Origin of the sequence: Labilibaculum sp. K2S (assembly GCF_030372765.1) — a bacterium.
Classification (GTDB): Bacteria; Bacteroidota; Bacteroidia; order Bacteroidales; family Marinifilaceae; genus Labilibaculum.
Window position 1 is genome coordinate 57,672 of the sequence record NZ_JAUCMW010000004.1, and the last position, 230,686, is coordinate 288,357.

Below are 230,686 nucleotides of genomic sequence, written 5' to 3' on the forward strand. Positions count from 1 at the left end.
TGGTGAAAATCTCAGATTCATCTTTAAAATCGATTTCCCGATTTGTATACTCAGATCTGAAACCAAGCTGATAACCAAATCGCCCCATCTTCGAAGCATAAGTTGTATACAAACCATGCACCTGCTGATCGTAAGTTACATCATGACTGTATAATGGTTGAGGCTCATATTGTTTACTTACAACACTATAATCCTCCTGTTTTGTGTCTGCCTCGCTGGATCGAATCTGTCCCTGATAACCAAACTCAAATTTTGCATCCTCGCCTAAGGGCAATGTATAATCGGAACGAATTTCCCATCTGGTTCCCGGTCCATCCTCTATTGCTATTTTTCCGGATGTTTGATTGCCATTAGCATCAAACAATTCGTTGGTTGACTGCTCATCACCACTTCCGCGATGCGAATAAGTCACCTGAGAAGCCAACAGGTGACCTTTACCATTAAATTTTCTGGTGTACGAAAAATTTGAATTCACAAAAGTCATTTCTTTCTCCCAAAGATCTTCACTATCGTATAAAATTCTTTCCGGATCAGTACTGTCAAACTCCTGATAATCCAAAACCGAACCCCGTTCCATGTCTCTGTTTCCGTATCGGAAGCCAAACGAAATTTGATTTTTAGGATCTATATCAAAATCGAAACCAGTACGAATGCCATAACCCAAACGCTTCATTTTAGCTTCACCATCCGATAATACAGAACTTGTAACCCCCTCATAAATGGTTCTGTTCTCGGTTTTGCTGGTGCCTTCGAACTGACGGTTGCTGTAATCCAATCCTAAATTCCAATTCCACTTTTTCTTGCGGTAATTAATTAAAATATCACCGCTTCGGTTTTCCTGACTACCCATTGATAAGTTAGCTACTCCATTCAATCCATTCTCGGTATTCTTTTTGGTGATAATATTAATAATTCCAGCCGTTCCTTCCGGATCGTATTTCGCTGAAGGATTGGTAATAATTTCGATGTTCTCGATCACACTTGCAGGCATTTGCTGCAAAATATCCGATGCATCCAAAATAGAAGGTTTTCCATCCACCAAAACGGTAAAATTTGAATTGCCCCTAAGACTTACATTCCCTTCAATATCCACACTAACAGATGGAACATTCTCCAAAACATCAACAGCAGTTCCGCTGGCTGCAGTAATTTGCCGGCTAACCGGGATTACCTTTTTATCAATTTGATACTGCACCGGAGCGCGTTCAGAAGTTACGACAACTTCGTTTAATGCTTCGCTTGCCTGCCGTAAGTTCACAGTCTTTAAATCAGCCAGTTTGCGGGTTCTGTCAATAGGAATATTTCGAACAACAGCTTTATTGTAACCAATAAAAGTAATTTCAACGAAATATTTTCCAGGATTCAGCTTTGCAAGTTCAAAAGCCCCTTTTTCATCTGTAATGGTTCCGTCAATAAGGCTTGAGTCGGCCATATTGTAAACAGAAACCGTTGCGTATTCAACAGGAACATCCATAGCATTGTCCATCACAATACCTTTTATTACTCCGCCTTTCATTTCCGGTTTTAAAACCGGTTCCTCTGCTCTAGCTGATATTACTATAAAGCTTAAGCAGATCAGAAGAATTAATCGATTCATTTAAATTGAATTATGAGTTTTATAAATTGTCCAGACAAACTTACCATTCAAAAGCCAAAAACATCCACGAAATTTGATTTTTAGATTTTCGTTAACATTTGGGCGATCAAAAAGCCTATTCGCCGGACTATCATTCCTCTCTATAGACAATAAAAAAGGCAAAAGGTTTAAAAAGAAAATTATTTTTCTGATCAGAGAATCAAATTACAGAAGATTCCATTTTTCAATTGCAATTCGCCCCATTTCCCGTCCCAGTTCGTAATCTGTTACCAGTGTGGCATAATCTTGAGTGAATCGCTTTGTTTTGAAATTTTCGGGGGGACAAATATCCAAAATCTGAAGGTTTTGCGGCGGATTTTGAATAAAATCGATCGATGAATTGTAATTGTCCGGACGATTCAATAATGCTTTCACCAAACCCGGATGTTTTCGAAAGAGCAAACGTCCCAATTTTGATTCCATTCCTTTTTTCATCCGAAAAGAATTTGGACGGGAACGAATCACCATAATTTTAACAGCTCCCTTTTCAACTGCTCTCTGAATTGGAATAGGCGCAGAAACACCTCCATCTGAAACTATTTGGCCGTCTATTTTCAGAAAATTGCGGTAGAAAAGAGGAACTGTACAGCTGGCCTTCATCACATGGCTAAGGCTTTCTGCATCGGGCTTGATAAAAACCGATCGACCATCTGAATTCATGGTAACTCCAATTTCAAAATCAGGATTGTTGGCAAACAGCACATCCAGATCAATAGGCAGTTCACGGGTAGTGATATCCCATGACCAATCTAAATCCATTAAATGTCCACCTGCCAAAAATTTCTTCCAACTGATGTATTCGGGCCGTAAAGAATAATCTGTAAACATCTTGAAATTTCTCTTTCTCTGCCTGGAAAGATAAGTGGCCGCATTAACTGCTCCGGCCGAAACACCCAATACAGAGTGAAAAGGATTGAATTCCATCTCTATGAACTGATCCAAAACACCTGCCGCAAAAATACCGCGCATTGCGCCGCCTTCCACTACCAATGCTGTTTTATTCTTTTGGTTCATCATCGATCTTTTCCTTAGTATTTATTGGTTCAATTCTTTCTTAATTACAGCTTCAACCATTTCGGTTAGTTCAATTGCAGTGTAAGATGCCGGCTCAATAGGATCTAAAACCTTATATCTTACTTTAGCCCCCAAACTCAAGGGGAACATTCCTTTTTCTTCAATTTTATAATTACCATCAACAACAAAAGGAACTATTAATGCATTTGGTGCAGCCTGAAGCAAGGCTTCTATTCCACCAGCTTTAAAAGGTTTCACTACCCCTGTTTTACTTCTGGTTCCCTCTGGAAAAATACTGGCAGCGTAATTATTTTTTGCGATTAACTGACCCAGCTTATAAATTTCCGGTATTGCCTGAGCTCTGTTCTTTCTATCGATTAAAGCGGCACCCGAATGGCGAAGATTATAGGACACACTCGGAATGTTTTTAGCCAATTCTTTTTTTGAAATGAACTTTGGGTGGTGTTTTCTGAAAATCCAGACAATTGGCGGTATGTCGTATACTCCCTGATGATTGGAAACAATGATTAACGGCCGGTCAGTTGGCAAATTAACTTTTGGCAAAGATGTAATGCGAACGCCTAAAAACACAACCACACGCATTAAAAAAAAGTTTAAAACATCAACCGAACTCTTGTGAGCCTGATAGCCGAACAGCTTGTGACAAATTACCTGTATTGGATGAAAAATTACCAACAGCAACAAGAAAAGAATGTAAAATATAAAGCTGAGAATATAAGACAGGATCTTGATCATTTATTTTTCGATTTTGTATTTCTCCACAAAAGAACAAAAAAAACATTTATAGATAAAGGGTTGCGGGGAAAATTGATGAATTGTCGCTAAAAATACCACTATTCTTGGGATAGCCGAAGTGAAAATTTAACCACAAAGAACTCGAAGTACTGCACAAAGTATCACAAAGCGTCTGTTTCTTTTCCTTTGTGTGTCTTCGTGATAACCTTATTTTTCCTTGGTGGTAAATGCCTTTTCCGAAACATAAAAAAAGATCCCTATGTTTATAGAGATCTTCGTGTTTCTTTCCGGTTAATTCTATTCCAAAGCAAAGCTGATCATCACAGAATATTCCAATTTAATTTTCTGAAAATCCAGATCAGGAACACCCATAGCCGATTCAAAGTTTTCACTTTTCACCCGCATCATTGTATTTACCATTTGTCGGCCATAAGGTGAAGAAATTTCATTGATGTAAATGGCTTTCCCCACTTTTTGTCCGATTGCCTCGGCCAGAGCTACAGCTTTTTCTTTACCTGCTATAACAGCATTTATTTTAACCTGCTTGCGATACTTCTCAATTTCGGAATGATCCACTCTCAAAATACTGATATTTGATATCTTGATCTTATCCAACTCAACAAACACCTTTCCGAGTGTTTTAGAATCGTGTACCAACAGTTCAAAATCTTTCGATTTCTTCATATCAGCACGTTGAAAAAAGTGATTCTGCAAATTACTGGCAAAATCAGATACCGAAAGCTGTTTTTCCAAATTGATGCCGGCCTTTTTTAAAGCCACAAACATTTGCTTTTCCAATACTTCGATGCTTTCCTTGTTCTTGGTGTCCTCCTCATCCAAATGAATGTTTAAATAAATTTCATCGGGAACGACCTCTAATTCTGCCAATCCTTTTACTTCGATGTAATTTTGATCGATAAAGTTTTTTTGAGCTTGTGCCATTGCACTCCAGCTAAGGAAAACAGCCAATAGTAGTATTACATTTCTTTTCATCTGTTTATAATTTTAAGTTTTTGTCAGATGGAACTTACCACATAATTATCTTCCTGTGTGCAGAAAGCTTTATACGTGGACGTTTCATGTGTTTACAATTTTTTGTATGAATGTTATTTTTTACAAGGTTTTAGTAAACAAATACCGTGCTAAGCAGTATTCTTTATTCAAAATAAGATGAATTGTATGCAATTTAGTTGCGTCCAAACTTTACTAAAAAACAATATTCTAACAAATCTCACTACTTCTTCCATCTTTCCAAACGCCCCATACCACGGGTAAACAACCAGGAAATAAGCTTCGAATGTCCACCTTCCATCATCTTTTGTTTGCAGAAATCCTGAAAATCGACAAGTGTTCCGGTATAAGTAAACTCTCCATTCGCGTAACAGTAGCTGCAGTATTTCAAATTTTTACTTCCATCGGCATTGGTGCCGCCTGCCTGAGGGTCTTTTTTCATGGGCATTCCACAAGATTGACACATTTTATTTGCTTTATCCATGTTGTTATCGTTTAAATGATGTATCTGGAATAATAATTTAGTTCGGTAATCTGATTGTGAGACTTATATATCGATTGAAAAACAGAAGCAAACTACAGCCTTGAATTTACGAATAAAACAACAATTATTTTATACTTTATTGCTGGCAGCTTGTTTGAGGATAAGAATTTGCCAGCGATGATCAAATTTAAATTCTGGAATTTATCCAGTCGGTAAAATCACCGGTACTATAAAATAATTCTTCCGGATTTAGCTCCGCAAGTTTCTCCGGTTCGGCTGAAAGTGCCCATGCTGCTGCAGCAATTGGAATGCCGGCATTTTTACAGACAACAATATCACTTGGGGCATCGCCAACATAAATTACTTCATTTTTACTTACATCCTTAAAGTGATTTAAAACAGCAGTGATTCCTTCCGGCTTTCGTGGCCCGAATGAATGTCCGGTTTCAATTGTTTCAAATAAATGGGCAATGCCAAATTTCTGTAATGAAATGGCTGTACTGTATTTCCCTTTGCCGGTAACCATGGCAAGCCTGATTTTTTTATTTTTCAACCCAGCCAACAGGCTTGCTATTCCATCAAAAGGTGTTGGACACATTTCGTGCAGTTGCTCATAATAGTACAAGTAACGCGAAATACCTTCCTCATAATTGCTGGGAGCCAATGCCATTATCGTTCCTTCCTCCGAGGGGCCAAAGGTTGCAATTATTTCTTCCTCTGAAATTGATCTGCCAATAAGAGGTTCTATTGATTTTTTGAAAGCTTTAATACACATTGGCAAAGTATCACCAATGGTTCCGTCGAGATCAAAAATTACAGCTTTAATCTTTTCCATGCGATCTGTTTTTCTCATTTATTTTTCGAATAATTTTGCATGGATTGCCAACTGCCACACAATCTTCGGGAATCGATTTGGTCACAACGCTTCCCGCTCCTATCACAGAATTTTTTCCGATTGTAACTCCGGGTAAGATAATTACCCCACCACCGATCCACACATTGTCCTCAATTTTTACAGGCAGTGCATAGGTTCTAAAGAATGGAAGTTCTGAACCGGGATCCCAATCGGCGACCAAGCGCTCATTTATATCTGTTGAATGAGTTGCAGTATAAATCTGCACGTTTGAGGCAATCAACACATTGTTTCCAATTTCAATTTTATTGCAGTCGACAAATGTGCAGTTGATATTGATAACTACATTGCTGCCCACAAAAATATGCTTGCCGTAGTCGCAGTAAAAAGGCGTATCAATATTTACATTATCGCCTAGTTTCCCAAATAGCTCGCGCAAAATATCCTTTCGGTTTCCGGCATCGGTGCTTTCTGTCGAATTATAGCTTTTTGTTAATTTTCGAGCCTTGTGTATCAGACTTTGATTTTCCTCGTTGGATGTGTTAAAGACTTCGCCATCCAAACATTTTTGCATTTCAGTTTTCATTTCATTTGTTTTTGAAATTCAAAAATAGAGAAGAACAGCCAATTATTTTTTCATCTATCTTAAAATCATCCATTCGCCCGTATGGTACTTAAATGTTGTTGGGTCATCCCCAAATACGAAGCAATATATCCCAAATTTACCCGATTACACAAATCAGGATTTTCGTTGTAAAACTTTTCGTAGCGAGCTTTTGATGATAAGCTTAACCGATCGATACGCAGGTTCTGCATTTTCAGCAATACTTCCTGATGAATGGTACGGGACCAGTTTGCAATGTCGATGTTTGTTTTGTACAAATCATTTAAAGCATCAATCGGCAGGCTAAATACGCACGAATCTTCCAGAAGCTCCACAAAATCGAATCCCGGGGTTCGGTGATACAATGAATTTGAAGAAAAGGTAATATCACCTTCCCGGCTAAACCAATTGGTAATTTCTTTTCCGTCGACCAAAAAATAAGTCCGCATACATCCCTGCTCAATAAAGTATACAAAATTATCTTTAACCCCTGCTTTGGTCAGCAAATGATGTTTAGGCAGATGTGTTTCGGTTAATAAACCAGCCAGTGTTTTAATTGAATCATCAGATACCGGATAATAGCTTCTGATCCCTTTAATAATATTTTCAATTTTATTTAGTTCCATTTATTTCATAAAAAAAAGCATCGGACAATAGCCGGTTACAGGCATCGCTCCTACTCCTGCCCGCCGGTAATTTACATCTAATTAATTGTTGGAATAAGGACTCCAGCCATCAAGAACAAAAAGCGGATTGGAATAGTTTTCAATCAATTCTTTATCAGTATCCAAACTTAACTGACGCGAAAAATCAGCCCGCTGAGAAAGGTCAACTGGTTTTCCATCATCGATATTGGTGCTGTTATATTCCCAGTAGTGCATATTTTTTGTTTCTCCGCCAACAGTACCCCAGGCTTTAGGCAGAATGTTTTTAAGAGAACAGTTAATGAACACGCATTCGCTATACGGATAAGCAAAGCCTTTATTGACAGGAGCCCTGGCCAATGTACTTCCATTAGGATCTATTCCCGTGAAACGGCAATTCAGAAATACATTTCCATGATTGGCTTTGGTATTTCTTGTCCACATAAAAGGTCCGGGAGAATAAAAATCACAATCTTTGAAAAATGCAGGCCCACGACCAAGTATCATATCTCCGCCTCCGTCAATCCTCACATCTTCGAAGCAGGCCGAACCATTGGTTTGTAAAGCATCGCCTGAGCCTGCAATATGTACTCCTTTAACAAATATTTCACTTCCATTAATCAGTAATCCTTCTGCCTGCCCTTGCAGTAACGTTTTAACCGTTAAATTTAACAACTGAATATTGGTACAGTTATCAATCGCAAAGGCGGCTCTTCGGGAAGGAAAAGTACCCGGCCATTCATTGGTTTTTACATTCCAGGGATGGGGATTAAACACTTCATTGTTTGCATATTGAATTACTGTTTTCTCCCTGTTTTCACCTTTGATGATGATATTCGATTTATTCCTGAAATAAATCAGCTCTTCATACAAACCATTCCTGATGAAGATTTCAACTGTGTCTTTGTAATCATTGGGAATGTAATCAAGAGCTCCCTGCAAGGTATTAAAGTCTCCATTTCCTTTATCGTCCACTATAATTTTTTTAGACCTTAAGTCAGGAGGATTCTTACTGGTGCTAAAGCGCCACACATTTTTGTTATAAATCCCTTTAAACTTAGTCTTAGCCGGAGAAACCACACTACTGTCAATTAAAACATAGTAGTCTTTATTGTACTCCAAAAGATTATGGTGTAAATAGATAATAGCAGTGTTTTCATGAACAATTACGGGGTAAAAATGAAAAGCATCAGTAAAATCACCAATAATGGTTAACTGAAATGTATCTGCAGTTGCTAAGGCTGTGCCTGAAGGAGTACCCGGTTTGGTATTGGCATTGGTAAACTTACCCGGCAAATATTGATAAGGGATGCTGGTATAGGTGGCTTCGGGGTTTTTGACAGCTTTGGTGGGGCCTGCCGGAATACTCATATCAATTAAATCGACCAACGAATCGGTCTGACTTTCAAATACCCTTATTTTACCCTTGCTTCCTATAATGGGTTGGCCGGAAAATGTAATTTTAAGATGAGTATCGGGATGAATATCTTTTTCTTGATTTTCAGGATAAATTGTATAATTGCCTGATATTTCTGCTGCTGTACAGGATACCAACAAGGCAATGCCTGCAACGCACAAATAATTTTTCACTATTTCATATTTCCCCATTATCAGTAAGCTTTATATTAAATGCGCTGCAACTAGTCCATAATAACACCCAATTACATCCCATCCACGAATCTACAAAACAATCATTGCGGAACAAAAATAATCGGCAGTAAACAAAAATGCCAAAATGCTTACAGGTCTTCAACGCTGTCAGGCTGTGGCAAATAACCAACAGAATATTTCTGTACTCATCCGCTGGAACTTAATTGCCCGTAGTTTTTCGCCTGCCTATCAACGAAGTGAAAATTCCGATCACACACAAAAATGTAAAGCTGATTACAATCACTCTCATGCTTAGTATGAACGAATCGAGATTGCCGGCATTAATTTTAGCATCTCCCAAAAAAACATGTACCGAAAGGGCTGCAACAGCCATACTGAACATCATACCGGTGGTTCGCATTGTTGCAACAGTTGCCGATGCAAGTCCTATGAAACGTTTTTCGACCGAACTCATTATTGAATTTGTATTGGGTGATGAAAACATTCCAAATCCAAATCCTAAAATCAGTAAAGCAAAAACAATATAGGCATAGGGCGTTTCTTTGCTTATGAAACAAAGCAGCAACAGCCCTGCAGCACTTATGCCCATGCCTATGGATGCCAAAATGCGCGGGTCTTTTGTATCCGATAATTTTCCTGAGAATGATGCCACTACAGCCATCATTATTGGTTGTGCAATCAAAACGAAACCAGCCTCTTTGGGCGATAAACCTTTCACATATTGCAGATACAAACTAAAAACAAATGTAATGGCAAAGGTAGCGGCATAGTTAATAAAAGCGGATAGATTGGAAAATGCAAACAACTTGTTTTTGAAGAACAAGTGCATTTCGAAAACCGGGTTTGGGTGTTTTAACTCGTATCTGACAAAAATAAGTAAACCAACGATACCTGATAAAGTGAACACAATTGCTTCCGTTTTAGGTAAATGCGAAAAACCATACATCAATCCCGAAACGGAAAGCATGTAAATCAAGCTTCCCTTAAAATCGAATTTCGCATGGTCTGGAACTGCCCATTCGGCTTTAATTTTTGTAATTACAGCCAGTATAATTAGCAGAACTGCTCCTGCATTAAGGAAGAACAAGGAACGCCAGCCCAAGGTTTCGGTTATAATCCCACCCAAAACCGGAGCTATGGATAAACCTACGTAAACGGCCATCACATTTAATCCAATCATTTTACCTCTTTCGTGCGGTTCGAAAGCCGATATTACAATGGCCATGTTCGAAGCAAATATGCCTGCCGCACCTATCCCCTGCAATAAACGACCCATTAGTAATGTTTCGGCAGAAAAAGAAAAGGCACAAAATAAAGTGGCAAAACCAAATAATACATTGCTGTACAGGAACATTTTTACACGTCCCCAATTGTCGCTTATTTTACCAAAAGGGACTAAAAATACCGACGAAGCCAGCAAAAATGACATACTTACCCAACTTAAGCCCACGGCCGACATCGACAGTTCTTCCCCAATTCGGGGTAAAGCCACATTAACAGCCGCTCCCATTAAGGGATTCAGAAAATTGGATGCCATGGTAACAGCCAGCAGAATAGTTTTATTCAAGTTTCGATTCGATTCCATCATCAGTTTCGTTCATGTGTGTGCAACATGCAAATCTATCTGTTTTTTCACTCCCCCGCGCCAATACCTGCTGACAGTATTATTTCGATCGTATCGGTATCCATATTTCTTCTTCTGAATTTGGATCCGCATTTTTATATTTCTCCCCTAATACTTCAAAATGTGGTCTGTTATCCAGCAAATAATTTGAGTTTGGCAACCAAGTCCCATAAATGTATTGAAAAATATCAGGGTTGTTACTCAAACCAATGTAATCAAAGACGGCATACAATCCGCCATACAATATAAATGTGTCCATACCAACAGGCACATTGTCAAAATCCGCTACTTCTGCTGTTGCCCATTTTTCAAAATCGTTAGCTGCATTAAAGTGCGCGAAATGTGTTGGTTTAAATACCTGCATCGAAATCAATTCACTTGTCAGCCGGTTTTTTATTCCGCCGCGTTTTTGCATGAAACTTTTCCAAAGTGCCGCTGTCTTGTTATCAGCTAAGGACATTGTTACATGCATTCCCACCAATTTTTTTTCGCTTAAATTTTCAATTCCTGGATTCATATTAAATTTATTCACTTTTTTTATTTTCTGAGAATGCTTACTCTATGTCCTTACCAAATTAGCAGCTATGCGAGCATAATGAATCTTCATCCACCAATTGTTAAAAAATTAATACAAGCAAAATACTTCAGATTCTTATATTTTATCGCCTGTGCAACGATTGGATACTTGTAAAAACAATTGCCGATAATGTAATCCCAAAGAAATTAGCATCCAAACCAAAAGGCAATGCTGCTTCGGTTACAATAAGAACTAAAGTAGTTCCTCCTCCCAAAAGCATAGCATACATTGCAGCCTTTGCCGATGGATTTTTCAAAAACAGAAATCCCAAAACAGGAACAAACAGTCCCGAAACCATAAAGGCATAAGAGTATAACATCAAATCGAGTACATTTTGCATTTTGGTAGCCAGAAAGATTGCCAATATCCCAATGACTAATGTTGCCAATTGCGAATAGCGGATACTCTTGGTGTTTTGTTTTGAAAGCCTTAATATATCTGTTGTAAAATTACCTGATGCCGCCATTAAACAACTATCGGCCGTTGACATGATTGCCGAAAAATAAGACGACATGAGCAGTCCCATCAAACCAACGGGGAAAATATGCGTTAAGAGTAAAGGCAAGCCAATTTCCGGATCGATAACACTTCCCGGAGCATATCCAAATTCGGTAAACATGCCTTGTTCGAAGGCAACCCGGCCCAATAATCCAAGAATAATTCCCATAAATGCCATTACAGGCCATTCGAACAAGCCAGCTATAAACCAAGCTTTTTTTGCTGTTTTCTCATCTTTCGAAGCATAGATTCTTTGGTACAGAGTCATGCCCACAAACCAAATCGGAACAATTGTAATCAGCCAGTTAATAAATTGAACAAAACCAACATTGGTGAGACTTTGAAAGTTATCCGGCAAATAAATCCGAAGAGCTTCCCACCCTCCCACTTTTACAAAGCCCAACGGAATACCAATTACGATCAGGCCAAACATAAGTATGATCCATTGAATGGTATCGGTGAAAATAACCGCCTTAAGCCCGCCCAGTACGGTATAACCTATCACCACAATTCCCATTAGCAATACGGCATCGACAATGCTTATGGATGGAAAAGTTGCTGCGGCTAATTTAGCTCCTGCCAATACCTGCGAACTGGTAAATCCGATATAACCAATTAAAGAGATTATGCCTGCTATAATGGCTACTTTCCGATCGTAGAAGTGATTCAGCACTTCGGGGAAACTCAAAAAATTGTGTTTCCGTGCCAGAGGATAGATAATAGGAATCAGAAAAACAGCACTGATCCATGCTCCGATTATGCCTGTAAACAGCATCCAACTACCCGAAAGACCAATTAAAAAGCCCAAACCACCTAATCCTATCGAAAATCCACCACCAACATCTGTAGCAACAACCGATAAGCCTATGTGAAAGGAAGTCATTTCCCGACCTCCTACATAATAGTCTTCCTGCGATTTATTGCGTTTCATAAAATAGATGCCAACACCTAGCATGCCAAGCATATAGATTACAAATATTAAAATGTCGATAATGTGCATAATTTGATTTTTTGATAAAGAAATAAATTTCGCAGCCTACGAAATCATTTTTTTGAGGGTTGAAAATCTTATTTCCCAAAAGGAAAGTAATCTTAGTCTGGCTAAAGATTGATTAAAATACTCAATTGAATTTTAAATATAAATACTTTAAAGGAAAGATAAAAGTTGAATGCAAAATCGACAGAATGAAATGTGTATCCCCGACATCTGCAAAACAAAGCTTGCTTAGCAAGCAAAATTGCCAAATCCGGTCAGAGCAGAAGATCGGTAAGAGTTTTGGCAATTGAAAGGATGCAAAACGGAACAAAAAGCATCTCTCCTTCATCATCATATTTTTTTAGGCTGATTTTTCTTCGCTCATCTCCTCTTTCCCATTTAAAGAGTCAGACAAACGGGCACTGGCCATGCTTACATTTGTGATGCTTCAATCTAATTTCATTTGGTAGCTTTGTTCAGTCATTTGATGACTTGGTGAAGTTCAGGAACGACTTAGTGAAGTCATTTTACTGCTTGGTAAAGTTCATGAACCTCTTTGTAATTTCATTTGATCACTTGGTGAAGTTCAAAAACCACTTTGTAATTTCATTTGATCACTTGGTGAAGTTCAGGAACGACTTAGTAAAGTCATTTTACTGCTTGGTGAAATTCAGGGACGACTTAGTAAAGTCATTTTACTGCTTGGTAAAGTTCAGGAACCTCTTTGTAATTTCATTTGATCACTTGGTGAAGTTCAGGAACGACTTAGTGAAGTCATTTTACTGCTTGGTCAAGTTCAGGGACGACTTGGTGGAGAGTGTTCACAAAACTGTGTCTCAATTTTTATTTGTATTTATTTAATTTTAATGTGCCCACATCTGTCAGCAAATGCAAATCTAGAATGATTATACATAATCGGAATTATCCCGCAACGCCCTCTTTTAGTGGACTAATGAGCATAAAAAAAGACCCATCCGGGTCTTTTTTAGAATCATTTTTTTTGGTTGTGATTTTTTTTCTTTCAAGTTACAATAAAGTTAAAGCAGGATGCAAGCCTTTGGTTTTAGACTGAGCCGGCTACTATTTTTATGCACTCTTATGTGCTATTCTTCTTTAACTTCTGTCCCAGAAACGTCTTTTATAGAATTAGCTCCTCCAAATTCAAAACATTTATCGGGAATATTAGGTCTCTTTTTTATCTGCTTCCTAACGAATTTTTTAAACTGATCTTTATCTTCTTCGGTTGATTTATAATCAACAATTAGTAGAGCGTCAGAATAATCCTTTACAGATTTCATCCATCTATTAATTAATTCGTTTACATGCTCGTCTCTAAAACTATAACCTACTATAAATAGCTTATTATATTTCCCATATGTAGATAAATCCTTAAAATTCCTAAAGTAAAACTCAAATGGATATTCATTCATTTTCAATGATTTACCTCCTCCAGTAATTATAACAGGGCTCAAACACCAATTATTCCTCCCAATGCTTTCGTACACTTTATGATTAAAAATATCCTCGCTTCTAAATTTAATACACTTATTTCTTAAAGAATCATAAAACAAAGAGAGAGAACCGTGTAAATGGTGAAGCTCTACATTGGCATTTGTATAATCATCTCCATATTTATGATCGTTCAAAGCTGGATCGAAATCAAATTTATCAATATCTGTTCCTAAATATTTATGCGTAGCCGAACAAAAATCAGTAATATTATTTGAGCCAATTTCTTCCAATAAAATTGTTTCAGCTAAAAGGTCATAATTCAGAGTAAATACATAACCTTTTTTACTACAGGAAAGTTGTTGCTTTAAAAAATTGGTAAAACCTTTTAATTTTCTCTCAATATCTACTTTGGTCACGTTTCCATGAATTATCCCTAAAATTTGATATATGTATCTGTTATAAAGTAATTTTATAATTTCCTCATGTTTAATAAGTTCGGGATTTGAAAGTTCAAATTTTTGTAAAAATATTTCTCCTGCTTTTGAATCTATGAATTTGCGATAATTCTTTAAACTACTATATGCATCTTCTATTTGAGAAAAATTAGCTTCAAAATCATCAAAATTAATATTTTTATTTCCACCACAGATTTCTTGAAAAAAATCCATTTCATCTCCTTTTAATTCAGCAATAAATTTTGCTGTTATATTCTTAAGCGAAAATTCCCCTGAAAGAGCAATTGATAATCCATTGCCGAATAAAAATAGCGGTGTATGTGTTTTCATTCTATGGTTTTTTATTTTTGATGATTTACAATGGTAGGCAGTATGAAATCATTTTGGATTTCGGGCTCCGTTCCTGTCAAACCGAAATGATGTTTAAGCGGGCTGCAAGCCTTGAATTCACAACGGTTCCGACTACTGTTTTTATATATTATTGCCAGTAGTTAGTTTTCTATTCCAGCAGGTACCATTAAGTTTTCAATAACTTCTTCTCTATCACAGTTCTTTAAAAAGAAATAGAAAGTAGAATCAATAATTTTAACTGAACTGGTACTTATGTCATAATCAAATATTGGTGGCGAAATATTTTTTTTAATTTGATTTGAAACTAGGCTTTTTAAAAAGTAACCCATATCAGAAGGTCTAACATTTTCTGACCTATGATGAATTTCTTTTATCTTTTCTTGAATGTTTTTGCGCTTTAAACCTACGGTAATATTTTCCATAGACTCATTTAGTAATATCTTTGCAAAATAATATGGAATATATAATGGGACTTCGTCTGAACTCTTTGCTTTCTGTTCAATAAAGCTTTCCAAACATCGTATATGTCGACTGGCATAATCATTTAATTTCTTCTCAATAGCAGCATTCACATTCACCTTAGTTATAATTATTAAGTCTTTTTGTGTTTCTTTAATTCCTGCCGAATAACAAGATTCTTTACATATTTCTTGAAATACTCCAACACTATCGAAGCAACTATCAATTATATAGTCAACTACATTTTTAAAGTTAACATTTAATAGAGGTAACCCTTCCAACGTAATTTTTACTAAATCGTCCTTTTCCCAAGGTTCAACAGGAACTTCAATTACTCTATCAACTAAATCCCCATTAAACTGCGAAAGTCGATTCTTTTCGCGCCATATCCCAAGTATTATAAATAATATATTGTAGTCCTCAAATATTCTTAAATCAATAGATAGTTGTTTTTGGACATCCTCCTCTAAATAATGAAAATTTTCAAGTATTATTCTTTTATTAAAATTTATACTTCTAAGCAATTCTGAAAGGTCTTGGGCTAATGCCAAATTATAATCTACAACTTTGTAATTTGCTCCTTTTTCTCTTTGTTTAGAAGCTTTCGCTTCCGTTTCAGCATCGGCACCACCAAGAAAGGGAATTCTAATTTTTGCTTTTAAACCAATTTTAACCTCACCTCCCACAGTAGTCGTAGTATCAGTAGATTCTAGGATTTCAACATTAAGTTGCCGAACAATAGAATTAAATATATCAAGGGTGCTTGATGTTGGAGAGCAATTAACCTTAACATATTCATTTTCGGCTAAGTGCTTATTCGTCAAGGAAGTTTTTCCCTGTTTTGATGCACCATAAATAATTATATGTTTATTCTTCTGCAAGCCTTCTAAAAATAGTTTATCAACTTTTGGCCTTTCGATATAAGTATCTATTAACTCATTGGAAACTCCAAATACTTGGTTCGTTAGTCTCATTTCATTATTATTTTTAATTACTGTTAAAGGTAAATATGAATAATAGCCGATTGTGTGGCATTTTCCTGTCAAACCGAGATAAAGTTTGAGAGGCTACAAATCCTTATATTTAGCACCTTCACTGCCATTACTATTATGTAAAATATTATAAAAACATTATTGTTATTATCTAATATCTTCTGGTTTTCGTTGTGCTCCTTCAAAGCAATATACCACCAATAAGCACAATCCATTTTTGTCAATTCCCATTTTTCTACTTTCATCAGTATTTTCTGAAAAACTTAAAAAGAAGAATTCAATTTTGTTTATTTCTTCCTTCGTAAACAAACTAAAATCTAATTTATCTCCGAATAATCCGGTTAACCAATCAAAAAGGCTTCCTGAAAATATTTTGTTATGCATTAACTTCAAATCAACAAATTCACCTTAGTCAACAAGAGAATTGAAGTAAAAACCTAAAAATGTAAAGGTTACTGGATGTCTCATATTTTTAAAAATTAAAAGGTACGTTATTCGTAATTTCTTTTGCTATTCTCAAAACTCCATTTAAATACCAAACTATATTGGCACTTCTCGTTTTTCCAGCTATAACTTTTCCTAAAGGGATTTCGAAAATGTAATCAGTTGAAGCTATATTGAGCATCTTTCTAAATCTATTTCTCATATAGTCGCTTTCATTTCGATTAGCTGTAATTATATGAGTTATGTCTTTATTTAATTCTCTTACTCTTTTTAAATCTATAATCATTTTTACTAAATCAGTATAGGATTGAATTAAAATTACTTTATCATCTTTAACTATAATACATCTAAATTCAGAATAATTTACTGGAAAAGAACCACTTCTAACTGTGTATCCTTTAGTGTTTATTAAAAAGTCAGCAATCTTATATACGGATTTTGATTTTCCTGTATTTCTTGCTCCTCCAAAAAGAAAATAGTTCATAGTTTAGTTCGGTTTTAATATTTTACAAGCTCTTAAAATGTGCACTGGTGCATCTATTTTTAATATATCATACTTAAAGTTGCACAACACATACCAATTAATAGTTAGTATTGTGCACTTTTTTGGTTTTCAGTTCCCGAATCTACGAAACAATAAAGCCCCAACAAAAAATATTATAATTATTTTACATGCCATTATAATTTAAGAATATAAAAATATTGTTGTTTTTTTTAAAGCAGGAAGGAATTTGTATTGTTCAGCTAACTAATTGGCAGATTATTCCAAACTCAGTTTGCATATTACTCCTATTGTATTTTATGTGGCTAAAGCCTATTTATTAGTTGCCTGTTATCAGTTGGCTAAAGCCGAACTGCAATAGATGCTTTGCTAAGTATCATTTTATTTCTTCAATCATTTTAATTTCTTGTTATCTGTTGTTTAAAAACAAAAGCAATAGATGCTCAGCTTTGCTCCTTTCATCAGGAAATGCTTTGTGTTTTTTTATCCATTGCAGTTCGGCTTTAGCCAACTGAATTTAAAATATTCCTACCCTTTTAATTTTAGTATAGCTCTGATTTAAGTTTAATCAACTCTCCTAATAATCGGGTGTTGGTAACAAACTCTGCTTTATTCATCTTATTGGCAATGTTTGCAATTTCCAGATTCAGGCTTTCTATTTCGGTTTTTCTTTTGTTTAAAAGATCAACGTAAGTAGAAATTAATTGTCCGTCTGAACGTTGGCTAATGAGCATTAAATTTTCTTCGAGACTATCTGCATTTAGTTCAATACCCTGTGTTTGAGCTATTGCGATGCATTCTTTGATAATGATTTTCGCTAATTTGGCGGCTTCCGGACTTCGATGAAAAATACCATTATCCGTTTCAAGTAAGGGACAAATAGAATTAAAGGCACAATTTGCTATCACTTTGGTCCATACCAGTTTTTGAATATTGTTTTCACTACTAAAACAAAAGTTTGAAGTGTTTATTTGTTCAATAATACAATCCAAATTGCAATCATTCCCTTTTATTTTTCCTATTGGAGATGCGGTAACAGCTTTAAAGGTCACTTCATTATCGTTAGTGACTTGGCTGGTTGAAAACAAAACGCAGCGATATACTTCGTCAAAATTTTCAAAAGCCCTTTCAATGTTTAGTCCATTCTGAAGCAAAACAATAGAAAAGTCTCCATCTTTCTCTTTTAACTTTTGAGCGATTGTTTCATTCCCAAACGTTTTGGTGGTAATTAAAACAATTCCATTTATGCTTGTTAGATTGCTGAATGTTGTTGTTGTGATTTTTTCTTGAAACGATTCATCCGTATCAATAACACGTATATTCTCCTCTGTAGAAGCTATGTTGTCTACGCTTCCTCTCACCAGGATTACCTGTTTGTTTTCTCGTTTTAAAAATACTGCTAAAGCCTTACCAATAGCTCCGGCACCTACAATATAAATGTGTGTTTGATTCATATGATTATAATTTGTTTTTAAATTGCCATATGGAACTTACCATGCTGAGATAATCATCCCCCTGTGTGTCAAAATCACTTTGTCATGGACGTTTCATATTTCTTTTCTGATCATGTGAATTTGATAGCTTCCAGAGCATGAATCGTGGTGGTATCAAAAACAGGTATTGAAAAATCATCCTGACCAATTAGCAAGGGAATTTCAGTACAAGCTAAAACAATTCCTTCTGCTCTTTATTCTCGATTGATGCCTTTATTAATATATCGATAATAATCTAAAGTGGATGTCCAACTCATTCCACCTGCTAATCCTAATTTTTTCATGAATCAATCAATTTAATCCTTTCTCCATCTTCCGGCACAAAAATTCTTTTTGTATCAACCTGATGGGTTTTTAAATAGGTTTTCAAATGCTCACGACTTACCGTTTCGTGGTCTAGTGCCCCAATATGGACGGCAATTACCTTAAGAGAACTCCTATCAATTAACATTTCCAATACCTGCTTTTCATCCATAATTAATTTATGAGTTCGGTGCAGTGTCAGGTATTCTTGAAAGGGATTGCTTTCCGGCGAAAAAATGTTGCCTCCTGCGTTGCAAATAACCACTCCTGGGTGGTGTTTGTGTATTGTTGATTTAACCGAATTGCACCAAATAGTGTCTCCGGTAATGTATAGGGTCGATTCGCTATCCTCCTCTAATACAAATCCTGAAACAGCCCCCATCACCTTTAGAATTTCGCCCTCTCCGTGCTGGGCCGCAACCCTTGTAATAGTTGTATTGGAAATTCTTTTTTCATTTTCAATACTATTGAGGTTCACAAAGCCCATCTTTGCCAATGGTTCCACGTCTGAAGGCTGAACAAAAAAAGGCATGGACTTAGGAATGCTTGCCTGTGCTTTTGCATCAAAGTGATCCGGGTGTAAATGGGTAATCAATATGTAATCGACATCTTTTAGTATTTCCGAAACAGGCAAAGGGAGCGATACAACAGGATTAGGTGATTTTCCGGCAAATGACGGTAAAGTGTGTCTGTCGGCAAAAAAAGGATCTACCAGCCATACTTTTCCACCATACCTGATTTTTACCGTTGCATTTCTTATTAATTGTACTTCCATAATTGTGCTTTTTGAACAAATTTAGAGCACAACAGGAAATGAATCACTATTGAAAATTGCTAATTTTCCATTCGGTATTCCTTCGGGGACTTTAATACAGCATTTCTGATAATTGGGAAAATGGCCGAAGCTTCTTTGAAGCCAACTAAAAATGCAATTTCATGTATAGGTAAATTGGTTCTCTTAATTAAATACTTTGCCCGTTCTGTCCGAATTCTCTTTAAATATTGGTAAGGTGTAATTCCGTACACATTTTTAAAATTTCTTAAAAAATGAAAATGTGACATAAACACCAATTTAGATAACTCTTTTACCGATAACTCAGAATTACTATAGTTGCTGTATATATAATCTTTTGCAATCTGCATTCTTTTTAGAAGTTCTTTTTTTGTGGACATTTTTGCAGTAGGAATGTTTAGCATTCTGATTCTGTCTTTATAGTCTATGCAGAGGCAATACTCTAGAAGCTCTAAAAGAAATATTTCTTCCTCTTTTTGTTGGTAAGAACCAAGAATCTTTTTTATATCGGGCGATTTATAATGCAATTGATTTATAAACCGATAGTTTGTATCGCTGTTATCAGGGTAATCGAGCAATTTTTCGTTTGAGTTTAAAAGAGCATAAAGTGCTTCGGAATAAAATTTATAATTAAGATGTATATTAAATGTGTCTACAGGTGCTTCGGAGTTGATTTCATAGTCAAACGATTCAAACGGATTGGATAAATAAAAGGTCTGTTCACAGATTTTTAAATTTCTGTTGTTATTATTTAGTTTTACCGTTCCATTTTTATTGGAAAAAATACTGAAGGAACTTTCAGGAACAGACTTCTGATACCTTTTATAGGAAGCGTTTACAATAACATTTGGCCATAAAACATCATTTGTTTCGTGATGGATTTTATTTCTCAATCTATCCAGTACTTCCTGTTTGGGGAAATGAGTTGCAATCATTATTTTAAGTTAAAATATTATTAAATCCCATAGTGTTTCTTGGGTTACCGCTAACGTCAGTTCGTCTAATAAGCTAAATCAACTCACTTAGATTCTTATATTTCTACAACTACCTAAACAAATGACTGTCAGGCTCTATTTTTAGCAAGTCTGACGGATGGCGGTAGTAAGCTACAAAACAATAAAGCCCCAACAAAAAATTATTATAACTATTTTACAGGACTTTATAAACTAACTAAAGGCCAATGCTGTCTGTTTTTTTTGAATCCAGCAAGGCAAGTTCTTCGCTTTTTTTATTAAAGTGGAAACAATAAAAAAAGTGGAAAAATCTCTTCTCCCACTTTTATAGTTTAACCTGAAGCCAGGCTATTTGTATTCTTCGGCAATAAAAGGTTCTTCTGCCTGTACATATCTACCAATAAAAATAATCCCTTTCGTCTTATTGTCAATAATCATAAAAGTAAATGGATGGTCAGCTTTAAATATCTTAGGTTTGGGCATTGGGACTCCAGTTGAACCATCCATCATCTCAACAATTGTTGCTGCGCCCGCCTCTGTTTTTTCTTCGTTAATCTCGATATAAGCTTTATGATTTACTTTATTTATCAGTAAAGGTACTTCACTTGTGATGCCGGAAAAATCTGCATAACGAGTGAAGGCTTTTTCAAGTCCGAGTTTTATTAACGGCTCTTTGAGTGAATAAGTTGTTTCTAATTTAAATTTTGGAATGGATAGCTTTACGTCCAAATAATCCGTATTGTGCATTATAGTATCTAATGTTGAATTGGTAAAGATATTCTCTATGTCAATCAATCCGTATCTGCTTTTGGGAAGAAGAATACAGAATGATTTATCATTGCCTTCGTATGGCTTTGAAATAAACTGAAAGTACTTGTTCTCATAATACTGTAAGTATTCCGTTTTATTCATGAAATCAACGTCTGATTTTTCTTTATTTATTGAATAAAAATAATCAGAGTTGGTCAATCCCTTGTTGAATTCATCCCCCCATTTCCCAATAAAGCATATTGTATTTAAGATGATTAACCGAGTATCAGTATTTATATCTTTAGGGCAAATGTCTTTGATCAGTCCATTTGTTTTATTTGTTACCCAATTATTTATTTCGTTTGAAGCACTAATCTTTTGCTTAAAATCAACCGTTTTTAAATCGGAAGAATATTTTTCAATGATTTGATTTTTATAATCCTCTATCACTGAAAAATCTTTTTGTATCCAAATGACATTAGAAATATTCAAATAGTTTGAACTGTCTTTCCAAGAGATTAAATTCTCAGAAAAGTTTTTAAAATTTGTAAGGCTCTCAGAATTATCAATATGCAGCACTTTCTCAAATTCCGCCTTTGTCTCATGTTTTGCTCCTTCATACGCAACCAACAAAGCATAATAAGTACTTAATGGAGAAACGAATAGATTTTCATTATCAGCCTTAATCTGACCGTACAAATCAAACGAATAAGCATTTAAAGACTTTGTTAATCCATCAACCTGTGAATAAGTTGAGAAAGTTGTTAAGAGTAATATGATCAGGAATGTATAATGTCTCATGTCCTTGGTTTTGTTCTGACTAACGTTGCATCAATGCTCTTTACATGTACATGGTGCATTCATGTTGTTTTCGCCCCGAATCTACTAAACAATACTCTCCATACAAAGCATTCTTAGTTATATTTTACAGGGCATTATGGATTAAATAAAGGATAATGTTGTCTTTTAAAAAGCAGGAAGGAATTTGTATTGGTTAGCTAAGCAATTGGCAGAGTAGTCCAAAACTTAGTTTTCATATTACTCCCATTATATTTTATGTGGCTAAAGCCTATTTACTAATTTTATGCTATCAGTTGGCTAAAGCCGAACTGCAATAGATGTTTTGCTAAGTATCATTTTATTTCTTCAATCATTCTAATTTCTTGTTATCTGTTGCTTTGCTCCTTTCATCAGTAAAAACTTTGTGTTTTTTATCTATTGCAGTTCGGCTTTAGCCAACTGAATTTAATATGTTCCAATCTCTTGCTTTAGCATCATTTTCATTTCTTCAATCATTTATATTTAATGCTTTAGTAGTTCGAAAACAAATACTGCAACTATGAAAAATAATATTTCATAATTAACTAATTCTGTTTCGTGCATTTTGCGACAATAAAGTATTATTTTTGAAGTTTATTTTAAGTAACAAACAAGTGTATTTTCATTAAACAGGTGTAATGCCCCTGTAAAAAGTGTTACACACAAGGGCATGATTATTGTTCACGGTAAGCTTCTCCCGAAACAAGTTTGGGACAGGCGATATAACAACTAAAAAACAAATTATAAACATATGAAACGACCCTATAAAAAGCATTACTCACAAGAGAATGAGTGTAATTTGGGAGTTCCATATGGCAACTAAAAAACAAATTATAAACATATGAAACGACCCGACGAAAAGTGTTACACACAGGAGAATGAGTGTAATTTGGGAGTTCCATATGGCAACTAAAAAACAAATAATAATCATATGAAACGGATCACATTACTTTTTTTAAGCATTGCTGCAGCAGCACTTTTCTCAACCTCTTGTACTGACGAAGAAACTCACCCCAGTTTTGATGAGTCATTAATTATCGGCAAATGGAAAAGCGGGACTTTGTTCGAAAGATACGACTCTGACAAATCGGGTGCTACCTGGGATGAGGGTGAAGATGTAAAAGAAAGCGAAGCCCAGAAATTTACCTGGACAATAACAAAAGATCAGTTAGAGCAGATCCACATTATCGAAAATGGCGGTAACGTTCCAAAAGTATACACCATTACGAATTTAACGGCATCATCATTAGAATACGAAGACGCTTACGGGAAAACAAAATCATTTATCAAACAATAGTAAAATGCGGATAGTAAAAAAAGTAGGAATAGCTTTACTGGTACTGGTTTTTGTAGTAGCAATAACTGCAGCAATAGCCTTGTGGTATGTTCTTACGCCAGAAAAATTAACACCAATAGTTAATAAACAGGTAAAAAATTATTTAGCCTGCAATACGGTCATCGAAAAAGTTGAACCCACTTTTTTTAGTACCTATCCGTTTTTTGGCATTGAGCTAACGAATCTCTGTTTAACCGGGAATAATAATTCTGTAAAAACAGATACCCTGTTGTACGCTAAAAAATGCTTTACCTCGCTAAATGTTAAGGCGTATTTATTCGACGGTGATATAAAGCTTAACCCGTTTTTGGTTGAAAATGGATATTTGAATTTCAAAACAGACTCATCCGGGCAGTCTAATTTCGATATTTTTAAAAGCAGTTCCGATGCAGCAGATGCTGATTCTGAGGACTCATCATTGGGTGACATCGACATCAGCAATGTAGAATTTACAAATTTTAATGCCAATTATACGGATGAGACGACATTTAGAAAGGCTGCTGTTATCAACGGAAATGCTGCGCTCGGCTTTGTATATACCAAGGGGAAACAGTCTTTTGATTTGGATCTGAAAGTCAGCCGATTGCTGTTTACAACATCCGACTCGATGGATCTAAGTATTGATGCCAAAAACTGTGATCTGAAAATAACTTCGAAGGCTGCGGACAAAAACCGATTCAATTCCGATGCAAAGCTTGTTTGTAAGGAATTGTCTCTAGCTATGGCTGGCGATACTATTTTATCGAAGCTAAAATTGGACACGCACCTGCCTTGTTCTGTAAACATCGCCGAAAACAGTTTTGATTTAAAAGAGGCAAAACTGATTGTAAACAATGAGCAGGAAGTATTGTGCAGCGGGATTGTAAAAATACAGTCCGATAATTCGATTGCCACCAACATTAACTACTCAACCAACAAATTGGATGTCGAAAAAATTATGGCTCTTGTTCCCAAAGCCTATTCGGCTCCCTTAAAAGATATCAGGGCTAAGGGATATGCACAACTGTCCGGATCGGTAACAGGCCTTTATTCGGATACGAACACTCCCCTTGTAACCGCAAACGTAGAATACGATAAGGGCGAAATTAACTATACAGGCTATCCAAAAGTGAAGGATATCAAATTATCGATGTCGGCAAAGGTGGATGTAAATAAAAACCAGACTTCGGATATTACTGTAAACAGCAGTTTTGCCAAAATACGAAACAGCAGCGTTTCTGTTACAGGAACTATCGCGGACATTTTGGAAATGCCACGCTACGACATCTATTCGAAGGGTGATGTTAACCTGGCCGATTTTCAGTCGTTTGTACCCAAAGATCAGAATGTAATTGTTCGGGGTTGGGTAAATGGAAATCTGCATACCCGGTTTTCTCAGTCTGATTTGGATCAAGAGGCATATCACCGCATTTATTTAACCGGCGATTTCAACGCCCGGGATTTTGATGCAGTCTATAACGACACAACAAAGGTAAACCTTCCTTCGGCAAAAATTAAGCTGAATTTACCCAGTCAAAGCAGAGCAGACAAAAACCTTCTGTTTGCAAACATCAAAATGGATGCACCAAACTTTACAATGCACCTATCTCCTGCTATGAGTGCGGTGACTGAAAATCTTGAGCTTTCTGTCGATATCAATAATCCTGTAAAAGGAGCCCCGGCACCCATAACGTCGTGTATTTTTAAATTGGGCAGCCTTACTGCTGCGGCCGATACTTTATCGGTTAGCGCAAACAATGCAAACGGACGATTCGAATACGTTCCAGGCCTTAACGGAAAACAAGAGATTGCACTTATTAATTCTACAATTAACAGTGATGAAATTGCAATAACCGGCAAAGACTCTATTCTGTTTGATGCTAAAAAGCTGTATGCAAAAACGAATTTGAAGTACGACGACTCGCAAAATAATATCATTCTTAAATGGCAGCCCGAAATGGCAATCAGTTTCTCCGATGCAATTTATAATTTGAGTGAACAGCTAAAGGGTAAAATTCCCAACATCTCGTTTACACTTAATCAAGACACGATGGAGATTCAAAAAGCGGCTTTAATTTTGGGCAATTCCGATTTTAGCCTTACGGGCCAGCTTACCAACATCTCTAACTATCTTAACGACCAGGCATTGCTGAAAGGAAACTTTAACTTGGTCTCTGAAAATACCGATGTATATCAGCTGATGGACATTTTTAACGGCATGGGCAGCCAGGATTCAACTCTTGCCGGCAATAAAGAGGCTGCGCCCGAAGACGATCCGTTTATGGTGCCAAAAGGTGTCGAAATTCGGTTGAACACAACAATTGCCAAGACTGTAGTAAATGATAATGTAATCGAAAATATTAAAGGTGGACTTACTGTAAAAGATGGCACCCTTATTCTCGATCAGATGGGTTTTACAAGCAAGGCTGCCAACATGCAGTTAACGGCAATGTACCGTTCCGACAGAAAAAATCACCTCTTTACCGGCATCGACTTTCATCTTTTAGATATTGATATTGCTGAATTAATTGCTCTGATTCCTTCTGTTGACACAATGATTCCCATGTTGAAATCATTCAAAGGAAAAGGCGAATTTCATTTGGCCGGAGAAACCTATCTTAAGAGTGATTATTCTCTTAAACAATCTACAATTCGTGGTGCGGCGGCTTTCCAGGGACGAGACCTAACACTTATGGATACCGAAACATTCGACATGATTGCCAAAAAACTACTGTTTAAGAAAAAAACAGCAAATGTGATAGACAGCCTTAGTGTTGAGATGACTCTGTTTAAAGACGAAATTGATCTGTACCCTTTCCTTATTGTAATGGACAAGTACAAAGCAGTTATTTCGGGGCGTCATAATATGGATAACAGCTTTAACTATCACATATCGGTAACAGATACTCCGCTACCTGTTCGATTGGGACTGAATGTAACCGGAACAATGGATAACCTGAAATATGACCTTGTGGAGTGCAAGTACAAACACTTGTACGACCCTAAAAAACAAGGAGCTTTGGAGGAGCAAACTTTACGTTTGAAAAAGCTGATTTCGGAATCGCTTAAGGAGAACGTTAAAGAGATTAAATAGAGTGAACAAGTTTCAAGTAAAAAGGAGAAAGGAACAAAGAACAAGAAAACCAGCAAACAGCCAGCTGTGATCAATTCGTTGATTTTGTTGACTGCACAATGGAAAGCCGGGGATTTTCCCCAAGCGAAATAGTAAAATCCTGACGGCGTAAATGCTCGTCAGGATTTTTTTTATGGATATGATACCATTTTACAAACAAATCAAATACAATTAGGTCCGGTAGGATACATTGGTGTATCCTACCGGACCTTGTTTGTGTGTTGCTGTATAAATTATAAACTGTTTATTTTTATGAATTTTTCAGAACTGGTCATTGAAATACCACAACGTTCAGAAGGTGTTTGGTCGTAGGTATTTCCGCAGGTAGGACAGATATAGTAAACCTTGGGCAATTCGTTCACGGTGTTGTTATTAAGTGCGAGCAAAGCATTCCTGTACATTGCCTGATGTTTTTTCTCCACCTCGAAGGCGTAGTTAAAACTTATTTGTGCCAATTGGGTTTTCGAGTTGGCGGCATCCTGCAAAAAATCAGGATACATAGTGGTCACCTCATACGATTCCCCTTCAATGGCATCCTGCAGATTCTCGCCGGTTGTTTTTACCGTAAATTCAGGTGTGATGTTCGGAACTGCTCCTCCTAATTCCACGATAACAGATTTATGATTATTGGCATGCACCTTTTCGGCCATCGATGCGGCTGTAAACAGCAAAGCGATGTTATGATTTCCCTCCTGCTCCGCTTTTTTAGAATAGGCTGCATATTTGGCTGATGCTGTGGTTTCCCCTTTAAATGCAGCCTGCAAATCTGCCATTGTTTTTGCCTTGGCTTCGTCAGGTGCTATCTGCTTTTCTTTACTTTCGGCAGCTACGGGGTTTTGTAATTTTGCTTCTTTTTTGTTTCCTGTGTTACATGAACTGAGGATGCCGATCACTACGGCTAATGCTGATAAGGATAAAAGCTTTTTCATTTTTATTCTTTTTTTTGTTTTAATTAATAATATACAATACAAATATGGCACGTATACCATTAAAGCTTCCTTTAGCCTTTCTTAAAATCAGCTTAAAAATTATCCTTTAAAATGGAGATGGAATTGAGTTCCCCGGTTTATCTGGCTGTCCGCCTGTATTTGTATTCCCTGAATACCGGCAAGCATTTTAACAATGTACAATCCCAATCCGGTACTTTGCACCAAAGTACTTCCGGGAACGTCTACCCGGTAAAAACGATTAAAAATATGAGGCAAATGTTCCTGTGGAATGCCAGGTCCGTTGTCGCTAATCGATAAAATTCCGGCATCGGCCTGCCAATTACAAATCAACTGTCCCTGTTTGTATCCGTATTTAACAGCATTGCTTACCAGGTTCTCCATAATCATTTCAAGCAATCCAAAATCGGCTTGAACCACTGTATCCTTCGGAATATCCAATTTCAGAATCATCTGCTTGCTGTTCATCTGCAGGCGCCATCTGTTTTTAACGGCAAGCAGCATATCATACAGATTAACAGGCTTTTTAACAATTGAAAGATTTCCCGAATCCAAACGGGCTAAATAAAGCAACTGATTAATAATATGATTTATCGAATCAACTTCGTGAATTACCTGCCGCACTTTTTCCTCATATTGCTGCGGTTCCCGGGTTTTGCGAATAAGCACTTCCAGGGTTCCTTTAATACTGGTAAGCGGCGTGCGCAGTTCGTGCGAAATATCTGCTGTAATCTGCTTCTCACGGCTGCGTCCGGTTTCAATTCGTTCCAACAGGGCATTAATAGTAGTCGTAAGATGATAAATTTCGTCGTGATGAACCGGCAAAGGTAAACGTGGATCAATATTGTTATAATTCATTTTTTCAGCGTAAGCAATCAACCTCTTAACAGGAGCTATACTCCGCGATGCCACCAGCGATGTTACCCCGTAAAAAAACAATAACATCAGCGGAAACGCTGCAAAAAAAGTATTCCGCAGATTGGTAAGAATTAATATGGAATCAACCTGGGAAATTCCAATATCGAGTTGTCCGATTATTTTACCACCTTCAGTTTTGATGGGAAATTGTCCCTGTCGGATCTTTTTCCCATTAAACTCTACATTAAAAAACAGCTCCGAAGTCAGGGAATCGGCAAACTGCAACTGATCGTTCTCTAAATTCCGCGAATGAAAGATCACAGTACCACGGTCATCCACCATCTGTAAAAAAATGGGATCCACTTCTGCTCTATTGTGTTCCATCTCTTCCCACTCGGCATTCAGACTAAACACCAGAGAATCACCAACAGTGCTTATCTGCGAAAACAATTCCGCCCTTTCTTCCAGGATATTACTATCGAGGTGCCGGTACGTAGTGATGTAAACCACAGCATACACCGCAGCGAATACCACCAACATGGTAATGGCTGCAGCAACGGTATTAAAAAGGGCTATGCGGTTTTTAAAATGCAGGTTCATGCTTCTTCATTTATCCGGTATCCAACTCCCCGAATGGTTTCAATAAACGATTCGCTGTTTTTATCATCGAGTTTTTTGCGAAGTGCATTGATGTACACATCAATTACCGAGGTATCATAATCGAAATGTATATCCCACACTTTCTCGATGATGCGGGTGCGCCGACTTACTTTTCCCTTGTTGCGCAGTAAAAACTCAAGCAGGGCAAATTCCTTTTGAGTCAGTTCCACATTTTCATCGGCTTTACTTACACGGTGCGAATCTACATCGAGAATGATCTCCTTGTATCGAAAGACCGAATTTTCTCCGCTTTTTCCGCGCATCAGTACCCGAATTCGGGCTAATAATTCGTCAAAAGCAAAAGGTTTCCGAATGTAATCATTGGCTCCGGCTTCAAGCCCAAAAACAGCATCGTCGGTGGTATCACGCGCGGTAAGGAAAATAACCGGTACCAGATGACTCTCTTTACGAATATTCCGGCATATTTCTATTCCGCTCATACCTGGCAGCATCCAATCAAGAATTATGGTATCATATTCTTCCAGATTATCCAGAGCTAATTGCAGACCTGTTTTTCCATTATCGGCCACATCAACGGCAAACCCCTCCTCTTCCAGCCCATCTTTAAGGAAATTGGAAATGGAGGTTTCGTCTTCGACTAATAAAATTCGCATATGTTTTGTTTAAATATTACACATTATTCTTCATTTTCATCAACGTGTTCTACCAAAATGACCTAATCATCCTCCTCATCGTTCTGTAAGGTATCAAAATTACCAATACCTAATTCCACACCTGCTGCATGTTTAAACACCAACTGACCGCCCAGATAACCTGTACGGGCAACACTACCGGCAGCTGCGAACAATAAAGTAAAAGCCAGAATTTTTAGCCACCGCATTTCATTTTTAATATAATAGAGAACAATTTTTACTCCCGCCGCTGCCATGGTTAACCATAGAGTAAAGGCTGCAGATTCTTCATGAGCCTCCAGTGCCCGTTGTAAAGAGCCTCCATCCATACCATCGCCGGCGGCATCGCCTGTAAGATAGGCTGCAACAGCCCCTAAACCTGCCAATACTATAATATAAAACGAAACCTGAAGATAAAATTGTTTCTTAAATATAAGTCCAATTAGTTCCGATACAAATGCTACCAATACCAAGGCAACCGGAAAATGAACAATCATTGCATGTAAATGTGTCGCTGTAAACATCGTTTCAGTTTTTAAAAGTTTATACAAATATTAGTACTTCCCCTTTTAAATTGGCTTAAGCAAAACTTAAAATCAGCTTAAAATTTCAGTTTAGCATCATACCATTGTCTGGTTAATTGGCCGGACAGCGGCAGATTGAACAGTCGTTTTCCTTCAATCCGCAATGAAATCTGAGCGAACTGAAAAGCTTGACATTCAGTATTTTTCCTACCATCACTCACACAAAATGTCAGGCTAAGTTTTTACTTACCTGTTCAATAAAAAAGTCTTTTAATTTGTGTTTGCCGTATTGTGGTGCCTGCATATCCATTCCCATTGTTGTCATAAAAAATTCAATGGGGCCGTATGTTTTTGAGCTTGTAACTGTTCGAACAGCACAAAGAGCAAATTTTCTTATCCAATCTGAAAGATGGATGATTTTTACCGGCTTCGAATAAGCTTTCAGCGCCAATTCTGCAATTTCATTTTGTGAAAGCATATCGGGACCTCCAACATTAATTTCTTTTGTTGTCTGACTTATTGCACCGACCACTATTTTTGCTAAATCCTCACCATGAATCGGATTTAGTTTTAGTTTCCCATTGCCAAAGAGATAAACTTTTCCTCCTTTTGCCATTTTTAAAAAATCGCCCATATCAGAGAAAAATCCGTTTGGTCTGATGATGCAAAAATCCAATCCCGAAGATTTCAAATAATCGCCTAATTTTTCTTTGGCTTCACAAATTTTTAAGTTTCTTAGCTTTTCTCCGTTTAAAACCGATATATAAATGAATTTTTTCACTCCGCTTTTTTTGGCTTCATCAATTAAGTTTGCATTTGCCTGGTAATCGACATCCATATATGTAAGACCATCTTTTTGACGGGTAATTCCAACAGTACTAATTACAATATCTATATCACTGCAAATACCTTTTAATGTTTCAGAATTAGTTATTTGGGCCTCAACTATTTTCAAATTATCATGCTCCAACTGAACTTTTGTCTTATCGCGAACAATAATGCTTGTATCATATCCATCTGACACTAATTTTTTGGTTATGTATTGCCCCAGATAGCCTGTTGCTCCAGCAACTAATATTCTTTTCTTTTCCATATTTTTTTTTCAAAGATATAGAATGAGCATTTTTATGCTCTTGACGTTCGTCAAGAATTTCCTTTAGCTAATACTCTTTTTTTTATCCTGCTTAACGTTTCAGGTGAAACGCCCAAAAAAGAAGCGATGTATTGCTGCGGAACACGCTGAAATAATTCACCATTGGTCTCCAAAAGTTCAATGTACCTTTCTTCGGCCGATTTTGTGACAAATGAAGCAATAATTCGTTGACAGACTATCAATTCATTTTCAGTGGCAATCCGCGCTATTAATTCAAATTTTGGAGATATTTCCAATAATTTTTCAATGTTGGTTTTATCGAAAATATAAATCTCAGTATTTTCTATTGCCTGATAATTTTCTCTTGCCGGAACATTGTATGTATAACTCTCTCCTGCACAAATGAATTGACCATCGGTGTAAAAGAAAGCAGTCCGGTCTTTCCCATCAACATTATAAAACAAACGAACACAGCCTTTGGTTACAAAGTATATTTCATTTGCTATTTTTCCTTCGGTAAAAACTATTTCATTTTTATCAAAATGTCTCTTTTTTACGAAAAGCAGAATGTTTTCTTTTTCATACTCGCTTAACTTGGTGTAGTTTTCAATATGTCTGATTAAATATTCCATTAATTGTTCATATCTGCTAAAATTTTGCCCAACGGTAAATTGAATGTTGTTTTGCGGATTGCATGGCACTTTCCTGATAAGTTACGAAAAAAACAAAGCCGACTACAGCCATTTAATTTACAGCTACTTCGATTATTGTTTCGATACATTAATTACGAGCTTTTTTTACTTCTCACTATTTTTACAATGCGATTGTATATGATTTCCGCTAAATTCCAGTCATATCCATCAAAGTTGGTTGTATTATTAAATTGAATAACAACTGTATCAATGTCTTTGTAGTATTTGGCAATACTCTGATAGCCAACAAGAAGACCTGTATGTTCGTACACGTAAATGGAGGAATAGATTTCCTGTTCCCCTTCATTAAACACTGAACCATCATTTAATGCCCGCAGAAATATACCCACATCCTCTGCTGTTGCCAGCATTAAGCCTGTATCTTTAGTCTTAAAATCTTCCTCAATTCCAACGTAATAACCACTCATCACATTGTCTATATCCACTTCATGAAGCGAACCAAATGTATGATTGAGCTTGAGAGGAATCAAAATTTCCTTTTTGATATATTGCTGATGACTATAACCCAGCACTTTATCAATGAGGTCCTCAATCAACATATAATTGGTATTTGAATAACCATAATCTTCACCCGGTTCAAAGTCAGCTGGTAAATCCAGTGCGTATTCAAGTGTTTCCTGTCTGTTTTTGGGCGGTTTTTTCCAATAATCAGGATGGTCTACAAAATTGGGAATGCCACTTCGATGCTGTACCATCATTCTCAAGGTAATTTTATCAGCATTTTCAATTCTTCCCACAAGTTCCGGAAAGTAATCAGCGAGTGTTTTATCCAAGGACAAACGTCCGTCTTTGACTAATTTAGCAACAGCAACAGCGATATATAGCTTGGTAATGCTGGCAATCTTGAATAAGGCCTTCGGGTAGGCTGGAATTTTGTTTTTTCGGTCATGCCAGCCTGCCGCATAAAATTCCGGTGGCTTCCCGGCTTGATCCACATAAACAATCATTCCATCAAATCCATGATCAATGGCTTCATTTACTTGTTCCTGAACCGTATCAGGCAGTGGCAAAATCCAAGCCTTTACCAAAATCCATGGCACGAACCACAAAGAGGATATACTTGCAAGAATAAATGCTATTCGGAGTATTCGGAGTATTCGTTTTATTTGTTTCTTCGTCATAGTGTCATATTTTTCAGAACGATGCACTTCATATCATTTATCTGTTGTTATTCGTTACTAATTACACATAAATGACTTTTGATTTTTACAGAAGATCTTTCACTTCTTCAAGCGTAAATTTTAATTCAAGGTGATAATTAGTTTCGCCTTCTTCTGCTATTCCAATAGTTGATGTAATGATCTTGTGAAATTAAACCAATGGAACCAGTATAAATTCCGCCTCCCTGTGTGGCGTCGTAAACACGCACAACAATTCTATTTGTTCCTTTTTTAATCAGATTTACAGGCAGATAATAACCTCTTAGCTGCTTATAAGTATTTGAATAATGCTGCACCGTTGAAGGATCAAATTCACCGGATTGGCCAACCAACACTCCGTTTACAATTACCTGATCGAGATCATCAATCTTGCCCAAAACAAGAACCATTCTCTCTGCCAAAAACTTATCATTGGCATTAAAATCGAGAACGTAACAGGCATATCCATCGTAATTTTTATAGCCCTGATTCTCCCAAAATCCAGGAACAATAATATCATCCCAATTGGATGCATTTTGCAGATCTTCATGTGCATAACGCCCCGTCTTAAACTTCCATTTACCTCGTAAATCAATGTCAACGGGTATTGCATCGCGGTCTACTACAACAGAGATATCACCACGAATAATACCTCCTTCTCCTACATCATCGTAAACACGAACGGCTATTACATTATTACCGCGCAAAACGGCCGAAGGAATATTGTACACCCGGTTCGAATTGTAAGCTGTAGAATAACGGGGAGGAAAACTGCCCGATTGTCCGATTCGTATTCCATTCACAAAAACTTCATCCACATCATCAATATTTCCCAATTTAAGAAACAGACTCTGACCTTTTAGCGAAGCCGAATAGCTAAAACTGGTTCTGTACCATGCAAATCCATCGTAACCATGAAATCCCTGATTTTCCCATGCCGAGGGAACATCAACCCGTTCCCAGTTGGAATCATCATAATTAGGATCTGCCCATTTCGAATTGTCTCCAATTGAGAATTCCCAACGACCGTTTAAGTCAACCACTTTCTGATAATCCTGCGCTGAAGTTTCATTTCCAAGTACACAAACACACAGCATTACAAAAAGAAACTTCATCCATTGAATTATATGCTCACCCATTCTATTCATATCTTCTACATTGCACATTTACAAAACAGTTAGGGCTGTAAGTACAACCCAGGAATTATTGCGGTAATTAATCAAACCAATAATCAATAAACTTCTCAAAACCCGAACGGTTGTCCTTGTACTCTCTTTTCACCATTTCCTCAGCCAGTTCGATATCGGTAATGCCGATTGGACCTCTATAAATTCCACCTGGTCCGGTATAATCTTTAACCATCACCTCTATTACATTTACACCACTACTTTTCAATAAGCCCTTTGGAATTTCGTAGGCCCGAAAAGTCAAATGATACGCATTATCATACCAATTACTACCTCTTTTGTACCCCATCCATTTGATTCTCTCTCCATTCAGCCACACCACATCCTCATCGTCAATCACTCCCAAGATCAATGCTTTTCCTGAAGTATTCAAATCCGACGGATAGTTGAATTCTTTGGTATATTTGGCTTTTCCGTCTAAATCATTATAACCTCGGGCTTCCCAAAATCCGGGAACAAATATTTTTCCTTTTCGATAAGTTACACACTTTAAATTTCCTTGATCAACAGAGTTTCCACATTCAAAATTCCAGTAGCCCGTTAGGTCTACATCCATTCTCTCCTGATCTTTATCAATAAAAATACCTACTGGTCCTTGTGTGATTCCTCCATTTAGAATTCCATCATAAACCCTTACAGCAATTACGTTTTCACCATTTTTATGAATCAAATTTGCAGGCACCGGATACATTCTCGGAATGTTGTATGCCGTTTTCATTCGCGGCGGAAAATTACCCGATGCGCCGATCAATTTTCCGTTTAAGTACACCTCATCCACATCATCGATATAACCCATGTATAAATAAAGGTACTCTCTGTTGAATGGCTGGCTAATTTTAAAGGTTTTACGATACCAAGCAAAACCATTGTAATCTTCATAGCCATTATCCTCCCAACTGTTAGGAACAAATACATTTTGCCAATCGGAATCATCGTAATCAGGGATGGCTCTTGCAGGGTCATCCCCAATTGAAAATTTCCAGTTCCCTTCCAGGTTCACCAAACTTTTCAGATTCTCGGATTGTATCGTACCCACTTGAAAAATCAAAAACAGAAGTAGAATACATCCTTTCAAAATTTGGCTTTTATAGATCATACTATTCATTTCTTATCTCCTCTAATTTATACAAACACTTCCGGTTTACCATCTCAGCATTTTAAATTTAACCTTAAGGGCTAATTCTTCACCAACCAGACCGGGAATCGCCTTAATTTTTGCATCCTCCATTGTTTTGCGAACGGCTTTTTTCAGTTCTTCATTAAAACCAATTACTTTACTCACCACAACCCGGTTATTTTCATTTATTGTACAACGCAAAACTATTAGTTCAGATTCTCCAAGATCAATTAAATCTGCAAAATTTGTTTGTGATACTGATTTGTGGATTTTATTCAGTAAAATACTTTTTTCTTTTTCTATTTTTTGTTTATCGGGAGTTGTTGCCATTCCCAAACTTGCAGCTAACAGTAAACATACCAATGCTAAAAATGCTGTTCTTATCGTTTTCATCATCCTAATTTTTAAATTACCAATCGTTTTAGTTTTTAAAAGAGAATGGAGTCGTACGCCCACCATTCCATCTATCTTAACTTTCTATTGGTAAAATTAGGCTGCTGAAAAATCATTTGTGTCACCCCCAGGTTATAAGATGTCATCAATTGTCATCAGTTGTGTTTTAAGGTGATAAAGCTATCTAATAGTTCGATTTACCGACCTTTTGCCATTACAAAACTACCTCTAAATTTCCTAAGGGGACTTTCACATTGATCAAGTGTTGCAATAAGCTAATAATAAGCCCCTTTAGGAGCTTGGGGTGATTAACATACACCACAAATAATGACTACTACAACCAACTTGCTCCCCTTCTATTTTTACAAGCACCAAGCTAAAGCACGGTGCAATGGATACTTGATACTTTTTCCTTGATCCCCGAGCTAAAGCACGGGGCAATGGATATTACTAAAACTTTTGACCTATCAACAATTTGACCCTTCAAGACTTTTTGACTTTTTGACTTTTTGACTTTTTGACTTTTTTAAACCACCAGACGATAGCCAACACCGTGCACGGTTAGTATTATTTTTGCATGATTTGGATCCTGCTCAATCTTGTGTCTTAGCTTCAAAATAAAATTATCAATGGTTCGGGATGTTGGCTGATAATCCGTTCCCCAGATATGGTCCAAAAGATCATCACGACTAACAATCGTATTCTTGTTGTCCCACAAATAGTTCAATATCTCAACTTCTTTGTGCGACATCTTCACTTCCTTCTGATCGACAAATCCTTCGAAAGAGGAAAAATTGATTGATAATTTTCCGATTTCCACTGAATTACCGGCTTTGCTTTCTATCCTGTTTTCGGTACGCCTTAGTACTGCTCGTATCCGGGCCAGCAATTCACGCAAACTAAATGGTTTGGTAATGTAATCATCAGCACCAAACTCCAATCCCAATACTTTATCGATCTCCTCACCTCTTGCTGTCAGCAGAATTATAGGCGTAGCAATTCCTTTTTTGCGGGCTTGTTTACAAATATCAAATCCCGAAATTTTTGGAAGCATTACATCCAAAAGCACCAGAGAGTATTCATTTCCTAAGATTTTATCCAGTCCAATTTCGCCATCATCGGCAACATCAACCTGATATTCCTCAAACTCCAGATTATCTTTCAATCCCATTAACATGCCGGGCTCGTCTTCCACAATTAATATTGGTTTCATCTGTTTATAATTTTAAGTTTTTGTCAGATGGAACTTACCATATAATCATCTCCCTGTGTGTAGAAAGCTTTATACATGGACGTTTCATGTGTCTAAATTTGTTTTTTATTGCCACATGGAACTCGCCAACTTAGTCATCCTCGTGTGTGAGAAAAGTCTTCTCATGGCTCGTTTCATATGTCTACAATTTCAAATCTTTCATTTTTATATCTCAAAGGAAAACTTAGCGTAAAACAAGTTCCCCCCTCTTTTGAACTCTGAACCGTTATCTGCCCGTTGTGCGCATCCATAATGTGCTTTACAATGCTCAATCCGATTCCCGAACCTTTCACCTTATTGGCCAAATCACCCGAACTCACCCTATAGAATTTATCGAAAATCAGTAGCTGATCTTTTTTAGAAATTCCAATCCCAAAATCGATCACATTTATGTAGGCAAACTCCAAATCGGCATGGCATACAATCTCAATTCTCTTGGTCTCGTCACTGTATTTTACGGCATTATCAATCAAGTTGATAATTGCTTCGGAAACGGCTTCTTTGTCAATAATAAGCTTTGGTAACTCATCGAAAGCTTCAAATTTAATTTCAAAGCCCTTTTTATGAAGGTGCTGTCCGTAGTTTTCGAGAATTGTTTCTATTTCGGCATTAATATCCGCCTCCCTAAAATGATATTCCCGCTTACCGCTTTCAATTTTACTAAAATTAAGGATATTATTCACCATGTTCGATAAACGGTTGGCCTCGGTGTTAATCACCTTATAATATTCCTTCTTTTTTTCTTCGGATGGCAGGCGTCCCATTTCCAAGGTCTCCGAATACATATTTATCAGTGCCAACGGCGTTCTTATTTCGTGCGATACATTAGATATAAAATCCGATTTTAATTGGGTCAGCTTCATTTGCTGCCGGATGTTCCGATAAACAAACCAGGCGCCCAACAAAAGAATCAGATCCATCACAATCAGCATAATTATATTGGTATTTGTTCTTTCCCGAACCAAATCCTCAATGGTATTTCCTTTCATCTGAATGCCCAAATCGTAAGCCGGGAACAGCCAAATCTGTCTGCGTTGCTGAATATTCTTTTCGCCTTCATCGAAAACAACATTGGAATAAATCTCGGTGTTTCTCTTTTTATCAATTACCGAAATATAAAACTGGTCTTGTGCAATTCCCTGAATTTTCGGCCCCAGATTTTCTTTAATAAACTTCTCGGTGTCAACAAGCAGTAAAACCGTTTCCACGGATAAAGAATCAACAGTTCTTGCAAACGCAAACAGACTTTTTCCTTTCCTGTTAAAGTCAAGAACACCTATTTTCTGATAACCGCTTTTAATGTATTCTTGTAATCTTTCAATATTGCCCGCATTATTGGCAAAAGCATTTTCCAGATTCCTTTTGAGAATCGTGATGCTGTCTTCAGGAATTTTTTCTTTCGGGAAGAGTTGATGCTTTAAAGAATCAATCAGAAAAAAAGCATCTATCGAATAATTTTTAGACACTAATAATTTTATTTCTGTTTCGACACCATATTTTCCTTTATCGAGCTGATTGGCCCAACCACTGATTACATCATCGGAATACTGATTGACAGAAAACAGAATGGACTCTAACTGACTGGAATAAACAGAATCAATAACTGCCTCATTTTGATTGATATTACTGATCTCGTATGCAGAGAAAAACAAGGAAGGCAAAACCAATATAAGGGTAAGGAGTATGCCAATTTTTAATCCAGGTTTAATCATATAATTGTTTTTTGTATTTCAAATATAAGGAATATTACCGATTGTATTCAATATGATTAAAGCATAAAAAAAGTCACGGTTCCATACGAACCATGACTTTTTGTTCTATTGACAAGAGTCTGTTAACTGCTAATTATCAGCACACTTAACAACATCTATTTTCCCTTTAAAGTACTTATCTTTTAATCTCAGCGAAACATTTACCAAGGCGATTAATACCGGCACCTCAACCAGTGGCCCAATAACTGCAGCAAATGCAACTCCCGAATCGATACCAAAAACAGCAATAGCTACTGCGATGGCCAATTCAAAATTGTTACTGGCTGCTGTAAAAGATAAACTCGCTGTTTTGGCATATCCTGCTTTAAATTTCTTTCCCATAAAGAAGGAAATTACAAACATGATCACAAAATAAATGACCAAAGGAATCGCGATTCGAACCACATCAAATGGCAACTGAACAATGTATTCTCCTTTTAACGAGAACATCACAAAAATGGTAAACAGCAAAGCAAATAAGGTAAGCGGACTAATTTTAGGAATGAATTTTTTCTGATACCAATCCTTGCCTTTTGCTTTAATTCCGAAGTATCGGGTAATCATTCCGGCGAAAAATGGAATTCCAAGATAAATCATTACGCTTTCCGCGATATCTCCCATGGAAACATCAACTACAGAACCTTGTAAGCCAAAATATTCGGGCAGCACAGTGATGAATACATAGGCATAAACAGAGAAAAACAATACCTGAAAGATGCTGTTAAAGGCAACTAAACCGGCAGCATATTCAGGATCTCCTTTGGCCAAATCATTCCAAACAATTACCATCGCAATACATCTGGCCAAACCTATCAGTATCAATCCTGTCATGTATTCCGGATAATCCTGAAGAAAAATAATAGCCAAAGCAAACATCAAAGTTGGTCCCAAAATCCAATTCTGAACTAAAGAGAGAATCAATATCTTCCGGTTTTTGAAAACATCCTTTAGTTCTTCATATTTTACTTTTGCAAGTGGTGGATACATCATGATCACCAATCCGATAGCAATTGGAACATTTGTGGTTCCCACCGATAATTTGTTCCAAAATCCAGACATGGCAGGAAAAAAATACCCCATTCCAACACCAATTGCCATGGCCGCAAATATCCATATGGTAAGATATCTGTCTAAAAACGATAATTTCTTATTTAAAGCTCCCATGTTTTATTTTTTTAGGATGTATTCCTCATTAAATTTTGCGAAATCTCTGCGGATTTCATCACGTACTCTTCTAAATACATTGAAAATTTCTTCTTCAGTTCCCTCGGCATAAGCCGGATCGTCGAAACCAATGTGTAATCGGGTTCCAACAGGTCCAGTAAATGCAGGACAAGCATCTTTTGCTCCACCACACACTGAGATTAAGAAATCAACTCCATCTTCCAAGAATTCATCGACTATTTTGGGGCGAAATGAGCTAATATCAACTCCTATTTCAGCCATCGCTTTCACTGCCAAAGGATGTACCCGATCTGCAATTTTAGTACCTGCCGAAACAACTTCCAATTCAGGGTTAATTTCACGTAAAATTGCTTCACCCATTTGACTTCTACATGAATTTCCTGTACACAAAACCAATACTTTCATACGCTTATAATTTGTTTTTTAATTGCCATATAAAACTCCCAAATTACACTCACTCTCCTGTGTGCAACACTTTATAGGGGCGTTTCATATCTCTTAATTAGATATGAGATGTGAGAGCTAAGATATGAGAACATCTCAGTATCCTGTCTGCTCTTTTCTCATTCTGATTTATATTAATTATTTACGAACAATTCTTTTCTTCTTCAGGAGTAATCTGAGTCAAAAGATCATCAAACATCTTTCTCAACTTCTCAATACCTTTTTTTTTCAGACAGTACTTTATTTTCAGCCCTTCCACTTCTCCTTGAATCAATCCGGCCGATTTAAGTTCCTTCAAATGCTGAGATACCGTAGTTCTGCTCAAAGGAAGAAAATCAGATATATCTCCCGAAATGCAAGTGGGTGTTGATGCTAAAAACTGCAAAATGGCAATTCGGGCAGGATGCGCCAGTACTTTTGCCATTGCAGCTATTTCTTGTTGGCCTTCTTCGAATAAATCTAATTTTTTCATAGTTCTCAGTAAATATCAATCGCTCTTACTTCTAATGACGCAAACATACGTCATAGATTTCATTATCACAAATCAAACTGATAGATTTCACAATTTCTTAACACTAAAAAAGGCTGTACCAATTAAGATACAGCCTTTATATTTATTGAATAAAACTTACAAACGTGCCTCAAGAATTTCAGCAACATCTTTCACCTCAACATCAGGAAGCATGCCTACAAAACCTCTTTCTTCGAAACGGCTGGCAATAACATCAATGCTATCTTGTCCCACATTGTGTTCGCTCAAACGGGTTTTAATTCCAACCTGATTGAAGAATGCCTCTGTTTTATCAATTGCCAGAGTCTTTTTCTCCTCATCAGAACCTTCGGTGATGTTCCAAACCCTTTCAGCATACTGAAGCAATTTTTCACTTCTCTTCTCTTTCAATTGAGTCAATAATCCCGGCAATACAATAGCCAAAGTCACTGCATGATCGATACCATGAAAAGCAGTCAGCTCATGACCAATCATATGCGTTGCCCAGTCGCTTTTCACACCCATTCCGATCAAACCATTTAAAGCCATAGTAGCTGCCCACATTAAATTAGCTCTGTTCTCGTAATCAGGAGTATCCGAAGCCAATGCTTTTGGTCCTTCTTCCAACAAAGTGAGAAGTAGTCCCTCTGCAAAGCGATCCTGAACCGGAGAATTTACCGGATAAGTGAGATATTGCTCCATTACGTGAACATAGGCATCTACAATACCATTAGTGACTTGTCTCTTCGGCAACGAATAAGTTGTTTCAGGGTCTAAAACTGAAAATTTCGGAAACAGCAATGGATTTCCAAATGCCTTTTTTTCCTTTGTTGCAGCCTTTGTAACAACACCTCCATTATTCATTTCGGAACCTGTTGCTGCCAAAGTTAAAACAGCACCTAACTCAACAGCCTTGGTAATTGGTGCCCGCTTAGCCAAAATATCCCATGCATCGCCTTCGAAGTAGGTCGCTGCCGCAATAAATTTTGTTCCATCCAAAACAGATCCGCCACCTACTGCAAGAAGAAAATCTATCTTTTCAGATTTAACTATTTCAACAGCTTTCATTAAAGTCTCGAAATGAGGATTAGGTTCAATCCCTCCAAATTCGATAATCTCATACCCTTTTAAGGCATCCACAACCTGATCGTAAACACCATTTTTCTTAATACTACCACCACCATAAGTCATTAAAATCTTAGCACCTTTAGAAATGTGCTTGTTTATTTCTGCAATTTTTCCTTTTCCAAAAAGAATGTTTACCGGATTGTAAAAATCAAAATTTTCCATCTTATTTTGTTGTATTAGTTAATCTATTTTTTCCTTTAATAATTTCACCAGTTCTTTCGCCATTTCCAAATCAGAAGCAGGATTTTGTCCTGTGATTAATCTGCCGTCAACCACCACATACTGTTGCCAGTTTGCAGCACAAGAATAATTTGCGCCCTTTTCAACCAATGCTGTCTCTAATAGAAAAGGGACTTTCTGATCCGTTCCTATTGCTTCCTCTTCTTTATTGCTAAAAGCAGTCAGGTTTTTACCGTCAATCAAAAAAGAACCATCGGCTAACTTTACATTGAGTAATCCTGCTCCGCCATGACAAACCGCACAGACAACCCCGCCTTTATCGTAGATTTCTCCTGCGATTTTTGCAATTTTTTCACAATTTGGCAGATCAAAAACAACGCCATGTCCTCCCGGAAAATAAATCGCATCATAGTCATTTGAGTCAATTTCCTCGGGAACTTTTGAAGAGTAAAATTTTTCACTTGCTGTTTTATCTGCAAAAAAAGATTTCACTTTAGCGGCATCCAAATCGCATTGCTTTGCAGGAACAGCTCCACCTTTAGGAGAAACAAAATCAATTTCCACTCCATTTTTCACCAAATAGAAATATGGAACTGCAACTTCCAACACATAGCAACCAGATTCCCAACCGGAAGCATCTTTAAAATGACTGGTTACTGCAAACAAAACTCTACTCATGGTTCTCATTTATTATTTAAACAAAGTTAAAGTCTGTTTTTCTATAAAAAAAGTTATTCTTTTTATACATTTATATAAAATAATTTATATCACATGTTGAATCTGGAATGGTACCGAACCTTTAAAGCAATCTATGAACGTGGCACCTTAACCGGCGCTGCAGAGAGTTTGCTGATCACCCAACCAGGTGTTAGTCAGCAACTATCTTCGTTGGAAGCTTATATGGGAGTTAAGCTGTTTGAGCGAAAACCACGAAGAATGCTTCCTACTCCCAATGGAATTCAATTGTATAATCAAATTGAAGAAGCAATCATTCAACTTGAAAAAACCGAAGAGAATTTTAAGCGAAAAACACTATTAAACAGACCTAAAATAAAGGTTGGAATGTACTTGGAAGTATTCCACTATGCCTTTGCCCCAATTTTAAACCAACTTGAAATGGATGTAGAATTTCTTTTTGGTGAGACAGAAGAATTGCAGGATAAGTTGTTTCGAAAACAACTGGATTTACTCATCACCACAGATCAAAGTAATTATAAGGATATAAAATACGCTCCATTCTGCAAAGAAGAATTACTTCTTATCAGCAGTAAAAATTTAGATACCATTCCTTTTAATCAATTAGTATATGAAAGAAAAATGGATGAAGCCGAAAAATGGCTCTCCGAGCAAGATTGGTATTCTTACTCCCATAAAATGGAAACCATAAAATCATTTTGGGCTGATAATTTTAAGAAGCATCCTTATTTCAGACCAAGATACGTAATCCCAAATTTGAATGCCATTCTCGATGCTATTCAACACAACAATGGATTGTGTTTATTGCCTTTTAGTATGTGTAAAGATTTAATTGAGAAAAAAGAGATTAAAGAAGTGTGGCAGGGGGTGAAAACAACTTATTCAACAAAATATTTTGCCTTACAAATGCAAAGTAAAAACCTAAAGCAGGCTGAAGAAATAATTCAGATTATTACCAATAACACAAATCAGTAACAATATAAACAAGGACTATGAGAAAAATATACCATCTATCAAGTTGTTCAACTTGCAAGAGAATAATTAAAGAACTAAATCCGGATGCCGATTTTATACTACAGGATATAAAAACAGAAAAAATAACAGAAGAACAGCTAAATCTGATGGCCGAATTATCCGGTAGTTACGAGAGCCTGTTCAGCCGTAGGGCAATTAAATACAAAGAACTCAATTTAAAAGAGAAGAACCTAAGCGAAGAAGAATACAAAAATTATATCTTGAACGAGTACACATTTTTAAAAAGACCAGTTATAATTATTGAAAGGAAAATTTTTGTAGGAAACTCTAAAAAAGTAGTAGAAAGTGCTGAAAAAGAGCTGCAAAAAAAATAGAAAAGCATTTCCTTAATTTTGTAATTCTCTTATTTAATAATAACTTAAGCGTCTTAACCAAGTTTTTTTTCTTGATAAATTTAGTACTCATCAGTTATTATTCATGAGTAATTTTAATCTTAAAACTTTTAGTTATGCCTTATTTAAAAGTTCAGACAAACAAGAGCTTTTCAAGCAAAGAACAACAAATTTTCCTAAAAGAATGCTCAACTTTAATATCGATGGAATTAAGTAAACCTGAGAAATATGTAATGACCGCATTTGCACCAAAAGTTGAAATGACTCTTGGCGGAAGTGAAGAGCCTTCTCTGTTTCTGCAATTAAAAAGTATTGGTTTACCGGATACTAAAACAAAAGATCTATCCAATAAATTTGCTTGTTTGGCTGCCGAAAAGTTAAAGATAGCAAAAGACCGGGTTTATATTGAATTTATGGATGTCCCCAGAGGTTTCTGGGGCTGGAATGGGATCTTGTTTTAGTGTAATTATTTCTTTATTAGTTAATATTTTAACAATTTGAATAATTTCAATTGGATTAATAAATAATTTTACACAACTTTACCCCGTCAAATAAAAAAAGAAATAAATGATGGCAATTGCATTAAAATACAGGAAGCATTATAAACGCAATAAACGTTTTTGACGTTATATGATGTGAATTGATGTGAAGCTATCGAATAAGAGATATAAGCCTGCAGAAATTCTGCAGGCTTTTTTTGAGAAAAATAAAAAACCACAAGCTGATAATGTGTTTTTATTAGCTTAAACATTTCCATGAGAAATGGCAAAACTAAAATTATTAATCAATGAAAGTTTTAAAATTTGGTGGTACCTCAGTAGGATCGCCCGAAAGAATTAAAAATCTTGCGCAACTGGTTCAAAGTGATGAATCCAGAATCATAGTTCTGTCAGCCATGGCAGGAACAACAAATTCTCTGGTTGAGATAGCCGATCTTTTGTATAAACGGGAGATGGAACAGGCTGATGAAAAAATCACGGAACTGGAAACACAATATAGAGTTCGAATTGAGGAACTATTCACAAGCAAAAATGGAAAAGACAAGGGAAATGAGCTAATCACATCTCATTTCAATTACATTCGCAACTTTGTTTACCGCAGCTTTACTGCACTTCAGGAAAAAGCAATTCTTGCACAAGGTGAATTAATTTCGACCGCATTTTTTCATTACTATTTAACTGAAATTGGTGTTGATTCGGTATTTCTTCCAGCGCTTAATTTCATGCGGATTGATAAGGACGGAGAACCTGATTCCTACTATATCAAAGAAAATCTGGAACGTGAACTCGCTCAATATCCCAATCAAAAACTTTTTATTACTCAAGGCTTTATCTGTAGAGATACATATGGCGAAGTTGACAACTTAAAGCGCGGAGGAAGCGATTATTCTGCATCTTTAATTGGTGCAGCCTTAAAATCGGAAGAAGTTCAAATATGGACCGATATAGATGGTTTTCACAATAATGATCCTCGTTTTGTAGAAAATACCAAAGCCCTTAAACAATTGTCTTTTGACGAAGCTGCCGAGCTTGCTTATTTTGGGGCTAAAATTATGCACCCTTCGAGCATCATGCCATGCAAGCAATTTAGTATTCCTGTCCGTTTAAAAAACACACTAAGTCCATCGGACGAAGGAACTCTAATTACCGACGATTTGGTTGGAAAAGGAATTAAGGCAATTGCGGCAAAAGATGGAATTACGGCAGTAAAAATTAAATCGGGAAGGATGCTTTTAGCTTATGGATTTTTGCGTAAAGTGTTCGAGATATTCGAGATATACAAAACTCCAATTGATATGATTACTACCTCGGAGGTAGCCATTTCACTTACAATAGATGATGATACTCATCTCCCTGAAATAGAATCGGAATTATTGAAGTTTGGTATTGTAGAGATAGATCAAGATCAATCGATAATTTGTATTGTTGGTGATTTTATATCCGAATCGGCAGGCAGTGCTAAAAAGGTACTGGAAGCACTTGAATCTATTCCATTGCGAATGATTTCCTACGGAGGCAGCAAACACAATATTTCCGTATTGGTAGATCAGAAGAATAAAGTAGCAGCCCTTCAGGCATTAAGTAGTCATTTATTTTAGTTGTTGTTTCCACAATTTTTTTATCATGTTTAACAGTTCAAGAATCAACGAATTCTCAAAAATACCTACTCCATTTTACTATTACGATATGGAGATTCTTCAAAACACTTTGGAGATTGTTAAAAGAGAGTCATCCAAATATGGATATCATGTTCATTATGCAGTAAAAGCGAATGCCAATCCGAAAATTATGACCAAAATTCAGTCGTATGGATTTGGTGCCGATTGTGTAAGTGGAAATGAAATAAAGAGATCATTGGAATCAGGATATTCACCGAATAAAATTGTATATGCCGGTGTTGGAAAATCCGATCAGGAAATTCAAACCGCACTTGATTCCGATATTTTCTGTTTCAACTGCGAATCGATTCCCGAAATGGAATTGATTAATGAAATGGCGGAAAAAGCCAATAAAATTGCTAAAATTGCAATTCGTATCAACCCAAATGTTAATGCAAATACGCATCATTACATCACAACAGGAGTTGAAGAAAATAAATTTGGTATCAGCCGATGGGAATTTGACAGCGTTCTGGAAGGTCTTGCATCCTATAAAAACATAGAGTTAATTGGTCTGCACTTTCACATTGGATCTCAAATTACCGATTTGAGTGTGTTCAAAGGCTTATGTCTTCGTATCAATGAAATTAAGCAGTGGTTTTCGGACCGGCAAATTTTTGTTGATCATATCAATGTTGGTGGTGGTTTTGGAGTAGACTACAAGTATCCTGATCAAAATCCGATCCCTGATTTTGTGACCTTTTTTGGCATTTTCGATGAGTTTTTAGATCTGGAAGCAAATCAGGAACTTCATTTCGAATTGGGAAGATCAATGGTAGCGCAATGCGGCAGCTTAATTTCCAAAGTTTTATACGTTAAAAATGGTGTGAAAACCAAATTTGCAATTTTAGATGCCGGCATGACAGAATTGCTGCGCCCCGCTCTTTATCAGGCTTATCACAAAATCGAAAACTTAAGTTCGAATGGTGAAACTGAAAATTATGATGTGGTTGGACCTATTTGTGAATCATCAGACTGCTTTGGTAAATTAGTCAGCTTACCGGCTACAAAAAGAAACGATTTAATTGCAATTCGTACCACTGGTGCTTATGGAGAAGCAATGGCATCCAGATATAATTTAAGAGATATCGCGCCATCGATATTTTCGAATGAACTAAACTAAACTAAACGATAAGGGCGGTATTCTTACTAATTTTAGACCAGGCAGTAAGAATGCTTCCCTTTAGTTTTCACATTCCCTTATTTTAAACCAAGACGCTTCAGAAGTGTTTTTGAGGGCACGATAAATACTGAGAAATTGTAAAAAACTCCTCCTCCAACGGATGAATCTATGATACTGTTCTTATTGGTCAACTTGCTTCCGGACAGACTAAATCCGTGATTACTATTGGTAACATCAAAATTAATATTGGTTCGATAACCACATTCAAAAGAAGTCCACAACCAATCTGTAATTCCCTTTTCTATTTCCAATGAGAAGTTCAAATCAGCCCTTCTTAATTCCAGTGTCTTAAAATCATTCAATTCCGGATCATTAAAATGGATACTGTAACTACCACCTTTCAATCTTGCTTTTGCATTTATAAAACAAAGTTTTGATGGTTGATACCGCAATTTTATTCTTGCAGGAAGTAAAGCCTCAACACCCCATTTATCAGCAAAAGAATGGTTGTAAACAAAAACCGGAAATAGCAATGGATCGCCAAAAGTATAGGAATAAGCCATGCCAATACCCCATGATTTTTTAGAATTCACTTTCCACCCAATTATGGGCGACATCTCCATTTTTAGAAAAGTATACCGACTCACATCACCAATGTGCTCTTTCCAGTAATCCCCTTTTAATTTAGCATTAAAACGAAACATGAAAAACATATTCCTTTTTAACTGCGCAGTAAGATAAAGACTGCCTCCAACACTCTTCAGGTTTTTGTCATTCAGACTTTTATACAAAGGGTAATCATTATCAGAAATATCATCAAAATGAAATTCTTCATCACTATACTCTATACTACCGGCAATTTTCAATTTCTGATTAAGAAATATCGGGAAGTGTAACTTTGCCGTAAAAATACGATTGTAATCAATTTCAGATTTCCCGTTTCCATATACATCTGAAGACGATCGGATATTATAATTTGTATTTGCATGATAAGACATTTCCAGACCACGAACCGGACCCGCTCCTATTATTCCAGGATTCCAGTCGTACTTTAAAGTATCAGCCATATCCTGACCGAATACCCTGCTTGAAATACTGCAAAAAAGAACCGCTAAAAATAAAATGTATTTGTTCATAAAATCAAATTTACCAGTCAGGGAAGTAGTAAGGTAAAACTTCAAAATTAGGACTGACAACCTATTAGAACCAAAAGCCTAAATTCACATAGTTTGAAATACCATTTTTCTTATCAGAATACATCAACGAAAATTCTATCGGCCCGATTAAACTATTGTATGAATATGTTAATCCTATTCCTCTAATCCATTCTCCCTGTGTTAATGTATTATTAACATCTTCAACCAATTTACCGGCATTGGTTTTCAGAATTAAATAATTATTCCGAAATAATTCATATTGAAAATCGGCACGGAAAACAAAAGAATTTACTGAAGCCATTTCCATACGTTCCAAACCAACAAAAGGCATTTGAATATCAAAATAATCTGTTTGATCGATTCCTCCGGTATAAGACATATAAAAATTAGGTATATTTTTACCCCATACTACCCTTCCATAAAATTTTGGATAAACCGTAAATGCGGAACTTACACTAATTGCCTTTTGAAATTTAAGATAAGCTACCGACGCCGGCCGATTCATTCCATCAAGATTAAATCCGTTATTTGTCACTAACTTATATTCTCCATAAAGACTCATTCCGGTCTTTGGATAATAAGCCTTATCATGGGAATCCAGATTTAGAAATGCGTAATAGGTAAAGTAATAATCTTCATCTCGGGTATCCAGTAAATCAAGCGTCCTGAATTCTGAATTGATATTGTAATATTCCAACTTGCCTCCTAATCCAAAAGAATATGATTCCCGAAAAATAGAATGAACATTAAAATTGAACTTCATATAGTTAAAATCATAACTCGCAATTTTTTTTCCTTCTTTAAAAGCATACACCTCAGAATCGTTATATTCTGCTTCTATGTTAAAGCCTGGCCTTAGTCCATTATCAATAGTGTAGGTTGTTTTAAACCTGGGACTTTCTGATAATTTTAAATCAAACGATAAACGGGATCCACTTTTTAGTTTATTCCGAAATGTTGTATTTAGTAATACTGCCGCATTATTATCACTATCGTAATGAAGTCCAACATTAAATCTCTTGGTGGTTCGTTCCTTTACATTTACAATAAGAGTCTTTTCTTCCTCTCCTTTCATTTGAAAATCTACACGATCGAAGTACCGGCTGCCATACACACGATTAATCCCATCCTGTAATTTGTATAAACTAACATTACTGTTCATCTCCAAATTCAACTTACCATACAACAACGAATAACTCACTTCATTCAACCCATTAACCTCCACATCTTTAATAAAATAAGTGGATGAATCACATGGAGGCACATATGCTTTCAATTTTTTCTTTTCCAGGTTATATTTCTTCTTTAAATCGAGTAAAGTTGGAATAAATGTTTGTGCAATTGCTTCTCCTCTATGAATTAATGAATCCGCATCCTGAAAACTCCCAACTGTGTATTCATCTATTTTAGGTTTAATATAGATATCGCAGTATTTCAGATTGTCTTTAAAATTATTCAATGCCATTAATGAAACCGTCTGATTCATTATATCCAAAATAGACTTTAATTCTTTTTTGGACTTAACACCAGACTGTACATCTACTCCAATAATAATATCGGCGCCCATATTAATTAATTCCTTTACCGGAAAATTATTAATCATTCCCCCATCGGCTAATAACTTGCCATCTATCTCTACCGGAGAGAAAAAGGTTGGAATAGCCATACTTGCACGCATAGCCAGAGGCAGATAACCTTTATCCAGAACTACAGCCTTCCCTGTTTCCAAATCAGTAGCAATACATAAAAAAGGAATGGGTAATTTATTAAAATCCATCTGATCATGATATTCTATCGTTAACCGTTCAAATAAATTGATCACGTTTTGCCCCCCAACAATACCACTTGGCAATTGAATTCCTTTCGGTTTAATCGGAAATGACAGGATATATCTTTCAAAATCCTTTTTCTCATAAATAGGTACAAATTTTCGCGACACATTATCTGAGAGGAGATTTTCCCAATTCTGACTTAAGATAATTTTCTCAATATCAACAGCGGAATATCCAATTGCATAAAAACCACCTATCAGGCCTCCCATACTAGTGCCCGCGATATAGTCAATCGGGATACCCAATTCATCTATAATCTTAAGAACACCAACATGGGCAAATCCTTTTGCACCACCCCCGCTTAAAACAAGCCCTATTTTTGGACGAGCCTTATCGGGCAAACTATCTGTTGCCAATTGAGCAAAATTCAAGAAACTTATCGTGGATAAAACCAGACTAAGACATAAAGATTTAAATTGCATAAATTTATTCTGCTTGTATTTTGTTTTACTTTGATTTTATAAGCGTATTGGCACTATAAACTATTCGTTCAGTTTCAATTCCTTAGCAACGGCAAGCACTTCATCAGGTTCTGCACCATTCTTAATTTGAACTCTTAGCGCTCTTAAGCCATACACTCCTTGTAAATCTTCCAACTCCAAATGCTCAATATTATTCTCGAAGTAGCCCTTTGCAACCAAATACTCCAAATACTTCTGATACTCTTCCATTTCAGATTCCTGACTAAATATTACGGCTAATTTTCCAGGCTGAGTAAGGCGCTCACTGCTTCCTTTTACAACTGCCTTATCAATTCTTTTTTTAACAATCTCATAACGAATATTGTAAGCTCCATCTACATCAAATTTTTTCTCATCTTGTCTGAATCTTATTGCCAAAGGTTGGCTATGTACTAAAATTAAACCTGTGGTTTCCAGTTCAATTGGCAATGAACTTTTTAAAGCACCTGTTTTCCGGGCTAATTCAGCACTTACAATTAACTGCCACAAACGAAGATTCTTTAAATAAATTCGATCAAATGTTTTTTGTGCTGAAATACTTTGCCCGATATAAATATTATGCTCTACACCATCTGTACGATATTTTTCAAAATAATGAGGGAACATTTTCTGCGCTTTTTCTTCCTCTTTTTCAAGATAAGAGATAACGCAATCATTAATCATCGCTAAACTATCCTCAAAATCTTTTCTACGCTTGTAAACTATATTTAACTCTGGATCGATATTTCTATAATATTCAGCGACCGCAGTGGTTAAGGCAGATCCATTCTCTTTAAAATGTGGAAAAAGTGTTTCAACATCATGGCGGATAAAACGAAGAACGTTCATTTCATCACCCGAAGAAAGTCCTTTTTCAATCCCATCAATAAAATAATCAATTTTGTATATTAACTGATCGTATACAGGCATTTTACAATCCAAAAATGCCTCTCTCAAAACCTCTCGTGCCAATTGTAACTGCTCCACCAAATCATCCTGAATTGTCCGGTTTCGAATCACCGAGGAATGACGAATATCAATCGCTCCGTACAATGGATATACTTCCCGAAAAACGATTTCTTCCATTTGCACCTGATCATCCAAATCTCTTTTGGCTAACAAATTGCTGGCCGCCTGCTGAAACCGCCACTCCACACTTGGATGTATTGCTGTACATTCTTCTTTAATTGTAGCCTCTATTCTATTTTTTAATTCCTCACTCGTCCGTTGAACTGCAATAGAAAATACAGGAATGATATCTTTTATCACACGCAATTTTGTGAAATTGATATCAAAAGCCTTTGTTGAACCCAATTCCATCATCCCCACCAATTCCCCTTCGTAATAAAGAGGTATGATACAAATATTCTTAATGCCTTGATTTAACAACTCTTGTTCCACGGGTTTTAAATTCTCTCTGCTTGTAAGGTCATTAATCAAAACAGGATAACCGGATAAACCCGCCTCTTGATATATTGTTCCCCGATATGCATCGCACGAGTATTTATTAGGATCAATGAATCCATGCCAAAAATTAGAAGGATTTTCAACATTCCCCTGAATCATACTCAAAGCAAGTACACCTAAATTCAAATTTGGCAATGCTAATAATGAGCGAATATTCTGTTCGAGAGCATTAAAATTATTCCGGTTAATTATTGAAGATTTTTCCAGCAATTGAGACTTTAATGATGAGATTACTTCAATCTGAGTAACATCTACATATTTGAATGACATAAACCCACAAAACGTGAAATGATCCAAAGGAATTGTCTTCATCCAAAAATCCATGTTCATTGGATCGTTAATCATTTGTCTAATATCCTCTTCTGAGGCTTCCGGCAAATTCCCATTATAAGTAAGTTCGATACATGACCCATCATACTCCAATTTATAATACTTCACCAAACCATTCAGCTTATCTGTCATACGATACAAAAACAGATAATCCATATCCAATTGAAAATTATAGAATTTGGGAAGAATCATTAAATAAGCATATACCAACTTCATAAAAGTCAGATAACATTTATCCTGATGATTCATCTCAACATGTTCAATTTCAATATTTTGATTGTTATATATCTTAAGATAATTTGGAGTGAAATAAAAGTTATGATCGTCGAACGGACTGGCAACAACACCGATATCTTTTTTGTATTGAGAAGGGGTGAAAAAATATGACATTATTGTATGAATCTCATCCTCATACTTACTGACGTCCTCAATATTAAAATCGGTTTTCGCTAAATCGGGATTCCTATTAACTACATCCAAAATAATTTTTGCATGTAAATCATTTCCAGCTCCATTTCTTTGTTCACTCTTTAATTTATTAATTAAAGGAAGAAAACTCAATGATTTTTTGAATGGAATATGATCTATATTTAATTTCAACTGATCCAACTTCATGTATTCGTTTTTAGCCATGTACTGTTAAGAACTACTAAAGTAGTTGTTTTTAAATCTACATAAAAATTAAAGCGTGCCGGATAGCCGACAATTAAAGGAATTTTAACAAAGTTACCCGGTTTACGATACGAAAGTGCGGGAAGACATTCCTAAAGGATGATCGACCCGCACACAATTCAAATAAAATTTCTTGAAATTCTATTTTTTCATAGAACGCAATTAAAATTCAGACACAAATTCAATCGCCTTTTCTTTTGCCAATTTTTCAATTTCAGAAATATCCAGTCCCATTGCAATTCCTTCAACAGGAACAAATTTCAATTCTGATATTCCGATAAATCCCAAAACTGTTTTTAAGTATCGATGCGCAAAATCCATTTCGCTCCCCGCTCCATTCGAATAAACTCCTCCTGATGCCTGGATGTGAATCGCCTTCTTTCCTTTCATCAATCCTTCCGGGCCATTTTCAGTATAGTGAAATGTTTTTCCTGCCTGCAATATAACATCAATATAAGCTTTAAGTACAGGAGGAATAGAAAAATTCCACATAGGGTTAACAAATGCATAAGCATCAGCTTCCATAAATTGCTCCAGAAGTTGATTCAGATTTCCAATCTGCTTCTGTTGCTCTTGATCCAAATCGCTGAAACTACCACCATTCTGCAACTTCGAAAAGCCATCAAAAACCAGAGCATTTAAATAGGGAACATCTGTTTTAAACAAATCAAGTTCTGTAATCTCGTGATTGGGATTTTTCTTTTTGTATTGCTCAATAAAAGCTCTCCCTACCTTTAAGCTATATGAATCCTTTTCTTCTTTTGAGTTTGCGCTAACATATAAAAATTTCTTACTCATATCTTTTACTATTAATTCAACACATTTACTATTTCTTATTCAACAAAGCTAGGCAAGCAAAGCGCCTTCATAAATGGATAAAACAAAGGTATTCTTGTACTTTTTATACTTGTTACTAAAATTGAGGAGAAAAATCAAGGCAGATTATACAACAGCTCATTCATCAAGACCGAAATCACTACAAATGAAAAAGATGCAGAAGCACTTCCGAGCTATGCAATTCTTAAATCAGCCCCCAACCAATATGTTTTTGTTATTGATAAAAGTGATGAGAAAAACGATTATCTCCGCAAGGAAAAAATAAAAATTGGAAGCGAATCAAAAGGCTTCTCTGAGATTTTAGACCCAAAAAATCCAGCAAAGGTATTCACTAACGAAGCATACAACAGATCTGTTGAATAAGATAATGCATATAGCAAGACAGAATATCTTCGCTCAAAGTGCAGGAAATAGATTAAAGCAAAATCTATTTCTTACTTTTGCCAAATGATCTCAACACAACACATTCTGCTTGTTATATTTCTATTGCTATGGTGCTTTTTTCACAGCAGTTTAATTTCGAATCAGTTCATCAGCTATATAAAACCTAAACTTGGCAAACAATTCAGAACCTACCGGATTCTCTACAATCTATTTTCACTAATTACATTCTTACCACTGATTTGGTATTCCTATTCAATAAAAAGCGAGATGATTTTTACCTGGCCCGGTAATTTTATAATTGTGCGTGTTTTGATTCTCCTAGTCTGCTTTTACTTGTTTTTTGCCGGTTCGCGTTCCTACGATCTATCGTCCTTTTTAGGCTTTCGCCAGATTCAGCAAAAAGAACATCACAAAACCATATCTGATGATGGAAATATAAGCACTGCTGGAATTCTTGGTGTAATCCGCCATCCTTGGTATACTGCAACTTTCTTATTTATATGGGCAGGAAATTTAGATATTAGCTCATTGATCGTGAATGTAATTCTTAGTATTTATTTAGTTATTGGCTGTCTTTTAGAAGAAAAAAAACTAGTTTTAGAATACGGTGAACAATACCGGATTTACCAAAAAAATGTATCAATACTGTTCCCCTGGAAATGGTTGAAAACAAAACTAAAAAGATAAGACATGGATTATCGGGACGAAGTATTTATTGCTGTGGCAGAAAACCTAAATTTCTCGAAAGCCGCCGAAGAACTGTTCATCAGCCAGCCTGCAGTCACCAAACACATTAAAGAATTGGAAAGTAAATTAAACACCGCTCTTTTCGAACGAAAAGGTAACAAAGTTTATTTAACCAAGTCCGGCAAGTTGGTGTATCGCAGTCTTAAACAAATTAAACAGCAGTATCGTGATTTGGAATATGAATTGGGCAGATTAAATGAAGCTTTTAATGGTTCTTTGCGAATTGGTGCCAGTTCCACAATTTCACAATACCTAATTCCATCGGTAATTGCATCCTTTCATAAACGATATCCCAAAATAAAACTCGATTTATTCAACGGCAATTCTTTTGAAATGGAGCAAAAACTGCTTGATAATGAAATAGATTTGGTTCTGGTAGAAAATGAAACGTCCAATTCCAACATCAAATACATGGATTTTCTGGATGATGAAATTATTGTTGTTACAGGAACACAAAGTGTATACGCAAAACGCAAAAACATTAAACTAAGCGACATTCAGGAAATACCATTGGTGCTGCGGGAAAAAGGTTCCGGAACATTACAGGTTATTCAGAAAGCACTTGCCAAGCAAAATATAGATCTGGAAAAACTAAACATTCTGATTCATTTGGGAAGTACCGAAGCAATTAAAAATTTTCTTTGTGATTTTGACGGTATTGCTCTGATATCTGAAAAGTCTATTAAAAAGGAAATACAACTGAAAAGTCTTTGCAAACTAAATGTAAGTGAATTAAATATTCATCGGAAACTAAGACTGGCATCGCGTCAGGGCTCTGAGTTAAAAATCCCCGGTTTATTTATAGACCTACTTCATCATTATAACTTTTAGTTATACACAATAATAATTTACAATTTCCATAAGCTATTCTTACATTGTATTTTTGTTCCTGAAATCAAAGAACAAAGACAAATGTATCAATTCTCTAAAAAAACCAGCTACTTATTCTTCATCGGCATTGCACTTTGCTTTATGCCCGGCTTTTCACCGGCTATTGCTCTGGTCACCGGACTCTTCTTTTCTATGTTTGGAATTAAAACCACCCGGTTTACCAAATACACATCTTCTGTTTTGCAGGCATCCATCGTTCTAATGGGTTTTGGCATGAATCTGACCCTGGTAATAGAAGCATCTAAATCAGGTTTTGGTTTTACGGCAATGTCGGTAATATCAACCATCAGTATTGGTTTATTACTCGGTAAACTTTTTAAGGTGGAGAAAGCCACAAGTATATTAATTGCTGCAGGAACTGCTATTTGCGGTGGTAGTGCCATTGCCGCTGTTGCACCGGTTATTAATGCAAAAAACAAGCAGGTTTTGTTTGCAATGGCTGTTGTTTTTGTACTAAACTCTGTCGCATTGATCTTATTTCCAATCATCGGACATTATTTTGAAATGAGTCAGGAAACATTTGGTTTTTGGTCGGCAATCGCGATTCACGATACCAGTTCTGTAGTGGGTGCTTCGTCTGCATATGGTGAAAAAGCTTTGGAAATTGCGACTACGGTTAAACTAACCCGAGCCCTTTGGATCATTCCTGTTTCAATTGTATTTGCAATTTTCAACAAAAACACGGAATCCGGTAAAATAAAAATACCTTGGTTCATTGGCGTATTTGTATTGGCAATTATTACAGCTCACTTAATTCCACAATGGCATGATGGTTTTGCAATCTTAAATTGGTTGGGCAAGAAAGGAATGATCATCGCCCTACTATTTATCGGTTCAAGTATTTCTGTTTCTGAAATCAGGGAAACCGGCAGCAATGCTTTTATCATGGGAATTCTACTTTGGATTTTTATTGGAACAACATCGCTGTATTTATTACTAACTCATGTTTAGTTATTCAGCTCAATAAATCAATTTCTGAAGAAGTATTAATCTCTAATTTTTCCAAAGAGACAAGTACAGGTAATGAATATAAAATCATTGGAATCATCCGATTAAAGATTTTTAGCGCTGTCCTTAAATTTATCATGTCCCGTTAACAGTTGTTGACGAGACTTTTTATTTATTAATATCAGTTTATGTGAAATAAACCACCACGTACAATATTGTCTTCTGACATTTTGAAGCTATCATAAAATTTTGTAGTTTAGATAGAACTATTCAAATTGGATATAAATCCGATGATTTTGATGATAAAAATAAGTGCTATGGAAACAGACATCACGCATACAAATGAGCGGTTTAGTGAACTAAGCAAATCAAGCGATTTTTTAAATCTGATTCTAAATAACATTAGTTCTTGCATTATGCTCTTAGACAAGGATCTTAAATTACGGGCTTATAACGATCCATTGCTAAGCATATTTTCCAATAAAAAGAATGAAAATTTACTATATCGGAAATGTGGTGAAGTAATAGGTTGTGCGTATCAAATAGAAGAACAAGAACTATGTGGTAATACGAGCATGTGCAGAACCTGTGAATTACGAATCTCGGCACTTAACTCTTACGCAAGTAATGAGGCTGTTTTCAACGAAAAAATTACGAAACCATTTTTTACCTTCGAAGGCGTAAAGATTGACAAACATTTGCAGTTTTCAACACGCCTGTTTCCCTATCAAAAAGAAAAATACATCATTATGATTCTGGAAGACATAACAGAATTAGTTAGTATCAAAGAAAAAATGAATCATCTCGCAGACAATCATTCATAAAAAGAACTACTGCTACCAAATAAACACAGACTAATTTCAATTGAAAAAAGGAACATCACAATGGTGTTCCTTTTTCGTATTTTGAATTATCTAGATCAATTCAATTCCCAATAAACCACAGGCCAATTGTAGTTTCTCAAGCTGGTTCCCTTGTAAAATCAGGTGATGATTTCCCAGAGGATTTTCCTTTAATTTAGCAATTGCAGACAGAGGTAATTTTACCTCAATTTGCGTGCGGCAGGCTGTTGCATATTTCGGACGATCCAAAACTTCGCCTGTGGTGATAAAAGCCTTGTTTAATTCGCTGTTGAAACGAAAAACAGTAATGTTATTGTAACGGTACATTCCCTGAATCGCAGTTCCCAAACCTGTTTCAAAATGAGTCGTTACCTCATAATCCGATAGTAAATTGGTTCCAATTGTGCAATGAGCGAATAAAGCAGTTTCTTCTGATATTTTGGCAACGTTTGCCATCCACGGAATTGAACCGGAAATTTCTTTGGCAAACATCATCCCCACAATACTTGCCAAGTCACCTTCGCAGCCCGCAGGTATTTGCTGATCGTTAAAAAGAGACAATGCCAGACAGGCAGTTACCGATTTCTGACGAACCAAAGGAAAACACTCAACAGTTAAGGCATCCAATTTCTCATTCTCAACGCAATCTTTCAGGATATTGTAAATTTTCGAAGCATTCAGTTTCTCCTGATGATCCGTATATTCAAATTTGCTTAAAAAATCATTGTTAATTTCAGCATCCTCGAAACTGCAAAGGCTTTTCCAATCAATTTGTTTCAAATTGATTCCCAACTTACTCATCAAGACATTCTTCTCAACACTTGAAGCAATCAGCCAATCGGAAACATTGCCAATTAAACCCAGCTGCTTTCCCTTTAAAGCTTCAATAGCCGAAGCTACTTCTATGTACTTTGACATATACACCTTCATTTCCTCCGAATTCGAAAGCAATACAGAACTTATCCCTTCGCGATTCATCCACGCCTTAATTTCCAGAGCGGCTGCATTCGAATTGTCCAATTCATTCGACAGAATAATATAAAATCTATTTTTTTCTGCCAATAATTTAGCGGCATGTTCGCTCCCGCCACTCAAAATAAATAAGATATCCGCATCATCTTCAACAAATTGGATATTTGCTTCAAGATCGGAAAGCACGTCCAAAAATCTTTTCTTGCCCAGTTCAATGTATTTGGCCTCAGCCTCCTTAAAGGCCAGAATTTTTACTCGTAATTGAATCATTAGAATCGTTTAAAGTTTTGATTTGTTTCAACGGACTTGAATGGCATTCAAAAATACAAAATATATGATATTCTCAAAGATTACGCATTCTAAAATGTCTCCGCCATACAAATTTCAGGAACTCAAAATTCAAAATAAAAACAAGGAAGAGCTTCTGTTTCAAAAGACAAAAAATCCCTATCTTGCATAGCTAATTCGCATTGAAAATACACATATCAAACCAGACAAAATGAAGAATTCAGATACAAAAATAATACGTTGGGGAATATTAGGTTGTGGTAATGTAACCGAAGTTAAAAGCGGCCCGGCTTATCAAAAAACGGACGGATTCGAAATTAGTGCTGTTATGCGCCGCGATGCAGACAAAGCGCAGGATTATGCAAAAAGACATCATATTACTAAGTTCTATGCCAATGCTGACGAATTAATTAATGACAATGAAATTGATGCCATATATATTGCAACACCTCCTGATTCGCACAAATATTACGCTCTAAAAGTTGCTAAAGCAGGAAAAACCTGCTGCATAGAAAAACCACTGGCTCCAAATTATCAGGACTGTCTGGAAATCTGTGAAGCATTTAAAATAAAAAGTCTCCCCTTATTTGCAGCATACTACCGCCGTTCCCTGCCTCGTTTTCAACAGGTAAAAACATGGCTTGAAAATGATTCAATTGGAGAAGTAAGACATATCCGATGGCATTTGAGTAAACCGGCAAACGAAATGGATCTGTCTGGCAAATACAATTGGCGAACCGATTCGAAAATAGCGCCAGGTGGCTACTTCGACGATTTAGCGAGTCATGGACTTGACTTAATCATCTATCTATTTGGCAATATAAAATCAGTATCCGGCTTTAGTACTAATCAGCAGGGCCTGTACGATGCAAAAGATGCTGTAACGGCTTGTTGGCTGCACGAAAATGGCATTACCGGAACAGGAAGTTGGAATTTTGGCTGCAGTCAAAGAGAAGATCGAGTGGAAATATTTGGCAGCAAAGGCAAAATTGAATTTTCTATTTTCGACGATGCCCCACTCTTGCTGACAAACGAAAATGGCACAGAGGAACTATTCATCGAAAATCCGGAAAACATTCAGATTTATCATGTTGAAAATATGAGAGAAGATCTTTTAGGCAACAGCAAACACCCATCTACCGGAGAAACTGCAGCCCATACCAGTTGGGTTATGGATAAAATACTTGGTAATTTGTAAGCCATCAGTAAGCTCTCATAACACTATGTGCTGCAACGAGGATACTATTTATATGTCCTCATATTTTCCAATACATTTTTAGAATAATTAATATCTGAAAATACTGCAGAAAACTTTTCACCTTTTGAACAATGAACAGCAAATCCAAGCATTAGACTACTATCATTACATTCTAATCTAAAATGTCTCACTAATTCCCAATTTACATTATCAGTTGAACAATGAAATGAAAATTCTTCACCTTTCTTTGCTATTGAAAAATAAACAAAATCATCAGTAATTTTTATTGAATTACAATCATCTGAAAATCCCCGTGTAACAACTGTTGTTTCTTTTTTTATCGAATTTCCAAAACAGAGTTTCGCCCATAAATTATTATCCTGATAAATTACTAAAGATGCAACATCATATACTTCTCTTAATTCAGCAGTAATTTTCGCACTTATTATAAAATTACCATCGGGATGGAACAACACCATTGGTGCATTTTGCATATAATAATTACCGCTTGGGCTATTAAAAAGGTTTGTCTTTTCATTTGAGGTGATTTTTAATAGAATTGAGGTTCTTATCTGGGGCACTTTAACTCTAACAGCCCCCACTGCCCCACGATTTTAGCCTGCTTACTGCATCACCTCAATCACGCTTGAGAAATACATCCAAGCCTTTTTATTACTTACCACCCGATAAAATTGTGTGGCAGTGGAGTCAATTTTTGAGAACGACTATTACTCTTGAAGACTTCTACATGTATTCATTTCGCAAAATACGATTGAACTAATGATAATAATATATTTGGATTGATGGGTTTTGAAATGTAATTGTTACAACCTGCGCCTATGGCTTTTTCCTTATCTCCTTCAAGGACAAAAGCCGTTTGGGCAATAATAATTACTTCTTTATTAAACTCCCTTATTTCCCGGGTAGCTTCATAGCCGTTCATGCCAGGCATTTGAATATCCATTAACACCAAATCAATGTCAGGATTATTGTGGCAGGTTTCAACGGCATGTGTTCCCGTGTTTACTTTCAGTATTTCCCTGCTAAATTTCTCCAGCTCTATCGAAATTAACATTTCAGAGGTCTTATCGTCTTCGGCAATTAATACTTTTAATCCCAAATTTTCAGGAATTACGGTCTTTTCTTCGGTATCAGGATGAACAGCAGCAAGGATTTTGACTTTTTTATCGATATCAATATTACTGGGAAGTGTAAAAAAGAAAGTTGAGCCCTTGGATTCTTCGCTATCTACCCAAATTTTACCACCCAACATTTCTACGTAAGCCTTTGAAATGGCTAATCCTAATCCTACTCCTTGTCGTGCCATTTTATCGGCAATATCAGCTTGAATAAAACGTTCAAAAATGACTTCAATCTTTTCTTTTGGAATTCCTATCCCTGTATCTTTTACATAGAATTCCATTTTTTCTCCTTTTACTGCATATCCAAACTCTATCGTTCCCTTGTCGGTATATTTTATGGCATTTTTAACCAGATTTGAAAGTATCCCATAGAACTTTTCACCATCGGTGATTATAATAGATTCATATTCATCCAATTCACACCTAAAGGAGAGTTTGAGTTTTTTATGATAGGCATCGAGTTTTAAAGAATCGTAAACAAATTGCAACTGATTGTTTATATTTGTTTCGGAAAGGTGAATGTCAATTATTCCCGATTCTATTTTGGAAATGTTAATAATGTCGTTTATAATGTTGAGCATGCGCTCACCGCTTTCTTCGATAATTCGAATGTACTTTTTTTGTTGCTCACCAGATAATTTCGGTTCATTAAGCAGGCCGGCAAAGCCCAAAATACCGTTCATAGGAGTACGGATTTCATGACTCATATTGGCCAGGAAGGCTGATTTTAACCGGTCGCTTTCTTCGGCTTTTTCTTTGGCTTTTAGTAAATCAGACTCTGCTTTTTTGCGGTCAGTAATATCTAACCCAACCCCTACTATACCAGCCTGTTTATCAGACATTGATATGGGATTAACTATGCTCAAATAGTGTACTCCGTTAACATTTGATTCAAAAATAGCAGATTCACCCGAAAGCGCTTTGTTTATTGCTTCTATTGTTTGGGGAAAATCTTTGTATAAATCAAAAACAGATTGCCCGACTATCTGATTGGGCAATAAGCATAAACCTTTAAGACCTGCCCCAATGGAAAGATTGAAAATGCCGCTTTTGTCTATCAAATAAAATACAATAGGCAGATTTTCAACAGCAGTACTAATTAAAGCTTCGTTTTTTATTAATTCCTGTTCTGCTTTTTTGCGCTGGGTAATATCCCTGCCAATTCCTAATACGCCTATAAATGTTCCATCACTCTCGTATATAGGGGTTTTTATTGTTTCTATTATTTCCTTGTGTCCATCGGCAAAAGTCAATTCTTCCTCATTTATGCTTGGTTTATCTGCAACAGCGGCTTCGTTATCCTTTTGCCTGAAAAAGTCGGCAAATTCTTTGTTCACGAAGTTATAATCAGTTTTTCCTACAATTTCTTTTTCAGCAGCTCCATATAATTGCTCAAACCGTTGATTGCATTGCAAATAAACTCCTTGTGGGTCTTTTAACCAAACAAGATCGGGGAGCGTGTCAATTAGTACCCGTAAACGATTTTTACTTATTCTGAGTTCTTCTTCAACCTGTTTAAAGTCATTAATATCCTTTCTTATGCCAACTATACGTTTAATTTTACCTTGGTTGTCTTTATCAATAATATGGCCTTTAACCTGATGCCATCGGTAACTTCCATTCGCATGCAGCATTCGGGCTTCATAATCATAGCTATCTTCTTTGTAAGCAAGCACATTGTTTATTTTAGCCCGAACATATTCCCTGTCATCGGGATGTATTCTGGTAAACCAAACCGTTCGGTCCGATGGCTCGGCTACCGGCTCATACCCAAGCATGGTATAATATATGGGCGAGGCAAACCAGATATCACTCTCCACATTCCAATCCCAAATTCCAATTTTTGTAGCTTCCAGAGTTACACGCAAGCGTTCCTCTCCAATATACAATGCTTCTTCAACCAATTTACGATCCGTAAAATCAATAAGCATTCCGCTAATTGCAGGTTTCCCTTTATAGGGCATTAAATTTCCAAGAACTCTTATCCATACTATACTTCCGTCTTTTTTTACTCCACGAAACTCATATTCAATCGATTTTGATTCTTTGGAAATTCGTTTTCTAATATTCTCTTTTACAATATTTTTATCACTTTCGAAAGCGAGAGATACAGGGCTCATTTTATCCACAATTTCCTCGTATGAGTATCCGAATATTTCACAGAATTTTTTATTAACGTATCTAAAAGAATCATCCTGAATAATATATACTCCGGTAAGTGAATGTTCTACTATATCCCGATATTTTGCTTCTGAATCCAAATAGGGCTGATTTCTTTTCTTTTTGAAAAGAAAGTGTAGGTTTCGCAATGAATTGAAATTAACCATATTTCGATTTTTTTAGTTATTTTCTATGCCTCTGAAGATCAACACATAATAAAAATAGCGAAAATAGGGGAGTTTTAATTTCTTTTTTAAAAAATGTGAAATTTCTTTAAGATATCCATGCAAATATTAATTAGTTATCCCATGATTCGCATAGTATATCGTCTAATTGTAAAAATCTATCAATAGAGCAAGTACAGGTAAGTGTTTGTTTTTATGTTTCCAGTCCAATTAGCGGCATCATATTGTTGTTTGGCCAAATCCATTTTTGATTCTTAATGTCGAATTATTGCAGTCTCTCAGCACTGGCTATAATATCAGTTTGTCTAAAAACTTATCAAACTACTTAATTCAATTTTAAATATAGCTGTTTTAAGAATACATAAAAATTAAAAACCCTTTGAATTGAGACTCTTATTTGGGACACTTTTAACTCTAACAGTCCTCACTGGTAAATTGTATGAGTAGGCAGATTTTGTGACACTTACCTATCAAAATGCATTGAAATTTTAGCGGACTGTAAATCATGATATTTAGCACTTTCCTGCTATTACTTATACAAAATGTTGACAGCAGTACTTATTCAAATCTGATAAACATCTTGTCAAAATTAATAATCATTGTGTCAAATTTTTGAATCAAGTCCTGTCCAATATTTCCATAAACAGTTTCACTTTCTTTTATTTTTTCTTTTAATAAGCTTATATTCTGAAGTTTTACTTGCTCTCCTCCAATATTTAAGATGTAATCAATATTGTACCCGTCAAATTCCTTTCTTCCGCCTGCACCTCCAAAACTGATTGTTTCAGATTGGTAATTTTTATCTATTTCCTCTTGATTCTCTTCATAAAATCTTTGATATAACATGGTTTGGTCAGCACCTGTATCAAAGGTAAAATGTTTGTCGTTGATATAGATTAATGGCGTTAATCCATTCATTGCCATATTAGAACATTCTGAAGATGTTGACTCTACAAGGGGAACGATAAAGTCGCCCTTTGGGGTTATCCTGATTTCCTTTAGTGCTTCAATCACAGGAAAACCTAATATACCATATATCTGATAATTAATTTGGGGAAAAGAAAGTGCATCATCCGGTAAAACCAGAAAAATTACATTGAAAAGGTCAATATTTCCCATGCTTAACTTATTACATACGGCTAGCTTTGCCAAAACTTTATCTCCTGTGATTGTCCCAACTTCTATATCAACAGGAATTATTTTCATATTTAGCTGTTTTGCAACAGATAGAGAAGTGGTTGATAAATTAGCTCCTGTGTCAAAAATAAAATTTACTGAATCATTACCAGCAAACATTTTTAACGTGTTTAAGCCTGCAATATCTTTCTCCATTTTAATGTTTGTCATTTTTTTAACATCAACTTTTTGCGCGGGAGTGTTTTCTAATGCAGTCCATATTTTAAGACTATTTTCATAGTCGTCTGTTTGCTCATTGTCTATATACTTTTTATAATCACTTAATATGGTTAGAATCGTATTTTTTGCTTCCTTATAATTATATAGTTTCAAGGCATTGTCGTACTTTGTTTCGTACAATTTAAATTGAAGTGAATCTAGAATAGAATTCTCATTTTTTATTAAATCCTCAATAGTCTGTTCTGATGCTCCAAGTTTGTTAAAAGCGTTGTCCAAAACTGCTATAATGAATTTTTGATAAGGCTTTGACAAAGCATTTTTGTTTAATTCAAACTGCTCTTTAGCTTTAAAAAAATTATTTTGCTCAGTTAATTCATAAATCTCATTAAATACTGTTTCATTATTTCTAACACAAGCATTTAAGCTCAATAAAATCCATAAAAAGATTGAAATTTCTTTTAATTGTTTCATTTTCATATACCATTAAGTTTCTCTATCATTCGTATTATCACCAACGTCAGTCTGTCTAAAAACCAATCAAACTGCTCAATTAAGTCATAAATATAGCGGTTTAAAGCATACATAAAAACTGAAAATCTTTTTATTTGGAAATAGAATTGTTATTCTGATATTGACCTCTTATTTGAACTTTAGCTTTATATTTGAGAGATACTTTCCTTCTTTAATTTTGTTTTGATCCCCCTGAATAAAATATTCTTCTGACGTTTTAGCTTTTCTGTTAACATCCAGAACCTCTAAATATTCTGTTTGACCAAATAGTTGTAATGTGGTAAGACAAAGAATAAATCTCAATAATATTGATTTCATTCGTTTTGTATTTTAAGAATATTATTTAATTACGATATGTATCGTGATGAACGATATTGTTAGGGATCGGATTCTTTTTATTCCCCTCAATCTATTCTTGCCATGTAATCAGCTTTCCCTTTGCTCCTGTACGATTTTATCCTGTGGTTTTAACTTATTAAATGCTACGCAATACAATCACCAAGGAGCGGGGAATCGTAGAACAATGTTACTGTGAGCAAATAGATCTATTGCAGTTGCTTTCAATCAGTGTCTAATGAGAGCCGTATGAATTGAGAGGTTTATTGCCTGTCCCGGTTTTTTTCGGGATACGGTTCTGTGAGAAGTTAGGGGTGAAATTCCCCTAACTTACTCGATTACCGCCTGATGTTCTACCATCGAGCCTTGTAAACCATTATCAATATTGGGTTTTTGTGTCAATGTCGTTATACTTCCTTATTTGTCGGCTTGTGTGTTGCGTTTTTTACTTTTTTTGAAGGGATGTGAAATTTTGCCAACCAATCTTTTATCTTATCAACCCATTTATTCACAAATTTATTGCTGCCATCATTTTCTTGATAATTTTTATTTCCAATTAAAAGAGCAATTGGTTTAAGTTCTTCATATTCCTCACAAACAACCTTTAACATTGCAGCAAACGGTAAAAACAAAATCATTCCGGCTATGCCCCATAGAACAGCGCCAACAATCAAGCTTAAAATGGCTGTTAAGGCATTAATATTTATACTCCCCCCCACAATACGAGGAGTTATAAAATTATCGGAAACCAATTGTACAGCCCAAAACAAAATGGCAACTGCTACTGCCATCCAAATTGAATCGAAAGAAACAAAAGCATAGATTACAGGAATTACAGCTCCCATTGTAGTCCCAATGTATGGTATTATGGCCAGTGCAGCACCTAAAAATCCGAAAAGGAAAGGATTGTCGATGCCAATAATCAACAACCCAATGCTGTTGGCTAATCCTATTATAACCGTAAGAATTACCATACCAAACAGGTATTTTTGTCCAACCTGCTGAACCGATTTAAACATTTTTAATACCTTTTCGCGTTTGCTCTCGGGCGAAAAAGCCAAAAATGCCTTTGTTAATCCTTTTCTGTATATGAGGAATAGAAAAGTAAATACAATTGTTGCCAGCAGTCCGGCTATAAAAGTTGCTGAATTGCTAACTGTTTTACTAACCAAAAACCCTCTTGAATCAGTAAGCCAACCTTTCATGCGATTAAAAAGTTCACCCTTTTCCAGGTTTTCCATAAAACTCACATGCTTATTGATAAATAATGTAACATCGGCAAAAGCACGGATAACTTTATCTTGAAAATGCGTGAATTCTTGTGCTACATTAATAACCTGAGTTGAAAAAAAGTAAGTGACACCTCCAATTATTAAAATCACAGTGAAAATGGTGAGAAAAGCAGAAAGTGTTTTAGCAATTTTCCATTTCTCAAATCTTTTTGTCAGCGGAAGCAGAATGAATGAAAGAAGCAAAGCAATACTTAAAGGAATGAGAATTGATTTCGCAAAAACCAGTATTGCAAACAGCAAAAATGCGGTAGCTATGGCGTAAAACAGCTTTTGAAACGATAGATTCATTTTATCTTGTTATTAGATTAATCTTCTATCCAAAGGTCAGGTGTTTTCAGTATGAGACTCTTACACAATTTTGAGAATGTGTTGCATTATTCCCACTTTATAACAAACAGTATCAAGTCCTGATTCTTCGGTCTTAATACTTGTTTCTTGCTTCTTTTGTCTTTCTACTAAATAGTTACAAGAGCACAACTAATTGGAGTTAACCCGAATATCTGCTTTTGCGATTTCTGTTGGTACAACCCTGCCCGAAATAAAATCGGTGTAGGCGCGGGTAAATTCGGCACCGAAGAAAACAATCATTGAAGAATATGAAACCCAAAGCATTATTAAAATAATCGAACCTGCAGCGCCATATCCATCGCCAGGGTTTAATTTTCCAAAATATAATCCCAAACCGAATTTTCCTATATCAAACAGAAATGCAGTAAGAATAGAACCAATCCAAACATGATTCCACTTTATTTTAGCATCGGGTAAAACTTTGAACATCAATGCAAACAAAACGGTAAGAATTACAAAAGATAAAATAATATTAACCACATGAAGCGTCACAAAAAATGTTTCGGAAAAATTACCCGATAACCAATTGCCAAAAGCGGATAGTAAAGCGGAAATAACAAGTGAAACAATAAGTAAAAAGGCAATTGTAACGATTAGTCCGAATGAAAATAAACGAATCTCAAAACGCCAAATTCCATATTTCGATTCATTAATCTTAACTTCCCATATGGTATTTAATGATTTTTGAAACTGTGCAAAAACGGTTGTGGCGCCCACAATCATGATAATAATTCCGATAATTGTTGCCAAGATTGAATTTTTGCTTCGCTGGCCTGCAAAATAATATTCTGAATCTGCTCGGCAGTATCAATGCCCATTGTAGATGTGAACTGGGCTGTTATATGGTTATTTACAGCGTCGTTTCCAAAAAAATATCCTGCAGATATTACAATAACCACCAGAAACCCAGGCAAGGCAAAAGTCGAGTAATAGGCAATTATTGCACTTTCCCGAAACGGTTCTTTTATCCACCATACTTTAAGCGCATTTTTTAGAATTGAATAGATGTTTTTAAAAGGTATTTTATCCTTGTACTTTACGTGATTTTATGATGAATCATTTGTAAAAAAAGTTAGTCAATTTTAACCATACATGTGTTACACAGCTTTTTAAATAAATTATAATATTCACACATTTTGCAGAGATAGAAGAACGGAAAGGTAAAAGGTAAAGTAGAGTCTAATTCGAAGAATCTGAAGCAGAAAAAATAGTCCTGAAAGGAATTAATACCGATTGGAGATCTGTATTATCCCAAAATGATTTTAGACGAAAACAGAAATCAAAATGGTATAATTTGAATAGTCGTGGGTGAAATCTACTTGAAAGGGTTAAATTTGAATTCGTACATGTGTGAATGATGTAAATTTTCCCTGAAATTCTGTAACACTTTGGAAAACAAATTAAGGCACCTTGAACAGGAATGAAACGGAAAATATATTTGAGGATTTTATTCGGGATAATTGCTTTTATTCTGCTGGTAATGATTTTAACAAAAGTGGTTATTGAACCGTGGATTGGGGAGAAAATTCTGACTTCACTGAATAATAAACCCGGCGATTACCTGCTTAAAATTGAAAAGGTTCATGTTTTAATATTTCAATCAGGAATTGAACTTGAAAATATTACGCTGATCCCGAAACAGGAATATGAAGGGCAAACCAATTTAACAGGAGAAATTGAAACTGTTACATTCAAAGGTATCCATCTGATAAAAGCATTTTTCAGAAACGAAATCGACATCAGGGGAGCTGTTATTTTCAACAGTCGGTTAACAGGGAATATCGAATTTCCAAAGAAAGCCAAACTACTAAAAGTTTCACCAGTAAACATCAGGATAGAAAACCTGTTGTTTGATAAGTTGTTTTTTGATGTAAAAAACACAACAACGGCACAAGCATATTCAGTAAAAGATGGCGTTTTAAAATTGCATGAAATAAACATAGAGAAACAGGATACCTTATCGCCTGATATCTTTGGTCAATTGGATTTTGAAGCGATGGAACTAAAAACTGTAACACCAGACAGCCTGTACACGATTTCTGCCGTGGGAATAAACTATTCAGCAACTTCAAATATCCTGAAAGCAATCAGGTTTGTCGTTCAACCTAATTATACCGAATATGAATTCTCTTCCCGAAACCAATTTCAAAAAGATCGCATTGAGGCTGATATCGGTGGAATAATCTTTCATAATTTTTCTATTGCCGACTATATCAAATCGGGGAGTTTAATAAGTTCATATATCGAAATCGGGGAAATGGAACTGAATGTTTTTCGCGATAAACGGAAAAAGTTCAGGCATGTTGAAAGACCTACATTTCAGAATATGATTTATAATTATCCTGGTGCGATGAACATCGACTCAATTGGTATTTTAAACGGAAACATTGTTTATAGCGAACATGCTGAAAAGGCCATCGAAAAGGGAAATGTCAGTTTTAATAAAATCAGCGCCCGTATATACAAAATCACCAACGACACGATTTATGAAAAAGAAAAAGCCTATTTGATATTGAACGTGAATGCTTTGTTGATGGGCAAAAGTAAAATTAGCGTTTTATTGAAAGCAAGAATTTTCGATAGTCAGAACACTTTTTCGGTGAATGGAACACTTTCGGAAATGGAAGCCTCAAAACTAAACCCATTTTTGGAGAAAAATGCTTTCATAACTGTCACTACGGGTAAAATAAATGCCATAAATTTTAGTTTTTCGGCAAACAACACAAAAGCAATCGGCAATTTTAAAATACTTTACGAGGGATTGAATTTTGCTGTTGTGGACAAACAAACAGGTGATACTACTGCCATTAAAGAGCAGCTAAAATCGATAATTGCCAATATAGTAGTGATAAATTCGAACCCGATGCCAGGTAAAGAAATAATGCCAGGAGTTATAGAATATGACAGAGACCCGGAAAGATTTCTTTTTAATTATTGTTTCAAAGCCATCTTGTCGGGAATTAAATCGAGCATTGGTCTAAGTTAAAAGAAAAAAGGAAATCGCAACAAATTATGCTGAACATCATTGATTAGCTCAATGATTTCGGCACTAGTAATTATTTATTCCCCTCAAACTATTCTTGCCGGAGAACCGGCTTTCCCTTTGCTACTACAGGATTTTATTCCGTGTTTTTTTTATTAAATGCTACGCGATACAATCGCGAAGGAGCAAACTTTTAAAGCTTCCATCTTACTTTTTAGAAATAGTAATTGGTTGGGCAACGATTACTTTTGTTGGGCGCTGACTTTATTAAGTTTTTAATAATTTTTGTCTGCAAAGTCTATCACGAGTTTACTGAGAGCAGTCTTCTTTCTTTTTTCTGTCCATTTGTGGGCAACTTTATTGTATGAATTCTTATTCATTTAATTTTGGTTTACTATTTATGAGCTCCTCATATTTATAATAACTGCCAATGTTTCGTATAAAAATAGCACCTGATTGCGTGGTAGTTTTCTGTTAAACCGCTATGCAGATTGAGCAGGCTGCAAACCTTGCTATTAATCACATCGCGCCACTACTTATACAAAATGTTAGCAGTTTGTTGTTTTTCTGTCGTGTATTGCAGTCTGTCATTGTGTGGATTAATAGTATTTGTCAATACCTCCAAAACCTGAAATAAGTTTGTTGTCCTGTGTTTTTTGAATAAAGTTTGTCAGTCGTTTGGTAAATTCTTCTGGTCGTTTTCTGGCACTATCAATGTATGCAATTCGTATTCGTTTGTAGCAGTCAGAAAAATCTTTAAAGTTTTTCCAAGCTGTTTTGTCTTTTTTTATTTCATCTAAAATGTCCAAAGGAAAAACAAACTCTTTTGAAATAATTTCCTGAACCGTTTTAAGAAAGGAATGATGAATTAGATTTTTTTCAGCTAACCATTTCAGTCGTTCTTTATTGGGCTGTGAATAACTGCTCTTAGATTGTCTGGGAGTAAACCGCTGAATTGTGTGGTCTTTGTCAAGGGTTTTATTTGTACTGTCAATCCAACCAAAACAGAGAGCTTCTTCAACCGCATCGTTGTATTGTATGCGTTGTTCACCGGTTGACTTTTTAGCATAGACCAACCAAACTTCGTTCTCAATGTTAAAATTCTGCTGAAGCCAGTTTCTCCATTCAGTCCTTGTTTTTATGTGTAGTATCTTGTTTGTTTTCAAGTTGCTGATTTATTTCATTTACAAAGTTATTCAAAATTTCACTCAATTCTTTCGGTTTACTTATCATGGGCAAATGTCCGCTGTCAAGTGTTACTGCTTTTTGTGCGTTTAAATTTCTTATCATTTTGTCTTGTAACTGCACAGAAAACGCTTTATCTTCAGTTTGATTGAAATATAACGGTTTTATGGATATCTGAAAATTGAAAATCCTCTATTTGGAAATAGAATTGAGGTTCTTATTTGGGACACTTTTAACTCTAACAGTCCCCACTGCCCCACTATTTTATCATCTGCTTACTGCATCACCACAATCACGCTAGGGAAACACATCCAGGCATTCAACTTCAGCAAAACTTACAAAGCAGACTCCCTGCAGATTGTAACATTTATAAGTACGACTCATAGCAGACCTGTAATTAAGTTTTAACTACTGAAACTTATTGTTTTTATTACTTGCCACACGATAAAATCGTGCGGTAGCGGGGAATCAATTTTCAGAAGTAAAAAAAACTCCAGCATTATAGTTTCAGGCTTAAGCCTGAAACTATAATGCTGGAGCAGAAGAAAGAATCTTTAGCAGTAAAGAAAAACAGGAAGAAGATTTTAATAACTCTGTATAACCGTAGATAGATAAAAATACAATACAACGATTCAAAATTCAGTAATAATCTGTCAAGCTATTTTAAGATAAGACACAAAAATATGATCTACAGATATAATTATTTTCTACACACCTCATATTCCTCATCTGTTACCTTTCCGTACCAAATAGGAGCTCCTTTACTTAGCTGGGTACTCACGCCTAAATGAACAAATTCTTTATCGGATGTTGCTCCATGCCAATGAACTACATTTGGTTTAATTTCTACTACGTCATCAGCTTTAAGCAGTTGGGCAGGTTTGCCTTTTTCCTGATAATAACCTTCACCCGATGTACAATAAAGTATTTGTCCACCCGGATGTAAATGCCAGTAATTGCGGCAACCCGGTGAGAATATTACATTATACGACATTACATGCACTCAGGCATCGCCGGTAAAGTTTTCAGTCGCCTTCTGTCCTTTTGGAAATATTTCTGCTGTTTTCATTGTACTGTGGTTTTAGGGAATGCATGACATTAAAATACATGCCATGCAAATTGAAATGAATAACTTCATTTGTATTTATTTCAGATTCGTTTTGAAGAACGATTCAAGTTTATCAAAAGGAATGTAATTTTTTGCTCCACCATCATATAAATCAACGTGAACAGCATTAGGAATAATCATCAATTCTTTTGGTTCGGCCGCTAATTTATAAATGTCTTCACTCATATAACGAGAATGTGCATTTTCTCCAGCAATTAATAGCATTGGTCTTGGTGAGATTTCTTTTAGATGTGCTAATATTTGCATATTTATCAATGACATTGCAGAAGTATTTGCCCAAGCCCCATTTGAATTAATTGACCGGGAATGAAAACCGCGTGGGGTTTTATAATAATCGAAATAATCTTTTATAAACTGCGGTTCGTTTCCACTCAATGTATCCTTATTAGGTTTGGCATCATATTTAGGTGTTCCGTTTTCAGCATCCTCCCATCGCTGCAAGCTTAATAATTCCAACATTTTAGTGCGTTCTTCAAGGGTTTTTTTATCATTATATCCATTTGAGTAAACCCTCGGAATATCATACAAACTTGTTGTAGCCACTGCTTTTACTCGTTTGTCTGCTGCTACAGCATTTAACGCAAAACCACCAAAACCACAAATTCCTATAACACCAATTTTATTTCTATCCACCATTTTCTGTAGGCCTAAAAAATCTACCGCTGCACTAAAATCTTCTGTGTTTATATCAGATGATGCGATATTACGAGGTTCACCACCGCTTTCGCCTGTATAGGATGGGTCAAAAGCTAAGGCTATAAAGCCACGTTCAGCCATTTGATTGGCGTACAAACCTGATGACTGTTCCTTTACCGCGCCAAAAGCACCACAAATCGCAAGTGCAGGTAATGGTTCGTTTCCACGTTTTTTTGGCAGATACAAATCACCTGCCAATGTTATGCCGTAACGATTCCTGAAAGTTACTTTCTCCCGGATAACTTTGTCGCTTAATTCGAAAGTGTAATGCTCTTCCTGTACAGGTTGGCTTATTTCTGCTGATTTTTCTTTTTCACCCGAAGGTGTACATCCTTGTCCCAATATCATTAAAACAAAGGCTGATAATATTATCATTTTTTTCATATTTCTGTTGTCTTAAATTTTCAGTTTCATTGTTTTTTTCTTTTACTTTTCTTTGATTAGAAGAAAATAAATTCCGCCCGGCACGAAATTTACATTTAATGTTGTTGACTGTGTTTGTAAAACTATTCTTCCATTTAAATCGAACAGCAATAGTTTCTCGACATTGCCAATATTAATGAATGATACCGTCATTTGTCAATCTGTATTCAGATACTTTTTGTACCTAGCCGACAATTGAATTCGCCGTATCCAACATTTCAAATGTAACTGTTGGATTTCCTATACCAAGAGCTGTATCCAGGCCTGCTGGATTATCGATATACCCTATTTTGGTGTAGCTGTACGAAGTGCTGAATGCTTCGTAAAAAAGTACAACACAGTTTTGCCCCCAAAGCATAATATCACCTGAATGTATTGTTCCCGGTTTTGCAGGTGCACTTGGCAAATTATTTGACAGGTAATGATATTTTTCATTCCCGTTTAATTCATTCATGTTGATTGTCAAGGACAGCAGTGCAACAAAAGCTTTAGCCGTTTCATTCCCGTAAGTCGATGCAACAAAAGATGTTGAACCAATAGTGATTTTTATTTTTGCTGTTTCCTTTGCTTTCATTGTACAAAACGCGATTAGAACAATAATAATACCTGTCTTATAATCTTAGATTTTAAATCGTTTTAATCACTTTGGCAGGAACTCCTCCTACCACAGTATTATCAGGCACATCTTTGTTGACTACTGCCCCGGCAGCCACTACCGAATTTTCGCCCACTGTTACACCGGGCAAAATAGTAGCTCCCGCTCCAATCCATGCATTGCGTTTAATAACAATTGGTTTTACAAAAAGAGCTTGGCGTTCGGCAGGGTTCAATGGATGCCCCTCGGTAATCAGATTTACTTTGGGGCCTATTAAAACATTATCATCGATTGTGATGCCTCCCATGTCGAGAAAAGTGCAAGCATTATTGATAAACACATTCTTTCCAATACGAGTGAAACTCCCGATATTGATATAAAACGGAACTTGTATCGCCGAACTTTCATCAAGCGGAAATCCTGATATTTTTTCCCAAGATTCGCTTATACGTTCTTTTGTGACACTTTCATTTAATTTTTTTAATCGTTCAGTTGTACAAGCAGCTAATGCATAGATTTGTCCATACTGAGGGTCTTTAAATGAAACGGTTTCGCCCGCTTGTAATCTTTTAAAAACATCTCTTGTCATCTTACTTACTTTGATTTTTCAAGAACCGATGTAATCATTTCCTTGGTATAGTACTCACTACCTAACCATAACTTTGCAATAGCCATTAGCTTATCCACAAGTGCAGGAATATCTTCCTCTGGTATGTTACCTTCTTTTAAAGTAACAGGCGTACCTATTTTCTTATACCAGTTAATTAAAGCTTCTATTCCTGCATCTGCATTTTCCAATCCAAAAACTTTATCGGCAAAGCGTTTAAAACGCTCAGGCAGGTATTTCTTTTGATATTTCATCCAAGCCGGAACTATAATTGACAATCCTGCTCCATGCGGAATATTATACTCAGCTGACAGAGTGTGTTCCAAAAAGTGAGTATCGTATCGGTTTCCTTCAATACCCGTAAATGTACTTTGATTCAAAGCTTGTGTTGCAGCCCAGGCAAACTCACCCCTTGCATTATAATCATCAGGATTCTCCAGTAAAATTTCTGTAGTTCTAATTACCGTATTCAGTATGTTTTCGGTATGAGCTGCGATAAATTCCGGCAGATACGTTGCTGAAAAATACATGTCCAAACTATGAGCAAAAATATCGGCTGCTGAATACGCCAGATAATCCCGGGTAACAGTGGCTTGTAGTTTTGGATTGATAACTGAGACTGTTGGGAATGTAACAACACCGCCAAGACTAAGTTTCTCTTTCGTTTTTTCGTTGGTTACCACTCCATAAGCATTCATTTCGCTGCCCGTTGCAGCTAAAGTGATGATGTCGAATATTTTTAGGGCTTTGGTAACTGAGGTTTTACCCACAAAAAAATCCCAAACATCGCCTTCATACAATGCTCCAACAGAAATGGCTTTTGATGAATCGAGTACAGAACCGCCACCTACAGCTAAAACAGCATCCACTTTGGTTGCTTTCGCCAGCTCTATTCCTTCGTATACCTTACTCATTACCGGGTTACTCACCACACCGCCAAGTTGCTCATAGGCGATACCTTTATCTGAAAGCGATTTTGTAACTATTTCAAACAGTCCGCTTTTTTTGATACGTTCAGAACCGTAAACGATTAATACTTTCTTTACACCGTATTCAGCGATGTATTGTCCTATGTTTTGTTCTTTTCCTTTTCCGAATTCTATTCGGGTTGGATTGTAACATGTGAAGTCTTTCATTTATTTTTAATTTATTGACACACTAAATTTGACATTACAAATTTGAGGTGAAATTGTCAGTAAAACATACCCAGATTACAGAGAGACTTACCATTATTACGGATTCATATATAATGGTTAAAAACTTTGGTTATAGTTCGTTACATTTGTAAAGGAATTATTAAAAACAGAGAATCATGAGTGAAGTAATAAAAATAAATACGGTTACTGAATACAATAATTTGGTAGGGCAGGAAACTTTGCATCCCTTAGTTAGTGTTGTTGACTTCTCTAAAACAGAACCTTTTTGCTATTTCAGAAGTCAGTTAGGGGTTTATGCTATTTTTCTTAAAGAATCGAAATGTGGCAATATGACCTATGGCTGCAGTAGTTATGACTATGAAGAGGGAAGTTTAGTCTTCCTTTCACCTGGACAGGTATATGGTGTTGCAAAAGAAACAAAACAGAGGGGCGTAGGTCATGCTTTAGTTTTTCATCCAGATTTGATTCATGGCACATCTTTGGGCAGGAATATGAAAGAATATACATTTTTCTCCTATGAAGTAAATGAAGCACTTCATCTTTCGGCAAGAGAAAAGGAAATTATAAATGATTGTTTTAGTAAAATAAATTATGAGTTAGAACATGCTATTGATACACACAGTCAAACCCTAATTGTTTCCTATATTGAACTTTTCTTAAATTATTGCAAAAGATTCTATGACCGCCAATTTATTACCCGGCGACCTGTAAACAAAGATGTATTGGTGCGCTTTGAAAAGGTAGTTGATGACTATTTTACATCAAACAATCCTCTCGAATCAGGATTACCTACAGTAAGTTATTTTGCCGAAAAGTTATTCTTGTCCTCTAATTACTTAGGCGATTTATTAAAAAAGGAAACTGGGAAATCGGCACAAGAACATATTCAGTTAAAATTAATAGATATTGCTAAAGAAAAAATTTATGACTCAAGTAAATCAATCAGTGAAATAGCTTACGAACTGGGATTTAAATATCCACAACATTTCACAAGAATGTTTAAGAAACAGGTTGGAATGTCGCCAAATGAGTTTCGGAATTTGAATTAGCGCGTTGGCTAAACAAACAGCTCTTTTTCAAACATTGGTTTGTGGAGTTTGCAAATGTGCTGTTTTGTGCGGTGGGGTCTCAATTGGTTGTGCAACGCTTACTTTTGTTATGCGTTGATTTTTTCATAATCCATTTAATCATTTCAAGGAAGAGTTTTATTGCCAAACGAACAACAAAAGCGCCTAAAAAGCCAGCAATTACGATAGCGACTTTCTCTAAAAATTTATCTATTCCAAATCTTGTCCATAAATCAAAAAACGTCATAATTACAACTATGCATATAAGAGCAATTGAAACAATGATTCCTGTATTTCTAAGTCTTTATTTCATTTGGTTTTAAATTCATTTATTCAGTCTCAGTCCCCGCTGCCGCACGATTTTATCGTGTGGTTAATAGCAAAACTAAAGGCTTCACATATCGTGAAGCCCTTGGTAGTAGTTTTAAACCAATTTGCTGTCTGGCTCGTTTGTTTTATGACGACGTTTTACCAATTCGTTGTTTTTATCGATTAGTTCGGCAATGGTTTTGGCAGTAGCCTCGTAGGTGGCAGGCTTTACCTTTGCCATGGTGTTCATATAACCTACCAAATTATCGTTAATTTCTATAATTCCTTCTTTCTTCAACTGACTGGCCGAAGCCAAATCCTTTTTCACGCTTTCGCCTTCGGCCTGCTGCAAGGCCAGGTTCTCGAAATCTTTTTGAGCGGTACTTAGAGCGTCAATTGTTTCCGGCACGCCCTGCAATTTGGCTATTGCGGCTACCACATCGGGCTTGCTTAAATCATTCAGTAAGGAATCAATATCTGCCGATTCCTCGGCATAATCCTCATTCTGTATACTCAAACCATACTGCTGCAATACATTCTCTACTACCAAGGCAGCTTCCTGCATGGTTGCAATGGGAATATGAACATAGCCTTCTACCAATTTAAACAGGGCTTTAATTGAACTATCGCGCACATCATCTTTTTCTGCCATTTGCGAGTAAACTTTTAGTCGCTTTAGTGCTTCAATCAGTTTGGTGTTTGTGGCACTTGTTCTTTCAATAATGGGGTTTAAAAAGGTGTCGGAACTCCAATCGTTTTTATCAAATGCTTTTAAAACAAGGCTTAGCAATGCACTTGTATCGCCATTGCGGCTACTCGTTGAAATTTTTTTAATTAATGTCATAAGTTGGATTTTTTTTAAGTTCGTGATTATTCAAAATTTTGTTTTTTGCTTTACTCATTTAGTTTTTTCGAAATATCATTTTTTGCTTTACCTATTTAGGTATTGGGCAAAAAAGCAATTTTTCAGGCTTTACCCGTTTAGGTACTGACCAAAAAAACAATTTTTCACGCTTTACCCATTTGGGTATTGACCAAAAAACCAGTTTTTCACGCTTTACCCTTTTGGGTATCGACCCAAAAACCAGTTTTTCATGCTTTACCCATTTAGGCATTGACAAAAACCAATTTTTCGGGCTTTGTACTTAGTACCTGGGGCAACAAACTAATTAGCTTCGGTTCCAATACGGTTCTTAAAGCATCCATTGCCTGATCAACCTGATTCTGCTCTTCGGCGCTAAGCGTAAATGAAATTTGATTCTCCATTTTATTTTAATTTTACTGTTAAATAATTCCTCTAATTTATAATAAATAAGAATACCCAAACCGGCCACACCACTTACTTTTCATAACTATGTTATTTCAATTTGTAAACAGGTAATTATTCGCAGCCTTTGTACTTTCATTCAGCGCGACAAGGGATACATTTCGCCATTTTTCGCCTCCTCACTTATTTTTTTGTGTCGCGTTCGAATCTTATTTAACTTTAGTTGATCAAACAAATTTGAACATCTAAAATCCAAATACGATGGACATCAGCATTTTTACTGACAAAGCAGCAGAACCCACACCGAAAGATTTACGGGAACAATTGGCTTCGCTTTATCCTTTATGGGAACAGATTGCCGAATGTGTTCGGAAAAAATATCCCAACCCAAAAGAGGAGTGGAACTATCCCGGTAAAAATTACGGATGGAGCTTTCGCCTAAAAGATAAAAAACGGGCGATTGTTTACCTTCTTCCCCGGCAAGGGTATTTTAAAGTGGCCTTTATTTTTGGACAAAAGGCAACGGATCAGATTATGGCGGGCGATATTGATGCAGCCATAAAAGAAGATTTGGCTGGTGCTAAAAAATATGCCGAAGGACGCGGCCTTACAACTGAGGTTCGAAATGCCAAACCGATAAACGACATCGAAAAATTAATCGATATAAAAATTGCAAACTAGCCAATGTGTACAACACACAGGCAACCGGAAACGCAGCTAAAGCGAGCGCGTCAGCTTAATCAAAAAAAACGTGATAACCAATTTGGAAACATCATCACCAAATCGCATCCTATTTTGGCTTTTACTCCTCCAAATTAAATACTTTTGCAAAAAACAGAATCTATTTAGAATAGTTTGATGAACCAAAAAGAAGCTCAAAAAAGTTCCCGCGGCTATGTCCCAAATGGTGCAGAAACAGAATTTACCCATTGCGATTGTAAAGAACTAATTCATTTGCTCAACAGCAAAATCCCCGCCGAAAGATCTGTCGCGGCCAGATTACTTTCCAACTGCCCCACTCAAGAATCTGTATTTGCTTTAATTTCGGTATTAAAAATAGAAACAAAGCTGTATCCCAAACTCGAAATCTGCAATTCGCTTGTAAATATTGGCTCCCTATCTATTAAACCTTTACTGGCACAATTGGGCGAAATAGGAAGCAATCAACATCAAAAAATCCCGGCAAAAGAATTCAAAAAGATCAGTTATCCTTTGCCCAGGGATATTGCAGCCCGTACTCTTGTCCGGTTCGGAAAAGAAGCTCTCCCACTGTTGCTTACTGTACTCGAAGAAAACAAGCCTAAACAAATTTCCGAAGCCATTGATGCCATTGGATTTATTAACTTTTACGATTCCGAACCATATCTATTGAAACACTTGCTGGAATGTTATCGTCACTCTATGGATAACAACTTACTTCAGTGGAAAATTATTCGTGCCATGAGTGGATTTCCTGAAAGCAAAACCTTCCTGCTGGATCAAAAACAACAAATTAATACGCTTCGATTACTTCAGGAAATTGACCGAAGTTTGCTGTTTATCAGCAAATCCAACTAAAACAATTACTTTCTGCAGTAAAGAACAAAAAACAATACTTCAGACAAGTAACAATTGAATCCGGCTTAATGTGGATTCATTATAAAAAATAACTTCTCTCAATAAAACAATCGTTTTCGAAAGCCTGATTTGAGAAGAAATAATACCTTTGACAGCAACAAACACACCAATTTACGGAAACCGGTATGAGAAAATCTTTAGCTAACAAGCTCCTGATCTACTTTGTCGTACTCAACTTATTATCAATACTTATTGTTGGTATATTTGCCTATACTCAGGCAAAAGATGCTCTTATTCTGCGTACTTTCAACCAGCTTACCTCCGTTCGCATTGAAAAGAAAAAACGCGTTGAAGATTTTTTCCAACAATGCATTCATGAAATAGAAGCAAGCAGTACTCTTACATTCAGTTTCCCTTCTGAAAAAAGTAAGGTGAATCTCTCTCATCTCATTAGTGATCACCGTATTTTCACGACAGGTTTTGCCTCCTTACTTACCGGCAAACAAAATTATAAAAGCATTTACATCTATCAGTCGAATACAGTTTCTTCGGGTTTCCAAATCAAGCCAAAAACCGGTAATCTGAGCCAAACAAAATTACAACCTGAGCATCTTCAATTGTTTGCCGGTCTGCTTCCTAAAAATGAAATTTCGGTTCAGGAACTCTTCAACACAAAAGATCAGTCAAAAACAGAAATTCTTATCTGTAAAACAATCAGCTTTCAAGAGCAACAGGTGGTTCTGGCTTTTGGTATCAATACAGAGATTATCAATTCCATTATGCTGGACAGAAATCCGTTGAACGGATTGGGTAAATCCGGCGAAGCCTATCTGGTAGGCGAAGATCATCTGCTAAGAAGTACGAGCCGCTTTCAGGAAAATTCAATTTACGCCGTAAAATCCTCAACCAAAGGTGTGAAACTGGCATTTCAGGATAGTATTGGTTCTGATATCTTTAAAGATTACCGGGGCGTTCAGGTGCTAAGCTCTTACAGTAAAATGAATCTGCCGGATTTAAATTGGGTGATTCTTGCTGAAATAGATCAACACGAAGCCATGATTCCCATTCGGAACTACGGAAACTCAATGTTTTACATTCTGATTATTCTAAGTCTGCTGCTGTTGGGCGTTGTTGCCATAATTGCCAATACCATAACTGCTCCGATCCGAAAATTACGGGCCGAAACCGAGAAAATTTCATCGGGAATTTATGAACAGGTTACTGATATAAAAGCGGATGGCGAAATAATGGAATTGGTGGCCGCTTTCAACCAAATGACTCAGAAAATAAAAGAACAGCAGGAGAATCTTCAAATTGCCAAAGACCAAAGTATTTCATCGATGATAGATGGACAGGAAGCTGAGCGAAGCAGACTGGCCAGAGAACTGCACGATGGATTGGCTCAAACAATTTTGGCCATTAAAATGCGATTGGAAAATACAGCTCCTGAAAATGCGGCTGCCGTATTGGGTGAATCGCGGGAAATGTTTTCCGATTTAATGACAGAGATCAGGGGCATGTCGAATGATTTAATGCCTGCCGTTTTACGGGAATTTGGATTGAATCATGCTCTTGGCAGTCTGTTGCAGCGAATTGAAGAAAACAGTGCTTTGCATACCGATTTGCAAATACAAAATGAATTACCCAAAATCAGCAGGAAAGCAGAAACCTACCTCTACCGGATTGCACAGGAAGCAACTAACAATATTATTAAACACGCCCAGGCTAAAAATATCAACATCTGCTTAGCGCAAAAAGCAGATTCCCTGTTTTTCGAAATTAAAGATGATGGCATTGGATTGCCTCTGAATGGAATTCCTAAAAACGGCAACGGCTTATCAAATATTAAGGAACGCATTTCCATATTGGGCGGAAATGTATTTTTAGAGGAAGAATATCCTCATGGCTTAAAGGTACAATGTAAAATTCCATTACTAAAAATATCAGTATGAAACGTCCATGCCAAAGGTGTTTTAACACACAGGGAGATGATTATTCCGTGCATGGTAAGTTCCATATGGCAAAAACTTAAAATTATAAACATATGAATAAGATTAATGTTGTTTTGGTTGACGATCACAAACTGTTTCGCGACGGATTAAAATCCTTACTGCACAACACCGAAGACATAACAGTTGTGGGTGAATTTGGAAATGCTGCTGATTTAATTGAACAAATGGATCAATTGACGGCTCAAATTATCATTACTGATATTAGCATGCCGGGAATGAATGGTATTGAACTAACGCAATATCTGGCCAAAAAACATCCTTGCCTAAAAACCATCATTCTATCCATGCACAACAATAAGGAATTTATTTTAAGTGCCATGGATGCCGGTGCAAAAGCGTATCTGCCAAAAGATATTGCAGGAGAAGAACTTCACAAAGCCATTCATGAAGTGAGCAAGGGCAACGAATACTTCAATCAGGTAATCAGCAATATTGTAATGAGAAGCCTTATGCGCAGCAATAAAGAGGACAAAAATCACGGAGAACTAACCAGACGCGAAACCGAAGTTCTCCGCCTGGTGGCTGATGGATTCATGAATAAAGAAGTGGCTGATCAACTCAACATTAGTGTCCGCACTGTTGATTGCCACAAAAACAACATTATGAGCAAATTAAATTTAAACACTACTGCCGAATTGGTGAAATATGCCATTAAAAACCACATCATCGAATTAGAGGTCAATTAGCAAAATATACACAAATATTCGCTTTAGCACGAAAGAGTGTGCCCACAGGCGAAAGGGTACATTGTAAAAATTACAATTATCAGAATTATTTACTGCTTAACAGACTTTTAAAAACCTCACCCCGGCTCTCTCCTAAAGGCTACTCTTTATACACATTTTGTTGGTTGAAAAAATCAAGAGCAAGAAGATGTATAAAAAGGATCATATCAAGAATTAACACCCTTTCGCCTGTCGGCACTTTGTTCACAATATTATTTCAAATGGCGTTCACAATCTTCACTGCGTTACGGTACCCTCAAAAAGGGAAGATGTTCGAAGAACAGAGGGGTGCTTATCTTTATAATTAAACTATTGCTTGGGAAAGCGAATATTTGTGTATAAAGAGTAGCTAAAGGAAAAGGATAGGATGAGGTATCAAGTCAATTCTCATCAATCCCCTTGCTTTTAGCTTGAACAAAACACTCCTCTGTTCGTAGATTGACTAAAGTTTATGCCTGATTATTAAAGTGACCTAAAATTATCTCCTGATTCTACTTTATTTCCACACTAGGTAATTCACCTATTACATCGCTATTTTTCGTAATTCATTTTAGGGGTAATTCTCTATTTCGGGCTGATTGGCTCTCTCCTATATTCGTCATAGAATAATTCACACAATAACAAACTAACATTAATTCTATGAAACGATCAGGCGTATACCTGCTATTGGCTTTTATGCTGAGTTTTAGCATTTATTCTTTTGGACAAAAAGAGAAAGCGGTACTCGATTTTGGTGCCGATGTAATGAGCCGCTATGTTTGGCGGGGAACACAATTTGGAGGCACAAGTCCGAGTCTTCAGCCATCTGCAAGTCTTAGCTACAAGGGTTTGGAATTGGGTGCATGGGGAGCCTATTCTTTAGGAGGCAACAATGCAGGTCAGGAATTCGACCTTTATTTGGCTTACACTTTTGCCAAAGATCTGTTTAGCCTTACCCTAACAGACTACTACTTCCCTACCGAAGGCGAAGATTACGAGTATTTTGAATTCAACAACGATCGTACAGGTCATGTTTTGGAAGGAAGCTTCCGTTGTAACGGCAATGACAACATTCCATTTGCTTTGATGGTTGCCGTTAACTTTTGGGGAGCAGATGCCGTTCAACTTGGAGACAATCCAAACACAGCTGATTTCAATCAGAAAACCGGACTCCAGTATTCTACCTACACAGAGTTATCGTACAGTCATAAAATGGCGAACAACGTAACTCTTGATGCCTTTTTAGGTGTGAATTTAACCAAACCTGCCAAAGCAAAAACCTCTACAGGATTTAACGGCGAAAGTGGATACTATGGAAGTAAAGCAGGTGTTGTTAATCTGGGTGTAAAACTTTCTAAAGAAGTTGCACTTAACGAGAAATTTTCTTTACCCGTTTCAGCATCAGTAATCACCAATCCAGCAGATGAAAAAATCTATTTCGTTTTTGGATTTTCATTTTAACAAACACTAAAAACCAACTATCATGTTTGATACAGGATCAACTACTTTTATGATTTTATGTACCAGTCTGGTGATGTTAATGACACCAGGACTGGCCTTTTTCTATGGCGGACTAGCCGGAAAACGAAATATTTTAGGCGTAATGATGCAAACGTTTGTATCGTTAGGTATCACTACAATTATGTGGGTAACCCTAGGTTATTCATTGTGCTTTAGCGGTGGTGAAGGAGGAATCATCGGAAATCTCGATCTTGCTTTTTTAAATGGTATTGATTTCAATTCTCCTTTTGCCGGAGCCGGAGGCAAATATCCAACTTATATTTTCATCTCTTATCAGATGATGTTTGCTATTATTACGCCTGCGCTGATAACAGGAGCATTCGTAAATCGTGTTACCTTTAAAGCTTACCTCATCTTCTTGGTACTGTGGCAACTATTTGTGTACTACCCATTCGTTCATATGATTTGGGGTAACGGTATTCTTGCCCAATGGGGTGTTCTTGATTTTGCCGGTGGTGTAGTTGTTCACGCAACAGCAGGTTTTGCAGCCCTGGCATCTGTGCTATATGTTGGCAAACGCCGCGATGTTAAAACTCCTCCAAACAGCATTCCATTGGTAGCAATTGGTACCGGTTTACTTTGGTTTGGTTGGTACGGTTTTAATGCCGGAAGTGAATTAGATGTTGATGCCATTTCGACTCTTTCCTTTTTAAATACCGACGTAGCGGCTTCGTTTGCGGCAATTACCTGGTTAATTATTGAATGGACACGTGAAGGAAAACCAAAATTTGTAGGACTTTTAACGGGTGCTGTTGCCGGTTTGGCAACCATTACTCCGGCGGCAGGTTATGTTCCGTTATGGGCGGCTATGATTATTGGAATCGCTGCAGGTGCACTTTGTTATTCTGCAGTTCAGCTTAAAAACAAATGGGGCTGGGATGATGCTTTAGATGTTTGGGGTGTTCATGGTATGGGTGGAGTTTTTGGAACCATCGCATTGGGTATTTTTGCCTCAACAGCTGTTAACACACAAGCTGGATTGCTTGAAGGCGATAGCGCTTTCTTCTTAAAAGAAATTGCCGCTGTTTTAATTAGTGCTTCCTATGCATTTGTATTTACCTATCTGATGCTTACTATCATTAACTACATTACTCCTGTAAAAGTGAATGAGCAGGACGAAGATCTGGGCTTAGATGCATCTTTACATGGTGAACGTGCCTACGATGACGGAGCTCTCTAGTCTTATTAACCTGAGTTCGGCTTTAAATCATCTTGTAATAATTTGTATTTATTTGTGTATGCTATAAATAAAAGGGAAATAGTTTCTAGTAGTTAGTAATTAGTCCTCTAACAACTGAATACCAATTACTTTTCACAGTAAAGAACAAAAAATAAATAGTTCAGATAAGTAACGAATTAATAATAGAACTCAGGTTATTCCATTTAAATTTATCCAAAGCAGCTTCTTTTCAGGAGCTGCTTTTTTTGTGATTAACAGGTTCCAAATCAGAAATCAGCAGAATGTTATAAAAGTGTAAATTTTTCTATTTGCATTGAAATATATTTTAATACATTAGTACATCAGTATTTGTTATCACCGAACAATTGGATCATACTAAAAACAGCAGTTGTATTGAAATATGTTAGTCTCAAATTAATCACATAAAACTGTAATTATGAAAATATTAGCAATAGAAAAAGAATTGAAAGATGTTGACTGGAGTAATAAAAGCTGCATTTTGGAGCAGGAAGCCCATCATGTTCACCAGTTATACATATCGGAATACCTGCGCGAAATCTATTTTAACGAGCACAATAATGCTGTTTTAATAATGGAATGCAAGAGTCTGGAACATGCAAAAGAAATTTTAGATGAGCTTCCTTTGGTAAAGGAAAAGTTGATCAAATTTAAGATCATGCAGCTAAATGCATACACAGGATACAAACGAATTATCAAAAAAGAGAATAGTTAGGAAAAATTGTTATAACCCTTATCTTCCCAAATAGAGAACTTTACATGATAGTCTGAACTGAAACCGGCTTATCATGTGAAGTTTTCAAAATACGGTTTTAAACGTAGTTTTTTAAACAATAGAATCCTTACTCTTGTTTCATGCTTTTACAAATTGCACTAATCGTATCGGTTTTATTACAATTCGGAGCTTTTTTTATTACCATCAGCCTGATTCCTAAAACACGCTTCAACAGCTCCTGGATTATGGTTTCCATCGGTTTTTTACTAATGGCTTTGCGCAGATTTACAGAACTTTTTAATGTGTTCACTGCAGACCAGAGTAAACCGGAAACATTCATCACCAACTGGATGGCTGTAGTCATTTCATTGCTCATGTTTTTTGGTGCTTTTTACATTCGCCGTATTTTTCAGCTGCAGGATAAGGTAGATAAAGAGAGAAAAGAAAATGAAGCCAAAGTGCTGAGTGCAGTTATCAAGACCGAAGAGCAGGAACGCCATCGCTTTGCCAAAGAATTGCACGATGGATTGGGGCCGATCCTCTCTACCATTAAAATGACAAATTCCGCTTTAAATAAATCTGCTGAAAATTCAAATAACCAGCAAATCATTCAAAAAACAGATCAGGCCATCAACGAAGCCATTATCACCGTTAAGGAGATATCCAACAAGTTGAGTCCTCATATTTTGGAACGATACGGTTTGGAAAAAGCCATTAAAACATTTGTCGGGGGAATTCAGCTGACCGATCAATACGAAATTCAAATGAATATTCAATTGTGCGGAAAACGTTTCGACTACAACGTAGAGTTGATCCTATACCGGATCATCGGTGAATTGTTCAGCAACACCATAAAACATGCTTCTGCATCTAAAATCGACCTTTCACTCCTTAGCTATCATCAAAAATTAGAATTGATGTACAGTGATAATGGGATCGGCTTTTCCACGGAACCGAAACCGGTAAAAGGAATGGGCTTGTCGAACATCCACACGAGGGTAAAATCTTTGGACGGAACCATTGAAATAAACAGCCGGAAAAATGAAGGCTTTTACCTCAAAGTAAAAATACCAATATCATGACTGAATCTTTAAAATTGGCACTGGTTGATGATCACGATTTGTTTCGTGAGGGATTGTACTTTCTGCTCAACAATCAAAATAGCAAGCCCGAAATAAAGGCAGTAAGTAATGGTCAGGAATTATTGGATTTGCAGGCCAACTGGCAGGCCGACATTATTCTTATGGATATTGAAATGCCGGTAATGAACGGAATAGAGGCAAGTAAAGAGGTGATGAAAAAATATCCCAACACGAAAATAATTGCTCTTTCGATGCATGCCAACGAAAATTATTATTCGGAAATGATAGATGCCGGAGCCAAAGCCTTTTTGCTGAAAAATTCCAGTTTCGAAGAAGTTCAGCAAGCCATTGAAGCCGTTATGGAAGGGAAAAATTTCTTTTCTCCCGAAATACTGGAAAGTATTATTAAGAATTTAAACCGAAAAAAAAATCAGCCCTCAAAATCTGATTTAACGCAACGGGAAGTTGAGATTTTATACAACATTTGCAAGGGCTTATCGAATCAGGAAATTGCTGAAATACTCTTTATCAGCAAACGCACGGTTGACAAACACCGCGAAAACATACTGCTAAAAACCCAATCGAAAAACACAGCTGCTCTGGTAATTTATGCCATTAAGAATCACATTTTTGAGGTGTGAAAAAGAGGGAAGTCAAAATCTGAAAAAGATAAAAGACATTCCTTTTACTCCAAACACTCTACGTACAAATACCTATTGCGCAATTACGTTTTTATACGCTGATAGATAGCTTACAGATGAAATACTTTTGATGATATCAAATCAAAACATTCTGCTATGCTGATCCCTTTTTTAATTCCTTTTGTAATCGCCATTTTTTTATCCGTAAATATGGGGGGAAGTGGCACCGGACCAGCCTTTTCTGCAGCCTACGGTTCTAATGTTATCAAAAAGAGTTTGATTCCAGGCTTATTTGGACTGATGGTTTTTACAGGTGCAATTGTTGGAGGTGAAGAAACAGCCAAAACCATTGGAAAAGGCCTTCTGGATCCACAATTAATGAGCTTTTCTGTAGTCTCCGCCATATTATTAGCCGTGGCGGTTTCCTTACTAATTGCCAATCTCTTTGGTATCCCTCAATCAACCAGTCAGTCGACAGTAATGGCCGTAACTGCACCGGCAATCTATTTCAATTCACTAAATACCGACAAACTGTTATTCGAAATACTCCCAACCTGGTTCATAATGCCAATCGTGGCTTTTGCTCTGGCATTTTTTATTGGCAAATACATTTACAAGCCCATACGAAAACGTGGCTACACAATCTCCAAAAAAGTAAACGACAGCTATCTGTTAAAAGGCCTAATTGTAATTATGTCCTTATATGTGGCCTTTTCCATAGGAACCAATAATGTTGCCAATGCTGCCGGCCCTTTATCATCAATGGCCTGCAACGAGCTAATGGTGAGTCAAAACCGCTACTTGCAGGTAATGATACTGGCTACATTAATAGTCGCACCAAGTTTTTCCATTGGCAGCTCAATTTTTGGTGACAAAATTTTACAAAATACAGGAAAAGAAATCGTGCTGTTTGGAAGAATCGAAGCAGTTATCATTGCTTTTATCTCAGCAAGTTTATTGCTAAGCGCGTCACTAATCAAAGGAATTCCAACTTCGCTGGTACAGCTTAATGTAGGTGCTATTATTGGAATTGGAGTTGCTAAATTGGGATTCCGCAACATATTCCGGAAAACTGAAGTCGATCGGTTTTTTGTGATGTGGATCATCGCTCCTATGGTTTCTTTTGGCTTGTCGCTGTTGTTCATCTATTTGCTGGATATAATGGGACTCATTGATTTATAATTTGTTTTGATCCGCAAACTTTCGAAAATATTTATTAAAAAAAAGGATTCAATTATTAGAACAACATTCTCAACTATTTTGATTTTAAAATGATGCAGCATATCAAAAAAAGCACCCTTAGCGATTAAATATCTCTGAGGGCGCTTTACATTTTTAATAAGTTACTCTAAAAAACTTATTTCATGGAATAAACAACAGGAGGCTGCCATACTTTCAAATCAATTCCTTCAATCAGAATGTTTTCATCTTCAATTTTAACCACTACTCCTGAGTGTACCTTTTGCATCATGCAATGTTTCGGTAAAAACCTCACCGTTTCACCCACTTTTACATTTTTTCCATGAAACCGGCCCTCAAAAGCAATGACCATACAGCAACCCACCGGTGTAAACTTAGTCTCGTTTTCTCTCCTTCTGCACGGCCCAATTAGGTGTACTGTAACCAACAAATGATCAATCTTTATCACTTTCCCGTAATGTACTATCGGACATCCCAAGGGTCTGTATTCAATCACTTCTCCTATCTGTAAATTAACTAAAGCCATAGGCATCAGCACTTCCCTGCATGAAATCTCTCCTTTCAGAGGGTCCAAAACAATATCAGCTTCGTAAGAATCAATTACTCCTACTGTTTTTTCCTGACACCCATTCGGCTCCCCCGCAGCTAATCTCCCAATTTCTACTTTATTAGCAACAAACCGTTCCTGTGTCAAAAAAGGACATAAATCCACACTTACCGGCTTTGTTTGAATCACTTCGGCAAAATCAGTACATGAACCAAAGCCACAACGCCCGCAATTGAACCCGGGAAGAAACTCTATTATCTTTTTTTCCATACTTCTATTCCTTAAAATGACAACAACTTATTCACCAACATATTCCTGCATGCCATTCATTTTCCGTAACAAACCACGGTGATGTTCGGCACCAACTCTTTTTTCACCCGCACAAAGTGTGCAAACCGCAAAAGGAGCATTGTGCCTCAAACTTTCATTTTCAGACACTAGTTTTTCAGTACTTCTAATTTGCAAAGCCAGTTCTGAAGCTCCTTGTCCGCTTAATCCATTTGCCTCTATGATTGAACAATTCGGATTGGTTTCCAAAATACATTCCCGAAATATCTCCCGCTCCGCCTGCGATATCATATCGCCTTTGGTGATCACCACGATATCAGCACAACTCAAAAAAGGACCCACTTTCATCGGATTATTGGGTCCACTGGTCGCATCAATCACACAAACACCCAAACTATTATTGGTATAAGGTGCACATCGATGACACAAACCTGCCGTCTCCATAATCAGAAACTCAGAATTTTGCTCTTTAGCAAACTCCAGTATTGCATCGGTATTGTAAATTGAGAAATGATCGGGGCACATGTCCATCGACAAACCCAGCTGAACGGGAACACCCAATTTTGCAAAACGTTTGGGATCATCGGAATACAAACAGTCGATCTTTACAACCGATGGCTTTACATTCTGTTGTAACAATATTTTCAGGGTATGAACCAGAACTGCGGTTTTTCCTGCACCTGGAGTTCCGGCAACAATAATAAATTTCATATTTTTTTTATTAAGACCTGTGAAAACTGCTTGGCAATCATTATTCGTTGCAGTAAATGATTTTGCATGGCTCGTTTCACTAATCTGTTATTTCCACATGTACAACTCAATCACTCATCGATTATAAGCATTTCAAAAAACTCGATTCATGAAGCAATGCATCAAAATTGACTTCTTCTATTTTTTTACCTGCCCGAACATCTTCTCTCAAAGTCAAGATATACTGATCAATATCATTTAACTGCAATGATATTTGTTTCTCACGGTACGTGCTTTCAATAATATCGCGCATGCAACCATTCTTCATAATAATTCTTTTTTGGGCACTTAATGCCAAAACCGGATCGTGAGTAACCACAAGAATTATTTTCCCCTCTCCCGACAACAACTGCAAAGCCTCATGTTTTTTAATTCCGGCATTTTCAATTTCATCGATTAAGACAATAGGCGATTCGCTAATAATGGCAACATCTGCCACCATGAGAGCTCTGGTTTGTCCTCCGCTCAAAATCGTTAGATTATCGCTTGCGTTGATTGGCTCGCCCGTAAGTGTGTTGGCAATAGAAATTACGTGTTTTACATCAATATTTTTTTTTCCTCTGCATTTGGCATGAAGTTTCAAAAAATCGGCAACGGGCATATCGGCGAAAAAATTCATATTCTGTGATAATTGCGCCACCATTTTCTTTCTGGGATCGCTCCGAAGTTCATGGGAAGGAATTTCACCATTAATTAAAATTTTGCGTTTACTCGCTGTATCTCCTTGTGCCAACTGCTCAATATCTGCAATCAGCTGACTTTTCCCACTACCGGTAGGACCAACAATTCCATATATTTCACCTTTGTTTATCTGTAAATCGGGCAAACGTTCCGTATTGCCTAACTTATCAATACCTGCCTGTATTGTAATTTGATGTATTTCCATAAACTTCTCTGTTCAAATTGATATGGAACAAAGTTCAAACTTATTCTGACCAGAAGAAACAGCTTATGAACGTATTATGAGAATAAGCATTTGTACGTACACCCTTCTTCATAAGCTCTTTCACATTTTGTCGCTTCAAATACGATCAATCTCAAATCAAAAAAAACATTTATTTATCATCAAATAATGAATATTTAAAATTTTCCATTACTTTTGCTTTGAATTACAAAGTACTTTTCATGAACCAGCAAAAATACATCGAAGACTTAAAGAACATTAAAGAGATGATGAGCAAATCATCTAAATTCATCTCTTTGAGTGGCTTATCGGGAATATCGGCAGGAATAATTGCACTTATTGGTGCCTATTTTGCCTGGATAACAATTTATTCCAAAACTGGATATCAGGATTTTAACCGAACTCTTTTAAATATTGATCAGTTAATAGAATTACTGACAATTGGTATCGTAACACTCCTTCTCGCCTTAGGTTTTGGACTCTTTTTCACCAGATTAAAAACAAAAAAATTAAAACAAAAAGTGTGGAGTTCTCAAACCAAAACACTTCTAATTAATTTATTAATTCCATTGCTTAGCGGTGGTATATTTTGCCTGCTTCTTTTGATAAAAGGATACATCGGATTAATTGCCCCACTAACCTTACTATTTTACGGTTTAGCATTGGTAAATGCCAGTAAATACACAATAAGCGAAATCCGCAGTTTGGGAATGCTTGAAATTTTACTAGGTTTGACTGCAACTTATTTTATAGGATATGGTTTGATTTTCTGGTGCATCGGATTCGGTCTGCTACATATCATTTATGGAATAATCATGGAGCTAAAATACAAGTCGTGAAAGAACTACTTAAAGATTTAAATAAAGCTTTTGAAAACCGAATTCGACTGGGAATCATGTCGGCTTTGGTGGTTAACGACTACCTCGATTTTAACGCCCTTAAAAACCTATTGGGCGTTACCGATGGTAATTTGGCGAGCCATTTAAAGTCGCTTGAAAAAAGCGAGTACATTCGTGTGCAAAAAGAGTTCATGGATCGAAAACCCAACACCAAATATTCTGCTTCTGATGAAGGCAAACTGGCCTTTATCAAACACATAAAGGCTATAGAACAATTGCTTAAATAATTTTTTTTATCATTTCACTTTGAATCACAAAGTACTTTTAAATAAATATTAAAAAAATGAACGATTCACAATCACCATTCGACAAAGTTAACAGCTGGATTAAGAATTCGGTTGGACTTAAACTAGGAACCATCACCATTTTAATGCTCTTACTGCTGATTCCTGCCAGCATGATTAAATCAATCATCAGCGAGAGAGAAATGCTTAATCAGTCGGTATTAAATGAAGTAAGTCAAAAATGGGCTGGCAAGCAGCAAATTAACGGACCAATTCTCACCATCCCATTAATCTATGAATATGAAATTGAAGATGGCAAGATCATCACGAAAACAAAATATCTGTACCTGCTACCCGAGCAACTGGCAATAACTGGTAAAATAGAACCTGAGAAGTTGAAAAGAGGAATTTATGAAGTGGTTGTATACAAAAGTATTTTAGATTTCAACGGTCAATTTAAACTAAACACCAAAATTGATCAAAACGGATTGAAAGAAATCAAATACGATGAAGCCTTCCTAACCGTTGGAATATCAGATCTTCGAGGCATAAAAGATCAGATTACACTGAACTGGGGGAATCAAAAGCTGGATGTACAACCCGGGTCTAAACTAAACGATATGATTAGTTCGGGCATTAGCATTGATTTGCCTGATGTAAGCAACCAAATCAACACAAATATTGATTTCTCATTCAAGTTAAATTTACAGGGGAGCCAAAACCTTTCCTTTATACCGCTGGGAAGTACCACAAAAGTAAACCTATCTTCCACCTGGAATTCACCTAGTTTTAATGGCAATTTTCTGCCCGACAACCGAGAGGTAAGTGATGAAGGTTTTTCGGCCGATTGGAAAATCTTGCAACTAAACCGTAACTATCCGCAAACTTGGATTGATAAAAACATGCGAAACGAAATGCAGTATTCAGCCTTGGGTGTTGATTTGATTATGCCTCTGGACGATTATCAAAAGTCGATGCGTTCCTCCAAATATGCAGTTATGACTATTGCCTTAATATTCTTGGTGTTCTTCTTAGTCGAGATTTTGAATGGACGGAAAATTCACCCATTTCAGTACACTTTGGTTGGTCTGGCTCTTTGTCTTTTCTACATCTTACTGATATCCATATCGGAACATTCCAATTTTAACATTGCCTATTTAATTTCAGCAGGAGTAACTTCTCTGATGATATTAATTTATGCCAAAAGCGTATTTAAATCAGGCAAATTCACCGGAGTTTTAACAGCTACCATATTAGGAATTTATGGTTTTCTGTTCGTAACTCTTCAGTTAGCCGATTATGCTTTATTAATGGGCAGTATTGGCTTGGCATTAATACTGGGAATCACAATGTACTTTACCCGTAACATCAACTGGTACAAGTTGAATATGAAGACTGAATAAAATAGCTGCAAATGAAAATCCATCTGTCCATAATTCCTCTCCCCTCTGCTCGTAAGTACTGCTATTTCTATATTTGCAGTGTTGAAATTGGCAAATGGTATTGGGATTATGGGTTTGGATTCCAATTTTGATTTTTTTCGTTACTAAAAAAACCGGTTGAAGCAGATGTTCAACCGGTTTTTTATGCGTTTGGATAAAATCTGATTTTGTTAGAACCCCAATCCAAATCTCCCCCAATATTCATTTTCCAGCTCTTTCCAACGTAACATGGTAGCACCAGTAAAATCGCGGGTATATTTGTTCAACAATACTTTTGCCTCTTTTGTTTTACCATCCTTCAATAGCTTCTGTATTTGACTTTCAAGTTCAGCGGACTCTTTAAATCCTTTTTCCTCAAAGTAGGCAACTTCTTCCATCATTCCCTTTCGTGTGGTTTGCCATTGTAAAGTAGCCAATTTGTTGGCTTTGCGATATTGCCAAATAGCAGCATCGTCGCGGTAGCGATGCTGACCGCAAAACTGAAAACTTTCCGGCAATTCGGTTGTTCCGGAATAAATAGGAATGCGAGGGCTTTGAGCTGGATTGTCAAAAGAAAACCATGCTCTTCCACCAATTTCATCTGGCAACCAATCTCTTAATTGAATAATGTGAGAATACGAACACCACGATACAGCAACAGTTCTTTGATATTCAACGGTTCCATCTTTTAAGTAATTATACAATTTACGATTATCACCATTCGGCCATGGATGCGCATTTAAAGCCTTAATGGTATCGGCACCTATCTCCTCATTCTCTTTATTGTATTTTTTCCTTATCACATTCAAATTCTGAGTCATATCATACTTAGTCCCTTCGTAGGTTTCACGATACAACGCAATAATATCCCGTACTGAAACTTTCTGATCCGGTTTTACCGAAAAAGGTAATTCTTCCGCCTCAAAATCTAATTTTAAAGATGGAGCCAAAGCATTCATGATAAAAAACTCACGAATTTTAAAAGGCTTTTCAACTTTACCATAAACTTTCCAGAATTTAAATTCCTCTTCTCCATCCCACCTACCTAATTCTTTTGCAGCAGAAAAAACATTTTCCGAATACATAAAATAGTCTTTGTTCTTTCTATCAATCACTCCAATTCTTGAGATATTTGCCGATACGCCAATATGATTATCAGGAATTCGTTGAGCTGCCCAAACACCACCAATTTTATCAGGTCCTTCGCCAAAGATTTCCAATTGCCAAACTTCTTTTTTATCAGCAATCGTAATGCATTCACCCCAATCGCCGTAACCATATTCCTTAATTAACTTCCCAATCAATACAATAGCATCGCGAGCCGTTGTGCACCGCTGAAGTGCAATGCGTTCCAGCTCTTCAATCAGAAACATCCCTTTATCATTCACCAATTCTTTCGGACCAACAATGGTTGTTTCGCCAATGGCCAATTGCTTTTCATTCAAACAAGGATAAGCTGTATTTAAGTAGGCATAAGTTTTCTTTGCCTGAGGTATTGTTCCAACCACTTTCATTTTTCGTCTGTCCCAGGCCGTTTCTGTCTTCAAACTGCCTTTGTAAATTTCAAGGGTAGTATCCTTCTCAAATTTTTGTCCTTTTTCAACCTGTAACCAAGTTCGGTATCTGCCATCGCAGGTATGACTGGTAATTACAGATCCATCGGTGGTAGCCTTTTTACCAACCATTATACTGGTACAGCTTTCTCCGAAATAAGGATCGTTCACCTGATCGAATACCGACTGAGCATTTGATTGATGAGTACTAATTGCAAAAATCACCAAAATGGCAATCAATAATTTCTTCATTGTTTGTTGTTTTAGTTTGTGCTCAAAAAACATAAAATCGTGTTCGTATTTTTCCAAAAATGAGCTCTAAGATAACTTATTGATAATATTTATTGGCAATTCGCTACTAATTTAAAAGCAGTTTAGAGAATTCCTAATCATTTTTAAAATAGATCCTATGAATTGATACCTTTGCCAAATAGAAGATTTCATAAGCTAAAACAAGTAAGAGTGAGGTATTTTTTTCACATCGGATACAAAGGAACCGCATATAGAGGTTGGCAACGACAGAAAAATATTGTGAGTGTTCAGGAGGTACTTGAAGACAAATTATCCAAATTACTTAAGGAGAAAATCGTTTGCATTGGATGTGGCAGAACAGATGCAGGAGTACATTCCTCACAGTATTTTTTCCATATCAATACTGACAAGATATGGAACGATCACCATCTTTTTGTATTGAATAAAATCCTTCCTTCAGATATTTCGGTTTACGATGTTTTTGAAGTGGACAGCAATTATCATGCACAAACAAGTGCAAGCGAAAGAACATACAACTACTTTATCCACACCAAAAAAAATCCATTTTTAAATGAAATAAGTACACTTTACAATATAACTCCTAATGTGGTGAAAATGGCTAAAGCAGCCTCTGTAATTACAAAATACAATGATTTTAGAGCTTTGTGCAAATCCCCGGACAGCCACAACAATACGCTCTGCAATATATTCTCTGTACAACTGTTTACTGACGCTTCGGAAACAAACTTCCGTTTACAAATAACGGCCAATCGATTTTTAAGAGGGATGATTCGAATTCTTGTTCACGAATTAATCGAAGTGGGAACAGGACAAAAAAGCGTAGAAGAATTTAAAGAAATGATTAGAAGTAAAACACCTCTTCAATTTTTAAATTTAGCTTATCCCCAAGGCTTATATCTTTCAGAAATAAAATATCCGTTTTTAAATACAAATCCTGTTGACGATTTTTGTCCCCTTTTAAAAATGAATCAGTGGATAATAGTAGATAATGTGTAGCTACAATCGATAATTAGAGAATGTATTTTTCAATTTTTAGATACAAATCTTCCGGATTTATTGGCTTGGTTACGAAATCATTCATTCCTGCGTCCAATACTTTCTTGCGAACTTCGTTAAACGCAGAAGCGGTAATTGCTAAAATTGGCATTGTCTTGTATTTTTCATCGGGCAGACTCCGAATACTTTGTGTGGCTTTATAACCATCCATTATTGGCATCTGTAAATCCATTAGCACCATGTCAAAATTGCCCGCCTGCACCTTTTCGAAAGCTACTTGCCCATTCATTGCAATGTCGTAAGTAATCTCCCATTTTTTCAAAAATTGCTTCAGAATCAATATATTCATCTGATTATCTTCAGCTAACAAAATATGCAAGCCTTTCATTTTATCGTTATTTTGATAACTTTCGGTAATAAAATCCAATTTGGGTTTTGACCTATGGCTAATTGTCAAACACAAATCAAAAGAAAAGGTAGTACCAAATTCAAGATCACTCTTAACATTGATGCAGCCTCCCATAATTTCAATTAACCTTTTTGAAATTGTTAAACCAAGGCCGGTTCCACCATACAATCTTGTGGTATTTGAGTCTGCCTGAGAAAAAGACTGAAATATTTGATCTTGTTTATCCTCCGGAATTCCAATACCTGTATCTTTAATTTCAAATTTCAATTTTACCTTATCATCATATTTTTCCTGATAAGATACTACCACCTGAACATTTCCTTTATCGGTGAATTTAACTGCATTACCACACAAATTACTAAGAACTTGTGAGATACGGGTTGGATCACCTATTAAATAGGCAGGAATTTTCGGATCCACATCAACAATAAAATCCAAACCTTTCTCTTTTGATTTCATATCAAAACCTGAAGCTATATTCTGAATTAAATTTCTGAAATTAAAATCCAGGGATTCAATATCAACATGACCAGCTTCAATCTTACTAAAGTCCAGTATATCATTAATCAAAGTCATTAAATTATCTGCAGATAGTTTCAATATATTGATATTCTGAATTTGATCTTCTCTTGGATCATCCTCCGACAATAAATGAGTAACTCCAATAACTGCATTCATAGGAGTACGTATCTCATGCGACATCGTGGACAAAAACTGTGCTTTTGCATAAGTTGCCTCCTCTGCCTTCTCTTTGGCAATAATCAACTCTTGTTCCACTCGTTTTCTTTCCGATAAATCATTTAGCACAACAAATAACACATTCCCATCCATCAAAGGCACTTTGTTTAATGCAACTTCAACAGGAAATTCCATTCCATTTTCTTTGCGGTGAATCCAATCAAACTTAGCATTACCACTAATCTTACCTTCTTCAATATACTCTTTAGCTTTATCAAAAGACAATAAGCCATCAGGTTGATATTCTGGAGAAAAATCTGCTACATATTTCCCAATAAAATTCTCCTTCTTGCTTACACCAAATAAATCAAGACAAGCCTTATTACATTCAATAAACCGGGATTCTTTAATTAGAAGGTAAGCGACAGATGATTTTTCAAATATCAATTTGAATTTTTCTTCCGTTTTGTTTTTCTCTTCCTCAAGTCTTTTTCTCTCGGTAATATCTTTTAAAGTTCCAGTAAAACCATTCTTCTTTCCATCAGCACCTCTTGTAACTCTAATTGTAGCTTCGCACCACTTGTAACTACCACTAATGGTTACCATCCGAACTTCAATAAAACAAAAATTTGTTTTATGCTCAATTAAAGTTCTTAATTTCGACATACATCTCTCAATATCATCAGGATGAACGAATTCAAATGCATTGGAACCAATACTTTTTTTGATGCTAAACCCAGTGATTTTTGTCCATGCTGAATTTAAGTACAGCCATTCTCCCGGAAAATTAGTTTGAAAAATTACCTCTGAAATATTATTTACAATTGATTCCATTCTGGAAGATGCAGCCTCAACTTCCTGCGTCTTATTATCAACTACTTTTCGCAGTTCCTTATTAAGCGTAAAAAGTTCCAAAGAACAAGTATCTAAAATATTCTCCGTCTGTTTTATATCTTTATCGTAATCCTCATATGCTTCTTCCACAGCATTCAGAAAGTCATTAAATTTACTTTCATCTTCTGCAGATAAATACTTACGGACTTGCCTTTTCAATAATCGATGCATATGCTTTATTTTTCAGAAAAGGTGGTTATGGTCATGGTTTGATTGTGTAGAAAACCAGGACTATTTTTTTTAAACGGAGATATCTCACCGTAAGAGTAAAATCCGGTAAGAATAGCCTGTTTACCTATCACATCGGCAACAACTTCAACTTCTTCTTCAACCAATTGCTTAAGTACTAATTTGCGCCCAACACAACTAATCAAAACAGCGAATTCCGACTCTCCTTTCGGGATCATATCAGTACTTGCTTTAGCCGACATTTCAGCTCCTGAAATTAATCGATCTACGTTTGCTTTCATCAATTTCACATATCCTCCGTCAGGAATATTACCACCAAAAATGAGACTTTGATCCTTCTCATTTATACCATGCACGGTGCGAATCACAGCATTTTGAGAATCTCCCACCCGGCAACTTAGTGGAAATAACATTCCTGACAACGGCAAGTCTTTTGCCCGTTCCCCCAAAAATTTTTTGTATAATAAAAGAGCTGGTTGGTGATCCAATTCGTACAAAATATTATTCTTCGATTTTGTGACAAGACGTTCAATGCCAAAATTCTCCCATCCACCATTTGTTCCGTATCCGATAGAAATCGAATCTCCATAGAATCCCAAGGCACAAACACAATTTGATTTTGCCTCTCCTCCTTTATCAAACACAAAGGTTTTAGAAAATCTTGTTCCATCTCCGGCCAATCCACCTGTAATTGCGACTTGCTTCGACAATTTATTTTGAATCCCTTCAATAAGATTACATCCATTAACAGTAATCCCATCGGATAAAACCATTAAATGTTTCAAATCCTTCTGAGGAAATTTCTCACACAACTTCTCACCGCATTCAACATTGTTCTTATACTTGGTAAGATCAACAGATTCTATTCTGAGCTTTGTAGAAGAAAATTTAACTGCTGCAATAGAAATACTATTATCGAATACCTCCATACCTGAAATTTCACCAGAGCTTGAACATCCAAAAATCATTGAGTCTGGAAAAGAATTCCTGATTACTGACTTTAATTCCTTTTCGCATATCAATTCACCATCGCCAAAAATAAATAACAAATCCGGCTCAAGCTGAATTTCTTTTATTTTAGAAAACTCATCCTTCGAATTTATGATTACTTTTTCTATCTTCATCCTTATAAATTTAAAAATGAGACTTACTAATCACATCATACAAATCACACAATTACCTCAATTAATAGCAGTTAAAAGACATCTCGTCAATTCTGTGATACGATGAACAATTCAGACTATTACATTAAGATACTAAAAAAATAAGTATTATTGTTTACATTTGAGCGCGAAATTTTCAGAATGGATTTATTCAGGTTATAATCTTTTAGAAATTTATGCGTTATTGTAAGAAATACGACGTTACTTAGATTTAGAATGGCAACAGCGAAAAAACCTTCCAAAGGAAAAACTCTTTCTCAAAAGAAAAAAAGCAACAAAAAAAAGAACAATGGAAAGCGTTCATTTTCTAATTACTTAATCCGTTTTTTTGGGTTTGGGCTACTATTATTCCTGATAACTATCGGTATTTTACTAGGCAGTGTATACATCGGACTTTGGGGCAAATTGCCGGATTACTATACTCTTAAGAGCATTAAAAATGCCAATGCATCTGAAATATATTCTGAAGATGGTGTTGTTTTGGGAAGAGTTTATGCTGAAAACCGAACCAATGTAAAATTTAAAGACATTTCTCCAGATGCAATCGATGCGCTAATCGCTACTGAAGATACCCGGTTTTATGAACATCAAGGTATTGATCAAAGAAGTATGATGCGCGTATTGGTAAAATCCTTAGTTATGGGGGATAGAAGCTCAGGAGGAGGAAGTACTCTGAGTCAGCAGTTGTCAAAAAATCTATATCCCCGGGGAAATTTTGGCCCCTTAAGCATGCCGGTAAACAAAATTAAGGAGACCATAACTGCATCTCGTCTGGAAAAAATTTATTCTAAAAAGGAAATTCTTCAACTGTATTTAAATACAGTTTCATTTGGTGAGAATGTTTTTGGTATTGAAAGTGCATCCCGACAATTCTTTAGTAAGCCGGCATCAAAACTTGAAATTCAGGAATGTGCCGTACTCATTGGTATGCTTAAAGCTCCAACATCCTATAATCCGAGACTTCATCCTGAAAGATCAAAACAAAGAAGAAATATTGTTTTGAGTCAAATGGCTAAATACAACTTCATTACGGATCGAAAACTAAATGAAGTTCAAGCACTTCCATTAATTATTAATTATCAGAAGCAATCAACACAAACTGGTTTGGCATCTTATCTTCGGGAAAGAATAAGAATTGAAGCAAATACAATATTAAAAAAATACCCAAAAGAAGATGGTACCTACTATGATATTTACCGTGATGGACTAAACATCATAACCACACTAGATGCGAGAATGCAAATGCATGCTGAAAAAGCAGTTGCAGAGCATATGAAAAATTTACAATCCCAATTCGTTCAGCATTTGGGCAAAAAATCTCCTTGGGGAAATAATACAGATGTAATAGAGGATGCAAAACTACGATCTGAACGTTACAAATCCCTTAAACAAAAAGGAAAATCAAAAACAGAAATTAATAAAATATTTAATGAGAAGGTGGACATGAAAATTTTCACCTGGAATGGAGATAAAATTGTAAAAATGTCTCCTCTTGACTCCATAAAGCATTACATCCAAATATTAAACACCGGATTTTTAGCCATGGAACCTCAGAGTGGGAAAATTAAAGCCTGGGTTGGCGGAATCAATTTCGATCATTTTAAATATGATCATGTAAAAGCAAAGCGACAAGTTGGATCGATCTTTAAGCCAATAGTTTATACTGCGGCTTTGGAAGAAGGAATTTCTCCTTTCGAGTACCTTCCCAATGAACGAAAAATTTATGAAGAATACGATAATTGGTCGCCGAGAAATGCGGATAACCTTTACGAAGGAAGTTACAGCATGGAAGGAGCACTTGCTGAATCGGTAAATACTATTGCTGTAGATGTTCTTTTGGAAACCGGAATTCGTAATACCATAGTGTTGGCTGAAGAAATGGGAATTGACAGTAGTTTACCAAAGGTACCATCTCTCGCCTTGGGAACTGCGAATATTTCACTGTTTGAGATGATTCAGGTTTATGCTACTCTGGCGAACAGAGGTGTACACACAGATCCTTACTACATTTCTAAAATTGAAGATCACAAGGGTAATTTAATTGTAGATCTTTCTGCTGAAAGGGAAGAAAACAGATTTGTAATATCTCCTCAAAATGCCGATATAATTAATCATATGCTTCAGGCTGTAGTTAACGACGGCACAGGAAAATCTCTTCGTTCTGTTTATGGATTAGAGGGAGATCTGGCTGGAAAAACAGGTACGACACAAGATCAGGCAGACGGCTGGTATATTGGTTACAATTCCAATTTGGTTGCAGGGGTCTGGGTTGGTGCAGAAGATATGCGTATTCATTTTAACTCCCTAAGCCTTGGACAAGGAGCAAGCATGGCGTTACCCATTTACGGTAAGTTCATGAATAAATTAAGCACCAATAAAAACTTTAAACGATATACCAACTCACCTATCTCAAAACCTGACAGCGATATTTTGGCAGACTTGGATATGCCTCACTATTTGCCACCTGAATCAAACTTTTTCGATAATTTATTTGGTATTACAACAACAGATCCAGATAAATTAATGAAACGAAAAGCGAGACGGGAAAAGCGTAAGGATGAGAAAAAATCAATTTATCAAAAAATTAAAAACATATTTCGTCGCAAAAACTAGAAGTAATTCCTCAAGTATTTATCGGACTCATTTTTAACCTCTTGCTTCAATCTATTGTTCTGATTTTTTAAGTTTTTAAGAGTTCTCTTCACTGTAGGTTGAGTTAATTCCCTGTCTAGTTTAATCAAGAAATTATCCATCACTTTATAATTGTGCCAATTTCCTAATAGTGTTTCGGTTGAATTTACAATATCTAAAGCTTGTCTTCTTTTCTCATCATCCTGAAGCGTAAGCAACAATTGCTGAAGAGCCTTAACAACCTTGAGCAGCTTTCTGATTTCATGATGGTATTCCTCTCCTTGTGATGAATTAAATAACTTGTTTACTATTTCCAATTCATCGCGAATAATGCTGTCTACTTTTATTATAAGTTCCGCAATATTCACCTGATTTAATGAAGAACATAAACTTGTTACTCCTTTTTTAAACTTTAGGATCTCGAATTCAGAGCATTTAGCTCTAAATTTTTCAACACTTGCATCCAACCCGTCATCCAAAACAAACATTATCTCAGAGGGTATATCAACATTACTGTTTAACAACAATGATTTAGAAACTTGAAGAGCACGGAGTTTACCGGCACTATTAAAAATGCCTTTCAACTGTTTCAATAACTTCGAGCCGGCATCAGTATCTAAATCAAATTCTTCAATCAATAGCAGTAAGCTTCGTATGTATTTAATATCAACACGTAACTTATGAATGTCCTCTTCTTTAATTTGCTTGGCCTCTGACAAATTAATTAAAAAAGAATCGAACCTCTCTCTATAAAATGAACTTAAACTGGTATTTTCTTCTTTAGATTGCATTTTTCTTGTTTTTATATACAAGATACATAAAATCAGAAAATTACAAGCATGAGATAATAATGATTTTCAATATAAAATTTAGATCTCCTATTTTAATGAAATAAATTTTCTGAATTAATTGGTATTTGATCAAAATAATTGGAACACCAAGATACTTGCTGATTAGCATAAGGAGTATTTTTCACCATCACAATTCTTATAGGATATATACCTTCGTCCAGATGAATCCGGCCTCTGCGTTCCTGTCTTGCATTCAGTCCTTCATTACTTATTATCACATGATCCCCAATGGAAATTTGAGCAGGATCTACCGCATAATTAAAAAAAGTATAAGTTGCTTTTTTATCAATCTTTAAATATCCCGTAATTTCCATAGCATAGTAGTCTTCCTCAATATCCTTAGGAAACTTAATTTTATCCAAAACTCCGCACTGCACCACTTCATCATAGGTTACCTCATCAGGATTATTAAATTTCCCTTTTATAATTTTGTACTTTAATCCCTCACTTAATTCAGAAATTGTATCGGACACCAATGGTGAAATTTTAACACATTCAATAGTTCTTATTTTACTCTTTAAGCCTGATTTGTGAAAGGTCTGAGTTTTAATGGCAGTCGTATTTTCTACCACCAACGGTTTAGTATAAATTTTAGAGTTAACATCTGGATTTGAACCATCCAATGTGTATCTTATTTCAGCATCCTGCAATTTTACCTCTAAAGGCATTTCCATCTGATCAAAAAAGAAATTCTTATTAACTCCTCCATGCGGTGCCTGAATGAATGAATTTATCTCATATTTATGCAGTAATTCGTAATGATGATTCATTCTGGTTTGAAAATCATTCCAATTTCGTTGACCTTTAGGTGACCAAACAACTTCTGCCAAAGCGCAGATTCGGGGAGCAACCATATACTCTACCCGATCTGAGGTATTCATATATTCAGTCCAAACATTTGCTTGTGCTCCTAAAATATATTTTGCTTCATCTTCATTTAATTCTGAAGGTGTTGGTTCAAACTCATATACTTTTTGTAAGGAAGTAAAACCACCAATAGCCGTAGGTTCAATGTAATTCACATCCTGATAATGATCGAAATAACAATGAGATCCGGGTGTCATTATTACATCGTGCTTTTGTTTTGCAGCCTCTATACCTCCTGCAGTTCCTCTCCATGACATAACGGTTGCCTCAGGTGCTAACCCACCTTCCAATATCTCATCCCAACCAATAATTTTACGATTCTTACTTAGTAAAAACTTCTCTATTCGCTGAATAAAATAAGATTGTAATTCATGTTCATCTTTCAGTCCTTCCTCCTTAATTCTTTTCTGACACAAAGGACACGATGCCCAGTTTGACTTAGGACATTCATCGCCACCAATGTGGATGTATTTAGAGGGAAATAATTCAATAACCTCCAGCAAAACATTTTGCAAAAATTCAAAAGTAGTCTCTTTCCCTGCACAATATACATCATCAAAAACACCCCATTCATTTTCTACATTAAACGTTCCAGATTTGCAAGCCAAATAAGGATAAGCAGAGAGAGCTGCTACAGAATGTCCCGGCAATTCAATTTCCGGAATAATTGTTATGAATCGTTCCGACGCATATTTTACAATCTCTTTAATTTGATCCTGGGTATAAAAACCTCCGTACCTACTCCCATCCTTTTCAATTCGCCACGCACCAATCTCTGTAAGTTTTGGATATTTTTTAACTTCTATTCTCCAGCCCTGATCCTCGGTTAAATGCCAGTGAAAAGTATTCATTTTATACATTGCCATTAAATCGATATACTTCTTGATAAAATCAACAGAAAAGAAGTGACGGCAAACATCTAAATGCATTCCCCGATACGAATACCTTGGCTCATCCAATATCTTCACGTAAGGAATTTTCAATTCAGTATTTAAAGGCACTATCTGCAAAAGGGATTGTATTCCGTAAAAAAATCCTTTGCCCGATTTAGCCTCAATCAAAACTCCTGTAACATCAACAATCAAAGAATATTCTTCCTCTCCCCAATTGTTATCAGTAACCTTTTTAAAAATGATTTTATTAGATGCCGGTAACTTTCTCGTTATCTTTTTAGGGATTTCAATGCCTGTTAATTGATTTATCTGATCGCACAAATAGGAAAGTAAAATCTCTTTGTCTTCCACTTCTTCCGAAAAAAATATTTTCACATCTTCTTTTAACAATAAACTCCCCTTATCATTAATAATTCTTGATGGCTTTGGAATTATACTTATGGGATTACTTGTTTGAGCAGTAGAAGTAAAGGAATTCATAACTTGTGCACTTACCAGCAACAAGAACATTAAGGAAGTTCTCATAGAATCAATTGATTAATTGTTTGTATTGGGCTTTTGGAGCTATAAAAATAAGTAAATAATCGATTGTCCTCCTATTATTCATTAATAAGCATAAAAAAAAAGTGGCACTCCTAATTGAGGAGTGCCACCAATATCTTACTTGGAATAAATTTTCTAGTAACTAAACATTGTTGAATTGGGCATCGCTCCAACAGTAAATTCTTTTAATTTACTACCTGCAGGAGAGTAAACAATTACTTTCCCAGGATTTGTTCCTTCACACAACCAAAGGTTTCCATTAACAGGATTCACATCCATACCGTAGAATGTTGCATCAATAAACTTAGCTGTTGGTAAAGCTGTATCGGTAATATTCATTGCGTAAACTGCATCAGACATAAAATAAACAGTCTTTTCGTCTTTACTGATAGCGATATTTTTAATGCCACTGGTACTTAAACTTGTCAAGACAAATGAGCTCACTTCATCTGTTTCACCATCAATTTTTGAAAGACCAGCATTAGTATAGCTAACGTTTGGATAATTGCTATAATCAGGTACTCCAGAACAATAAGCCCAAATATCGCCATTCGCATCTTCAACCATATCTTTAGGACAAGACTTAACAGTAATTGTTTTTACTACCTCATCGGTGTCAACGTCAATCACAGAGACAGTATTGTCATCATTCGACCACCCTCCACTGTTCGCTACGTACAATTTATTTCCTGAAACAATCATTTTTTCTGGTCCTGCACCAACGGCAATTTCCTTTGTTTTTGTCATGGTCTTTAAATCAATCACATAAACCTGATTGTTCTCCTTTGCATAATTGGCATCAGATCCGTTACCATTCGACACATAAGCTTTACCGTCTGCAAAAGCAATTTCTCTAGGATATGATAATCCGGAAATAGTAGCGTAATGCATAAAATCTGAAGCAGTAACAACTTCAACATAACCTGCACCGCTTCCTGTAGTCACAACAATAAATGCATATTCATCATTCATAGCCATAGATTGAGGATACTGCCCCAATGCGATACCATTAACAGCCACAAAATAATTCAACGTAACCTTATCATCATCATCAATTAAACTAATTGACCCATTGGCACTTCCTTCATTCAAGACAAAATTCCCTTTTAATTGAGGAATTTCATTATCATCATCAGAACATGATACAAATAATACACTTGCAACTAACAATCCCAATGCAAGATTCAAAACCTTTTTCATATGTTTTTTATTTTAAGTTTTTGTCATATGGAACTTACCATTTAATCATCTTCCTGTATATCGAAAGCTTTAAATATGGACGTTTCATAGCTAATTAATTAAAAAATTACATTTACCCCAAAATAATACGCTCTGCCAGGCATGGGGTAAAACCTAACAATTTCATATGATTCATCTAACAGGTTTTCAACTCTACCTGTCAGTTTTATTTTTGCAAATTTGGTATTGAAACGATAGCCTACGTTAATATCTACCAGTAAATTCCCGTCTACCTGGTCTCCTTCCCAAGTATTGGTATTTGAACGTAACGTTCCCAACACTCCAGCATCCCATTTACCAAATAAATAATCGGAAGAAAATTTAACTAAATGATGCGGACGATAAGCTAATGATTTCTTATAGTTATCGCTTTCCTTATCATTATTGTAAGCGTCGTTGTAGGCATATTTTAATGAAGTTCGAAGATTATTATTTTTGACCTTCAGAAAATGAGTCGCTTCAATATCAACACCTTGAATTACTGTTTTACCAATATTGATCGGTTTCCAAAGTGTTCCTGATCCTGGTTGCCATGCAATTAAATCATCATTAAGAGCCTTATACGCATTAAAATCAAGAGTAATATCTCCATACAAGGCTTTTTGAGACAGCATCATCAATCCTAACTCATAATTCCAGCCATTCTCTGATTTTAAATCAACATTCCCTGAGTTATTCCAGTAACGTTCATTAAATGTTGGTCTTTTATAATGAGTCGATGCTTTACTACGAATATCTATAATAGTAGGAAAAAGATGAATCAGAGAACTAAACGAATACATTTCCGGTGGATTCACCTCAGAATTCCATTCTTTACCATAAGTGAAAATAAATGTTCCTATTTGAGGTGAATACTTAGTTGCTAAAGTTAAACGTGATTCATTTTCAATAATATCACCTTCATAATTATTGGTGATCCCTTTCAACCAAGAGTATTTACCATTTATGTCAATACTCCATTTATCAGAGAAATAATATCTCAAGTTGGCATCATTTAACCAACGTTTCGATTCTATCTCTGAAAATGTTTTATATCCTGTATTCGTAGCACTGCCTCTATCGGTATACTTCAAATAATCTGATAAATATGCAGATTTCGCTTCCAAACGAAATTTACCAATCAGTTTTTTCCAACCTATATAAGCTTTAAAGGATGAATCCCGTTGTTTCTGATAGCTAATAGGAGCACCAATTCCCATTAATCCACCAATATTCTTTTCTTTTACCTGATACCAGGCTCCAAAATCAATATAGTGTTCGTTAATTTTTAAGTGCAGGTCTTGAATCGTCCCGAATGCTCTGTTTTCATTGTTATTTAATCGTTCAGTGGGCGATCCAAAATCATGAAAATCGGTATAGGTAAAATCATTCTTCCCATATTGAAAAAAAGCTTGTCCGGAATAGGAAATCGACTTGTTGGAATATTTACCAAAAAGTTTTGTTTTAGAATTTGAGAAACTACCTATTTCCGAATTCAATCCTATTTCCGATTTTTTCTTCCAATCGGGCATATTTGACAATTCAATAGCACCACCCAATGTTCCAGAACCATATAAAGATCCTACAGCACCATAAATCACCTGAACTTGATCAAAAGAACCTGCATTTATTAAAGATAAATCTGCCGAACCTGTTGTTAATGAATTAACCGGTATTCCATTCCAATTCACAGATGTATGTGTTCCTGAAGCTCCACGCATTCCAACTGTAGCAAGGGCTCCAAAGGCACCATTCGAGGAAACATTCACCAAAGATGTTTTCTGAAGTAAGCTCGACAAATCCTTTCCATCGTACCTCTGAATAAGAATTGAATCAATTTGCACTGTCTTTTCGGTAGAAGAAAAATGCTGAAGCCTTGGTGCCACAATATCAATGGATTCAATCTGGATGGTATCAACACCTATGTTTTGTGACCAAGCACAAAAACTCAAAAAGCTTACAATTACTGCAAATAAAAATTTCAACTTCATCTTATAATTTGATAAAGAAGAAAACACAAGGACAGAACAAAAGAAATAGATGATTCAATCGTCTTCCAAACATCTTCTCCGAATGTTTTGAAAATTAAGTTTGCATTGGCAGGTCTTCTGACTTACTCAACTTTTTCGGCCTTCCCATTTCCAAAAAATAGAAACAGTGGCATTGTGGTGAAAAAGCTTTTTTATGAGCTTACAGCTACGGGAACAGTTCCGGACTTTAACCGGATTCCCTTTTCATCTCTATCTGATTAATTCAGATATATGAGAACCAATTGCATTGCAAATGTATAAAAAAAATCAAAATCAGATTTAGGAATCTCTTATTTATAAAATATTATAAAACACATTGCAAATCAACCACTAATAACCGGTAAACAATAAAAAAAAGGACATCCCAAAACTGGAACATCCCTTTTAAACTGAATAAAAATTGTTTTTAGAATCGATAAGCAAATTTGGCTGTTATCGATCGACCATACATATTATAACCATCTTTTTCGGTGTAATTTTCACCAAGCAAATTTGACAATATTAGTCCCAAAATATATCTATTTTTTAAAAAGTATGCTTTGTAAGCTTACAATTACCATTTCCTTTTTAAAAAGTATACCGTGTAAGGTTACAACTACCACTTTTCTTTTTAAAAGTATACTGTGTATGGTTGCAATTACCATTTTCTTTTTAGATAGTATAGCATGCAAGCTTACAATTGCTATTTCTTTTTTCGAAAGTATGCTTTGTAAGGAAACAAACGCCATTTTTTTTTCTGATAATGTGCCATGTAAGCTTACATAGATCATTTTATTATTGGAAAACAATGCGTGTAAGCTTACAAGTTATCTTTTAGAATTTATAACCGAACTTAGCAGTTATTGCTCTACCCGGCATATTGTATCCATCTTTTTCGGTATAGTTTTCATCGAACAAGTTAGCCACACTTAATCCAAGAGTATATTTTTCTTTGATCGTATAGCTTGCCGAATAATCAAAGACCATTGAAACCGGATGACGAAGAACTTTTTCGGTAACATTGGTTCGAACCGTATACCAATTATCTTCATATCTATGACCAATATAACGCGCATTTAAACGAGTAGAGAGTCCATTCAAATTATCGAATTCGATACCGAAATTGGCATTATTATCGCGAACATATCTCATCTGACTTTCTTCATTTTTATAAGTTCCATCAGTTTGTTTAACTCGCTGAGTTACTATCGCATCAATAATATGAGTGTAATTCGCATATAATTTCAAGGAATAATTGTAATCTGCCAATGCGCCGAAATCAAATGATGTTTCAATCTCAATTCCATCCATATCGGCAAAATTGGCATTCTTGTAAGTTTTATATTCATCCCCATTATATGCTGTGCCATCTGGATCGACAGAATAACGAACGATCATGTTCTTATGATGTGTTTTAAAATAAGTAAAATCGAAATTAAATCCTTTCGCAAAATTCTTATATTCAAATCCAGCATCAAAAGTATTACTTTGCTCATCCTTCAAATTTGGATTTCCCTTTGTGGTTCCATATGCAGTGGTATACAATCCTGCCTTTTGAAAAGCATCAGGAGCATAAAATGCATTTCCCCAACTTGAATGAATTGCTAATCCTTTAAGAAGTTCATATTTTACACCTACATTTTGTGTAAACACATTGTATTCCTCTGTACTTGCTTCATTCCCTAATAAATCGTCCGCTTCCAGTTTCAATTTCACCAAATCATATCTTGCCCCTATGGCAATATTCAATTTTCCATCTAAAGTATTTGTATTTATCTGACCAAAAATGCCGGTCGATACATTTTTATATTTTGGAGTAGAAGGGGCTGTAACATCACCCGAAGTATTCCAATTATTACTTTCGGAAACATCGTTTTTATTATCGATACCAAAAGCAAAAGAGTGCTCTCCTACTTTAAAGGCATCCTGAAAAATAAAGCCGTAGTTTTTATGAATACTCTCGGTATCGCCATAAACTGAATTGAAAGTGGTTGATTCCTCTTTGCTGTGAAAAGGGGATAAACTTAGCTTATGATTTCCTATTTTTCCCATTACATCAGCACTTGTAGTATACTTATTCATATCTTTTGAATTCATACCATACACATGCCAAAAAGAACCTGGTGTTTCAACATCATTGGCAATAAACACCGACTGATGAATATTGATCTTCCAGTTTTCGTTTAAAATAAAGCCTAAACGTGCACTGGCATTCTGTCTTTCAAATTGTGAATGCTCCATCCTCTCGCCGTAAGTAGTTGGGCCTAATATTGTTTCAGCATCGCTTTTACCAAAGAAATTCTTTTTCCCAATTTTATAATCCTTTCCTTGTTTTTGGTAATTGTAGCTCACATCAAAATCCATAGATTCAGACAAAGCACCACCGGCACTTAAACTACCTGTATATGTTTCGAAACTTCCGTAAGAAACGCTTGCATTTCCAGAAATACTTTGCGTACTTTCTTTGGTAACAATATTGATTACTCCAGCCATAGCCGAAGAACCATATTGTGCTGAGAAAGGGCCTTTTAAAATTTCAACCCGCTCTACATTCGACATATCAATTGTTGCAATATTTGTAGTTCCTGCAGGTTTTCCATCAATTAAAATCACATTGTATTTGTTTGATGTAGATGGTGCAAAACCTCTCATGCTAATAGCTGAAGAGATTCCTGGATATTGAATAATATCAACACCGGTAGTCTTTTTTAACAACTCACCCATATCAACTGCAGGAGTCGCTTCAATCATTCTTCGCGTAACCACCTCAACCTTTTGAGGAAGATCCTTCATTTTTGCATTTACACGTGATGCGTTAATCTTAACTTCTGATAAATTCAGGTGTCTCACTGCCGTCGTATCTTTGGCAGGACTTGGAATCTCATCAGCTTTTACTGCAGAATTTAATAATGACAGCAATGCAAAAGCCGTTAAAAATGTTCTTTTCATGTCTTTTAAGAATAAATGAAAATAAGTTTAACTAATGCAATGCAGACAGGGAGCTAAAAGAAAATTTCACAACATGACATAGAGAACCGGTTATGGCAGATCAATCCTTGTATCAATGTTCGATAAAGTTTTCGTTCACTTGCTCTTTTTCCCGAAAGCAATGACTTAAAATTGATTGCAAAGGCAGGTCTTCTGACTTGTTCTACTTTTTGAGGCCTTCCCATTCCAAAATCGGAACAGTGGCATAGGTCTTTCAAAAAGCTCTTTAGAACTTACAGCTACGGGTATAGTCTCGGATTTTCACCGAATTCCCTTTTCATTTCATTCCTGAATAATGAGGAACAAAATACCAAATGCGACGCAAATGTATGATTTTTTTTATTGCACAAAATAATTTTTTCAGAAATAAAAGAAACTTTATTTGATCCTCTCTGAAAATGAAGGCAATATATTATTGTTCATTATGTTAATTCAGATTATTCATATAATACGTTGTGTCCTGAGGCAATAAATCAGGATGTAGAACCTGTATGAAATCTTTCAATACAAGATCAGGTCTAAGACTGCCGGTCTCCCACCAATCACTGGCTCCATAATCATTAGTTCTTTTGTAGATATTGTAAATCTCTTTGTTCTTAAAGGCTTTAAACTGAGTGAATATTTCGCCGCTGTTTTCAATATCATTTAAGCTTTTACTGATTCCAGGATAAATCCAGATATCTGCTTGACTGCATTGATCCAAAACGGATTCTACACTCATTGGAATGTTCCCTCTTGTTTCATCATCAAAAAGAAAATAATTGGCTCCAGCATCCCTCAAATAGCTTACCATATAATTCTTGCCACCAGGAACATACCATATTCCTTTATAGCTCCATCCCAACAAAATATTTGGTTTCGTTTTAAGATTTACCACTTTGGCCTTGAGCTGTTTGTAATTCATTTCAGTCTGCTTAAATAAAGAATCGGCCAACTTTTCTTTGTTAAAAAAGGCCGCTGTAAATTTCAACCATTCAGCTCTTCCCAATGGCGTTTCTTCCATCCAGCTTAATGAATATGCCAACTTAAAACCAAGCTCCGCCAACTGCTCCTCCCCAGCTTTCACCCCATTTAAAGCGGATAAAACAATTAATTCCGGATTCAACTCAACAATTTGCTCGATATCCACATTCTTATTGTGTGCTCCGCCTAAATTTGCAATATCACCCCTCTTTACTTTTTCTGAAATACTTTTATTGTAGACTTTCTCTGCACGTGTCATTCCTAATAACTTATTTTCCAATCCAAGCTTAACAATCGGACCAATATGTGTGTTGGAAAATGTACACACAGAATTTACAGGAACCTTAACTACAACTATTCCATCAGGAAGATTTTCAGGAATGCTCTTATTTCTTGGAATTAAGGCATACTCTTTCCATACAACATCCTTCTGCCAAGGATTATAAACACTTATTTTCTTATAATTCTCTTTCTTTTCAATTGTAAATCCTTTTGCATACAATATCGAACTGGTAAACTCATAACCATTGTATTCCTGCTCAGAGATGAATTCCTTTTCACCTTTTCTTTCCTTAGCATTACATGCATAAAGGCACAACAAACCCAGTACAAGAACAATTCTTTGTATCATTTTCTTTGCATTTGTGAATAGTCCGTTAGATATTAGTCGTGGATAAAGAAAGTTCGGAGATAGGCCAGCAGTTCCTGAATGCTTTGGCATTTTTTCATCTCTCCATTTCGATGAATTTCCCACTCCATGGTATCTTCAAGCAACTTAACAGAACAATTACCAGCTTCTTCGCAAGTAACCTGATAACCTTCACGGGACAATGCCCTTTGTGTCCAGAACCCCATTACATCATTACCCAAAACCTGAATGATCTGTTTTTTCTGATAATTCATAATGAAATTTCCTGTCTTACGATCAAAGATGAATGATTTATTATGGAAAGTCTCTTCGATGCTTCCATTCAAAACCAAATCCTCAGGAGCACCAACTTTAATCGTCTGCCCCAGTGCCATTAACCAAATAACATCAGCAGCCTGAAGAGCTAAATCCAATTCGTGGGTAGAAAGTAAAATTGCCTTATTGGTTTCACGAGCCAAACGATGCAACAATCGCATAATGTCAACACGGTTTGGCAAATCCAAATGTGCAGTAGGTTCATCAAGCATGATTAACGGGGTATCCTGTGCCAAAGCCTTGGCGATCATCACACGTTGTCGTTCTCCATCACTCAACTGATTGATAAAATGATCAGCATAATGCAATAAACCAACTTGTTCCAATGCCCATTTAATTTTATCGTTATCCTCTTCCGATAAACGTCCCATCCATGAAGTATAAGGATGTCGACCCAAAGAAACGATATGGTAAACGGTGAGGTTTCCCACATTAATTCGCTCGGTTAAAACAATGCTGAGCAATTGGGCAATCTCTTTAAAATTCCGATCACGAATAGGTATCCCTTCTACTAAGGTACATCCCGCCAAGGGGGTTTGAATGCCGGCAATGGTTCGCATAAGAGTTGATTTACCCGCTCCGTTCGGGCCCAAAAGACAGACCATCTCGCCCCGCCTGATTGTCAGGTTGATATCTGAAAGCAAGCATAACTGTTCCTTTTTCCCTTGTTTGTATCCAATGGAAAGATCCTGAGTTACCAGTATGTCTTTTTGTACTTCTTTAATTTCACTCATAACCCAATCCTTACCCGGCAAAAGAAGCCTTCACATTTCTACTACGCATAATCACCCAAATTACAACCGGCCCTCCAAACAATGCTGTTACCGAATTAATTGGTAATGTATTTTGATTTCCCGGTATTTGGGAAATAATATCACAAGCAAGCATGATAGCCGCACCAATTAATATTACTGCCGGCATTAGTACTTTATGACTTGCAGTTCTGAAAATAGATCGTGCTATATGCGGCACAGCAACACCAACAAAAGCAATAGGCCCAGTAAATGCGGTTAATGTTCCAGCAATTAATGCCGTACTAATAATAACGGCTATACGAGTCTTATTAACTGATATTCCAACTCCCCGCGCATAATTCTCACCCAACAAAAGTGCATCCAATGGTTTTATCAGAAAAAAAGCAATGATCAAGCCACTAAAAACAATGGGTACCATTACTTTCATTTCGGTCCATGTAACACCTGCCAAACTGCCAAAAGTCCATACGATAAAACTTTGTATCTGCTCCGGATCGCTAAAATATTGCAAAATATTTACCACAGCACCGGTGATACTCCCAAACATGATTCCAATAATCAGCAGCGAAACACTATCAGATATTTTAAGAGAGGCCAAAGCAACCAGCATGAATACCAAGGATGCACCAACAACTGCAGCAACAACCAAAGCCCAACTACCCAGAAAAGCCGAAATTACACCAAAAGCAACCGGCATTAATGCCGATGCCATTACCATTAAAGCAACTCCCAAACTTGCCCCGGAACTAATTCCCAAAACGTAAGGCCCGGCCAATGGATTTCTGAAAAGTGTCTGCATCATTAAGCCTGTAACCGATAATCCGGCTCCAACAAAAATAGCAGTTAAAGCTTTCGGCAAACGAAAATTTAAAATGATGTAGTTCCATGAGCTTTTCACATCAGCACCATATAGAATTGCAAACACCTTTTTAAAGGGAATGTTTACACTTCCGAATATCAAATCCAACAGGAAAATACCACAAATTAGAAGGAAGAGAATCCCAAATATAAGCGAAAACAATCTTCCATTTTTATTCAACAGCATAGCTCTCCTATTTCAATTGTTGATAGTAATACAATTCGTAATTTGGCAGCAATTCGGGATGTAGAATCTTAATCACATCTTTAAATACAACATCGGGTTGCATTACACCAGACTCAAACCAATCATTGGCGCCGCTATCTTTCATTCGTTTTGTTGAACAAAAAACATGAGCTGTTTTATACGATCGAAATAAGGTGTAGCGCTCATCCATGTTTTTCATATCCTCCAAAGTTCTGCATTGTCCGGGGCCAAACCAAATATCGGCCTCTCCCTGCTTATCGAAAACAACCTCAAAACTTAATGGCATACTACCACTTGTGCTATCAGAAAACCAACAGTAATCTGCTTTTCCGTCGCGAAGGAATTGCGCCAAATAGCTTTGTCCGCCTGGCATATACCAAGTGCCTTTAAAATTATAGCCCGAAAGAATACTTGGTTTATTTTCAACATTTTCCACCAATATCTTTAAATCATTGTATCTCTTTTCCACAGCATTAAAATGTTTTTCGGCCTCAGCCTCCTCATTAAAAAAGGCTGCAATAAATTTTGCCCATTCAGCACGTGCCAAGGGAGAAGTTTCCATCCACTCTATATTATAAGCAACCGGCAAACCTGCTTTCATTAATTTAGTTTCCTTGTCGGTGATGTTCATAAAACCGGCAACCATTACCAATTCAGGATCCAGCTCAACAATTTTCTCGAAATTAAGACTTTCCGAATGACCTACCGCCTGTATCGTTCCATCCTGAGCCTTTTTATCCAACTCTTCATCGTAAATACGATCGCGCAAAGAAACTGCAACAATTCGATCCTGAACGTTTAAGAACTTTAAAATTCCGATTTGTGTACTCGAAAGAGCTGCAATACTTCTTACAGGAACCTCAACCAACAAACCATCAGTTGGAATATCTATGGCTAACTTTTCAGACCGATTCTTGAGATAATACTTTTGAAATATTTTTCCTTCGTTCCAAGGATCCCAAACAATCAATTCTTTTAAGCCATTGGCAAGAAGTTTAATTTGAAAACCTTTGGCGTACTTTAATTGAGATTGATGATAAAAAGATGAATCAACGACTGAATTATCAGCTTGCTTTTCTTTCTTTTTTAGATTGCCGGATTGACAGGAAATAGTACCCAACAATAGAATCAGGAGTAATGCCCAGCAGCTTGATTTTAATAAATTCATTTTCTTCCACAATAATTGTGGGGATAGCAGACGAGAAAATACAATTGCTACAATTATACCTTCGTTACTCAGTTCCCCGAAGTTACGAAATAGTTCAATTTATTAGGCAGGTCTTCTGGCTTTACCCAATTCTGACGCCTTCCCATGTAAAACTACATTCACATAGTGGCTGATTTGTCAGAACTTATCAATGAAAAATCATTGAGGGCTTACAGCTGCGGGGACAGCTCCGGTATTGCACCGGATTCCCATTTTAATTCTCAAAAGAGAGAAACCCAATTCCTGCAAATCTATGGAATATTTCGGAAAAAGAAGAGGTTTTAAAAAAGCAATCAGGAATAACTGTAGTACAAAAACAAAAAGACTGATTCGTATTGAACGAAACAGTCTTTATTATAAGGTGTAGAAATGTGAAAAATGCTATTGAAAGACACCCAATGGTATTTCACTAGCGTAAGGAATTCATCTGAATATCCAATTTCTCTGAATATTCATGAATATCTTTTGTAATAAATTCGTGTATTACATTTTCTGGCGTAAGCTCCTGAATGATCTCCTTTACCCTATTGGATTGAAATGGTAAATGCTGATCAATCTGCAGAACATGATTACGTGCTGTAGTATATTTCTCCGTATGATTTAAGTCTGACCATCCTATTGGTAAACCAGTCATAACTTGTTTCGTTTGATATTCTCCGGATAAACTCAAATTCAAATGCAGACTCTTAATTTTCGCCTGAATATCTTTCGACAATCGTGATATCCGATCCAAAACAAAATCAATGGCCTCATCTTCGCATCTCAATGCAATATTCGTATTCATTAAATGTCCCGTATCCAAAAGTAAGTTCCAATTTGAAAAATCCAATCGGGATGCAAAGTCATCGGCCTCGGCAGGAAACAAAAAATCGAGACCTGGCCACCATAAATTTTCAATAGCTAGTGTAACCGGAGGTTCTCCATTACCAAACTCCTTAGCCGTTCTGTTCAACATTTCTGAGAAACTTGCCAATACCTCGGTACTTTTATAAGTAAAATCGCGTGTAAAAGCATGTTCCAATTCTACATGTGCCGCGTGTATAACAGCATGAGCTGGTTGAAAATGTGCTGCGTATTCCCACAACCTTTTCTGAGAAGCAATCATTTCTGCAGCATTCTTACCTCCGCAACAAAACTGCAAATGCTCTGCTGACATATTGGGAAAATAATATTTGGCAGCATCCTCTCCTTTTCGCCAAACATCTAACCAGGTTATCCAAAATGGCAAATGAACACTTTTAACTATTCCTTTTGGTATTTCTTCGGATGGAGAATCATAACCTATTAGTAATTCTACCCCATCTATATTTTTGTCAGTAATATATTCTTGTAATCCTTTCCATCCGTTCTCAAAACGATTCAAATCGGATGCATGAACCGAGAAGTCCATTAAATTTTTATAATTCATATATAATAATGTATTTTTCATCAACACTAGCACAAAACTAAGGGGCTGTTTAAAAATTCACATCAAAAATAGTCTTAAATGATCATTTTAACACCCCCCTGACTATCTATTTTTGAATCCTTTTTTTACCCTCCGGGTAAAAAAATGACGTTTTGGCCATTTTTTGCAAAATTCGAAAACGTTATCATAAAAACTAATTTGCCGTTTAATGGTTAATAATGACAAATTTCTTTATTAAATCATTGTAACGCAAACAATTTCGGGAGCTTCCGCAACCGTTTTAAGTTGTTTTTTTTGTTATTTATTCAATTTATGGAATTATTATTTAGATCATTTCTATGATTTATTTCTAGATTTACAATGTCAGCCAATCACAAATAACCGATGGTTGATTTAGTAAATTATTACTCATTTAAATTTAAAAAAGATGAAAACAAAAAACACATTTAAAGGATTGGTATTGGGAGTAATACTATTCTTAGGGACAAGTTCAGCATTTGCAACCGGAAACATCCGAATTAACCCTTATTTGGATACTGATTTATCAATTGTATCTATTATCAATCCAACCGAATCATTTCTTAAAATGAAGATTTACGATGAAGCTGGAAACTTGTATTATTCAAACAAAGTAAGTGGTGAAACAACAGCTCAAAAATTGTTTGATTTCTCTTATCTTGAAGATGGTACATACAAAATCGTTTTAACTGGTAAAGGAGATAATATTGAAAAAGAATTTGTAGTTGCCAACAACAAACTTGTTGCAGAATTAGCTGAGAACACTGCAGAAAAAACTCTTTTTAGAACAGAGGATAATAATTTGTTTGTAACCTACCTTTCTTTTGAAAACACAGCATTCAACATTTCAATAAATGATGAATTTGGAAATGAAGTATTTAATGGCTCTTATGCATCAGAACCGACTTTCTCTAAAAAATTCAATGTAGAAGCATTGCCAAAAGGAGATTATAAAGTTCGTTTAGTGTCTGACAAAAAAGAGTACAATTATGCCTTCAGAAAATAGTGACCAAAGTGGTTCAAGTGACCAGATGATTCAAAAGAATCAATCCTATATAATAAGTGTAAGCCCAGAGAAATCGGACCTACACTTATTTTTTTTACTTTATAAAAAATACCTCCAAAAGGAGGAATTCCATTATTTCTCAATAATTACCACTCTTCTTACTCAGGCACAGTTTCTTTTGAAACAGGAATTTCACCAACTGGTGCTGTAGATGTTCCCTTCTTTTTCGATTCAATTTTGGAATTTATTTTACGAACCTTATGAATCAAGCAGCTAAACATATACTCTTCGGCTTTCGGTTCATCCTCTTTCATGAGCATTTTTCCTGTTTTCGAGATATCACTTAACTGCTTCCAAAAACGATTCAATTCGGCATTGTTATCAACAACCAATTGCTTGCGCTCACTGGTTTTTTGTTCCTGTAATAAATTTAAATCATACACTTTTTGAGTCATCTGCTCCAGCTCAGTACCCAAGCTATCCTTATAGCCTTTGTCTTTTAATACTTCAAGATTCCTAGCAATATTTTGTTGAATCATTTTCGCTTTTGCACAATAACCTTCAACATTCCTTAAACGGATCATTTTCTTCGCTTCTTTCACACCAAAATCAGATGCTTTAACAAGCATTAACTTATTTGCACGTTGAGTATAAGCCGAAATCAATTCCAACTTATGAAGAATTGCATCAAGACCGCTATACAAATCAGAAGTAATTTTTTTAATCTCAGCAGTTTGTGTTTTCGACTGAGTAAGATCGGCCACACGATGAATTCCAGCCTGAAAATCAGCAACAAAACCATCATTAAACTCCGACGAAAAGTTTTCAAACTTTTCACGGTCACGCAAAAATAATTGCAATAGAATCTCTCCCACTACTGGCAGTTCTTCTTGTCTGAATTTATAATATAAACCCATGTGTAAATAATTAGTTTGATTAATACTATATTGATTTTAAAATAATTTGTTCCAAATCTCAACTAACAAACTCCCCAAGCACACTTCTTATTTATTTTAAAGCTTTGCACTCAAAACAAATAACAGACCTACAAAATTTCACCTTTTCAATTCAATAACTTAAATACTATTTTCACTCCCTTTAACTACATTACAAGTCCCTTGAGTTACATTTCAACTCCCCCGAGCTACATTATATGTCCCTTTGCCAACAATCCGAATCCCCGAAGCTGCATTTACAGTCCCTTAACTAACATATAAAGTACTTTAACCAACATTTAAACTCCCTTTTGTAACAACGGCAGTGAAAGAGAGTAATTTTTCAATCACAAAGCCGGAAATCCCCATCTAACCAACAAAATCCTTAATAAAACCAGCACCACAACCAACTACTTATCAGTTATTAAAAGTGATGTCAGACAAAAAGAACGACAAAACAATCAGCAGATAGGGATAGACCCATTTAAAGTATACCTAAATTAGTTTATTCCGTATAATTCATCAAATATTTTAACATTAATCTTACATATAATAAAACCCCGCAAAACATTCAATTGTAAGAACAATTAAATGAGAAACACCTTTGAAAATATGATTTTTCCCAAAACAATAACACATGAATTCCTGTGGATATTTCAGAAGCAGACAAGGATATTCAAGCTGAATTTTATTTCGGAAATCCGGATGAAAACTGTGTTGAATTTACTCAGGGAAGAGATCTTGAGTCGAAAAACGATAAGAATGGTTTGGTTAACTTCTTTATCTATCCTGTTTTGGACGAAAATGGAAAACCAAGCACAAGTTACAGCAAGGAATTCTCATTTAAAGAAATTGAGTATTTTTTGAACTTAAAAAACTGTTATATAACACATTATACTCAAACAAAAACATTTACTAAAATAAATAAGAAAAAATATATTCACTTTCTTTTCAGGATAAAAAAACGTATTTTTACGCCCAATTATACCACTATAAATTAATTATTATGAAAAAATTATTATTTGCTATTGCCATCTGCGGATTCGTATTTACTTCTTGTGGAAACAAAACTAAAGCTGCTGCTTCTGAAGAAACAACTGAAGCTACTACAGAATCTGTAAAAGATTCTACTAAATGTTGTTCAGCTAAAGCTGAATGTGCAAAAGATACTACAGCAACAGAAGATGTAAGCGCTACAGATGAAGTTGATGTTGAAGAAGTTGATGTTGAAGAAGTTGCTGCTGAAGAAGCAAAATAAGAATGTGCTCTGCCTGCTCAAAAGAATGCTGCAGGAAACAAACAGTACACAAAAAGTAAAAATCAGCCATGGAGTTTTTCTCTATGGCTTTTTTTATTACAAACTGAAATTACTTTTTTCCTGCCTGCAAAAGTTTATTGGAAAGCCCTCTAAACCGAAACATGAACAGAAAAGAGGCTACTCCCAGTCCGGCAGGTAGTCCCCACCAAATTCCCACCTCATGCATACCAAAAACAAAGGCACACAAATATCCGGTAGGTAACGAAACCAGGAAGTAAGCAATAAATGTAAGTAATGTAGGAATATTCACATCCGACATTCCCCTTAAAATACTTCCAAATACAATTTGAAGAGCATCAAAAAACTGATAGATTACCATTACAATCAGAAACTGAGCTGTTAATTGAATAACTGCCGGTTCCTGCGTAAACCAGGTGGGCAAAATATGACGCAGGCTTACAAAAAGTATGCACATAACAACAACTATTCCCAACACCAAATGAACTGCAGCCCAACCGGAATTCTTCATTTCTCGGATACGCTTCTCTCCCAACAAGGACGAAATTCGGATGGTTGTGCTTGCCGCGATTCCCTGATAAATCATAAAACTAACCGTAGATAAACTCAATACAATTTGATGTGCGGCCAATCCTTCCACACTAATCCACCCCATCATTATGGTACTCAGCATAAATGCCGAAGCTTCCATTACCAGCTGAGAGCCAATGGGTATACCCAATTGCCAAATGCGCCAAAAATCTTTCAAACAATAAACCGATTCCTTGATCATTTCCCGATATGGCTTAAAAAATCCTCCAGTCCTAAAAACCCAAAAAAAAGCAATTGCCATAAAAGCACGGGCAATTAAGGTTCCATAACCCGCTCCGTTTAAACCCATTGCCGGAAAACCAAATTTCCCGTTAATCAATATATAGTTTGCAGCTACATTCACCAAATTGGCAAGCAACATGATATTCATAGCCACTTTAGTATTGGCAAGTCCTTCGCCAAATTGCTTGTATCCCATAAAAATCATCATGGGCAATATACTGGCGGCCAAAATCCACAAATAACTTTTCGCATCAGTAATAATTTCCGATGGCTGTCCCATTCTTCCCATAAACAGGCTAAGAAATAAAATTACAGCGGTAAGTAATATGCCCATAAATATCATTGCCAGCATACCGTTTTTAAACCACGATCCTATTTTCAATTTCTTGAAATCGCCTCTGGCCTCGCCTACCAAAGGAGTAATTGAATATGAAAATCCGGTGCCGAAAATAATCACCAACCAGAAAATTGTATTGGCAAAAGAAGCTGCCGCAAGTTCGTGAGTTCCCAAATGACCGATCATCATGTTGTCAACCAATCCCACTGTAATTTGTCCCAATTGCGCTAATACTACCGGCAATCCAAGTTTTACAATTGGACCGTAATGAGGTAAATAAGCTTGTAAGGAAAAGGCTTTCGAAATTCTATTCATGCTAAATTAAAATGTAACGCTAAAATAAGTTGGATATTCTATTTGGGGAAGGACATCTGTCTTTGAGCCGACAAATGTAAACATCACAATTGAATGCTCCAATTCCAATTGAGGAAATACAATTTTTCCAATCAGACAACTAGCTGTTTTTGTTCATTAAATTGTAATCCCAACAATCAGGTATTGGATATCAGTCAGCGAACATCTATATTTGTTGCATATTTGTCGAAAATGAGGAATTTCAAGAAACAAATGTTATGTCTGCTTATGCTAATACCGATGTTGGTATTACTTGCGCATGATGTAATTCCTCACAACCACAATCATAACACCACCGAAGGTCAGCAAATTTCGATTATTCACGTTCATCAGCATGTGAAATGCAATACCTGCAATCATCACAATCATGGTGAAACGAACTGGAACCATCAAAATGAAAAAAACAGTGAATCTTGCTGCATTCTGACCCATAATAGAGTTCAGCAAGAAATCAAATATCAGATTTTCCTTAAAGCTGATGCAATCCGACTTGATTCGGAAAACATACAAAAAGTCAAAAGATTCCGGGTTCATAACTACAAACTTATTCCGGAACCACTCCGGTTTTCCCCTCACAGAAGAGGTCCTCCAAATTCAATTTTAGTGTAGAGTACCGATAATTACAAATTATCAGCGGGCAGAATATCCAATGGACAGAACTCTATTGAGATAATAGATATACCTAATAATTAACGGTATAAAAAAACCCACAAATCTGCAATAAAACCAATGTTACAATCACAAGTTTTATGCTGTAATACCGATTCATATTTGAAATAATTTCCATCTGCGCAATCCCGATGCATTCGGGACGGCACTCTATTGACTTATTTTGAGGTGAATTTGGCATCATACAAAAATACAAATACAATGAAACAATATATATGGATAAGCTTTTGCTTATCAATGCTATTAAGCGCCTGTCAACCTTCAGCCAGTTCAAACACTGATCACGAGGGTCACGATCATTCTGCCGGTGCGGAAGTGCACGAAGATCACGCCACAGAAAGCCTGACATTATTTAATGACCAGACAGAACTTTTTGTTGAGTTTCCTACTTTGATGATGGGACATGCAAGTCAATTTTTAACTCACTTCACCAATTTGGAAAGCTACAAACCATACACAGAAGGAAAGTTAACCGTCAGCCTGATAAAAGGGGGAAAAGTAGTTCGTCAAACAGTAGAAGCACCGGCAAGAGAAGGAATATTTACTCCAAATGTACAGGCAAAAGAAGCAGGAGTCTACACTCTTGTATTTGATATTGAATCGAAATATGGGAAAGAACAATTCTCAGCTAAAAATATTCGTGTTTATAAAGATCACGAAGAGGCAGAATTGGCAGAAACTACTGAAGCTACCGAAGGAATAAATTTCCTAAAAGAGCAAGCCTGGAAAATCGATTTTGCGACTTCCGAAGCTAAATTGAGTCCTTTTCAGCAAATCATTAAAACAACCGGTATTTTACTTCCATCTGTTAATATGGAAAAACAAATTGTTGCCAAAAGCAACGGTATCATTCATTTTCAATCGCAGGATCTTGTTCCCGGCAAAACCATTAAAAAGAACGATCCGATATTCAATCTTTCAGGAAACGGCTTGGCTGGTAATAATATTTCCACTCAATTTACCGAGGCAAAAACCAGTCTGGAAAAAGCTAAATCAGCTTTCGAGAGAGCTAAAACACTACACGAAGATCAAATTATATCCGAAAAAGATTTTGTGGAAGCAAAAAGCAATTTCGAGAACGCAACTGTAAATTTTGAGAACATTAATAAAGATTACAATTCAAATGGTTTTCTCATCTCATCTCCCGTTAATGGATTTATTTGTGATGTTTATGTGAACGAAGGACAGTATGTTAAAAAAGGAGATGTATTGGCTAAAGTAGATCAGGGATCTAAATTATTACTAAAAGCAGATGTGTATCAGAAACATCTTCAGCAATTGAAACACATTAAATCAGCAAACTTTAAATTACCGTATAGCGAACAAATATTCGATACAGAAAAGCTGAACGGAAGATTAATAGCCTACGGTAAAGACATACATGAAGATGATTATACAACACCTCTGTATTTTGAATTGGACTTAACTCCCGAATTATACGCCGGATCGTTCGTTGAAGTTTATCTGAAATCAGAAAGATCGTCAAATGTTCTTCATATCGAAAAGTCAGCGGTTCTGGAAGATCAGGGACTAAAATATGTATTTGTGCAATTATCCGGCGAAAGCTTCGAAAAACGATTTGTAACTATTGGTATTAGTAACGGTCAGGAAGTAGAAATTATTTCAGGACTTAAAGTCGGCGAGCGTGTTGTAAGCAAGGGTGCTTATTTTGTAAAACTTGCCTCAATGGCAGGTGCATTGCCAGCACATACGCACGAGCATTAAACTTTGATGCAAGTGTATTTTAGGAATGCACAAAAAAGCAGGTTTAACTAAAACTGATACAAAAAATTTAAAATAGACTATCGTGTTAAATAAAATCATACAATATGCATTACACAATCGTATTCTTGTGCTGTTTGTATCCATCCTCCTAATTTTAGGTGGTGGCTATACAACAGCAAACATGGATGTGGATGTGTTTCCCGATCTGACTGCCCCAACCGTGGTAGTTATGACAGAAGCTCATGGAATGGCTCCCGAAGAAGTTGAAAAATTAGTCACCTTCCCTATTGAAACTGCTGTTAACGGAGCTACCAATGTTAGACGATTACGTTCCTCCTCATCAGCAGGATTCTCCATCGTATGGATCGAATTCGAATGGGGAACCGACATTTACAAAGCCCGGCAAATTGTGAGCGAGAAGCTGTTAGCGGTTTCCGAAAGCTTACCCGAAGGAGCTGGAAATCCTAGTTTGGCTCCTCAATCATCAATTATGGGAGAAGTCTTAATGATTGGATTGCAATCGGACAGCATTTCTCCAATGGAGCTAAGAACTTTGGCTGACTGGACCATTCGTCCGCATTTGCTGGCGATTAACGGAGTTGCACAGGTTGTTGTAATCGGCGGCGAATTCAAACAATATCAGATCTTAGCCAATCCTCAAAAAATGAGGTATTACAAAGTCAGTATTGATGAATTAATGAAGGCAGCCCGCTCTACCAACCAGAATTCTGCCGGTGGATTTATCAACGAATACGGAAACCATTACAACATTAGAGGAATTGCCCGTACATCTGATTTTGAAGAACTTGGGAACTCTGTTGTGAAAATGTACAACAATATACCTGTTCGAATTAGTGATATTGCTGAAGTTAAAGCTGCTGCTGCGCCAAAAATTGGTTTGGGAACCATTAACAGTGAGCAGGCAGTCTTGCTAACAGTAAAAAAACAACCAGGTATCAATACGCTAAAGCTGACCGAAAAATTGGATCAGTCTATTGCAGAATTATCAAAATCATTACCGGCAGGTGTTACTGTGAATACACACATTTTCCGTCAGGCGGATTTTATTAACTCATCCATTGGGAATGTTAAAAAAGCACTGATGGAAGGTTCCATTTTTGTGATTGTGATTTTGCTGGTATTTCTGATGAACTACAGAACAACCATAATTTCACTTTTAGCAATTCCAATTTCCCTTTTGGTAACCATGATCACTCTTAAATTTTTGGGCATTACCATAAACACCATGACTTTAGGAGGTATGGCCATTGCTGTTGGAGATTTGGTTGATGATGCAATTATTGATGTGGAAAATGTTTACAAACGACTCAGGCAGAATCATCTTTTACCAAAGGAACAGAGAAAAAAACCAATTAAAATCGTTTACTCTGCATCCTGCGAAATTCGTTCATCCATTATCAATGCAACCTTTATTATTATTGCTGCTTTTTTGCCCTTATTTTTCCTAAGCGGAATGGAAGGCCGAATGCTTCAACCACTTGGCATTGCGTTTATCGTTTCTCTTTTTGCTTCATTGGTTGTCGCGCTTACTCTTACTCCTGTTTTGTGCAGCTTCATGCTCACCAGCAATAAAATGCTCGACAGAAAGAACAAAGAAAGTTGGTTGGTTGCTCATTTAAACAAATGGTATAGCCATTCTCTCGGGAAAGCCTTGTTCTACAAAAAATGGATCTTAGGTGGAGCTGCTCTCCTCTTTGTTGTCTCCATTTTTATCCTTTCGGGATTAGGCAGAAATTTCCTTCCTGAATTCAACGAAGGATCCCTAACAATAACAGCGATTACCAAACCAGGAATTTCTTTGGAAGAATCGAACAAGATAAAAGTTTTGGCCGAAGATGCCTTGAGAACAGTTCCTGAAATCAGTTTAACCGCCCGACGAACAGGTCGATCTGAGTTGGATGAACATTCGTTTGGTGTAAATACTTCTGAAATTGAAGTACCTTTTACATTGACAAAACGAACCAAATCCGAATTCCTTCTGGAAGTCCGTGAAAAATTGAGTCATATCTCAGGCGTTAATTTCGCCATAGGACAACCCTTAGGACACAGAATAGATCATATACTTTCCGGCACTAAAGCCAATATTGCGATTAAAATTTTTGGTGATGATTTGAATTTAATGTTCAAACTGGCAAATGATATCAAAGCATCAATTTCTCCGATAAAAGGCGTTGTTGATGTGAATGTTGAACAACAGGTAGAAATTCCGCAAATCCGAATTTTACCCAAACGGGATCTGCTTGCAAAATACGGAATTTCAATTGCTCAATTCTCCGAATTTATTCATGTGGCATTTGGTGGATCGAAAGTATCAGATGTTTTTGAAGGCATAAAAGCCTTCGATTTGGTGGTAAAGTACAACGAAGAAAACAGAGGCGATATTGAAGCAATCAGAAATGCACTAATCGATACCTGGGATGGTAAAAAAATCCCTTTTAGTTATGTCGCAGAAATTCAATCGCTATCGGGTCCAAATACCATTCACCGCGAAAATGTTCAACGCAAGCTGGTTGTTTCTGCCAATGTTGCCGACCGAGATCTTCGAAGCGTGGTTACTGATATTCAGAACATAGTTGAGCAAGATGTAAAAACACCTGAAGGATATAGAATTGAGTATGGTGGTCAGTTTGAAAGTGAAGCAAAAGCTTCCCGAATTTTAATGATCGCATCAATTTTCAGTTTTCTGATTATTTTCCTTCTGCTATTTCAGGAATTTAGAAGTACTCAACTGGCGGGTATCATTTTGTTGAATTTACCCTTGGCGCTTATTGGTGGTGTTTTTACAATTTATTTCACATCTGGAATGCTTAGTATTCCAGCAATAATTGGATTTATCACCCTGTTTGGTATTGCTACCCGAAATGGTATTTTACTTATCTCTAACTACCAGAGCATGAAGAAAAAGGGACTGGAAATTAAGGATATTATCGTTCAGGGATCTGTTCACCGATTGAGTCCCATTTTAATGACAGCATTAACAGCAGCACTGGCTTTAATTCCAATGGCAATAGCTGGTGATCAGCCGGGAAATGAAATTCAAAGTCCAATGGCAATAGTAATTCTTGGTGGACTATTGAGTTCCACCCTCTTGAATATTTATATTATTCCGATCGTGTATTTGTTACTGAACACTAAAAACAAAGGAAATGCTTAAAACATTATTAATCATCATCATAACAGGATTGAGCTTTCAGGGAATGGCTCAATCCTCTATTCAGAGAATTTTGCAGGAAGTTGAAAAAAACAATCCAAAGCTTAAAGCACATCAGCAATATTTGGAAGCACAAAAATTAGGAATTCGATCACAAAACAATTTGACGAACCCTGAAATTGAATGGGAAAAGAGTTTTTCATCGCAGGAGGGCAAACCGTACGAAGTTCTAGTAAGTCAGAGTTTCGATTTCCCAACCAGCTACATCTATAAAAATCAGCTTAGAGATGAGAAAACAGCTAATCTGCAAAATATACAGGCAAAAGTAAGACAAGACATTTTACTGGAAACAGAATTGATTTGTTTTGAGCTTATTTATCGAAACAACCAAAATATAGAGTTGAGTACAAGATTGGATAATGCTGAAAAATTAACGCGCTTTTTTGAGAAGAGGTTACAAGAAGGAGATGCCAATATTCTAGAGGTTAATAAAATTAGAATGCTGGCTCTTAACACAAAAAATCAGCTGCAGCTGGTTCGAAACAAAATATCCAATCTGAAAAAAGATTTACAAAAACAGAATGGAGGTTTGGAACTGAATTTAAATGACCTTGAGTATCCTGTTATGAGTATGGACGAGGACACTAAACTTCTACTTGCAAACGCTGTAACCACCGATCCTTACTTAAACCAACTAAGAGCAAATGAACAGATAGCTTCGAAAGAAACTTCTTTGGTAAAAACAAATTCTCTTCCTAAGATATCAATCGGATATCGCTATTTAGGTTCAGATTTAATGAAAGAAGCCAATGGTATGAAACTAGGAATCAGCATTCCTTTGTGGGAAAATAAAAACAAAGTAAAGCAGGCAAAACTAATGGAACTGTTCCGAAAAGAAGAGCTATCCTTTCAGAAAATGGAGAAAGAAAATGAATATGAGAAACTTTTTCAAACTTTTTTCAGTCTAAAATCCAGTCTTTCCGATTATCAAAATGTGTTTGCAGAAAAGAAATATGATTTTCTTTTGCGCAAGGCTCTTAATTTTGGCGAAATATCTGGAATTGAATATCTTATGGAGAGCATATACTACTACGAAAGTTTCGATACTTATCTTGAAATTGAATATGAATACAACATCAACAAGGCTAAGATACTAAAGTATCTACTTTAATACTTATGTAGATTCATTAAAAATATCACTTTTGATATAACTTTTTTGAAACCCTTAGCGTAGAAGTAGCAAAACGGTTTCCGTTTTTAAGGTTTAAAGTGAATAGATTAAAAAGGGATGGGGTGGTTACCATCCTTTTTTGTTGTCCAATAATTAGTATTTTTTATTGTAAATTATCAATATATTTATCAATTACTTGACAATAAAAAATTTATTCCTATATTTAAGTCGAATTATCAATTGATAATTCAGGTTATAAAGTGAATTAGAGAAGGGATGGAGTGGTTGCCATCCCTTTTTCATGCTTTTAATTTTATAAAATTCCAGATAATTTCGTTGTACTTATGAAGACAAAATTTAAATTCTATTTTTCTTCATCCCAGGCTTTACATATAACTTGGATCTCCCCCTTTCCCCTCATCAAATCCTGTTGATTGAAAACCAACATGTGTAATTTGTTTATTCTCCAATAGAGATTCCCAAGTCTGTAAATTGACATTATCCAATAACTCATCATTTACAAATACTCTGTAATCTTTATAGCCGAAATTTGCCTGTTCCACGATATCATTTATTTCTAACTGATGCTTTGCAAATCGATTGGTATCAATTTTTGAAAACTATTAAAAAATTTTCAACTTTATGATTATTGCAATAATCATTCCACAATCTACTAATAAAGCAAAAACGGAGAACCATTATGATTCTCCGCTCTATAATTAAATGCAATGTTCCTTCTACTTAAATAATTTCTTCAGTAAATCCTTCCCTTTCTTTTCCAATTCTTTTTTTGCCCGTCGTTCCAACTCTTTGGCCACGGCCTGCTGAGCTTGCTTAATGGCCTTACTTAAATCAAGCTTCACATTAGGATTATCAACTGTACCAGTAATCTTCACAGCAACATCAAGCTCTTTAACTTCATCAAAACCTGGCAATTTATCGAAATACTGATTTACCTCTTTGCCCAACTCATCTTTTGGCAATTTCATATCCATGGTAAAATTCAATTTCCCATCAACAGACTGTGTTCCGTAAATTTGTGCCGGATGACCTGCAACTTTAGCTTCAAATGGCTTCACCTCCACATTTCCATTAGTAATTGCAAAATTCATATCGAATTGAGTTATCGAAATCCGTTTGTATTTGTCATTTTTTAATGCTGCAGCTAAGGCGTCGAAAGCTTTATTATCTTTTATTACAATCATTTTGGAATGAATGGCTCCATTTCCATTCAATGTATTCATTACCGGATTCATTTCCTGATCAAGCAAAGATGTAATCTTTAAATCGGATGAAATCTTACCGGAACAATTCATAGCAATTGGAAGCATCTTTTTAATCATGCTCAATGATTCGTATGCTGAATTGATATCAAAATCCTTCACATCCAAACCAAAATCAATGGCTGGTTTCTGAATATTCTTAGTATTGTAGGAACCATTCATTGTCATCGACCCTTTTAGCATATCCATGGATAAGTCAGTTAACTGTGCTTTAGCATTTTTAACAACAATTAGTCCCTTCACATTCTCGATATTCATTTTATCGAACCTTATCAGTTTCATCGAAGAAACCAATTTTAAGTCTAAATTAGCCGGAATTTCAATCACGGTTAATGGAATTGTATCCGAAACCGCTTTTGCGTCCTCTTCCTCTGTCATAAATTCATTTATATCAAATAAATTTGAACTCAAATTGAAATTTCCTTTTAATACTTTATCTTTTAAAACGTAAGGAATATAGTCCTCTATTTTTCCAGCTAACTGAATATCAGAAACTCCAATTTTGGAATTGAAAGAAGTCAAGCTAATGTATTTTGGCGTAAAATTCAGAACAGAACTTATGATCTTAATTCCCTGCGGAAAATCAGGAGTGGAGAATTCGAAGTTTTTCAATTTCACATCCCCTTTGGTCGTGATTTTTTCATACTCTTCCTTTTCTATGGAAGACATTTTTCCACTAAAACTAACATCAGAAGTTACAATACCTGTAATTTTGATACTATCCATTGGGATTGCGTGGCGAATTTTGGCAAAATCAATCACTCCTTTAAACAAACCATTCATGTATGGATCCGATATTGGATTCTTTACATGGATTTCTGCGTCGAATGGATTGTTTGCGACCTCAAAATGAAATGAATTTACATCTGCAGTCAATAAATCCAGATCTCCTCCCGGATGTTTTACTTCCGCATTTATGGTAATGTTGTTAATCGACTCTTTTAAATCAGGATATTTAAGAGTAGCCTTATTAACGGCTAACTTAGCACCAAATGACGGCATATAATCTTCTTTATAATCCCCTTTTACAAACGCTGTTAATGCCAGAGTTCCATTAGTCTCCAATCCTTTAAGATCGGCTTTGAATACGTCAGGAACCATTGAAAGCAAGGTTTTAAAATCTGCCTTCTGAGCATTCATTTTCAAATCCAGACCATAACCATCTTCCAACATTCCAATATTTCCATCTATACCGAACACCAGTTCATTTAAGGTTAGTTTATTCTTTTTAAATGTGAATATCATATTCTGAAGATCAGCTTCAATAACGGCATCAAGCGTTACACTCGCCTTTTTCAAATATCTTACACCATCGTAATCCAAATCAATTCCTGTAATTTGCGATTTTACATTTAAATTCGTCGATTTCACTGTAAAATCACCATTTAGCGTCAAATCCAAATCGTCTACAACAAGAACAGTTTTTATGGATGCATCCGCGTAACGCAAAAAGAAATCTTCAATACGCACTTCTTCAAAAATCACTTTAAAATCGGAAGCCTCGCCAGTCTCCTCTTCCACCACTGCCTCATCAGATTCTTTTACAATATCCCAATTTGCTTTACCCGATTCCAAAACAACAGCATTTACTTTTGCGTTGGCCAGAACAATTGCCCCAACTTTTATTTGAGTGCCGGACAACGCTGAACCCAAATCAACTGCAGTATATAAACTACCAACTGAAGCTAAAGTGTCATTTGAAAATTCATTTTTACCAACAACAGTTACATTCTCAAGCTCAACATAAAGGTTTGGGAAATTTTTGAACATCGATAATGATAAATCTCCTATTTCTACCTTAGCATCTATCGTATTATTAATTTCGGTTTTTACCCGCTCCATTATCTTATCTTTAAAGAAAAAGGGTAAAATGATTAGCAACGCTAAAAGTAAGACTACAAATCCTCCAAAAAACTTTAGAAACTTCTTCATTATATCATTTATTTATATGGTTTTACATAACAAAAGTACAAAACCTGAAGCATTATACTTGATTCAATGAAAAAATAATCATGAACAAAGTAAATTTAGTTTTTTTTATCCTCAACTAAAATCATAACTAAAAGATTTAGAGTTTTTTAATACCTGCTTCTTTCTGAAGTTTCATTTTTATTGAAAAAAGACTCCTATTTATAGACCCAAAATATAAAATTTATCTATATTTGCACCGCATTACCGAGGTAATCATGGATGCGTAGCATAACTGGATAGTGCACTACGTTACGGCCGTAGAGGTTGGGGGTTCGAATCCCTCCGCGTTCACAGAATAACTCATCGAAAATTGGTGAGTTTTTTTATGCCCAAAAATCAAAACACATTCAGGGATGAGAACCCAATTAGGGTTCGTAACAAGTTCATAACGAGGGACGAGGAATAATCCCTCCGCATTCACAGAATGACTCATCAAGAAATTGGTGAGTTTTTTTATTTAACTATTTATTTGAACAAAATTATTTTTTTTCGTAATATTTAAATATAGGCTTGCAGTATTAATAGAAAAATACTTATATTTGCACCGCCTTAAAAGGAAAAAGGATGCGTAGCATAACTGGATAGTGCACTACGTTACGGCCGTAGAGGTTGGGGGTTCGAATCCCTCCGCGTTCACAGAATAACTCATCAATTTCTTGGTGAGTTTTTTTATACTCCAAATTCAAAACACATTCAGGAATGAGAACCCAATTATGGTTCGTAACAAGTTCATGACGAGGAACGAGGAATAATCCCTCCGCATTCACAAAAAAATCATCAAGAAATTGGTAAGATTTTTTGTTTTAATGAAAATCTAAAACTCAAGACAAACACCTCTTTTTTTATCTTATAAAAAAATATTCAAAAAACATCACGCCCTGTGTGCGCTAACGGTTGGGTCCTAAAATCAATTGCAATTAAATTTTGAAAACAAACACATATATACAACACAACTGACACAAAGCTTTAAAAATAAAGGATATTATCGTTTAATTCAAAAAGAATAAGTTAACCCGTGTTCGTTAACGGAACGAATATATGCAAAAAACTAAAAAAACCACAATTTTATAGCAATAGCTAAAATCATTCTCTTAATAAAACCAATTCCGGTATTTAGAAAAAATTCATAAATACCAATAAAAAAAATAACTCCTGCAGAAATAAAGACTGACATATTCCTCCTAAATGCCGCCTTTTCAATTTAGAGAAACAAAATTAAAAGACATGTGAGTCTTTAAATCCATTTATTTAGCTTATTTTTATTCCGTCTAAATCCCAATTAAAATAAGCAACAACTATTACAGTAAGCAAATTGTGGATTTAAACCAAATAACCTACTTGCTTTTGAAGTAGAATAAATTAATCAAACAAAAAACATGAGTACAAATTTTTCTGAATACATACAGGCTTTTGAAAAGACTCTTAAATCTGTTTTTCACGAACGAGATGACATTAACAAATTTAGTTCACAAAGAGGTTTGCCTCCTTTGGTAATGAGAGAAGTCATGTCAGGAAACCCACTTTCCGTTGCAATTCCTGAAAATTATGGAGGTAGAGGTATTAAAGTAAAAGAATGTCTGGGCATATTAGCCTCTGCTGCATATGAATCTCTTCCTTTATCGCTAACCTTTGGAATTAATATAGGTCTCTTTCTTGAACCTGTGGCCAAATATGCAAATGAGATAGTAAAAAAAGATATTTTTCAACGCTTCCTTACCAAACAAAATATGGGCGGATTAATGATTACTGAACCTGATCATGGAAGTGGTGCTTTAAATATGCAAACTTCATTCACAGAGAAAGATGATCGTTTTCATATTAAAGGAACGAAACATTGGCAAGGACTAACTGGTTTAGCCGATTATTGGTTAATTACATCCCGTCATCAAAAACAGGATGGACAACTTGGCAGAGATATCGATTTTTTCATTTGCGATGTGACTCAAAAAAACCAACAAGTTGTTGTTGAAGAATACTATGACAATCTTGGTTTGTATATGATTCCTTACGGCAAAAATAAGCTCGATTTACAAATTCCCAAAAACTTCAAATTAAATCCTGAAACAACTGGAATTAAAATGATGCTTGATATTTTGCACCGCAGCAGAATGCAATTCCCGGGTATGGGACTCGGTTTTATTAAAAGACTAATGGATGAAGCTCTGAATCAATGTAAAAATAGAATCGTTGGCGGCAAAAGTTTAATCTCTTACGATCAGGTACAATTTCAAATTTCTAAAATTCAGAGCGCTTTCACAATATGCTCGGCATTTTGTTCCAGAAGCAGCACAAAAAGCAGCATCGAAAATGATCTTTCTGCAGATGGAATTGAGGCCAATAGTGTAAAAACAATCGTAACTGATTTAATGCAGGAATCTGCCCAAACACTGGTTCAGTTATCTGGTGCAAAAGGCTATCGACTTAGTCACATTGGAGGCAGAGGAATTGTGGATAGTCGCCCGTTTCAAATTTTTGAAGGAGCAAATGAAATGCTCTACACTCAAATTTCAGAAATGGTAATCAAACTAATGAAAAAGAAAAAGGAATTCAACTTGTTTCAATTTCTAAAAAACTTCGACTTGACTAGCAAAGCATCCGAATTCTTTAAAAAACAAACCAATTTTTCTTTAAACACCGATTTACCACAACGTAAATTAGTTGATCTGGGAAGAGCCATAGGTAGAATTGTATCGGCAGGATTAGTAATTGACCTTGCCGAAAAAGGATTCCGAAAGGATTTAATTGAAAACTGTTTGTCTTCTCTTCAGCAAGACATAAGCAACCTGATCTATTCTTACCACAACAGCAGTAAAATTTCAAGTGTTGATGAATATCAAGACGGAAGTTCATGGTTGGAATTCTCTTAATTCAACATCTATTTGTGCTATAACAAACAATGGTCATCTGCAACAGATGGCCATTTATATTTTTTAACAACAGACAACTATCTTCTGGTAAGTAGGAGAATAATAATGTCGCATTTATTTTTCACCCCTAAATCCCCTAAAGGGGACTTTTTACTGCATACAAACAATAGCTCCGACATCTAGCAGATTGAAAAGAATACTACAAAATCAAGTAACAAAAATGAGTAAGGTTTATTTAAGAATCAGGGAATAAATTTTAATTCCACTTCGTTGTCACTCCCTTCTTTTTGCTTTAACTGAAACTGCCCTTTCGGATTAATTTTCAAGCCCTTTTCAGAGGAAGAACTCGTAATTCTATCCTTTAACTCAGTCTGAACTTCCTTTGACAAACGATCATTTAAGTGCAGAAAAAAAGAATTTAAATTCGCATCGTCAAACTGAATCAAAAAGGCATTGCTGTCAATAAACAGCAAATCATCAAAAGGGTAAGAAATTACAAACCCCAAGTCCTCGATCAACTCTTTTATTTTTGTTAACTCCCTATATATAGTAGTCATAAACATATTATTTCGTGTCACAAATGATTAATTCAAATAGATGTTTTAAATTAAAAAATTTGTCTGCCTGTTCGGCAAACTGGCATTCAGAATGCAAATGATTAAAAGCCTCTTCAAATTCAGCATCCGAAAACTCCAAATCCTCAACAATCTGAAACTCTTTAAATTCCATAATACCATTTAATTTGTAAAGCGATTTTCTAAAACTGGAATCGCGATCCGCATTTTTCATGAATTTTATTGCATTTCCTATCGACATATGGTTTGATTTTACATTTTTGTTAGCATTCTCCAACTCAATCCAACATTTATGTAGGGAAAACATATTCACAACTCTTTTCAACCCCAATAAAAATAAGACTTTCAGAAAATCCGTATTATTTTCAATTATTAAGAAACAATTCGAATGCCAATTAATGAGCAGTCAAAGTACTAAAGTCTTATGCTATATCAGGAAATGATGCAGTGAGCACATATTTAAAGTAACAATAGAATTCAAACAGACTTAAGTTAGCTTCTCTTTGCTGATTCTCTAAAATACTGGTAAGAATCTGAATTTTTCTTCGCCTCACTTTTTATTTACAATGCAAAATTTTAAATTTTTGCCACCTTTTTATCATGTCCTTTATAAAAAGAACTATTTTTAGGTCGAAATAGAAACGACGATGAAAAGAAAATATAAAGTATCGGTTATTCAGCTTAACCTAAACGACATACCAGAAAACAACCTTAAAAAATGTTTAAGCTGGGTGAGAGAGGCTGCAAAACAAGGAGCAGAAGTAATATCATTACCAGAATTATACAGCAGTCATTATTTCTGTCAAAGCGAAGATGTTGACAATTTTGCCTTGGCAGAACCTTTGTACAGCACATCATTTACAGCTTTTAGTGCTTTGGCAAAAGAGCTGAGTGTAGTGATCATTGTCCCGTTTTTTGAAAAAAGAATGCCAGGCATCTATCACAACAGCGCTTACATTATTGACACAGATGGATCTGAAGCTGGCTTGTACCGAAAAATGCACATTCCGGATGATCCCCATTTCTACGAAAAATTCTACTTTACTCCGGGAGATTTAGGCTTTAAAAGCATAAATACCAGTAAGGGCAAAATAGGAACCTTAATTTGCTGGGATCAATGGTATCCCGAAGCTGCAAGATTAACTGCACTAAAGGGGGCTGAAATCTTATTTTATCCTACTGCAATTGGTTGGGCTCCGCACGAAGTTGAAGAGTTTGGAGAAAAACAACATGGCGCATGGATGAATGTAATGAAAGGTCATGCTGTTGCAAATGGAATTTATGTTGCTGCAGCGAACCGAATCGGATTGGAAAAATATGTTCCTGATACAAATGGAATTATCTTCTGGGGAGGTTCATTTATTGCCGGCCCGCAAGGGGAAATATTAGCTCAGGCATCTCACGATAAAGAAGAAATATTAATTGCTGAAGTCGACTTGGATTTACAGGAAAATGTTCGCCAAAACTGGCCTTTTTTCAGAGACAGAAGAATTGATGCATTCGGAGAAATTACCAAAAGAGCAATAGATTAATTATGAGCGCACAAAACAGAAGATTCCCGGCTGAATGGGAAAAACAACAAGGCATTATTCTTTGTTTCCCACACAACGGGAACGATTGGCCCGGAAAATATCAGGCCATACAGTGGGCATTTGTAGAGTTCATTAAGAAAGTTGCCGGCATTGAGCAAGTTGTGCTTGTAGTGGCAAATGAAAAAATAAAACAAAAAGTAAGTGATATGCTTACAACGGCTCATGTAAATCTTTCCAACATCGATTATGTGCTGCACAAAACAAATCGGAGTTGGATGCGAGATTCCGGACCTATTATTATAAAAAACGGGACTAATTCTCGTGAAGCATTAAACTTCAATTTTAATGGCTGGGCAAAATATAAAAATTTCCAGTTGGACAAACCTGTCCCTGAAAAATTGGCTTCCTTTCTTAAACTTCCTGTAACACAGGCCATGTATAAAGGCATACCTGTTGTTTTGGAAGGTGGAGCGATTGACACCAATGGCAAAGGAACGCTTTTAACTTCTGAGGAATGTTTGCTCGACCCTGAAATTCAAGTTCGAAACCCGGGTTTTACAAAGTCGGATTACGAAGCCGTTTTTAAAGAATATTTAGGAATAACAAACACCATTTGGTTGGGAAATGGAATCAGCGGAGACGATACACATGGACATATCGACGATTTGTGCCGGTTCGTTAACCAGAATACCATTATTACGGTTGTTGAATCGAACAAAGAGGATGCAAATTACCTGCCTTTGCAGGATAACCTTACCCGATTAAAAAATGCCAGTCTGGAAGATGGTACACAACCCAATATTGTGGAGTTGCCAATGCCAAGTAAATTAGAATTCGATGGAATTCGAATTCCTGCTAGCTATGCTAACTTCTTAATTTTAAACCACTGCGTACTTGTACCTACATTTAATGACAGCAAAGATCGAATTGCATTGCAGATTATAGCCGATTGTTTTCCCGACAGAGAAATAATAGGCATCAGCGCTATTGATTTAATTTGGGGCTTTGGAACCTTACATTGCTTAAGTCAGCAAATTCCGGAATAAAATACGTTCCAAACAGATACAGTAAACCACTAGCAACTCTAGTGGTTTTTTTATGTTTCTATTTTTTTAAGCTGATTTGTTTCTTTGGTTTAACTGAATCTATTGGGTAGATATTTTATGTACACATAACTATTTTAAGAAGAACATTTTGCAAATTTTGTATTTCATATTGCTTCTAACAATGCATTTTACAGTAATCTTTTCGTGAGATTGCAATGAACGTTTTCATCGTAAATCAGTTTAACTGTTTTCTTCATTACTTTTCAACCAGTCAAGAGTTTTTCTGAACCCCTCATCCAGCGGCGTTATTTGATAGTTGAGTTCCTCTTGTGCTTTTACACTTGAAACCTCCCAATTATAAAGAAAGCGTTTCACCCACTCCGAAGTAATTAATGGTGGTGTTCCCAATACCTTTGTTCGCAGGCTAAACAGATAAGCTACACCAAGCATTAAAGAAAGAGACATTTTCATCATCCGAAGTTTTCGTCCTGAAACTTCAGCCAGGAGTTCAAAAAAATCATTGTATGAGAAATTGACACCTCCCAAAATGTATCTTTCACCCGACTTTCCTTCTTCAAGAGCCAGAATATGCCCCTCAACAACATCATCTACATAAACGTAGTTACCAATACTTTTCCCGTTTCCCGGAATCCATCTGAATTTACCCTCTGAATAAAGCTTAATCATTTTCGTTACCCCATTGCTTACACTTAGCAGCCCCGGTCCGTAAACCCGGGTTGGATTAACGATAACAATTTCAAGTCCCTTGCGAATGTATTCCAGCACCTTTTCTTCTGCCAGCGCTTTCGTTATTTCATATTCGCTGAAATATTCTGTTTCCCGTTGCGTATTCTCAGTAACCCTTTCACCATTCGATGGTCCTATAACCCCGGCCGTAGACGTGTAAACTATTTTCCGAACCCCTTCCTTTTGGGCGGCATCGAGTACATTCGCTGTTCCCTGAACATTTACTCTGTTAAAAGTTGCGGCATCTTTTGCCCAAGCTTTGGCATAGGCAGCCATATGAAATATCACTTCACAGGATTTAACTGCCTTTTCAACAGATCTGTAATCAGTAATGTCCCCTTTAAACAAGATTACATTTGGATGTACAATCGCTTTTGCTCTCTCTTCCGAGCGATACAAAGCATGCACACGATGCCCTTGCTCTGCTAACTTTAGGGCTAGCCTTGTCCCTATAAAACCCGTAGCTCCTGTAATCAGAATATTCATTTTATCATCGCTATTAAAACTTAATCTCCAATCTTATATCCTTATTGTGATACAATGAGATCCACTCATTGCTTAGCGCCATAATTACATGCGCCAGGAAAGCAAACCAAATCGATCCTGTTACAATGGTAACAACACAAAGAAGCAAGCCCAAAGGAATGGCTCCAAGTGTTTCTAATTTTCCCTTAGGAATATGTGCGATGGAATAAATCAACATATTAACTGCAATTGAAGGCACTGTACCAAATTCCCGCAGACAGGCAAAAAGTAAGAACCCTCTAAATAAAAACTCATAGCAAAGCAGATATCCAGCCCATGTTAAACCGCTAAGAAGCAAGGTGCTCAACGTCCACTTTTTTGAACGGATTTGCGGATAGACAGCCAGATTAGAAGATGATTTAGCATTGTAGAGTGTTAGCGGAATGATAATCGCCGCAAACAGAATTCCCCACAACAATGTTTCCAACGGATCGGCAAGTACAGTACCATAATCGCGAAAATTGCCCTGCAGCAACATCAGCACTATCACAATCGGCACAATGCCATAGAAAAACATACCCATAATTCGTTGCAGATAAACGCTCCGTCTGGCTGCAGTTTCGCCGGAGTATTTTGTCAGCAAAAAACGAAATGGTTTTGCGAAAGTTAAAAGATAGGAATTAAGAGATAATCCCAGCACAACATACAACAGCACGACAATAATCTCGCTCTTGTCAAAATATGTTTGTAACATCACAATCAATATAAAAATAAGTTTTCTCTAAACTAATCAATTATTTCAATTGTGTAACAATCTCCCGTTTTACAATGTTCGAAATTATTGGAACTCCAATTCTTGCGGGAATTATTTTCATCAACAACCAATTGAACTTGTTCATGTAACCAGGAATGATCATCGTTTTCCCTCCTATCAAGTTACGAATGGCAATTTCAGCAACTTCTTTGGGAGACTGAACTCCTAGTTTGGCCAAATAAGATTGCGATTCAATTCGTTTACTTACCTCTGAATTTGTTTTCATAGGACCTGGATGTAAAACACTAACCGAAATATTGGTATTCTTCAATTCCTCTTTCAAACAGCACGAAAAACTGTAAACAAAAGACTTAGATGCCGGATACACGGTTTTAAATGCGATAGGGCTAAACGAAGCCATACTGGCAACATTAAGAATATATGATTTAGTCTGTCGTTTTAAATTTGGCAATAACAAATAGGTTAGTAAGGTCAGGCTTCTAATATTAATCGAAATCATAGCATCCAAATACTCAACACCAGCCAATTCAAATGGTTTTGCTCCTCCTATACCCGCATTGTTAATAAGTATGCTTACATCCACTTTATTTGACCAATCGGCAATTTCATGAACAGCAGAAGCGTCTCTCAAGTTAATCTCAAGATAATCAACCTCAACCCCAAATTGGTTCTTTACATGGGCACTCAGTTCAGGCAACCCCTCCCCGTGCAAAGCAACTAAAAGCACATTCATTCCTCTCGAAGCTAAATTTAAAGCAAATGCTTTACCTAATCCTTTACTTGCTCCTGTTATCAGTGCATATTTATTTGCTTTCATAATTTCTTTGTATTATACCATTTTGAATCATTAGTGAGCCATGGCGAGAGTAAAAAACCCGATTTAATGCCGATGAAATAAATAGATAGCTATTCTGAGTAAGGCGAAGGATAACCAACTAATTTATACAATCGGTATTACTGATTAACAAGAAGTCAGTTCCTTTTCTTATGATTTTTTTCACCAGATCCTAAGAAATGAAAGCAAAAAATATTTCTATAATAATGCCTCCCACAACAAGTTAAAGAAAAATATCCGAACAAGGATAGAGTAAGGTAAAAAGAAAGGACGAATTCAGATGATTCGCAGTAAAAGCAGCGATGCCCGCCACGATCCGGTTCCATTAAAAAGATTGGCCAATCCTAACGAAACGACCAAATGCAGTACTACAAAGGTAGTCATACTAACGAACGAAACAAGCTAATTCTCTGACAATTTTCACTGGCTTAGCTTTAAAACTAGAAAATATGCGGACGCATCGATTTCACCTTTTGCAAAAATGTGTAAAGTCCTTTTTCGAATCGTGTTACATCCTTCTGGTTTACACCACAACAGCATTTATCTTTAAAAATCATAACGAATACCAGTGAAGATGCCAATTGAATATGGCTTGTAATCATACTGGCTACTTGTGTTAATCGAGTTCAGATAATATTTAAAAGAAGGTTCCAATCCAATTTGAAGTTTTGAATTCAGCCTGTATTCCAATCCAAAGCTAAATTGAGAACTAAAATTAGTTGCGCGAATTCCTTCAATTTCCCCTATCTTCTTATTTCCTCCATTGGATTGATCGTACACACCGTTTCCAACAATCATGTTGGCACTTATCCCTCCGGAAACGAACACTCCAAACTGTTTTTGAATCAAATTGTAACGCATCAAAAAAGGAACTTCTATTGCTTTAAAACTTTGAATTAAATCTGCTGATGACGAATACGAATTAGAATAAGAACCTGTATATTCAACGTGGGAAGGATCCGCCATTGGCAGATTGCTTCCACCACTTAACCTAATTGAACCCGCAGAAGTTACGGATGGATAGGAAACTTCATCACTCATCGTTTTATCTGCTGGAATCGGATTCGCATCTGCATAAAGTAAATCACGACCTCCACCAGTCAAATCTTGTCCAAAACGGTTGTATACAATTCCTGTCTGAAAAGCCAACTTATCATTCATAGCAAAATTCACTTTCGCACCTCCTCCTACACTCCAAATACCAGATTCAATATTATTGCCTTTGCTATTGCCCGAATAAGAAGAATAGCTGGAAGATATCTGGCCTATAATCGACCATCTATTTTCTTTGTTTTTATCCTGCCCCAATTGCTCAATTGTAAGTATATTTTTCTGAATTTGTATTTCATCCGCTATAAACGCATAGTCCGGTGTCTTATTTAACTGACTCGTATTTGGCATCAATTGAGTGGGAAGATCGTGCTTAAAATTCGAAATCTTTTCCTCCAATTTGCGATTCTGCAGAACATTCACAAATTCATTATCTAAAAAGGCCAAATCTTTTTCGTTTGATAGAAATTCGGTATTTAAGTTCGATGTTTTAATTTCCGTACCATTAAAATCTGGAAACTTACTAAGTTGACTGCTTGTATTTCCATTGCTAAATATTTCCTGTGAGTTCGCATCCTCTAAATTCGGTTTATGAGATGCTTTATCTGTAATCATTATTTCCTCTTGCTTATTTTTAGATACATACAATTCATCTGAAGTATTCGCATTGTTGGTTAACTCTTTTTTTGGTGAACTATTCGTTTTGGAATCTATTTGCTGATCGAAGTTTTGCTCAGAATCATTTTGAAATGATGTACTATTTTCAGAAAGAGTATTTAATTGCATATTGTAATTTGGCTGTCCACTAAAATAGTGATTGCCTATAGCCAAAAGCAAAAGAATCGATGCAGCAACACCTGTCCATATATAAACAGCAAACAATCTCTTCTTCTTTGCAGCCATCAATTGGTTATTTATTCCTTCCCACACTTTAGGGTTCGGAGGAACAGACAGATTTTTTAATCCATCAGCAAAAAGACTATCCATATGTTTATTGTCCTTTAGCATACTTTCAAATTATTCTCTTTCACACGTAAATAATCACTTACTTTTTGCTTTAAAATAGCTCTTCCCCGAGCCAAATTAGATTTTGACGTTCCAACTGAGATATTCATCACTTCAGCAATTTCGTTGTGTGGATATCCATCCAAAACATATAAACTAAATACCATTCGGTACCTATCGGGTAATTCATGCACCATTTTAAGTAAAACATCTATAGAAATATCCGATTCTGAATAGTTTTCATCTCCATTATCTTCAATTTCAATAAACTCCTCTACAATTTGAATTTTCTTTGCTTTTCGAAATTTTTCGAGTGCTGTATTCACTATTATTCTCCTCATCCACCCTTCAAATGATCCTTTAAACTGATAAGACTTAATATTCTGGAAAATTTTAATGAACCCATCCTGCAAAGTATCTTCAGCCTCGGCCAAATCTTTCGAATAGTGCAAACTCACCCCTAACATTTTAGAGGCAAATTCTACATAGAGAAATTCTTGAGCTTTCGATTTTCCCTTGATGCAATCCTTTATGATTTGATCCAACTGATGGTTTTCCAACTTCTTTCGTGGTTTAGCGCAAAACAGATTTATCTGTTAGTTGCAGTAATTACAAATGGGTTGCGTTAAATTTACGCTTTTTTTAAATATTTCATCCTCATCTCTATTCCTTAGATTTTCAAAAATAAATGTAAAAAATAACACCTCCTAAAGCAACCAATTTCATTTTTACTCATCAAAAAGATAAGTCAACAGAAATATTAATTTAATATTTATCAAAAAATGAAAAAGTTAAAAATTAGCCTTCTACTATTAATATCCATATCATTACTGTCTGCTTGTGACACAAACGATATTCAAGATGTTCAATTTAATGGGATTGGCGATGTATTTGTACGTTGCATTAAAGTTGGTGATGAAACCCAGTATGCTCCAGTATTTTATTCTTACTCGAATGAAAATTTATCCTTAACATCGGTTAAAAGTCCTGCAACAGAAGTTCCGGATTACAATTTAAGTGATTATTCTACTGATAAAAGAGTATTTAGATTACTTCCTAAAGTTGCTGATTATTCAACTGATGATGTAACCAATGGTATTTATCAATTTAAATTAACCTCAACAAAACAAGAAACAATCCAAACTCAGGATAAACTTTTAGATTCGAGAATTGACCCTATGCTTATTACTGATTTTACCTATACTAAAGAAGGCCATATTTTCGAAATTAAGTGGAATGAATTGAATCATGCTGATACTTATGTTGTAAAATTGATGACAGAGAAAGATGGATTGTCTTATTACATTTCTGATCGAATATCTGCAACAGAATATAAGTTTAATCAAAACTCAAAAAACTGGGCATATAATATTCAATTAACCGCTGGAAAAACTTATTGGCTAGGCGTATTTGGTTATGAATTTGAAGATTCTTCAGTCGCTGATGGATCAAATATCAACTGCGAAACTGTTGAGTACAAAGAGATTGTTTGGTAACAAAAAAAATCCCGCATTCCAAAAGGATGCGGGATTTTAATGTTGATCGTTAATTAATTTATGAACCTATATTAAATCAGAATATATTCTGACAATTAGTTCCAATTTAGAAACCGATACCTAAAATAAGATTTGCAGTTTCTGCCTGTGGGTTAATACCGATCTTAGCCCATGTATTCAAAGAAAAATTCTCAGTAATTTTCACTTTTCTTGTAGCAGTCGCTCCAATATTTACAAAACCAAAACTCTCTCCGTAAACCTGATTTGCAAAAGGATTAAGACCAGCAAATAAAGAAACAGTCTCACCACCAATTTTAACAGGGTAACCAAACTCTACATAAGTTGAGTAGTTCTGATCTCCGTCAGCATCTAAATCGCGACCATAAAGCATTGTAGCCACACTAACACTTAAAGGAAATTGCTCAGTAACGTAAAAATTGAAACTCGCATCAATCAAGTGATTGGTTGTACTTTTATCTAAATCAAGATAGTTGTAATCGTCGATAGAAGTTCTATCTCTGCTTGCGAATAAATCCCAAACATCAATATTGAAATGATCACTAAATTTGTATCCTACATGAAAATCGAACTCTGAATAAGTATTATCGAATGCATATCCTCCCCAAGCTCCAAATGTGAAGTTATTGTTGGTATAAACAAGATCCATTTCATAGTTCGCAGAATTACTTACCATGATCCCTCTCCAGTAGTGACGGGTAGTTACCGATGGGCTGACTGTTACTTTACCTTGTGCGCTAACAGTAAGGTTTGAAGCTATTATTATCACCAGAACTAATAGTACTGATAGCTTGAATGTAATTTTTTTCATCTTAATTTAAATTAGATTCTGATGAGATTTGGATAGCCATGTATTTCAAATCTCATTAGATTGGTTAATTTTTGTAGTGGTTAATTTTATTATAAAGACATGAAAAGTACTGCAGCAATTACAGCTCCTAATACTGGTGCTACAATTGGTATCAAAGAATATCCCCAATCACTTGTTCCTTTGTTATCCATTGGAAGAATTGCGTGCATAATTCTTGGACCCAAATCTCTTGCCGGATTAATTGCATATCCTGTAGTTCCTCCAAGTGAAAGACCTATAGCAACAACCAACAGAGCAACAGGTAAAGCACCTAAAGTTCCCAATCCAATTTTAGCACCTTCTATTCCTGAAGCTTGCAACGATGGACCTGCTAAATAAAAGATTACAAATACCAACACAAACGTTCCTATTATTTCGCTAATTGCATTGCTGGTAAGGTTTCTGATTGCCGGACCAGTAGAGAAACAAGCTAATTTCGCTCCACCATCCTCTGTAGCATTAAAGTAATCACGATACATCAGCCATACAAGGAATGCTCCTACAGCTGCACCTAACATTTGAGCTGCAATATAAAGAGCAACCTTCGACCATGCAAACATTCCGGCAACAGCAAGACCAATAGTAACTGCAGGATTAATATGTGCTCCAGATACTGGACCCGCAACAGCTACACCAATAAATACAGCTAATCCCCAACCAAGTGTGATCACAATCCAACCACTATTATTCCCTTTTGTTTTATTCAATACCACATTCGCTACGACACCATTACCTAGTAAAATTAGCAGCATTGTTCCTAAAAATTCTGCAATAAATTCATTCATAATATAAAATATTAAACAGGTTTTGTTATTAAAAAAAAGAAAATACCAGATTGTTTCTTTTCCTCCAATCTATCCATCACAAATCTGGTATTAATTCAAATAGTTTTTGTTTAAGCTTACTCTTCGATATCCCAATTCTTAGAACGTCCTAAAGCTTTATTCCAACCGGAAATAAGTCTTTTAGATTCGTCTTTAGCCATTGTTGGTTCGAATTTCCGATCCATCTGCCATTGATTTTTAATATCATCTATACCATCCCAATATCCTACTGCTAAACCAGCTAAGTAAGCTGCACCCAAAGCAGTTGTTTCAAGAGTCTTAGGACGATAAACCGGTGCATCAAGTACATCCGACTGGAATTGCATTAACAAGTTGTTAATTGCTGCACCACCATCCACACGTAATTCTCTAATTTCGATTCCAGCATCAGCTTCCATCGACTTCAAAACATCCATTACCTGAAAAGCAATTCCTTCCAAAGCAGCTCTTGCAATATGAGCAGCGGTTGAACCTCTTGTAAGACCTACAATTGTTCCTCTGGCATACTGATCCCAATGTGGAGCTCCTAAGCCTGTGAGAGCAGGAACCATAAATACACCACCATTATCTTTCACTGAAGTAGCCAATGCTTCAACATCTGCAGATGATTTAATAATACCTAATCCATCACGTAACCACTGTACAATTGCACCTCCCATGAAGATACTTCCTTCCAGACAGTATGTAGTTTCTCCATTAATTTGCCATCCAATAGTTGTAAGCAAGTTATTTTTAGATTTTACCGGCTTATTTCCTGTATTACAAAGCATGAAACAACCTGTACCATAAGTATTCTTAACAGAACCTGGCTCTATACACATTTGTCCGAAAGTTGCAGCCTGCTGGTCACCAGCGATACCTGCGATAGGTACTTTATGAGCAAATAATGTAGAAGTTGTATATCCATATACTTCAGAAGAAGATTTAACTTCCGGCAACATACTTGCAGGAACAGTTAAAAGCTCTAACATTTCAGTATCCCACTCAAGAGTATTAATATTATATAGTAGGGTTCTACTTGCATTACTTACATCAGTTACATGAACTTTACCTTTTGTCAGTTGCCAAATCAACCAGCTATCAATAGTACCAAATGCCAACTTACCAGCTTCTGCTTTCTCCCGGGCACCTTCAACATTGTCAAGAATCCATTTCACTTTCGTTCCTGAGAAATACGAGTCAATAATCAATCCTGTTTTATCCTGAATCATATCAGCATGTCCGGCAGCTCTTAATTCATCACAATATTTTGAAGTTCTTCTATCCTGCCAAACAATTGCGTTATAAATTGGCTCACTGGTTTCACGATCCCAAACCACTGTTGTCTCTCTCTGGTTAGTAATACCAATACTGGCAATACTTTTACCATCAACACCCGCATGAGTAATTGCTTCTGCTGCTACACCTGCCTGAGTAAACCAAATTTCGTTTGCATCATGTTCCACCCATCCTGGCTGAGGAAAAATTTGTGTAAACTCTTTTTGCGCAGTACTAATCATTTCGCCTTTCTTGTTGAAAACGATAGCACGAGAACTTGTTGTTCCTTGGTCGAGTGCTAAAATAAACTTGTCTTTCATATTAATTCTAATTTTGGGTTATTGTGTTATTTAATTATCAATTTAATAGTAAGCTTATCGATAGGTAACAATCCAGTTGTTATAGATTTATATCTGTTCGTATTGTTTAAAAGATCGCATAGAATGAAATACGGATTTTCATTTCAATTAAAATATTGTATTTAGTTCATTTATTATTTAAATTAAATCGATTGCGTTATTCATTCAAAACAAAAAAATCCAACGACAATACTGCTAATCAAAATAGTAGGGCACAACAAATATTTTATCCACTTCTTCATTTTATCATTATATTTCAATTTATGTAATCGATTGCAACGATATTGTAAAAAAAATCTCACTTAAGACTTTCCTTTATCAACATATCAATAGCTCTGTAAATTTTTCTTTTTAGAGGATGGAAGAAAGGTGACAAAATAACCACCTTTCTTCCTGGTGTAAAATGTAAGTGGATTTGCGCTGAGTTAATTTTGTGCCAAAAACTAACTGATTAATATTATTATAACTAACAATTTATAGCAGTACATTTTAAATTCCCGAAGTACTACCAACTTCTCATCGCAAATCAACTTCCTCAATTACTAACTATTGTAATATATATCGAGATGCTAACTCACTATACTCTTTAATTTGATTTTCTTCCCATTGTTTATCGTATCCTAATTCTTTGGCCAACAATTCAGCAACTTTAGGAGCCATTGCTATACTCTCTTTTGCATCCAAGAGCAAACATCTTGTTCTACGGGATAATATATCTTCAACCGTTCTGGCCATCTCGTTTCTTGCTCCCCAAATCACCTGAGCATTAATCACCTGCAATTTTTTACTTAAATATTCTCCCAATCCATCTTCGTTTTTGGCCAGATTTAATATCTTTTCCTCGTCGGCACCATAGAAATACATTGGGTTTTTCAAATCTACACCATTCTTATAGCCATGAATTTTCAAATTACGCGTAATCGATTTCTTTTCCGGAAGCTTACCTGTTTTTGCAACAGTATCAATAACATCCTCTGCCATTTGGCGGTAAGTAGTCCATTTACCTCCGGTAATTGTAACCATTCCTGATTTTGAAACTACAATTTTGTGCCCTCTCGAAATCTCTTTGGTTTTTTTGCCTTCACCACTTGGTGCAGCTAAGGGTCTTAAGCCTGCAAATACACTTCTTACATCAGATCTTTTTGGCGGTTTTGTTAAGAATCTTCCTGCTGTTTCTAAAATAAAATTAATCTCTTCTTCCAAAGCTCTTGGTTCAAGTTCCGCCGAATCCTTTTGTACGTCAGTTGTACCAACTACAACCTTGCCATGCCAAGGTACTGCAAACAATACACGCCCATCTGATGTTTTTGGAATCATAATTGCATAATCTCCTGGCACAAATTCTTTATCCAATACTAAATGAACTCCTTGACTAACCTTTACTATATCTCTTGCTTTTGGCTCATCCATTTTGATGATTTCATCAACGAATACACCTGTCGCATTTAAAATAACCTTCGCTTTTAATGTGTATCTGGAACCACTTTCCATATCTGTTACCAATACAGCATTTACTTTCCCATTGGATTTCTTTAATCCATCTACCTTCATGTAGTTTACAGCAACGCCGCCATTTTCTACAAATGTTTGACACAAGTTAATCGCTAATCGAGCATCATCAAACTGACCATCATGATAAACAACACCACCACAAAGATTTTTCTCTTGTAAGGTTGGAATATATTTTAACGTACGTTTTTTTGAAAAAGGCAAAGAACGACCATAACTTAATTTCCCTGCCATTAAATCATACATGGTAAGTCCCAATGTGTAGTATGGAGTTCCCCACCAAGTATAGTTAGGAATAATAAATGATTGATCTTTCACTAGATGCGGAGCATTTTGTTTCATTAAACCTCTCTCCCGAAGCGCTTCCAATACAAGAGAAATATTTCCTTGTGCCAGGTAACGAACTCCTCCGTGTACCAACTTGGTACTCCTGCTCGATGTTCCTTTAGCGAAATCATCTTGTTCCAAAAGCAAGGTTTTATATCCTCGTGTAGCTGATTCAATAGCTGCACCTAAGCCTGAAGCACCACCACCTACGATGATAACATCCCACTTCTGATCCAATTTCTCAATTTCTCTAATCATCCTATCTCTTTCCATAACAGTTCAATAAATAGTTCATTTATAATTTGAGCTATTAAAGTTCTTTTTCCCAAAACTCCCAAATACTTCCATAAACATTTTCCTCATCACGAACACAGTTGTTTTTTTGCAGCGCCAAAATGTCGAGGAAAAAGTCGTAAAGGCGATCGCCTACTTCTAAATTAAATCTCTGATCTTCCATTGCTAAATAATTTTCATTTAAAAATTAAATCTGTATACACAGTACATAGTATAACTATGTTTCTTGTGAAAAAAATTGGAAGTGCTACTTCCTGCGGATTATTATCAAGATATTAGATATTTCTAAAGCCTTTAATAAATCCTTCTTTACAAAGCTAAATAAAATACTTAGCTTTGCAAGGTATGTAGTATTATAATCATTAATTTTTATTTAATCTAAACTACATACTAAGCCATCAATACATTAACTACCAAAAGATTACCATTATAAATAAGTATTGAATTTCTTAAAAGAAAACAAAACAAACTCCTAAAAAACAAGAAAGCCACACTTATTTAAGTACGGCTTTCTTTATAAAAAATAAAATTTTTTATTCGTCAGAATCGATCCAATTTAAGGAACGGTTTACTGCCTTGTCCCAATATTTTTTATGGTGAGCAACAGTTTCCTTTTTCATCAAAACATTAAATTCCTTTGCTATCTTCCAATGCTCTCTAATTTCATCTGTATCTTTCCAGAAGCCAACTCCCAATCCTGCCAGATAGGCTGCTCCCAATGCTGCAATCTCCTTAATTTTAGGTTGAACTACAGGAATATCGTAAAAATCAGCCTGATATTGAAGTAAGGTATTATTCACCATAGTCCCTCCAGCTCTAAGTTGTTTAAATTTCATTCCCGAATCCGCTTCCATTGCTTGCAATACATCTGATGATCTGTGAGCAATTGATTCTAATGAAGCCCTGGCAATATGACCAATACTAGTTCCCATATTCAATCCCCAAAATGTTCCTCTGGCATATTGATCCCAATAAGGTGCTCCTAATCCAGTAAAAGCAGGTACAATATACACCCCACCATTATCCTTTTCGGTAAGAGCAAGAGTTTCAATTTCCTCGGTGGAATGAATTAACCCCAAACCATCTCGAAGCCACTGAACAACCGCACCACCAATAAATACACTGCCTTCAAGTGCATAAGTAACCTTGTCTCCAATACTCCAAGCTATTGTAGTAATTAAATCGTTTTTCGATTCAACCGGCTGATCTCCGGTATTCATTAAAATAAAACAACCCGTATTGTAAGTGTTTTTCACCATTCCCTTCTCAAAGCAAACCTGCCCAAACAAAGCCGCCTGCTGATCCCCGCAAATTCCGGAGATTGGTATATCAGTCCCAAACATCGATCTTTTTGTACTTCCGTACACTTCACTGGATGAGCATACTTTTGGCAGTAGTGATGCGGGAATATTCATGATATCCAAAATCTCCTGATCCCATTCCAATTTATGAATATTATAAAGCATTGTGCGACTTGCGTTAGACACATCTGTAACATGCTTCTCTCCCTTGGTAAGCTTCCAAATTAACCAACTATCAACAGTACCAAAAGCAAGTTCACCTCTTTCTGCTTTTTCTCTTGCTCCTTCAACATTATCAAGAAGCCAGTTTATTTTTGTTGCGGAAAAGAAAGCATCAAGAATTAAGCCCGTCTTTGCTTTTATCAAAGAAGCATAACCTTGTTTTTTTAATTCATCACAAATATGAGAAGTACGCTTATCCTGCCAAACAATTGCATTGTAAATAGGCTGACCAGTTTCCCGATCCCAAATAATAGTAGTTTCCCTTTGATTCGTAATACCGATACCCGCAATATCTGCTCCGGTTAGGCCTGCTTTTTCCAAAACTTCTTCTGCAACTGATGCCTGAGAATACCAAATCTCTTTGGCATCTTGTTCAATCCAACCAGGCTTAGGATAGTATTGTTCATATTCTTTTTGAACCAAAGAAACAATTTCTCCATCCTTATTAAATATTATTGCTTTCGACACTGAGGTTCCTTGATCCAAGGACAAAATATACTTCTTCATCACCTACTAGTTATATGATTTCTCTGGTTATTTAAACACTTTCTTTGATCCTCTCAATCGAAAGGTTTAAAGCATCAACATATTCTCTCATCACCATTAGATGAGCAGTTCCCTCTTCGGTAAGTTTATAATACTTTCGTGGAATACCTGTATCCATTTCGGCCCATTCAGAGGTGACCAATTTTTCTTTCTTCAATCGATTCAATAAGGGATAAATAGTACCCTCAGCAATTTCGAGTGATGTAAATTGATTCATCTCACTAATTAGCTCGTATCCATAACATGGTCTAGACCGCAACAATAGCAAAATAATATATTCGAGAAGTCCCTTTTTAAATTGAGACTTCCACTTCGTTATAAAATATAAATTTATTTCTTCATTCATGATTTAACAAACATATAAAAAAACACCTAGTTTTACAAGATACTATGCATCAGGATAATCATCCGCATTAAATTTTATTGTAACGATACCTCAATTCGAAAATTTGGAGTACGTTGTTCTTCTGACAAATTTCTTAAATCAGCCTTTTTCATTTCGAATGCTTTGATATTCACCAACAAACTGTTAATCAGATAATTTGAAACCATATTGTTTCTTTTATCATATAGTTTATCGAATAAAATACTTATCTCTTGTTCTCCAATTATAGCAGCACAATTGTCTTGAATTGATTGTTCCGCATTCGACTTATCCTGATTAAAAATATAGGTTCTAAATTCCGGACTGCTATTTGCCCATTCCATTAATTGAAGATTCGGGATAATCCTCTCCTCCATAGCTGTTGATTGAAAAAAACGATTCGCACATTCTCTTACTGCAAGTAAAATCTTTTCTTCAACAATATTTGTTTCCTGAGAAAATGAAAATTTCAAATCCGGTTTTTTCTTCAGTATGTCTGTAATTGTTTCCAATGTATTTATTTGTGCAGCATCCAAACTATCCTGTGAAAAATGGAACGGTATTTTTTCAATACTCTCAGGATTTGATCCAACTAAATTACCCAATAACCCAAAAGGTTTACTGGCCGTTTTCACCAAAAAATTCATAAATGTCTTCCATATAATTTTCCCTATTCCAAACTCCGGATCTTTTGGATTACCAAAAACAGGCAAGTCAAATTTAATCTGATCATTCTGATCTTTTAATAGATACAACGCTAAACGTACCGGAGCCTTTATTGCATTTGAATCTTTGGTCTTATTCCCGAAATCAAATTCCGACACATTTATTTTATTCATATTTTTTAGCGATACAGAAGTCATTTCCAAACTACAATCATAAGTTAGCTCTCCTTGGGTAATTGGTCTGGCAATATAAAACTCCGTATATGGTGAAAAGCTCATCAAATCAAGCTTTTCAACTTTTCCCCGCATATTAAATTGAGTTACGTCTTTTAAACTAAAAAAAGCAGAGCCCGAAGATTTCCCTCCTCCATTTAAATTCATTGAATAAGTTACTGGGATTTTTAAATTTTCAGGATTAACTGTTCCTATATTAATTTGGATATCATTCAAATCGTAAACAAATTTTCGATTTAGTGTATGATCTGTAAATCTCACGACTCCTTTGCTAAGAGAAATAGTGTCAATCCGATAAAATAAAACAGATTCTAATTCTTCTTTATCCAAGGTATCCTCAGAAGTTGAATCAGAGACCAATACAGGCTGAAAAATCTTTTCAAAATTACTGATCTCAGGATACAAAGAAGCATTCATTACCATAGAATCAATATCGACAGCTCCTATTTTGTAATAGGATGATCCAATGTGAAGAGAATCCAAATTAACTTTAGTAGATTTTGCTGCAATAAACGGTTTTCCGTCTGCATCACTTACCGAGAAATCATTTAATGTCGTATTCCCTTTAACACAGACATCCATAAAATCGTTCATGCTGCCATCAATAGTTAGATGTGTATCAAGATACCCCTCTAATTCCGAGACCAGCATATAATCCTTTAAATAAACAACAAAAGGACTGATATCAAGTGATCTTACGCCCAAATTAATAGTGTATCGCTGAATAGAATGATCTACATCAGCATTAATATGCACTTCGCCTGTTTGTCCCATTGAAAAATTAACACCCATCTCCGATTTGTCATTATTCCATGCGATTAAGGGCAATTCAATATTAATATCCTTAAGATCAATATTGTTGTCTTTTTCATGATCAAGGTAATTAACATGCCCGTTTTTAATTTTAATATTACGAATTTCAAACTTCACAAGCTCCTTGTCCTCTTTTAAATTAGTACTATCAATAGCTTGCGAATTATCTTCTTTTATCAGATCATTAAAATTGAATCCTTCTAAATTCTTTATTACTGATGCATTCAATCCATCCAAATAAATTTCACTGACAGAATATTCTCCAGACAATAATTTCCATGGGTTGATATTCACATACAACTCTTCGAAAGAAACAAAACTGCTGTTTCCATCCAATTCATATAATTTAAATCCCTTTACTCTTGCCGAAACCTTGGCATAGTTAAAATGAAGTTCTGAAATTTCAATCTTACGACCAATCCGTTCTTCCGAATTCTTATTCACCCAATATCTAACAATTGCAGACAGCATTAGAAAGATAAAAAACAGCACAATGGCAATTGAACCAATAATTATTTTTCCTTTGGTAAGTTTCATCATAATATCTTTAAAGTTTACCAAACAAAAATAGAAAATACCTTGCTTGAAATTGAATCATTCCGTACTTATCTCAAATGAGCTCATAAAAAAGGGAGACTTTCGCCTCCCTTGTAGTACATTCTTAGTTTATTAATGGTTATAAACATGAACATCGCGTTGTGGGAAAGGGATTCCGATATTGTTCTTATCAAATTCTTTCTTTACGGTTTCTTGCATATAGAAGAAAACTGTCCAGTAATCAGCCGCATTTACCCATGCTCTTACAGTAAAGTTAACAGAACTGTCTCCCAACTCAGAAACCGCTATAAAATGCGCAGGATCCTTAAGTACACAGTCATGATTAGCCAGCAGTTCATTCAGAATCTGTTTTGCTTTATCAATATCATCAGAGTAACCAATTCCAAATTTCATGTCAACTCTACGTGTAGGTTGTGTTGAATAATTTATCATAGAACCTGTTGCCAAACCTCCGTTTGGAATAATAATGGTTTTATTATCAAAAGAAAGCATTATTGTATTAAAAAGTTGAATTTCCTGAACAACTCCAGCGTACCCCTGAGCTTCTAATACATCACCAACTTTAAAAGGCTTAAAAATTAAAATCATTATTCCTCCTGCAAAATTCTGCAAGGTTCCTGATAAAGCCATACCAACGGCTAAACCTGCGGCTCCTAAAATGGCAATAAATGAGGTCATCTGAACACCAACCATTCCCACAACAGTAATAAACAGCATAACTTTTAGCAGAATCCCAAATAAACTTACAACAAAAGGCTTCAAATTGGCATCTACACCCCTCTTATCCATCACCTTAGCAGTTCCTTTTACAATTACCTTAATAATCCATAGCCCAATTACTAAAGTTGCTATGGCTAACAGTAATTTAGGAGCATATTCTATTCCCATTGTCCAAAGTTGGTCTGATTTACTAAATACAACATCCATATCCATTTTTAAAATATATTTAAGTGATTATTTAATTACTAATTCAAATTGTACTCTTCTATTTTAAAGCTCTTCCTTCATCTGCAGCATTTGTTGATATTGGATTTAATCTCCAAAATATTTTGCTGAAACTTACTAACCGAGATGCCTTTTTCGGTTAGAAACTTTTTGGTTGCATTGGCTCTATTTCAGATAATACATTGTGTAAAACAGTGCAATTTGAATAAAATTAAATAAAATTAACAGAATATAAAATACATATTTGATCAAAAAAATGCCTTTTTATTTAAAACTTAAGATTATATGTTTTAATAAATATTCATATTTAAAAACTCTTACCTAAAATCAACAGCAAAAAAAAAGGAAGCTTACGCTTCCCTTTTCTTTCTTTCCGAATATCTCGGACTATCACTTGTTTTCCTTTTTCTATCTCTGAAAGATTCTTTTTTGTTTCCTCCGCGATCAGATCCTCCACGACCTCTGTCAGAACCAGATCTGTCAGATCTCTCACCTCTTGGTCTGCCTTTTCTATGACTATCGCCACCTCCACTCGTTGGGCGATCTCCGGACACTTCAATACGGATGCTTCTACCACCTACAACTGCTCCAGCAAAACCTTTTACAATATCGTTAGTAAACTCTTTTTCCACATCAAAGAAAGAGAATACACCTTTCAAATCTACTCGACCAATATTCTTTCCTCTAACACCACATTGCTTGTGAATTAAAGTCAATAAACGAGGAACATCAATTCCATCTTTTATTCCAACATTAATAAACATGCGATCTTCATTGCTATCACTACTCTCACTTGCTCTTTGAGCTCTTTTTTGAGTAGATGATTTCATATTCAAATCAGGAGTATTTTTGTAATAATCCATAAAACGGTTAAACTCAAGAGATACAAATTTCTTAATGATATCTTCTCTGCTTAATTCGTTTAATTCGCTGTTAATAGCTTCAAAATATGTTTCGATATTATTCTCTTCAATATCTACCTCCTTAATACGATTCATAAAGTGAAGCAATTGTCTTTCACAAACTTCTTCACCACCAGGAACCTTTACCTGAGCAAATTCAACATTTAATTTTTTGGAAAGATCTCTTACTTTTCGCTCATCACGCGGCGTAATTAAGGCAATTGAAATACCTGATCTACCTGCTCTTGCTGTACGACCACTTCTGTGCGTGTAAAATTCCAACTCATCTGGTAAATTGTAATGAATTACATGAGTAAGATCGTCAACATCAATACCTCGGGCAGCAACATCAGTAGCAACTAAAAGCTGAAGAGTTTTATTTTTAAAGCTTCTCATCACTTTATCGCGCTGAACCTGCGAAAGGTCACCATGCAGAGCGTCTGCAGAATATCCGTCTTTCATTAATAATTCGGCTACTTCCTGCGTTTCCTTTCGGGTACGACAAAAAATAATTCCAAATATATTAGGGTAATAGTCAACTACTCTTTTAAGAACATTATATCGATCACGATTGTTCATTAAATAATACTGATGCTCAATATTCACATTCGAAGTATTCGCTTTACCAACTGTAACTTCAACAGGATCTGTCATGTAATTTTTAGCAATTCGTCGAACTTCGGCAGGCATCGTTGCAGAAAACAACCATGTTAACTTATCTTCAGAAGTAGAAGAAAGAATTACATCAATATCCTCTTTAAATCCCATGTTAAGCATTTCATCTGCTTCATCAAGAATTAAATATTCAATTTTAGATAGATCTACTGCTTTACGTCTAATCATATCAAGTAGACGGCCAGGAGTGGCAACAATAACATGTGCTCCTCTTCTTAATTTCCGGATTTGATCATCAATGCTGGCACCGCCATAAACGTTTACAACATTAAGATTCAAAATATTTTTAGAAAATAATCTTAAATCGTCTGCAATTTGGATTCCCAATTCCCTTGTAGGGGATAGAATCAAAGCTTGTGGTAATTTTACGTCTTGTTCGATTAGTTCGAGCAAAGGTAAACCATAAGCCGCCGTTTTCCCAGTTCCAGTTTGAGCCAAACCAACGAAATCCGATCTTCCTTCCAATAGTACTGGAATTGCCTTTTCTTGGATAGGTGTTGGATTTACGAAGCCTAACTCTTTGATAGCTCCTAGGATAGCCTCAGAAAGGCCAAGATTTTCAAATGAATTCATTCTATAAAATTTATGAGCCGCAAAGGTACGAATTTAATAATGAACTAAGCCATCTTTTTTAGTATTATCCTACAGGGGAAAATAATAGCAGGTAAACATGAAAGTACGGATAAAATTCACATTGAAAATCAAAAACTTACGAAAAGCAAATCCAGTAATACTTTCAACACTACTTTCAATTTTTCACAAGCATAAAAACCACTTCTGATTTTATTATGGAAGGCAACTCTATTTTTCGAAGCTCTAAACTTCTTAGCCAACCTTCCATTTCATTCTCTTTTAAGCTATAAAGAACCTCACGAAACTCATCAATTTGATCGTCGTTAAAATCATTCTCTTCAAAGCTCTTATATGCGTCTAATTCTTCGTCCTCATAATATATAATTTCCTCAGACATTTTATTAATCAAATCGGTTTCACAAACCTCGTGAGCACCGCAACACTCCTCAATTGGCTCTGCAGAAATTTCACTTTCCACATCCTTGTTGTTTTTCGATTTCCAACGTTGTCCTATATAGGTGGTTAGCAATGCTATTCCCGCAATCCCCACAAGTGCTATCAATAAAACTTCCATGAGCACAAAGCTAAATATTCACAGTTAATTAATCAAGATATCCAGATGTTCTTTTTTTTCCAACAAATCGTACAACCATCGCTTTCCCATCATGCAATTTGCCTTCTGAAAGATGGGTTTCAACCTCCTCCAACAGTAAGATGTCAAATTCTTCAAAATCTCTTCTGATTTCTGATAGATCGTAGAGTAGATCTTCATTTGGTGGTCCGCCAGATTTACGGCCAATCTGATTTTTCGAAAAAACCTCTATTAGAACCACTCCACCCGGTTTCACCGAATCTGCAACAAATCGATGTGCGATAAATCTTTGTTGTGATGGCAAATGCAAATAAAGCAGAGCTGCAACATCATACTTTTCCTCAATTGAAGGATGGTCTAATATACTTTCAGTATACATATTCACATCAACCTTTTGCTCTGCAAAAAACCTTTTAGCGTTCTCCACAGCTTTCTTACTGTAATCAAAAGCATCAACCTTCCATCCTGCACGAGAAGCATAGGTGGCATTTCGCCCCTCTCCTTCACCCGGCAATAATAACCTCCCCGAATTAAGAAGATGCAATTGTGTTACGAAAAACAAGTTTGCCTTTTCGCCATAAATATATTTCGATTCAGCATAACGCTGATCCCACATCTCCTTCATACATATTAGATTTTTAAAAAGCTTATTTAGCAACTGCTTTCTCGTACTCTTTCTTATACAATTTAACTTGATTGGTCAATTTTTCAATTTCAGCTTCATTCTCATCTTTAACCTTTCTTAACCAGCTCAACTTTCCATCTTTCTCAACAATTTCGGCCTTTAGGTTTTCCATTTCCTTATCCTTTATTACAATCAAATCACTGTTCTTTTGTAATTCATTTGCAACCTTTTTCTTTTCCCAATCAGCATCTATTCTAGCTGTCTTCAAATCTTGATTCAACTTACTCGATTCTAATTTCAGCTCATTAATCTGCTTTAATAAACCAGAGATTTTCAAATTATTTTCTTCATTTAAATTCAAAGCTGAATTATACTTATCCAATGTTTCCATCAACTTAACTTTAAGTTCAGTGGTATCCGAAGCAAGCCCCATTAATTCGGTACTCAAATCATCAATTTCTGTATTTTTCATAGCATTACTCTCCGACATGCTATTCTTCATCTCGTTGTACTCAGCCAATGTTTGATCTAGTTTGGAGTTTAATTCAGTAATACACTTGCCTTTTTTTGAATTTTCATTATCAAGAGCTACAACTTTGGCATCGCTTCGTCGTTTTGCATATTCTAATTCTTCATATTTTTTCTTGGAGACAACACAAGACAGAAGAAAAAATGGAAGCATCGACAGGATAAGAAATTGTTTTTTCATAGGATCACTATTTGTTAAAAGATTTATTATACCGAAACCAAATTGGCGAGGTCTAATATTAGCATAAATGTAAACGAAGATATTTCTAATTCGACAAAAAATAAACTCATATGATAAAAATTAACATTTTTTATCATGAAAACCAGCTCTTTTTCTTTCCTAAATCTATCATAAACATATCTTTGTAGTAATTATTAATTCTTATTAGAATAATAAGTGGAAATATTATCACTAATTTCTTTTTGTGGCAAGAGAATTGATAGCTTACTTATGACTTAATTTTTTTTATCTAAAAATCAGCAAACACATTTTACTTATGCGAAAATACATTATACTTCTCCTTGTTCTCATTACCTGGTCTTTTTCCACAAAAGCACAGAAAGACGACAATGAAGAAAAAGCAAAGTTAATCCGAATTGTAGGCAAGCTTACAAATGACAGAAATAATGAACCAATTCCTTTTGCTAACATTGGAGTTCTTGGATCATATATTGGTGCAGCATCCAACATGGATGGTGTTTTCGAACTTAAAATACCTGGGGATTTATTTGATAAAACCATACAGGCTTCTGCGGTTGGTTATTCCACATTCTCAAATAGTGTAAAGAATTGCATACAAGAAGACACATTGCTTATAAAATTAACACCTAAAAATTACAGCATTGCTGAAGTTGAGGTAACTGCCCAATCATTAGTTCTGAAAAAGAGAATTAAAACAGCAATTGAAAGAATTCCTAAAAATTACCTGCAAACACCTTTCAATTATGATGTTTATTATCGCTCCGAAAAATTCGAAAACGGCCAGCTAAATCGTCTTCGTGAAGCTGCAATTCGTATTTACGACGACAAAGGATATAAGCGTGCAGATACCTATCAGGTATTTAAAGAACGTGGTTATAAGTTTTTGCAGGTGCGAAAGAATTTTGAGACTTCATCGCTTGCCGACGGGTCGACCTATTTAGACGAATTATTGGAAATGGACATTGTGCGTGGTCGCGGAAATATTCTAAACAACAATCATTTAGACTTTTATGATTTAAACCTGGAACAAATTACAGAGTACGAAAATGACTCAATCTGGGTGATCGCTTACAAAAGTAAAAGACCAATGTTAAGCAATACAGGCGATTACTATGCCAAAGAATATTCGGGTAAAATTTACATCAAAATAAAAGACTTTGCAGTGATTAAAAATGAAACTCATGTTGTTGCCAGTAATTACTCGTCACAGGGAAGAAGTTTTTACGTTAACGAAGAACGGCAAAAGTGGAAGCCATTAAAAATAGAATACGATTTTAGTGTTACCTACAAGCAACATTCAGGGAAATATTACTTAAGCTATGTGAACTACAAGCGTCATCACGAAGTAGAAGATAAAAAAACGAAAAAAATCACTTCAACGGATATCAACACCGAAATGCTGATAACCCAAATTAATACCGATAAGCCTGAAGTAATAGAGAAACGAGCCTATTATGAGAATATGCCTTACGATAAGAACTTCTGGGAAAGTTATAATATTATTTTTGATGGGAAATGAAAAAGAGGCTTAGGCCTCTTTCTTTTTATATATTCGAATTATCGCAAAAATCACTTGATCCAAATAATTGCCGTTCTTGTAAACGGCATTCTTTAAAACAGCTTACAACACAGCCAACCACTTCTTTGTTCTCCTCAATTGCCCTAAAATATCCTTTAGCAACATAATCAACAATGGGCATCCTTAAGAGTATATGGGTATGGAAAGCTGTTCTTAAAAAAACGGGGTACATCCAAATTATTTGCACATTTCACAAGATCCTCTTCATCTCCAAATTTCCATTTCCTTAGTAAGATGGATCTTTTATCAATTTCTATTGTCATGGTAAACCTCCATTTCGGATATCTACTTACAAGTTCGTTAAAAAATATTTGCTGACAATCAAATATGAACAAAAAAAAACTGCCCATAAATAGGCAGTTTCTTAAATGATATAGAAGTTTTTACTCTTCTTCTTTAATTTCTTCTACTGTTTCTTCAAGATTCAACAAATTATTTTCCTGTAGAATATTGTACCACTGAAAAACTTTTTTCATGTCAGAAACATATACACGATCTTCATCGTAATTCGGCAACACCTCAGTCATGTAAGCTTTTAATTCATTTCCTGAAGCTTTGTGACTTATAGCCTGTCCACCATTTTCCTTCTCCTTAATACTTTTAAAAACAACAGCTAACTGAACATCTCCTTCATCTGTAAAAATAGCAATATCTTCTAAAGCACTAATTTTAGAAGACGCATAAGCTGCCATACGCTTTTTATCAATCAAAGACTCTACAATTAGAGCATTCTTTGAGTTAGATACCATTTTAAAAAGACCTGAATGTCCTGCTATGGCCAATATTCCTTTCAACATATTTTCGTTTTTATATTTGGAAGCACAAATTTATAATTCAATTGTAGTAAAAAAAATAATTTTGCAAATAAATATCTTAGAATTAATCCAGATTACGCAAAGCCTCTTTCTTTTTTAATTTTTTCAAAGGCTTCACTCAACTTTTGGAACTTCTCCTTTGCTGCCTCCTGCACATCCTCACCCAAATAGCTCACTTTATCAGGATGGTATTTAGCTGCCATTTTCCGATAAGCCTTTTTAACCTCAGCATCAGAAGCATCCCGGGTTAAATCGAGTATCTTATAACTTGATTCAGTAGATTGAATAAACATAGACTTAATCGAGTTGTAATCACCCGACTGAATCCCTAAATAGTAAGATACTTTATCAATAATATTCAATTCCGATTCAGAAACAATTCCATCAGCCTGAGCAATTCCGAATAGGAAATGCATTAGCTGTAATCTGGAGGAATAATCAAGATTGTATTGAATTTGCTGACAAACCTCCTCAACCGGTATGCTTTGTTTTAGAATATCACGAAGTACAGTAATTGCTTCACTAGCTCTGCCAACACCAAAACTTTTTACTAAATATCCTTTTACAAAATCTAATTCTACTTTTAATACTTTTCCATCTGCCTTCATTACAGCAGCAACCAAAACAAGTAAGCTCATCACAAAATCACCTTGTCTTGTAGCTCCTCTTACGTGACCTTTCTCAATTTCAACTGTATCAATTGCCGATCCCAACATAAATCCCAATACTCCGCCAATCGGTCCTAAAAAGGCCCAACCTAATCCCCCAGCTATCCATCTTCCGTATTTTCCCATTTTTTGGCACAAAATTATTTTACAATCCTAATTTTCTTAAAACAAAGAAAACAAAAGATCACTTAATTAGAAATCGCACTTCTAAAAAAGAGATTCTCTTAACAAAGTTTAACAAAAATTCAAATTCACTTCTCAACGAAAGACCTTATTTGCTTGTCTATCCGTTCAATCTGAGGAAGAATTAACTCTGTATTGTTATAAATTACAAAATCAGCTTTTTCAATTCTTACCGATTCAGAAAGTTGACTTTTCATTCTCTCCATAATCAACTCCCTGCTCATTGAATCCCGTTCAATAACTCTTTGAATCCTGATCTCTTCTTCTGCTGTAACTGTAATTATCTTATCGAAATTCTTGTATAAACCACTTTCAAAAATAATAGCTGATTCTTGTATTACATAGGGCGTTTGAGAATGTTGTTCACACCATCCTATAAAATCTTTTCTAACGGCAGGATGAACAATCGAATTAATATCTTTTAATGCTTCAGAATCATTAAATACAATTTCAGCAAGTAATTTTCGGTTTAAATTAAAATTGACATCATAAATTTGATCCCCAAAACGAGAAATTAATAAGCTTCGAAGTTCCACATTTGAAATCATTAATCTTTTCGCCTCAAAATCAGCAACATAAACAGGTATTTCCATCATCTCAAATGCCTTTCCGACAATTGATTTTCCAGATCCGATCCCTCCCGTTAAGCCAATCTTCAACATTACAGAAACGTTTATATAATTTTTTTTTATAAAAAGAAAACTGTTTTATTGGAATGATTTCCTCTCTTTCAGATAAGTAACTTCCTGAGGATAAAAACGAACATTAGTTACAAAACCTGGACTGCGCAACAACTGTATCTTTAACTTATTACTGCCCTCATCTGAAGTATGATTGTAATCTACTCTCACATCAAACAAATCAACCGAAACCTTATCATGTTTTTTAAATCCCACAAAATAAGATACTTTAACATCTCCGGGAAACAACCGAAGCAATAGAGAATCCGGAAGATTACTCACTTTGATTGGAACAGTAATTTTTTCTTCAGTAAACTGTTCGACAGGAACCGTTATTTCAATTTTCCTTTGATCAAACTCAAGACCTTCAATCTGTTTTAAACTTACACTCTTTTTAACCGTTTTATTCAAATTAGTTAAAATGAGTTCCTCCGTCTCCACAAAATCAATACTATCCAAAATTGAACTGGGTCCTTTCACAACCACACTGTCAAATTCCAAAGAAATTGCTTCATCCAACATGAATTGCTGCTCAAAGCTACTCGACACATTACTCTTGACTGGAACCTTCTTTTCTACGATTGGAGAAAACTCAAAGCGTATTGTATCCGGTGAAATACTAACTAATTTAATACTTGAGGACAAATCTCTTTCGAATCGGCTCACAATTTGAGCCGTAGCCAGAAAATAGGTTTGAAGAGTTCTATTTTCCATACGATTATTAGTATAAAACCCAACATCGAAAGGATTAGAAAGGAAGGCCGTACTTAGTTTATAACGCAATAAATTAAAACCATTTGCATCAACTTTTAAGGCCAATTTTTCCGGTAGTTTATTGGTAAGAACTTTGTTCTTCGGTAAATTAATATACTGAACAGGATAGTTTACTGTGGCTGTATATTCTTTATCTAAAGCGTTTAAGAACCAAAATATTGTAGCAATCCCAACAAAAAAAACATACACAAGCAGTTTTTTATTCGAAGCAATTTTTTCCGTATTAAAAAGCTCCTTTATCTTTTGAAGATCTGGAATACCCAATGTTAGAAAAATTTAGAAGAAGACTGTGCTCATTGAGCACAGTCTAAACTATTATTTTTGAGCAACGTCGCTCATATCTTTAACTACTGCTGCTTTATCAATTTTCAATCGGTTTTGTCCTTCAACTTCCATGATGATCACAGTCTCCTGAATTTCAAGAACTTTACCATAAATACCACCTGTAGTTACAACCTTATCTCCTTTTTTCAAATCTTCGCGAAATTTTTTCAGTTCCTTCTGCTTTTTCATTTGCGGACGAATCATGAAAAAATAGAATACCACTACAATTAGAACTAGAGGTACAAATTGCATGATAGGGTTCTGCCCCTCTTGAGGTTGTGTCATCAATAAGATGTTCAATAAATTATCCATTTCAATCCTAATTTTTAGGCTCAAAGCCTGATTATTATATAAATACTAATTCTTCTATTTCACTTGTGCTGTGATTATCAATTCTTTTGTTCCAGATAAAGTATTACAAAAAACAGTAATCACCTTGTATTGTTTTCCGTATCTTCCTTCTGAGTTAAACTCCACTGTTATATGTGATTCTTCACCAACTTTCACTGGCTTCTTCTCCCACTTTACAACAGTGCAGCCACAACTTGTTTCAACATTCTTAATTACTAAATCTTTCGATCCAATATTCTTAAAAAAGAAATCACAAACAACAATTTCCCCTTCTGAAATATCCCCAAATTTATGTATTTCTTTAGTAAACTCAAACTTCGGAAAACCATTCGACGGAATAATTTTCTCAGAAGCTTTTCCTTCAATCAGTTTGCCATCAAGTTTACCTGCTTTATTTGAAGTGCATTGTATTGAAAATGAAAACAACATCACCACAAACAGTATACTACAAAGATATTTGATGGTTTGAGAATGAGTTTTTTTATTCATTAATTGTTCAAACATTTTGGTTCCCGAATGTAGTGAATTTTAATGGAAGTATATTTGCTTCTCTTAAGAAAATAAAAAATGCGCATTACCGAAAGGCGAGCGCATTTTAAATTATATATCTTGGGATTATTACCCCTCTATTAAACCTCTTCCCGCTTTTTTAACAGTACCATTTGATTTCAATTCCTGAACCATTTTATCTAGAATTCCATTAATGAAATTACTACTATTCGCGGTACTGTAATATTTGGCAATTTCAAGATATTCGTTAAAACTCACTTTAACCGGAACACTTGAAAACTCCTTTATTTCTGTAAGAGCCAGCTCCATGATCAAAATATCCATATATGCTATACGCTCCAAATCCCAATTTTTGGTATTCGCCTTAATCAATTCAAGATGCTCAGTATGATTAATAATAGCCTTACGGAATAATGTTTTCATAAAATCCTCATCATCACGATCCTTATACAAAGACATTAAAGAAGTGTAAGTATCATCAGTTTGAGAAAATCCTTTTATTGTTCTCACAACCATGCTGATAATAAACTCTATTTCATCATTCCAATAGATGCTTTTCTCTTCCATTACGCTGTAAAAATCCTCATCTGCAGCAATAATATGAGTAAAAAACTTCTCTACAAATTTCTTATCAGAAGCATAAGTACTCTCTGGCAAAGCCATATACTCATGATACAAATCTGAATTAATCAATTTGTCATGTAAAATTCGAACGTAATCTTCTTGATCGCTCCAATTTACAGTGTGCGAATTGGAATAACTATTCAACTGAATGTTATCAGACAACTGCCTGATAACAGCATTATTAATAAATCTTGTGTTTGGATTTAAATCCTCATGAGAAGGAATAATTTTGCCTCTTGAATTTTCAATTTTCTTTTCAGAAACAAAAGCAACATCCACAATAAGTAGAAGTAAATAATGATACAAATCGTAAGCTTTTCCGACGCTAAAAAATAATTCTTTTTCAGCCTTAGCTATTGTGCGATCTTGGTTTTTATAATAGGCATACAAAATTTGTAATACCTTAACACGAAGCAATCTTCTACTAATCATACGTTTAAAGAACTTGTCAATTACATTAATTCGGTTGCAAAAATAGGTTTTTTTTACTTGCTAACAAGGAAAAACCAACAAATAAGATAAAATAATTAAGCCTTCCAACAAAATAACTTTACATATTAAAACCAAGTAAAAAAGCCACGTATGTCCTGAAAAGGTTTGCATACTCATTTTAAATAACCACATTTTCCTCAATAAAATACATATTCATAATAAATAGTACGTATATTTTTTTATTTTTGAATGTATAAAATCAAAATAAATAACAAATTATTTTCAGATGGAAGGTTACGATAAAAAGGAAGGGTTTGAAAAACATAATCGAGATGAAATTTACTCAAATGCAGTAAGAGCGGGGAAAAGGACTTATTTTTTTGATGTAAAAGCAACAAAGAAAAACGACTATTACTTAACAATCACCGAAAGTAAAAAACGTTATGACAAAGAAGGAAATTTCACCTTCGAGAAGCATAAAATATTTTTATATAAAGAAGATTTCGATAAATTTTCAGATGGTCTTTTAGAGGCAATTGATTTTATCAAATCTTCAAATATGGAAAAAGAGTCTGACGAAGAAACTTATGCAGATTCCGAATATCATGAACCGGCAACAGTTCTTGAAGGATTTGAATCAGAATCCTTTACAAATATAGAATTTGAAGATTTAACGGAATAATAATTCCATATATACTTATAAGAGCTGTCCTTTCCGACAGCTTTTTTTTTGTTCTTATTCAATTTCACATCAATAAAAAAAAGCAAGTCAAAAAGTCTATGTTTCCTTAAAACATTTACTTTTGCTCAAATTTATATTTAATTTTGTCAATCAGATTAATTATTACACATCCCGGATTAATGCAATGAATTGAAATGGTTAAAATACCTACTATTAGGGATTGCAAGTCACCTATTTTTCCTATACGTTTGACATGCATTAATTAATGCACAATAATTAAATTACAATCAAGTTGCAATTATCAGATACCAAATGGTATCCTCTATTAATAAATTAAGAATGAAGCTTTCCGAATTATCTGATAATCAAGAAGGAATTATAATAAAAGTTCAGGGACACGGTGCCTTTCGGAAGAGAATTACCGAAATGGGCTTTGTAAAGGGCAAGAAAGTCACTGTTATCAAAAATGCTCCTCTGAAAGATCCTGTTGAGTATCAAATAATGGGGTACGAGGTTTCCTTAAGGAGAAGTGAAGCATCTTTAATCGAAGTAATCACAAAAGAAGAGGCTAAAAACATTAAGGTAAATGGATTTGAAGGAACTATTAGTGATGATATTCTAAAAACTTCAGCAAAAGAAAAAGGAAAAAAAATCCATATTGCTTTGGTTGGAAATCCAAACTCGGGCAAAACCACTCTATTCAATTATGCCTCCGGATCAAAAGAGCACGTAGGTAATTACAGCGGAGTAACCGTAGATGCCAAACAAGCCAAAGTAAAACAAAATGGCTACCATTTTAATATTACTGATCTGCCTGGCACATACTCCTTAACGGCCTACTCTCCCGAAGAACTATTTGTTCGTAAATACATTATGAATGAAAAACCAGATGTGGTAATTAACGTTGTTGACGCATCTAATCTGGAGAGAAACCTGTATCTGACCACTCAGTTAATTGACATGGATATAAAGGTAATTATTGCCTTGAACATGTATGATGAACTGGAAAAAAAAGGCGCTGTCCTTAATTTCAAGGCTCTTGCTAAAATGCTTGGTATTCCAATTATTCCAACCGTTAGCCCAAAAGGAACCGGCATAAAAGAACTTTTTAACAAGGTAATTAATGTGTACGAAGACAAAGATCCAATTGTACGCCACATTCATGTCAATTACGGTAAATCGGTTGAAAGATCGATTGCTAAAATACAACATGAAATAAAAAAGGATCCTAAAATCTGCACAAAAACTTCTCCCAGATTCCTGGCTGTTAAACTTTTGGAAGCTGACAAAAGTGCTCGTCACCTCGTACAGGATAGTGACCATCATTTCAATATAAAGAGCATAGTAAAAGACGAAATTCAAAAAATTGAAAAAGAATTTTGCGAAGTGTGCGAAACCGTTATTACTGATTCGAAGTATGGATTTATTGATGGAGCACTAAAGGAAACATACAAAGAGAGTCCAATTAAACGAAGACGAAAAACTACAATAATAGACACCTTCATCACTCATAAACTGTTCAGTTTTCCAATTTTTTTCGTATTCATGTTTTTGACGTTTTACGCCACTTTCAATTTGGGTGAATACCCAATGCAATGGATTGATATGGGGGTAAATGCCTTTGCAGGAATAATTGAACAATTTATGCCTGAAGGTCCGCTAAAAGATTTATTTATTGATGGAATAATTGGTGGTGTTGGTGGTGTTATTGTATTCCTTCCAAATATTCTGATTTTATTCTTCTTTATATCCTTTATGGAAGATACAGGATATATGGCCAGAGCCGCCTTTATTATGGATAAGCTAATGCATAAAATTGGCTTACATGGAAAATCATTTATCCCATTGATAATGGGATTTGGATGTAATGTACCAGCATTAATGGCAACCAGAACCCTTGAAAACAAAAATGACAGAATACTAACCATGCTGATCACCCCGTTCATGTCATGCAGCGCAAGGCTTCCTATTTATATTTTAATAATCGGAACATTTTTCCCCGAACATGCAACTTTAGTTCTTTTCGGAATTTACACTTTTGGTATAGCTCTTGCGATTTTCTTTGCAAAAATTTTTAAAGCGAGCTTTTTCAAATCCAAAGAGGCTCCCTTTGTTATGGAATTACCGCCTTATCGCCTACCAACTCTTAAATCGACCATAATTCACATGTGGCATAAAGGAGCTCAATACCTGCAAAAAATGGGAGGTGTGATTCTTTTAGCTTCTATTCTAATTTGGGCTTTAGGGTATTTCCCCAGAGAGATTAATTTCTCGAAGGATTACGACAAAATGATAGTGGAAACCAATCAAGATTTTGATAGTCAGATAAACAACATACAGCAAGACAAGGAAAATGATACGAAACAGCTGCTATCCGAAAAAAAGATAGAGATTCAAAAAATTCAAAACCTTAAACTGGAGGAGAAGCAACAAAAATCTTACATCGGTCAAATCGGTCAATTTGTTGCACCCGCTCTGCATCCCTTAGGTTTCGATTGGAAAATGACTGTAAGCATATTAACCGGTATCGCAGCTAAAGAAGTTGTGGTAAGCACCATGGGTGTTCTATATCAGGAAGGAGAAGGCGCGAGCGAAACCAGCGAAGGGTTAAGAACAAAATTGAAGGAGCAGAAATTTGCTGGTAGTTATCGAACAGGCGAGAATGTTTTTTCTAGTTTATCGGCTCTATCATTCCTTATATTTATTCTGATTTATTTTCCATGCATAGCAGTAATCGTAACTATCGTTAAGGAAGCCAATTGGAAATGGGCAGCTTTTGTTGTGTTTTATACTACAGGATTAGCTTGGTTAGTTTCCTTTATCATTTACCAAACCGGCAATTTAATTCTTTAAAATTATGAGTTTTCAATTAATATCAACTTATACAATTGTGTTCTTCGCGTCTGGATATACTTTATACCAGTTTGTGTGTTTGTTCATGAAGCAGAAATCCAGTTGTGGCGGTAGTTGTGGTGGCTGCAGTTTTAAAAACGAACTAAAAAAACGTGGTATTTCTGGAAATCCAATTCTCAAAAACCAAAACTTTACATATATTAAAAATTAGAAAATACAAAACACTTTGTTTTTAAGCAAATACAAAACACAGTAGAAAACATAACAACAAATAAAAAGGGTAGTCAAATGACTACCCTTCTCTTTTTATCTAAAAAGCTCAATTATGCTCCTAAAGTAGCAACCATTACTGCTTTTATTGTGTGCAAACGGTTCTCTGCTTCGTCAAATACGATAGATGCAGGAGATTCAAAAACCTCTTCGGTCACTTCAACACCATCCATACCAAACTTTTGGAAAACCTCTTCGCCAACTTTTGTTTGTCTGTTGTGATACGCTGGTAAACAGTGCATAAATTTACACTTGTCGTTTCCTGTAGCTGTCATCAAATCAGCATTAATCTGATATGGCTTAAGAATACCAATTCTTTCTTCCCAAACTTTATCCGGCTCACCCATCGATACCCAAACATCAGTATAAAGGAAATCACATCCCTTAACTCCAGCTTGTGCATCATCAGTAATTGTAATAACAGCACCTGTTTCTTTAGCAATCTCCATACATTGAGCCACCAATTCTTCTTCTGGCTGAAGATTAGCCGGACCAACAATTCTTACATCCATACCCATTTTAGCAGCACCAACCATTAAAGAGTTAGCCATATTATTACGGGCATCGCCTAAATATGCAAATGATATTTGACTAAGCGGCTTATCTGAATGCTCCGTCATAGTTAAAAAGTCAGCTAATATTTGAGTTGGATGAAATTCATCTGTCAAACCATTCCAAACAGGAACTCCAGCAAATTTACCTAATTCCTCTACAACTGCCTGTCCGTATCCACGGTACTCAATACCATCATACATACGTCCTAAAACACGAGCTGTATCAGCCATTGACTCTTTAACACCAATCTGAGAACCGGAAGGACCTAAATAAGTAACGTGAGCACCTTGATCGTAAGCTGCTGTTTCAAAAGCACAACGAGTACGAGTTGAAGATTTTTCAAATATCAAAGCGATATTCTTTCCCTTCATAGTCTGCACTTCTGTACCTGCATATTTTGCTCTTTTAAGATCTCTTGCAAGATCCAACATATATTGCATTTCCTTTGGAGTAAAATCCAACAACTTCAAAAAGTTTCTGTTTCTTAAATTAAAAGCCATGGTATGTATTTTTTTAAATTACAATCACAAAAGTAATTATAATCTGATATTAATAATAGTTAATTAAAAATTATGCTCTACGTCGTTTTTATCGTATTCCATTGTAATCTTGGTTCCGTAAGATTTATCGACCAATTTGGTTGCTTCAGTAATAACTGATTTACCTCCGCCATTTTCAATAAAACTTAGACAAGCACGGATTTTCGGAGCCATAGATCCTTCTGCGAAAGTACCGCCTTCCATATATTTCATTGTATCGGCATGATTCAAGAACTCAAGTTTTTTCTCATTTGGCCCTCTAAAGTCATGATAAACAAAAGAAACATCAGTAAGAATATAAAATTCATCCGCTTTAATCCGCGCTCCAATCAATGCCGAAGCAAGATCTTTATCAATTACAGCTTCAACCGGACAAAGGTTCCCATTCTCATCTTCAGAAACCGGAATGCCACCACCACCAACAGTAATTACAATATTACCCTGACGAGCCAGGTTTTCAATAACCTTCTCATTCAAAACACGAATAGGTTTTGGCGAAGGCACAACACGTCTCCATCCTCCTTCTGCTTTCACCTCTTCCTTAAAAATCCACCCTTTATCAGAGCGCAACTCGTCAGCTTGCGCTTTGGTGTAAATCTTGCCCACACGCTTTAAAGGATCATCAAAAGCAGGATCATTCCTATCAACAACAACCTGAGTCACCAAAGTCACCACATCTTTCTCAATGCCATTTTGCTTTAATACATTACGCAAATTCCTCTCAATCATATAACCAATTCCACCCTGAGAATCAGCCACATCAATATCCAAAGGCATCTGAGGAATATTGTAAAGTTGCTCACCTGCATCGTTTCTCATTAAGATATTACCTACCTGAGGGCCATTACCATGAGCAATAATAACATCGTACCCTTCCTTAACAAGAAAAATAAGATTTTCAAGAGTATCAATTGTGTTCTGAGTCTGCTCCTCAACAGTCCCTTTTTGATTCCCCCTCAACAAGGCATTTCCGCCTAATGCTACAACTGCTAATTTATTTTTCATTATTTTTCCATTTATGTTTTTCATTTCACAATGCAAATCTAAAAAAAATAACAACAAAACAATGAAATACCTTTTCATTTATAATATTTTTCAACCTCTGTTTTTCAACACATTACGGCACTTATAAATTTACTGTTCAGTAACTAATTCTGTAAATACATGAAATTCAAAGCAAACAATCTTTAAAATACACTCGTTTGCAAAGATCAATCTATTTTTGTAGTTATGATAACTTTTACTCATGAGTCAGCATTCCAGTTCAACTATTCTACCCAAATCGATTTGTGCGCAATAAAAAAAAGTTAAGATGTCTTGGTTATTTTTTTAGCATAACCTCTATCAATAATTTACGTATTAGTTAAAAGTGGAATTTAATCAGCAAAAAATGTGATTTTCGTAAAAATATCGTGCAATTTCATGTAAGATGCCAAAATATAATATTGTATTCCCCAATGTTTTCATACTTTTAGTAAATCCTATTTATTGTATTTACAGATAGCTTTTAACTGTAGTTAAAAGCACAAATCTGTTTTCAATAAATATTCACGAACCAAAACATTATCCTATGAAGCAAGGATTGTCTATAATTCTAATTTTATTATTGGTCTGGGGATGCAAAATAAAATCCGAAACTGAGAATAAAATTACTGAAGGGATAATTACCTATAGTGTTAGTTATTTTTCCTCGGAAAAAGACAACCCAATAATTGCCCTTTTGCCAAACAAAGTAGAATTACACTTTAAGGATAATAACATTTGTCTCATATCTGAAGGCTATCTGGGTTTTTTCAGCACAAAATTTCTTTCTAAATACAACAATCCAAACAGTAATATTTTACTAAAGGTATTGAGTAATAAGCTTAACTATGAATTCCCTAAAGATGAAGTAGCATTTGTATACAGTCAGCTTCCTCCGACAAAAATTGAATACAATGATTCCACAAAGCTAATAGCTGGTTATGAATGTAAAAAAGCAACAGTTTTCATGACCGATCAATCAAAAACTCAAGTTAGTCTTTACTACACTTCGGAAATTGGATTAAAAGACCCCAACCGTAACACTCCATTGTACCAAATCCCTGGAGTACTCATGGAATTTGAAACTACTATGAATCAAGTAAAAGCAAAATTCACAGCACAATCAGTAAATCTAATTGCTGTTAGCGAGGAAGATTTCAATATTCCAGAGGAATATGTCCTTTCTGATCTTAAGACATTAAAAAAATACATTGTCGATTTCAATTAATTAACATCTGATTTTAAACTTATCTTTTTAGAAGCTGATTTTCCTGTGGTTTTAAATGCCATTTTTATTACTTTTACATGAATTCGTGCACAATGCGAATTTTGTGAAAAATGAAAAAATAGTCAATGGCTAAAAAGAAAAAAACAAACAATACAAAAGCTAAATTGCGCTTCTCAGCCCCAAAGTTTCTTAGTGACGAAAGAACCAAATTCCTTTTTGGTATTGCACTTTCTCTGTTCACTATTTATATTGGATTGGCATTCGTGTCCTTCTTTTTTACAGGTGGAGCCGATCAAAGCAAATTAGATATTAAATGGCTCGAATTAATCACAGACTCGAAAGTCCGTGTTGAAAACTGGACAGGGAAAACCGGGGCTTATATTTCCAATTTGGTTATAAACAAAGGATTTGGAATTGCATCATTCTCATTCCTTTATCTGCTCGTAGTCCTTTCGCTTCGAATTTGGGGAGTAAAAATACAATCATTACGAAAAACAATTATATTCACCTTACTATTCTGCATTTGGTTTTCGGTTTTCATGTCGTTTACATTTGTTCAATCAACATCGCATTCATTTCTATTCTTGGGAGGAATTCATGGTTACTTTATAAGTGAATGGCTTGTATCTTTAATAGGTAATGTTGGCACTCTGTTTCTAATTGTTCTTAGCTTTTTAACCTTTATTACCTTTGCCTTTCAAAACTCAATTTCTTTTTTCAAAAAAATATTTAAGCCAAAATATAAAACAAACCTTAAAGAAAGTCAAGACTTCTCCAAATCTGATGAAGATGAAACAGAATCATTAACTCGTTCAACACACACTCTAAATGATGAACAAGAGGATGAACAAGGTGAAGACGACGATGAATTAATTATTAATTCCGAGATTTTTCCTGAGGAAGAAATTGTTCTGGAACAGGAAGTAAATAAACCTAAATCAGCAGATGACGATTTGGAGCTAAAGATTGAAACAGTATCAAAACAAGAAGAAACCGTAAGCATTAAGCGCAGACCTATGGAGGATTTCGATCCTACGCTTGATCTTTCAAACTACAAATACCCTCCAATCGAATTATTAGAAGCACATCATGCCAGTAATTCGAGTGTAAGTAAAGAAGAACTTGAATCAAATAAAGATAAAATTGTAGAGACACTGCGTCATTACAAAATTGAAATTACTCAGATAAAAGCTACAATTGGTCCTACTATTACGCTGTATGAAATTGTGCCCGCTCCGGGAGTACGCATTTCCAAAATAAAAAATCTGGAAGATGATATTGCACTTAGTCTATCCGCCTTAGGAATTCGAATTATAGCTCCGATTCCGGGTAAGGGAACTATTGGTATTGAAGTTCCGAACCGTACGCCTGAAATCGTGTCAATGAAGAACATTATTTCATCTAAAAAATTCCAGGAATCAACACATGCACTTCCTGTTGCACTTGGAAAAACAATAGCGAATGAAACCTATACTCTTGATTTAACTAAAATGCCTCACCTATTGGTGGCCGGAGCAACCGGGCAAGGAAAATCTGTTGGTTTGAATGCAATTATTACATCGCTTTTATATAAGATGCATCCTTCCCAGCTTAAATTTGTCCTTATCGATCCTAAGAAGGTTGAATTAAGCATTTATTCAACTATCGAGAAGCATTTTCTGGCAAAACTTCCAGGAGAAGAAGAACCCATAATTACTGATATCCATAAGGTTATTGCAACATTAAACTCCTTATGTATTGAAATGGATTCCAGATATGATTTATTGAAAAAGGCACATGCCAGAAATATAAAGGAATACAATACCAAATTTGTAAAACGTAATTTAAATCCGGAAAACGGTCATCGTTACCTACCCTATATTGTAGTAATTATTGATGAGTTTGCTGATTTAATTATGACAGCGGGAAAGGAAGTTGAGACTCCAATTGCTCGTATCGCCCAATTAGCCAGAGCTATTGGGATACATATGATTATTGCAACACAACGACCTTCAACAAATATTATTACAGGAGTTATCAAAGCTAATTTCCCGGCACGAATTGCTTTTAAAGTAGCATCTATGATTGATTCCCGAACAATTCTTGATAGTCCTGGAGCAAACCAGTTGATTGGTCGTGGGGATATGCTTATTTCATTAACCAGTGAACTGGTGAGGGTACAATGTGCTTTTGTTGACACTCCGGAAGTGGAAGCTGTTACAGAATTCATACAAAAGCAACAATCCTACCCTACGGCAATGTTTTTGCCGGAATATGTGGGCGAATCTTCCGAAAATTCAGCAATGGATATCGATTTGCAAAAAAGAGATGCTCTTTTTGAAGACGCAGCCCGATTGGTTGTTTCATCTCAGCAAGGATCAACTTCTGGAATTCAAAGAAGATTTTCTATCGGCTACAACAGAGCAGGCAGAATCGTAGATCAATTAGAAGCAGCTGGAATTGTTGGTCCTTTTGAAGGAAGTAAAGCCAGGCAAGTATTAATTCAAGATGAATATTCGCTGGAAAAACTATTAAGTGATGTGCTTCAATAAAGGCATGGCACAGTTATTGATTAAGAATAATTGAATATTTACAAAATAAGCTAAAATGAAAAAAATCTTTTGTTTCCTTCTTTTTGGAGCTATATGTTTAAACCTGTCAGCTCAGGATATTAAAGCCAAAACTATTCTTGATAAAGTTTCTGCAAAAAATAAAGAATTTAAAAGTATCAGTGCAGAATTTACTTTTTCTATGGATAATGCGGAAGAAGACATCCACGAAGTATCGGAAGGAAATATAGTTCTTGTGGGTAATAAATATCGTCTTAAACTTATGGGCGTTGATACTTATTATGATGGAACTACCATGTTTTCACACATCATTGATGTGAATGAAGTAAACATTACAGAGCCGGAAGAAAATGATGATGAAGGATTAAATCCAGCCCAAATTTTTTCCATTTACGAAAAAGGATACAACTACAAATACATTAAAGAGGAAACAGTAAATTCTTCTACTTATCATGTAATAGATCTTATCCCTTTAAATTCTGAACGGGGATTCACCTCTATACAATTAAGAATCGATAAGGCTAAAAATCAAATTGAGTCGTTAAAAACAATTGGGAAAGATGGAAATAATGTAAGTATTATACTTAAAAAGCTGACTCCGAACCTGAAATATGCTGATTCTTATTTTGTTTTTGATCCAAAATCAAATCCGGATGCGGAAGTGAACGATATGCGATAAATTATCAAGCAATACATTTCTCCTCTACTCTTTCAAGGGTAGAGGATTTTTTTTCTATTTCATTAACACGCAAAGGAAGAGTAAACCAAAATTTACTCCCTACTCCTTCTTCACTTTTCACACCTATTTCCCCTCCATTTTTTTCCACAAAATCTTTACACAAGATTAAGCCTAATCCGGTTCCTTTTTCATTCGAAGTTCCTGGCCTTGAATAGTTAGAGTCAAGATTAAATAATTTTATTTTATCCTCAGGTCTGATCCCGACACCGTTATCTTCAACACTGATAATTGCTTTGCCCTCTTCAGCCTTTACCGAGAAAATAATTCTTCCTCTTTCCTCCGTAAATTTAATCGAGTTATTCCCTAAATTCCTCACAACAGCTCGAATCATATCCGAATCAGCATAAACCAGTAAAGCATCAATTTCATTCATCTCAAGCGAAATGCCTTTTGCATATGCTTTTTCCTCAAGGCATTCCATTTCTTCTTCTATTATCCGGCTTGCGTTTATAATGATAGGATTGTACTCCATCACACCCATCTGCGATCTCGACCATGTTAGCAATGTATCAAGCAATAAAGAGCCATGAAGAGCCGATTTATGAACAATTTCAATATACTCCTGCCTCATTGAATCCTCAAGCTCATCATATCGGTCAATTAACAAATCGGTAAAACCCAGCACTGCATTAAACGGATTTTTCAGATCGTGTGCGACAATAGATAAAAACTTATCCTTGGTAGCATTTAAACTTGTCAGACTTTTATTTCTGTCGGATATAATTTTATTTTTTTCCTTTAAAAGTTTATTGTGTCTCTTCCTGAATCGACTAATGTATATTGAATATATAAACAGAGATAAAATCAAAACACCCAAACTAAACAAAAATAAACCACTTGTCTTTTGCTTGTCTATTTCTAACCTTTGGATTGTATTCCGTTGCTTCAGAATCTCATTTTCAGTATCGATTTTTTCCAATTGAAATTTCGCCTGAATTTCTGCAATTTCTTTACTATTATTCTCTCTGTAAATCCTCGCTCTTATTTTATCGTACTTTTTGAAATATTGGATACTCTTCTCAAAATTATTTTTCTTCTCATACAATTCCGACATGTAATAATAGCAGTCTTGTTCTATTCGTGCAACGCCAATTTCTTTTGCTCTCATCAAAGCCTCCTTAAACAGCTCCAGAGATGTATTATAATCACCATTCTTTAAATGTGCTATTGCTAAAGATGACTTGACACTTGCAATAGAAATTTTATCCCCTTTTCGCTCAGACTCAAGCAAAGCTCTACGATAGTAAACCATGCATTTATTTATATCACCACAATCCAGATACAACTGACCAATATTTTCGAGTAGAATTGGCTTCCAATCAACGTTATTTTCAGATTCAATAATATTCAACGCTTTCTGATATGAAGACGAAGCGTTAAGATTATCATTCATTTTATGGTATACGTTTCCTATATTATTATTCATTATTGCAATCCCCTGCAAATTATTGGCATTTTCCTTTAAAACCAAAGATTGATTATAATAGTCCAGTGCATTAGAATATTCCTGCATCTGAAAATAAACATTCCCAATATTATTTAAAGAAGCAGAAATCAACAAACTATCTTTTAATCCATTTCGAATGTTTAAACTTGTAAAATAGGCACTAAGAGAAAGTTTATAGTTATCAATTTGTATTAACGAATTACCCAAAACATTATAACAATCAGCTTTTTCTTTTTCATGATTTTTAACACAATAGGAAATTGCGTCCTTAATATATTTGATGGAATTTGAATAATTGCTACTCTTATAAAATGCTTTTCCTTTTAGGTAGTTCGCCTTCATACTAAAAACTGAATCAAGAGTTAAATTTGCAGACTTCACAATTTGATCCGCATAATAAATTGCTGAATCCGGATAGTCAGAAATATAATCCTCTCCCAACTGATACAGCACATCACAAGTTAATGAATCCGAAGGAACGTGAATAAGCTGTTTTAGACTATCACGCTTTGAATTCGACGAATAGGCACAAAGAAATTGGGGTATAAAAAGAATAACGAAAAGAAGCCTTATCATTTTACAAATATTTGAATAGGTTAGAATAGCCGTATAAAGATGTTAAATAATATCATATTTAATAAACAATATGTAATATTTTTGACGAAATAGCTAAAAAATATAGCCAAGCAAGCACATAAGATAAACAACTACTCAACAATATTTTAAGAGGTGAAAATTTGCAATAGTAACAACATGCAAATTATAGCCGTATCGATTGAAATAGAATAACAAATATTTCCAATAATAATTTTTCTTTATCACATTAAAATAGAAAATTGAAAACATTTGTAATATTCATAAAATACTTATCTTCGAAGGGTAAACATTTACTATTATGGCATTAAAAACAACCACTTTTCCTATCTTATTGATTATATTTTTGTTATTATCAATAGGTAATCATGTATCAGGACAAAATTTATCAAACGATTCAGAAATAAGTCTTCTTACCTGTTCTCCAGGAGATGAACTGTACTCCCAGTTTGGTCATTCTGCATTGCGGATAAAAGATGAAGAAAAAAAAATAGATTTGGTTTTTGGTTATGGTACTTTCAATTTTAACACGCCTAATTTTTATCCAAAATTCGCAAGAGGAAAATTGGACTACATGTTATCATACACAACGTTTGATAATTTTAAAAAAGGATACATTTATGAGAAAAGAGGTATTATTGAGCAAAAACTAAATCTTGATAGTATTGAGAAGCATAAACTGTTCGCAGCTTTATTAAAAAATTACCAACCTGAAAACAGATATTACAGATACGATTTTCTTTTTGACAATTGCTCTACACGAATTCGGGATATTGTTAGTGAAAACACATCAGGCACAGTTCTTTTCGATACAATTGCGGATCAACCAAAATCCTTTTGGAATCTATTAGATCCATTCATGCAAAAAAGTCGCTGGATATTTTTAGGAATTCATTTAGCTCTTGGAATACCTTGTGATGCTGAAGCAACTCCTTACCAATATATGTTCTTACCCGACAATATGATGCTGGGCTTTGAAAATGCAAAGATCAGTACGAACAAGACAAGCAAACCATTGGTAAAATCAACCAATGTTATCCTAAAGCCAGCCCTCGACTTAAAAATAACTAATTGGTATCAAAGACCATGTTTTATTTTTGGATTGTTAGCTTTAATTGGACTACTCCTAAGTCTTGCATATCTAAAAAAAGACAAAGATCTGTTCATTTTTGACATTTTTATATTTGGCGTTTGCGGATTACTAGGCTGGCTTATTATTTTCTTATGGTTTTTTACAGATCATCAGGCCACCGGACCTAATTGGAATATTATTTGGGCCTTCCCTCTTCACTTCCCAATGGTTTTTGCATTACTCCGAAAAAAATCCTCTTTGCTTGCTTATTATTATTTTTTAATGCATTCAATAATACTCATAGTGATATTGGGAAGCTGGGCAATTATTCCTCAATCTTTTCCTAACGAAATATTACCCTTTGTGGTTCTTCTCCTTTTAAGATCACTATACATTGTAAAAAAAATTAGACCTCGTTTACTGTAATGAACACATCAAACACCGACATAAGAAAATACCGGGAAACTTTTCAAATTGGATCTTTTGACACGGATCTAAATGGAAGAGCAAAACTCACAAGTATTTGCAATTACTTTCAGGAAATTGCCGGACATCATGTAGATTTAATCAATCAAGGCATTGATGATTTAAAAGCCAATAATCTGGCGTGGATTTTATCAAGATTAAAAGTTCAAATTTTTTCAACTCCCAAGTGGAAAGATAATATTGATATTGAAACCTGGTCGATTGGAGCAGATGGTTTGTTTGGAAATCGGGAATACCGGATTTATAACATGAAAGGAGATGTTATTGGTCAGGCAACCTCTTCGTGGCTGGTGCTGAATACAAAAACAAAAAGATTGATTAGACCACAAGAAATTGTTGCTAAAATGCCAATCAACTCTGAAGATCCTATCTTTGAACATAGCCTAAGTAAGTTGCAACAAATAGAACAAGGCAATTACGTAGAGGATCTGCACATTCACTATAGTGACCTTGACTTCTATCAGCATGTGAATAATGTAAAATACATAAAGTGGGCAATAGACTCTTGCCTTTCAGAAATCTTATTAAATAAAACAATTCACGAACTGGAAATAAATTATTTGCACGAAGCCAAGCTTGATCAGATTCTTGAGATATTCAACCAAAGTAGTGATAATACCTCAAAAATTGTAATCAAAACCAAAAGCACGGATATTGAAAATTGTCGTGTAATTATAAAATGGAAATAAACAAAATATGAATACCATACTATCAAGCTTTGAATCAGCACTGTATCATTTAATTTCTTTTTCTTCATTCGAACCTTTTATGCTTTTGGTATTGTTCGGAATCACCTTTCAAATAAAAGACTGGAAAGCCTATTTTTCACTTCTACTTGCCTTGATTATTGGTTCGATTGTTGGACTCCTTCTTTGTAATTTTTCGATTATACACTTTTCCGGCACAACCGTTAAATTGATTTTGGCCTTCTCAATTCTGATGGTGGGAATTCAAAATCTAATTAGCAGTCAGAGTTCTGCTTCAACCATAAAATATAATTTCTTTGCCTTAATCGGGATTATTCTTGGAATTGGAATCAACTTACATTATAAAAGTGTTTACGGAAGCTCATTTTCTTTTTATCCATTTACGGGATATAATCTTGGAGCTTCAGTCTCCTACTTTTTAATTTCATTCAGTAGCCTGCTTGTATCATCATTACTGATGTTGGTTTTTAAAACAGACAGAAGAAGTTTTAATCTGGTAATTACGGGTATAGGTATTGGTATAGCCCTTGTTCTTATTTACTTACGATATTAGAAAAAAAATGCGAACCATAACGATTCGCATTTTTTTCTAAATATATCTTTACACTTTATGTGTTAGTTGATCAACAACACTGATCTCCATAAATGAAACTCCTTTGGAAGGACCGAAACTACCACCTATAATGATAACCATATCCTCGCTTTTAAAACAACCTTGATCCATCAACGAAAACATGGTTTGTTTTACATACTCATCGCGACTAACAAGCAATTTACGATAACTCGCTTCAACACCATACGAAAGAGCTAATTCTCTCATTACCCGCTTCGAATAGCACAATGCATAAACGGGAAGTGTTCCTCTGTAAGCAGATAAATATCTTCCGGTTCTACCAGTTAGAGTATCGGTTACAATTGCTTTTACAGGCAGCAATTGCGATGCTTTTACTGCAGATCGAGCTAGAATTGCCGAAAGTTCATGATTACTTCTCACAAAATTTTGTTTTGTATCCGGATAAAGCTCTCTTTCCACCTCAATTGCTACCGATTTCATTACCCGAACTGCTTCAACAGGATAGTCTCCATAGGCAGTTTCACCGCTTAACATGATCGCATCGGTTCTATTGTAAATGGCATTGGCAATATCACTAACTTCTGCTCTTGTAGGTCTTGGATTATTAATCATTGAGTGAAGCATTTGCGTAGCAATAATTACAGGCTTCTTTCTCTCAATACATTTGCGAATAATTTTTCGCTGAATTACAGGAATTTTTTGGGCAGGAATCTCAATAGCTAAGTCACCTCTGGCAACCATGATACCATATACATGTTCCAATATTTCATCAATATGGTCAACCCCTTCTTGATTTTCAATTTTTGCAATAATTTTAATATCCGAATTTTGCTGATCAAGAATTCCTTGAATTTGAAGAACATCATGTTTGTTGCGAACAAACGAATGAGCAATAAAATCAATGTCCTGTGCTATAGCAAAATGAATAAATTCAATATCCTTAGGACTCAATGAAGGTAAATTTATTGATACACCGGGAACATTTATGCTCTTGCGGTTTTTAACAGGTCCTGCATTTTGTGCTTCCACAGTCAAAAATTGCTCATCCTTATCAACGACTAACAATTCTAATTCACCATCATCAATTAATATCTTCTTTCCAATTTCAAGATCTTTTACAAAATCCTCATAGCTAACCTTTATACACAACTCTGTGCAAGGAAGGTTGTCATTCCCTTTCATCTTAATTAAATCACCCTTTTTAAGGTGAATTTCCTCTTCAACATCAATAGTTCTAATCTCAGGGCCTTTAGTATCTACGAGCAAAGCAATCCTATCAGATACTTTTCGTACATTCTCAATAACCTTCATAGCATCATCATGAGTCTGATGAGCCGTGTTTAGTCGAACTACGTTCATTCCTTCTTCAAACAACTCTGTCAAAAATTCGACATCACATTTTTTGTCGGAAATAGTGGCAATAATTTTCGTGTGCTTCTTCATCGAGTAACTCTTTCAATTTTTAGTTTTGGCACTGCAAAGATACTCAATTTCTCAAAACCAATTTAATAAGCTATCAACTACTTACTCATAATATAAAACATACAAAAAAAAACCATTTATCAAAAAATTATTACCTTTTGTCACAATTTTTTAATAACCCCTCGATTCCCAATCGATATGAATCCATTCCGAAACCGGAAATAGTACCTAAACAAGCCTTTCCGATCATGGTAGAATGCCTTACCAACTCTCTTTTATGTACATTAGAAATATGCACTTCTACAACCGGCGTATTTACTGCAGATATAGCATCAGCAAGGGCAAGAGAGGTATGAGTGTATGCTCCAGCATTAAGTACAATTCCATCATAACTAAAACCTACACGATGTATTTCATTTATCAATTCCCCCTCTATGTTAGACTGGTAATATTCAAGTTTAATTTTACTATATAACACCTGTAGCTGTTCAAAATAAGTTTCGAACGAAACCTCTCCATATATAGATTTTTCACGGGTTCCGAGCAAATTCAGATTAGGGCCATTAATGATTAAAAAATTCATCTTGTCAAAGTATTTTAAGGTTAAACATAAAGAGATCTTAAAAAAATTGTCAGCTTACGTAATATTTTTTTAAATTGCAGACAAGTTTTATCATAAAGAATTCGTATATTATTAGTACTTGAGTAAAACTAATAATAAAATGGTATTACTTACAACTAAACTACATACTAAAAACTGAATAAAATGAAATGGACAACAACAATTGAAAATTTTAAGACCTACTTAACTTTGGAGAAGAATCTTTCCAAGAACTCTGTAGATGCTTATATTAATGACATTACAAAACTGACAACCTTCTTCAGAGAAAAGAACATGGAGGTTGCTCCGGAAGAAGTTATTCTTCAACACTTGAAAGATTTTGTTGCCTGGATTAACGATGCAGGTACAAGTCCTAGAACTCAAGCTCGTGTTATTTCTGGTATTAAAGCATTTTTTAAATACTTATTATTAGAAGAAATTATTGAAAAGAATCCTACTGCATTATTAGAAGCTCCAAAAATTGGACGCAAACTACCTGACACCTTAACAACTGAAGAAATTGATGTTTTGGTTAAGGCTGTTGACATGAATAAAGCTGAAGGTCAAAGAAACAGAGCAATTCTTGAAACACTATATTCTTGTGGATTACGTGTATCAGAATTAATTGATTTGCGTGTTTCTAATCTGCATTTTAGAATGGGTTTTATTAAAATTCATGGAAAAGGTAACAAAGAGCGTTTAATTCCAATTGGAAAAAAGGCGAAAAAAGAAATCAAGATATATCTTAAGAGCTATCGTGGAAAATTAAATATCGATAAGGATAGTGAAGATATTCTTTTCTTAAACCGTAGAGGTCGTAAACTTTCTCGTGTTATGATTTTTACTATTATTAAGAATTTATCTAAAAAAGTTGGATTGAAGAAAAATGTTTCTCCTCACACTTTCCGCCACTCTTTCGCTTCGCATTTAGTTGAAGGTGGTGCTGACTTAAGAGCTGTACAGGAAATGTTAGGACACGAATCTATTCTTACAACAGAAATCTATACTCATTTGGATAGAGAATACTTAAAGGAAACTATTAAAAATTTCCATCCTCGTTCAAAAGACTAATTTGTATTAAAAATGACCATTATTGACAACAGGTAATGGTTAAAATACGATATACATATTTTTAAAACCTTCAAAAGCTTACTTTTGGAGGTTTTTTTTCATGAAAAAAATCAGTTATGTAATAATTTAAAGAAAGCTTTGTTTGCGTAATTCTAAAGATAAAAAAGAGTCTTATTTATAATAATATTATTAATGCAAACGATTGTAGTTCAGATAATGAAGATTCTCATAATTAATAATATAAATTTATAAGTCACCAAAACCTACTGTTAATGAACCTGTTCGAACCAATTTTAGCCACGATAAAACTACAAAATCTTATTGGAAAATAATATAACAAAAATGCAAAATTAATATCTACATAGTAGGATTAATCTATATATAATAATTACTTTTGAGTTCCAAACCTAAAATAATGTTACATGAACGTCATTGAAATTAGCATGATTGAAGATTTAAAAAAATCGTTAAAACTGCATTCCAACATTCGGGAAGATCTACCAAGAGAAGTTCTTATATCTTTAGCAGTGGATAACAAAGAGGCCGTTTTAACCAGAAATGGTGCATTGGCCACCTGGACTCCTTCAAATTCGACAGGAAGAAGTCCTAAGGACACTTATATTGTAAGACATCCTGAAAGTGAGTTAAATATAGACTGGTCTTCGCCAAATAATATAGCCATGAACCCGCAAACGTTCGCATTGGTTTTTGAAGACGCCTTAAAAGTAATAGGTAAGAAGAAAACTATATTTACAACAGACAGAGTAATTGGTGCAGACTCTAAATATGCACTACCTGTAAAAACAATCAGTGACAATGCATTAAGTCAAGTATTTATCGACAACATGTTTAGATCAACGCCTGATGACATTACCCGATCTATATTTGCTGATGAGCAATTCTTTTTAATTGCACTTCCAAAAGACAAATTAAATAAAGACCGATATAAGGGCTTGGTTCGTGACCAACCTAACGGAGAAACTTCTGATATTTGTGTTGTAATGGACTTCGATAATAAAATTGGTATCGTTTATGGTTCCTCTTATATGGGCAGCATGAAGAAGTTGATGTTTACGGTAATGAATTACTATCTTCCTTTTAAAGGTGTATTGCCTTTACATTGTTCAGCCAACGAAGGAGTCAATGGAGATTCTGCACTATTATTGGGACTTTCAGGAACTGGAAAAACAACTTTATCTGCCGATCCGGAAAGAGCCTTACTTGGAGATGATGAACATGGTTGGAGTGATGATGGCATTTTCAATTTTGAGAATGGCTGTTATGCAAAAATGATCGACATCAAACCAGAAAATGAGCCTGAAATTTATGAAGCAGTAATGCATAAGGCTGATTACACTAAGCATGGAGCTATAATTGAAAATGCCATGATTTACCCTGATGGTGAAATCGATTTTTTCGATGACAGATACACTCCAAACTCAAGAGCAAGTTATCCTCTTTCATTCCTGAATAATACTAAGAAAAGTTCGAAAGCCGGACATCCTAATACGATCTTATTTTTGACTGCTGATGCTTATGGAGTAATTCCTCCAATTTCAAAACTAAGCAAAGAGCAGGCAATGTTGTGGTTCTTAATGGGATACACCTCGAAACTAGCAGGTACTGAAACAGGAGTTACTGAGCCACAGGCAACCTTTTCGAGATTTTTTGGTCAGCCATTTATGCCGTGTAATCCTAACATTTATGCCAAAATGCTTGGCGATAAAATGGATAAACACAATACCAACGTATTCCTGATTAATACAGGTTGGAGCGGAGGCTCATACGGCACCGGATCAAGGATAAAGTTAAAGTACACCAGAGCGATGGTTGATGCGGCTTTAAAGGGCAAATTAGATAAAGGAGACTTTATTGAAAATAAATTATTTCACTTGAACATTCCAACGGCTTGTGAAAATGTACCAAACGAAATTCTTAACCCAATTAACACTTGGGAAAACAAAGACGAATATCAAAAAACAGCCGAAAAATTAGCAAACAAATTTTCCGCTAATTTCGATAAGTCATATGGAAACCAAAATCTGGATCCAGGAATTATTTCTCAATGTCCGGGAAAATAACTAAACTTAAAAGAGCCTCAAATGAGGCTCTTTTTGTTTAAATAAATATCTCGGGATTCATCTTTTTTTAAGTCATCATGATACATCGAAACCATCCTATTCTTTCTTCTGATTTGTGTTATGCTAAGAGTTTTCACCTTCTCTTTCCGGCTCATCACTAATCCGTTAAAAGCATCATCCCTTCCTGTTGTTTTGTGAAAGTTGAGTATTTCTTTGCTCGAAAAATTATTACACTGACGAAGCCAATTATCAAACCAGTGCTGTCGCATTTCCCGAGCTTCTTTATTATACAAAGTAGAGGATGACCAAATGTAAGGCTTCGAAGAGTCCAATTTCCGATAGTGAAGTATTTCTCCATCCCAACGTATCTCTTCCAAATTTCGTGTGTATTTATATCTTAAAATAAGTAGTGTAAATGGTTCCATTCCGCTAAAATTGTAATCTCTGATAAAATCAATAGTTGATGCAAATTCTGAAAATTCAAGAACCATAACACCCCTGCTCTTTTGGTAAGGTGGTTCATGTTTGTGTTTTTCAAAGGCTCCATTCAACAAACAAAGCGAGAAGTCATTTTCATGACACATCATCCATGTTCCTTGTGCCACTTTATCTTTTGGATAAATTGAGAACGACTCTCCATTACAGTATTCTTCAGGAAATTCGGCTTCTCTTTGCGGATTTTCATCTCTATTGGTAGTGAAAAAAAAATTATCCGAGTCAATAGGTATGTAAGTTAATGTGCACATAAATCATCTCTAAATCTAATGGTAGAATAGGCAACTCCAAAGTGCTTATCCAATTTAATATCAGGAAACTCCTGTTCTATCGCAATTCTGATAATAGCCATGTGATGAATGGCATGTTCAATATTGTATACCAATTCTCTTTGTAAACTGGTATCAATATGAAAACCTTCATTTGCAAGCTTGTCGTAACTTACATTCAATGTAAGAGCCAAATTTTTATCAATATCATTCAACCAATTCAGAACATCTTTAAATCTTTTTACAGCCACTTTTTTCTCTGTTTCAGTTCTACTGCAATGCTCTCGGGCATCGTAACTCAAGATAGAATCTTCTCTGCAACTATCCTTTAAAATATCATAAAACTCTACAATATGACGAATGTGTTTTCCTATGGAATTATTCATCAAAAGATGTAAAGAAGCAGAATACTGTTTTGAAGAAATTTTCTCACAAAGGGCAATTAGCTGATTGATTATGATTTTAGAGACCGAGACAGTTTGCATAAAATTGAATTTCTGTAAATTATTGAGTAGTATGGAAAGCTATTAAAATATCAAAATAATTCATAAAAAACAGTTTTATAAACGAATTTATGTCGGATGAATTGCATAAATCTGTACTTTCATTCTTAAATAGACGGTTTATTTACTCAATTCATTACTAATATTCTTAGGCGTATTATCAAAAAAACACCCCTATAAAAAATATTTGCTGCGTATGAAAATAAAGCTACCCTTTTTCCTATCAAAATGGTTTCATTTTGAATTCTGGCCTTTCTGGATATTTTACTTTCCTGTATATGGATATGGAATTTATTTGGCAATAAAAGCCCGTTCGTTTTCCTACTTTACAGCGACCAACCCAGGCATGAAATTCGGGGGTGCTTTTGGAATGGACAAAATGAAAATGCTCGATTTTATTGACAATAAATACATCCCTAAAGGATTTCTATCGATAAAAGGTGAAAATACGGAGACTGTTTATGCAAAAATGATTGAACACGAATTTGATTTCCCTGTTATTTGCAAGCCTAATGTTGGTGAAAGAGGTATTGGTGTTGAAAAGATAGATACCAAACAAGATTTAAATCTGTTCTTACAACCTCAAAATGAGGATATTCTTGTTCAGGAATTTATTGACTTCCCAATTGAATTGGGTGTATTTTATCATCGGTTTCCAATCTCTTCAAAAGATGGGATCACCTCAATAGTTAGAAAAGAATTCTTAAAAATCACAGGAAATGGGAGATCCAGATTTAGTGAATTACTTACTGAAAACGTTCGGGCTAAAGGCAGAATTTCCTATTTAAAAAAGAAATACCATTCGAAGTGGAATCAAATTGTTCCATCGGGGATTACCTATAAACTGGAACCTATTGGAAATCATAACCGAGGCACAAAATTTTTGGATGGAAATCATTTAATTAACGATCGGCTGGTTAACGTTTTTCGTGAAATTGCTCAGCCAATTGATGGTTATTACTATGGTCGATTTGATCTTAAAGTAAACAGCCTGGAAGATCTTTACAATGGTGAGAATATCAAAATCATTGAATTGAACGGCACCAATTCAGAACCTGCTCATATTTATGATCCTGATTATTCTCTTTTTAAAGCCTATCAGGAAATCATTAAACACATGAAACTGGTGTTTGAGATCAGTCAGGAAAACAGAAAATTAGGAATTAAACCAGCACCCTTTGGTTATGTATCACTGGAACTTATTAAACATCTGTTCCCCAAGAAATCGAAAAAATAATTTCCTTTAAAAATTCAGTTTTACGAAATAAAAAAAGAGGTTTTCATGAAAGAAAACCTCTTTTTACTTCAGTATATGTAGTATTAAAAAGTAAATGCAATCTCTACTTCAATTTGATTCATTTCCAATTCAATTGTTTGAGCAGGATCCATAGGATTCATTCCTTTAACACTTGCAGGCAAAGCATAAACCAATGCCAAGTGAAGAGCTTTTCCTGTATCACCAAGAGTCTTTGAACAACCTAATGTAATGTGATCCTCGATAACTCCAGGAGCTAAAATATTAAACATCACTTCTGAATTTGGAACTGGCTGATCGGTATGAGAATAACCTCCTCTTAAAGTCCATCCTTCAACGCCAGCATACTCAACACCAAATTTCCATACATTAATATCTTGCCATCCAAAACCTGCACCTTTATCAGATCCTAGAGGAGCCGTTGCAAATGCCATTGGATCCATTTTGTTAGAAACTGAAGCCACATCAGTATAATTAATTGCTTTGTAATCTGCCATTACAGCCCAATCTTCGTTGATTTCATAAGCCAAACCAACAGACCATGTAGAAGGAATGTTAAAATCTCCCTGCTCTGCAAAAAGACCGGCATAATCATCAAACTCGCTCATGTACAACATAGTCTGGAAACTAGCTCCCAAATGCAATCCTTTTGCTAATTCTCCCATGTAACCAAATTTAACACCGTAACCAAATGCATTGTCGTGACCATTGTCTGTTAACTTATCTGGAGCACTAGACATTGGCTTAAAATTTGATAAACCTTTTGCCTCAAAATATTGATAAGCCAATAAAGCGGTTACACCAACACTGTGCTTTTCAGCTATTTTTCTTGAATAAGTTAAACCAACAAACATTTGACCCAAATCGACCCCTGTTGTAGATGAATTCTGATCATGAAAAGTATTTGTTGGATAATCTGTATTCATTCCACCATTACCAAAAACGTTAGCAGAAAAACTACTTTTCTCATTGATCATCCAATTGGCTCCCATACTCGGCATCAAAAATAATTTCGTGTCACTTTTCACATTTCCTGGAGTTAATCCGAAAGCTGGCGCTCCAGAAGGATTTCCTGTAACTGTATATTCACGATTAGGATTAAAAAATCCAACACCAACCTGATATTGTTTCCCCAGAAAAACATGACCGGCAGGATTACCATTGATTAAAGAATTTTGATACCAGGCGATACCAGCACCAGCTAAACCTTTATTTTGTGCGCCGTAACCAACACCAAAATACCCATCTGTTGCTTTAACAGGTTGAGTCGAAAAGATTCCAGCCAATACAATTAGAGCCGAAAAAATAATCTTAAAAGTATTTTTCATTTTCTGTTTTATTTAGTTTGATATAATTAGGATTCCAAAACAAAATACAAACTCTATACTCATCCATATATGTTTTATATCATATATCTACATATCGAGCCTTACACATCTTAAACTATCTAAATACTAATGGTTTGCAAAACTGTTTTTTACAATCAATATATTATTTTAACTGAATGTAAATAAAAGAGATACAAACACATTCATATCTCATTTATGAAATGCGATTTTTCCAACAATTACATCGACATATCTCTTTATTTGGTCAACTAATTAAATGTTGAATTCAAAAAAAAGCCTCTTCGATTAATTTCGGAGAAGCTTTTTAATAAGAATGCAAAAATCAGCATCCTCCAGCGACTTTTTTCTTCTTTTTCTTTTTTACGATAGGTGGTTTTGCTGTGTTGCTTTCATTACTATTAGAAACAACAGCATTTCCACCTCCAAGAGCTGCACTTGCCCCTTTACGGAAATCGTATTTTGCAATTTCATCATCAGCAAGAACAGATTTTGGAGCTTGTGGATTAAGAATCGTTTCAGCCCAATAATTTAAACCACCCTGAAGAACGTAATTATTCTTAAACCCCAGCTGACGAGTAATCATCCAGGCCTCATTTGCCTTCAAATTGCCATTGGAATAAAACACATTCATTTTTACGCCTTGATCCAAAAAATCATTCCATTCTTCGGATAAAAGATCAGAAAGAGGGATATTAACAGATCCCGGAAGACTATATTTTTCAAACTCTGCCTGAGTACGAACATCAATTAATTGAAGACTTGGATCTTTTTGCACTAACATATCAGCGATTTGATCGGTGCTTATAAATTGAGTTCCTTCATGTATCTCGTTTAGTAATTCACCAGCAGTTAAACGAAACGGCTTGGTTGTATTTTCAGGTACTGCAGCAATAATAATTCCTAATGGAATAAATACAGATGCCAATATCAATCTCATTTTCATACGATTGTTTTTTATAAGGTTAACTGACTATATATCATAGTTAAATCATTTATTTTCTTTAGCCAATATTTCGCAAAGAATATTAATACTCCTCACGAGGAAATTTTTTCTCAGCCCACTCTCCTACCCAGAACATAGCAAAAGCCGCCAAAATCAATCCCAAGGCAAATATTCCACGGGGAATATCGAGCAATTCGTTCATTGTTGGTGTGCCCATAAAGTTGGCTTTATACAAATCCTCCCACATAGGATAACCTTCTGTAAAGAAGATAATTCCGAGAACTAAACCACCTATAAATGCCAATGCATCCAATTTACCTATTGACAAGGCACAGAAAGCAGTACCAGGGCAAAATCCTCCAATAATAAAACCAGCTCCCATTACTGCACCTCCAACCATAGCTGAAGTTAAGTAAGTTGGATTCACGTAGACATAACTCAAATCTATCCATCCGAACAAACTGAAAAACAACATTCCGATCATTGCAGTAATTGCCGCTGTAAAAAACACTTTTAATACAGTAGTATCATAGCCATAAAACATTCCTGCTAATTTACGACTTGATGAGAATCCACTTGATTCCAATACAAAACCAAACCCGATTCCAATAAGCATGGCAATTAGCAAATTGGTGTTTGGTGAAATTATTTCGTTAACTATTAATGGTCCCATAATAAATAAGTTTAAATACGTTTAAAATTTAGATCCAGTTTTTACGGAAAAAATAAGCTAAGGCGAAAGCTGTTCCAAAAATAAACGCCATGGTAAGAAAACCGCCTACCGATAAAACAGCCATACCACTTAAGGCTGATCCACTGGTACAACCTCTTCCCAACTGAGATCCAAAACCAAATAATATACCTCCCAAAACGGCAAACATTATTCTTCGCTTAGAAGTAATTTTAGGCGAATGCTCAACCTTAAATTTTAAGCGTTTTGCAAAAGCTCCTGAAAGAAACCCTCCAATTAAAACACCTATCATTTCAAAAACCAACCATGATTTCATTGGGTTGCCAGGATGAGATTCTTTGTATTCAGTATAAAAAGCAGAGTTTTCAACGTGAGAAGGCATAACCGAACTTACAGTAGTAACCACTGCACTTTTTACAGCACCACTTGCACCTAGTCCGCGACCAGAAACAAAATTGGCGGCCAAAAGTACAAGACCTAGCAATACCCCACCAACATATGGATTTAGGTATTTTGTTTTTTTCACTTCGCTCATAGTTATATTGTTTATATAGTTTTTACAGATAAATTAACATTCAAAATCAATAAAGCCAACGACTAGCCTGTCCTGCATTCGAAATAATGAATCGAAGCATTACACTTCCAAACAGAACCAAGACAACTGGAATGGCGACAGGTATTTTATATCCTTTCAATTCCAGACCTTCCAGAATTGCAGGAACAATCATCCCTAAAATGACTACAAATCCCCAAAATGAAGCTGTGTAAGGACCGCCTAAAAATAACTTTACAGCATCAATTTGAACTTGAGTACTTGCTAAAAATCCCATGAACATGTGAATAATCAGAAATAGTTCGATTCCAATAATCATTAAATCCAATTGAGCAAACCGCTTACGTTCTGTATGATTTTTTGACATCCAAATTACAACCGCCGCACCTGCGGACAAACCTGATGCTAAAAATAAAGGCCCCATGATAGAAGTATTCCATAATGGTCTTGCATTAAAAGCGGAAAACAAAATTCCAGTGTAAATTCCAAGTATTGCCGATGAAATCAACATGATCCAAGCCAATACTTTCTTGTTTTTCTGAAAAAATGCAATGAGTTCTTTCGCAAAATCAAACTTCCAATCCCAATTTGGAAATAGTTCCTTAATATGAAGAGCACTCCAAATAATAGAAACAGGAGTAATCACCATTAAAGTCCAAGCTCCCCACGACATTGGAGATTCCAGTCTTATGGTAGTATATAATCTCCAAAAATAAAGCTTGTGATGAAGATCCAAGAACAGAGCAATCAAACCTAAAGCCAAAGCAATTGGAGCTATCATTGGCGCTAGTTTCACGGCTGTCCGATAATCATTTTCTCTGCCTCTCAGATAATACAAGGCGGCAAAAAACATCACACCTGCCGCCAAACCACCCAAAAACAAATAAGTTGGTATTTCCCAGTGCCAAACGTGTAACTGAGGATCGATGAGTGGGTTATTTCTTCCACTTACAATTATTTCTTCTCTCATTTCGTTAGTTTTATCAGATTAGGAAATACAATTGAGGTTTGGTTCCAGCTTCAGGAATTAAGGTTTTGTACTTTCGTTTTTTCAACACCTTGGAAACCTCACTTCCTGGATCATCCAAATCACCAAAATACATACACTTTGTAGGACAAACTGCAACACAAGCAGGCTGCATTCCTTTTTTCACTCTGTGCAAACAAAATGTACATTTATCCACATATCCATCGGGATGAACATATCTGGCATCATAAGGGCATGATGTAATACAGGCACTGCAACCGATACATTCATTCTTAGTAACCAACACAATTCCTCCATCAGAATAATGACTGGCTCCGGTTGGACAACAACGCACACAAGGTGAGTTTTCACAATGATTACATCGTTCAGAACGCAATTCAATCTCCAATTGAGGATAAGTTCCATCCATTACTTCCACCACCCAATCCCGGCAAAATCCAATTGGAACATCATTTTCAGTTTGGCAAGCTACTACGCAGTCGCTGCAACCTACACACTTTTTCGTATCAATAGCCATTGCATATCTCATAGCTTACACCTCCGCTTTTTTGTTATCAAATCGAAACGTTACAAAATTCCCGCGCATTCCTGTTCCTCCCATTATTGGATCAATCATTACATTGGTAATCATCTGGGTATCGCTCACTCCTTTTCCAAAGGCTCTTGTCATGCGTTTATCGGCATGTCCAAAACCATGAACCATATAAACAGAATCCCATCGGATACGTTCGGTTATTCGTACTTTTATTTTAAAGTCCGAAATTACTCCATCCTGATTTTCTAAATAAACGTACTGATCGTTTTTCAAATCCCATACCTTAGCCACTTTAGGATTCACCCAAACTGAATTTTCGTCCATTAAATCAGTAAGATTTGGATTATTAGCCGTACGGCTAAAAGTATGCATTGGTGCCCGGCCATATATTAACCGATAAAATCCTTCGCTTGGTTCCGGATGCTGAGTAAACACTGGAAACGGATCAAATCCTTCTTCCTCCAAAGCTGTTGAGTACAACTCTATTTTACCTGTATTGGTATTGAATTCTACGTCCTCATCTTCACCAAAATACAAATCGTCAGCTTCACGATCTAAAAGTTTCACTCCTATGCGCTGCATTTCTTCCAATGAAGAACCTACTTGTTTTAATTCCCAGTCAATCTCTTCTTCTATGGTTTCAAATGGGAAATATTGAAGTAAATCTAATTTCTTAGCCAACTCACGAGCCATCCAAAAGGCTGGTTTTGTATTATACAAAGGATCAACCGCCGGCATTCTTAAAGCAATACTAGGAATTCTTCCCTGTGATATCCGCAAAGAATCATATCTTTCCAGATATGTACACTCCGGCAAAACCACATCGGCATAACCGGTAATTTCCATTGGCATGGTATCTACTACCACAAGTAAATCAAGAGCTTGAATTGCAGCTATGGTTTTCTTCTGATCGGGTAAAGTATTAATTAGGTTGGTTCCATTCACGATCCACCCCTTAATTGAACAACTCATTTCCGGACTTGGTATTGTTGCCTGACATACACCGGAAGCCAAAGCTAGATCGGCCAGTTTATATTTTCCTCCCATTGCATCACGCCAATTCTTATTTGGTTTTGGAAAATCAGGTAAATGATAATGCGGAACCGACGCTTTTTCAGGCGAATAAAATCCACCTCTTCGTCCCCAACTGCCTAAAAGAGCATTCAAAATTGCAACTGCTCGTATCCTTTGTGTATCATCTCCATACCAAGTAACATGTCTGCCAGGGTGAACAATTACCGCCGGAGCCGCATTTGCCATTTCATGAGCTGTTTCGCGTATCTGCTGAGGCTTTATTGTAGTAATTCCATAAGCCCACTCAGGAGTATAAGCTTGTACATGCTTCTTTAATTGATCAAAGCCGAATGTATACTTCTCTACGTATTTTTTATCATACAACTCTTCGTTTATAATTACATTGATCCATGAAAGCAGAAGAGCAATATCTGTTGATGGTTTAATAGGTAACCAGTGTTTTGATTTACTGGCTGCAGTCGAAAAGCGGGGGTCAACAGTAATTATTACAGCCCCTTTATCAATAGCATCAGACATTTCCTGAACCTGACCATTGTGCATATTTTCGCCAATATGAGATCCGATTAAAACCAAGCACTTGGTATCCCGAATATCTGTATTTTCAGGGGAATCTACTCCTTGACCGTAGGTTGCAATAAAAGCCACTTCGCGGGGACCACGACATTGTGCATAAGAAGGAGCTGCTATGTTGTTGGAACCAAAGCCCTTTAACAAATTACCGAAATATTTTCCTCCTGAACCGTGAGTAAACAAGGCAGTACATTCCGGGCCATGCTCCTCTTTAATTTTATTCATTTTAGAAGCTATGTAATCAAAAGCCTCATCCCAGGTTGCTTCCCTGAATGTTTGCTTTCCTCTTTCATCGGTTCTAATTAAAGGGGTCTGCAAACGATCTTTGTCGAAATACATTCCAACACCTCCGGTACCTCTCGGACAAAACCTTCCGTTACAATTGGGATCGTCATCGTTTCCGATGATTTTCTTAATTTTACCGTTTTCGTCCTTATGAACCCACCCGGCACACTTCCAAAAACACACCTCGCAATAAGTTGGAGTACGCGCGAAATCGTAAGGTCCTTTAAAATAAGATTGATTGTTTTTCAGTAGATTATCGGCAAATGTTTCCAATAATCCTCCACCAAAAACCAATCCGGCTGCACTTAAAGAACTAATTTTCAAAAACTGTCTTCTGCTTTTCATGTTGTGAATACTTTAAACTTATACACATATAGAAACATACATCTATAAATGTAAACATATGTAAAAAGGCAATCTGCAAACATGTTGTAGGGCATAAAAACCCACTTTATAATTGATCTAAAAAAAGAAAAATCCCAAAAACCCCTGATACAAACAAATCTATAACTATTTAGATTTTTACTAAATTGTATTTGTTGCAATTTTTCTTCAATAGACTCTAAAATAGGTACTGAAAGTTCTTCCCCTACTGATTTCGAGAATATTCTCGCAACAAAAGAATCCTTTCATATTACCGATTTATTTCCTTAATGAAAATATTAAATTATAATGAATTTATATCCTTAGGTGAATTGGCATTTGACAACATTTTTGAATTATAATACGGTAATTCTTTTGAAATTTGGAAAGTTCCGGTTTGCAGCAAATCCAATAATTTCATCATTTTAAAATTACCTTGAAATAACTCTTTCTCTATTCTATTTTTACAAGAAGATGCATAAACGGCAATTAAAGGTTGTCTCCTCCCATCTTTATCAACAGGAAAAATTGCATCAAAATCAGCAATATTTTTTAATAAATCAGCAAATAGAAGAAAAGAAATATTTGGCACATCGCAAGAAATAACAAGATAATAATCAGCCTTTACTGCCTTCATGCAGGAATAGATTCCTCCTATTGGTCCACAGTCCTTAATTTCATCTTCAATAATTGGATATCCCAAGTAGTTATAGTATTCCATATTTGAACTAATCACCAGTTGGTCACATATTGGTTGCAAAGCTTCAATAGAATATTCAATCAAGCGCTTTCCCTTCCATTCAACCAAGCCTTTCTCACTTCCCATTCTGGAACTTTTCCCTCCTGATAATACTATTCCAACTATTTTTTTATTCTTAACCATACTCAAATATAATCAAGAAAATGCACCAAACAATTTCAGATTTTAAGGTCTTTTAACTTTGAACTTAGCAATTCAAAAGCTATCTTTAGACTGATTATAAATAAACAAATACCGGAAGAAATGAAAAAGTTATTAGTAGTAGTCTTTGTTCTGCTTTCCGGAACTATTTTCGGAAAAAACGCAATGACAAAAGAAAAGAAAGATTTGGAATTAGCAACATTTGGAGCAGGATGTTTTTGGTGTGTTGAAGCAATCTTCCAAGAGTTAAAAGGAGTTGATAAAGTTGTATCGGGCTACATGGGTGGCAAGAAAAAATCAACCTATAAAGAAGTTTGCTCGGGAGAAACGGGGCACGCAGAAGTTTGTCAGATTTCATATGATCCAACAGTAATTAGTTTTAAAGAACTTCTTGAAGTCTTTTGGCAAGTTCATGATCCAACCACATTGAACCAACAAGGTGCTGATGTTGGCACACAATACCGCTCAGTTATATTTTACAATAATAATGAGCAAAAAGAACTCGCAGAAACACTAAAAAAGAAATTAAATGAATCCGGCGCTTGGGACAATCCAATAATTACAGAGATATCAGTGGCTACAACTTTTTATCCTGCAGAAAATTATCATCAGGATTATTTTAATAATAACTCACAGCAACCCTACTGTACTTTCGTAATAAAACCAAAACAAGAAAAGTTTAAAAAAGCTTTTAAAGATAAATTGAAACAAAAATAATTATAATGCCACTTTAGAGTGGCATTTTTTTTGTTTACCAAATAAATACCCATCTTCCCTTAGTGTTTAGCATTTTTTACCAGGTACAAATCTGAGCTTAATCAAATCCTATTTTCAACTCAACAATAAATCAACTACTTATCATTTTTTATTGTATTTTTATATTGACTATTTAAAAACAAATTTAAAAATGATTAAACTTCTACTTTCTTCGCTCCTAATTTACCTTATATCAATTCCGGCATTCTCACAAGAAAGCTCAGTTTGGAAAGATTATCCAAACCTGGGAATTATGCTTTATAAAGTTATTTTAGATGATGTTCCTGAAGAACTAAACAACTACCAAAATCCTCAATTCGAACTATCTAAGCTTACAACTACAGAAAACAAGGTTCTAAATTCCATCAAAATTCGTTACAATGTGAAAACTGATGTGATGGAATGTAGAATTGGTTCTCAACACAGTATTATTAAATCTCCTGAAAAGTTAAAAGAAGTCAACATAAACGGAAAACGTTTTGAGTATAAAAAATATTTGGTGAAAAGAGATACCACGAGCGGATATCTTCAAAAGATATACGGTGGCGGTCAAAAAATATATGCTAAATATTACATTCCATTAACCAATGGTAAATTAGATTTTCAAAAACCCAAATCTTATTATTTAGTTCAGACTGAGACTGAATTACCAACAAAAATAAGCTCAGCAAATGCTTTACTTTCTCGTTTTTATAAAAATTTTATAAAGCAAGCGAATGAATTTGAAAAGAATAATCAATTAAATTTAAAAAGCCCACCAGACTTTGAAAAATTACTTACTTATCTCGATCATTTAAGCAAAGACATTGTTGCTTCACGTTGAAGCTTACCATTAGGTGTTCGTTTGAATTTTGGAATAAAAATGACATCACGGGCTTGTTCATATTTACCGAGCAAGCCTTTTATTTTTGCCAATAAATTAGATCTATAGCCTGCAGATTGATTCTCCTTTTCAATTACCAACACCAGCTTTTGTCCAAGTAGCTGATCCGCAACTCCGGCAATAAAAAATGGATCTGAAATAGCATCTTTTAACTTTTCTTCTATTTGCTCTGGAAACAATTTTACACCACCTGAATTTATAACATTATCGTATCGCCCAAGCCAAATAAAATGTTTCCCGTCTATCAGGTTTACAACATCGTTTGTGCAAATTGACCCGGAAAGAACTTCCGGTGCTTCAATTTGCAAACAAGATCTTTCATCCAAAGAGAAAGTAACATTACCCAATCCTTCGTAAAAATCCGATTTCTTATCTCCGTTAAGAGGCTTGATAGCCACATGAGAAACTGTTTCTGTCATACCATAACTTGAAAAACACCTGGTTGGCAGCTCTTGTAATTGTTCTTCTAACTGAGCATCAACAGCCCCACCTCCAATTAATAAATTAGAAACCAAAGTGAAATCAACTCCCTCTTTTATACAATTAATAACCTGAAGAGGCACCATAGCTGCAAAGTCAATTTTCAATTGCAAATTTCCGAGCGGATGTCCATTTGGGTTTACTAAAATCAAGTTCAACTGCCATAAAAAGGCACGTACAACCATCATTTTCCCTGCAATGAAATTAGTCGATAAACAAAGTAAGGCCGTTTGCCCTTTTTCAAATTTAAAATACTCACCGGTAAGTTGGGCCGAATTCAGCATCCTTTTCTTCGATAACTCCATTGCTTTGGGTTTACCTGTTGAACCCGAAGTTTTCGCTGAAATGCTTTCTTTTGCATCCAACCACTCCAAAATAAAGGAATAAACATCCCGCTCCCACTGAAAATCACTGATCAATAATTGACTATTACAATGTTTGACCAATTCTTCTTCGGAATACAGAATCCCATTTATCGTTAGTTCACGCATGCTTAAATTCTTACTTTTAAATTTCCCACTTTCCACGAATATCGTAGGCTAAAAAGCCTTTGTGCATAAAAAGAGGTGACACTATATTATTGCTGTAAATTTGCCCGGTTCCTAATCCTTGCGGCATTGGATTATTAAGCGTATAAGTCCACTGAGCAATGGCATTTAATCCAATATTAGACTCCAATGCTGAAGTTACCCACCAAGGTATTTTTCTTTCCTCAGCTAAATCAATCCATTCCTGACTTCCTTTTATGCCACCCAGCAGACTTGGCTTCAGAATAATGTATTGAGGCTTAATTGCATCTAAAAGTTCCTTCTTCAAACTCGGAGTATACACTCCAATCAGTTCCTCATCCAAAGCAATTGGCAGAGGGCTAGCTAAGCATAAATCTGCCATCTCCTTCCATTGTCCGGCTTTTATTGGCTGTTCGATAGAATGGATCTGAAATTCGGATAAGACCTTCAATTTATTCAACGCATCAGCAGGTGAAAATGCACCATTGGCATCAACACGCAACTCAATTTTATCGGATCCAAAATCTTTACGGATAGATTGTAAAAGATTAACTTCTTCATCGAAATCAATTGCGCCTATTTTTAACTTCAAACAATCAAAACCATCTTCCAGCTTTTGTTGAATTTGTTCTTTCATAAAACCAGAATCCCCCATCCAAACCAATCCATTAATAGGAATTTGAGCTTTGCCATTCGTAAAATTGGAGGAGAAAAGGACTTTACTCCCTTTGGCCTGAAAATCCAGAAATGCAGTCTCCAACCCAAAATAAATCGAAGGCCATTCTGTTAAACCATCCTCCAGATAGTACCAATAGTCATCAATACTCTCACAAATTTCTTTGATTTTATTTTCATAGCCGGGTTTATCATCGCTACTTAGTCCTGAAATAATGGAGCATTCGCCAATTCCCATAACATTTGGATTTTTATCATCCCAAATACGAATGAACCAGGAATTTTTTTGTGTTAAAACACCTCGCGAAGTTCCGCTGGCTTGTTTAAAATTCAGAGGGTAATATTGATAATCTGCTTTAAGCATATTTATATAGATATGAGATGTGAAATAAGTAGTCAGAATCTCAGTTTCAACTTATCAAATCGAAATTAAAGTACCAAGCCTAAACCAAAACTAAGACTGAATAGTAAAGTGGATATTGCAAGTCGTTTTAATTCCGGATCTAAATCCCCGGCATTTTCATTTTTAAATACGTACCAAACATTTCGCACAATAAACGGAAAACTCAACAAGAATAAAAACTGAAAAGCTGACTGCCAGTTAAAAATAGTATACAAGCAAGGTAAAATCATGGCAATGGAAAGAAGTATGAAATGATACCTCTTCGCATTAGCTGCCCCCATCTTCACAACAAGAGTCATTTTCCCAGTTCTTGCATCATTATCTATATCACGCATGTTGTTTAAATTCAGAACTCCTACACTAAGTAATCCTACCGAAACTGCCGGCAAAAACAGCCCCCAGGATATATTTCCGGTGTGAAGAAAATAAGTGCCCAAAACACCAACCAAACCAAAAAACAGAAAGACAAATAAATCCCCAAAACCACTGTAGCCGTAAGGATTTTTCCCTACTGTATAATTTATTGCCGCACCTATTGCTAAAAGACCAATCACCAGCATTATGGCTCCTTGTTTCAGATTGATTAACTGCATTCCTTCATACAAAAGCCACAATCCGGAACATAGCGAAAGTAAAACAAAAACGATAAGCATGCCTTTCATTTCCTTATGACTGATAAGGCCACTCTGCACAGCTCTTTCCGGCCCAACCCGTTCATTATTATCCGCTCCTGAAATAGAATCACCCAAATCATTCGCCAAATTTGATAATATCTGAAGAAACAATGTTGTAAGAGTTGCTAAAATAAATATTTTAAGACTAAACAAATGATGCGCTGCCGCTAAAAAACTTCCCAAAAAAATACTGGAGAGTGCCAAAGGCAATGTTCGTAATCGGAATGCATGAATCCATGCTTTTGTTTTATTCATAACAACTATCAAATTTGAAACCCAAAGTTAGCAAAATTAGGAGCAGATTGTTTGAAATTTTTATGATTTAAGCCAATAGAAATTCAATCCCCAACATTTCTAAGCTCTTATATTTTTTCTATCTTTTTGGCACTTAATGATCATCGAAAATGAATTCCCGTTGGCTCAGCTTAGTAAGCAGACTACTCAATAAAAAAAGAGCGATGTTAAACATCACTCTTACCTAATTCTGATAAAATAATTGATATAAAAGACTGTATTTAAGCCTCCAGTTCAGGAGTTATAGATTCCGCAAATTTCTTTGAAAGTGAAATGTATTTGTTCTTAAAATCATCATACTGCAAATATTCTTTAATCTGCTCCTGCCATCCACTGGCTTGATCTGATAATTCCATAATTCGGTGCTTATTGGAAATGTCTGATTTTGACAACTTCTCTTTTTCAACCACTTCAATATAATCGTTTACCCAAGTCTCATAAGTCAATAAAAAACTCTTCCGATCCTCTTCGGATGAAAAATGATTTAAGTTGATATCTGCCAATGCTTCCGTTTCAATTAATGCTGCAGCCCCCACTGTCAGTCCTAGTTTTTGAAAAAATCCTCTTCTTGTGCTGTTTTGATTACTCATATTATCCTAATTAAGACTTTAAGGTCTTAAATCTACTATTTATATTTAGTTTAAAAAAGAATAGCACATAAAATTTTAGCGCATATATATTCGATGTGTTTAATCTTGTTTTTTTGAAAACGAACAATTGCCAACTGACTATTTTTAACTAATTTGAGTGCAGAAATTTATAATTCATAACTCATATCATATGCCGCACATCCCAATTCGTGAGGAAGCTTTCGAACTTCTTAAAAAACACACCAAATCTGAAAGTCTTATCAGGCATGGATTAGCTGTAGAGGCAGTAATGAGACATTATGCACTAAAGAATAATGAAGACCCTGAAAAATGGGGCATTATAGGATTAGTACATGATTTAGATTGGGATCAATATCCTGAAGAACACTGTAAAAAAACCAGAGAAATATTAGAGTCTGAGAATTGGCCCGAAGAATACATAAGAGCGGTTGAGAGTCATGCATGGTTGACCTGCACAGAGGTTGAACCTCAAACAATACTGGAGAAAACACTTTATGCCGTTGATGAATTAACCGGCTTGGTAACCACTACCGCCTTAATCCGTCCTTCAAAATCGGTATTGGATGTAAAAGTAAAATCAGTACAGAAAAATTGGAAAAACAAACGATTTGCTGCCGGAGTAGACCGAACCGTTATAGCGCGGGGAGCTGAAATGCTCAACATCGAAATTCATGACTTAATTCAGGGATGTATTGAAGGCATGCAGAAGATTGCTGATGAGCTGGGTTTAAAAGGAAATATCAAATAACAAATCTATTTTTATCCATTGTAAATTACAAAACCAGCTAACAAAAGAAGAATTAGATCGTAGCAAGACAATAGAATGGTAGTATTAATTTAAACATGAAAACATGCGAAAATTATTAATATTCTGTATCATCTCTTTTTTTCTTACCATTTCATCTATTGGAAGCTCGCCAATCTTTGCTCAAAACACATCTAAAAATGAGACAAATGTTTTGGTTCTTCATAGCTACCATCAAGGATTGGCATGGACTGATAGTATAACCCGCGGAATACGCAGCGTTTTTAAAGACAGACCTGATATTAATCTGATTTTTGAATATTTGGACACAAAGCGTAATTATAATGAAGAATATTTAAAGGCTTTGCAAAATATATATAAACTTAAAGCAAAACAAATCCCCTATAAAGCGATAATTACAAGTGACAATGCCGCTTTTAATTTTGTTAGAAAATACGGCAATCAGTTTTATCCTGATGTTCCTGTAATATATTGTGGCGTAAATGATCTGGATACAAGTATTCTAAAGGATTACCCGAATTTTTTCGGATATGGAGAGAAGGCTGATCATTACGGAACCATCTCAGCGATAAAGCACATATTTCCGGAAAGAAAAAACATTTTCATTATTAATGACAATACAGAAACCGGACAAGCCATTCAAAAAGAATTAAAAGGAATTACCGATCAATTTAAAGACCTTAATTTTGAGTCGGTTTCTGAATTCACAATGGAAAGCTTACAGCAAAGGATCCAAAATTTAGATGACACCTACTTAATATACTTATTGGTACTTAATCGGGATAAGAACGGGAAATTTATATCCTACCAAAAAGGCATCACACAAATTAAAGAAGTTGCACATGTTCCGATATTTGGATCCTGGGATTTTTATCTCAACAAAGGCTTATTTGGCGGAAAAATAACAAGAGGCTATGAACAAGGTGAAAGAGCTGCAATGCTGGCCTTAAAATTAATACAGGAACCTTTTACCAATGACATCCCGCAATTCAACAATCTTCCAAGCTCATATGTTTTCGATTGTAATGAACTGCGTACATTCAATATTTCCAAAAATCAATTACCCAAAAACAGTATACTGCTAAATGAACCATCAGATTTTAGTTTAATTCTAAAGATTAGTATTATCAGTATCATTATATTAATTGTTGTTGTATTGGTATTAATCATCTGGCTGAAAATAAAACAAAACAGAGCCAAAGTCCTGCAATATTTAGTCCATGAAAAAACATCAGAATTAAACAAAACAAATGTAGAGCTCGAAAAGGTGATTCAAAATAAAAACAAGTTTTTTTCCATTCTGGCGCACGATTTACGTGGTTCCATCGGAGTGATTTTAAACTTATCTACATTTATAAATAAGCCCGAATTTGAAATTAGTGACGAAGAAAAAAACGAATTCAATAAGGACATATTTCACGTTGTAACCCGAACCAATGGATTACTTGAAGATTTATTTTATTGGGGAACAATTCAAGCTAAAGACGGGCCAAAATTAACCTTCACAGAATTTGACATTAATGAAGTTTTAACTGAAATGACCGAAATTTTTCAGGTAAATCTTAGCGAAGTTAGTTTTAACAAAAATTTTAGCGGAGAACTAAGGATAACCAGTGATTTGAATATCTGCAAGTTTTTATTCCGGAATATTATTCAGAATGCAATTAAGTACAGTTACAAAAAAGGAAGAGTTGAAATTCGATCTTACACTGAAAGCAGCCTGTTTTATATTGAGGTTAAAGATTATGGTTTGGGGATGACGAAAGAGATTATTGAGAGTATCTATCAAAAAAATCCTATTCGGGTAGAAGGCTTATCAGGACAAAAAACAACGGGTATGGGCTTACCCACCGTTCTTGATTATTTAGATATTTTGAAAGGACAACTCTTAATTGAAAGTGAAACAGGCAAAGGTTCAACTTTCACTCTTGTTTTGAAAAATCAGGAAGAATCAGAGCAAGCCTAACGGATTTTAAACTCTCCTTCCATAGTATAAATGATCGCAGGTTTCACCATCGATATCGGCAACGTGAGGCATTACCCCCCAACGTTCGAAACCAAATTTCTCAAGTAGTTTAAGGCTTGCCAAGTTTGCTGCGAATAAAATAGCAAAGAGGCTCTTAAACTGATATTTGGGAGCTTCATTAATCGCAAACTGCATTAATTGGGAGCCAATTCCTTTTTGCAGATGCTCCTCGTGAATGTAGTAACTTACCTCGGCTACAGATTGCAAAGCTCTTCGTCCGGCTCTATATGCTCTGTAGCAAATCCAACCGATTACCCTATCATTTTCAACTGCCACAAATACTGGATATTGGTCGGGTTGATGCCCTTCGAACCATTTGGTGCGCTGCTCCAGAGTAATTTCATCCAAATCGGCAGTGCAATATCGCTTGCGCACAGCCTGGTTGTAAATATCGTTTATGGCTGGCAGATCGGATTGGGTGGCTAGGCGGATTTTCATTGTGTTTCTTTTTAATTTTGAGTGTTCAAGATAATAAAAATGGCCATCAGAATTAACCAATGGCCATTTTAAAATCTTCAATTTATTATTTAACCTGGAAATTTAGGAAATTTCTGAAAATCAGGATCACGTTTTTCTAGGAATGCATTTTTTCCTTCCTGTGCTTCTTCCATCAGATAATACATCATGGTTGCATCACCGGCAAATTCCATTAGCCCACGTTGTCCGTCCAACTCAGCATTTAAACCGCGTTTGATCATACGCAATGCCATCGGGCTGCGCATCAGCATGGTTTTACACCAGTCAACAGTCTCGTCTTCCAATTGCTCCAAGGGAACCACTTTGTTTACCATTCCCATTTCTTCGGCCTCTTTGGCAGTGTACTGCTTGCAAAGGAACCAAATTTCGCGGGCTTTTTTCTGGCCTACGTGACGAGCCAAATAAGAAGAACCAAATCCGGCATCGAAACTACCTACTTTTGGTCCGGTTTGTCCGAATTTCGCATTCTCCGAAGCGATGGTTAAATCACAAACCACGTGCAATACGTGTCCGCCACCAATTGCATATCCATTTACCATGGCAATCACAGGCTTGGGCATCGAACGAATTGCCTTGTGCAGGTCCAATACATTTAAACGAGGTACACCATGATCATCGATATAACCGCCTACTCCTTTTACATTTTGGTCGCCACCCGAACAAAAGGCTTTGTCGCCGGTTCCGGTAAACACAATTACACCAATATCGCTGCGTTCGCGGCATATATCCATCGCATCCAACATATCAAAATTGGTTTGCGGACGAAATGCATTATAGACCTCTGGTCGGTTGATTGTTATCTTTGCAATCCCTTCGAAAAAATCGAATTTAATGTCTTCGTATTCTTTAATGGTAGTCCAGGCTCTGATTGTCATACCTTTGATTTTATAGTTTTAAAATAATTTATTAATACTTGATCGTTCACCGTTCTGGGTGTTTTTATTTCCAGTATTGCCGCACGTTCGTTGGAAGCATAAAAATCTGGAAGCATTTTATTCACGTCCTCTTGATTTTCGGCATAAAAATAATCCAAACCGAATGTTTCAGCCAATTTACCGGCTTTGTAATTCTGCACCGTTTCAAAATATTCTTCCAATTCATCTACTCCCGAAGGTCCCGAAATAAAGCGGAAGATTCCTCCTCCTCCATTGTTTATCAGGATAATTTTAAAATTCGGCTGCAAATATTTATTCCACAATGCATTTGAGTCGTAAAAAAAACTAATATCACCTGTTATCAGCGTGGTTGTTTTCCCATTCACCAGTGCAGCACCTACTGCCGTGGATGTACATCCATCAATCCCACTGGTTCCGCGATTCGAATTGTAAGTAAGTGTCCCGGATGTTTTAAATAGTTGAGCATAGCGTACCACTGAACTATTCGCCAGCTGCAGATTTCCACCTTCGGGAATTGCATGTAATATCTGTTCAAAAGCCTTTAAATCGCTCCAGTCAATACTCTTCAGATAGTCTGAATGAATTTCCGAAACCTCAGCATCCCTGTATTTCCAACAGTCCGAAAAGGAACTGTCTGATGGCTGTACAAATGGCAGCAACTGCTTAAAGAAAGCCAATGGCGATACATCGATATGAGAAGTCAAATTTTTAAATGTATCGATAAAATGATCTTCTTTCCCTACAAACCAATGTTCTTTAGGCTTGTTGTTTCTTAAAAAGGATTTAATCATTTTCGAAACCAAAGGCCCGCCAAAATTAATCAGCAGGTCAGGCTTGAAATGATCTAACTCCTCATCCTTAATCGAGCAAATTACCCGATCGATACAAGGCAAAAACTCTTTATTGTAAAGATTCGATACCGATTCTGTAAGAATCACAACATTCTTATTTTGAGCCAATTCAGCAAGCAATTCATTTAATTCTGCCTGTGGATGCAACAAACCAGCCAGAATTAGGATTTTCTGATTGGAATTCACAATACCCGCAATGGAAGAAATTGCATCAACACTTAACTCATCAACCGAATTGATTTTCCCAATCACCCGCTCTATAGAATTGGGATAATTTTTCACACCGTAAAGTGGTTCACGCAAAGGGAAATTAATATGAACAGGCCCTAAACGTCCACTTTGAGCTTTCGATAGTGCCTCGTTCACCATTCGGTTTAAATACCAGCAATCATCGGCATTATTTGCATCCAACGGCAACTGATAGCTCGCCTTAACAAATTGTCCGAAAACATTTATTTGTGGCAAAGCCTGAGAATCATCTTGTCCGACCCACTCAACCGGCCGGTCTGCCGAAATAACCACCAAAGGCAGTCTCTGATAAAAAGCTTCGGCAACAGCAGGTCCATAGTTCAGTAAAGCTGTACCCGATGTACAAACCAAACCAACCGGTTTTCTGGTTTGTTGGGCAATACCCAATGCAAAATATCCTGCGCTTCTTTCATCAACAATCACCAAACTTTTAATTCGGTCATCTTTAGCAAAGGAAATACTTAATGGTGCGTTACGGGAACCAGGTGAAACAATCACGTATTCCATTCCTTTCGCCCAGCAGATATCAATCAATTCTTTAACCCCTTTAATATCCGAGTAATTGCGCTCCATATCATCTATTTTTCTTGTTCTATACGAGAATACACAAAAGCAAAAATTGCATTTTAAATGTATGTTTGCTCAAATTTATAATAATTTATTGGGCTTGCCTTACGAACGAATCACATTCAGCAAGGTTTGAGCTTTTAAACAGGTTTCCTCCCATTCTTTTTCAGGAATTGAATCAGCAGTAATTCCTCCGCCAACAAAAAGAGCCATTTGATTGTCAAGCACTTTCATACTTCGCAGATTTACAAAAAGTGAAATTGATCCGTTCGATTCTATTGGCCCCAAATAACCGGCATAATACTCTCTGTCATGTTCCTCAATTTCCCGAATTAGTTCCAGAGCCTTATTTTTTGGCAATCCGCAAACGGCCGGAGTTGGATGAAGATCTTGTACCAAATTTGACAACTGATGGAAATTCATACCCAATGACAGCAGATAAGTTGTTTTTAGATGAACAACATTTCCTGCCTGAGATGTTACCGGACCTGTTCGTTTGTATTTGGTTAGATTGTGATTCTTAAAAACGTTTTCAATATACGAACTTACCAAAGCCTGTTCGTGCACCTCTTTTTGCGCCCATTTAATCTGATCGGTAATTCTACCTGCAAGCTTTTGAGTTCCTGCCAAAGCAACAGTTTCAACAGCATTATTTTTTGAAGACAATAAGGTTTCGGGACTAGCTCCAATCCACGTTCCCACTTTGGGTACCGACACCAAAAATACAAATGCAGAATCGTAAGTTTCTGATAATTTCAAAAAGGATTCAACGGCACAATCCATTCCCATTCCCTCTAAAATTTGAATTCGGGATAAAATAACCTTCTCCAACTTGAACTGTTTCAAGTCATTAATCATTTTAGAAATCTGATTAAAATACAAAGCATGTGAACTTTCCAAACTCATATCAGCCAACAATTTTTCGTCCTTTTCGGGATAATACGATTCCAACAATTGAATAGAATCTGAATCAATTTCTGAAGCCTGCAAATGAATATCACTTCGTACGAACCATGATTTATGCTTGTTTTCTCCATCGAATGGAGAAAACACAAAACCATTTTCTCCTTCCAAATCCGATAGAAGTTGATAATCTTTCAAATCCTGATCGGTTTGAACTCCTATTTGAATCATCCCTGATTTGGGCAACTGGTAAGCGAAAAAGGGGAAGTTATTCTGCAAACAGCAGCTTAAGAAAGAAGACAGCTCATTTCTATTTTCCACCATTCTGTTTCTTTAAAATAATATTGGTTATCCGACACACAGAAATCAACTTTTCCTGTTCATTTAGAATATTCACTTCAACTATGTGAGTCATACTTCCTTTATGGATAAAATGTGCTTTTGCGGTAACTGTTCCTGTTCTAATACTTCGAATGTGATTCGCATTAATCTCCATCCCTTTCACTTCATATTTTTTTATATCAGTTTTTATTACTGATAAAGCACTCCCAACCGACTCGGCCAAAGCAAGTGTTGCTCCGCCATGAAGAATTTTCATAGGTTGCCAATGATTTGGTGTTACCGGCATTTCTGCAACCAAATAGTTTTCTCCTACTTCGGTGTAAGTAATACCCAAGTGCTCCATCAAAGTATCTGAGCACATCTTATTCAATACGTCAAGTGTATCTATTTCGTTGATCATTTTACAAAAATAATATAATCTGCTATTCAAAAAAAATAAAGAAAATCTTTCCTTGATTCATATTCCTGATTAACTAAATCAAGAAGAAAATAGTGTACAAAAAAAGCTCAACATTACATTGAGCTTTACTAAGGAAAAATATTTTATTCTGATTTAGTCAATTTTTACATTAACTGCATTCATCCCTTTTTTTCCCTCTACAACGTCAAAAGTCACTTTATCATCCTGATCAATTTTGTCAATTAATCCTGTTACATGAACAAAGATGTCTTCTCCTGTTTCGCTGTTTTTAATGAATCCAAATCCCTTAGATTCGTTAAAAAATTTTACTGTACCTGTAGGCATTACTTAAAAAATTTTAGATTATTATAAAGTAAATGTACGTAATTTGAATTAATCTCAAAATTATTCTTTTAAAATTTTAAAATAAATTTGCATTAGTATATACAACTACATAACAAGACATAACCTACGCTAATCAAACAAAATCTATTTCTTTAAAAACGACAGTCATTTTTTGTTCCTTAAAAAAAAACACCTACTTTAGCCACTGCTAATAATAAAAAAATGAGCCAAAAATTTAATATCAATAATCTTTTCAATAATTTGATGAATAATTATTCATTGAAACCGGGAAGCTTATAGAATTAATCAAGATATTCAATAGTTAAGCCTTCCCTAATCGGGAAGGCTTTTTTTATATAAAATAATGGATAAACAATTTAAAAATAATAACAACAATAATAATTCTCGTCCAGAGTGAGAAAGGATATTGTTATACATATTTCAGCCTTTCTCATCAACGAGAAAGGCTTTTTTTTGAATCAATTTAACCAGAGGAAAAACCTCACTATCAAAATTTTTAACAAATGGAAAACTTATTTATCCCAAAAGATTACCACAGTACATTGGATCTTGAAACAACCGAAAAAGCAATTAAATTTATTAAAGATCAATTTCAATTGCATTTATCAGCAGAATTAAAGCTGCGCAGAGTAACTGCTCCAATGATTGTTATGAAAGGAACAGGACTTAATGATGATTTAAATGGTATTGAACGCCCTGTTGCATTTCCAATTAAAGGATTGGAAGATCAAACCGCAGAAGTTGTTCATTCTCTTGCGAAGTGGAAACGCTTTATGCTGGGAAAACTTGATATTCCTGTAGGTAAAGGCATCTACACGGATATGAATGCTCTTCGTCCTGATGAAGTTTTTACCAACATTCACTCTATTTATGTGGATCAATGGGATTGGGAAAAATCAATAGCAAAAGCCGAACGAAATCTTACTTTCTTAAAGAAAACCGTAAAGCAAATTTATGCTTCGCTTAAAAGAACTGAATATATTCTAAGCGAGTACTATTCACCTCTTAAGCCATTTTTACCCGAAGAAATAACATTTATTCATTCTGAAGATTTATTAAAGCAATACCCAAATCTTAGTCCGAAAGAAAGAGAAGGAAAAGTTACCAAAGAATTTGGCGCAGTATTTATTATTGGCATTGGAGGTGAACTTGCAAACGGAGAACCGCATGATGGAAGAGCTCCCGACTACGATGATTGGACAACACCAAGCACAAACGGATATCATGGTTTAAATGGTGATATCTTGCTTTGGAATCCTGTACTTGAACAATCGTTCGAGATTTCTTCAATGGGAATACGAGTTGATGAAGAAGCTCTAAAGCTGCAATTAAAAATTAGTGGTGAGGAAAAAAGAAAAGATCTCATGTTTCACAAAAAACTACTGGCAGGAAAACTTCCATATTCAATTGGCGGTGGAATCGGACAATCACGCTTGTGTATGTTTCTGTTAAGAAAAGCTCATATCGGGGAAGTACAATCAAGTATTTGGCCGGATGAATTAAGGGATGCCAGTAAAAAAGCAGGAATTATATTCCTGTAAATCAATGTTATAATTCACAAAAGAGTCCTTTGTTTTGGACTCTTTTTTCATCTCTCCCAATGAAAATTTATTATCTTTAGTAAATGTATTACCACACAAAACAAACAATTGCTAACTAAACATTTACATTATGAAAATCTTGCTTTATATTCTACTTGGAATTGGACTGCTTGTGGCTATCCTTCATTTTATAGCTCCTAAAACCTATCGTGTTGAACGAAAAATTATTGTTTCAACAAATATCGACACGGTTTTCAAAAGTCTTTGCTCTCTTAAAGACCAGCAAGTATGGTCACCATGGGGCTCTAAAGACCCCGAAATGATTGTTGAATACAATGGTACTGACGGTGAGCTTGGTTCATCAACTCATTGGATAGGAAATAAAGAAATTGGAGAAGGCGAACAGGAAATTACAAAAATAGAACCGACCTCTTATATTGAAACAGAACTTCGCTTTCTGAAACCATTTGAATCAACCAGCATTGGTTTTTTTACAATCAGGCAAGTAGACGAAGGAACTGAAGTTACCTGGGGATTTAAAGGTAATAATACATTTCCAACAACCTTGATGATGGTATTTATGGATATTGATAAAGCCATTGGACCGGATTTCGAAAAGGGATTGGCTGATTTCAAATTATTCATTGAAAAGTAGATTCATGAAAATGATTAAAAAGACGGGCATTATACTGCTTATTGTATTCCTTGCCTTTGTTGCTCTAGGTCTTTTTCTAAACAAACAAGAATATACACTTGAAACAGAAATAAATCGCCCGGTAGAAGAGGTTTTTCAATTATTCAATGATCACAACCGACTTTCGGAGTGGTTGACTGAAGTGAAAAGTTTTGAATCAATTGCCGAAACTGAAGATAAAGTTGGCAGTAAATACAAAGTGATGGTTGACAATGATGGTAAAATTGCAGAATTAATTGAAACCTTAACCGGCTACAAAGAAAACGAAATGCTTGAAATGGATTTTACAGCAGGATGGATGCACAAATACAATCATTTTACGTTCGAAAAGTCGAATAACGGCACCAAAATAATTGCTAAGTATTCTATCGAAGGAACCAATCCATTTGCCAAATCGCTGTTCTTATTTTTCACCAAAATTTTTCAGGAAATTGATTCAACCAATTTGTCTCGGTTTAAAACTTTTGCTGAGAAACAACCTATACTTATTGCACCAACAAACGAAATTGAAATTGTTAACTAAAAACTCAAATATCATGAAAAAAAATATGGGAAAAACAGATCGGATACTAAGAATCATTATCACACTTATTTTAGCGACTCTGTATTTTACAGATGTGATTACCGGAACAATAGGAATAGTTGTATTGGTATTTGCTGGAATAATGTTTCTGACTAGTCTTATTGGCAATTGTCCTCCTTACGGACTTTTCGGCATTAATACCTGCAAAATTGAAGAGCAAAAAAAATAAAATCACCTGCAAAAAAGAGACATCCCTGAAGAAAATTCTTCGGGGATTTTTAATGTTTTTTTTATCAACTTAAATGCTGTCCTAAAAACGAGAACCCAAATATTATTTTCTCAATAAAATGAGAACAAATCATCACCTAATTTATAACCAATAAGCTCAAAAACATCTTGAAAAGCATTTAAATCCTTCTTATATTTAAAGATATAATTCTGCAATTGAAGATAGAGTTAAGATAACAGTAAAGTAAAAGAACCTCAGCGCTAAAATGAGAAGAGATCAGGAGAAAGACAAGATAGCCTACTGCGGAGTTAACTGCTCAACTTGCCCTGCTTATGTGGCAACACAAAAAGATCAGGACAATGTGCGAATTAAAATTGCAAAGCTTTGGTCTGACCAGGAAAACCAATACGATGCCTGTGAAATAACCTGCAAAGGATGCCATGAACCCTGGGGAAAAAAATTTCGCCATTGTGCAGAATGCCAGGTAAGGGCTTGTGCCCGAAAGAAATTCTACTCAACCTGTGCAGAATGTTCCGAATATCCTTGCAGTAAGTTAAATGATCTGCTTCAAACTCTTGACGAAAAAATATCCAGAATAGACCTGGATGAACTGAGACGTAATAATAAAGCGGGTTAATTCCCGCTTTTTCTCTATAATTAAATTTAAGTTGCTTCCATTCAAATACTCTAAATCAACAACTTAAAACTGAAGGGAAAACTCTGTTAACCGATCTGGTTTTGAACGGGCAGATATTGTTCCCCCGTGTAACCTCATAATTTGTCTGGAAAGATTTAAGCCTATCCCCGATCCTTTCTCCTTTGTCGTAAAAAAAGGAGTGAAAATAGTATCAATCACATCATCGGGAATTCCCATGCCGTTATCCCTAACAATAATAAAATTAACCGGATTTCCCTGTCCTGTTGAAATAGAAATCGACTTGGATTCGGTGTTCTTGAGCGCTTCTATCGAATTCCGAATCAAATTAATCAGGACTTGAGAAATTAGCTTTTCATCGGCAATTAACTCTTGCTCCGAATCATGCAAATGGTAGGTAAACTCAATATTTTCTGATTTAAACTCTTCCTTGAACAAAGCATCGATATGTGAAAACAATTTGTCAACTGAAAGCAATTCAAAATGCGGTTTCGGAAGCTGTGTTAAATTCTTGTATTCATCAACAAAAGCGATTAAACCTTTGCTCCTTTTGCGAATGGTTTTTAATCCCATTAATGTATTGGAAATTGCTCCTTCGCTCAATAATTCCTTACAGGCCTGATCTCCATTCTTCTCATACAAATCGATTAGGCTCCCCGACAACATGGAAATAGGACTCACCGAATTCATAATTTCATGAGTGAAAACACGAATTAATTTATGCATTGCATCCATTTCGCCTTGGTCAATTGCATTTTTTATATCCTGAAAGGCAATCAATTTGATGCAGTCATCCTCCAAACGAAAATCGACTGCCTTAACTGCCAACTTTAAAATTCGGTTTTTCACCAAATATTTCCTGAGCTTTTGAGTACCCGTCTTCACCCGAAATAAAAAATCCGGAAACTCACCGTCAATACAAACCAAATCTGAAATATTCTGAAATTCTTCCACCAGAAAGAGTTCCTTAAAAGCTTTGTTGCACAACCGAACATTCCCCTTATGATCAAACGCCAACAATCCAATACCGACCAACTCCACCGTATTTTGGAAAAATATAAAATCCTTTTCCTTTTCAATTTTCACTTTGCCAAATGCGTTGATAATACTATTAAAGCTTTGATGCAGATTTTGAAAAGCTTTGTCGTTTTTATGCTGGTTAAATACCAAAGTTGAATCCTGATATTGAAAAGCTGTAAAAAACCGGGACAAATCACGATTCGTTTTATTGATATACCAGATTAGATATACAATTTGTAAAACCCATAAAGCCAAAAGACTATACGTAGTTACCACCATATATTCTTTTGAGAGTACAAACCAGAACACAACAGGTGTAAGCGATAACAAAATGATTTGAACAACTATCCAAACATAGAATCTTTTATAAATCATACTTTTTAATTTTATCGTATAATGTAGACCGGTTTATCCCTAACTCCTTCGCCGCAAGACTCAGATTCCCACCCGTGTGCTTTACTGCTTTCTCAATTAAAAACTTCTCGTTATCAGACAAATTGAGACTGTCCAGTATTTTTTTCGACAATTGTAATTCCTCTCCAAGTAACACATCAACAGCAGCTATTTTTTTTGTATCGGATAAGATAACTGATTTTTCGATGATGTGTTGAAATTCCCGAATATTTCCCGGCCATGAATATTGCGAAAGTTTCTTTAGTGCAGATTTTTCAAAAACACATTCTCCTTTCTGATACTGATCGGCATATTTCTGCAGAAAAAACACAGCCAATTCAGGAATATCCTCAATCCGTTCGCGTAAAGGTGGCAATTCTATCGTAATAGTATTCAGGCGATACAACAAATCTTCCCTGAAAGTTCCGTTAGACACCATCTCAAACAAATTACAATTGGTAGCAGCCAGTATGCGTACATCTACCTCAACAGGAGAGTTTCCGCCCACAGGAACAACCTGTTTATTTTGAATGGCGGTCAATAATTTTGTTTGCAGATGCAAGGGAACATTTCCGATTTCATCCAGAAAAAGTGTTCCGCCCGATGCCAACTCAAATCGCCCCATACGATCCTCTTTTGCATCAGTAAATGCGCCTTTTTTAGAACCAAATAGTTCGCTTTCAAATAAGTTATCGCTTAAAGAACCCAAATCGACACTTACAAATACCTGATCTTTTCGGTGCGATGACAAATGAAGCTCACGGGCAATTACCTCTTTCCCTGTGCCATTCTCACCCACTATTAAAACATTCGCCTCGGTTCCGGCCACTTTCTCAACGGTTCGAAACACCTCATTCATGGCATTGGAACTCCCTTTTACAAATTGAGTGTTTCTATTGATCTGATGATTGATCTGCTTCTGCTTTTCCTTCAATCCTTTTATCTCAAGCTTTGAATTCCGCAATTTTAAAGCCGACAGCAAGGTTGACAGAATCTTATTTTCGTCCCATGATTTTTGAATAAAATCAACTGCCCCCTCTTTCATTGCCTTAACCGCCAATTCTACATCACCGTAAGCTGTAATCAGCACCACACAAGCATTTGCATCAAATTCCAATATTCGCTTTAACCAATACAAACCTTCGTTTCCTGAATTTATTCCAGCTTTAAAATTCATATCCAGCAAGTAAACATCATACTCGTCCACATCAAGCTGTGATAGCAACTGATTGGGATTTTTAATGGTATCTATTTTCGCAAAATGTGAATTGAGAAATAATTGCAAAGCAAATAATAGCTCCTCGTTATCATCTATAATTAAAAGCTTTCCTTTTCCAGCCATTCTTTTATCCATTTAAATTCTTTGGTTAAAATAATCATATTGTTGTAAATATCGACATCGCGTGTTGGATTTTCCGACACTATATTTCTCATCACAAACACAAATGCCTGTATTTCTGCATCATTAAAAAATGGCACAATACTTGGCTGCCAATATTTAAATCACATAATCTAAAAAAATGATACATACCAAAAACTTAAGCAAAGTATTCAGAACCGAAGAAGTTGAAACATCCGCCTTGCAACATGTAAACCTACACATAGAAACCGGTGAATTTGCTGCCATTATGGGGCCATCTGGTTGTGGAAAATCAACACTCCTAAATATTATTGGTTTGTTGGATAATCCCAGCACTGGAAGCTATACTTTTAATCAAGTAGAAATTTCTGACAAAAGTGAAAAACAAAGAACAAAATTCAGAAAAGGAAACATCGGTTTTGTTTTCCAGAGTTTTAACCTGATTGATGAACTAAATGTATTTGAAAATGTAGAATTGCCTTTGCTCTACATGAAAGTTCCGATGGCTGAGAGAAAAGAAAAAGTAGTGCAGGTATTGAAACGCATGAATATCGATCATCGTGCAAAACATTTTCCTCAACAACTTTCGGGCGGACAACAGCAAAGAGTTGCGATAGCAAGAGCCGTAGTTTCGAATCCGAAACTAATTTTAGCCGATGAACCAACCGGTAATTTAGATTCGACCAACGGCACAGAGGTTATGCAATTGCTCGAAGAATTGCACAAAGAAGGAACTACTATTGTGATGGTTACCCACTCGCAAAGCGATGCGGAATATGCCGACCGGGTGATCAATCTATTCGATGGGAAAATTGTTTCGGAAAGCAAAAAAGACCCGCAATCACATATCCTCGAATCAGCAGTTTTATAAAATATATCTAACAAACTTATTACTTTTAATCTCCCAATAAAACCGACTATATGCTTTGGTACAAACTTAAACTCTCTTTTCGAAGTCTGGCAAAAGACAAACTCAATTCCATCATCAATATTTTTGGTCTTGCTGTAGGAATGGCTGCGGTAATTCTTATTTCTATTTACGTTCAGCACGAACTCAGTTACGATAAATTCAACACAAAACAGGAGCGGATTTACAAACTAATTTCCCTACTTAATGAAACTGGTGAAGAATTAACACCATATGAAATCTGCCTGCGTTTAACCAATGAAAACTTCGCCTCTCAAATACCCGAGATAGAAGAAATCACTCAACTATATAACGGATATACACAAAATGCAAAAGTCGGGGATAAAAATTTCACGCAAATCAGATGTATTTATGTTGATACAAATTTCCATAAAGTTTTCAGTTTAAAACCAATTTCCGGACAATCAACCAATTTATTTTCAAAACCTAATGGGTTTGTTATTAATGCAACAACAGCATTAAAACTGTTTGGAACCACCAATGCAGAAGGTAAAGAATTCGAAATGTTTGGTGGTAATTTATGCACTGTTAGTGCGGTTGTCGAAGATCTTCCCCTCACCTCTAGTTACGATTTTGACATGCTATTACCATTTTCTGGTTTCCCTAGAAAGGCAGGGTACCAAAGTTTGGAATACTTCACGTATATTTTAGTAAAACAAGGAATTGATCGAAATTCAACAATCAAGAAAATTGAGGATAAATACACCAAAATGCTTGATGATAGACTTGGTGAATATGGTATGAAAACAGGATCTTACCTCCAAAAACTAAGCGATATCCACCTGAGATCAAACTATCAGCAAATCTTAAAACCTGGTGGAAATATCAATACCATTTACATACATATTCTTCTGGCTTTTTTAATATTGATTATTGCCATGATTAATTTCATCAATATTATTACCGTTCAATACGATGGAAAATTAAACCAAATTGGTATCAAAAAAGCGATTGGTGCAGAGCGTATCGACTTGATTAAAGATTTTTTAGGCCGAACCACACTAATGTCTGTTATTGCACTTCTATTTGGTGTGATTCTAGCAGAAATTCTAATGCCATTCTTCGGCAGTTTAATGAACAGAGAATTAGCTATTGATTATTTATCAAATCCCCTTCTATTTATAGGGCTTCCTGTAATGGCTTTATTTGTTGGGCTTATCTCAGGCTTGTATCCGGCCATCACAATTACCCGATACACTCCGGCTTCCATCATTAAAGGAAAGCTTCCAGGCAATCACGGCACCAATTTGCTGTCCCGGATTCTGGTAATCTTTCAGTTCTCGGCTTCTATCATTTTAATCTCGGCTGTTATCATCTCTCAGCAACAGATTGACTATATGAAAAATGCTGATTTGGGTTTCGATACAGAACAAGTAATTGCGATAAACAATCTGAGCCAAATACAAACACAAGCTTACTCCTCAATCAAACAAGAACTTTTAAAAATACCTCAAATCTCTTTTGTTAGTGCAAGTCTTCATCTTCCTGGCGGTGGTGGTAGCGGTCAAATATTTCGGCTTTACGGAACCGATATTAAAAACACAAAAGATTATAATGAATATCGCGTAAGGCCGGGTTATTTTAAAACTTTAGGGATACAATTTGTAGAAGGAAACACATTTACCGAAAGTCAGGTTGAAAACTGCAAAGGAATTATTCTGAATGAAGCTGCTGTTAAATATCTTAATGTTGATGACCCTTTGGGGAGGATCGTGTGGTTTCATGAGGATAAATATGAAATTCAAGGCATTGTTAAAGATTTTCATTACGCCTCGCTGCAGGAAAAAATAGCACCTCTAATGTTCACCTGCTTCAGTGACAATCGGAACATACAGTTTGTTTTGCTCAAAGTTAAAACCAATAACATGACTGATTTGCTAGGTAAAATAAAAGATACATTCAAAAAAGTTGATCCGGAAAGAGTTAATTACCATATGTTTATTGATGATGTCTGCCGCGATCGATATCAAACTGAAGAAAGATCGCAAATACTAACAGGCTACTCATCGGCGCTTTCTATCATTCTGGCTCTATTGGGATTGTATTCCCTTACTTTATTCATGGTACAAAAACGCACCAAGGAAATAGGAATCCGGAAAGTAACAGGTGCCAGTATCAGCCAGATATCATTGTTGCTGTTTTCTAATTTTTTAAAATGGATTGCAATAGCCTTTATGATATCGATCCCCGTTTCATATTATATAATGCAACACTGGCTGGAACAATTTGCTTATCACATTACTATTGGCCCGCTCCCGTTTGTATTTGCCGGTTTGCTAACTGCAATTTTTGCACTCTTGGTTGTTGGCGGACAAACCTGGAAGGCTGCCAATCAAAATCCTGTTGATTCCTTACGAAGTGAATAGCAAGCCTATTTAGAGATCATTCAATAAGGGAGCACATCCTATTCGGCTTGTGCTCCTTTTTTCTTTGGGATAACACATTTATCTGTTTCCTGAGCATTTACAGGCTTTTCCGACGGCGGAAAACCTTAGACTTATGGCGGAACACTTCAGACTTATGCCGGAAAACCTTAAACTTATGGCGGAACGCTTCAGACTTGTGCCGGAAAACCTTAAACTTGTGGCGGAACGCTTCAGACTTGTGCCGGAAAACCTTAGACTTGCGACGGAACACTTCAGACTTGTAACGACTAAATTTAGACTTTCGATAACAAAAACAAGGGGGAGATACATGACTGACCTCCCCTAAAACAGCGCACCTTTAAGTAAATTTAGTACTTACAGAAGAGTACATGCCACTTCAAAAACAGCATCAACATTGTGTGTGTCAGCAGGAGTTTCTCCCTTGGTGTATCCTAATTCTGTTAAACGCAAATGCGTAAAGTCTGTGATTCCGTTTTTACACATCACCAATTTGCCACAATCTTTTGAGCAACCATCAATAACAAGAATTTTAGCTCCCCGAACGGAATCTATCATCTCAGTAATCCCAGCTCCCACAAAGGCAAGGCATTTCATTTGGGCTTTCCCCTTCTTTTGAAGCTTCCTCGCAACCAAATCAGTTAGTTCACCCACATCGGCTGCGCCAGAGCATGCAAAAACCACTTTCGTACTTTTCTCTTCGCATCCACCAGATCTATTTTCCATGATGTTTATTTTAAATGAAATTATTTACTCACAAAACCATAATTTTAAATCTAATTCAAGCTAGACAGAGATTCGTTCGAAAACAGAATCAAATTGTCTTACTCTTCTTTTCTAATCGATAATCTGAACATCAATACGCTTTACTTTATCAAGCAATACTAAGGGAAAACCGCTTAAATAGAACTCATAAGTAAAATAACCTCCTTTACCGGTATTGTAATCCCGGTTAAATCTAACTCCGGTCTCTCTCGAAAATTCATAAATCAGGAAATCATTTTCATCATAAAGTCTAATAAAGTATCCATCTTTATTATAATCATGATTGGATTTGACAAGTGCTTCATTTTTAATATCACTCCGATCAGAAGCAACTAGTTTACTGTCACTAATAAATTGAAAATAATATCTTTCATAAACAGCATATTCGTAATCTTCATGATCTTTCTTAGACTCCGTTCTATTTTGCTTTAAAATTATTTGATTCGTAACATTTAAAGGCTGCGATGCTGATGTAATTTTAAAATTAGTTGACACAGCGCCTAATTTCTCTGAAATAGTTTGAGATTTAGCTCCAAACACAATAAAAAAGAGCAAAAGGGTACTAATTTTCTTCATTCCACATAGTTTAATTATTTAAATACTATTCTTTATTTTTTCACATATCCGATCAAAGACCTCATCGAACTCACCTACTCCATCTATTTTCAAAACACCATGCAACTGGTTGTATTTTTCAATTACGGGTACGGTTTTAATTTCATGTTCCTGCAAGCGTTTCACAATTTTAGAGGTGTTGTTATCGTATGGCATGCAGCGATCGGTTTTACTTCTTTTATCCAGCCGGCTGATTAGTTCCAATGTTGGTACCTCAATTTCGATAATCTGAGAAATGGCAGAACCATGTTTTTTCAATAAACCATCTAAAATGTACGATTGAACCAATGTTCGTGGAAATCCCTTAAAAATGAATCCATTCACTCCGCTCGAGTTTGCGATTTTCTTTTCAATTAATTGCACCACAATCTCGTCGGGCACCAATTCCCCGTTTTCATACAAATCAATAATTCGTTTTCCTATTTCGGTACCTTTCTGGATTTCCTGCTCGAGCATTTGACCGGTAGCAAGGTATTCCAAATCATATTTTTTGGCCAAAGCAATTCCCTGCGAACCTCTTCCTGAACCAGGATAACCAAATAACACCAAATTGAACAGACTCTTACTCAATTCTTCCTTAATAATTTTTTGTATACTCAGGTTTACCTCCTCAATTGATTGATCTCCTTTCAATCCAAAATAAACGCCTTTGTCTTTGTAAAACTGTAATACAGGAAGTGTTTTATCGCTATATTCTTTTAGTCTGTTTCGAATCACCACTTCATTATCATCGGCCCTGCCCGATGTCTTTCCTCTGTTTAATAATCTTGAAACAGAAACCTCTTCATCTACTTCCAAACTAATCAGGCAATTTAAAGCGGTATTCAGCTTTATCATTAATCCTTCCAAAATATAAGCCTGAATATAGGTTCTGGGGAAGCCATCAAATAAGAATCCATTGGAATCAGGATTTTCAGTTATGGTTTTCTCAATAATCTGAACGATGATTTCATCAGAAACTAAGCCTCCCGAAGCAATAATGCTTTGTGCTTCGAGACCTAATTTACTCTTATCTGCAATCTCCTTCCGCAACAAATCACCTGTTGAGATGTAAAAAAGATTGTATTTATTAATCAAAAACTCAGATTGAGTGCCTTTTCCAGCACCCGGAGGACCAAACAATGCAATATTCAGCATATAAAAATTTGTTAGAAGTGTAATTTACAAACGAATGTACCGTTCCAGATTTTATTCTACAATGTAGTACATAAACCAATTAAGATCAAGATTTATTATCATATGCGATGAATTTTTCACCCTGATACACACCAAAATAATGAGACTTGAATTCCATATGAATAAAAGGAACTCATCGTATTAATATCGATAATTGTCGATATGTTATTTTATTATATGCACTTACATTATTAAAAAAATACGCAGAACTCCATATTTACAAGCTTTGCCGCGATCTTATGAAAACAAATTATTTCTATTAACACAAGCTGAACACACAACTAAGAAAGCTTATAAATTAATCCGACAAGTAGGTAATTATCAGAGTTTTCGATAAATTATTTTCGCGAACCAAAACCGATCGAAATGAAACTACCTAAATCTTCGTACAATTGGACCTCCATTTTAGGAGCAAGTATAGCCATAATAGCCTTTTTTCTGATTGTTTTCTTTTTTGTTATTTCCGTCCTTTTCGATCAGGGAAGTTCCTATATGGGCTTAATTATCTATATCGTACTCCCAATATTTATGGTAATAGGAATGCTGCTAATTCCTATTGGGATGTTGATTCAGATTCGCAGACAAAAGAAACAACTATTTATTTCTGGGGACATGAGATGGCCTCGGGTAGATTTAAATGATCAAAAACACAGAAACGCCTTTTCTCTTTTTGTGATCATAAGTTTCATTTTCCTTTTTCTTTCTTCCATAGGAAGTTACGAAGCTTTTGTATATAGTGAATCAGTACCTTTTTGCGGTACTTTATGTCATGAGGTTATGGAACCCGAATATGTAACCTATCAAAAATCTGCTCATGCCAAGGTTGCCTGTGTGGAATGTCATGTTGGCGAAGGAGCCGATTGGTACATGCGTTCGAAATTGAGTGGTTTGTATCAGGTATATGCTGTTACGGTTAATAATTTCCCTCGTCCGATCCCTACTCCTCTTGCTAATTTACGACCTGCCAGAGAAACCTGCGAACATTGCCATTGGCCCGAAAAATTCTATCCCAACCGAATTAAAAATGAACAGCATTTTTTAGCTGATGAAAACAACACCGAATGGAATATTCAGCTAACCATGAAAACCGGGCCGGATCATCACACTCAAAAACTAAGCGAAGGAATTCACTGGCACATTAATCCTAATGTAAAAATCGAATTTATGTCGGCTGATAACAAATCAGAATACATTCAATGGATTAAATACACCAATAAAGCTACGGGAGAAGAGCACATTTTCGAAGATACTATGATGGAACCTGACAGTACATTTTTTGCAGATGGTAAATTGCATGAAATGGATTGTATGGACTGTCACAACCGCCCATCTCACGGCTATTTATCTCCTCCTGACTTTATTGATGCTGCCATGTCTTCGAAGGAAGTCGATCCGCAGATTCCGTATATAAAACTTGCCGCCATGGAGGCATTAAAAGGCACTTATTCAACCAAGGACAGTGCTGATTTACTAATTAAACAAACCGTTCTTAATTTCTATAAAGAAAATTATCCTGATAAAGGTGCAGAGCATGAAGCCAATATATTAAAAGCGATAGAAGGCATTAAAATTGCTTACCATGAAAATACATTCCCTGAAATGAAGGTTCGTTGGGATGCATATCCTAACCACAAAAGCCATATGGAAACACAAGGTTGCTTCCGCTGTCACGACAACAATCATAAAACAAAGGATGGGAGAGTAATTTCCAAAGATTGCAATCTGTGTCACTCAATTACAGCTCAGGGGAAACCTGATTCTTTACAAATGGCCTTTGCCACTCAAAAAATGGAATTTATCCATCCTGTTGATATTGGTACCGACTGGAAAGAGTACTCCTGTGTAGATTGTCACGCATATCTTTATCCATAAAATCAGAACAAACAAAAGCATTCTATTTGGAATTGTTTTAATTAAAGAAGATATTCGTATCTGAATTAGAACAAAACCATAGAATGAAAGGAAATAGACTGAGCGGTTCTGAACTACATGAATTAGGAATCAAGTGGGTATACAAGCACATAAAAGATGAGTTTGAAGTCTTATCGGTGAATATTGAATTTGAGAAGAATCCTCAGATTCTGGCAAAGAAAGACGATATTTTGCATTTTATAGTGGTAAAAACCAGCACCTATCCGGATGTAGGTTCACTCTCACCATCTGCTGCCGAAGAAATTATCCAACATGCCGATAAGCACAAGGCTAAAATTCTATTTGCCCACGTTGGCGTAGCAAATGCGGATACTCAAGACGAACAAGAAATGCAATATCCGACAAAAGGCGGCCAGTATTATATCAATTTCACTGGCCTAAGCATTCAGCCAAACATATTAACGAATCCAAATACCTAAGCTGATGAAAAAGGACTTTAAAAAGCTTAGACATGAATATGGTATGGCTGAATTGAATAAATCGGATATTAATTCAAATCCATTTACACAATTCCGGATATGGTTTGAACAAGCGGTAAAAATGGAACTGCCTGACGCTAATGCCATGACACTGGCAACAGTATCTATTGACAACAAACCTTCTGCACGAATTCTACTATTAAAAGATTATAATGAGAAAGGCTTTTGCTTCTTCACCAATTACAATAGCCGGAAAGGTATTGACATAGAAGGAAATCCTTATGGTTCACTTGTTTTTTTCTGGCCTGAACTGGAGAGACAAATCCGTATTGAAGGAAAAATTGAGAAATTGGAACCGGAATTATCTGACGAGTATTTTTTTGATCGGCCTGTTGGCAGCCGAACAGCCGCCGCAGTATCGCCTCAGAGTGATGAAATTGAAAACCGCGACGCTCTAATTCAAATGGTTGAAACGTTTAAGAAAGAAAATGGAGATGAATTTACCCGACCGGATTTTTGGGGCGGATATCGTCTTATTCCTGATCTTTTTGAATTTTGGCAAGGACGGGAGAGTCGATTAAATGATAGGATCGAGTACAATCTCAAAAATAAAGAATGGAAAATCAGAAGACTTGCTCCATAAAACAACTCCTTTTATCAACAAAAAACTCACATTCATACAAAAACTTTAAAAAAAGTAATTTTTGAGGGTCACCTTTTGCCTGAAATAAGAATTAAAGGATAGGAACGATGTCCATTGCTCCTATTCAGAAATATGTATGTAGTTAATAAAACACCCCCTTTTTTGTTGTAGAGGGGGTGCTTTTATCATAAACGGTATCTATTCGCTGTTGCAATCGGTAAAAAATTATCATAAATCATACAAACATCCTGAGAAAATGCTGTTGTAATAGTTGCAAGCTCATTTATTTGTGCTTGCGAAAGTGCAACAAGATCGGAAGTTTTAATCCCATTACGAACAAAAACAAAAGCGATCGCAGCATTTACTGTATCTCCGGCTCCCACAGTACTAATGGGATTTATTGGAGGAACTTCAAAGAAATACTTTTGCTGATTGTAAATGGATAGTCCCTGTTTGTTTGCGGTATAAATCAGTATCGCATCAGAAAATTCATTCAGCCATTTGTAGGCCTGATCTGAATTCTTCAGCTTACAAATTAATTCAAAATCTTCATTCGATGCTTTTACCACATTCGCCAAAGCCATATTCTCTTTTATAAACGGCAAAACTTCCGGCAGCATAGGTAAGTGCTGAGATCTAAAATTTGGATCGTAAATAATTAAAGCCCCTCTCTCTTTACATTCAAGTAAAAATGTTAGCAAAGCAGAGCGAAACTCCTTTTTTATAGCCAAAAAAGATCCGAAAAGAATAATATCATCTTTTTGAACATCCTTAGGAAAAACAATTGTGTTGGGAAGTCCTTTACGAGTCTTATAAAACGTATAATCCGCATTTTTATTTTCATCCAAAAAGGCCAATGCCAGGTTCGAATTGGTATCTGAAAAATAAGATATATGTCTTATATCCACACCATTATCAACCAGGAAGTTTTTAATTTGAGTACCAACCCTATCAATTCCCAGCTCACTTATCAATGATACATTGATCCCTAATCTGCTCAAAGAAACCGCTGAATTTAGGAAAGATCCACCTGGTTTTGCTTCAACCGGAGTATCATTCTCAAAAAATAAATCCAACACACAATCTCCAATAGTATATACTTTTCTCATCTACATTTTTACGATTCGTTACATCTCGTGGTAAAGGCTGACAAGATACAAATTACAACTCCAATTCTAACCTGTATCTGAGCCAGACTGTGTTCAGTAAAAACATAAAATATCAACACAACAGTTCATTAAAACCATGCACAATGTAAAATAAACGAACAAACAGGGGGCAACTAACTTTAAATCAAAAAAAATAATCATCAATTATTTACGAAGAGTCTAAAAAAATATATAATTTGTAACCTTTCTAAATTAGAAGCAAAACATCATACTTAAATCGTTTTCGCTTCCAACTAATTAAGCCAGTAAAAAAAAGTAAGGTTAAATTGAATATAGCTGAACGATAGTAAGGGATGCAGGAATTTTTACAACGAGAAAAAATAAGTAAATTTGGTTCCGTCATTCCCTAAGCAAAAATAAATTGGAGACATATGCAAAGTAAAAACCCAAGTAGAATTGAAATTAAATCGAAGGAGATTAAAATTGATCAAAAAGATTTGATTCGTTATATCAACCTTCAGCTGGCAGCAATGGGTCAGCCTATTTTTACGGAAAATTCCGAAGGAGAAAAAAATCAATTATCTGACCCAAAATTTATTCAGCTTACCGATAGCTTAATAAAAAATTATCGTGCTCAATCGCGATTACTGGCAGATCATTTGTGTCCTGTCGATCAACGTATACAAAACTTTTTAAATGAATATTTGGAAGATGTTGACACGGAAGTTGCAAAGCTTCCTACTTCAACCTTTATTCTAGATCAACCTGGTATAGCCAGAGAATTAAGTCTTCCACCAGATAAGGATGAACACATCACAGAGTTATTAAGCTCTTATAGAATAAAACAAGGTGTACTTCACAACCCAAAACACGATAGAAGAACTACAAGCGGCTCATTTCATATTGTAGGTGGCAGTTTGCCGGTACCTTTGGATAAAATTGAGCTACCAAAAAAAGCTTTTGGTAAATTTCTACAAGCAGCTTTCAATCCAAGCTCAGAATTAAAACAACTTCCATTTACAGCAACTCAAGAGGAAAAAGCTGAGCTGATGGTCTCTCTTTTACTCCGCCCGATAGTATGTCCGGAAGTAAAAGGAATAATCAGTCAAAAATCAATGGAGGTTCGCTTCTTTGCTCCTGGCAGCTTAGTAAGTAATCTTGATTTTGTTGAATCAATTTTTGGTAATGCCGGTGATCCTAACATTCCTGCCAACGATGCTGGTTTA

At 35.7% G+C, this 230,686-nt stretch carries 202 protein-coding genes, 2 tRNA genes and 3 riboswitches (2 of these 207 only partly in view); of the genes, 69 read left to right on the forward strand and 135 right to left on the reverse strand.

The window, feature by feature from the left end; translation table 11 throughout:
- From QUH73_RS07460 to QUH73_RS07555, 20 genes are all read right to left on the reverse strand, one after another.
- Positions 1 to 1,597: the 5' portion of a TonB-dependent receptor domain-containing protein gene (locus tag QUH73_RS07460; protein ID WP_289529809.1), read on the reverse strand. It extends 869 nt beyond the left edge of the window; the window shows 1,597 of its 2,466 coding nt (coding positions 1-1,597); it begins with the start codon at positions 1,595 to 1,597; its stop codon lies beyond the left edge, outside the window.
- A 204-nt stretch (positions 1,598 to 1,801) separates the two neighbouring features.
- Complete coding sequence (locus QUH73_RS07465; RefSeq protein WP_289529810.1) at positions 1,802 to 2,650, reverse strand: patatin-like phospholipase family protein; 849 nt, start codon at positions 2,648 to 2,650, stop codon at positions 1,802 to 1,804.
- A gap of 21 nt (positions 2,651 to 2,671) precedes the next feature.
- Positions 2,672 to 3,406 carry a lysophospholipid acyltransferase family protein gene (locus tag QUH73_RS07470; protein ID WP_289529811.1) on the reverse strand — a complete coding sequence of 245 codons (735 nt, stop codon included), beginning with the start codon at positions 3,404 to 3,406 and terminating at the stop codon, positions 2,672 to 2,674.
- 297 nt (positions 3,407 to 3,703) lie between these two features.
- Positions 3,704 to 4,399, reverse strand: coding sequence for an SIMPL domain-containing protein (locus QUH73_RS07475; RefSeq protein ID WP_289529812.1), 696 nt, complete (start codon positions 4,397 to 4,399; stop codon positions 3,704 to 3,706).
- Between the two features lie 241 nt (positions 4,400 to 4,640).
- The gene (locus tag QUH73_RS07480) at positions 4,641 to 4,901 is read right to left on the reverse strand and encodes a zinc ribbon domain-containing protein (RefSeq protein ID WP_289529813.1); all 261 of its coding nucleotides are present in this window, start codon (positions 4,899 to 4,901) and stop codon (positions 4,641 to 4,643) included.
- A gap of 187 nt (positions 4,902 to 5,088) precedes the next feature.
- Entirely contained in the window at positions 5,089 to 5,736 is a 648-nt protein-coding gene (locus tag QUH73_RS07485) for an HAD family hydrolase (protein ID WP_289529814.1), read from the reverse strand.
- Positions 5,723 to 6,340, reverse strand: coding sequence for a sugar O-acetyltransferase (locus QUH73_RS07490; protein WP_289529815.1), 618 nt, complete (start codon positions 6,338 to 6,340; stop codon positions 5,723 to 5,725). Before QUH73_RS07490 ends, QUH73_RS07485 begins: the two co-directional genes overlap by 14 nt.
- Before the next feature lie 65 nt (positions 6,341 to 6,405).
- Complete coding sequence (locus tag QUH73_RS07495) at positions 6,406 to 6,984, reverse strand: Crp/Fnr family transcriptional regulator (RefSeq protein ID WP_289529816.1); 579 nt, start codon at positions 6,982 to 6,984, stop codon at positions 6,406 to 6,408.
- An 81-nt stretch (positions 6,985 to 7,065) separates the two neighbouring features.
- A complete protein-coding gene (locus QUH73_RS07500) occupies positions 7,066 to 8,610 on the reverse strand; it encodes a pectinesterase family protein (protein ID WP_289529817.1) in 1,545 nt (514 codons plus the stop codon).
- Positions 8,611 to 8,812: 202 nt separating this feature from the next.
- Positions 8,813 to 10,198: an MFS transporter gene (locus QUH73_RS07505; RefSeq protein WP_289529818.1), complete on the reverse strand. Its 1,386-nt coding sequence runs from the start codon at positions 10,196 to 10,198 to the stop codon at positions 8,813 to 8,815.
- Between the two features lie 79 nt (positions 10,199 to 10,277).
- Positions 10,278 to 10,754, reverse strand: a complete 477-nt coding sequence (locus QUH73_RS07510) for a GyrI-like domain-containing protein (protein ID WP_289529819.1) — start codon at positions 10,752 to 10,754, stop codon at positions 10,278 to 10,280.
- A 142-nt stretch (positions 10,755 to 10,896) separates the two neighbouring features.
- Entirely contained in the window at positions 10,897 to 12,312 is a 1,416-nt protein-coding gene (locus QUH73_RS07515; protein ID WP_289529820.1) for a sodium:solute symporter family protein, read from the reverse strand.
- Positions 12,313 to 13,391: 1,079 nt separating this feature from the next.
- The gene (locus QUH73_RS07520) at positions 13,392 to 14,525 is read right to left on the reverse strand and encodes an SIR2 family protein (protein WP_289529821.1); all 1,134 of its coding nucleotides are present in this window, start codon (positions 14,523 to 14,525) and stop codon (positions 13,392 to 13,394) included.
- A 161-nt stretch (positions 14,526 to 14,686) separates the two neighbouring features.
- On the reverse strand, positions 14,687 to 15,979 hold the full coding sequence (locus QUH73_RS07525) for a hypothetical protein (protein WP_289529822.1): 1,293 nt from the start codon (positions 15,977 to 15,979) through the stop codon (positions 14,687 to 14,689).
- Between the two features lie 165 nt (positions 15,980 to 16,144).
- Positions 16,145 to 16,381 (reverse strand): hypothetical protein, encoded by a 237-nt coding sequence (locus QUH73_RS07530; protein ID WP_289529823.1) that lies wholly within the window; start codon positions 16,379 to 16,381, stop codon positions 16,145 to 16,147.
- Between the two features lie 88 nt (positions 16,382 to 16,469).
- On the reverse strand, positions 16,470 to 16,925 hold the full coding sequence (locus tag QUH73_RS07535) for a hypothetical protein (RefSeq protein ID WP_289529824.1): 456 nt from the start codon (positions 16,923 to 16,925) through the stop codon (positions 16,470 to 16,472).
- A 560-nt stretch (positions 16,926 to 17,485) separates the two neighbouring features.
- Entirely contained in the window at positions 17,486 to 18,397 is a 912-nt protein-coding gene (locus tag QUH73_RS07540; protein ID WP_289529825.1) for a ketopantoate reductase family protein, read from the reverse strand.
- Positions 18,398 to 18,716: 319 nt separating this feature from the next.
- Positions 18,717 to 19,514: an MBL fold metallo-hydrolase gene (locus tag QUH73_RS07545; protein WP_289529826.1), complete on the reverse strand. Its 798-nt coding sequence runs from the start codon at positions 19,512 to 19,514 to the stop codon at positions 18,717 to 18,719.
- Positions 19,515 to 19,573: 59 nt separating this feature from the next.
- The gene (locus tag QUH73_RS07550) at positions 19,574 to 20,467 is read right to left on the reverse strand and encodes a helix-turn-helix transcriptional regulator (RefSeq protein ID WP_289529827.1); all 894 of its coding nucleotides are present in this window, start codon (positions 20,465 to 20,467) and stop codon (positions 19,574 to 19,576) included.
- Positions 20,468 to 20,833: 366 nt separating this feature from the next.
- Complete coding sequence (locus QUH73_RS07555; RefSeq protein ID WP_289529828.1) at positions 20,834 to 22,036, reverse strand: serpin family protein; 1,203 nt, start codon at positions 22,034 to 22,036, stop codon at positions 20,834 to 20,836.
- A 949-nt stretch (positions 22,037 to 22,985) separates the two neighbouring features.
- Here QUH73_RS07555 and QUH73_RS07560 point away from each other — a divergent pair.
- Both QUH73_RS07560 and QUH73_RS07565 read left to right on the forward strand, forming a co-directional pair.
- Complete coding sequence (locus QUH73_RS07560; protein ID WP_289529829.1) at positions 22,986 to 23,351, forward strand: lipocalin family protein; 366 nt, start codon at positions 22,986 to 22,988, stop codon at positions 23,349 to 23,351.
- A 4-nt stretch (positions 23,352 to 23,355) separates the two neighbouring features.
- Positions 23,356 to 26,463 (forward strand): AsmA-like C-terminal region-containing protein, encoded by a 3,108-nt coding sequence (locus tag QUH73_RS07565; RefSeq protein WP_289529830.1) that lies wholly within the window; start codon positions 23,356 to 23,358, stop codon positions 26,461 to 26,463.
- 272 nt (positions 26,464 to 26,735) lie between these two features.
- On the opposite strand, the gene QUH73_RS07570 is transcribed toward QUH73_RS07565, so the two are convergent.
- The 17 genes from QUH73_RS07570 to QUH73_RS07650 all read right to left on the reverse strand — a co-directional run bounded on the left by QUH73_RS07570 (position 26,736) and on the right by QUH73_RS07650 (position 42,873).
- The gene (locus QUH73_RS07570; protein ID WP_289529831.1) at positions 26,736 to 27,431 is read right to left on the reverse strand and encodes a rubrerythrin family protein; all 696 of its coding nucleotides are present in this window, start codon (positions 27,429 to 27,431) and stop codon (positions 26,736 to 26,738) included.
- A 99-nt stretch (positions 27,432 to 27,530) separates the two neighbouring features.
- A complete protein-coding gene (locus tag QUH73_RS07575; RefSeq protein WP_289529832.1) occupies positions 27,531 to 28,907 on the reverse strand; it encodes a sensor histidine kinase in 1,377 nt (458 codons plus the stop codon).
- Entirely contained in the window at positions 28,904 to 29,581 is a 678-nt protein-coding gene (locus QUH73_RS07580) for a response regulator transcription factor (protein WP_289529833.1), read from the reverse strand. Before QUH73_RS07580 ends, QUH73_RS07575 begins: the two co-directional genes overlap by 4 nt.
- 62 nt (positions 29,582 to 29,643) lie before the next feature.
- A complete protein-coding gene (locus QUH73_RS07585; protein ID WP_101311337.1) occupies positions 29,644 to 30,123 on the reverse strand; it encodes a DUF2231 domain-containing protein in 480 nt (159 codons plus the stop codon).
- 229 nt (positions 30,124 to 30,352) lie between these two features.
- Complete coding sequence (locus QUH73_RS07590; protein ID WP_289529834.1) at positions 30,353 to 31,216, reverse strand: SDR family oxidoreductase; 864 nt, start codon at positions 31,214 to 31,216, stop codon at positions 30,353 to 30,355.
- A 50-nt stretch (positions 31,217 to 31,266) separates the two neighbouring features.
- A complete protein-coding gene (locus QUH73_RS07595) occupies positions 31,267 to 31,848 on the reverse strand; it encodes a Crp/Fnr family transcriptional regulator (protein WP_289529835.1) in 582 nt (193 codons plus the stop codon).
- A 152-nt stretch (positions 31,849 to 32,000) separates the two neighbouring features.
- On the reverse strand, positions 32,001 to 33,050 hold the full coding sequence (locus QUH73_RS07600; protein WP_289529836.1) for a serine hydrolase domain-containing protein: 1,050 nt from the start codon (positions 33,048 to 33,050) through the stop codon (positions 32,001 to 32,003).
- 137 nt (positions 33,051 to 33,187) lie between these two features.
- Positions 33,188 to 34,234 carry a beta galactosidase jelly roll domain-containing protein gene (locus QUH73_RS07605; protein WP_289529837.1) on the reverse strand — a complete coding sequence of 349 codons (1,047 nt, stop codon included), beginning with the start codon at positions 34,232 to 34,234 and terminating at the stop codon, positions 33,188 to 33,190.
- Positions 34,235 to 34,283: 49 nt separating this feature from the next.
- Complete coding sequence (locus QUH73_RS07610; protein WP_289529838.1) at positions 34,284 to 35,351, reverse strand: beta galactosidase jelly roll domain-containing protein; 1,068 nt, start codon at positions 35,349 to 35,351, stop codon at positions 34,284 to 34,286.
- Between the two features lie 45 nt (positions 35,352 to 35,396).
- Positions 35,397 to 35,765 (reverse strand): hypothetical protein, encoded by a 369-nt coding sequence (locus tag QUH73_RS07615; protein WP_289529839.1) that lies wholly within the window; start codon positions 35,763 to 35,765, stop codon positions 35,397 to 35,399.
- A gap of 526 nt (positions 35,766 to 36,291) precedes the next feature.
- Positions 36,292 to 36,978 carry a response regulator transcription factor gene (locus QUH73_RS07620; RefSeq protein WP_289529840.1) on the reverse strand — a complete coding sequence of 229 codons (687 nt, stop codon included), beginning with the start codon at positions 36,976 to 36,978 and terminating at the stop codon, positions 36,292 to 36,294.
- A 173-nt stretch (positions 36,979 to 37,151) separates the two neighbouring features.
- Positions 37,152 to 38,729 (reverse strand): sensor histidine kinase, encoded by a 1,578-nt coding sequence (locus QUH73_RS07625; RefSeq protein WP_289529841.1) that lies wholly within the window; start codon positions 38,727 to 38,729, stop codon positions 37,152 to 37,154.
- A 129-nt stretch (positions 38,730 to 38,858) separates the two neighbouring features.
- Positions 38,859 to 39,932 (reverse strand): ACR3 family arsenite efflux transporter, encoded by a 1,074-nt coding sequence (gene arsB, locus QUH73_RS07630; protein WP_289529842.1) that lies wholly within the window; start codon positions 39,930 to 39,932, stop codon positions 38,859 to 38,861.
- Between the two features lie 3 nt (positions 39,933 to 39,935).
- On the reverse strand, positions 39,936 to 40,358 hold the full coding sequence (locus tag QUH73_RS07635; protein ID WP_289529843.1) for an arsenate reductase ArsC: 423 nt from the start codon (positions 40,356 to 40,358) through the stop codon (positions 39,936 to 39,938).
- Between the two features lie 181 nt (positions 40,359 to 40,539).
- On the reverse strand, positions 40,540 to 40,869 hold the full coding sequence (locus QUH73_RS07640; RefSeq protein WP_289529844.1) for an ArsR/SmtB family transcription factor: 330 nt from the start codon (positions 40,867 to 40,869) through the stop codon (positions 40,540 to 40,542).
- A gap of 156 nt (positions 40,870 to 41,025) precedes the next feature.
- On the reverse strand, positions 41,026 to 42,177 hold the full coding sequence (locus QUH73_RS07645) for an iron-containing alcohol dehydrogenase (protein ID WP_289529845.1): 1,152 nt from the start codon (positions 42,175 to 42,177) through the stop codon (positions 41,026 to 41,028).
- Between the two features lie 18 nt (positions 42,178 to 42,195).
- Positions 42,196 to 42,873 carry a type 1 glutamine amidotransferase domain-containing protein gene (locus QUH73_RS07650; protein WP_289529846.1) on the reverse strand — a complete coding sequence of 226 codons (678 nt, stop codon included), beginning with the start codon at positions 42,871 to 42,873 and terminating at the stop codon, positions 42,196 to 42,198.
- A gap of 93 nt (positions 42,874 to 42,966) precedes the next feature.
- On the opposite strand from QUH73_RS07650, the gene QUH73_RS07655 reads away from it, so the two are divergent.
- The 5 genes from QUH73_RS07655 (at position 42,967) to lysA (ending at position 47,539) form a co-directional block, all read left to right on the forward strand.
- Positions 42,967 to 43,866, forward strand: a complete 900-nt coding sequence (locus QUH73_RS07655; protein WP_289529847.1) for a LysR family transcriptional regulator — start codon at positions 42,967 to 42,969, stop codon at positions 43,864 to 43,866.
- 17 nt (positions 43,867 to 43,883) lie between these two features.
- Positions 43,884 to 44,240: an arsenate reductase family protein gene (locus tag QUH73_RS07660; protein ID WP_289529848.1), complete on the forward strand. Its 357-nt coding sequence runs from the start codon at positions 43,884 to 43,886 to the stop codon at positions 44,238 to 44,240.
- 134 nt (positions 44,241 to 44,374) lie between these two features.
- A complete protein-coding gene (locus QUH73_RS07665; RefSeq protein WP_289529849.1) occupies positions 44,375 to 44,719 on the forward strand; it encodes a phenylpyruvate tautomerase MIF-related protein in 345 nt (114 codons plus the stop codon).
- Between the two features lie 326 nt (positions 44,720 to 45,045).
- Complete coding sequence (locus QUH73_RS07670) at positions 45,046 to 46,356, forward strand: aspartate kinase (RefSeq protein WP_289529850.1); 1,311 nt, start codon at positions 45,046 to 45,048, stop codon at positions 46,354 to 46,356.
- 25 nt (positions 46,357 to 46,381) lie between these two features.
- Positions 46,382 to 47,539 (forward strand): diaminopimelate decarboxylase, encoded by a 1,158-nt coding sequence (gene lysA / locus QUH73_RS07675; protein WP_289529851.1) that lies wholly within the window; start codon positions 46,382 to 46,384, stop codon positions 47,537 to 47,539.
- 77 nt (positions 47,540 to 47,616) lie between these two features.
- Here lysA and QUH73_RS07680 read toward each other — a convergent pair whose 3' ends face one another.
- From QUH73_RS07680 to QUH73_RS07695, 4 genes are all read right to left on the reverse strand, one after another.
- Entirely contained in the window at positions 47,617 to 48,675 is a 1,059-nt protein-coding gene (locus QUH73_RS07680; protein WP_289529852.1) for a DUF6268 family outer membrane beta-barrel protein, read from the reverse strand.
- Between the two features lie 64 nt (positions 48,676 to 48,739).
- Entirely contained in the window at positions 48,740 to 50,950 is a 2,211-nt protein-coding gene (locus QUH73_RS07685; RefSeq protein ID WP_289529853.1) for a patatin-like phospholipase family protein, read from the reverse strand.
- Between the two features lie 60 nt (positions 50,951 to 51,010).
- Positions 51,011 to 53,398 (reverse strand): GAF domain-containing protein, encoded by a 2,388-nt coding sequence (locus QUH73_RS07690; RefSeq protein WP_289529854.1) that lies wholly within the window; start codon positions 53,396 to 53,398, stop codon positions 51,011 to 51,013.
- Positions 53,399 to 53,599: 201 nt separating this feature from the next.
- A complete protein-coding gene (locus QUH73_RS07695; RefSeq protein WP_289529855.1) occupies positions 53,600 to 54,235 on the reverse strand; it encodes an FMN-dependent NADH-azoreductase in 636 nt (211 codons plus the stop codon).
- A gap of 486 nt (positions 54,236 to 54,721) precedes the next feature.
- Between QUH73_RS07695 and QUH73_RS07700 the strand changes: the two genes are divergently transcribed.
- The 4 genes from QUH73_RS07700 to QUH73_RS07715 all read left to right on the forward strand — a co-directional run bounded on the left by QUH73_RS07700 (position 54,722) and on the right by QUH73_RS07715 (position 58,068).
- Positions 54,722 to 55,345 carry a methyltransferase family protein gene (locus QUH73_RS07700; RefSeq protein WP_289529856.1) on the forward strand — a complete coding sequence of 208 codons (624 nt, stop codon included), beginning with the start codon at positions 54,722 to 54,724 and terminating at the stop codon, positions 55,343 to 55,345.
- A 3-nt stretch (positions 55,346 to 55,348) separates the two neighbouring features.
- Positions 55,349 to 56,236, forward strand: coding sequence for a LysR family transcriptional regulator (locus QUH73_RS07705; protein WP_289529857.1), 888 nt, complete (start codon positions 55,349 to 55,351; stop codon positions 56,234 to 56,236).
- An 81-nt stretch (positions 56,237 to 56,317) separates the two neighbouring features.
- On the forward strand, positions 56,318 to 57,247 hold the full coding sequence (locus QUH73_RS07710; protein ID WP_289529858.1) for a YeiH family protein: 930 nt from the start codon (positions 56,318 to 56,320) through the stop codon (positions 57,245 to 57,247).
- Positions 57,248 to 57,561: 314 nt separating this feature from the next.
- The gene (locus QUH73_RS07715; protein ID WP_289529859.1) at positions 57,562 to 58,068 is read left to right on the forward strand and encodes a hypothetical protein; all 507 of its coding nucleotides are present in this window, start codon (positions 57,562 to 57,564) and stop codon (positions 58,066 to 58,068) included.
- Positions 58,069 to 58,158: 90 nt separating this feature from the next.
- Here the strand turns inward: QUH73_RS07715 and QUH73_RS07720 are convergent, their stop codons facing one another.
- Positions 58,159 to 59,328 (reverse strand): hypothetical protein, encoded by a 1,170-nt coding sequence (locus tag QUH73_RS07720; RefSeq protein WP_289529860.1) that lies wholly within the window; start codon positions 59,326 to 59,328, stop codon positions 58,159 to 58,161.
- Between the two features lie 229 nt (positions 59,329 to 59,557).
- Here QUH73_RS07720 and QUH73_RS07725 point away from each other — a divergent pair, with 229 nt between their 5' ends.
- Positions 59,558 to 60,544, forward strand: a complete 987-nt coding sequence (locus QUH73_RS07725) for a Gfo/Idh/MocA family protein (protein WP_289529861.1) — start codon at positions 59,558 to 59,560, stop codon at positions 60,542 to 60,544.
- 44 nt (positions 60,545 to 60,588) lie between these two features.
- Here the strand turns inward: QUH73_RS07725 and QUH73_RS07730 are convergent, their stop codons facing one another.
- From QUH73_RS07730 to QUH73_RS07755, 6 genes are all read right to left on the reverse strand, one after another.
- Complete coding sequence (locus QUH73_RS07730) at positions 60,589 to 61,146, reverse strand: DUF1349 domain-containing protein (RefSeq protein ID WP_336622386.1); 558 nt, start codon at positions 61,144 to 61,146, stop codon at positions 60,589 to 60,591.
- 152 nt (positions 61,147 to 61,298) lie between these two features.
- On the reverse strand, positions 61,299 to 64,013 hold the full coding sequence (locus QUH73_RS07735; RefSeq protein WP_289529862.1) for a PAS domain-containing hybrid sensor histidine kinase/response regulator: 2,715 nt from the start codon (positions 64,011 to 64,013) through the stop codon (positions 61,299 to 61,301).
- A 576-nt stretch (positions 64,014 to 64,589) separates the two neighbouring features.
- On the reverse strand, positions 64,590 to 65,858 hold the full coding sequence (locus QUH73_RS07740) for a retropepsin-like aspartic protease (protein WP_289529863.1): 1,269 nt from the start codon (positions 65,856 to 65,858) through the stop codon (positions 64,590 to 64,592).
- 168 nt (positions 65,859 to 66,026) lie between these two features.
- On the reverse strand, positions 66,027 to 66,215 hold the full coding sequence (locus QUH73_RS07745; RefSeq protein ID WP_289529864.1) for a hypothetical protein: 189 nt from the start codon (positions 66,213 to 66,215) through the stop codon (positions 66,027 to 66,029).
- A gap of 425 nt (positions 66,216 to 66,640) precedes the next feature.
- Complete coding sequence (locus tag QUH73_RS07750; RefSeq protein WP_289529865.1) at positions 66,641 to 67,813, reverse strand: AI-2E family transporter; 1,173 nt, start codon at positions 67,811 to 67,813, stop codon at positions 66,641 to 66,643.
- A 189-nt stretch (positions 67,814 to 68,002) separates the two neighbouring features.
- Positions 68,003 to 68,623 (reverse strand): YihY/virulence factor BrkB family protein, encoded by a 621-nt coding sequence (locus tag QUH73_RS07755; RefSeq protein WP_336622387.1) that lies wholly within the window; start codon positions 68,621 to 68,623, stop codon positions 68,003 to 68,005.
- 730 nt (positions 68,624 to 69,353) lie between these two features.
- Here QUH73_RS07755 and QUH73_RS07760 point away from each other — a divergent pair.
- Positions 69,354 to 70,859: a hypothetical protein gene (locus QUH73_RS07760; RefSeq protein WP_289529866.1), complete on the forward strand. Its 1,506-nt coding sequence runs from the start codon at positions 69,354 to 69,356 to the stop codon at positions 70,857 to 70,859.
- A 596-nt stretch (positions 70,860 to 71,455) separates the two neighbouring features.
- On the opposite strand, the gene QUH73_RS07765 is transcribed toward QUH73_RS07760, so the two are convergent.
- The 6 genes from QUH73_RS07765 to QUH73_RS07790 all read right to left on the reverse strand — a co-directional run bounded on the left by QUH73_RS07765 (position 71,456) and on the right by QUH73_RS07790 (position 76,627).
- Positions 71,456 to 72,022 carry a YdeI/OmpD-associated family protein gene (locus tag QUH73_RS07765; protein ID WP_289529867.1) on the reverse strand — a complete coding sequence of 189 codons (567 nt, stop codon included), beginning with the start codon at positions 72,020 to 72,022 and terminating at the stop codon, positions 71,456 to 71,458.
- A gap of 719 nt (positions 72,023 to 72,741) precedes the next feature.
- A complete protein-coding gene (locus tag QUH73_RS07770; RefSeq protein WP_289529868.1) occupies positions 72,742 to 73,035 on the reverse strand; it encodes a cupin domain-containing protein in 294 nt (97 codons plus the stop codon).
- A gap of 150 nt (positions 73,036 to 73,185) precedes the next feature.
- Positions 73,186 to 74,250 (reverse strand): alpha/beta hydrolase, encoded by a 1,065-nt coding sequence (locus tag QUH73_RS07775; RefSeq protein ID WP_289529869.1) that lies wholly within the window; start codon positions 74,248 to 74,250, stop codon positions 73,186 to 73,188.
- A gap of 223 nt (positions 74,251 to 74,473) precedes the next feature.
- Positions 74,474 to 74,863, reverse strand: coding sequence for a cyclophilin-like fold protein (locus QUH73_RS07780; RefSeq protein ID WP_289529870.1), 390 nt, complete (start codon positions 74,861 to 74,863; stop codon positions 74,474 to 74,476).
- 52 nt (positions 74,864 to 74,915) lie between these two features.
- Positions 74,916 to 75,473 (reverse strand): sugar O-acetyltransferase, encoded by a 558-nt coding sequence (locus QUH73_RS07785; protein WP_289529871.1) that lies wholly within the window; start codon positions 75,471 to 75,473, stop codon positions 74,916 to 74,918.
- Positions 75,474 to 75,478: 5 nt separating this feature from the next.
- Entirely contained in the window at positions 75,479 to 76,627 is a 1,149-nt protein-coding gene (locus QUH73_RS07790) for an iron-containing alcohol dehydrogenase (protein WP_289529872.1), read from the reverse strand.
- A gap of 176 nt (positions 76,628 to 76,803) precedes the next feature.
- Between QUH73_RS07790 and QUH73_RS07795 the strand changes: the two genes are divergently transcribed.
- The gene (locus QUH73_RS07795; protein WP_289529873.1) at positions 76,804 to 77,697 is read left to right on the forward strand and encodes a helix-turn-helix domain-containing protein; all 894 of its coding nucleotides are present in this window, start codon (positions 76,804 to 76,806) and stop codon (positions 77,695 to 77,697) included.
- 442 nt (positions 77,698 to 78,139) lie between these two features.
- On the opposite strand, the gene QUH73_RS07800 is transcribed toward QUH73_RS07795, so the two are convergent.
- A complete protein-coding gene (locus tag QUH73_RS07800; protein WP_289529874.1) occupies positions 78,140 to 78,868 on the reverse strand; it encodes a DUF6261 family protein in 729 nt (242 codons plus the stop codon).
- A 263-nt stretch (positions 78,869 to 79,131) separates the two neighbouring features.
- Positions 79,132 to 79,290: a hypothetical protein gene (locus tag QUH73_RS07805; protein WP_289529875.1), complete on the reverse strand. Its 159-nt coding sequence runs from the start codon at positions 79,288 to 79,290 to the stop codon at positions 79,132 to 79,134.
- Positions 79,291 to 79,552: 262 nt separating this feature from the next.
- Between QUH73_RS07805 and QUH73_RS07810 the strand changes: the two genes are divergently transcribed.
- The 10 genes from QUH73_RS07810 (at position 79,553) to QUH73_RS07855 (ending at position 89,903) form a co-directional block, all read left to right on the forward strand.
- Positions 79,553 to 79,972 carry a DUF3788 domain-containing protein gene (locus tag QUH73_RS07810; protein ID WP_289529876.1) on the forward strand — a complete coding sequence of 140 codons (420 nt, stop codon included), beginning with the start codon at positions 79,553 to 79,555 and terminating at the stop codon, positions 79,970 to 79,972.
- A 177-nt stretch (positions 79,973 to 80,149) separates the two neighbouring features.
- Positions 80,150 to 80,848: a HEAT repeat domain-containing protein gene (locus QUH73_RS07815; protein ID WP_289529877.1), complete on the forward strand. Its 699-nt coding sequence runs from the start codon at positions 80,150 to 80,152 to the stop codon at positions 80,846 to 80,848.
- A 185-nt stretch (positions 80,849 to 81,033) separates the two neighbouring features.
- Entirely contained in the window at positions 81,034 to 82,800 is a 1,767-nt protein-coding gene (locus QUH73_RS07820; protein ID WP_289529878.1) for a histidine kinase, read from the forward strand.
- Positions 82,801 to 82,892: 92 nt separating this feature from the next.
- Positions 82,893 to 83,546: a response regulator transcription factor gene (locus QUH73_RS07825; RefSeq protein WP_289529879.1), complete on the forward strand. Its 654-nt coding sequence runs from the start codon at positions 82,893 to 82,895 to the stop codon at positions 83,544 to 83,546.
- A gap of 678 nt (positions 83,547 to 84,224) precedes the next feature.
- Positions 84,225 to 85,025: a TorF family putative porin gene (locus QUH73_RS07830; RefSeq protein WP_289529880.1), complete on the forward strand. Its 801-nt coding sequence runs from the start codon at positions 84,225 to 84,227 to the stop codon at positions 85,023 to 85,025.
- Positions 85,026 to 85,047: 22 nt separating this feature from the next.
- Positions 85,048 to 86,265, forward strand: coding sequence for an ammonium transporter (locus tag QUH73_RS07835; protein WP_289529881.1), 1,218 nt, complete (start codon positions 85,048 to 85,050; stop codon positions 86,263 to 86,265).
- Positions 86,266 to 86,701: 436 nt separating this feature from the next.
- Entirely contained in the window at positions 86,702 to 86,998 is a 297-nt protein-coding gene (locus QUH73_RS07840) for a hypothetical protein (RefSeq protein WP_289529882.1), read from the forward strand.
- A 140-nt stretch (positions 86,999 to 87,138) separates the two neighbouring features.
- A complete protein-coding gene (locus QUH73_RS07845; protein WP_289529883.1) occupies positions 87,139 to 88,080 on the forward strand; it encodes a sensor histidine kinase in 942 nt (313 codons plus the stop codon).
- A complete protein-coding gene (locus tag QUH73_RS07850; RefSeq protein WP_289529884.1) occupies positions 88,077 to 88,721 on the forward strand; it encodes a response regulator transcription factor in 645 nt (214 codons plus the stop codon). Before QUH73_RS07845 ends, QUH73_RS07850 begins: the two co-directional genes overlap by 4 nt.
- A gap of 156 nt (positions 88,722 to 88,877) precedes the next feature.
- On the forward strand, positions 88,878 to 89,903 hold the full coding sequence (locus QUH73_RS07855; protein WP_289529885.1) for an inorganic phosphate transporter: 1,026 nt from the start codon (positions 88,878 to 88,880) through the stop codon (positions 89,901 to 89,903).
- A 175-nt stretch (positions 89,904 to 90,078) separates the two neighbouring features.
- Here the strand turns inward: QUH73_RS07855 and QUH73_RS07860 are convergent, their stop codons facing one another.
- The 3 genes from QUH73_RS07860 to QUH73_RS07870 all read right to left on the reverse strand — a co-directional run bounded on the left by QUH73_RS07860 (position 90,079) and on the right by QUH73_RS07870 (position 92,392).
- Complete coding sequence (locus QUH73_RS07860; protein ID WP_289529886.1) at positions 90,079 to 90,738, reverse strand: (Fe-S)-binding protein; 660 nt, start codon at positions 90,736 to 90,738, stop codon at positions 90,079 to 90,081.
- A 27-nt stretch (positions 90,739 to 90,765) separates the two neighbouring features.
- Complete coding sequence (locus QUH73_RS07865) at positions 90,766 to 91,467, reverse strand: GTP-binding protein (RefSeq protein WP_289529887.1); 702 nt, start codon at positions 91,465 to 91,467, stop codon at positions 90,766 to 90,768.
- A 121-nt stretch (positions 91,468 to 91,588) separates the two neighbouring features.
- Positions 91,589 to 92,392: an ATP-binding cassette domain-containing protein gene (locus tag QUH73_RS07870; protein WP_289529888.1), complete on the reverse strand. Its 804-nt coding sequence runs from the start codon at positions 92,390 to 92,392 to the stop codon at positions 91,589 to 91,591.
- 239 nt (positions 92,393 to 92,631) lie between these two features.
- On the opposite strand from QUH73_RS07870, the gene QUH73_RS07875 reads away from it, so the two are divergent.
- From QUH73_RS07875 to creD, 3 genes are read left to right on the forward strand one after another with little or no spacing between them, the layout of a single operon-like run.
- Complete coding sequence (locus tag QUH73_RS07875; RefSeq protein ID WP_289529889.1) at positions 92,632 to 93,249, forward strand: hypothetical protein; 618 nt, start codon at positions 92,632 to 92,634, stop codon at positions 93,247 to 93,249.
- Positions 93,246 to 93,536, forward strand: coding sequence for a winged helix-turn-helix domain-containing protein (locus QUH73_RS07880; protein ID WP_289529890.1), 291 nt, complete (start codon positions 93,246 to 93,248; stop codon positions 93,534 to 93,536). The genes QUH73_RS07875 and QUH73_RS07880 overlap by 4 nt, the downstream gene beginning before the upstream one ends.
- Positions 93,537 to 93,592: 56 nt before the next feature.
- Positions 93,593 to 94,936 (forward strand): cell envelope integrity protein CreD, encoded by a 1,344-nt coding sequence (gene creD, locus QUH73_RS07885; RefSeq protein WP_289529891.1) that lies wholly within the window; start codon positions 93,593 to 93,595, stop codon positions 94,934 to 94,936.
- Between the two features lie 209 nt (positions 94,937 to 95,145).
- Here the strand turns inward: creD and QUH73_RS07890 are convergent, their stop codons facing one another.
- Positions 95,146 to 96,759 (reverse strand): dipeptidase, encoded by a 1,614-nt coding sequence (locus QUH73_RS07890; protein WP_289529892.1) that lies wholly within the window; start codon positions 96,757 to 96,759, stop codon positions 95,146 to 95,148.
- Positions 96,760 to 96,969: 210 nt separating this feature from the next.
- On the opposite strand from QUH73_RS07890, the gene truA reads away from it, so the two are divergent.
- Complete coding sequence (gene truA / locus QUH73_RS07895) at positions 96,970 to 97,776, forward strand: tRNA pseudouridine(38-40) synthase TruA (protein ID WP_289529893.1); 807 nt, start codon at positions 96,970 to 96,972, stop codon at positions 97,774 to 97,776.
- A gap of 13 nt (positions 97,777 to 97,789) precedes the next feature.
- Here truA and QUH73_RS07900 read toward each other — a convergent pair whose 3' ends face one another.
- Complete coding sequence (locus QUH73_RS07900; protein ID WP_289529894.1) at positions 97,790 to 99,928, reverse strand: PAS domain-containing hybrid sensor histidine kinase/response regulator; 2,139 nt, start codon at positions 99,926 to 99,928, stop codon at positions 97,790 to 97,792.
- A 5-nt stretch (positions 99,929 to 99,933) separates the two neighbouring features.
- Complete coding sequence (locus QUH73_RS07905; protein ID WP_289529895.1) at positions 99,934 to 101,070, reverse strand: FIST signal transduction protein; 1,137 nt, start codon at positions 101,068 to 101,070, stop codon at positions 99,934 to 99,936.
- A 255-nt stretch (positions 101,071 to 101,325) separates the two neighbouring features.
- Here QUH73_RS07905 and QUH73_RS07910 point away from each other — a divergent pair, with 255 nt between their 5' ends.
- A complete protein-coding gene (locus QUH73_RS07910; protein ID WP_289529896.1) occupies positions 101,326 to 103,722 on the forward strand; it encodes a transglycosylase domain-containing protein in 2,397 nt (798 codons plus the stop codon).
- Here the strand turns inward: QUH73_RS07910 and QUH73_RS07915 are convergent.
- From QUH73_RS07915 to QUH73_RS07960, 10 genes are all read right to left on the reverse strand, one after another.
- Positions 103,719 to 104,531 carry a CHAD domain-containing protein gene (locus tag QUH73_RS07915; protein ID WP_289529897.1) on the reverse strand — a complete coding sequence of 271 codons (813 nt, stop codon included), beginning with the start codon at positions 104,529 to 104,531 and terminating at the stop codon, positions 103,719 to 103,721. The two genes, QUH73_RS07910 and QUH73_RS07915, sit on opposite strands and share 4 nt — an antisense overlap.
- Positions 104,532 to 104,623: 92 nt before the next feature.
- The gene (locus tag QUH73_RS07920; RefSeq protein ID WP_289529898.1) at positions 104,624 to 106,876 is read right to left on the reverse strand and encodes a family 20 glycosylhydrolase; all 2,253 of its coding nucleotides are present in this window, start codon (positions 106,874 to 106,876) and stop codon (positions 104,624 to 104,626) included.
- Between the two features lie 153 nt (positions 106,877 to 107,029).
- Positions 107,030 to 108,094, reverse strand: coding sequence for a DUF5074 domain-containing protein (locus tag QUH73_RS07925; protein ID WP_289529899.1), 1,065 nt, complete (start codon positions 108,092 to 108,094; stop codon positions 107,030 to 107,032).
- Between the two features lie 98 nt (positions 108,095 to 108,192).
- Positions 108,193 to 110,103 (reverse strand): TonB-dependent receptor plug domain-containing protein, encoded by a 1,911-nt coding sequence (locus QUH73_RS07930; RefSeq protein WP_289529900.1) that lies wholly within the window; start codon positions 110,101 to 110,103, stop codon positions 108,193 to 108,195.
- 90 nt (positions 110,104 to 110,193) lie between these two features.
- A riboswitch (cobalamin riboswitch) is annotated at positions 110,194 to 110,400 on the reverse strand.
- A 555-nt stretch (positions 110,401 to 110,955) separates the two neighbouring features.
- Entirely contained in the window at positions 110,956 to 113,070 is a 2,115-nt protein-coding gene (locus QUH73_RS07935; protein WP_289529901.1) for a TonB-dependent receptor plug domain-containing protein, read from the reverse strand.
- A gap of 165 nt (positions 113,071 to 113,235) precedes the next feature.
- Positions 113,236 to 113,440: riboswitch (cobalamin riboswitch) on the reverse strand.
- Positions 113,441 to 113,536: 96 nt separating this feature from the next.
- Positions 113,537 to 114,703, reverse strand: a complete 1,167-nt coding sequence (locus tag QUH73_RS07940) for an ABC transporter substrate-binding protein (RefSeq protein ID WP_289529902.1) — start codon at positions 114,701 to 114,703, stop codon at positions 113,537 to 113,539.
- 32 nt (positions 114,704 to 114,735) lie between these two features.
- Positions 114,736 to 115,770, reverse strand: coding sequence for an ABC transporter ATP-binding protein (locus QUH73_RS07945; RefSeq protein ID WP_289529903.1), 1,035 nt, complete (start codon positions 115,768 to 115,770; stop codon positions 114,736 to 114,738).
- Positions 115,771 to 115,780: 10 nt separating this feature from the next.
- Positions 115,781 to 116,836, reverse strand: a complete 1,056-nt coding sequence (locus QUH73_RS07950; RefSeq protein WP_289529904.1) for an iron ABC transporter permease — start codon at positions 116,834 to 116,836, stop codon at positions 115,781 to 115,783.
- 7 nt (positions 116,837 to 116,843) lie between these two features.
- Complete coding sequence (locus QUH73_RS07955) at positions 116,844 to 118,025, reverse strand: ABC transporter substrate-binding protein (RefSeq protein WP_289529905.1); 1,182 nt, start codon at positions 118,023 to 118,025, stop codon at positions 116,844 to 116,846.
- Positions 118,026 to 118,113: 88 nt separating this feature from the next.
- Positions 118,114 to 118,319: riboswitch (cobalamin riboswitch) on the reverse strand.
- Positions 118,320 to 118,473: 154 nt separating this feature from the next.
- Positions 118,474 to 119,472 (reverse strand): TIM barrel protein, encoded by a 999-nt coding sequence (locus tag QUH73_RS07960; RefSeq protein WP_289529906.1) that lies wholly within the window; start codon positions 119,470 to 119,472, stop codon positions 118,474 to 118,476.
- Between the two features lie 427 nt (positions 119,473 to 119,899).
- Here QUH73_RS07960 and QUH73_RS07965 point away from each other — a divergent pair, with 427 nt between their 5' ends.
- Positions 119,900 to 120,496: a hypothetical protein gene (locus QUH73_RS07965; protein ID WP_289529907.1), complete on the forward strand. Its 597-nt coding sequence runs from the start codon at positions 119,900 to 119,902 to the stop codon at positions 120,494 to 120,496.
- A gap of 158 nt (positions 120,497 to 120,654) precedes the next feature.
- On the opposite strand, the gene QUH73_RS07970 is transcribed toward QUH73_RS07965, so the two are convergent.
- Positions 120,655 to 121,413 (reverse strand): hypothetical protein, encoded by a 759-nt coding sequence (locus tag QUH73_RS07970; protein WP_289529908.1) that lies wholly within the window; start codon positions 121,411 to 121,413, stop codon positions 120,655 to 120,657.
- Between the two features lie 665 nt (positions 121,414 to 122,078).
- On the opposite strand from QUH73_RS07970, the gene QUH73_RS07975 reads away from it, so the two are divergent.
- Both QUH73_RS07975 and QUH73_RS07980 read left to right on the forward strand, forming a co-directional pair.
- Positions 122,079 to 122,432 carry a hypothetical protein gene (locus QUH73_RS07975; RefSeq protein ID WP_289529909.1) on the forward strand — a complete coding sequence of 118 codons (354 nt, stop codon included), beginning with the start codon at positions 122,079 to 122,081 and terminating at the stop codon, positions 122,430 to 122,432.
- 5 nt (positions 122,433 to 122,437) lie between these two features.
- Positions 122,438 to 122,689: a hypothetical protein gene (locus tag QUH73_RS07980; protein ID WP_289529910.1), complete on the forward strand. Its 252-nt coding sequence runs from the start codon at positions 122,438 to 122,440 to the stop codon at positions 122,687 to 122,689.
- Between the two features lie 109 nt (positions 122,690 to 122,798).
- Here QUH73_RS07980 and QUH73_RS07985 read toward each other — a convergent pair whose 3' ends face one another.
- Positions 122,799 to 124,172: an MATE family efflux transporter gene (locus QUH73_RS07985; protein ID WP_289529911.1), complete on the reverse strand. Its 1,374-nt coding sequence runs from the start codon at positions 124,170 to 124,172 to the stop codon at positions 122,799 to 122,801.
- A 288-nt stretch (positions 124,173 to 124,460) separates the two neighbouring features.
- Entirely contained in the window at positions 124,461 to 124,745 is a 285-nt protein-coding gene (locus tag QUH73_RS07990) for a hypothetical protein (protein ID WP_289529912.1), read from the reverse strand.
- Between the two features lie 336 nt (positions 124,746 to 125,081).
- On the opposite strand from QUH73_RS07990, the gene QUH73_RS07995 reads away from it, so the two are divergent.
- The 3 genes from QUH73_RS07995 to QUH73_RS08005 all read left to right on the forward strand — a co-directional run bounded on the left by QUH73_RS07995 (position 125,082) and on the right by QUH73_RS08005 (position 130,948).
- Positions 125,082 to 126,605 (forward strand): efflux RND transporter periplasmic adaptor subunit, encoded by a 1,524-nt coding sequence (locus QUH73_RS07995; protein ID WP_289529913.1) that lies wholly within the window; start codon positions 125,082 to 125,084, stop codon positions 126,603 to 126,605.
- Positions 126,606 to 126,687: 82 nt separating this feature from the next.
- On the forward strand, positions 126,688 to 129,780 hold the full coding sequence (locus QUH73_RS08000; protein WP_289529914.1) for an efflux RND transporter permease subunit: 3,093 nt from the start codon (positions 126,688 to 126,690) through the stop codon (positions 129,778 to 129,780).
- The gene (locus tag QUH73_RS08005; RefSeq protein WP_289529915.1) at positions 129,773 to 130,948 is read left to right on the forward strand and encodes a TolC family protein; all 1,176 of its coding nucleotides are present in this window, start codon (positions 129,773 to 129,775) and stop codon (positions 130,946 to 130,948) included. Before QUH73_RS08000 ends, QUH73_RS08005 begins: the two co-directional genes overlap by 8 nt.
- A 386-nt stretch (positions 130,949 to 131,334) precedes the next feature.
- Here QUH73_RS08005 and QUH73_RS08010 read toward each other — a convergent pair whose 3' ends face one another.
- Together QUH73_RS08010 and QUH73_RS08015 are read right to left on the reverse strand one after the other, a co-directional pair.
- A complete protein-coding gene (locus QUH73_RS08010) occupies positions 131,335 to 131,511 on the reverse strand; it encodes a hypothetical protein (protein ID WP_289529916.1) in 177 nt (58 codons plus the stop codon).
- A gap of 174 nt (positions 131,512 to 131,685) precedes the next feature.
- Complete coding sequence (locus QUH73_RS08015; protein WP_289529917.1) at positions 131,686 to 134,163, reverse strand: AsmA-like C-terminal region-containing protein; 2,478 nt, start codon at positions 134,161 to 134,163, stop codon at positions 131,686 to 131,688.
- A gap of 256 nt (positions 134,164 to 134,419) precedes the next feature.
- On the opposite strand from QUH73_RS08015, the gene QUH73_RS08020 reads away from it, so the two are divergent.
- The 3 genes from QUH73_RS08020 (at position 134,420) to QUH73_RS08030 (ending at position 137,069) form a co-directional block, all read left to right on the forward strand.
- A tRNA-Arg gene (locus QUH73_RS08020) sits at positions 134,420 to 134,493 on the forward strand.
- Positions 134,494 to 134,764: 271 nt separating this feature from the next.
- Positions 134,765 to 134,838: transfer RNA gene (locus QUH73_RS08025), tRNA-Arg, on the forward strand.
- A 740-nt stretch (positions 134,839 to 135,578) separates the two neighbouring features.
- Complete coding sequence (locus QUH73_RS08030) at positions 135,579 to 137,069, forward strand: acyl-CoA dehydrogenase family protein (protein ID WP_289529918.1); 1,491 nt, start codon at positions 135,579 to 135,581, stop codon at positions 137,067 to 137,069.
- Between the two features lie 242 nt (positions 137,070 to 137,311).
- On the opposite strand, the gene QUH73_RS08035 is transcribed toward QUH73_RS08030, so the two are convergent.
- Positions 137,312 to 137,626 (reverse strand): hypothetical protein, encoded by a 315-nt coding sequence (locus QUH73_RS08035; RefSeq protein WP_289529919.1) that lies wholly within the window; start codon positions 137,624 to 137,626, stop codon positions 137,312 to 137,314.
- A 7-nt stretch (positions 137,627 to 137,633) separates the two neighbouring features.
- Complete coding sequence (locus tag QUH73_RS08040) at positions 137,634 to 137,885, reverse strand: hypothetical protein (protein WP_289529920.1); 252 nt, start codon at positions 137,883 to 137,885, stop codon at positions 137,634 to 137,636.
- A gap of 406 nt (positions 137,886 to 138,291) precedes the next feature.
- Here QUH73_RS08040 and QUH73_RS08045 point away from each other — a divergent pair, with 406 nt between their 5' ends.
- Together QUH73_RS08045 and QUH73_RS08050 are read left to right on the forward strand one after the other, a co-directional pair.
- On the forward strand, positions 138,292 to 139,176 hold the full coding sequence (locus QUH73_RS08045) for a carbon-nitrogen hydrolase (RefSeq protein ID WP_289529921.1): 885 nt from the start codon (positions 138,292 to 138,294) through the stop codon (positions 139,174 to 139,176).
- A gap of 2 nt (positions 139,177 to 139,178) precedes the next feature.
- The gene (locus QUH73_RS08050) at positions 139,179 to 140,222 is read left to right on the forward strand and encodes an agmatine deiminase family protein (protein ID WP_289529922.1); all 1,044 of its coding nucleotides are present in this window, start codon (positions 139,179 to 139,181) and stop codon (positions 140,220 to 140,222) included.
- Positions 140,223 to 140,462: 240 nt separating this feature from the next.
- Here the strand turns inward: QUH73_RS08050 and QUH73_RS08055 are convergent, their stop codons facing one another.
- The 3 genes from QUH73_RS08055 to QUH73_RS08065 are packed head-to-tail and all read right to left on the reverse strand — an operon-like array spanning position 140,463 to position 143,026.
- Positions 140,463 to 141,455, reverse strand: a complete 993-nt coding sequence (locus tag QUH73_RS08055) for an SDR family oxidoreductase (protein ID WP_289529923.1) — start codon at positions 141,453 to 141,455, stop codon at positions 140,463 to 140,465.
- A gap of 13 nt (positions 141,456 to 141,468) precedes the next feature.
- The gene (locus QUH73_RS08060) at positions 141,469 to 142,188 is read right to left on the reverse strand and encodes a CPBP family intramembrane glutamic endopeptidase (protein ID WP_289529924.1); all 720 of its coding nucleotides are present in this window, start codon (positions 142,186 to 142,188) and stop codon (positions 141,469 to 141,471) included.
- A 40-nt stretch (positions 142,189 to 142,228) separates the two neighbouring features.
- Positions 142,229 to 143,026: an SDR family NAD(P)-dependent oxidoreductase gene (locus QUH73_RS08065; RefSeq protein WP_289529925.1), complete on the reverse strand. Its 798-nt coding sequence runs from the start codon at positions 143,024 to 143,026 to the stop codon at positions 142,229 to 142,231.
- Between the two features lie 298 nt (positions 143,027 to 143,324).
- Between QUH73_RS08065 and QUH73_RS08070 the strand changes: the two genes are divergently transcribed.
- Complete coding sequence (locus tag QUH73_RS08070; RefSeq protein WP_289529926.1) at positions 143,325 to 143,450, forward strand: hypothetical protein; 126 nt, start codon at positions 143,325 to 143,327, stop codon at positions 143,448 to 143,450.
- A gap of 140 nt (positions 143,451 to 143,590) precedes the next feature.
- On the opposite strand, the gene QUH73_RS08075 is transcribed toward QUH73_RS08070, so the two are convergent.
- Together QUH73_RS08075 and QUH73_RS08080 are read right to left on the reverse strand one after the other, a co-directional pair.
- A complete protein-coding gene (locus tag QUH73_RS08075; protein ID WP_289529927.1) occupies positions 143,591 to 145,102 on the reverse strand; it encodes a hypothetical protein in 1,512 nt (503 codons plus the stop codon).
- Entirely contained in the window at positions 145,096 to 145,659 is a 564-nt protein-coding gene (locus QUH73_RS08080) for an RNA polymerase sigma factor (RefSeq protein ID WP_289529928.1), read from the reverse strand. Before QUH73_RS08080 ends, QUH73_RS08075 begins: the two co-directional genes overlap by 7 nt.
- Positions 145,660 to 145,881: 222 nt before the next feature.
- Between QUH73_RS08080 and QUH73_RS08085 the strand changes: the two genes are divergently transcribed.
- Complete coding sequence (locus tag QUH73_RS08085) at positions 145,882 to 146,595, forward strand: hypothetical protein (protein ID WP_289529929.1); 714 nt, start codon at positions 145,882 to 145,884, stop codon at positions 146,593 to 146,595.
- Between the two features lie 106 nt (positions 146,596 to 146,701).
- Here the strand turns inward: QUH73_RS08085 and QUH73_RS08090 are convergent, their stop codons facing one another.
- The 13 genes from QUH73_RS08090 to QUH73_RS08150 all read right to left on the reverse strand — a co-directional run bounded on the left by QUH73_RS08090 (position 146,702) and on the right by QUH73_RS08150 (position 161,757).
- Positions 146,702 to 147,424, reverse strand: coding sequence for a hypothetical protein (locus QUH73_RS08090; RefSeq protein ID WP_289529930.1), 723 nt, complete (start codon positions 147,422 to 147,424; stop codon positions 146,702 to 146,704).
- Positions 147,425 to 147,513: 89 nt separating this feature from the next.
- Positions 147,514 to 148,248: an MIP/aquaporin family protein gene (locus QUH73_RS08095; RefSeq protein WP_289529931.1), complete on the reverse strand. Its 735-nt coding sequence runs from the start codon at positions 148,246 to 148,248 to the stop codon at positions 147,514 to 147,516.
- Between the two features lie 116 nt (positions 148,249 to 148,364).
- Positions 148,365 to 149,864: a glycerol kinase GlpK gene (gene glpK, locus QUH73_RS08100; RefSeq protein WP_289529932.1), complete on the reverse strand. Its 1,500-nt coding sequence runs from the start codon at positions 149,862 to 149,864 to the stop codon at positions 148,365 to 148,367.
- Positions 149,865 to 150,449: 585 nt separating this feature from the next.
- Positions 150,450 to 152,012, reverse strand: coding sequence for a glycerol-3-phosphate dehydrogenase/oxidase (locus tag QUH73_RS08105; protein WP_289529933.1), 1,563 nt, complete (start codon positions 152,010 to 152,012; stop codon positions 150,450 to 150,452).
- Positions 152,013 to 152,049: 37 nt separating this feature from the next.
- On the reverse strand, positions 152,050 to 152,196 hold the full coding sequence (locus tag QUH73_RS08110; RefSeq protein WP_289529934.1) for a hypothetical protein: 147 nt from the start codon (positions 152,194 to 152,196) through the stop codon (positions 152,050 to 152,052).
- Between the two features lie 370 nt (positions 152,197 to 152,566).
- A complete protein-coding gene (gene glpK / locus QUH73_RS08115; protein WP_289529935.1) occupies positions 152,567 to 154,063 on the reverse strand; it encodes a glycerol kinase GlpK in 1,497 nt (498 codons plus the stop codon).
- Positions 154,064 to 154,094: 31 nt separating this feature from the next.
- Positions 154,095 to 154,448, reverse strand: a complete 354-nt coding sequence (locus QUH73_RS08120; RefSeq protein WP_101311822.1) for a PadR family transcriptional regulator — start codon at positions 154,446 to 154,448, stop codon at positions 154,095 to 154,097.
- A 74-nt stretch (positions 154,449 to 154,522) separates the two neighbouring features.
- Positions 154,523 to 156,715, reverse strand: a complete 2,193-nt coding sequence (locus tag QUH73_RS08125) for a DUF748 domain-containing protein (RefSeq protein ID WP_289529936.1) — start codon at positions 156,713 to 156,715, stop codon at positions 154,523 to 154,525.
- Positions 156,716 to 156,847: 132 nt separating this feature from the next.
- Positions 156,848 to 157,669 (reverse strand): mechanosensitive ion channel family protein, encoded by an 822-nt coding sequence (locus QUH73_RS08130; protein ID WP_289529937.1) that lies wholly within the window; start codon positions 157,667 to 157,669, stop codon positions 156,848 to 156,850.
- Between the two features lie 362 nt (positions 157,670 to 158,031).
- On the reverse strand, positions 158,032 to 159,831 hold the full coding sequence (locus tag QUH73_RS08135) for a DEAD/DEAH box helicase (protein WP_289529938.1): 1,800 nt from the start codon (positions 159,829 to 159,831) through the stop codon (positions 158,032 to 158,034).
- Positions 159,832 to 160,006: 175 nt separating this feature from the next.
- Positions 160,007 to 160,405 (reverse strand): hypothetical protein, encoded by a 399-nt coding sequence (locus QUH73_RS08140; protein WP_289529939.1) that lies wholly within the window; start codon positions 160,403 to 160,405, stop codon positions 160,007 to 160,009.
- Between the two features lie 28 nt (positions 160,406 to 160,433).
- A complete protein-coding gene (locus QUH73_RS08145) occupies positions 160,434 to 161,048 on the reverse strand; it encodes a class I SAM-dependent methyltransferase (RefSeq protein ID WP_289529940.1) in 615 nt (204 codons plus the stop codon).
- Between the two features lie 22 nt (positions 161,049 to 161,070).
- Positions 161,071 to 161,757, reverse strand: coding sequence for a hypothetical protein (locus tag QUH73_RS08150; protein ID WP_289529941.1), 687 nt, complete (start codon positions 161,755 to 161,757; stop codon positions 161,071 to 161,073).
- 316 nt (positions 161,758 to 162,073) lie between these two features.
- Here QUH73_RS08150 and QUH73_RS08155 point away from each other — a divergent pair, with 316 nt between their 5' ends.
- Positions 162,074 to 163,297: a carboxypeptidase-like regulatory domain-containing protein gene (locus QUH73_RS08155; protein ID WP_289529942.1), complete on the forward strand. Its 1,224-nt coding sequence runs from the start codon at positions 162,074 to 162,076 to the stop codon at positions 163,295 to 163,297.
- A gap of 443 nt (positions 163,298 to 163,740) precedes the next feature.
- Here the strand turns inward: QUH73_RS08155 and QUH73_RS08160 are convergent, their stop codons facing one another.
- The 7 genes from QUH73_RS08160 to nusB form a co-directional block, all read right to left on the reverse strand.
- Positions 163,741 to 164,154, reverse strand: a complete 414-nt coding sequence (locus tag QUH73_RS08160; protein ID WP_289529943.1) for a DUF5606 family protein — start codon at positions 164,152 to 164,154, stop codon at positions 163,741 to 163,743.
- A gap of 92 nt (positions 164,155 to 164,246) precedes the next feature.
- Complete coding sequence (locus QUH73_RS08165; protein ID WP_289529944.1) at positions 164,247 to 164,966, reverse strand: TerB family tellurite resistance protein; 720 nt, start codon at positions 164,964 to 164,966, stop codon at positions 164,247 to 164,249.
- Positions 164,967 to 165,091: 125 nt separating this feature from the next.
- On the reverse strand, positions 165,092 to 165,685 hold the full coding sequence (coaE, locus tag QUH73_RS08170) for a dephospho-CoA kinase (RefSeq protein WP_289529945.1): 594 nt from the start codon (positions 165,683 to 165,685) through the stop codon (positions 165,092 to 165,094).
- A gap of 45 nt (positions 165,686 to 165,730) precedes the next feature.
- Positions 165,731 to 166,741, reverse strand: coding sequence for a CdaR family protein (locus QUH73_RS08175; protein WP_289529946.1), 1,011 nt, complete (start codon positions 166,739 to 166,741; stop codon positions 165,731 to 165,733).
- A gap of 51 nt (positions 166,742 to 166,792) precedes the next feature.
- Positions 166,793 to 167,113, reverse strand: a complete 321-nt coding sequence (yajC, locus tag QUH73_RS08180; RefSeq protein WP_289529947.1) for a preprotein translocase subunit YajC — start codon at positions 167,111 to 167,113, stop codon at positions 166,793 to 166,795.
- 54 nt (positions 167,114 to 167,167) lie between these two features.
- Complete coding sequence (locus QUH73_RS08185) at positions 167,168 to 167,641, reverse strand: DUF1573 domain-containing protein (protein WP_289529948.1); 474 nt, start codon at positions 167,639 to 167,641, stop codon at positions 167,168 to 167,170.
- A gap of 129 nt (positions 167,642 to 167,770) precedes the next feature.
- A complete protein-coding gene (gene nusB, locus QUH73_RS08190; RefSeq protein ID WP_289529949.1) occupies positions 167,771 to 168,718 on the reverse strand; it encodes a transcription antitermination factor NusB in 948 nt (315 codons plus the stop codon).
- A gap of 286 nt (positions 168,719 to 169,004) precedes the next feature.
- Between nusB and QUH73_RS08195 the strand changes: the two genes are divergently transcribed.
- Both QUH73_RS08195 and feoB read left to right on the forward strand, forming a co-directional pair.
- Positions 169,005 to 169,400 carry a DUF3276 family protein gene (locus tag QUH73_RS08195; RefSeq protein ID WP_289529950.1) on the forward strand — a complete coding sequence of 132 codons (396 nt, stop codon included), beginning with the start codon at positions 169,005 to 169,007 and terminating at the stop codon, positions 169,398 to 169,400.
- 339 nt (positions 169,401 to 169,739) lie between these two features.
- A complete protein-coding gene (gene feoB, locus QUH73_RS08200) occupies positions 169,740 to 172,253 on the forward strand; it encodes a ferrous iron transport protein B (protein WP_289529951.1) in 2,514 nt (837 codons plus the stop codon).
- A gap of 323 nt (positions 172,254 to 172,576) precedes the next feature.
- On the opposite strand, the gene argF is transcribed toward feoB, so the two are convergent.
- Positions 172,577 to 173,578, reverse strand: a complete 1,002-nt coding sequence (argF, locus tag QUH73_RS08205) for an ornithine carbamoyltransferase (RefSeq protein ID WP_101310867.1) — start codon at positions 173,576 to 173,578, stop codon at positions 172,577 to 172,579.
- A 63-nt stretch (positions 173,579 to 173,641) separates the two neighbouring features.
- Positions 173,642 to 174,622 (reverse strand): carbamate kinase, encoded by a 981-nt coding sequence (locus QUH73_RS08210; RefSeq protein ID WP_289529952.1) that lies wholly within the window; start codon positions 174,620 to 174,622, stop codon positions 173,642 to 173,644.
- Positions 174,623 to 175,187: 565 nt separating this feature from the next.
- Here QUH73_RS08210 and QUH73_RS08215 point away from each other — a divergent pair.
- The 3 genes from QUH73_RS08215 to QUH73_RS08225 all read left to right on the forward strand — a co-directional run bounded on the left by QUH73_RS08215 (position 175,188) and on the right by QUH73_RS08225 (position 179,096).
- Positions 175,188 to 175,868, forward strand: a complete 681-nt coding sequence (locus QUH73_RS08215; RefSeq protein WP_289529953.1) for a hypothetical protein — start codon at positions 175,188 to 175,190, stop codon at positions 175,866 to 175,868.
- 125 nt (positions 175,869 to 175,993) lie between these two features.
- Positions 175,994 to 178,399, forward strand: coding sequence for an FtsK/SpoIIIE family DNA translocase (locus QUH73_RS08220; protein WP_289529954.1), 2,406 nt, complete (start codon positions 175,994 to 175,996; stop codon positions 178,397 to 178,399).
- Positions 178,400 to 178,454: 55 nt separating this feature from the next.
- Positions 178,455 to 179,096, forward strand: a complete 642-nt coding sequence (locus QUH73_RS08225; protein WP_289529955.1) for a LolA family protein — start codon at positions 178,455 to 178,457, stop codon at positions 179,094 to 179,096.
- A 4-nt stretch (positions 179,097 to 179,100) separates the two neighbouring features.
- On the opposite strand, the gene QUH73_RS08230 is transcribed toward QUH73_RS08225, so the two are convergent.
- A complete protein-coding gene (locus QUH73_RS08230; RefSeq protein WP_289529956.1) occupies positions 179,101 to 181,179 on the reverse strand; it encodes a tetratricopeptide repeat-containing sensor histidine kinase in 2,079 nt (692 codons plus the stop codon).
- Between the two features lie 319 nt (positions 181,180 to 181,498).
- Here QUH73_RS08230 and QUH73_RS08235 point away from each other — a divergent pair, with 319 nt between their 5' ends.
- Genes QUH73_RS08235 through QUH73_RS08245 form a run of 3 tightly spaced genes read left to right on the forward strand, consistent with a single transcriptional unit; the run spans position 181,499 to position 184,015 of the window.
- Positions 181,499 to 182,695: a lipoprotein N-acyltransferase Lnb domain-containing protein gene (locus QUH73_RS08235; protein WP_289529957.1), complete on the forward strand. Its 1,197-nt coding sequence runs from the start codon at positions 181,499 to 181,501 to the stop codon at positions 182,693 to 182,695.
- Positions 182,695 to 183,444 (forward strand): acyl-[acyl-carrier-protein] thioesterase, encoded by a 750-nt coding sequence (locus tag QUH73_RS08240; RefSeq protein ID WP_289529958.1) that lies wholly within the window; start codon positions 182,695 to 182,697, stop codon positions 183,442 to 183,444. Before QUH73_RS08235 ends, QUH73_RS08240 begins: the two co-directional genes overlap by 1 nt.
- A 7-nt stretch (positions 183,445 to 183,451) precedes the next feature.
- Positions 183,452 to 184,015, forward strand: coding sequence for a HupE/UreJ family protein (locus tag QUH73_RS08245; protein WP_289529959.1), 564 nt, complete (start codon positions 183,452 to 183,454; stop codon positions 184,013 to 184,015).
- 48 nt (positions 184,016 to 184,063) lie between these two features.
- On the opposite strand, the gene pyk is transcribed toward QUH73_RS08245, so the two are convergent.
- Together pyk and QUH73_RS08255 are read right to left on the reverse strand one after the other, a co-directional pair.
- Entirely contained in the window at positions 184,064 to 185,479 is a 1,416-nt protein-coding gene (pyk, locus tag QUH73_RS08250; RefSeq protein WP_289529960.1) for a pyruvate kinase, read from the reverse strand.
- Positions 185,480 to 185,609: 130 nt separating this feature from the next.
- Positions 185,610 to 186,041, reverse strand: a complete 432-nt coding sequence (locus tag QUH73_RS08255; RefSeq protein ID WP_289529961.1) for a type II 3-dehydroquinate dehydratase — start codon at positions 186,039 to 186,041, stop codon at positions 185,610 to 185,612.
- A gap of 183 nt (positions 186,042 to 186,224) precedes the next feature.
- On the opposite strand from QUH73_RS08255, the gene xerD reads away from it, so the two are divergent.
- Entirely contained in the window at positions 186,225 to 187,130 is a 906-nt protein-coding gene (gene xerD / locus QUH73_RS08260; protein WP_101310857.1) for a site-specific tyrosine recombinase XerD, read from the forward strand.
- 422 nt (positions 187,131 to 187,552) lie between these two features.
- The gene (locus QUH73_RS08265) at positions 187,553 to 189,211 is read left to right on the forward strand and encodes a phosphoenolpyruvate carboxykinase (ATP) (protein WP_289529962.1); all 1,659 of its coding nucleotides are present in this window, start codon (positions 187,553 to 187,555) and stop codon (positions 189,209 to 189,211) included.
- Positions 189,212 to 189,228: 17 nt separating this feature from the next.
- Here the strand turns inward: QUH73_RS08265 and QUH73_RS08270 are convergent, their stop codons facing one another.
- A complete protein-coding gene (locus QUH73_RS08270; RefSeq protein WP_289529963.1) occupies positions 189,229 to 189,957 on the reverse strand; it encodes an NRDE family protein in 729 nt (242 codons plus the stop codon).
- A complete protein-coding gene (locus QUH73_RS08275) occupies positions 189,945 to 190,460 on the reverse strand; it encodes a hypothetical protein (protein WP_289529964.1) in 516 nt (171 codons plus the stop codon). Before QUH73_RS08275 ends, QUH73_RS08270 begins: the two co-directional genes overlap by 13 nt.
- A 214-nt stretch (positions 190,461 to 190,674) precedes the next feature.
- On the opposite strand from QUH73_RS08275, the gene QUH73_RS08280 reads away from it, so the two are divergent.
- The gene (locus QUH73_RS08280) at positions 190,675 to 191,715 is read left to right on the forward strand and encodes a hypothetical protein (RefSeq protein ID WP_289529965.1); all 1,041 of its coding nucleotides are present in this window, start codon (positions 190,675 to 190,677) and stop codon (positions 191,713 to 191,715) included.
- Positions 191,716 to 191,798: 83 nt separating this feature from the next.
- Here QUH73_RS08280 and QUH73_RS08285 read toward each other — a convergent pair whose 3' ends face one another.
- The 8 genes from QUH73_RS08285 to QUH73_RS08320 form a co-directional block, all read right to left on the reverse strand.
- The gene (locus QUH73_RS08285; protein WP_289529966.1) at positions 191,799 to 193,061 is read right to left on the reverse strand and encodes an OmpP1/FadL family transporter; all 1,263 of its coding nucleotides are present in this window, start codon (positions 193,059 to 193,061) and stop codon (positions 191,799 to 191,801) included.
- Positions 193,062 to 193,404: 343 nt separating this feature from the next.
- The gene (locus QUH73_RS08290) at positions 193,405 to 194,025 is read right to left on the reverse strand and encodes a rhodanese-like domain-containing protein (protein WP_289529967.1); all 621 of its coding nucleotides are present in this window, start codon (positions 194,023 to 194,025) and stop codon (positions 193,405 to 193,407) included.
- Positions 194,026 to 194,107: 82 nt separating this feature from the next.
- On the reverse strand, positions 194,108 to 194,698 hold the full coding sequence (locus QUH73_RS08295; RefSeq protein WP_289529968.1) for a YeeE/YedE thiosulfate transporter family protein: 591 nt from the start codon (positions 194,696 to 194,698) through the stop codon (positions 194,108 to 194,110).
- Positions 194,699 to 194,726: 28 nt separating this feature from the next.
- Complete coding sequence (locus tag QUH73_RS08300) at positions 194,727 to 195,251, reverse strand: YeeE/YedE thiosulfate transporter family protein (protein ID WP_289529969.1); 525 nt, start codon at positions 195,249 to 195,251, stop codon at positions 194,727 to 194,729.
- 46 nt (positions 195,252 to 195,297) lie between these two features.
- The gene (nrfD, locus tag QUH73_RS08305) at positions 195,298 to 196,239 is read right to left on the reverse strand and encodes an NrfD/PsrC family molybdoenzyme membrane anchor subunit (protein WP_289529970.1); all 942 of its coding nucleotides are present in this window, start codon (positions 196,237 to 196,239) and stop codon (positions 195,298 to 195,300) included.
- A gap of 13 nt (positions 196,240 to 196,252) precedes the next feature.
- A complete protein-coding gene (locus QUH73_RS08310) occupies positions 196,253 to 196,786 on the reverse strand; it encodes a 4Fe-4S dicluster domain-containing protein (RefSeq protein WP_289529971.1) in 534 nt (177 codons plus the stop codon).
- Between the two features lie 3 nt (positions 196,787 to 196,789).
- Positions 196,790 to 199,027: a molybdopterin-containing oxidoreductase family protein gene (locus QUH73_RS08315; protein WP_289529972.1), complete on the reverse strand. Its 2,238-nt coding sequence runs from the start codon at positions 199,025 to 199,027 to the stop codon at positions 196,790 to 196,792.
- Positions 199,028 to 199,349: 322 nt separating this feature from the next.
- The gene (locus QUH73_RS08320) at positions 199,350 to 199,928 is read right to left on the reverse strand and encodes a molybdenum cofactor guanylyltransferase (RefSeq protein WP_289529973.1); all 579 of its coding nucleotides are present in this window, start codon (positions 199,926 to 199,928) and stop codon (positions 199,350 to 199,352) included.
- A 120-nt stretch (positions 199,929 to 200,048) separates the two neighbouring features.
- Between QUH73_RS08320 and msrA the strand changes: the two genes are divergently transcribed.
- Both msrA and QUH73_RS08330 read left to right on the forward strand, forming a co-directional pair.
- Positions 200,049 to 200,663, forward strand: coding sequence for a peptide-methionine (S)-S-oxide reductase MsrA (gene msrA / locus QUH73_RS08325; RefSeq protein ID WP_289529974.1), 615 nt, complete (start codon positions 200,049 to 200,051; stop codon positions 200,661 to 200,663).
- A 292-nt stretch (positions 200,664 to 200,955) separates the two neighbouring features.
- A complete protein-coding gene (locus QUH73_RS08330) occupies positions 200,956 to 201,525 on the forward strand; it encodes a hypothetical protein (RefSeq protein ID WP_289529975.1) in 570 nt (189 codons plus the stop codon).
- Here the strand turns inward: QUH73_RS08330 and QUH73_RS08335 are convergent.
- The 4 genes from QUH73_RS08335 to QUH73_RS08350 all read right to left on the reverse strand — a co-directional run bounded on the left by QUH73_RS08335 (position 201,492) and on the right by QUH73_RS08350 (position 205,210).
- Positions 201,492 to 202,556 carry an AMP-binding protein gene (locus tag QUH73_RS08335; RefSeq protein ID WP_289529976.1) on the reverse strand — a complete coding sequence of 355 codons (1,065 nt, stop codon included), beginning with the start codon at positions 202,554 to 202,556 and terminating at the stop codon, positions 201,492 to 201,494. The genes QUH73_RS08330 and QUH73_RS08335 overlap by 34 nt on opposite strands.
- A gap of 16 nt (positions 202,557 to 202,572) precedes the next feature.
- On the reverse strand, positions 202,573 to 203,613 hold the full coding sequence (locus QUH73_RS08340) for an o-succinylbenzoate synthase (RefSeq protein ID WP_289529977.1): 1,041 nt from the start codon (positions 203,611 to 203,613) through the stop codon (positions 202,573 to 202,575).
- A 65-nt stretch (positions 203,614 to 203,678) separates the two neighbouring features.
- Positions 203,679 to 204,581 (reverse strand): 1,4-dihydroxy-2-naphthoate polyprenyltransferase, encoded by a 903-nt coding sequence (locus tag QUH73_RS08345; protein ID WP_289529978.1) that lies wholly within the window; start codon positions 204,579 to 204,581, stop codon positions 203,679 to 203,681.
- A 260-nt stretch (positions 204,582 to 204,841) separates the two neighbouring features.
- Entirely contained in the window at positions 204,842 to 205,210 is a 369-nt protein-coding gene (locus QUH73_RS08350; RefSeq protein WP_289529979.1) for a hypothetical protein, read from the reverse strand.
- Between the two features lie 190 nt (positions 205,211 to 205,400).
- Between QUH73_RS08350 and QUH73_RS08355 the strand changes: the two genes are divergently transcribed.
- Positions 205,401 to 205,979: an HD domain-containing protein gene (locus QUH73_RS08355; protein WP_289529980.1), complete on the forward strand. Its 579-nt coding sequence runs from the start codon at positions 205,401 to 205,403 to the stop codon at positions 205,977 to 205,979.
- A 103-nt stretch (positions 205,980 to 206,082) separates the two neighbouring features.
- A complete protein-coding gene (locus QUH73_RS08360) occupies positions 206,083 to 207,963 on the forward strand; it encodes a sensor histidine kinase (RefSeq protein WP_289529981.1) in 1,881 nt (626 codons plus the stop codon).
- Between the two features lie 6 nt (positions 207,964 to 207,969).
- Here the strand turns inward: QUH73_RS08360 and QUH73_RS08365 are convergent, their stop codons facing one another.
- The 6 genes from QUH73_RS08365 to QUH73_RS08390 all read right to left on the reverse strand — a co-directional run bounded on the left by QUH73_RS08365 (position 207,970) and on the right by QUH73_RS08390 (position 213,053).
- The gene (locus QUH73_RS08365; RefSeq protein WP_289529982.1) at positions 207,970 to 208,461 is read right to left on the reverse strand and encodes a GNAT family N-acetyltransferase; all 492 of its coding nucleotides are present in this window, start codon (positions 208,459 to 208,461) and stop codon (positions 207,970 to 207,972) included.
- 89 nt (positions 208,462 to 208,550) lie between these two features.
- Positions 208,551 to 209,375, reverse strand: a complete 825-nt coding sequence (gene menB, locus QUH73_RS08370) for a 1,4-dihydroxy-2-naphthoyl-CoA synthase (RefSeq protein WP_289529983.1) — start codon at positions 209,373 to 209,375, stop codon at positions 208,551 to 208,553.
- Positions 209,372 to 211,069 (reverse strand): 2-succinyl-5-enolpyruvyl-6-hydroxy-3-cyclohexene-1-carboxylic-acid synthase, encoded by a 1,698-nt coding sequence (gene menD, locus QUH73_RS08375; RefSeq protein WP_289529984.1) that lies wholly within the window; start codon positions 211,067 to 211,069, stop codon positions 209,372 to 209,374. The genes menB and menD overlap by 4 nt, the downstream gene beginning before the upstream one ends.
- 99 nt (positions 211,070 to 211,168) lie before the next feature.
- Positions 211,169 to 212,290 carry an isochorismate synthase gene (locus QUH73_RS08380; RefSeq protein WP_289529985.1) on the reverse strand — a complete coding sequence of 374 codons (1,122 nt, stop codon included), beginning with the start codon at positions 212,288 to 212,290 and terminating at the stop codon, positions 211,169 to 211,171.
- Positions 212,277 to 212,708 (reverse strand): PaaI family thioesterase, encoded by a 432-nt coding sequence (locus QUH73_RS08385; protein WP_289529986.1) that lies wholly within the window; start codon positions 212,706 to 212,708, stop codon positions 212,277 to 212,279. Before QUH73_RS08385 ends, QUH73_RS08380 begins: the two co-directional genes overlap by 14 nt.
- A 153-nt stretch (positions 212,709 to 212,861) precedes the next feature.
- Positions 212,862 to 213,053, reverse strand: a complete 192-nt coding sequence (locus QUH73_RS08390; RefSeq protein ID WP_101310831.1) for a cold-shock protein — start codon at positions 213,051 to 213,053, stop codon at positions 212,862 to 212,864.
- Between the two features lie 524 nt (positions 213,054 to 213,577).
- Here QUH73_RS08390 and asnA point away from each other — a divergent pair.
- The 5 genes from asnA to QUH73_RS08415 all read left to right on the forward strand — a co-directional run bounded on the left by asnA (position 213,578) and on the right by QUH73_RS08415 (position 216,698).
- Positions 213,578 to 214,615, forward strand: coding sequence for an aspartate--ammonia ligase (gene asnA, locus QUH73_RS08395; RefSeq protein ID WP_289529987.1), 1,038 nt, complete (start codon positions 213,578 to 213,580; stop codon positions 214,613 to 214,615).
- A 130-nt stretch (positions 214,616 to 214,745) separates the two neighbouring features.
- The gene (locus QUH73_RS08400) at positions 214,746 to 215,270 is read left to right on the forward strand and encodes an SRPBCC family protein (protein WP_289529988.1); all 525 of its coding nucleotides are present in this window, start codon (positions 214,746 to 214,748) and stop codon (positions 215,268 to 215,270) included.
- A 4-nt stretch (positions 215,271 to 215,274) separates the two neighbouring features.
- On the forward strand, positions 215,275 to 215,832 hold the full coding sequence (locus QUH73_RS08405; RefSeq protein ID WP_289529989.1) for an SRPBCC family protein: 558 nt from the start codon (positions 215,275 to 215,277) through the stop codon (positions 215,830 to 215,832).
- A 13-nt stretch (positions 215,833 to 215,845) separates the two neighbouring features.
- Positions 215,846 to 216,061, forward strand: a complete 216-nt coding sequence (locus QUH73_RS08410; RefSeq protein ID WP_289529990.1) for a YgaP family membrane protein — start codon at positions 215,846 to 215,848, stop codon at positions 216,059 to 216,061.
- A 265-nt stretch (positions 216,062 to 216,326) separates the two neighbouring features.
- Complete coding sequence (locus QUH73_RS08415) at positions 216,327 to 216,698, forward strand: DUF3795 domain-containing protein (RefSeq protein ID WP_289529991.1); 372 nt, start codon at positions 216,327 to 216,329, stop codon at positions 216,696 to 216,698.
- Between the two features lie 63 nt (positions 216,699 to 216,761).
- Here the strand turns inward: QUH73_RS08415 and QUH73_RS08420 are convergent, their stop codons facing one another.
- Positions 216,762 to 218,111, reverse strand: a complete 1,350-nt coding sequence (locus tag QUH73_RS08420; protein WP_289529992.1) for a sensor histidine kinase — start codon at positions 218,109 to 218,111, stop codon at positions 216,762 to 216,764.
- Complete coding sequence (locus QUH73_RS08425) at positions 218,101 to 219,471, reverse strand: sigma-54-dependent transcriptional regulator (protein ID WP_289529993.1); 1,371 nt, start codon at positions 219,469 to 219,471, stop codon at positions 218,101 to 218,103. Before QUH73_RS08425 ends, QUH73_RS08420 begins: the two co-directional genes overlap by 11 nt.
- A gap of 178 nt (positions 219,472 to 219,649) precedes the next feature.
- Between QUH73_RS08425 and QUH73_RS08430 the strand changes: the two genes are divergently transcribed.
- The gene (locus tag QUH73_RS08430) at positions 219,650 to 220,360 is read left to right on the forward strand and encodes an ABC transporter ATP-binding protein (protein WP_289529994.1); all 711 of its coding nucleotides are present in this window, start codon (positions 219,650 to 219,652) and stop codon (positions 220,358 to 220,360) included.
- A 50-nt stretch (positions 220,361 to 220,410) separates the two neighbouring features.
- Entirely contained in the window at positions 220,411 to 222,783 is a 2,373-nt protein-coding gene (locus QUH73_RS08435; protein ID WP_289529995.1) for an ABC transporter permease, read from the forward strand.
- Positions 222,784 to 223,158: 375 nt separating this feature from the next.
- On the opposite strand, the gene QUH73_RS08440 is transcribed toward QUH73_RS08435, so the two are convergent.
- The 3 genes from QUH73_RS08440 to QUH73_RS08450 form a co-directional block, all read right to left on the reverse strand.
- Complete coding sequence (locus tag QUH73_RS08440; protein ID WP_156196175.1) at positions 223,159 to 223,527, reverse strand: putative zinc-binding protein; 369 nt, start codon at positions 223,525 to 223,527, stop codon at positions 223,159 to 223,161.
- 111 nt (positions 223,528 to 223,638) lie between these two features.
- Positions 223,639 to 224,142: a hypothetical protein gene (locus QUH73_RS08445; protein WP_289529996.1), complete on the reverse strand. Its 504-nt coding sequence runs from the start codon at positions 224,140 to 224,142 to the stop codon at positions 223,639 to 223,641.
- An 18-nt stretch (positions 224,143 to 224,160) separates the two neighbouring features.
- Entirely contained in the window at positions 224,161 to 225,318 is a 1,158-nt protein-coding gene (locus QUH73_RS08450) for an adenylate kinase (protein ID WP_156196176.1), read from the reverse strand.
- A 405-nt stretch (positions 225,319 to 225,723) separates the two neighbouring features.
- Here QUH73_RS08450 and QUH73_RS08455 point away from each other — a divergent pair, with 405 nt between their 5' ends.
- From QUH73_RS08455 to pdxH, 3 genes are all read left to right on the forward strand, one after another.
- Positions 225,724 to 227,229, forward strand: coding sequence for a NapC/NirT family cytochrome c (locus tag QUH73_RS08455; RefSeq protein ID WP_289529997.1), 1,506 nt, complete (start codon positions 225,724 to 225,726; stop codon positions 227,227 to 227,229).
- An 83-nt stretch (positions 227,230 to 227,312) separates the two neighbouring features.
- Positions 227,313 to 227,708: a hypothetical protein gene (locus tag QUH73_RS08460; protein WP_289529998.1), complete on the forward strand. Its 396-nt coding sequence runs from the start codon at positions 227,313 to 227,315 to the stop codon at positions 227,706 to 227,708.
- Between the two features lie 4 nt (positions 227,709 to 227,712).
- On the forward strand, positions 227,713 to 228,351 hold the full coding sequence (pdxH, locus tag QUH73_RS08465; RefSeq protein ID WP_289529999.1) for a pyridoxamine 5'-phosphate oxidase: 639 nt from the start codon (positions 227,713 to 227,715) through the stop codon (positions 228,349 to 228,351).
- Between the two features lie 185 nt (positions 228,352 to 228,536).
- Here pdxH and QUH73_RS08470 read toward each other — a convergent pair whose 3' ends face one another.
- Complete coding sequence (locus tag QUH73_RS08470; RefSeq protein WP_289530000.1) at positions 228,537 to 229,460, reverse strand: PfkB family carbohydrate kinase; 924 nt, start codon at positions 229,458 to 229,460, stop codon at positions 228,537 to 228,539.
- Positions 229,461 to 229,891: 431 nt separating this feature from the next.
- On the opposite strand from QUH73_RS08470, the gene QUH73_RS08475 reads away from it, so the two are divergent.
- Positions 229,892 to 230,686 carry the beginning of a hypothetical protein gene (locus QUH73_RS08475; protein ID WP_289530001.1) on the forward strand. Its footprint extends 2,697 nt past the window's final position, so the window shows 795 of its 3,492 coding nt (coding positions 1-795); its start codon is at positions 229,892 to 229,894; its stop codon lies beyond the right edge, outside the window.

What these genes read in the sequence shown, in the direction of transcription:
- QUH73_RS07920 (WP_289529898.1), bottom strand. Translation starts at nt 106,876, where the DNA reads ATGAGAACTTCCTTAATGTTCTTGTTGCTGGTAAGTGCACAAGTTATG.
- QUH73_RS07790 (WP_289529872.1), bottom strand. Translation starts at nt 76,627, where the DNA reads ATGAAAGACTTCACATGTTACAATCCAACCCGAATAGAATTCGGAAAA.
- QUH73_RS08215 (WP_289529953.1), top strand. Translation starts at nt 175,188, where the DNA reads ATGAAGCAAGGATTGTCTATAATTCTAATTTTATTATTGGTCTGGGGA.
- QUH73_RS08105 (WP_289529933.1), bottom strand. Translation starts at nt 152,012, where the DNA reads ATGGAAAGAGATAGGATGATTAGAGAAATTGAGAAATTGGATCAGAAG.
- QUH73_RS07570 (WP_289529831.1), bottom strand. Translation starts at nt 27,431, where the DNA reads ATGAAAAAGCTTTTATCCTTATCAGCATTAGCCGTAGTGATCGGCATC.
- QUH73_RS08390 (WP_101310831.1), bottom strand. Translation starts at nt 213,053, where the DNA reads ATGCCTACAGGTACAGTAAAATTTTTTAACGAATCTAAGGGATTTGGA.
- QUH73_RS07665 (WP_289529849.1), top strand. Translation starts at nt 44,375, where the DNA reads ATGCCTTATTTAAAAGTTCAGACAAACAAGAGCTTTTCAAGCAAAGAA.
- QUH73_RS08035 (WP_289529919.1), bottom strand. Translation starts at nt 137,626, where the DNA reads ATGACTACTATATATAGGGAGTTAACAAAAATAAAAGAGTTGATCGAG.
- QUH73_RS08295 (WP_289529968.1), bottom strand. Translation starts at nt 194,698, where the DNA reads ATGGGACCATTAATAGTTAACGAAATAATTTCACCAAACACCAATTTG.
- QUH73_RS08410 (WP_289529990.1), top strand. Translation starts at nt 215,846, where the DNA reads ATGAAAAAAAATATGGGAAAAACAGATCGGATACTAAGAATCATTATC.
- pdxH (WP_289529999.1), top strand. Translation starts at nt 227,713, where the DNA reads ATGAAAAAGGACTTTAAAAAGCTTAGACATGAATATGGTATGGCTGAA.
- QUH73_RS07805 (WP_289529875.1), bottom strand. Translation starts at nt 79,290, where the DNA reads ATGGAGAATCAAATTTCATTTACGCTTAGCGCCGAAGAGCAGAATCAG.
- QUH73_RS08225 (WP_289529955.1), top strand. Translation starts at nt 178,455, where the DNA reads ATGAAAAAAATCTTTTGTTTCCTTCTTTTTGGAGCTATATGTTTAAAC.
- yajC (WP_289529947.1), bottom strand. Translation starts at nt 167,113, where the DNA reads ATGGATAATTTATTGAACATCTTATTGATGACACAACCTCAAGAGGGG.
- QUH73_RS07495 (WP_289529816.1), bottom strand. Translation starts at nt 6,984, where the DNA reads ATGGAACTAAATAAAATTGAAAATATTATTAAAGGGATCAGAAGCTAT.
- QUH73_RS08435 (WP_289529995.1), top strand. Translation starts at nt 220,411, where the DNA reads ATGCTTTGGTACAAACTTAAACTCTCTTTTCGAAGTCTGGCAAAAGAC.
- QUH73_RS08320 (WP_289529973.1), bottom strand. Translation starts at nt 199,928, where the DNA reads ATGGTTAAGAATAAAAAAATAGTTGGAATAGTATTATCAGGAGGGAAA.
- QUH73_RS08335 (WP_289529976.1), bottom strand. Translation starts at nt 202,556, where the DNA reads ATGCGTGAACTAACGATAAATGGGATTCTGTATTCCGAAGAAGAATTG.
- arsB (WP_289529842.1), bottom strand. Translation starts at nt 39,932, where the DNA reads ATGGGAGCTTTAAATAAGAAATTATCGTTTTTAGACAGATATCTTACC.
- QUH73_RS07855 (WP_289529885.1), top strand. Translation starts at nt 88,878, where the DNA reads ATGCTGATCCCTTTTTTAATTCCTTTTGTAATCGCCATTTTTTTATCC.
- glpK (WP_289529935.1), bottom strand. Translation starts at nt 154,063, where the DNA reads ATGAAGAAGTATATTTTGTCCTTGGATCAAGGAACCTCAGTGTCGAAA.
- QUH73_RS07465 (WP_289529810.1), bottom strand. Translation starts at nt 2,650, where the DNA reads ATGAACCAAAAGAATAAAACAGCATTGGTAGTGGAAGGCGGCGCAATG.
- QUH73_RS07725 (WP_289529861.1), top strand. Translation starts at nt 59,558, where the DNA reads ATGAAGAATTCAGATACAAAAATAATACGTTGGGGAATATTAGGTTGT.
- QUH73_RS08440 (WP_156196175.1), bottom strand. Translation starts at nt 223,527, where the DNA reads ATGGAAAATAGATCTGGTGGATGCGAAGAGAAAAGTACGAAAGTGGTT.
- QUH73_RS07905 (WP_289529895.1), bottom strand. Translation starts at nt 101,070, where the DNA reads ATGAAGATAGAAAAAGTAATCATAAATTCGAAGGATGAGTTTTCTAAA.
- QUH73_RS07800 (WP_289529874.1), bottom strand. Translation starts at nt 78,868, where the DNA reads ATGACATTAATTAAAAAAATTTCAACGAGTAGCCGCAATGGCGATACA.
- QUH73_RS07545 (WP_289529826.1), bottom strand. Translation starts at nt 19,514, where the DNA reads ATGGAAGTACAATTAATAAGAAATGCAACGGTAAAAATCAGGTATGGT.
- QUH73_RS07750 (WP_289529865.1), bottom strand. Translation starts at nt 67,813, where the DNA reads ATGAATCTATCGTTTCAAAAGCTGTTTTACGCCATAGCTACCGCATTT.
- QUH73_RS07550 (WP_289529827.1), bottom strand. Translation starts at nt 20,467, where the DNA reads ATGATTGCAACTCATTTCCCCAAACAGGAAGTACTGGATAGATTGAGA.
- QUH73_RS07525 (WP_289529822.1), bottom strand. Translation starts at nt 15,979, where the DNA reads ATGAGACTAACGAACCAAGTATTTGGAGTTTCCAATGAGTTAATAGAT.
- QUH73_RS08415 (WP_289529991.1), top strand. Translation starts at nt 216,327, where the DNA reads ATGAGAAGAGATCAGGAGAAAGACAAGATAGCCTACTGCGGAGTTAAC.
- QUH73_RS07600 (WP_289529836.1), bottom strand. Translation starts at nt 33,050, where the DNA reads ATGACGAAGAAACAAATAAAACGAATACTCCGAATACTCCGAATAGCA.
- QUH73_RS08430 (WP_289529994.1), top strand. Translation starts at nt 219,650, where the DNA reads ATGATACATACCAAAAACTTAAGCAAAGTATTCAGAACCGAAGAAGTT.
- QUH73_RS08450 (WP_156196176.1), bottom strand. Translation starts at nt 225,318, where the DNA reads ATGCTGAATATTGCATTGTTTGGTCCTCCGGGTGCTGGAAAAGGCACT.
- QUH73_RS07540 (WP_289529825.1), bottom strand. Translation starts at nt 18,397, where the DNA reads ATGAATCAAACACACATTTATATTGTAGGTGCCGGAGCTATTGGTAAG.
- QUH73_RS08040 (WP_289529920.1), bottom strand. Translation starts at nt 137,885, where the DNA reads ATGTCGATAGGAAATGCAATAAAATTCATGAAAAATGCGGATCGCGAT.
- lysA (WP_289529851.1), top strand. Translation starts at nt 46,382, where the DNA reads ATGTTTAACAGTTCAAGAATCAACGAATTCTCAAAAATACCTACTCCA.
- QUH73_RS07930 (WP_289529900.1), bottom strand. Translation starts at nt 110,103, where the DNA reads ATGAAGTTGAAATTTTTATTTGCAGTAATTGTAAGCTTTTTGAGTTTT.
- QUH73_RS07485 (WP_289529814.1), bottom strand. Translation starts at nt 5,736, where the DNA reads ATGGAAAAGATTAAAGCTGTAATTTTTGATCTCGACGGAACCATTGGT.
- QUH73_RS08220 (WP_289529954.1), top strand. Translation starts at nt 175,994, where the DNA reads ATGGCTAAAAAGAAAAAAACAAACAATACAAAAGCTAAATTGCGCTTC.
- QUH73_RS07500 (WP_289529817.1), bottom strand. Translation starts at nt 8,610, where the DNA reads ATGGGGAAATATGAAATAGTGAAAAATTATTTGTGCGTTGCAGGCATT.
- QUH73_RS08150 (WP_289529941.1), bottom strand. Translation starts at nt 161,757, where the DNA reads ATGAAAAAACAATTTCTTATCCTGTCGATGCTTCCATTTTTTCTTCTG.
- QUH73_RS07685 (WP_289529853.1), bottom strand. Translation starts at nt 50,950, where the DNA reads ATGCAATTTAAATCTTTATGTCTTAGTCTGGTTTTATCCACGATAAGT.
- QUH73_RS07780 (WP_289529870.1), bottom strand. Translation starts at nt 74,863, where the DNA reads ATGAAAGCAAAGGAAACAGCAAAAATAAAAATCACTATTGGTTCAACA.
- QUH73_RS08280 (WP_289529965.1), top strand. Translation starts at nt 190,675, where the DNA reads ATGAAAATAAAGCTACCCTTTTTCCTATCAAAATGGTTTCATTTTGAA.
- QUH73_RS07535 (WP_289529824.1), bottom strand. Translation starts at nt 16,925, where the DNA reads ATGAACTATTTTCTTTTTGGAGGAGCAAGAAATACAGGAAAATCAAAA.
- QUH73_RS08265 (WP_289529962.1), top strand. Translation starts at nt 187,553, where the DNA reads ATGAACGTCATTGAAATTAGCATGATTGAAGATTTAAAAAAATCGTTA.
- QUH73_RS07830 (WP_289529880.1), top strand. Translation starts at nt 84,225, where the DNA reads ATGAAACGATCAGGCGTATACCTGCTATTGGCTTTTATGCTGAGTTTT.
- QUH73_RS07605 (WP_289529837.1), bottom strand. Translation starts at nt 34,234, where the DNA reads ATGTGCAATGTAGAAGATATGAATAGAATGGGTGAGCATATAATTCAA.
- QUH73_RS07870 (WP_289529888.1), bottom strand. Translation starts at nt 92,392, where the DNA reads ATGGAAATACATCAAATTACAATACAGGCAGGTATTGATAAGTTAGGC.
- QUH73_RS07815 (WP_289529877.1), top strand. Translation starts at nt 80,150, where the DNA reads ATGAACCAAAAAGAAGCTCAAAAAAGTTCCCGCGGCTATGTCCCAAAT.
- QUH73_RS08155 (WP_289529942.1), top strand. Translation starts at nt 162,074, where the DNA reads ATGCGAAAATACATTATACTTCTCCTTGTTCTCATTACCTGGTCTTTT.
- QUH73_RS07990 (WP_289529912.1), bottom strand. Translation starts at nt 124,745, where the DNA reads ATGAACCCGGAATCTTTTGACTTTTTGTATGTTTTCCGAATCAAGTCG.
- QUH73_RS07925 (WP_289529899.1), bottom strand. Translation starts at nt 108,094, where the DNA reads ATGAAAAAGGTTTTGAATCTTGCATTGGGATTGTTAGTTGCAAGTGTA.
- QUH73_RS07740 (WP_289529863.1), bottom strand. Translation starts at nt 65,858, where the DNA reads ATGAAACAATTAAAAGAAATTTCAATCTTTTTATGGATTTTATTGAGC.
- msrA (WP_289529974.1), top strand. Translation starts at nt 200,049, where the DNA reads ATGAAAAAGTTATTAGTAGTAGTCTTTGTTCTGCTTTCCGGAACTATT.
- QUH73_RS08345 (WP_289529978.1), bottom strand. Translation starts at nt 204,581, where the DNA reads ATGAATAAAACAAAAGCATGGATTCATGCATTCCGATTACGAACATTG.
- QUH73_RS08245 (WP_289529959.1), top strand. Translation starts at nt 183,452, where the DNA reads ATGAATACCATACTATCAAGCTTTGAATCAGCACTGTATCATTTAATT.
- QUH73_RS07690 (WP_289529854.1), bottom strand. Translation starts at nt 53,398, where the DNA reads ATGGCTAAAAACGAATACATGAAGTTGGATCAGTTGAAATTAAATATA.
- QUH73_RS08090 (WP_289529930.1), bottom strand. Translation starts at nt 147,424, where the DNA reads ATGAAAAAAATTACATTCAAGCTATCAGTACTATTAGTTCTGGTGATA.
- QUH73_RS07745 (WP_289529864.1), bottom strand. Translation starts at nt 66,215, where the DNA reads ATGAAATCAATATTATTGAGATTTATTCTTTGTCTTACCACATTACAA.
- QUH73_RS08135 (WP_289529938.1), bottom strand. Translation starts at nt 159,831, where the DNA reads ATGAATTCATTTGAAAATCTTGGCCTTTCTGAGGCTATCCTAGGAGCT.
- QUH73_RS08050 (WP_289529922.1), top strand. Translation starts at nt 139,179, where the DNA reads ATGAGCGCACAAAACAGAAGATTCCCGGCTGAATGGGAAAAACAACAA.
- QUH73_RS07820 (WP_289529878.1), top strand. Translation starts at nt 81,034, where the DNA reads ATGAGAAAATCTTTAGCTAACAAGCTCCTGATCTACTTTGTCGTACTC.
- QUH73_RS07530 (WP_289529823.1), bottom strand. Translation starts at nt 16,381, where the DNA reads ATGCATAACAAAATATTTTCAGGAAGCCTTTTTGATTGGTTAACCGGA.
- QUH73_RS07515 (WP_289529820.1), bottom strand. Translation starts at nt 12,312, where the DNA reads ATGCACATTATCGACATTTTAATATTTGTAATCTATATGCTTGGCATG.
- QUH73_RS07760 (WP_289529866.1), top strand. Translation starts at nt 69,354, where the DNA reads ATGATTTTAACAAAAGTGGTTATTGAACCGTGGATTGGGGAGAAAATT.
- QUH73_RS08065 (WP_289529925.1), bottom strand. Translation starts at nt 143,026, where the DNA reads ATGAAAGCAAATAAATATGCACTGATAACAGGAGCAAGTAAAGGATTA.
- QUH73_RS08340 (WP_289529977.1), bottom strand. Translation starts at nt 203,613, where the DNA reads ATGCTTAAAGCAGATTATCAATATTACCCTCTGAATTTTAAACAAGCC.
- QUH73_RS07575 (WP_289529832.1), bottom strand. Translation starts at nt 28,907, where the DNA reads ATGAACCTGCATTTTAAAAACCGCATAGCCCTTTTTAATACCGTTGCT.
- QUH73_RS08355 (WP_289529980.1), top strand. Translation starts at nt 205,401, where the DNA reads ATGCCGCACATCCCAATTCGTGAGGAAGCTTTCGAACTTCTTAAAAAA.
- QUH73_RS07625 (WP_289529841.1), bottom strand. Translation starts at nt 38,729, where the DNA reads ATGATTAAACCTGGATTAAAAATTGGCATACTCCTTACCCTTATATTG.
- QUH73_RS07705 (WP_289529857.1), top strand. Translation starts at nt 55,349, where the DNA reads ATGGATTATCGGGACGAAGTATTTATTGCTGTGGCAGAAAACCTAAAT.
- QUH73_RS08210 (WP_289529952.1), bottom strand. Translation starts at nt 174,622, where the DNA reads ATGAAAAATAAATTAGCAGTTGTAGCATTAGGCGGAAATGCCTTGTTG.
- QUH73_RS08350 (WP_289529979.1), bottom strand. Translation starts at nt 205,210, where the DNA reads ATGAGTAATCAAAACAGCACAAGAAGAGGATTTTTTCAAAAACTAGGA.
- QUH73_RS08145 (WP_289529940.1), bottom strand. Translation starts at nt 161,048, where the DNA reads ATGAAGGAGATGTGGGATCAGCGTTATGCTGAATCGAAATATATTTAT.
- QUH73_RS08240 (WP_289529958.1), top strand. Translation starts at nt 182,695, where the DNA reads ATGAACACATCAAACACCGACATAAGAAAATACCGGGAAACTTTTCAA.
- QUH73_RS08330 (WP_289529975.1), top strand. Translation starts at nt 200,956, where the DNA reads ATGCTTTATAAAGTTATTTTAGATGATGTTCCTGAAGAACTAAACAAC.
- QUH73_RS07860 (WP_289529886.1), bottom strand. Translation starts at nt 90,738, where the DNA reads ATGGAAAAAAAGATAATAGAGTTTCTTCCCGGGTTCAATTGCGGGCGT.
- QUH73_RS07610 (WP_289529838.1), bottom strand. Translation starts at nt 35,351, where the DNA reads ATGATCTATAAAAGCCAAATTTTGAAAGGATGTATTCTACTTCTGTTT.
- QUH73_RS07875 (WP_289529889.1), top strand. Translation starts at nt 92,632, where the DNA reads ATGAACCAGCAAAAATACATCGAAGACTTAAAGAACATTAAAGAGATG.
- QUH73_RS07980 (WP_289529910.1), top strand. Translation starts at nt 122,438, where the DNA reads ATGAAAAAATTATTATTTGCTATTGCCATCTGCGGATTCGTATTTACT.
- QUH73_RS07900 (WP_289529894.1), bottom strand. Translation starts at nt 99,928, where the DNA reads ATGCATCGATTATTGAAAAGGCAAGTCCGTAAGTATTTATCTGCAGAA.
- QUH73_RS07640 (WP_289529844.1), bottom strand. Translation starts at nt 40,869, where the DNA reads ATGAAAAAATTAGATTTATTCGAAGAAGGCCAACAAGAAATAGCTGCA.
- QUH73_RS08310 (WP_289529971.1), bottom strand. Translation starts at nt 196,786, where the DNA reads ATGAGATATGCAATGGCTATTGATACGAAAAAGTGTGTAGGTTGCAGC.
- QUH73_RS08300 (WP_289529969.1), bottom strand. Translation starts at nt 195,251, where the DNA reads ATGAGCGAAGTGAAAAAAACAAAATACCTAAATCCATATGTTGGTGGG.
- QUH73_RS08195 (WP_289529950.1), top strand. Translation starts at nt 169,005, where the DNA reads ATGGAAGGTTACGATAAAAAGGAAGGGTTTGAAAAACATAATCGAGAT.
- QUH73_RS07700 (WP_289529856.1), top strand. Translation starts at nt 54,722, where the DNA reads ATGATCTCAACACAACACATTCTGCTTGTTATATTTCTATTGCTATGG.
- QUH73_RS07945 (WP_289529903.1), bottom strand. Translation starts at nt 115,770, where the DNA reads ATGAGTGAAATTAAAGAAGTACAAAAAGACATACTGGTAACTCAGGAT.
- QUH73_RS07490 (WP_289529815.1), bottom strand. Translation starts at nt 6,340, where the DNA reads ATGAAAACTGAAATGCAAAAATGTTTGGATGGCGAAGTCTTTAACACA.
- QUH73_RS08455 (WP_289529997.1), top strand. Translation starts at nt 225,724, where the DNA reads ATGAAACTACCTAAATCTTCGTACAATTGGACCTCCATTTTAGGAGCA.
- QUH73_RS08235 (WP_289529957.1), top strand. Translation starts at nt 181,499, where the DNA reads ATGGCATTAAAAACAACCACTTTTCCTATCTTATTGATTATATTTTTG.
- QUH73_RS07475 (WP_289529812.1), bottom strand. Translation starts at nt 4,399, where the DNA reads ATGAAAAGAAATGTAATACTACTATTGGCTGTTTTCCTTAGCTGGAGT.
- QUH73_RS08255 (WP_289529961.1), bottom strand. Translation starts at nt 186,041, where the DNA reads ATGAATTTTTTAATCATTAATGGCCCTAATCTGAATTTGCTCGGAACC.
- QUH73_RS07620 (WP_289529840.1), bottom strand. Translation starts at nt 36,978, where the DNA reads ATGAAACCAATATTAATTGTGGAAGACGAGCCCGGCATGTTAATGGGA.
- QUH73_RS07695 (WP_289529855.1), bottom strand. Translation starts at nt 54,235, where the DNA reads ATGAGTAAGAAATTTTTATATGTTAGCGCAAACTCAAAAGAAGAAAAG.
- QUH73_RS08045 (WP_289529921.1), top strand. Translation starts at nt 138,292, where the DNA reads ATGAAAAGAAAATATAAAGTATCGGTTATTCAGCTTAACCTAAACGAC.
- QUH73_RS07985 (WP_289529911.1), bottom strand. Translation starts at nt 124,172, where the DNA reads ATGAATAGAATTTCGAAAGCCTTTTCCTTACAAGCTTATTTACCTCAT.
- QUH73_RS07555 (WP_289529828.1), bottom strand. Translation starts at nt 22,036, where the DNA reads ATGAGACATTATACATTCCTGATCATATTACTCTTAACAACTTTCTCA.
- QUH73_RS07965 (WP_289529907.1), top strand. Translation starts at nt 119,900, where the DNA reads ATGAAAACAAAAAACACATTTAAAGGATTGGTATTGGGAGTAATACTA.
- argF (WP_101310867.1), bottom strand. Translation starts at nt 173,578, where the DNA reads ATGGCTTTTAATTTAAGAAACAGAAACTTTTTGAAGTTGTTGGATTTT.
- QUH73_RS07650 (WP_289529846.1), bottom strand. Translation starts at nt 42,873, where the DNA reads ATGAGTAGAGTTTTGTTTGCAGTAACCAGTCATTTTAAAGATGCTTCC.
- QUH73_RS08165 (WP_289529944.1), bottom strand. Translation starts at nt 164,966, where the DNA reads ATGGGAAAATACGGAAGATGGATAGCTGGGGGATTAGGTTGGGCCTTT.
- feoB (WP_289529951.1), top strand. Translation starts at nt 169,740, where the DNA reads ATGAAGCTTTCCGAATTATCTGATAATCAAGAAGGAATTATAATAAAA.
- QUH73_RS07480 (WP_289529813.1), bottom strand. Translation starts at nt 4,901, where the DNA reads ATGGATAAAGCAAATAAAATGTGTCAATCTTGTGGAATGCCCATGAAA.
- QUH73_RS08380 (WP_289529985.1), bottom strand. Translation starts at nt 212,290, where the DNA reads ATGGTGGAAAATAGAAATGAGCTGTCTTCTTTCTTAAGCTGCTGTTTG.
- nrfD (WP_289529970.1), bottom strand. Translation starts at nt 196,239, where the DNA reads ATGAGAGAAGAAATAATTGTAAGTGGAAGAAATAACCCACTCATCGAT.
- QUH73_RS08075 (WP_289529927.1), bottom strand. Translation starts at nt 145,102, where the DNA reads ATGCTAAAGGACAATAAACATATGGATAGTCTTTTTGCTGATGGATTA.
- QUH73_RS08470 (WP_289530000.1), bottom strand. Translation starts at nt 229,460, where the DNA reads ATGAGAAAAGTATATACTATTGGAGATTGTGTGTTGGATTTATTTTTT.
- QUH73_RS08315 (WP_289529972.1), bottom strand. Translation starts at nt 199,027, where the DNA reads ATGAAAAGCAGAAGACAGTTTTTGAAAATTAGTTCTTTAAGTGCAGCC.
- QUH73_RS07470 (WP_289529811.1), bottom strand. Translation starts at nt 3,406, where the DNA reads ATGATCAAGATCCTGTCTTATATTCTCAGCTTTATATTTTACATTCTT.
- QUH73_RS07505 (WP_289529818.1), bottom strand. Translation starts at nt 10,198, where the DNA reads ATGGAATCGAATCGAAACTTGAATAAAACTATTCTGCTGGCTGTTACC.
- QUH73_RS08060 (WP_289529924.1), bottom strand. Translation starts at nt 142,188, where the DNA reads ATGTTACAAACATATTTTGACAAGAGCGAGATTATTGTCGTGCTGTTG.
- glpK (WP_289529932.1), bottom strand. Translation starts at nt 149,864, where the DNA reads ATGAAAGACAAGTTTATTTTAGCACTCGACCAAGGAACAACAAGTTCT.
- QUH73_RS07935 (WP_289529901.1), bottom strand. Translation starts at nt 113,070, where the DNA reads ATGAAAAGAACATTTTTAACGGCTTTTGCATTGCTGTCATTATTAAAT.
- QUH73_RS08125 (WP_289529936.1), bottom strand. Translation starts at nt 156,715, where the DNA reads ATGAAACTTACCAAAGGAAAAATAATTATTGGTTCAATTGCCATTGTG.
- menB (WP_289529983.1), bottom strand. Translation starts at nt 209,375, where the DNA reads ATGACAATCAGAGCCTGGACTACCATTAAAGAATACGAAGACATTAAA.
- xerD (WP_101310857.1), top strand. Translation starts at nt 186,225, where the DNA reads ATGAAATGGACAACAACAATTGAAAATTTTAAGACCTACTTAACTTTG.
- QUH73_RS07720 (WP_289529860.1), bottom strand. Translation starts at nt 59,328, where the DNA reads ATGATTCAATTACGAGTAAAAATTCTGGCCTTTAAGGAGGCTGAGGCC.
- QUH73_RS07810 (WP_289529876.1), top strand. Translation starts at nt 79,553, where the DNA reads ATGGACATCAGCATTTTTACTGACAAAGCAGCAGAACCCACACCGAAA.
- QUH73_RS08070 (WP_289529926.1), top strand. Translation starts at nt 143,325, where the DNA reads ATGATTCGCAGTAAAAGCAGCGATGCCCGCCACGATCCGGTTCCATTA.
- QUH73_RS07680 (WP_289529852.1), bottom strand. Translation starts at nt 48,675, where the DNA reads ATGAACAAATACATTTTATTTTTAGCGGTTCTTTTTTGCAGTATTTCA.
- QUH73_RS07960 (WP_289529906.1), bottom strand. Translation starts at nt 119,472, where the DNA reads ATGAATTATAAAAATTTAATGGACTTCTCGGTTCATGCATCCGATTTG.
- QUH73_RS07995 (WP_289529913.1), top strand. Translation starts at nt 125,082, where the DNA reads ATGAAACAATATATATGGATAAGCTTTTGCTTATCAATGCTATTAAGC.
- QUH73_RS08120 (WP_101311822.1), bottom strand. Translation starts at nt 154,448, where the DNA reads ATGAATGAAGAAATAAATTTATATTTTATAACGAAGTGGAAGTCTCAA.
- QUH73_RS07655 (WP_289529847.1), top strand. Translation starts at nt 42,967, where the DNA reads ATGTTGAATCTGGAATGGTACCGAACCTTTAAAGCAATCTATGAACGT.
- QUH73_RS07670 (WP_289529850.1), top strand. Translation starts at nt 45,046, where the DNA reads ATGAAAGTTTTAAAATTTGGTGGTACCTCAGTAGGATCGCCCGAAAGA.
- QUH73_RS07865 (WP_289529887.1), bottom strand. Translation starts at nt 91,467, where the DNA reads ATGAAATTTATTATTGTTGCCGGAACTCCAGGTGCAGGAAAAACCGCA.
- QUH73_RS07890 (WP_289529892.1), bottom strand. Translation starts at nt 96,759, where the DNA reads ATGAAGAAATTATTGATTGCCATTTTGGTGATTTTTGCAATTAGTACT.
- nusB (WP_289529949.1), bottom strand. Translation starts at nt 168,718, where the DNA reads ATGATTAGTAGAAGATTGCTTCGTGTTAAGGTATTACAAATTTTGTAT.
- QUH73_RS07580 (WP_289529833.1), bottom strand. Translation starts at nt 29,581, where the DNA reads ATGCGAATTTTATTAGTCGAAGACGAAACCTCCATTTCCAATTTCCTT.
- menD (WP_289529984.1), bottom strand. Translation starts at nt 211,069, where the DNA reads ATGGAGCGCAATTACTCGGATATTAAAGGGGTTAAAGAATTGATTGAT.
- QUH73_RS08420 (WP_289529992.1), bottom strand. Translation starts at nt 218,111, where the DNA reads ATGATTTATAAAAGATTCTATGTTTGGATAGTTGTTCAAATCATTTTG.
- QUH73_RS07795 (WP_289529873.1), top strand. Translation starts at nt 76,804, where the DNA reads ATGAGTGAAGTAATAAAAATAAATACGGTTACTGAATACAATAATTTG.
- QUH73_RS08160 (WP_289529943.1), bottom strand. Translation starts at nt 164,154, where the DNA reads ATGTTGAAAGGAATATTGGCCATAGCAGGACATTCAGGTCTTTTTAAA.
- QUH73_RS08360 (WP_289529981.1), top strand. Translation starts at nt 206,083, where the DNA reads ATGCGAAAATTATTAATATTCTGTATCATCTCTTTTTTTCTTACCATT.
- QUH73_RS07560 (WP_289529829.1), top strand. Translation starts at nt 22,986, where the DNA reads ATGAAACGGATCACATTACTTTTTTTAAGCATTGCTGCAGCAGCACTT.
- QUH73_RS08130 (WP_289529937.1), bottom strand. Translation starts at nt 157,669, where the DNA reads ATGGATATGGATGTTGTATTTAGTAAATCAGACCAACTTTGGACAATG.
- QUH73_RS07845 (WP_289529883.1), top strand. Translation starts at nt 87,139, where the DNA reads ATGCTTTTACAAATTGCACTAATCGTATCGGTTTTATTACAATTCGGA.
- QUH73_RS07660 (WP_289529848.1), top strand. Translation starts at nt 43,884, where the DNA reads ATGAGAAAAATATACCATCTATCAAGTTGTTCAACTTGCAAGAGAATA.
- QUH73_RS08095 (WP_289529931.1), bottom strand. Translation starts at nt 148,248, where the DNA reads ATGAATGAATTTATTGCAGAATTTTTAGGAACAATGCTGCTAATTTTA.
- QUH73_RS08015 (WP_289529917.1), bottom strand. Translation starts at nt 134,163, where the DNA reads ATGAAGAAGTTTCTAAAGTTTTTTGGAGGATTTGTAGTCTTACTTTTA.
- QUH73_RS08270 (WP_289529963.1), bottom strand. Translation starts at nt 189,957, where the DNA reads ATGTGCACATTAACTTACATACCTATTGACTCGGATAATTTTTTTTTC.
- QUH73_RS07615 (WP_289529839.1), bottom strand. Translation starts at nt 35,765, where the DNA reads ATGAAAACGATAAGAACAGCATTTTTAGCATTGGTATGTTTACTGTTA.
- QUH73_RS08290 (WP_289529967.1), bottom strand. Translation starts at nt 194,025, where the DNA reads ATGAAAATGAGATTGATATTGGCATCTGTATTTATTCCATTAGGAATT.
- QUH73_RS08425 (WP_289529993.1), bottom strand. Translation starts at nt 219,471, where the DNA reads ATGGCTGGAAAAGGAAAGCTTTTAATTATAGATGATAACGAGGAGCTA.
- QUH73_RS07735 (WP_289529862.1), bottom strand. Translation starts at nt 64,013, where the DNA reads ATGGTTAATTTCAATTCATTGCGAAACCTACACTTTCTTTTCAAAAAG.
- QUH73_RS08400 (WP_289529988.1), top strand. Translation starts at nt 214,746, where the DNA reads ATGAAAATCTTGCTTTATATTCTACTTGGAATTGGACTGCTTGTGGCT.
- QUH73_RS08460 (WP_289529998.1), top strand. Translation starts at nt 227,313, where the DNA reads ATGAAAGGAAATAGACTGAGCGGTTCTGAACTACATGAATTAGGAATC.
- QUH73_RS08365 (WP_289529982.1), bottom strand. Translation starts at nt 208,461, where the DNA reads ATGAAAATCCGCCTAGCCACCCAATCCGATCTGCCAGCCATAAACGAT.
- QUH73_RS07510 (WP_289529819.1), bottom strand. Translation starts at nt 10,754, where the DNA reads ATGAATCCAGGAATTGAAAATTTAAGCGAAAAAAAATTGGTGGGAATG.
- QUH73_RS07950 (WP_289529904.1), bottom strand. Translation starts at nt 116,836, where the DNA reads ATGCTGTTGAATAAAAATGGAAGATTGTTTTCGCTTATATTTGGGATT.
- QUH73_RS08385 (WP_289529986.1), bottom strand. Translation starts at nt 212,708, where the DNA reads ATGATCAACGAAATAGATACACTTGACGTATTGAATAAGATGTGCTCA.
- QUH73_RS08185 (WP_289529948.1), bottom strand. Translation starts at nt 167,641, where the DNA reads ATGAATAAAAAAACTCATTCTCAAACCATCAAATATCTTTGTAGTATA.
- asnA (WP_289529987.1), top strand. Translation starts at nt 213,578, where the DNA reads ATGGAAAACTTATTTATCCCAAAAGATTACCACAGTACATTGGATCTT.
- QUH73_RS07590 (WP_289529834.1), bottom strand. Translation starts at nt 31,216, where the DNA reads ATGGAAAAGAAAAGAATATTAGTTGCTGGAGCAACAGGCTATCTGGGG.
- QUH73_RS07910 (WP_289529896.1), top strand. Translation starts at nt 101,326, where the DNA reads ATGGCAACAGCGAAAAAACCTTCCAAAGGAAAAACTCTTTCTCAAAAG.
- QUH73_RS08445 (WP_289529996.1), bottom strand. Translation starts at nt 224,142, where the DNA reads ATGAAGAAAATTAGTACCCTTTTGCTCTTTTTTATTGTGTTTGGAGCT.
- QUH73_RS07785 (WP_289529871.1), bottom strand. Translation starts at nt 75,473, where the DNA reads ATGACAAGAGATGTTTTTAAAAGATTACAAGCGGGCGAAACCGTTTCA.
- QUH73_RS07585 (WP_101311337.1), bottom strand. Translation starts at nt 30,123, where the DNA reads ATGTTTACAGCGACACATTTACATGCAATGATTGTTCATTTTCCGGTT.
- QUH73_RS07970 (WP_289529908.1), bottom strand. Translation starts at nt 121,413, where the DNA reads ATGGGTTTATATTATAAATTCAGACAAGAAGAACTGCCAGTAGTGGGA.
- QUH73_RS08285 (WP_289529966.1), bottom strand. Translation starts at nt 193,061, where the DNA reads ATGAAAAATACTTTTAAGATTATTTTTTCGGCTCTAATTGTATTGGCT.
- QUH73_RS07940 (WP_289529902.1), bottom strand. Translation starts at nt 114,703, where the DNA reads ATGATACAAAGAATTGTTCTTGTACTGGGTTTGTTGTGCCTTTATGCA.
- QUH73_RS08230 (WP_289529956.1), bottom strand. Translation starts at nt 181,179, where the DNA reads ATGATAAGGCTTCTTTTCGTTATTCTTTTTATACCCCAATTTCTTTGT.
- QUH73_RS07915 (WP_289529897.1), bottom strand. Translation starts at nt 104,531, where the DNA reads ATGCAATCTAAAGAAGAAAATACCAGTTTAAGTTCATTTTATAGAGAG.
- QUH73_RS07595 (WP_289529835.1), bottom strand. Translation starts at nt 31,848, where the DNA reads ATGGAATATTTAATCAGACATATTGAAAACTACACCAAGTTAAGCGAG.
- QUH73_RS07775 (WP_289529869.1), bottom strand. Translation starts at nt 74,250, where the DNA reads ATGAAAAAAATGATAATATTATCAGCCTTTGTTTTAATGATATTGGGA.
- QUH73_RS07825 (WP_289529879.1), top strand. Translation starts at nt 82,893, where the DNA reads ATGAATAAGATTAATGTTGTTTTGGTTGACGATCACAAACTGTTTCGC.
- QUH73_RS08140 (WP_289529939.1), bottom strand. Translation starts at nt 160,405, where the DNA reads ATGGAAGTTTTATTGATAGCACTTGTGGGGATTGCGGGAATAGCATTG.
- QUH73_RS08275 (WP_289529964.1), bottom strand. Translation starts at nt 190,460, where the DNA reads ATGCAAACTGTCTCGGTCTCTAAAATCATAATCAATCAGCTAATTGCC.
- creD (WP_289529891.1), top strand. Translation starts at nt 93,593, where the DNA reads ATGAACGATTCACAATCACCATTCGACAAAGTTAACAGCTGGATTAAG.
- QUH73_RS07520 (WP_289529821.1), bottom strand. Translation starts at nt 14,525, where the DNA reads ATGAAAACACATACACCGCTATTTTTATTCGGCAATGGATTATCAATT.
- QUH73_RS08055 (WP_289529923.1), bottom strand. Translation starts at nt 141,455, where the DNA reads ATGAATATTCTGATTACAGGAGCTACGGGTTTTATAGGGACAAGGCTA.
- QUH73_RS07835 (WP_289529881.1), top strand. Translation starts at nt 85,048, where the DNA reads ATGTTTGATACAGGATCAACTACTTTTATGATTTTATGTACCAGTCTG.
- QUH73_RS07710 (WP_289529858.1), top strand. Translation starts at nt 56,318, where the DNA reads ATGTATCAATTCTCTAAAAAAACCAGCTACTTATTCTTCATCGGCATT.
- QUH73_RS08030 (WP_289529918.1), top strand. Translation starts at nt 135,579, where the DNA reads ATGAGTACAAATTTTTCTGAATACATACAGGCTTTTGAAAAGACTCTT.
- QUH73_RS07840 (WP_289529882.1), top strand. Translation starts at nt 86,702, where the DNA reads ATGAAAATATTAGCAATAGAAAAAGAATTGAAAGATGTTGACTGGAGT.
- QUH73_RS08405 (WP_289529989.1), top strand. Translation starts at nt 215,275, where the DNA reads ATGAAAATGATTAAAAAGACGGGCATTATACTGCTTATTGTATTCCTT.
- QUH73_RS07565 (WP_289529830.1), top strand. Translation starts at nt 23,356, where the DNA reads ATGCGGATAGTAAAAAAAGTAGGAATAGCTTTACTGGTACTGGTTTTT.
- coaE (WP_289529945.1), bottom strand. Translation starts at nt 165,685, where the DNA reads ATGTTGAAGATTGGCTTAACGGGAGGGATCGGATCTGGAAAATCAATT.
- QUH73_RS07850 (WP_289529884.1), top strand. Translation starts at nt 88,077, where the DNA reads ATGACTGAATCTTTAAAATTGGCACTGGTTGATGATCACGATTTGTTT.
- QUH73_RS07770 (WP_289529868.1), bottom strand. Translation starts at nt 73,035, where the DNA reads ATGTCGTATAATGTAATATTCTCACCGGGTTGCCGCAATTACTGGCAT.
- pyk (WP_289529960.1), bottom strand. Translation starts at nt 185,479, where the DNA reads ATGAAGAAGCACACGAAAATTATTGCCACTATTTCCGACAAAAAATGT.
- QUH73_RS07715 (WP_289529859.1), top strand. Translation starts at nt 57,562, where the DNA reads ATGGAAACAGACATCACGCATACAAATGAGCGGTTTAGTGAACTAAGC.
- QUH73_RS08005 (WP_289529915.1), top strand. Translation starts at nt 129,773, where the DNA reads ATGCTTAAAACATTATTAATCATCATCATAACAGGATTGAGCTTTCAG.
- QUH73_RS07645 (WP_289529845.1), bottom strand. Translation starts at nt 42,177, where the DNA reads ATGGAAAATTTTGATTTTTACAATCCGGTAAACATTCTTTTTGGAAAA.
- QUH73_RS07635 (WP_289529843.1), bottom strand. Translation starts at nt 40,358, where the DNA reads ATGAAAGTATTGGTTTTGTGTACAGGAAATTCATGTAGAAGTCAAATG.
- QUH73_RS08085 (WP_289529929.1), top strand. Translation starts at nt 145,882, where the DNA reads ATGAAAAAGTTAAAAATTAGCCTTCTACTATTAATATCCATATCATTA.
- QUH73_RS08110 (WP_289529934.1), bottom strand. Translation starts at nt 152,196, where the DNA reads ATGGAAGATCAGAGATTTAATTTAGAAGTAGGCGATCGCCTTTACGAC.
- QUH73_RS07955 (WP_289529905.1), bottom strand. Translation starts at nt 118,025, where the DNA reads ATGAATTTATTAAAATCAAGCTGCTGGGCATTACTCCTGATTCTATTG.